At 63.1% G+C, this 230,686-nt stretch carries 207 protein-coding genes (1 of these 207 cut by a window edge); 90 read left to right on the top strand and 117 right to left on the bottom strand.

The genetic code is table 11. From position 1 onward, the window contains the following. Positions 1–821 carry the 3' portion of an alpha/beta fold hydrolase gene (locus E1N52_RS18050; RefSeq protein ID WP_246089114.1) on the top strand. The gene continues 184 nt to the left of window position 1, outside the view, so 821 of the gene's 1,005 nt are visible here — the last part of the coding sequence; its start codon lies beyond the left edge, outside the window; it ends in the stop codon at positions 819–821. A gap of 1 nt (position 822) precedes the next feature. On the opposite strand, the gene E1N52_RS18045 is transcribed toward E1N52_RS18050, so the two are convergent. After that, positions 823–2,067, bottom strand: coding sequence for an NAD(P)/FAD-dependent oxidoreductase (locus E1N52_RS18045; protein ID WP_133184114.1), 1,245 nt, complete (start codon positions 2,065–2,067; stop codon positions 823–825). Positions 2,068–2,098: 31 nt separating this feature from the next. Continuing rightward, positions 2,099–2,896 carry an ABC transporter substrate-binding protein gene (locus E1N52_RS18040; protein WP_133184113.1) on the bottom strand — a complete coding sequence of 266 codons (798 nt, stop codon included), beginning with the start codon at positions 2,894–2,896 and terminating at the stop codon, positions 2,099–2,101. A gap of 169 nt (positions 2,897–3,065) precedes the next feature. Here E1N52_RS18040 and E1N52_RS18035 point away from each other — a divergent pair, with 169 nt between their 5' ends. Beyond that, a complete protein-coding gene (locus E1N52_RS18035) occupies positions 3,066–4,034 on the top strand; it encodes an ornithine cyclodeaminase family protein (RefSeq protein WP_133184138.1) in 969 nt (322 codons plus the stop codon). Between the two features lie 104 nt (positions 4,035–4,138). Further along, on the top strand, positions 4,139–4,786 hold the full coding sequence (locus E1N52_RS18030; protein WP_246089113.1) for a helix-turn-helix transcriptional regulator: 648 nt from the start codon (positions 4,139–4,141) through the stop codon (positions 4,784–4,786). Between the two features lie 20 nt (positions 4,787–4,806). On the opposite strand, the gene E1N52_RS18025 is transcribed toward E1N52_RS18030, so the two are convergent. The 4 genes from E1N52_RS18025 to E1N52_RS18010 all read right to left on the bottom strand — a co-directional run bounded on the left by E1N52_RS18025 (position 4,807) and on the right by E1N52_RS18010 (position 10,270). After that, positions 4,807–6,615, bottom strand: a complete 1,809-nt coding sequence (locus tag E1N52_RS18025) for an SLC13 family permease (RefSeq protein ID WP_133184112.1) — start codon at positions 6,613–6,615, stop codon at positions 4,807–4,809. 60 nt (positions 6,616–6,675) lie between these two features. Then, a complete protein-coding gene (gene ggt / locus E1N52_RS18020; RefSeq protein WP_246089112.1) occupies positions 6,676–8,280 on the bottom strand; it encodes a gamma-glutamyltransferase in 1,605 nt (534 codons plus the stop codon). A gap of 126 nt (positions 8,281–8,406) precedes the next feature. Further along, entirely contained in the window at positions 8,407–8,625 is a 219-nt protein-coding gene (locus tag E1N52_RS18015; protein WP_133184110.1) for an EmrB/QacA subfamily drug resistance transporter, read from the bottom strand. A 10-nt stretch (positions 8,626–8,635) separates the two neighbouring features. After that, on the bottom strand, positions 8,636–10,270 hold the full coding sequence (locus E1N52_RS18010) for an L-lactate permease (RefSeq protein ID WP_133184109.1): 1,635 nt from the start codon (positions 10,268–10,270) through the stop codon (positions 8,636–8,638). Between the two features lie 477 nt (positions 10,271–10,747). Between E1N52_RS18010 and E1N52_RS18005 the strand changes: the two genes are divergently transcribed. From E1N52_RS18005 to E1N52_RS17990, 4 genes are all read left to right on the top strand, one after another. After that, on the top strand, positions 10,748–11,098 hold the full coding sequence (locus E1N52_RS18005) for a hypothetical protein (RefSeq protein WP_133184108.1): 351 nt from the start codon (positions 10,748–10,750) through the stop codon (positions 11,096–11,098). Between the two features lie 63 nt (positions 11,099–11,161). Continuing rightward, the gene (locus tag E1N52_RS18000; protein ID WP_133184107.1) at positions 11,162–11,365 is read left to right on the top strand and encodes a hypothetical protein; all 204 of its coding nucleotides are present in this window, start codon (positions 11,162–11,164) and stop codon (positions 11,363–11,365) included. Between the two features lie 427 nt (positions 11,366–11,792). Continuing rightward, entirely contained in the window at positions 11,793–12,008 is a 216-nt protein-coding gene (locus E1N52_RS17995) for a hypothetical protein (RefSeq protein ID WP_133184106.1), read from the top strand. Positions 12,009–12,109: 101 nt separating this feature from the next. Beyond that, the gene (locus tag E1N52_RS17990; RefSeq protein ID WP_133184105.1) at positions 12,110–13,210 is read left to right on the top strand and encodes a GGDEF domain-containing protein; all 1,101 of its coding nucleotides are present in this window, start codon (positions 12,110–12,112) and stop codon (positions 13,208–13,210) included. Positions 13,211–13,251: 41 nt separating this feature from the next. Here E1N52_RS17990 and E1N52_RS17985 read toward each other — a convergent pair whose 3' ends face one another. Further along, complete coding sequence (locus E1N52_RS17985) at positions 13,252–14,154, bottom strand: LysR family transcriptional regulator (RefSeq protein ID WP_133184104.1); 903 nt, start codon at positions 14,152–14,154, stop codon at positions 13,252–13,254. A gap of 223 nt (positions 14,155–14,377) precedes the next feature. On the opposite strand from E1N52_RS17985, the gene E1N52_RS17980 reads away from it, so the two are divergent. Then, a complete protein-coding gene (locus E1N52_RS17980; RefSeq protein ID WP_133184103.1) occupies positions 14,378–15,694 on the top strand; it encodes a serine hydroxymethyltransferase in 1,317 nt (438 codons plus the stop codon). Positions 15,695–15,837: 143 nt separating this feature from the next. Then, positions 15,838–16,983: a branched-chain amino acid ABC transporter substrate-binding protein gene (locus E1N52_RS17975; protein WP_133184102.1), complete on the top strand. Its 1,146-nt coding sequence runs from the start codon at positions 15,838–15,840 to the stop codon at positions 16,981–16,983. A 53-nt stretch (positions 16,984–17,036) separates the two neighbouring features. On the opposite strand, the gene E1N52_RS17970 is transcribed toward E1N52_RS17975, so the two are convergent. Beyond that, complete coding sequence (locus E1N52_RS17970) at positions 17,037–18,071, bottom strand: GlxA family transcriptional regulator (protein WP_133184101.1); 1,035 nt, start codon at positions 18,069–18,071, stop codon at positions 17,037–17,039. Between the two features lie 107 nt (positions 18,072–18,178). Here E1N52_RS17970 and E1N52_RS17965 point away from each other — a divergent pair, with 107 nt between their 5' ends. Next, positions 18,179–18,712: a tautomerase family protein gene (locus E1N52_RS17965; RefSeq protein ID WP_133184100.1), complete on the top strand. Its 534-nt coding sequence runs from the start codon at positions 18,179–18,181 to the stop codon at positions 18,710–18,712. Positions 18,713–18,786: 74 nt separating this feature from the next. Here E1N52_RS17965 and E1N52_RS17960 read toward each other — a convergent pair whose 3' ends face one another. Continuing rightward, complete coding sequence (locus E1N52_RS17960) at positions 18,787–19,110, bottom strand: DUF4148 domain-containing protein (protein ID WP_133184099.1); 324 nt, start codon at positions 19,108–19,110, stop codon at positions 18,787–18,789. Between the two features lie 481 nt (positions 19,111–19,591). On the opposite strand from E1N52_RS17960, the gene E1N52_RS17955 reads away from it, so the two are divergent. The 19 genes from E1N52_RS17955 to E1N52_RS17870 all read left to right on the top strand — a co-directional run bounded on the left by E1N52_RS17955 (position 19,592) and on the right by E1N52_RS17870 (position 38,145). Beyond that, complete coding sequence (locus E1N52_RS17955; RefSeq protein ID WP_133184098.1) at positions 19,592–20,068, top strand: MarR family winged helix-turn-helix transcriptional regulator; 477 nt, start codon at positions 19,592–19,594, stop codon at positions 20,066–20,068. Positions 20,069–20,118: 50 nt separating this feature from the next. After that, positions 20,119–21,111, top strand: coding sequence for a carbon-nitrogen hydrolase family protein (locus tag E1N52_RS17950; protein ID WP_205965625.1), 993 nt, complete (start codon positions 20,119–20,121; stop codon positions 21,109–21,111). An 81-nt stretch (positions 21,112–21,192) separates the two neighbouring features. Next, a complete protein-coding gene (locus E1N52_RS17945; RefSeq protein WP_133184097.1) occupies positions 21,193–22,128 on the top strand; it encodes an NmrA family NAD(P)-binding protein in 936 nt (311 codons plus the stop codon). A gap of 153 nt (positions 22,129–22,281) precedes the next feature. Next, positions 22,282–23,640, top strand: coding sequence for an epoxide hydrolase family protein (locus E1N52_RS17940; protein ID WP_133184096.1), 1,359 nt, complete (start codon positions 22,282–22,284; stop codon positions 23,638–23,640). Positions 23,641–23,710: 70 nt separating this feature from the next. Further along, positions 23,711–24,139: a hypothetical protein gene (locus E1N52_RS17935; RefSeq protein ID WP_133184095.1), complete on the top strand. Its 429-nt coding sequence runs from the start codon at positions 23,711–23,713 to the stop codon at positions 24,137–24,139. A 323-nt stretch (positions 24,140–24,462) separates the two neighbouring features. Then, positions 24,463–26,043: an isocitrate lyase gene (locus tag E1N52_RS17930; RefSeq protein WP_133184094.1), complete on the top strand. Its 1,581-nt coding sequence runs from the start codon at positions 24,463–24,465 to the stop codon at positions 26,041–26,043. Positions 26,044–26,258: 215 nt separating this feature from the next. Further along, positions 26,259–26,480: a hypervirulence associated TUDOR domain-containing protein gene (locus E1N52_RS17925; RefSeq protein ID WP_133184093.1), complete on the top strand. Its 222-nt coding sequence runs from the start codon at positions 26,259–26,261 to the stop codon at positions 26,478–26,480. Between the two features lie 274 nt (positions 26,481–26,754). Beyond that, positions 26,755–27,225 (top strand): hypothetical protein, encoded by a 471-nt coding sequence (locus tag E1N52_RS17920; RefSeq protein WP_133184092.1) that lies wholly within the window; start codon positions 26,755–26,757, stop codon positions 27,223–27,225. 252 nt (positions 27,226–27,477) lie between these two features. Next, complete coding sequence (locus tag E1N52_RS17915) at positions 27,478–27,987, top strand: MaoC family dehydratase (protein ID WP_133184091.1); 510 nt, start codon at positions 27,478–27,480, stop codon at positions 27,985–27,987. A 35-nt stretch (positions 27,988–28,022) separates the two neighbouring features. Then, positions 28,023–28,241: a hypothetical protein gene (locus E1N52_RS44100; RefSeq protein WP_165979407.1), complete on the top strand. Its 219-nt coding sequence runs from the start codon at positions 28,023–28,025 to the stop codon at positions 28,239–28,241. Beyond that, positions 28,231–29,628 carry an amidase gene (locus E1N52_RS17910; RefSeq protein ID WP_165979406.1) on the top strand — a complete coding sequence of 466 codons (1,398 nt, stop codon included), beginning with the start codon at positions 28,231–28,233 and terminating at the stop codon, positions 29,626–29,628. Before E1N52_RS44100 ends, E1N52_RS17910 begins: the two co-directional genes overlap by 11 nt. A 131-nt stretch (positions 29,629–29,759) precedes the next feature. Further along, positions 29,760–31,151, top strand: a complete 1,392-nt coding sequence (locus E1N52_RS17905; protein ID WP_133184089.1) for an MFS transporter — start codon at positions 29,760–29,762, stop codon at positions 31,149–31,151. A 51-nt stretch (positions 31,152–31,202) separates the two neighbouring features. Next, entirely contained in the window at positions 31,203–32,651 is a 1,449-nt protein-coding gene (locus tag E1N52_RS17900; RefSeq protein ID WP_133184088.1) for an MmgE/PrpD family protein, read from the top strand. 42 nt (positions 32,652–32,693) lie between these two features. Then, complete coding sequence (locus E1N52_RS17895; RefSeq protein WP_133184087.1) at positions 32,694–33,866, top strand: acyl-CoA dehydrogenase family protein; 1,173 nt, start codon at positions 32,694–32,696, stop codon at positions 33,864–33,866. Continuing rightward, positions 33,863–35,053, top strand: coding sequence for a CaiB/BaiF CoA transferase family protein (locus E1N52_RS17890; RefSeq protein ID WP_133184086.1), 1,191 nt, complete (start codon positions 33,863–33,865; stop codon positions 35,051–35,053). Before E1N52_RS17895 ends, E1N52_RS17890 begins: the two co-directional genes overlap by 4 nt. A gap of 38 nt (positions 35,054–35,091) precedes the next feature. Further along, entirely contained in the window at positions 35,092–35,835 is a 744-nt protein-coding gene (locus E1N52_RS17885; RefSeq protein WP_133184085.1) for a GntR family transcriptional regulator, read from the top strand. A 60-nt stretch (positions 35,836–35,895) separates the two neighbouring features. Further along, positions 35,896–36,705, top strand: coding sequence for an HpcH/HpaI aldolase/citrate lyase family protein (locus tag E1N52_RS17880; protein WP_133184084.1), 810 nt, complete (start codon positions 35,896–35,898; stop codon positions 36,703–36,705). Between the two features lie 67 nt (positions 36,706–36,772). Continuing rightward, on the top strand, positions 36,773–37,180 hold the full coding sequence (locus tag E1N52_RS17875; protein WP_110388093.1) for an OsmC family protein: 408 nt from the start codon (positions 36,773–36,775) through the stop codon (positions 37,178–37,180). 119 nt (positions 37,181–37,299) lie between these two features. Continuing rightward, the gene (locus E1N52_RS17870; protein ID WP_133184083.1) at positions 37,300–38,145 is read left to right on the top strand and encodes a GNAT family N-acetyltransferase; all 846 of its coding nucleotides are present in this window, start codon (positions 37,300–37,302) and stop codon (positions 38,143–38,145) included. A gap of 5 nt (positions 38,146–38,150) precedes the next feature. On the opposite strand, the gene E1N52_RS17865 is transcribed toward E1N52_RS17870, so the two are convergent. From E1N52_RS17865 to E1N52_RS17845, 5 genes are all read right to left on the bottom strand, one after another. After that, positions 38,151–39,284: a lipocalin-like domain-containing protein gene (locus tag E1N52_RS17865; RefSeq protein WP_133184082.1), complete on the bottom strand. Its 1,134-nt coding sequence runs from the start codon at positions 39,282–39,284 to the stop codon at positions 38,151–38,153. 4 nt (positions 39,285–39,288) lie between these two features. After that, a complete protein-coding gene (locus E1N52_RS17860; protein ID WP_246089110.1) occupies positions 39,289–41,847 on the bottom strand; it encodes an FtsX-like permease family protein in 2,559 nt (852 codons plus the stop codon). 69 nt (positions 41,848–41,916) lie between these two features. Further along, on the bottom strand, positions 41,917–42,606 hold the full coding sequence (locus E1N52_RS17855; protein WP_425468084.1) for an ABC transporter ATP-binding protein: 690 nt from the start codon (positions 42,604–42,606) through the stop codon (positions 41,917–41,919). Positions 42,607–42,628: 22 nt separating this feature from the next. Then, on the bottom strand, positions 42,629–43,102 hold the full coding sequence (locus E1N52_RS17850) for a ferritin-like domain-containing protein (protein ID WP_133184080.1): 474 nt from the start codon (positions 43,100–43,102) through the stop codon (positions 42,629–42,631). Between the two features lie 112 nt (positions 43,103–43,214). Next, a complete protein-coding gene (locus E1N52_RS17845) occupies positions 43,215–43,706 on the bottom strand; it encodes an SRPBCC family protein (protein WP_133184079.1) in 492 nt (163 codons plus the stop codon). 104 nt (positions 43,707–43,810) lie between these two features. Between E1N52_RS17845 and E1N52_RS17840 the strand changes: the two genes are divergently transcribed. From E1N52_RS17840 to E1N52_RS17820, 5 genes are all read left to right on the top strand, one after another. Beyond that, complete coding sequence (locus E1N52_RS17840) at positions 43,811–44,407, top strand: DUF1571 domain-containing protein (protein WP_133184078.1); 597 nt, start codon at positions 43,811–43,813, stop codon at positions 44,405–44,407. A gap of 298 nt (positions 44,408–44,705) precedes the next feature. Further along, on the top strand, positions 44,706–45,761 hold the full coding sequence (locus E1N52_RS17835; protein ID WP_246089109.1) for an O-fucosyltransferase family protein: 1,056 nt from the start codon (positions 44,706–44,708) through the stop codon (positions 45,759–45,761). Between the two features lie 53 nt (positions 45,762–45,814). Beyond that, positions 45,815–46,183 (top strand): DUF2784 domain-containing protein, encoded by a 369-nt coding sequence (locus E1N52_RS17830; RefSeq protein WP_133184077.1) that lies wholly within the window; start codon positions 45,815–45,817, stop codon positions 46,181–46,183. Between the two features lie 135 nt (positions 46,184–46,318). Continuing rightward, the gene (locus E1N52_RS17825) at positions 46,319–47,593 is read left to right on the top strand and encodes a DUF2252 family protein (protein ID WP_133184076.1); all 1,275 of its coding nucleotides are present in this window, start codon (positions 46,319–46,321) and stop codon (positions 47,591–47,593) included. A gap of 166 nt (positions 47,594–47,759) precedes the next feature. Further along, on the top strand, positions 47,760–48,998 hold the full coding sequence (locus tag E1N52_RS17820; RefSeq protein ID WP_133184075.1) for an FAD-dependent oxidoreductase: 1,239 nt from the start codon (positions 47,760–47,762) through the stop codon (positions 48,996–48,998). 48 nt (positions 48,999–49,046) lie between these two features. Here E1N52_RS17820 and E1N52_RS17815 read toward each other — a convergent pair whose 3' ends face one another. After that, positions 49,047–49,991 carry a LysR family transcriptional regulator gene (locus tag E1N52_RS17815; protein WP_133184074.1) on the bottom strand — a complete coding sequence of 315 codons (945 nt, stop codon included), beginning with the start codon at positions 49,989–49,991 and terminating at the stop codon, positions 49,047–49,049. A gap of 126 nt (positions 49,992–50,117) precedes the next feature. On the opposite strand from E1N52_RS17815, the gene E1N52_RS17810 reads away from it, so the two are divergent. Then, entirely contained in the window at positions 50,118–50,759 is a 642-nt protein-coding gene (locus E1N52_RS17810; RefSeq protein WP_133184073.1) for a glutathione S-transferase family protein, read from the top strand. A 34-nt stretch (positions 50,760–50,793) separates the two neighbouring features. Further along, a complete protein-coding gene (locus E1N52_RS17805; protein ID WP_133184072.1) occupies positions 50,794–52,833 on the top strand; it encodes a pyridoxamine 5'-phosphate oxidase family protein in 2,040 nt (679 codons plus the stop codon). 103 nt (positions 52,834–52,936) lie between these two features. On the opposite strand, the gene E1N52_RS17800 is transcribed toward E1N52_RS17805, so the two are convergent. After that, positions 52,937–53,521, bottom strand: coding sequence for a DUF308 domain-containing protein (locus E1N52_RS17800; protein ID WP_133184071.1), 585 nt, complete (start codon positions 53,519–53,521; stop codon positions 52,937–52,939). Between the two features lie 151 nt (positions 53,522–53,672). On the opposite strand from E1N52_RS17800, the gene E1N52_RS17795 reads away from it, so the two are divergent. Next, entirely contained in the window at positions 53,673–55,154 is a 1,482-nt protein-coding gene (locus E1N52_RS17795; RefSeq protein WP_133184070.1) for an HD domain-containing phosphohydrolase, read from the top strand. A 179-nt stretch (positions 55,155–55,333) separates the two neighbouring features. Here the strand turns inward: E1N52_RS17795 and E1N52_RS17790 are convergent, their stop codons facing one another. Both E1N52_RS17790 and E1N52_RS17785 read right to left on the bottom strand, forming a co-directional pair. Beyond that, positions 55,334–55,699, bottom strand: a complete 366-nt coding sequence (locus tag E1N52_RS17790; RefSeq protein ID WP_133184069.1) for a hypothetical protein — start codon at positions 55,697–55,699, stop codon at positions 55,334–55,336. A 26-nt stretch (positions 55,700–55,725) separates the two neighbouring features. After that, positions 55,726–56,172 carry a hypothetical protein gene (locus E1N52_RS17785; protein WP_133184068.1) on the bottom strand — a complete coding sequence of 149 codons (447 nt, stop codon included), beginning with the start codon at positions 56,170–56,172 and terminating at the stop codon, positions 55,726–55,728. A gap of 166 nt (positions 56,173–56,338) precedes the next feature. Here E1N52_RS17785 and E1N52_RS17780 point away from each other — a divergent pair, with 166 nt between their 5' ends. Then, the gene (locus E1N52_RS17780; protein WP_133184067.1) at positions 56,339–57,034 is read left to right on the top strand and encodes a response regulator; all 696 of its coding nucleotides are present in this window, start codon (positions 56,339–56,341) and stop codon (positions 57,032–57,034) included. Here E1N52_RS17780 and E1N52_RS17775 read toward each other — a convergent pair. Continuing rightward, positions 57,031–59,043: an ATP-binding response regulator gene (locus E1N52_RS17775; protein WP_133184066.1), complete on the bottom strand. Its 2,013-nt coding sequence runs from the start codon at positions 59,041–59,043 to the stop codon at positions 57,031–57,033. The two genes, E1N52_RS17780 and E1N52_RS17775, sit on opposite strands and share 4 nt — an antisense overlap. Before the next feature lie 577 nt (positions 59,044–59,620). Between E1N52_RS17775 and E1N52_RS17770 the strand changes: the two genes are divergently transcribed. From E1N52_RS17770 to E1N52_RS17755, 4 genes are all read left to right on the top strand, one after another. Next, positions 59,621–60,418, top strand: a complete 798-nt coding sequence (locus E1N52_RS17770) for an acetoacetate decarboxylase (protein ID WP_133184065.1) — start codon at positions 59,621–59,623, stop codon at positions 60,416–60,418. Between the two features lie 35 nt (positions 60,419–60,453). Next, positions 60,454–61,236, top strand: coding sequence for a 3-hydroxybutyrate dehydrogenase (locus E1N52_RS17765; protein ID WP_133184064.1), 783 nt, complete (start codon positions 60,454–60,456; stop codon positions 61,234–61,236). A gap of 26 nt (positions 61,237–61,262) precedes the next feature. Then, positions 61,263–62,525: a DUF3734 domain-containing protein gene (locus E1N52_RS17760; RefSeq protein ID WP_133184063.1), complete on the top strand. Its 1,263-nt coding sequence runs from the start codon at positions 61,263–61,265 to the stop codon at positions 62,523–62,525. 132 nt (positions 62,526–62,657) lie between these two features. Then, on the top strand, positions 62,658–63,035 hold the full coding sequence (locus E1N52_RS17755) for a hypothetical protein (protein WP_133184062.1): 378 nt from the start codon (positions 62,658–62,660) through the stop codon (positions 63,033–63,035). 41 nt (positions 63,036–63,076) lie between these two features. Here E1N52_RS17755 and E1N52_RS17750 read toward each other — a convergent pair whose 3' ends face one another. The 11 genes from E1N52_RS17750 to E1N52_RS17700 all read right to left on the bottom strand — a co-directional run bounded on the left by E1N52_RS17750 (position 63,077) and on the right by E1N52_RS17700 (position 81,300). Beyond that, positions 63,077–64,243 (bottom strand): alginate O-acetyltransferase AlgX-related protein, encoded by a 1,167-nt coding sequence (locus E1N52_RS17750; protein WP_133184061.1) that lies wholly within the window; start codon positions 64,241–64,243, stop codon positions 63,077–63,079. A gap of 4 nt (positions 64,244–64,247) precedes the next feature. Next, on the bottom strand, positions 64,248–65,657 hold the full coding sequence (locus E1N52_RS17745; RefSeq protein ID WP_133184060.1) for an MBOAT family O-acyltransferase: 1,410 nt from the start codon (positions 65,655–65,657) through the stop codon (positions 64,248–64,250). A 4-nt stretch (positions 65,658–65,661) separates the two neighbouring features. Continuing rightward, complete coding sequence (locus tag E1N52_RS17740) at positions 65,662–66,363, bottom strand: alginate O-acetyltransferase AlgF (protein ID WP_133184059.1); 702 nt, start codon at positions 66,361–66,363, stop codon at positions 65,662–65,664. A 37-nt stretch (positions 66,364–66,400) separates the two neighbouring features. Then, positions 66,401–67,051, bottom strand: coding sequence for an SGNH/GDSL hydrolase family protein (locus tag E1N52_RS17735; RefSeq protein WP_133184058.1), 651 nt, complete (start codon positions 67,049–67,051; stop codon positions 66,401–66,403). A gap of 44 nt (positions 67,052–67,095) precedes the next feature. Next, positions 67,096–71,091, bottom strand: coding sequence for a cellulose biosynthesis protein BcsC (locus tag E1N52_RS17730; RefSeq protein ID WP_133184057.1), 3,996 nt, complete (start codon positions 71,089–71,091; stop codon positions 67,096–67,098). 13 nt (positions 71,092–71,104) lie between these two features. Further along, positions 71,105–73,438, bottom strand: a complete 2,334-nt coding sequence (gene bcsB, locus E1N52_RS17725) for a cellulose biosynthesis cyclic di-GMP-binding regulatory protein BcsB (protein WP_133184056.1) — start codon at positions 73,436–73,438, stop codon at positions 71,105–71,107. A gap of 40 nt (positions 73,439–73,478) precedes the next feature. Beyond that, on the bottom strand, positions 73,479–75,845 hold the full coding sequence (gene bcsB / locus E1N52_RS17720) for a cellulose biosynthesis cyclic di-GMP-binding regulatory protein BcsB (RefSeq protein WP_165979405.1): 2,367 nt from the start codon (positions 75,843–75,845) through the stop codon (positions 73,479–73,481). Beyond that, on the bottom strand, positions 75,842–78,067 hold the full coding sequence (bcsA, locus tag E1N52_RS17715) for a UDP-forming cellulose synthase catalytic subunit (protein WP_133184054.1): 2,226 nt from the start codon (positions 78,065–78,067) through the stop codon (positions 75,842–75,844). Before bcsA ends, bcsB (E1N52_RS17720) begins: the two co-directional genes overlap by 4 nt. Before the next feature lie 17 nt (positions 78,068–78,084). Then, positions 78,085–78,546 carry a BcsR/BcsP family cellulose biosynthesis protein gene (gene bcsR / locus E1N52_RS17710; protein WP_133184053.1) on the bottom strand — a complete coding sequence of 154 codons (462 nt, stop codon included), beginning with the start codon at positions 78,544–78,546 and terminating at the stop codon, positions 78,085–78,087. 97 nt (positions 78,547–78,643) lie between these two features. After that, positions 78,644–79,063, bottom strand: a complete 420-nt coding sequence (gene bcsD / locus E1N52_RS17705; RefSeq protein ID WP_246089108.1) for a cellulose biosynthesis protein BcsD — start codon at positions 79,061–79,063, stop codon at positions 78,644–78,646. 620 nt (positions 79,064–79,683) lie between these two features. Then, positions 79,684–81,300 carry an MFS transporter gene (locus tag E1N52_RS17700; protein WP_133184051.1) on the bottom strand — a complete coding sequence of 539 codons (1,617 nt, stop codon included), beginning with the start codon at positions 81,298–81,300 and terminating at the stop codon, positions 79,684–79,686. Positions 81,301–81,562: 262 nt separating this feature from the next. On the opposite strand from E1N52_RS17700, the gene E1N52_RS17695 reads away from it, so the two are divergent. Beyond that, positions 81,563–83,575, top strand: a complete 2,013-nt coding sequence (locus E1N52_RS17695) for an esterase/lipase family protein (RefSeq protein ID WP_342777869.1) — start codon at positions 81,563–81,565, stop codon at positions 83,573–83,575. Positions 83,576–83,588: 13 nt separating this feature from the next. On the opposite strand, the gene E1N52_RS17690 is transcribed toward E1N52_RS17695, so the two are convergent. Next, positions 83,589–84,041, bottom strand: coding sequence for a monooxygenase family protein (locus E1N52_RS17690; protein ID WP_133184050.1), 453 nt, complete (start codon positions 84,039–84,041; stop codon positions 83,589–83,591). A 61-nt stretch (positions 84,042–84,102) separates the two neighbouring features. Here E1N52_RS17690 and E1N52_RS17685 point away from each other — a divergent pair, with 61 nt between their 5' ends. The 6 genes from E1N52_RS17685 to E1N52_RS17660 all read left to right on the top strand — a co-directional run bounded on the left by E1N52_RS17685 (position 84,103) and on the right by E1N52_RS17660 (position 90,015). Continuing rightward, positions 84,103–84,666 carry a TetR/AcrR family transcriptional regulator gene (locus E1N52_RS17685; protein ID WP_133184049.1) on the top strand — a complete coding sequence of 188 codons (564 nt, stop codon included), beginning with the start codon at positions 84,103–84,105 and terminating at the stop codon, positions 84,664–84,666. Between the two features lie 75 nt (positions 84,667–84,741). Beyond that, positions 84,742–85,860, top strand: a complete 1,119-nt coding sequence (locus tag E1N52_RS17680; RefSeq protein WP_133184048.1) for a patatin-like phospholipase family protein — start codon at positions 84,742–84,744, stop codon at positions 85,858–85,860. Between the two features lie 38 nt (positions 85,861–85,898). Beyond that, a complete protein-coding gene (locus tag E1N52_RS17675; RefSeq protein WP_133184047.1) occupies positions 85,899–86,669 on the top strand; it encodes a glutathione S-transferase family protein in 771 nt (256 codons plus the stop codon). 19 nt (positions 86,670–86,688) lie between these two features. Beyond that, on the top strand, positions 86,689–87,471 hold the full coding sequence (locus E1N52_RS17670) for a phosphoribosyltransferase (RefSeq protein WP_133184046.1): 783 nt from the start codon (positions 86,689–86,691) through the stop codon (positions 87,469–87,471). Positions 87,472–87,866: 395 nt separating this feature from the next. Then, complete coding sequence (locus tag E1N52_RS17665) at positions 87,867–89,099, top strand: patatin-like phospholipase family protein (RefSeq protein ID WP_165979403.1); 1,233 nt, start codon at positions 87,867–87,869, stop codon at positions 89,097–89,099. A gap of 61 nt (positions 89,100–89,160) precedes the next feature. After that, complete coding sequence (locus E1N52_RS17660) at positions 89,161–90,015, top strand: lipase family protein (protein WP_133184044.1); 855 nt, start codon at positions 89,161–89,163, stop codon at positions 90,013–90,015. A 42-nt stretch (positions 90,016–90,057) separates the two neighbouring features. Here the strand turns inward: E1N52_RS17660 and hydA are convergent, their stop codons facing one another. The 5 genes from hydA to E1N52_RS17635 all read right to left on the bottom strand — a co-directional run bounded on the left by hydA (position 90,058) and on the right by E1N52_RS17635 (position 97,245). After that, positions 90,058–91,515: a dihydropyrimidinase gene (gene hydA, locus E1N52_RS17655; protein ID WP_133184043.1), complete on the bottom strand. Its 1,458-nt coding sequence runs from the start codon at positions 91,513–91,515 to the stop codon at positions 90,058–90,060. Positions 91,516–91,559: 44 nt separating this feature from the next. Then, the gene (locus tag E1N52_RS17650) at positions 91,560–93,062 is read right to left on the bottom strand and encodes an NCS1 family nucleobase:cation symporter-1 (RefSeq protein ID WP_133184042.1); all 1,503 of its coding nucleotides are present in this window, start codon (positions 93,060–93,062) and stop codon (positions 91,560–91,562) included. A gap of 59 nt (positions 93,063–93,121) precedes the next feature. Then, positions 93,122–94,399, bottom strand: coding sequence for an NAD-dependent dihydropyrimidine dehydrogenase subunit PreA (gene preA, locus E1N52_RS17645; protein ID WP_133184041.1), 1,278 nt, complete (start codon positions 94,397–94,399; stop codon positions 93,122–93,124). A 62-nt stretch (positions 94,400–94,461) separates the two neighbouring features. Further along, positions 94,462–95,856 carry an NAD(P)-dependent oxidoreductase gene (locus E1N52_RS17640; protein WP_133184040.1) on the bottom strand — a complete coding sequence of 465 codons (1,395 nt, stop codon included), beginning with the start codon at positions 95,854–95,856 and terminating at the stop codon, positions 94,462–94,464. Between the two features lie 123 nt (positions 95,857–95,979). Next, positions 95,980–97,245 carry a Zn-dependent hydrolase gene (locus tag E1N52_RS17635; protein WP_133184039.1) on the bottom strand — a complete coding sequence of 422 codons (1,266 nt, stop codon included), beginning with the start codon at positions 97,243–97,245 and terminating at the stop codon, positions 95,980–95,982. Between the two features lie 346 nt (positions 97,246–97,591). Here E1N52_RS17635 and E1N52_RS17630 point away from each other — a divergent pair, with 346 nt between their 5' ends. After that, entirely contained in the window at positions 97,592–98,311 is a 720-nt protein-coding gene (locus E1N52_RS17630; RefSeq protein ID WP_133184135.1) for a TetR/AcrR family transcriptional regulator, read from the top strand. Positions 98,312–98,357: 46 nt separating this feature from the next. On the opposite strand, the gene E1N52_RS17625 is transcribed toward E1N52_RS17630, so the two are convergent. After that, complete coding sequence (locus E1N52_RS17625; RefSeq protein WP_246089107.1) at positions 98,358–99,134, bottom strand: AraC family transcriptional regulator; 777 nt, start codon at positions 99,132–99,134, stop codon at positions 98,358–98,360. 122 nt (positions 99,135–99,256) lie between these two features. Between E1N52_RS17625 and E1N52_RS17620 the strand changes: the two genes are divergently transcribed. The 8 genes from E1N52_RS17620 to E1N52_RS17585 all read left to right on the top strand — a co-directional run bounded on the left by E1N52_RS17620 (position 99,257) and on the right by E1N52_RS17585 (position 110,462). Continuing rightward, positions 99,257–100,216 (top strand): DMT family transporter, encoded by a 960-nt coding sequence (locus E1N52_RS17620; RefSeq protein WP_133184038.1) that lies wholly within the window; start codon positions 99,257–99,259, stop codon positions 100,214–100,216. A 212-nt stretch (positions 100,217–100,428) separates the two neighbouring features. Next, positions 100,429–100,917 (top strand): MaoC family dehydratase, encoded by a 489-nt coding sequence (locus tag E1N52_RS17615; RefSeq protein ID WP_133184037.1) that lies wholly within the window; start codon positions 100,429–100,431, stop codon positions 100,915–100,917. After that, on the top strand, positions 100,914–102,611 hold the full coding sequence (locus tag E1N52_RS17610; RefSeq protein WP_133184036.1) for a PHA/PHB synthase family protein: 1,698 nt from the start codon (positions 100,914–100,916) through the stop codon (positions 102,609–102,611). Before E1N52_RS17615 ends, E1N52_RS17610 begins: the two co-directional genes overlap by 4 nt. Positions 102,612–102,885: 274 nt before the next feature. Continuing rightward, entirely contained in the window at positions 102,886–104,802 is a 1,917-nt protein-coding gene (locus E1N52_RS17605; protein WP_133184035.1) for an SMP-30/gluconolactonase/LRE family protein, read from the top strand. A 96-nt stretch (positions 104,803–104,898) separates the two neighbouring features. Then, positions 104,899–105,540, top strand: coding sequence for a PadR family transcriptional regulator (locus tag E1N52_RS17600; protein WP_133184034.1), 642 nt, complete (start codon positions 104,899–104,901; stop codon positions 105,538–105,540). A gap of 2 nt (positions 105,541–105,542) precedes the next feature. Further along, the gene (locus tag E1N52_RS17595) at positions 105,543–106,910 is read left to right on the top strand and encodes an FAD-dependent oxidoreductase (protein WP_133184033.1); all 1,368 of its coding nucleotides are present in this window, start codon (positions 105,543–105,545) and stop codon (positions 106,908–106,910) included. 1,975 nt (positions 106,911–108,885) lie between these two features. Continuing rightward, positions 108,886–109,467, top strand: a complete 582-nt coding sequence (locus tag E1N52_RS17590) for a hemerythrin domain-containing protein (protein ID WP_133184032.1) — start codon at positions 108,886–108,888, stop codon at positions 109,465–109,467. A gap of 233 nt (positions 109,468–109,700) precedes the next feature. Then, complete coding sequence (locus E1N52_RS17585) at positions 109,701–110,462, top strand: YoaK family protein (RefSeq protein WP_133184031.1); 762 nt, start codon at positions 109,701–109,703, stop codon at positions 110,460–110,462. Positions 110,463–110,501: 39 nt separating this feature from the next. Here E1N52_RS17585 and E1N52_RS17580 read toward each other — a convergent pair whose 3' ends face one another. The 3 genes from E1N52_RS17580 to E1N52_RS17570 all read right to left on the bottom strand — a co-directional run bounded on the left by E1N52_RS17580 (position 110,502) and on the right by E1N52_RS17570 (position 111,920). Beyond that, a complete protein-coding gene (locus E1N52_RS17580; RefSeq protein ID WP_133184030.1) occupies positions 110,502–110,798 on the bottom strand; it encodes an H-NS histone family protein in 297 nt (98 codons plus the stop codon). Positions 110,799–110,916: 118 nt separating this feature from the next. Continuing rightward, a complete protein-coding gene (locus tag E1N52_RS17575; RefSeq protein ID WP_133184029.1) occupies positions 110,917–111,246 on the bottom strand; it encodes a hypothetical protein in 330 nt (109 codons plus the stop codon). An 83-nt stretch (positions 111,247–111,329) separates the two neighbouring features. Further along, the gene (locus E1N52_RS17570) at positions 111,330–111,920 is read right to left on the bottom strand and encodes a J domain-containing protein (protein ID WP_133184028.1); all 591 of its coding nucleotides are present in this window, start codon (positions 111,918–111,920) and stop codon (positions 111,330–111,332) included. A 196-nt stretch (positions 111,921–112,116) separates the two neighbouring features. On the opposite strand from E1N52_RS17570, the gene E1N52_RS44095 reads away from it, so the two are divergent. Continuing rightward, positions 112,117–112,284: a hypothetical protein gene (locus tag E1N52_RS44095; RefSeq protein ID WP_165979402.1), complete on the top strand. Its 168-nt coding sequence runs from the start codon at positions 112,117–112,119 to the stop codon at positions 112,282–112,284. A 58-nt stretch (positions 112,285–112,342) separates the two neighbouring features. Here the strand turns inward: E1N52_RS44095 and E1N52_RS17565 are convergent, their stop codons facing one another. The 5 genes from E1N52_RS17565 to E1N52_RS17545 form a co-directional block, all read right to left on the bottom strand. Beyond that, on the bottom strand, positions 112,343–112,540 hold the full coding sequence (locus E1N52_RS17565; RefSeq protein ID WP_028204658.1) for a hypothetical protein: 198 nt from the start codon (positions 112,538–112,540) through the stop codon (positions 112,343–112,345). Positions 112,541–112,621: 81 nt separating this feature from the next. After that, the gene (locus E1N52_RS17560; protein ID WP_133184027.1) at positions 112,622–112,915 is read right to left on the bottom strand and encodes a phasin family protein; all 294 of its coding nucleotides are present in this window, start codon (positions 112,913–112,915) and stop codon (positions 112,622–112,624) included. A gap of 422 nt (positions 112,916–113,337) precedes the next feature. Then, positions 113,338–113,622: a CppA family protein gene (locus E1N52_RS17555; protein ID WP_133184026.1), complete on the bottom strand. Its 285-nt coding sequence runs from the start codon at positions 113,620–113,622 to the stop codon at positions 113,338–113,340. A gap of 361 nt (positions 113,623–113,983) precedes the next feature. Next, on the bottom strand, positions 113,984–114,532 hold the full coding sequence (locus E1N52_RS17550) for a carboxymuconolactone decarboxylase family protein (protein ID WP_133184025.1): 549 nt from the start codon (positions 114,530–114,532) through the stop codon (positions 113,984–113,986). Positions 114,533–114,849: 317 nt separating this feature from the next. After that, positions 114,850–115,470 (bottom strand): NADPH-dependent F420 reductase, encoded by a 621-nt coding sequence (locus tag E1N52_RS17545; RefSeq protein ID WP_133184024.1) that lies wholly within the window; start codon positions 115,468–115,470, stop codon positions 114,850–114,852. Between the two features lie 160 nt (positions 115,471–115,630). On the opposite strand from E1N52_RS17545, the gene E1N52_RS17540 reads away from it, so the two are divergent. Both E1N52_RS17540 and E1N52_RS17535 read left to right on the top strand, forming a co-directional pair. Then, positions 115,631–116,083, top strand: coding sequence for a winged helix-turn-helix transcriptional regulator (locus tag E1N52_RS17540; protein WP_133184023.1), 453 nt, complete (start codon positions 115,631–115,633; stop codon positions 116,081–116,083). A 359-nt stretch (positions 116,084–116,442) separates the two neighbouring features. Continuing rightward, a complete protein-coding gene (locus E1N52_RS17535; protein ID WP_133184022.1) occupies positions 116,443–117,684 on the top strand; it encodes an FAD-dependent oxidoreductase in 1,242 nt (413 codons plus the stop codon). 169 nt (positions 117,685–117,853) lie between these two features. On the opposite strand, the gene E1N52_RS17530 is transcribed toward E1N52_RS17535, so the two are convergent. The 8 genes from E1N52_RS17530 to E1N52_RS17495 form a co-directional block, all read right to left on the bottom strand. Further along, the gene (locus tag E1N52_RS17530; protein ID WP_133184021.1) at positions 117,854–118,069 is read right to left on the bottom strand and encodes a hypothetical protein; all 216 of its coding nucleotides are present in this window, start codon (positions 118,067–118,069) and stop codon (positions 117,854–117,856) included. Positions 118,070–118,809: 740 nt separating this feature from the next. Then, positions 118,810–120,033: an MFS transporter gene (locus E1N52_RS17525; protein WP_133184020.1), complete on the bottom strand. Its 1,224-nt coding sequence runs from the start codon at positions 120,031–120,033 to the stop codon at positions 118,810–118,812. Positions 120,034–120,103: 70 nt separating this feature from the next. Beyond that, the gene (gene acdA / locus E1N52_RS17520; RefSeq protein ID WP_133184019.1) at positions 120,104–121,309 is read right to left on the bottom strand and encodes a 3-sulfinopropanoyl-CoA desulfinase; all 1,206 of its coding nucleotides are present in this window, start codon (positions 121,307–121,309) and stop codon (positions 120,104–120,106) included. An 8-nt stretch (positions 121,310–121,317) separates the two neighbouring features. Continuing rightward, positions 121,318–122,517 (bottom strand): CaiB/BaiF CoA transferase family protein, encoded by a 1,200-nt coding sequence (locus E1N52_RS17515; protein WP_133184018.1) that lies wholly within the window; start codon positions 122,515–122,517, stop codon positions 121,318–121,320. A gap of 27 nt (positions 122,518–122,544) precedes the next feature. Then, the gene (locus tag E1N52_RS17510; RefSeq protein ID WP_028367270.1) at positions 122,545–122,886 is read right to left on the bottom strand and encodes a carboxymuconolactone decarboxylase family protein; all 342 of its coding nucleotides are present in this window, start codon (positions 122,884–122,886) and stop codon (positions 122,545–122,547) included. Positions 122,887–123,053: 167 nt separating this feature from the next. After that, on the bottom strand, positions 123,054–124,280 hold the full coding sequence (locus E1N52_RS17505) for a MalY/PatB family protein (RefSeq protein WP_133184017.1): 1,227 nt from the start codon (positions 124,278–124,280) through the stop codon (positions 123,054–123,056). A gap of 51 nt (positions 124,281–124,331) precedes the next feature. Further along, positions 124,332–125,621, bottom strand: a complete 1,290-nt coding sequence (locus E1N52_RS17500) for an aromatic amino acid transport family protein (protein WP_246089106.1) — start codon at positions 125,619–125,621, stop codon at positions 124,332–124,334. A gap of 147 nt (positions 125,622–125,768) precedes the next feature. Then, a complete protein-coding gene (locus tag E1N52_RS17495) occupies positions 125,769–126,242 on the bottom strand; it encodes a PaaI family thioesterase (RefSeq protein WP_133184016.1) in 474 nt (157 codons plus the stop codon). 234 nt (positions 126,243–126,476) lie between these two features. Between E1N52_RS17495 and E1N52_RS17490 the strand changes: the two genes are divergently transcribed. From E1N52_RS17490 to E1N52_RS17480, 3 genes are all read left to right on the top strand, one after another. Then, positions 126,477–127,394: a LysR family transcriptional regulator gene (locus E1N52_RS17490; RefSeq protein ID WP_133184015.1), complete on the top strand. Its 918-nt coding sequence runs from the start codon at positions 126,477–126,479 to the stop codon at positions 127,392–127,394. 174 nt (positions 127,395–127,568) lie between these two features. Then, positions 127,569–128,147, top strand: coding sequence for a cysteine dioxygenase family protein (locus tag E1N52_RS17485; RefSeq protein ID WP_133184014.1), 579 nt, complete (start codon positions 127,569–127,571; stop codon positions 128,145–128,147). An 8-nt stretch (positions 128,148–128,155) separates the two neighbouring features. Then, positions 128,156–129,424, top strand: a complete 1,269-nt coding sequence (locus E1N52_RS17480) for an MFS transporter (protein ID WP_133184013.1) — start codon at positions 128,156–128,158, stop codon at positions 129,422–129,424. Here E1N52_RS17480 and E1N52_RS17475 read toward each other — a convergent pair. Next, a complete protein-coding gene (locus tag E1N52_RS17475; RefSeq protein WP_133184012.1) occupies positions 129,393–130,016 on the bottom strand; it encodes a TetR/AcrR family transcriptional regulator in 624 nt (207 codons plus the stop codon). The two genes, E1N52_RS17480 and E1N52_RS17475, sit on opposite strands and share 32 nt — an antisense overlap. Positions 130,017–130,134: 118 nt before the next feature. Between E1N52_RS17475 and E1N52_RS17470 the strand changes: the two genes are divergently transcribed. Then, positions 130,135–130,887 (top strand): SDR family oxidoreductase, encoded by a 753-nt coding sequence (locus E1N52_RS17470; protein WP_133184011.1) that lies wholly within the window; start codon positions 130,135–130,137, stop codon positions 130,885–130,887. A gap of 29 nt (positions 130,888–130,916) precedes the next feature. Here E1N52_RS17470 and E1N52_RS17465 read toward each other — a convergent pair whose 3' ends face one another. After that, a complete protein-coding gene (locus E1N52_RS17465; RefSeq protein ID WP_133184010.1) occupies positions 130,917–131,120 on the bottom strand; it encodes a hypothetical protein in 204 nt (67 codons plus the stop codon). Positions 131,121–131,279: 159 nt separating this feature from the next. Then, positions 131,280–131,657, bottom strand: a complete 378-nt coding sequence (locus E1N52_RS17460) for a BON domain-containing protein (protein WP_133184009.1) — start codon at positions 131,655–131,657, stop codon at positions 131,280–131,282. 199 nt (positions 131,658–131,856) lie between these two features. Between E1N52_RS17460 and E1N52_RS17455 the strand changes: the two genes are divergently transcribed. Continuing rightward, a complete protein-coding gene (locus tag E1N52_RS17455; RefSeq protein ID WP_133184008.1) occupies positions 131,857–132,372 on the top strand; it encodes an RrF2 family transcriptional regulator in 516 nt (171 codons plus the stop codon). A gap of 95 nt (positions 132,373–132,467) precedes the next feature. On the opposite strand, the gene E1N52_RS17450 is transcribed toward E1N52_RS17455, so the two are convergent. Together E1N52_RS17450 and E1N52_RS17445 are read right to left on the bottom strand one after the other, a co-directional pair. Next, a complete protein-coding gene (locus tag E1N52_RS17450) occupies positions 132,468–133,673 on the bottom strand; it encodes an NAD(P)/FAD-dependent oxidoreductase (RefSeq protein WP_133184007.1) in 1,206 nt (401 codons plus the stop codon). Positions 133,674–133,833: 160 nt separating this feature from the next. Continuing rightward, a complete protein-coding gene (locus E1N52_RS17445; RefSeq protein WP_133184006.1) occupies positions 133,834–134,961 on the bottom strand; it encodes an FAD-dependent oxidoreductase in 1,128 nt (375 codons plus the stop codon). 103 nt (positions 134,962–135,064) lie between these two features. On the opposite strand from E1N52_RS17445, the gene E1N52_RS17440 reads away from it, so the two are divergent. After that, positions 135,065–135,745, top strand: a complete 681-nt coding sequence (locus tag E1N52_RS17440) for a TetR/AcrR family transcriptional regulator (RefSeq protein WP_133184005.1) — start codon at positions 135,065–135,067, stop codon at positions 135,743–135,745. A gap of 3 nt (positions 135,746–135,748) precedes the next feature. On the opposite strand, the gene E1N52_RS17435 is transcribed toward E1N52_RS17440, so the two are convergent. Then, the gene (locus E1N52_RS17435) at positions 135,749–136,933 is read right to left on the bottom strand and encodes a TIGR03118 family protein (RefSeq protein ID WP_133184004.1); all 1,185 of its coding nucleotides are present in this window, start codon (positions 136,931–136,933) and stop codon (positions 135,749–135,751) included. Here E1N52_RS17435 and E1N52_RS44090 point away from each other — a divergent pair. Then, positions 136,932–137,090: a hypothetical protein gene (locus E1N52_RS44090; protein ID WP_165979401.1), complete on the top strand. Its 159-nt coding sequence runs from the start codon at positions 136,932–136,934 to the stop codon at positions 137,088–137,090. The two genes, E1N52_RS17435 and E1N52_RS44090, sit on opposite strands and share 2 nt — an antisense overlap. Here the strand turns inward: E1N52_RS44090 and E1N52_RS17430 are convergent. The 3 genes from E1N52_RS17430 to E1N52_RS17420 form a co-directional block, all read right to left on the bottom strand. Then, complete coding sequence (locus E1N52_RS17430) at positions 137,081–138,400, bottom strand: tetratricopeptide repeat protein (protein ID WP_133184003.1); 1,320 nt, start codon at positions 138,398–138,400, stop codon at positions 137,081–137,083. The two genes, E1N52_RS44090 and E1N52_RS17430, sit on opposite strands and share 10 nt — an antisense overlap. A 201-nt stretch (positions 138,401–138,601) precedes the next feature. Beyond that, a complete protein-coding gene (locus E1N52_RS17425) occupies positions 138,602–141,331 on the bottom strand; it encodes an MGH1-like glycoside hydrolase domain-containing protein (RefSeq protein ID WP_133184002.1) in 2,730 nt (909 codons plus the stop codon). A gap of 100 nt (positions 141,332–141,431) precedes the next feature. Further along, positions 141,432–143,393, bottom strand: coding sequence for an amylo-alpha-1,6-glucosidase (locus E1N52_RS17420; RefSeq protein WP_133184001.1), 1,962 nt, complete (start codon positions 143,391–143,393; stop codon positions 141,432–141,434). Between the two features lie 168 nt (positions 143,394–143,561). Between E1N52_RS17420 and E1N52_RS44085 the strand changes: the two genes are divergently transcribed. After that, the gene (locus E1N52_RS44085) at positions 143,562–143,714 is read left to right on the top strand and encodes a hypothetical protein (RefSeq protein ID WP_165979400.1); all 153 of its coding nucleotides are present in this window, start codon (positions 143,562–143,564) and stop codon (positions 143,712–143,714) included. Then, entirely contained in the window at positions 143,701–143,979 is a 279-nt protein-coding gene (locus E1N52_RS17415) for a tannase/feruloyl esterase family alpha/beta hydrolase (protein WP_165979399.1), read from the top strand. Before E1N52_RS44085 ends, E1N52_RS17415 begins: the two co-directional genes overlap by 14 nt. Here the strand turns inward: E1N52_RS17415 and E1N52_RS17410 are convergent. The 6 genes from E1N52_RS17410 to rbsK all read right to left on the bottom strand — a co-directional run bounded on the left by E1N52_RS17410 (position 143,943) and on the right by rbsK (position 150,063). Next, a complete protein-coding gene (locus E1N52_RS17410; protein WP_133183999.1) occupies positions 143,943–144,974 on the bottom strand; it encodes a substrate-binding domain-containing protein in 1,032 nt (343 codons plus the stop codon). The two genes, E1N52_RS17415 and E1N52_RS17410, sit on opposite strands and share 37 nt — an antisense overlap. Positions 144,975–145,172: 198 nt before the next feature. Beyond that, positions 145,173–146,138, bottom strand: coding sequence for a ribose ABC transporter substrate-binding protein RbsB (gene rbsB / locus E1N52_RS17405; protein WP_133183998.1), 966 nt, complete (start codon positions 146,136–146,138; stop codon positions 145,173–145,175). Positions 146,139–146,246: 108 nt separating this feature from the next. Beyond that, on the bottom strand, positions 146,247–147,206 hold the full coding sequence (locus tag E1N52_RS17400; RefSeq protein WP_133183997.1) for an ABC transporter permease: 960 nt from the start codon (positions 147,204–147,206) through the stop codon (positions 146,247–146,249). Between the two features lie 43 nt (positions 147,207–147,249). Next, entirely contained in the window at positions 147,250–148,746 is a 1,497-nt protein-coding gene (locus E1N52_RS17395; protein WP_342777866.1) for a sugar ABC transporter ATP-binding protein, read from the bottom strand. A 19-nt stretch (positions 148,747–148,765) separates the two neighbouring features. Continuing rightward, positions 148,766–149,164 (bottom strand): D-ribose pyranase, encoded by a 399-nt coding sequence (rbsD, locus tag E1N52_RS17390; protein WP_133183995.1) that lies wholly within the window; start codon positions 149,162–149,164, stop codon positions 148,766–148,768. Positions 149,165–149,172: 8 nt separating this feature from the next. Continuing rightward, positions 149,173–150,063, bottom strand: a complete 891-nt coding sequence (gene rbsK, locus E1N52_RS17385) for a ribokinase (protein WP_133183994.1) — start codon at positions 150,061–150,063, stop codon at positions 149,173–149,175. Positions 150,064–150,303: 240 nt separating this feature from the next. On the opposite strand from rbsK, the gene E1N52_RS17380 reads away from it, so the two are divergent. Further along, positions 150,304–151,224: a 3-hydroxyacyl-CoA dehydrogenase family protein gene (locus tag E1N52_RS17380; RefSeq protein ID WP_133183993.1), complete on the top strand. Its 921-nt coding sequence runs from the start codon at positions 150,304–150,306 to the stop codon at positions 151,222–151,224. Positions 151,225–151,242: 18 nt separating this feature from the next. Here the strand turns inward: E1N52_RS17380 and E1N52_RS17375 are convergent, their stop codons facing one another. After that, on the bottom strand, positions 151,243–152,700 hold the full coding sequence (locus tag E1N52_RS17375; RefSeq protein ID WP_133183992.1) for a sigma-54 interaction domain-containing protein: 1,458 nt from the start codon (positions 152,698–152,700) through the stop codon (positions 151,243–151,245). Between the two features lie 356 nt (positions 152,701–153,056). On the opposite strand from E1N52_RS17375, the gene E1N52_RS17370 reads away from it, so the two are divergent. Beyond that, a complete protein-coding gene (locus E1N52_RS17370; RefSeq protein WP_133183991.1) occupies positions 153,057–154,457 on the top strand; it encodes a GntP family permease in 1,401 nt (466 codons plus the stop codon). Between the two features lie 26 nt (positions 154,458–154,483). Then, entirely contained in the window at positions 154,484–155,275 is a 792-nt protein-coding gene (locus E1N52_RS17365; RefSeq protein WP_133183990.1) for a 3-hydroxybutyrate dehydrogenase, read from the top strand. Positions 155,276–155,308: 33 nt separating this feature from the next. Here E1N52_RS17365 and E1N52_RS17360 read toward each other — a convergent pair whose 3' ends face one another. The 6 genes from E1N52_RS17360 to E1N52_RS17335 form a co-directional block, all read right to left on the bottom strand. After that, complete coding sequence (locus E1N52_RS17360) at positions 155,309–156,088, bottom strand: hypothetical protein (RefSeq protein WP_133183989.1); 780 nt, start codon at positions 156,086–156,088, stop codon at positions 155,309–155,311. 187 nt (positions 156,089–156,275) lie between these two features. Next, the gene (locus E1N52_RS17355) at positions 156,276–159,236 is read right to left on the bottom strand and encodes a bifunctional diguanylate cyclase/phosphodiesterase (RefSeq protein WP_133183988.1); all 2,961 of its coding nucleotides are present in this window, start codon (positions 159,234–159,236) and stop codon (positions 156,276–156,278) included. After that, positions 159,233–160,585, bottom strand: a complete 1,353-nt coding sequence (locus E1N52_RS17350) for an ABC transporter substrate-binding protein (protein WP_133183987.1) — start codon at positions 160,583–160,585, stop codon at positions 159,233–159,235. The genes E1N52_RS17355 and E1N52_RS17350 overlap by 4 nt, the downstream gene beginning before the upstream one ends. A gap of 224 nt (positions 160,586–160,809) precedes the next feature. Next, positions 160,810–162,045: an MFS transporter gene (locus tag E1N52_RS17345; protein ID WP_133183986.1), complete on the bottom strand. Its 1,236-nt coding sequence runs from the start codon at positions 162,043–162,045 to the stop codon at positions 160,810–160,812. Positions 162,046–162,445: 400 nt separating this feature from the next. Continuing rightward, on the bottom strand, positions 162,446–163,558 hold the full coding sequence (locus E1N52_RS17340) for a porin (protein ID WP_133183985.1): 1,113 nt from the start codon (positions 163,556–163,558) through the stop codon (positions 162,446–162,448). 120 nt (positions 163,559–163,678) lie between these two features. Beyond that, a complete protein-coding gene (locus E1N52_RS17335) occupies positions 163,679–164,956 on the bottom strand; it encodes an MFS transporter (RefSeq protein WP_246089104.1) in 1,278 nt (425 codons plus the stop codon). Positions 164,957–165,241: 285 nt separating this feature from the next. On the opposite strand from E1N52_RS17335, the gene E1N52_RS17330 reads away from it, so the two are divergent. The 3 genes from E1N52_RS17330 (at position 165,242) to E1N52_RS17320 (ending at position 168,191) form a co-directional block, all read left to right on the top strand. Beyond that, positions 165,242–166,012: a GntR family transcriptional regulator gene (locus E1N52_RS17330; protein WP_069262188.1), complete on the top strand. Its 771-nt coding sequence runs from the start codon at positions 165,242–165,244 to the stop codon at positions 166,010–166,012. Positions 166,013–166,117: 105 nt separating this feature from the next. Next, positions 166,118–167,170 (top strand): aromatic ring-hydroxylating dioxygenase subunit alpha, encoded by a 1,053-nt coding sequence (locus E1N52_RS17325; RefSeq protein ID WP_133183984.1) that lies wholly within the window; start codon positions 166,118–166,120, stop codon positions 167,168–167,170. A 64-nt stretch (positions 167,171–167,234) separates the two neighbouring features. Then, positions 167,235–168,191: a PDR/VanB family oxidoreductase gene (locus E1N52_RS17320; protein WP_133183983.1), complete on the top strand. Its 957-nt coding sequence runs from the start codon at positions 167,235–167,237 to the stop codon at positions 168,189–168,191. A gap of 25 nt (positions 168,192–168,216) precedes the next feature. Here the strand turns inward: E1N52_RS17320 and mhpT are convergent, their stop codons facing one another. The 5 genes from mhpT to E1N52_RS17295 all read right to left on the bottom strand — a co-directional run bounded on the left by mhpT (position 168,217) and on the right by E1N52_RS17295 (position 175,638). After that, the gene (gene mhpT, locus E1N52_RS17315) at positions 168,217–169,446 is read right to left on the bottom strand and encodes a 3-(3-hydroxy-phenyl)propionate transporter MhpT (protein WP_133183982.1); all 1,230 of its coding nucleotides are present in this window, start codon (positions 169,444–169,446) and stop codon (positions 168,217–168,219) included. 87 nt (positions 169,447–169,533) lie between these two features. Further along, positions 169,534–171,321 carry an acyl-CoA dehydrogenase family protein gene (locus tag E1N52_RS17310; RefSeq protein WP_133183981.1) on the bottom strand — a complete coding sequence of 596 codons (1,788 nt, stop codon included), beginning with the start codon at positions 171,319–171,321 and terminating at the stop codon, positions 169,534–169,536. Between the two features lie 12 nt (positions 171,322–171,333). Then, positions 171,334–173,238 carry a feruloyl-CoA synthase gene (locus E1N52_RS17305; protein WP_205965624.1) on the bottom strand — a complete coding sequence of 635 codons (1,905 nt, stop codon included), beginning with the start codon at positions 173,236–173,238 and terminating at the stop codon, positions 171,334–171,336. Between the two features lie 85 nt (positions 173,239–173,323). Then, complete coding sequence (locus E1N52_RS17300; RefSeq protein WP_133183979.1) at positions 173,324–174,775, bottom strand: aldehyde dehydrogenase; 1,452 nt, start codon at positions 174,773–174,775, stop codon at positions 173,324–173,326. A 35-nt stretch (positions 174,776–174,810) separates the two neighbouring features. Further along, complete coding sequence (locus E1N52_RS17295) at positions 174,811–175,638, bottom strand: p-hydroxycinnamoyl CoA hydratase/lyase (protein ID WP_133183978.1); 828 nt, start codon at positions 175,636–175,638, stop codon at positions 174,811–174,813. A gap of 111 nt (positions 175,639–175,749) precedes the next feature. On the opposite strand from E1N52_RS17295, the gene E1N52_RS17290 reads away from it, so the two are divergent. Together E1N52_RS17290 and E1N52_RS17285 are read left to right on the top strand one after the other, a co-directional pair. Next, a complete protein-coding gene (locus E1N52_RS17290) occupies positions 175,750–176,247 on the top strand; it encodes a MarR family winged helix-turn-helix transcriptional regulator (RefSeq protein ID WP_133183977.1) in 498 nt (165 codons plus the stop codon). Positions 176,248–176,285: 38 nt separating this feature from the next. After that, positions 176,286–177,170, top strand: coding sequence for an amidohydrolase family protein (locus tag E1N52_RS17285; RefSeq protein ID WP_133183976.1), 885 nt, complete (start codon positions 176,286–176,288; stop codon positions 177,168–177,170). Positions 177,171–177,194: 24 nt separating this feature from the next. On the opposite strand, the gene E1N52_RS17280 is transcribed toward E1N52_RS17285, so the two are convergent. The 12 genes from E1N52_RS17280 to E1N52_RS17230 all read right to left on the bottom strand — a co-directional run bounded on the left by E1N52_RS17280 (position 177,195) and on the right by E1N52_RS17230 (position 188,865). Beyond that, positions 177,195–178,343: a GGDEF domain-containing protein gene (locus E1N52_RS17280; protein ID WP_133183975.1), complete on the bottom strand. Its 1,149-nt coding sequence runs from the start codon at positions 178,341–178,343 to the stop codon at positions 177,195–177,197. A gap of 211 nt (positions 178,344–178,554) precedes the next feature. Beyond that, complete coding sequence (locus E1N52_RS17275; RefSeq protein ID WP_133183974.1) at positions 178,555–178,893, bottom strand: type II toxin-antitoxin system RelE/ParE family toxin; 339 nt, start codon at positions 178,891–178,893, stop codon at positions 178,555–178,557. After that, positions 178,893–179,177, bottom strand: coding sequence for a type II toxin-antitoxin system Phd/YefM family antitoxin (locus E1N52_RS17270; RefSeq protein ID WP_133183973.1), 285 nt, complete (start codon positions 179,175–179,177; stop codon positions 178,893–178,895). Before E1N52_RS17270 ends, E1N52_RS17275 begins: the two co-directional genes overlap by 1 nt. An 82-nt stretch (positions 179,178–179,259) precedes the next feature. After that, the gene (locus E1N52_RS44080; RefSeq protein WP_165979398.1) at positions 179,260–179,403 is read right to left on the bottom strand and encodes a hypothetical protein; all 144 of its coding nucleotides are present in this window, start codon (positions 179,401–179,403) and stop codon (positions 179,260–179,262) included. Positions 179,404–179,560: 157 nt separating this feature from the next. Next, positions 179,561–180,187, bottom strand: a complete 627-nt coding sequence (locus tag E1N52_RS17265; RefSeq protein ID WP_133183972.1) for a hypothetical protein — start codon at positions 180,185–180,187, stop codon at positions 179,561–179,563. A 141-nt stretch (positions 180,188–180,328) separates the two neighbouring features. Next, positions 180,329–181,213: an SMP-30/gluconolactonase/LRE family protein gene (locus E1N52_RS17260; protein WP_133183971.1), complete on the bottom strand. Its 885-nt coding sequence runs from the start codon at positions 181,211–181,213 to the stop codon at positions 180,329–180,331. After that, positions 181,210–181,977: a D-xylose 1-dehydrogenase gene (gene xylB, locus E1N52_RS17255; RefSeq protein WP_133183970.1), complete on the bottom strand. Its 768-nt coding sequence runs from the start codon at positions 181,975–181,977 to the stop codon at positions 181,210–181,212. The genes E1N52_RS17260 and xylB overlap by 4 nt, the downstream gene beginning before the upstream one ends. Before the next feature lie 88 nt (positions 181,978–182,065). Then, positions 182,066–184,474, bottom strand: coding sequence for a glycoside hydrolase family 3 N-terminal domain-containing protein (locus E1N52_RS17250; RefSeq protein WP_133183969.1), 2,409 nt, complete (start codon positions 184,472–184,474; stop codon positions 182,066–182,068). Between the two features lie 107 nt (positions 184,475–184,581). After that, positions 184,582–185,712 carry an ABC transporter ATP-binding protein gene (locus E1N52_RS17245; protein ID WP_133183968.1) on the bottom strand — a complete coding sequence of 377 codons (1,131 nt, stop codon included), beginning with the start codon at positions 185,710–185,712 and terminating at the stop codon, positions 184,582–184,584. A gap of 45 nt (positions 185,713–185,757) precedes the next feature. Continuing rightward, entirely contained in the window at positions 185,758–186,588 is an 831-nt protein-coding gene (locus tag E1N52_RS17240) for a carbohydrate ABC transporter permease (protein WP_133183967.1), read from the bottom strand. Between the two features lie 3 nt (positions 186,589–186,591). Then, complete coding sequence (locus tag E1N52_RS17235; protein ID WP_246089103.1) at positions 186,592–187,509, bottom strand: carbohydrate ABC transporter permease; 918 nt, start codon at positions 187,507–187,509, stop codon at positions 186,592–186,594. A gap of 60 nt (positions 187,510–187,569) precedes the next feature. After that, a complete protein-coding gene (locus E1N52_RS17230; RefSeq protein WP_133183966.1) occupies positions 187,570–188,865 on the bottom strand; it encodes an extracellular solute-binding protein in 1,296 nt (431 codons plus the stop codon). 313 nt (positions 188,866–189,178) lie between these two features. On the opposite strand from E1N52_RS17230, the gene E1N52_RS17225 reads away from it, so the two are divergent. Next, positions 189,179–190,228, top strand: coding sequence for a LacI family DNA-binding transcriptional regulator (locus tag E1N52_RS17225; RefSeq protein WP_133183965.1), 1,050 nt, complete (start codon positions 189,179–189,181; stop codon positions 190,226–190,228). On the opposite strand, the gene E1N52_RS17220 is transcribed toward E1N52_RS17225, so the two are convergent. The 10 genes from E1N52_RS17220 to E1N52_RS17175 form a co-directional block, all read right to left on the bottom strand. Then, the gene (locus tag E1N52_RS17220; RefSeq protein WP_133183964.1) at positions 190,207–190,596 is read right to left on the bottom strand and encodes a type II toxin-antitoxin system VapC family toxin; all 390 of its coding nucleotides are present in this window, start codon (positions 190,594–190,596) and stop codon (positions 190,207–190,209) included. The two genes, E1N52_RS17225 and E1N52_RS17220, sit on opposite strands and share 22 nt — an antisense overlap. Then, a complete protein-coding gene (locus tag E1N52_RS17215; RefSeq protein ID WP_133183963.1) occupies positions 190,596–190,826 on the bottom strand; it encodes a type II toxin-antitoxin system Phd/YefM family antitoxin in 231 nt (76 codons plus the stop codon). Before E1N52_RS17215 ends, E1N52_RS17220 begins: the two co-directional genes overlap by 1 nt. 707 nt (positions 190,827–191,533) lie before the next feature. After that, positions 191,534–191,749, bottom strand: a complete 216-nt coding sequence (locus tag E1N52_RS17210) for a hypothetical protein (protein WP_133183962.1) — start codon at positions 191,747–191,749, stop codon at positions 191,534–191,536. Positions 191,750–191,778: 29 nt separating this feature from the next. Continuing rightward, a complete protein-coding gene (locus E1N52_RS17205) occupies positions 191,779–192,909 on the bottom strand; it encodes an ABC transporter ATP-binding protein (protein ID WP_133183961.1) in 1,131 nt (376 codons plus the stop codon). Positions 192,910–192,922: 13 nt separating this feature from the next. Next, positions 192,923–194,260, bottom strand: a complete 1,338-nt coding sequence (locus E1N52_RS17200; protein ID WP_133183960.1) for a GH1 family beta-glucosidase — start codon at positions 194,258–194,260, stop codon at positions 192,923–192,925. Positions 194,261–194,328: 68 nt separating this feature from the next. Beyond that, positions 194,329–195,159, bottom strand: a complete 831-nt coding sequence (locus tag E1N52_RS17195) for a carbohydrate ABC transporter permease (protein WP_133183959.1) — start codon at positions 195,157–195,159, stop codon at positions 194,329–194,331. After that, positions 195,156–196,181 (bottom strand): carbohydrate ABC transporter permease, encoded by a 1,026-nt coding sequence (locus tag E1N52_RS17190; protein ID WP_133183958.1) that lies wholly within the window; start codon positions 196,179–196,181, stop codon positions 195,156–195,158. Before E1N52_RS17190 ends, E1N52_RS17195 begins: the two co-directional genes overlap by 4 nt. A 106-nt stretch (positions 196,182–196,287) precedes the next feature. Further along, positions 196,288–197,535 carry an ABC transporter substrate-binding protein gene (locus E1N52_RS17185; RefSeq protein WP_133183957.1) on the bottom strand — a complete coding sequence of 416 codons (1,248 nt, stop codon included), beginning with the start codon at positions 197,533–197,535 and terminating at the stop codon, positions 196,288–196,290. A gap of 174 nt (positions 197,536–197,709) precedes the next feature. Further along, positions 197,710–198,801 carry a LacI family DNA-binding transcriptional regulator gene (locus E1N52_RS17180; protein WP_133183956.1) on the bottom strand — a complete coding sequence of 364 codons (1,092 nt, stop codon included), beginning with the start codon at positions 198,799–198,801 and terminating at the stop codon, positions 197,710–197,712. Positions 198,802–199,015: 214 nt separating this feature from the next. Continuing rightward, entirely contained in the window at positions 199,016–200,170 is a 1,155-nt protein-coding gene (locus tag E1N52_RS17175) for a porin (RefSeq protein ID WP_133183955.1), read from the bottom strand. Between the two features lie 811 nt (positions 200,171–200,981). Between E1N52_RS17175 and E1N52_RS17170 the strand changes: the two genes are divergently transcribed. Then, the gene (locus tag E1N52_RS17170; protein ID WP_246089102.1) at positions 200,982–201,323 is read left to right on the top strand and encodes a BON domain-containing protein; all 342 of its coding nucleotides are present in this window, start codon (positions 200,982–200,984) and stop codon (positions 201,321–201,323) included. Positions 201,324–201,400: 77 nt separating this feature from the next. Here E1N52_RS17170 and E1N52_RS17165 read toward each other — a convergent pair whose 3' ends face one another. From E1N52_RS17165 to E1N52_RS17145, 5 genes are all read right to left on the bottom strand, one after another. Next, complete coding sequence (locus tag E1N52_RS17165; RefSeq protein ID WP_133183954.1) at positions 201,401–202,675, bottom strand: ABC transporter permease; 1,275 nt, start codon at positions 202,673–202,675, stop codon at positions 201,401–201,403. A 24-nt stretch (positions 202,676–202,699) separates the two neighbouring features. Then, entirely contained in the window at positions 202,700–204,220 is a 1,521-nt protein-coding gene (locus tag E1N52_RS17160; protein WP_133183953.1) for a sugar ABC transporter ATP-binding protein, read from the bottom strand. Continuing rightward, the gene (locus E1N52_RS17155; protein WP_133183952.1) at positions 204,221–205,195 is read right to left on the bottom strand and encodes a substrate-binding domain-containing protein; all 975 of its coding nucleotides are present in this window, start codon (positions 205,193–205,195) and stop codon (positions 204,221–204,223) included. Positions 205,196–205,267: 72 nt separating this feature from the next. Further along, positions 205,268–206,335 carry a LacI family DNA-binding transcriptional regulator gene (locus E1N52_RS17150; protein ID WP_133183951.1) on the bottom strand — a complete coding sequence of 356 codons (1,068 nt, stop codon included), beginning with the start codon at positions 206,333–206,335 and terminating at the stop codon, positions 205,268–205,270. A 137-nt stretch (positions 206,336–206,472) separates the two neighbouring features. Then, a complete protein-coding gene (locus E1N52_RS17145; protein ID WP_133183950.1) occupies positions 206,473–206,706 on the bottom strand; it encodes a hypothetical protein in 234 nt (77 codons plus the stop codon). Positions 206,707–207,048: 342 nt separating this feature from the next. Between E1N52_RS17145 and E1N52_RS17140 the strand changes: the two genes are divergently transcribed. Further along, positions 207,049–207,522: a YMGG-like glycine zipper-containing protein gene (locus E1N52_RS17140; protein ID WP_133183949.1), complete on the top strand. Its 474-nt coding sequence runs from the start codon at positions 207,049–207,051 to the stop codon at positions 207,520–207,522. 109 nt (positions 207,523–207,631) lie between these two features. Here E1N52_RS17140 and E1N52_RS17135 read toward each other — a convergent pair whose 3' ends face one another. The 4 genes from E1N52_RS17135 to E1N52_RS17120 form a co-directional block, all read right to left on the bottom strand. Beyond that, positions 207,632–208,201 carry a hypothetical protein gene (locus E1N52_RS17135; protein WP_133183948.1) on the bottom strand — a complete coding sequence of 190 codons (570 nt, stop codon included), beginning with the start codon at positions 208,199–208,201 and terminating at the stop codon, positions 207,632–207,634. 204 nt (positions 208,202–208,405) lie between these two features. After that, positions 208,406–209,038 carry a hypothetical protein gene (locus E1N52_RS17130; protein WP_133183947.1) on the bottom strand — a complete coding sequence of 211 codons (633 nt, stop codon included), beginning with the start codon at positions 209,036–209,038 and terminating at the stop codon, positions 208,406–208,408. A 23-nt stretch (positions 209,039–209,061) separates the two neighbouring features. After that, complete coding sequence (locus tag E1N52_RS17125; RefSeq protein ID WP_205965630.1) at positions 209,062–209,421, bottom strand: 2-oxoglutarate dehydrogenase; 360 nt, start codon at positions 209,419–209,421, stop codon at positions 209,062–209,064. Positions 209,422–209,544: 123 nt separating this feature from the next. Continuing rightward, positions 209,545–211,368 (bottom strand): S10 family serine carboxypeptidase-like protein, encoded by a 1,824-nt coding sequence (locus tag E1N52_RS17120; protein WP_133183945.1) that lies wholly within the window; start codon positions 211,366–211,368, stop codon positions 209,545–209,547. A gap of 853 nt (positions 211,369–212,221) precedes the next feature. Between E1N52_RS17120 and E1N52_RS17115 the strand changes: the two genes are divergently transcribed. From E1N52_RS17115 to E1N52_RS17105, 3 genes are all read left to right on the top strand, one after another. Next, the gene (locus tag E1N52_RS17115; RefSeq protein ID WP_133183944.1) at positions 212,222–213,376 is read left to right on the top strand and encodes a zinc ribbon domain-containing protein; all 1,155 of its coding nucleotides are present in this window, start codon (positions 212,222–212,224) and stop codon (positions 213,374–213,376) included. Positions 213,377–213,437: 61 nt separating this feature from the next. Continuing rightward, on the top strand, positions 213,438–214,538 hold the full coding sequence (locus E1N52_RS17110; RefSeq protein ID WP_133183943.1) for a TAXI family TRAP transporter solute-binding subunit: 1,101 nt from the start codon (positions 213,438–213,440) through the stop codon (positions 214,536–214,538). Positions 214,539–214,772: 234 nt separating this feature from the next. After that, entirely contained in the window at positions 214,773–216,899 is a 2,127-nt protein-coding gene (locus tag E1N52_RS17105; protein WP_133183942.1) for a D-(-)-3-hydroxybutyrate oligomer hydrolase, read from the top strand. A gap of 30 nt (positions 216,900–216,929) precedes the next feature. Here the strand turns inward: E1N52_RS17105 and E1N52_RS17100 are convergent, their stop codons facing one another. Continuing rightward, a complete protein-coding gene (locus E1N52_RS17100; protein ID WP_133183941.1) occupies positions 216,930–217,808 on the bottom strand; it encodes a LysR family transcriptional regulator in 879 nt (292 codons plus the stop codon). Positions 217,809–217,967: 159 nt separating this feature from the next. On the opposite strand from E1N52_RS17100, the gene E1N52_RS17095 reads away from it, so the two are divergent. Then, entirely contained in the window at positions 217,968–219,443 is a 1,476-nt protein-coding gene (locus E1N52_RS17095) for an MFS transporter (RefSeq protein WP_133183940.1), read from the top strand. Between the two features lie 36 nt (positions 219,444–219,479). Here E1N52_RS17095 and E1N52_RS17090 read toward each other — a convergent pair whose 3' ends face one another. From E1N52_RS17090 to E1N52_RS17080, 3 genes are all read right to left on the bottom strand, one after another. Further along, entirely contained in the window at positions 219,480–221,696 is a 2,217-nt protein-coding gene (locus tag E1N52_RS17090; protein ID WP_246089101.1) for a TonB-dependent receptor, read from the bottom strand. 277 nt (positions 221,697–221,973) lie between these two features. Beyond that, positions 221,974–223,179: a porin gene (locus tag E1N52_RS17085; protein WP_133183938.1), complete on the bottom strand. Its 1,206-nt coding sequence runs from the start codon at positions 223,177–223,179 to the stop codon at positions 221,974–221,976. Between the two features lie 167 nt (positions 223,180–223,346). Then, positions 223,347–224,450: a M14 family metallopeptidase gene (locus E1N52_RS17080; protein WP_133183937.1), complete on the bottom strand. Its 1,104-nt coding sequence runs from the start codon at positions 224,448–224,450 to the stop codon at positions 223,347–223,349. A 123-nt stretch (positions 224,451–224,573) separates the two neighbouring features. On the opposite strand from E1N52_RS17080, the gene E1N52_RS17075 reads away from it, so the two are divergent. Beyond that, complete coding sequence (locus E1N52_RS17075) at positions 224,574–225,470, top strand: LysR family transcriptional regulator (RefSeq protein ID WP_133183936.1); 897 nt, start codon at positions 224,574–224,576, stop codon at positions 225,468–225,470. 42 nt (positions 225,471–225,512) lie between these two features. Here E1N52_RS17075 and E1N52_RS17070 read toward each other — a convergent pair whose 3' ends face one another. Beyond that, positions 225,513–225,734, bottom strand: a complete 222-nt coding sequence (locus tag E1N52_RS17070) for a hypothetical protein (protein ID WP_133183935.1) — start codon at positions 225,732–225,734, stop codon at positions 225,513–225,515. Between the two features lie 360 nt (positions 225,735–226,094). On the opposite strand from E1N52_RS17070, the gene E1N52_RS44075 reads away from it, so the two are divergent. Next, on the top strand, positions 226,095–226,259 hold the full coding sequence (locus E1N52_RS44075; RefSeq protein ID WP_165979397.1) for a hypothetical protein: 165 nt from the start codon (positions 226,095–226,097) through the stop codon (positions 226,257–226,259). On the opposite strand, the gene E1N52_RS17065 is transcribed toward E1N52_RS44075, so the two are convergent. Then, a complete protein-coding gene (locus tag E1N52_RS17065; RefSeq protein ID WP_133183934.1) occupies positions 226,245–227,516 on the bottom strand; it encodes an NRAMP family divalent metal transporter in 1,272 nt (423 codons plus the stop codon). The two genes, E1N52_RS44075 and E1N52_RS17065, sit on opposite strands and share 15 nt — an antisense overlap. 347 nt (positions 227,517–227,863) lie before the next feature. On the opposite strand from E1N52_RS17065, the gene E1N52_RS17055 reads away from it, so the two are divergent. The 3 genes from E1N52_RS17055 to E1N52_RS17045 form a co-directional block, all read left to right on the top strand. Then, complete coding sequence (locus tag E1N52_RS17055) at positions 227,864–229,762, top strand: potassium transporter Kup (protein ID WP_133183933.1); 1,899 nt, start codon at positions 227,864–227,866, stop codon at positions 229,760–229,762. Positions 229,763–229,800: 38 nt separating this feature from the next. Next, a complete protein-coding gene (locus tag E1N52_RS17050) occupies positions 229,801–230,358 on the top strand; it encodes a sugar O-acetyltransferase (RefSeq protein WP_133183932.1) in 558 nt (185 codons plus the stop codon). Positions 230,359–230,479: 121 nt separating this feature from the next. Beyond that, positions 230,480–230,686 (top strand): transposase (locus tag E1N52_RS17045; protein ID WP_484217452.1); only part of this gene is annotated, 207 nt, incomplete at its 3' end.

Raw genomic sequence — 230,686 nt, 5'->3', positions numbered from 1 at the left:
CCACGGTAGTTTTTGAATCTGGCCTGGATTTGAGCGGTGCTTTGAGCTGGTCAGCTGTTCAGCCTTCCGTAGCCGAGAAGACGCGCACGTGCTCTTATAGCCGCGCTGGGATTATGTGGAGTGAGCCAGGCAAAGGGGCTTTCGATGCAAGAACTGTCGCCGAAGATTTGCATCGCGCGTTGAGCACGGCCGGTGAGCATGGTCCGTTCGTGATCGTCGGACAGTCGTTGGGAGGCCCGTACATCATGGCCTACACAAAATTCTACGGCGCGGACATTGCAGGCCTGGTATTCGTCGACGCATCGCACCCGGATCAGGTTAAGGCACTTCAAACGGTTATGCCGCCATCGGACACGATGTTGGCCGAGCTCGCCGCATCGCTGGCGTGGAGCGGGCTCGTGCGCGCATTGGCGCCAGGTTTGGTCCAACAAGCGCCGAATCAAAGCCTCGAAGACGTTCAGGCCATCAGGGCGTACGCGCCCACTTCCCTTGCGCCCATGCTACGGGAGAACAATGCCTTGAATGAGACACTTGCTGAGGCCGGAACGTTTCGTCAACTCGGGCAACGCCCTCTCTATGTACTGACCGCGATGGCGCCGTTCTCACCGGCAGCGCTTCAATCGATGAAAATTACGAGCGCTCAGGGAGAGCAAGTGCGCATCATCTGGAAGCGGCTGCAGGACGATGAGGCCACGTGGTCGTCAAATAGCCGCCATGAGTATGTCGACTCGGACCACGACATTCAATTCGAGCGGCCGGACGTAGTCGTCAATGCCGTGAAGGCTGTCGTCGATTCCGTCCGTGCTGAAGGGCACGACTGACCTAGCTAAATCGCGCGGGCAAATACGGCGTGGGATCGATGAACGGCGTTTCACCGACGATTTGCTCGGCAACGAGGCGCGCCGTGACCGGCCCTAGCGTGAGCCCATGATGATTGTGACCGAACGCGAACCACAGCCCCGCATGGCGCGGCGCAGGCCCAAGTAGCGGGCGCATGTCGGGCGTACACGGGCGCAAGCCCATCCACGGTGTTTCGTCTAGCCGCGCGCCGAGGCCGAACACGGGACGCGCTTCGCGCTCGGCCGCGTCGAGCTGCGCGTAGTTGGGAGGCCGCTCGCGCGTGGCAAGCTCGACGCCAGTGGTGAGACGCAGGCCGCGACGCATCGGTGCGACGACGTAACCGCCTTCGATATCCACCACCGGACGCACGAGCGGCGCACGCGCCTCGCTCGCGTAGTGCATGTGATAGCCGCGCTTGACCATGAGCGGCACACGGTAGCCGAGCGGCTGCGTCACGAGATCCGACCAGGGGCCGAGCGCCACGACCGCAAGCTCGGCGCTCGCCGGTCCTTCCTCGGTCTGCACTCGCCAACCTTTGCCTTCGGGCATCAGCGTACGCGCATCGCCCCGTGCAAATGTACCGCCTTCACGCAGGAACAATTGCGCATAGCCCTTTGTCAGCGCGCCAGGATCCGCCACGCTTGCGGGATCGATCCAGTGAATCGCGCCCGCATAGCCCTCGTGGAGTGAGGGCTCCAGTGCGAGCAGGCCCGGTGCGTCGAACATCTGCACATGTAGGCCGTGTGCGTCGGCCACGCCCTGTGCCGTGCGCATTTCGCGTTCGAGGCCGGCGGCCGAGCGCCACGCTTCGAGCCAGCCGACGGGCCGCACGATTTCGCGCAAGCCGGCACGCTCGATCAGTGCGTCGTGCTCGGCCACGCTGCGCTCGATGAGCGGCAGCATGTCGTGCGCGGCGTGCGCGAGGCGCGCCGGCGACGACTCGCGCCAGAAGGACGCGAGCCAGCGTGCATAAGCGGGCAACGAGCGCACGTCGTAGCGCAGCACGGTCGAGTCGTTGCGCACGAGGCGCAGCAGCGTGCGCCAGTCGCGCGGAAAGCCATAAGGCACCACCGACGACGACTCGATCAACCCCGCATTGCCATGGCTCGTTTCCTCGCCGGGCCCGCGCCGGTCGACGAGCGTGACCTGCACGCCGCGCGCCTGCAGATGCAGCGCGACGCTCACGCCCACGATTCCCGCACCGAGAACGATCGCGCTCTTGCTCATGAATCGGCTCTGGATTCCAAAGTCATCAACATCACTTCGCGACGATATCGCGGCCGAAATACTTCATCGACAGCTTCGTGAGCGTACCGTCCTGGCGCAGCGAATCGATCGCGGCGACCACCTTCGCCTTGAGCGCCGCGTCGTCCTTGCGCATGCCGAAGCCCGTGCCTTCGCCGAGCGTGGCTGGGTCCTTGAGCGGCGCGCCCGCGAATTCGAAGCCCTTGCCCTGCGGTTTCGACAGGAAGCCGTCCGTGGCGGTCTGCACTTCCTGCACCGCGCCGTCCAGGCGCCCGGCTGCGAGGTCCGCGAAAATCTGGTCCTGGTTCTCGTAGGTGACGACGTTCACGCCCTGCGTGCCCCAATGCTTGCGCACATAGTCTTCCTGCGTCGAGCCTTGCAGCACGCCAACCGACTTGCCCTTCAGGCTCGCCGGCGTGGGCTGCAGGCCCGAGCCGCGCTTCGCGACCATCTGGATCGGCATCACGTAGATGGCGGGCGTGAAGGCGATCTGCTGACGCCGTTTGTCGGTGATGTTCATGGCCGAGTTGATGACGTCGAACTTGCGCGCCTCGAGCGCGGCGATCAGGCCGTCGAAGCTGTTCTCCACCCACACGCACTTCATCTGCAGTTTCTGGCACACCGCGTTGCCGATATCGATGTCGAAGCCTTGCAGATCACCCGAGGGCGTCTTGCTCTCGAACGGCGGATAGGACGCCTCCACGCCGAAGCGCAGCGTTTTCGGGTCTTGCGCGTGCGCCGCGCCCGCCGTCATACCCGCCAGGCACGCAAGGCTGGCCGCAGCCGCAAAGCGAATCATCTTCCTGTTCATCGTCGTCACCCAATTCGTAATAAGTGTCTGTTCACGTGTGTTGCGCTTTCGTGCGGCGCCCTTTCACGAGGGCCGCGGCCGCAGGAGGAATATAGACGAAAAATAAAAATAAAGTCTAGAATGGACAAAAATGTCTACACCGCGACTCCGGAGCCCCAACATGAACGAGATGTCCCAAGCCATCGCCGCGCCGCTCGTCGTCGACGCCGCCCAGGTGCGAGCCGCCCTGCCCAGCCTCGACGTGCGGGGCGAACTGGCCCGCCTGTTCGCCTCGCTCGGCCGCGGCGACGCCGTGCAGCCGCCGCAAACCCTCACGCTGTTCCCGAAGCAGGCAGGCGACTTCATCACCTATCTCGGCGTGTTGGCCGAAGCGGGCGTCTTCGGCGCGAAACTCTCGCCGTATATCGTCGGCGCCGAAGGCCAGCCGCCCATCATCACCGCGTGGACCGCGCTGATGTCGATGAAAACGGGTCAGCCGCTCATGTGGTGCGACTCGGCGCTGCTCACCACCGAGCGCACCGCGGGCACCACGGCGCTCGCCGTCGACCAGCTCGCGCCGCGCGAGGCGAAACGCCTGGCCGTGATCGGCTCGGGCGCGGTCGCGCTGGCGCATATTCGTCACGTTGCGCCGCTTCGCGCGTGGGAGAGCATTCGCGTGTTTTCGCCGAAGCTCGCGTGCGACGCACAGCGTCAGTCTGAACTGCGCGCCCTGGACGCACGGGCAAGCATGGCGCAGACGGCCGAAGCCTGCGTGCAAGACGCCGACGTGGTGATGCTGTGCACCTCGTCGGGCAAGCCCGTGCTCGCGCTGGACACGCTCACGAAACCCGCGCTCATCACTTCGATCAGCACGAACGTCGCAAACGCGCATGAAATCGATCCGGCCGCGCTGCCCTCGCTCGATGTGTACTGCGACTATCGCCACACCACGCCGCAAAGCGCAGGCGAAATGGTGCTGGCCGCGCGCGAGCACGGCTGGTCGCCGGATGCGATCGCGGGCGATCTCGCGGAACTCGCCAACGACGCGTGCCCGAGACCGGCTTACGCACGCCATGCATTCTTCCGCTCGATCGGACTTGGCCTCGAGGACATGGCCGTCGCGAACGCGCTGTATGCACATCTGCGAAGCGCACGTTGATGCCTGTTGATGCGCGGCATCGAGCGATCGCAGTATCATCGACATCCTTTGTGCCGCAACCCAGTCCCAGTCCGATGCCGAAACGAGAAAACGAGCCAATCCGCGTGAAAAAAACCGCCAGCCCGAAGACCGCGCGCGACCTGCTGCTCTCGCGCTATGCGCACGTGGCGGACAGCATCACCACGCTGTTCTTCCCGTTCGCGGAGGTCGTGATTCACGACCTCACGGACCAGACTGTGGCGTATCTCTCGAACAATCTCTCGAAGCGCGAGATCGGCGACGACTCCGCGCTCGAAGACGTCGAGGAAACCACGCGCAACAAGCTGCTCGGCCCCTACGAGAAGGTGAACTGGGACGGCCGGCGCATGCGTTGCGTGAGCACGGCGCTGTTCGACGATGAAGGGCACGCGGCGGGTGTGATGTGTATCAACTTCAACATCGCCGCGTTCGACGACATGCAGGCCACGCTCAACCTTTTCCTGCGGGGCGCAGGCGTGATCGCACAGCCCGAGGAACTCTTCAAGGACGACTGGCAGGAGCGCATCAACACCTTCCTGCACGGCTGGCTGCGCGAGAGGCAGATCGCGCTCAACTCGCTCACGCGCGAACACCGGCGCGAACTGGTCGAAGCGCTGTATGCCGAAGGCGCGTTCAAGGGCAAGAGTTCCGCCAATTACGTGGCGAAGGTCCTGGGGATGGGGCGCGCGACGGTCTACAAGCATCTGCGCGAAATGAAGGATGACGCCGAATAAGCGTGCGAGCGAATGCCTGACTAGAAGCGCCAGTACAACGGCGCAATGAACACGACCACCGCCATCGACCACAACACGATCAGCGCACCGATCTTCCAGTAGTCGCCGAACGCGTACGCACCCGGCCCGTACGTGACGATGTTCACCGGCGTGCTCATTGGCGTGAGGTGGGCTGCGCCGGCGCCCAGCGCGACCGCGATCAGGAACGGCGTCGCGGACACCCCGAGTTCCCGCGCTGTGGCAACCGCAATCGGCACGGTCACGAGCGCGGAAGAGTTGTTGGAGATGACCTGGGTCAGCACAGCCGCGACGACGAAAAGCCCTGCCATCACGGCACGCGGGCCGCCGGTGCCGACGATCTGGATCACGTAGTCGCCAAGCAGATATGCGAGCCCGGTCTTCGACATCGCAGTGGCGAGCGGGATCAGCGCGCCGACCAGCACGCAGGTGTTCCAGTCGATGGAATACAGCTGGCTCAGCTTGATCACGCGTGTCAGCACCATCGCCGTCACGCAGATCAGCGTGGCCACAGCAGCCGGTACGACATTGGTCGTAAGCAGTACGACCAGGACAGCGAGGATGATGAGCGCCTCGCGCGCGCCGCGGCTGAGCGCGACCGTCTGGCGCCGGACGGTTTGCGGCGCATCGACCATCAGGATCTGCGGGTCGGAGAAGTGCTTGTCCAGTGCCTCCCATGTGCCCCGGAACAGCAGATGGTCGCCGGCAAGCAGATTCGTGGACGGTCCAGGCACGTCTTCGCCACCCCGCTGGACGGCGAGAACGATCAGGTCTCCTTCGTGCGTCGCCATGCCCGGAAACACGCTTTGACCAATTAGCGCGGAGCGCTGCGGGATCACCACCTCGGCAAGGCCGGACGAGCGGTTGAACAACGCATTGGTCACCGCCTGCGATTCCGCGTACGGCTCGCGAATGGCGAGGTGCAGGTCGTTTGCCAGTCGTGCCACAACCTGCGCGTCGCCGCGCACCAGAAGGTGCTGCCCCTCCGCCGCTTCCTGCCCGCCCAGCTCCTCATCCTCCTTGCCCATGAGCGCGAGGACGCTGAGGCCCGGGTATTGCGTCAGATCGATGTCGGCCGTCGTCTTGCCGATGAACGGCGAGCCGGCGCGCACGCGCAGCCGGCACACGTCGTCGGCCATGCGGTACTGTTCGACGAGCGTGTGCGCATGCTGGCTGAAATCGGCAGGCAGCGATCCCGAACTGCGCTTGGGCAGCAAGAGCGGCCCGAGTACCAGAATGATGACGAGACTGCCCGCGAAAAGCGGTAGGCCCACGATCGACCATTCGAAGAAGCGGATCGGCACGCCACCTGCCGCATCGGCCGCGCTCGCGGCGATGACATTAACAGGACTGCCAAGTAGTGTCAGCTTGGCGCCGGTCAGGCACGCAATCGACACCGGCATCATCAGTTGGGAAGGCTCGAGCCGCGTGCGTACGCAGACGATGACCGCGATCGGCAACATCGCGACAACGGCGCCGTTCATGCCGATCAATGCCGTCGAGATCGCGGACAGGATCAGCAGCGAAGCGATGAGCCGCTTATGGCTCTGGCCGGCATGACGAATGAGCCATTGGCCCGCCCACGTACCCACGCCGGTCGTTTCGAGGCCGATCCCGACGCCCAGCAGCGCGGCGATGAAGACGATGAGCGGATCGCCGAATCCGCCCAACGCCTCGTGCATCGTCAGCACGCCCGTGAGGTACAGCGCGAGCAACGACATGACGGCGACGACCGCCGCGGGCAGCTTGTTCCAGATGAACAGCACCATCGTTACGGCAAGAATGAGCGAGGTAACGATCATCGGGTTCATGTGTTCGACCCTTCGTGCGAATCCACCAGTGCGCCAGTCCGCCGTCAGCCGCCGCAAACGCTAGTAGCCCAGCGCCGCGCCATCTCCGCGCGGATCGGCGCCGCCTTCATAAAAGCCCTGTTCGCGATCGACCCGGATCGCGTGCGCGTGTCCCATGTTGTCATTCCAGTGCGTGACCATCTGCACGGGCTGCCCCCGGCGCTTCAGTTCGCGCACGACCTCGTCGGAAATGCGCCCCTCGAGCGACATGTTGCGCGATTTGGTGCCCCAGGTACGGCCCATCAGCCAGCGCGGCGCTTCGATGGCCTGCTGTACGTCGTAGCCGAAGTCCACGATCCGCGTGACGAGCGCCGCCTGCGTCTGCGGCTGCCCTTCCCCGCCCATCGAGCCGAATGCGAGGCAAGGCTTGCCGTCGCGCGACATCAGCGCCGGGATCAACGTATGGAACGTTCGCTTGCCCGGCTGCAGGCTGTTCGGATGATGCTCGTTCAGCGAGAAAAAAGCGCCGCGATTCTGCATGATGATGCCGGTGTCGCCACCCACCACCGCGCTGCCGAAGTCGTGATAAATCGACTGGATCAGCGAGACGACCATCCCGTCCTTGTCCGAGGCGCAGAAGTAGCAGGTGTCGCCGTCCGGCGCGCGGCGCTCGTGCGGATGCTGATACGGAATGCCCGCGGGCACCGTTGCGATGTCGAGCGCACGCTCGGGGTCCAGCAGCTTGCGGCGGTCGTCGCAGTACGCCTTGGAGATAAGCTCGTCCACCGGTATCGCGACGAAATCCGGGTCGGTCAGCCACTCTTCGCGGTCGGCAAACGCAATCTTCACTGCTTCGGCGAGGTGGTGATAATAGTCCGCCGTACCGTCGCCCCACGCGGTGACGTCGTAGCCTTCGATCAGGTTCAGGATTTGCAGCGGCGTGAACCCTTGTGTATTCGGCGGCAGCTCATACACCGTATTGCCGCGGTACGTCGTGCTGATCGGCGTCACCCATTGCGCGTGGTACGCGGCGAAGTCGGCCGCCTCCAGCGGTGAGCCCGCCTGACCGATCGCGCCGCAAATCCGTGCGGCGAGATCCCCTTCGTAAAATCCCGCCCGCGCGCCGTGATCGGCGAGATGCTGGAGCGAGCGTGCGAGCGCGCCCTGCACGAGCCGTTCGCCGTCTGCCGGCACACGGCCCCCCGGCATGAAGATCGCCGCGGTTTCGGGATATTTCGTGAGGATCGGCACGTCCTGTACCGTCCAGTCCGCGAGCGAGCGGCTCACCGGCACGCCGTCCCGCGCGTAGCCGATCGCAGGCGCAAACAGTTCCGTCCACGACAACCGCCCGAAGCGCTCGTGGGCAAGACGCCAGCCGTCGATCGCGCCCGGCACGGTGAGCACGGCCTGCGGCCCGCGCGCCGCGATTTCGTCGGCGCCGGCGCTGCCTCGATAGCGGGCCAGTGTGGCTTGCTGCGCAGCGGGTCCGCTCGCATTGATGGCGTAGACCTGCTCGCTCTTGCCGTCGGCGATCAGCCAGAATCCGTCGCCGCCCAGTCCCGCCATGTGCGGGTAGGCGACGCACAGCACTGCATTTGCGGCAATCGCCGCATCGACTGCCGTGCCGCCGCGTTGAAGCATTTCGACACCGGCCTGGCTCGCAAGATAGTGAGGAGTCGACACCATCCCTTGCGGTGCACGTGTGGGTGGCCGACCGGTGCGAGGGCCGTTTGGATGACTCATGATGAATGCGCTCCCGTGATGTGAATCCGGCAAAGCGGCACGCTCCAACGCGCGAAATCGACGCGTCAATCAGGAGGCCCGATCGTCGAACTCGATGCCCGCGTCCCTGACCTTGTCTTTGGAGTGATCCATGAACCGCGTGATGATCGGCAGCGCGCCGCCGGCAATCACGCAGAGCAGGCCGAGGCTCAGCAGCAGCGTGTTACCGGTGGTCGCGCCCCTGCTGGTGAGCGGAAAGGCCAGGAACATCAGGATCAGCGCCACCGTTTCTGCAACGAGCTTGTCCATGCCGATGACCTCACGCGAGCATGACGAGAACAATCGTGCCTATCCCGGTGAGGATGGCCACGATGATCGTCCACGGGATGGCGAGTTTCATGACCGCGCCTTCCTGCCCCTTGATACCGGTGATGCTGGTGCCCAGCACGATATTCGCGGGGCCGATGGCATTCCCGTAGGCGCTGCCCGCCGCCTGCGCTGCCACGATCGCCTCCACGGGCAGCGAATGCAGTTGCGCCACGTCGCTCTGCAAGCCGCCGAACAGGACGTTCGATGCGGTGCTGCTCGACGTCATGAACGCGCCGAGCGCGCCGATCACACTGGCAATGCCCGCGTAGACGAGCGGGGGCGATGCGTCGGCAATTCCGTGTGCGAGCACCATGGTCTGTCCACTGTGATCGAGAACCCGGCTCGTCACGAGGAACGCGATGACCGGCAGCGACGCGGGCACGCCATCCACAATGAGCGAGCGCCCGAGATTCTCCTTGCCGTGACGCGACTGCCACGCCCCGTAGTAGCCATTCGCGCGATAGACAATCCACACGATGATGGCCGATATCAGCAGCATCGTTCCCGGATGGGTGAACGGTGCAAACGGCGCATAACGCGCGACCGCCGCATTCGTCACGCCGAACCCCGTGGTCACTTCGGGAAACGGCAGACCGATACGGAACTGCCGCAAGGCGTTATTCAGCGGATCGATCAGCAAAATACCCAGCGTGACGACCGTGAGCACGACATACGGCAGAAAGGCCATGCCGATGCTCATCACCGGCTCGCTCGCATCCGATGCGGTACGGACCGCCGTTTCGTCCATTGCGGGCCGCTCCGGCACATCGGCTTGCGGAACCGGCTCGCTGAAACGGCGCCAGCGAGAGAGCGGGTACAGCGCGATCAGCGCAATGGCCGCTGCGAGAAACGTGGAAAGTTCCGGACTCAGGAACGCAAATATCAGCTGGCCGAAGCCGAGTATGGTGCCAAGAATCAGGACGAGCGGCCATGCATGACGCACCGCGGCCCACCGTCCATACAGCCACACGATCAGCAGCCCGCCAAAGTATGTGGGAATGAGCAGGAGTAGCGAGGATTCGAACGCGGCCCGCGTCACGTCCTGCACATCCGCCACCTGCAACGTCGCCAGCCAGCCGACGCCAAGCGTGCCAAAGAACCGTGCCCACGCATGCGCAATGATTGAAATGGCGGCGGCATAAACCGGCCTGACGCCAATTGCGAGCAAAAGCGGTGCAACAACGGCAATCGGCGCGCCGAAGCCCGCGATGCCCTGAAGAAACGATGAAAATACCCAGCCGAGCCCGAGAATGACGAACAATTCATTCCGGCTAAAGCGGGAAATCCCGTGCCGGAGTGCATCGTATCCGCCAGCCTGCTTGGTGATCTGATAGAGCAGCAATGCAGGCCACATGACATACAGGATGAATATGGCGTCCCATACGCCCTTCGCGCTTGCGACAGTCAATGTCCCAAGCGGAGTGCGGAATGCGAAAAAGGCAATCAAACCCGCCACGAACATTGCACCCGGACCCGCCTCAGGCGCGCGCCAGCGAAGTGGCACGAGAAAGACAAGCAGCGCAACGATGGAAAGTGTTGCCAGAATCCAGTGAATCAGATCGACCGGAATTGATGTCTCAGCCATCTCCTTCCCTCATACCGACAACGTCTCCGCTTATGGTGGGAGATTCGGCTCGGAAATCGATTGACCTGATGATAGTCGCTTTTGTTTAAGCCGCAAGCTAAAAATCCGGTGACTTATTTCGTTGTGCAACATTTTTCCGATTTCAGTGGCTTATACTTTCTTTAAAAATTATTTTTGTTATTTAACGTCGTTCTCAATCGACTACTGAAATTCGGAGAAAAGCGAAAGACTTTCTCGTGAGCGGATCGCAGGTTTCCTCGTTGTTTCTGTCAACAACGATTGCGCCCGCAATGAAACATCGGCGTTTTCCGAACGCAGGACATCTCACACGTTGGGATGCCGTTCGCCGAAGCAAGCGCCGAAAAGGGGTTTTTCTTCGCTCCAGTGAAATAGCCCACACGCGCCGCTCCGAAAAGCACGCGTTTCGGACACGCCTATGTTGGGGACGGTTGGCTCGCCCCCGGCGTATGCTGACCCATGACGAGTTACGGCATTGAGCTCGCCGGTTCCAGGGATACGGCGGCGATGGATAGAATCAACGCGTTTAGAGGCAGTGACTATCTGCTGAGTCTCGCAGCCCTGCAAATGCAGGCGATCGATCTCTGGGCCGGCGAAAAGACACGCGTGCGGTCCGATCTGTCTAAATTCATCGACTTCGTCGAGGAGCGACTGCCTCAGGACGTATGCGTTCAAAGCGCCTGCAACATCGCCCGATCCCTCGTCGTGCTGGACCGGCCAATCTGCGCGCTTCTTCGCATCGAGTTGTTGCTTGCCCAGTTTGGGCACGTTCCTGATTCCCGGCTCACAACAGGCGTTTGCCAGCACTGACGCCGGAATGACCGTTTAGCCCACCGGCCACCGTGCTCGCCTTTCGCATGAGAGCCTGCGCTGATGCTCGACCTCGCGTCTGAGCAGGTCGCGGTGCAGTGTCATTGTCTGCATGATGTCGCGCATGACGAAAAGCAAATGCTCTCCTGTCATGTCGGTGGCGCCCTGATCCCGCTGACGCTGGACGCACACCGTCAGTGCCGCCAGCCTCGTTCGAGCTTCCGCGAGGTGAAGGTCTGCGGTGAGAAGCTCAAGCTCCTCGGCTGATGGGTCGTTCATGATGCCCCTCTCCGGACTCGCCGCAACCGGCCGCAACGGAAGGCAGGGCTGGCACCGCGACGAGCCCAGTATATGCCTCGCTCAAGTTTGCCGCTGACACCTGCAGGGCTACGCCTGCACCTGCCACAGCCGCGATGAAGATCGACGTTGTTGACGCGCAATCCGCGACTCAATGGCCTGATCGAGACGCGCGCACGGTTAAGGAATGCGCGGGAACGCAGGTCGAAATCTCCCCTGCACAAATGAAGGCGCCGGCGTAGTATGAAAACATCCGTCGACTGCGACCGATCCCGCCGCTCCTCCTGCTGCCACTTCTCAGGGATCGCGCCGCTCCCCTCCATCGCAGACCACGAATGCGGCCGTCCACAGTCGCGGGCGGCTTATGGACTCCGCACTGTGATTCAGGGAGAGAAATATGCGTTCAGTTCCAGACCGGTTTCGTATCGACCCAACGCCGCGCCGGGCGGACGGGGAATATATGGCGCATGCGCGCATCAGCACCAGCCATAGTGATGGGAGCGAGTGTGAAATCCACTCCAGCGGCGATCTCGCCGGATTCGACGCACGCGAGGATGCGATTGCCTATGCGGAGAACTGGGCGAGGCGATGGCTGGACGCCCGCTTCGGCTAGCCTACGCGCCAGCTATCGCGCGCCGCTGGAGATGGGGCCATGTCACGCTAAAGGAATTGCCAGCCATGTCGTTATACCGAGGCGTATCCAAATGTTCCTGAATGGTGGTGGTCGCTGGCATGCCGTACACGGGAAGAACCCAATTTCTCGAGAAACGACGCAGTTTTCGGGACGCCACAGAACTGCGTCTCTTCCTTGAAAATGCGGCGGAGAGCTCGCGCCATCTCGCTGTGGCGGTCCAGTTCTTCGGGCTCGTGTCGTGGCTCATGTCGCGAGCGTTCGCGAATCCCCATGCGCACTTCGATGTAGCAGGCACGCTCGTCGCCGTCACCGGCATCCTCCTCGCGATGGGTATGACGTACGCCTCACGAGGACTGCGGCTGGACGCACTGGGCCGCTTCGCATGCGCAGCATTCGTGGCGCTGGCGTTTCACTCCAATATGCCCGGCACCGGTAGTCCTGCGTTCTGGGTGCTTCCCATCGGCGTTGCGATCAACGTGGGCATGGCCCCCGTGTTTTCCGGGTATTTAAACTATCTCGCAAGCGCACTGACTGTCTGGCTGATCATCTCCCACGGCGAGGTGATGGCGCTGATGACTTCACCGGACCGCAACTGGATATTGCTGTTCGTGCTCGCCGCGCTTGCGCTCGGTCTCCTGCTCAATCTCCTTTTCACACAGGAACGGAAAAAGACGTTTCTGGTGCAGCGCGAACTGGCACGATTTGCATTCAGGGACGCACTCACCGGGATCGCGAATCGCCGAAGCTTCATGCTGGAAGTCAATGAATGCCAGGACCGCCGCTCCAGCGAGGAATTCTGGCTATTGCTCATCGATGTCGACGATTTCAAGCAGATCAATGACACCGCGGGGCACGACGTCGGCGACGAGGTCCTGGTCGCAGTGGCGCGAGCCATCGAAGAAAGCGCCAGCCCGCACATTTGCGGTCGCCTTGGCGGCGAAGAGTTCGGCGTGATCTTTTCGGGCAACCAGCAAAGTGCGGACGCCCTCGCACGTGAAATCTGCGGCGCCGTCGCGGTGGCGCAAATTTCCGGGCACAGGGTAACGGTCAGTATCGGGGTCTCGAGCATCTCGGAGTTAATCGGCGTGCCAGAGACGTTCCGGCTCGCTGACCGTGCGCTCTACGAAGCGAAGCGGCGAGGCAAAAACAGATCCGTCGTCGCCGAACTGGAGACGTGGTGACGCGCATCGCCTGACGTGCTTCGATGTCCACCACCGCGGACCTATCCAAGGAGATGGGCCGCAGTTCTGACCACCTCCTCGACGAAGACGTTGATCGCGGGGTGATGACGTTCTCCGCGCCGAAACGCCACGTAGATCTTCCGGCGCACCTCCGGTCTCAGCTTCACCCACGCGACGCCGGCAGGCGGGCGCACCAGCCGTAACCCCGGCACGATCGACACAGAGCACCCGGACGCCACCATTGCGCCAACCACTTCGAAGCCGCGGCATTTCGCGTTGATCCTCGGTTCGTACCCTGCGCGTCGACATAGATTGGCGATGAAGTCGCCAAACACGCTCGAGGTCGAATCGATTGCCCAGCTTTCATGCTTGAGTTCGGCCACGCTCAGCGAAGCCTTCCCGGCCAGAGGGTGAGTTGTCGCGAGCGCCACCGATAGCACGTCTTCGGCCAGCGGCACGACACCGACGCTTTCCTGTTTGTCTCCGACGACGAGCGACAGATCGTCGATCAACGCAATGTCCGCTCGCCAGGAGCGCAGCGCCGAGAGCCCGTCGACCGGCTCCATTTCTTCCAGGATGATATCGAGGCGAGGAAAGACTTGCCGCAATGACTTGACCGTGTCCGGCAGCACCGCGGACGCGACCGAGGGAAACGCGGCGACCCGCAATTCACCCGCGATTTCCCGGCGCAGCACGGCCAGTTCGGAGCGCGCTTCGTCGAGTACGACCATGACCCGCTCCGCGTAACCGACCAGCGTCTGCCCCGCGCCGGTGAGCCGGACACCGCGTCCGACGCGCTCCGTCAATTTGACGCCCGCCTCCTCTTCGAGCTGGGCAATCTGCTGCGATACGGCTGATGGCGTGAGGAACAGCGCCTCTGCGGCAGCCGCAATCGTGCCACGCCTCGACAGTTCCAGCAGCGCCCGCAGGCGACCCACTTCCATGGTGTTTACCCCCTGCCAGATAGCGGCGAATTCAACAGAATTTCTAATCTATTACACAAAAAACAATAAGTATACGTGTGTAAATTCACCGCCTACGATGGGTTCCATGGCTGCGGACGTCAGTACGGCCTGGAGCGACGGCGCACGTCCACGCGGGCGCCGATGCCGCTAGTACGGGTCAGCCGATCGCCATCCACACAGACCTATCGACAAGGAAGTCATCATGCTGGAAGCTCGCCCCTGGGTTCCGCGCGACCCGGAGAACTACATTCAATCGCTGGTCAAACGCTTTGCCTACCAGACTCCCGAGCAGAACGAGAGGGATCTGCTCGCATTCGTCGAAGAAAATCGTGTCATCCACGAGCGCGACTGTTTCAACCTGAATCCGGCCACGAACGCCATCAACCCCAAGGCGGAAGCGTTGCTGGCAGCAGGCGTCGGTTCGCGCCCGTCGCTGGGTTATCCCGGCGACAAGTACGAAATGGGCCTGGAAGGTGTCGAGAAAATCGAAGTGCTCGCCGCCGAACTCGTCGCGCAGGTATTTGGCGCGCGCTTTGCGGAGATTCGCGTTGCTTCCGGCGCGCTGGCGAATCTCTACACCTACGTTGCGGCGGCGAAACCGGGCGATACGGTATTCGTGCCGCCTGCGACGGTCGGCGGCCACTTCAGCCATCACGTCAACGGTGCCGCCGGAATGTACGGCGTCAAGCCACACCTGATGGCGTTCGATGCGAAACGCTACACGGTCGATCTGAATGCCCTGCGCGAAGACGCGCTGCGGATGCGGCCGAAGGTCATCACACTAGGCCAGAGCCTCAACCTGTTTCCGCATCCGGTTGAGGAGGTACGCGCGATTGCCGACGAAGTCGGCGCGGTGCTGCTCTACGATGCCGCACATCTGTGCGGTCTCGTCGCGGGCCGCGCGTGGCAGCAGCCGCTCACGCAGGGTGCCCATCTCATGACCATGAGCACGTACAAGAGCCTGGCGGGCGCGGCCGGCGGATTGATCGTGACCAACGACGCGGAGCTTGCCCGCAAGCTCGATGCCATCGCCTACCCCGGCCTGACGGCCAATTTCGACGCGGGCAAGTCGGCATCGATCGCCATGACCATGCTCGACTGGCAGGCGTTTGGCCGCCCTTACGCCGCCGAGATGGTGAGAGCTGCCAAAGCCCTCGCGACCGCGCTCATGGAAGAAGGTCTCCCCGTGTTTGCGCGTGACCGCGGCATGACCACGTCGCATCAGTTCGCGATCGAGGCGCATGAGTTCGGCGGCGGCCAGACGATGGCGAAGCTTCTCAGGCGCGCCAACATTCTCTCGTGCGGCATCGGCTTGCCGCTGCAAGAAATAGCCGGCGATGTCAACGGCCTGCGCATGGGCACGCCGGAACTCGTTCGCTGGGGCATGACCGCCAACGACATGCCACGGCTCGCCCGCTTCATTGCCGACGTTCTGCTGCGCCGCAAGCCCCCTGAAGAGGTGGCACCCGCCGTGAGTGAGTATCGCCGGCAGTTTTCTCAACTGCACTATCTGCGCTGAAGGGAAACCCGAGAACGCCAGGTTTTGCGGCGGAGATGCTGATCCGTCCGCAATCGGCCCAGGAATCCGGCTCACAAACATGATTCGGATACCGAAGTACAAGAAAGTTTCGAGACACTATCTGAAGGTTTGGAGGAACGACAATGAAACGCTTGAAATCTGTCATCGCAGTCGGCAGTGCCGTTGCGTCGCTCAGCGCGGGATTCGCCTATGCACAGGAGGTCACGGTCAAGCTTGGCTTCGCCGGCCCGTTGACTGGCGAGAATGCGAACCTTGGCAAGGACGTCGAACGTGGTGCGAAAATGGCAGTCGACGATCTGAACGCAAACCCTCCGGTGATCGCCGGCAAGAAAGTCAAGATCGAGCTGGATGTCGAGGATGACGCCGGCGATCCGCGTCAGGCGACGCAGGTCGCACAGCGTCTCGTCGATGCCGGCGTAAAGGGCGTGGTTGGCCACTTCAACTCCGGCGCGACGATTCCCGCATCGAAGATCTACTATGACGCGCACATCCCCGAGATCTCGCAGTCGTCGACCAATCCCCAATATACCCAGCAGGGTTTCGACACGGCGTTTCGCCTCGTCGCGAATGATGGCCAGTTGGGGTCCGTACTTGGCCGCTACGCGGTTCAGAAGTGGAACGCCAGGAGCGTTGCCGTGATCGACGACCGCACCGCGTACGGCGAAGGGATCGCCGAAGAGTTCGTCAAGTCGGCAACGGCGGCTGGCGCCAAGGTCGTTTCGCGCCAGTACACGAACGACAAGGCAACCGACTTTCACGGCATCCTGACGGAGGTAAAGGGAACGAATCCCGACGTCGTTTTCTACGGCGGCATGGACGCGCAAGGCGGCCCGATGATCAAGCAGATGCAGCAACTTGGCATGACCGCGAAATTCATGGGAGGCGACGGCATCTGTACCGGTGAACTGCCGAGTCTCGCAGGCACGTCACTGTCCGGCCGCCAGGTGATCTGCGCGGAAGCAGGCGGCATCACGCCGGAATACGTGGCCGGCATGGACAACTTCAAGAAGCGCTTCAAGGAAAAGTATGGACAGGACGTCGTGATCTACGCGCCCTACGCGTACGACGCCGTCATGATTCTGGTGGACGCGATGAAGCGGGCGGGTTCGTCCGATCCGGCGAAATATCTGGCGTATCTGAAGAAGACGGACTATAAGGGCGTGATTGGCGAGACGCGCTTCGATTCGAAAGGCGATCTGCAGAATGCAACGCTCACCCTCTACACGTTCAACGACGGAAAACGTGAAAGCCTCGGTGTGCAACACTGAGCCGCGACCGCATCGCAGCCCGGCGTGATGCGGCGCTTTCAGCGGGAGGGTCGCTACAGCAGCGACCGCTCCGCGATCCCGTCACGTTGGCTTTCCGGATGGGAAGCGATGCGCGAGAAACGCAACTGATACTCGCGCGGCGAGAGCCCCGTTTTGCGCTTGAACAGCACACGAAACGAACCTGGATCGGCGTAACCGACGCGGTCGCTGAGGGTTTCGAGCGCGATGGGCCGAGACTCCAGCAACTGTTTCGCCACTTCGATACGAAGATTCTGCAGATATTCGAGTGGCGCGAGGCCCGTGGCCTGCTTGAAGCGGCGGTTGAGCGTCCGTTCGCTCACGGCGAGCCACGTGGCAAGCTCGCTTAACCGGAATCCTTCGGCAATCGTCGCCTCCATGCGCTGCTGCGCCCGGGCGATGAGGGGATCGGTGTGTCCGTGCTCGTCGACGAGCGTTGCATAGGACGCCTGATCAATACGATTGACGTCGATGAGCAAGGATCTCGCCGTCATGGCGGCAAGCTTTTCGTCGGCGAGCGTTTCCACGAGCCGTATCGCGAGATTGAGATATGACGTGACCGCGCCGCTGGAAAGAATGCGGTCCTGCCCGGTCAGGACCTCGCGTGCCCGAAGCTCGACGGCAGGATAACGTCGCGCAAAATCGGCCGCCTTCGCCCAGTGCGTGGTGGCAACGCGCCCGTCCAGCAACCCCGCCTCGGCAAGCAGATAGTTGCCGGTGCAGTAGGCCGCCAGCACAGCACCTGCCTTGTGCTGGCAGCGCAGCGCCCTCGATATCTTATCGATCTGCTCGCGGTGGCCGATGAACTCGTCCATGTCGGAGAAAAACGGCGCCGTGAGCAGGATGGCGTCCGCGCCTTTGCGTCCGTCTATCTTGCCGTCCACCGCGATGTTCTGGCCCGACGCCGCCTTCACCGGCTGCCCGTCGAGGGATTCGACGCGCCACGCGAAACGCCGCGCATCGTGGCCCCGGCGTGCGCCCAGGTGATTGGCGGCATTGAAAACGTCGATGGGGCCGGCCACGCCGGAGGCCAGAATGCCGTCGTAAACCCAGATGCGGATCGTGATCATTTGGCGTGTCCGATATGCCTTCAATAATGGCGATCTTGCCACTTCCTCGCTAACCCGTAAAGCCGCATGATTGGCCCATCCCAACACCTGATTGAAGGAGTAGCGCCATGCCCATGATCGACGCATTATGGCCCGAAGATGCCCTGACACCCGAAGCGGAAGCCCGCCTCGTCAAGGAACTCACCAACATTCTGATCCACGCCGAAGGCTACGATCCCGGCAACCGCATTGCGCAGGGCGTGACGGTGCTCTATCTGCATCGGCCAGCCGCTGTCTACGTCGCCGGGGAACGTTCGACGCTGCCGCGCTACCGCATCGTTCCTTCGGCGCCTGAAGGTCAGTACACCGATGCTTCCCGCAAAGCGCTCGTCAAGTCGGTTACCGAGGCTGTCGCCCGCGCCGAGGGCCGGCCGTTCGAAGACGTGTCGCCGCGCGTGTGGGTTTTCCCGACGGAGATTCCGGACGGCACGTGGGGCAGCCGCGGCAGCATCTGGACGTTGCCCGACATTCACGCCCTCCTCGAAGGTGAGCCTGAGCGCGACGTGGGCGCGGCGCGTCTCGCGCGCGGACGCCGCGAAAAAGCGCGCACCACGCTCGCGGCGGCGCTCGATGCGGCATCCACGGGACACCCTGACGAGTAACGGCGAAAGGCTCTTCGCAAGCGAAGAGCCTTTCAAATGCGGCGGCCCGCAAGGCGGGCGCGCAACATACATCGTTAGTGTGCGTAGATCGGACCGAGGCCCGGAATGTCCTGCTGGGACGAAACCGTAGCCGCTCTGGCACCCGCCGCCGACGAGCCTTCCGCCACGCCGCCGAACCCCGAAGCCGGGACGCCATTCTGCGCGCTCACGCGTGCCTCGGCGGCCTGAATTTGCTGCGGATAGTTCGTATAGTCGGCAGTGGGGTTGTAGCCGGCCTTCTCCAGTTGAACGAGTTCCGCGCGAACCTGGGCACGCGTGAGCGGCTCGCTGGATTGCGCGAAGGAAACAACCGGAACGGCGACGATAGCGGCAACGACCAGCGACTTGATGAGTTTCATGGGATCACCTGCAAGCAAAGTATTGGGTCAGACCACGGTTGCGTGGCACGTGCATCCAGTCGCCTCGAAGTCTGCTTTGCGACACCGCCGACTGGCATGGACGTATTTGAAACCCTCAACGTATCTGGCTTGTTTGCGCGAACCCCGGCTTTTGCAATCCTCCTTGTCCGTTGGCGCGATGGATACACGACGATACAAAGTCCGCAAAAAAGCGGGCGCCATACAGCGCTGCGGCCAGAGCATCAGTGTCGGCCGCAAGCGTGCCAGTCGTAACCCGCGGAAATCAGCTGACGAATACCGAGTGCGCTTACATACGGTTGCGTGGCTCCCCGCATGGAATTTGTACCACTATGTATCTGGCCGCCACGTGGAAACACGCACATACACAAAGGCGGCCCGCGCGACACGTGCGAGATACATCAGCACGCTTCAATACGTCAACCGGGCAAAACGCCCCGCACGAACCCTGGAGTCGCGAAGCATGTCCTGCATCGAAACCGTTCCGCACAGCACTGAAGCATCGGGCAGCGTGAGCACGCAGATCGCGCGCCACTGCCTGCTGACGCGCACGCGACAGATCGCACGCGTGCTGACTGCCCTTTATGACGAGGCACTGCGCCCGCTCGGCGTCAGCTCCTCGCAGCTTTCGCTACTCGTGCTCGTCGCGGAGTACGGCCCGTTGAGCCGTGCCGCGCTCGGGCGCAAGAACCATCACGACCGCACGACGCTCACGCGTAACCTGCAGCCGCTCATCGCACATGGCTGGGTCGCCGATGGCCAGCCCGGCGGCGATGGCCGCAGCCGTGCTCTCTCGGTCACGCAAGCGGGCCGCGAGCTGCTTCAGGCCGCCGGGCCGGCGTGGTCCGCCGCGCAACAGCGCGCCGCCAGCGTGCTCGGCCTGGAGGGCGCGAGTGCGCTCATGAACATCGCGGCAGATTTGCCGTCAGCTAACGTCTGAATTTTTTTTCATCGTCAATGTTGCATATGCAACACCATCAGGAGCCTGTAATGAAAGTCGTCAAAGCCGCCGCCGTCCAGATCAGCCCCGTGCTCTACAGCCGCGAGGCAACAGTCGCCAAGGTCGTGCAGAAGATTCTCGAACTCGGCCGCAAAGGCGTGCAGTTCGCCACGTTCCCCGAGACCGTGGTGCCGTACTACCCGTACTTTTCCGCGGTGCAAACACCCATGCAGTTGCTCGCGGGCACCGAGCATTTGAGGCTGCTCGAACAGTCCGTGACGGTGCCCTCGCCCGCCACGGATGCGATCGGCGAAGCCGCACGGCAAGCGGGCATGGTTGTCTCGATCGGCGTGAACGAACGTGACGGCGGCACCATCTACAACACGCAACTGCTTTTCGACGCCGACGGCACGCTGATCCAGCGCCGCCGCAAGATCACGCCCACGCATTTCGAGCGCATGATCTGGGGCCAGGGTGACGGCTCGGGCCTGCGCGCCGTGGACAGCAAGGTGGGCCGCATTGGTCAGCTCGCCTGCTTCGAGCACAACAACCCGCTCGCGCGCTACGCGATGATCGCCGACGGCGAGCAGATTCATTCGGCCATGTATCCCGGCTCCGCCTTCGGCGAAGGCTTCGCGCAGCGCATGGAAATCAATATCCGCCAGCACGCACTGGAATCCGGCGCCTTCGTCGTGAACGCGACCGCGTGGCTCGACGCCGACCAGCAGGCGCAGATCATGAAGGACACGGGCTGCGCGATCGGGCCGATCTCGGGCGGCTGCTTCACGACGATCGTCGCGCCGGACGGCTTGCTGATCGGCGAGCCGCTGCGCGAGGGCGAAGGCGAAGTCATCGCCGACCTCGACTTCTCGCTGATCGACCGTCGCAAGATGCTGATGGACTCGGCAGGCCACTACAACCGGCCGGAACTGCTCAGCCTGCAGATCGACCGCACGCCGACCGCGAACGTTCATGAACGTGTGCAACACGCCGCTGCCGCGACCGGCAACGAAGGCGAGGAGCCACGCACGGTCGTTGCCTGAGCAGGCACTGCATCCGTTCCGGCTAATGCTCCCCTTAAATGTGTATATACACTGTTTAGTGTTACGAAACAGGTAAGCGAAATGACCACTCAAATTCAGCATGACCGTCCGATTCTCGTCACCGGTGCCGCAGGCGCAATCGGCGCCGTAGGACGCAGCATCACCGAAAACCTGCTTGCGAAGGGATATCGCGTGCGCGCGTTGGTGCGCCGCGAGGACGCACGCGCCGACGAACTGCGCCGTCTCGGCGCACAGGTCGTGCACGGCGACCTGACCGATCTCGATTCGATGCACCGCGCCATGGAAGGCGTCTCGCGCCTCTACTTCGGCATGTCCGTGTCGCCCGCTTACCTCGAAGCGACGATCAACACGGCGGCGGTTGCGCGCCATCACGGCGTCGAAGCGTTCGTGAACATGTCGCAGATGACCGTCTCGCAGATGAGCATCACCGAAACCACCGACAGCGCGCAGCAAAAGCAGCACTGGCTCGCCGAGCAGGCGCTCGCCTGGTCGGGCCTGCCCGTCGTCACCGTGCGGCCTACCGTGTTTCTGGAGAGCTTCTTCCTGCTTCTTGCCGCAGAGGGCGTGCGCAAGAACGACGAACTCGTACTGCCGCTCGGCAAGGGCCGGACCTCGCCGATCTCGTCGCTCGACGTGGCGCGTGCCGTCGCGGAGATCCTCGACAATCCGGCGCCGCATATCGGCCAGGTTTATCACCTCACGGGCCTCGAATCCCGCGATATGGAGCACTACGCGCGCCTCTTCTCCGAGGTACTGGGCCGCACGATTCGCTACCGCGACGTGCCTGTCGAGGCATGGGCTGCGAAGCTGGGCGAACTCGGGATATCCGCGCACGTCGTCAAGCATCTTGCGGTCATGGCCGAACTGCACGCGCAAGGCCGGTACGACCGCATGACCGACGACCTGCGCAGGCTCACGGGTCAGGCGCCGATCGGCATGCGCGAATTCGTGACGCGCCACGCTGAGGCATTTGCGAGCGGCGCGGCATCGGCCTGATGCGACGCATGTTTATGTGCCGGGACATCCGGCACGAATCCCGTTGGCGAGCGACGCGCAACTGCGGCGCACGCGCGCGCCAGCACGACTACGCTTGGTATTGCGAAGCATCCACGTGCGCTCTGCCTCCAAGACCAGAAAAACGGAGTACCTATGTCTGACGAACTTCTCATCCCGTCGCCGTCACGCCGCCGCTTCATGGGCGCCACCGCGGCGGCCGTGGCAGCAGCTTCGCTTAGCCAGCTGGCGTTCTCGCAAACCCTGCAGGGCATCACGGAAGTCAAATCCGCACCGAACGGCGACAAGACCGCGATTCGTCCGCTGCGCGTGCACGTGCCCGAAGCGCAGCTCGTCGATCTTCGTCGCCGCATCAAGGCCACGCGCTGGCCCGACAAGGAGACCGTGAACGACGAATCGCAAGGCGTGCCGCTCGCGATGATGCAGGAGGTCGCGCGCCACTGGTCGACCGATTACGACTGGCGCCGCTGCGAAGCGAAACTGAACTCGCTGCCGAACTTCGTAACCGAAATCGACGGACTCGACATCCACTTCATACATGTGCGCTCGAAACACGAGAACGCGATGCCGCTCATCGTGACGCACGGCTGGCCGGGCTCCGTCATCGAACAGTTCAAGATCATCGATCCGCTGACCAATCCCACGGCCTACGGCGCGAGCGCCTCAGACGCCTTTCACCTCGTGATTCCGTCGCTGCCGGGCTACGGCTTCTCGGCCAGGCCGACCGAGGTGGGCTGGGGTCCCGAGCGGACCGCGCGTGCGTGGGTCGTGCTGATGAAGCGGCTTGGCTACGAGAAGTTCGCCGCGCAAGGCGGGGACCTGGGCGGCATCGTCGCCAACGTGATGGCCAAGCAGGCGCCGCCGGAACTGCTCGGCATTCACGTGAATTTCCCGGCGACGATTCCGCCCGAAATCGTCAAGGCGCTGCAAGCCGGCTCGCCTCCGCCGGCCAATCTCAGCGACGACGAAAAGCACGCCTACGAGCAGCTCGCGAGCGCAGCCAAATTGCGGCGCGCCTACGCGATCGAACAGGCCACGCGTCCACAGACGCTCTATGGGCTCTCGGATTCGCCGATCGCGCTGGCGAGCTGGCTGCTCGATCACGGCGACGGCTATATCCAGCCGGCTGCGGCGCTCACCTCGGCCGTGTACGGACGCGACGTCAACGGCGAATCGTCGGGAGCGATGACGCGCGACGACGTGCTCGACGACATCACGCTCTACTGGCTGACGAACACGGGCATCTCAGCCGCGCGCTTCTACTGGGAGTCGCACTTCAACTTCCTGGCCGCCGCCGACGTATCGGTGCCCGCCGCAGTGAGTGTGTTCCCACGCGAGAACTATCAGGCGCCGCGCAGCTGGACCGAGCGCGCCTATCACGACCTCATCTATTACAACCGGCCCGACAAGGGCGGTCACTTCGCGGCGTGGGAACAGCCGCAACTGTTCGCGCAAGAGGTGCGAGCGGGTTTGCGACCGCTGCGCCAGCAATAACGCGCGAGCCGTCTGTGCTGCGCCGGGACGCGACTCCCGGCACCTCCCTGAAACCGAAGGAACCATCGACATGAAATTCAACGACACCGCGCCTGTGATGGCGCCCGAAAACGCGCCGCCGCTTTGGCTGGCAAGACTGGCAGAAAATGCAACGCTGGAGGCGACCGTACTGAAGCGACCGATAGAAGGCCGCGCAGACATCCTTTCCGTGATCAAGCACGCCGTTTCTCTCTATGAATTCCAGCATCACAGTTACAAGGGGAAAATCGGCGACAGCCTGTACCTGGAGTCCTACCGGTCGCAGATCCAGGGAGAGCCCATCGAGACCGTGGTCGTCGCGCACCTGAACCAAAACGGCGAAACCGATTCGGTCGTCATCAATCATCGGCCGCTCAAGGCAGCGCTGTTGTTTTCGACGCTGATGTGGGAGCGCGTAGACGAGCGATTCCGCGATCTCTATCTGAGTGGACCGGAAGCTGCTGCATTAAAGACGATGTAGCTCGCATCGGCGGCTAGGGGCGCCAGGCTCGAATTCGAGGCCTCGGCCCCCTGCCCCGGCAACCGAAAGCGCACTTCACATTGTGGAATCCATCTCAAATTCCCGGAGCCGCGCCATTCCGCTTTATGAAAACATGTTCTACAGCGCAAAAATTGTTGGCTATCTCATTGATAAATAACGGATAAATAAGTCATATGTCTTATATAAGACATTGCTGCGACGCATCAAGGAAACCCTACAATTGAGTCATGCAGTTCGCTTCGACGTACGCAGCGGCACGCTGAATCCTTTATCCAAATGCGCTTCGCTCTCAGGAGATAGACATGGCTCAGTACCAAGACGACATCAAGGCAGTGGCAGATTTGAAGGAGAAACAAGGCAGCGCCTGGAATGCCATCAACCCCGAATCCGCCGCACGCATGCGTGCCCAGAACAAGTTCAAGACGGGCCTGGACATCGCCAGATACACCGCGAAGATCATGCGCGCCGACATGGCTGCCTACGATGCCGACCCGGCCAGGTACACCCAGTCGCTGGGATGCTGGCACGGCTTCATCGGCCAGCAGAAGATGATCTCCATCAAGAAGCACTTCAACAGCACCGAGCGCCGCTACCTTTACCTGTCCGGCTGGATGGTCGCAGCGCTGCGCTCCGAGTTCGGCCCGCTGCCGGACCAGTCGATGCACGAGAAAACCTCCGTCAGCGCGCTGATCCGCGAGCTGTACACCTTCCTGCGCCAGGCCGACGCCCGCGAACTGGGCGGCCTGTTCCGCCAGCTGGATGCGGCTGAAGGCGCTGCCAAGGCCGCCATCCAGGAGAAGATCGACAACCACGTCACCCACGTCGTGCCGATCATCGCCGACATCGACGCAGGTTTCGGCAACGCGGAAGCCACCTACCTGCTGGCCAAGCAGTTCATCGAAGCGGGCGCATGCTGCATCCAGATCGAAAACCAGGTGTCCGACGAGAAGCAGTGCGGCCACCAGGACGGCAAGGTCACCGTGCCGCACGAGGACTTCCTGGCCAAGGTCCGCGCGATCCGCTACGCCTTCCTCGAACTGGGCGTGGACGACGGCATCATCGTGTGCCGCACCGACTCGCTGGGCGCCGGCCTGACCAAGCAGATCGCCGTGACCCACACGCCGGGCGACCTGGGCGACCAATACAACTCGTTCCTCGATTGCGACGAAATCTCGACCGACGCACTGGGCAATGGTGACGTCGTCATCAAGCGTGACGGCAAGCTGCTGCGTCCGAAGCGCCTGCCGAGCAACCTGTTCCAGTTCCGCGCCGGCACGGGCGAAGCACGCTGCGTCCTCGATTGCATTACCTCGCTGCAAAACGGCGCTGACCTGCTGTGGATCGAAACCGAAAAGCCGCATATCGCGCAGATCGCCGGCATGGTCAACGAGATTCGCAAGGTCATCCCGAACGCGAAGCTCGTGTATAACAACAGTCCGTCGTTCAACTGGACGCTGAACTTCCGCCAGCAGGCGTACGACGCGATGAAGGCCGCGGGCAAGGACGTGTCGGCATACGACCGCGCCCAGCTGATGAGCGTGGAATACGACGAGACCGAACTGGCGAAGGCCGCCGACGAAAAGATCCGCACCTTCCAGGCCGATGCGTCGCGCGAAGCCGGTATCTTCCATCACCTGATTACGCTGCCGACGTACCACACCGCAGCGCTGTCGACCGACAACCTCGCCAAGGAATACTTCGGTGACCAGGGCATGCTGGGTTATGTGGCTGGCGTGCAGCGCAAGGAGATCCGTCAAGGCATCGCCTGCGTCAAGCACCAGAACATGTCCGGCTCGGATATCGGCGACGACCACAAGGAGTATTTCAGCGGCGAAGCGGCGCTGAAAGCGGCGGGTAAGGACAACACGATGAATCAGTTCTGATATTCGTCAGCCCCACGTAAAACGCCAACCCATACGGGTTGGCGTTTTTTTTATCCGGCGAGCCTGTCACGATGCGCTGTGCTTTCACGATCTGAGAAGATAGTTCTCCTGCGCAATGTCCTCGAGCATCACTGGCCCCATACCACGGGAATGACCCGCCCTCAGGAACGAGGAATGCGGCGATAACGGGGATTCAACCACCGGAGCGCACAATCATGTCCCATCGACTCAAAACAGGCGATCGCGTCACGTGGAACACCCCGGAAGGCATGACGACAGGCACGGTCGTCCGCCGGATCATCAGGGATACGGAACTGGACGGTCACATTGTCGCCGCGTCGAAGGACGACCCGTATTACGAGGTCGAAAGCGAGCAGACCGGTCAACACGCGGTGCAACCCGCCGACGGACTGGAAAAGGTGGTGCACAAGCACTGACCTGCGTGGAACTACACGGTCGAATTCGTCGGCCGGCGCATCGACTTGTCGGCAACGGGTTCGGTTTGGCGTCGGCGGCAACAGCCCCGTGAGCCTGGCCTCTTAAAGGGACAGGCTCACGGATACAACTCGAAACGTTCTGTGCACGATGAGCCGGTAAACTTCTCGTGCGGGCACGGCGATCGCTTGCCGAAACGCACCGCTGATACCCTCATCACCCTTTCCCCGGCACGCGCCGTACGCCTCCGCCGGGGAACACGACCTGGAACGTATTGTGGACGACCGATTCGACCGGCGCGAACTGTTGCTGCACCTTGGTGATGTTCTCGAAGCGATGCGCAACGTCGGCGCGACTCAATCCTTTTCGCCCGTTGCGCACCTTGCGTCGCGCGAGCCTTCGTTGCAGGCGCTGCCCTTTCTTCAGCAGATGTCACCGAGCATTCGAGCGAGAGATTTTCTCGAACGGGCCGCAAGTGCCTATGCGAGCTGGCCAAAGGCGCTATTGGAGACCGAACTCGATCGCATTGGGCTTGCCGCGACAGTGCAGCGCGAGCTCTTCGCGGACGATCCGCAAGGCTGGGCATCTTATGCCGCCTACGTCAGGCAGAAGGTCAGCTGGTTTGGACTCGAGCTCGACAACACGACACTCGCCTCAACACGGTCGAACAAGCGTGACGACGAGAACGGCAGAACGTCATCTATGCCTGCGATGAAAACAGGCTGGCCATGGAACCCAATCGCCTGAGCTACGTGCCCGTCAATCGGCATCGGACGCCGAAGTGAGTTCAGGCCAGCGGCCAACCGCATCATCGCTTGCTCGCGAAATCGCACATGGGCTTCGCGGGTTGATTGAGCTGGCAAAGGTTCATCCACCCGCATAAACCCTGGATGAATTCCTTAATCCTGCGCCTTGACAGGCGTTTTTCTTCGCCGGATACTTTGTCCGTACAAAGTAACAATCACCGAACAAAGTCGATTGAAACCGGAGACGCAGGCAATGGACGTGAAACGAGAGCAGATTGGCGAAACGCGCCGTATCCGCGCCAGCTACGGGCGCTACCTGGAAGACTTCGAAATCGGGGACATTTACGAGCACCGGCCTGGGCGCACGATCACGGAGGCCGACAACATTCATTTTTCGCTCCTGACGATGAACTTTCATCCCATGCATTGCGACGCCGCTCATGCCGCAAAGAGCGAATTCGGCCAACTGCTCGTCAATAGCGGCCTGACCGTGGCCATCGTGCTCGGCATGACGGTCAACGACGTGAGCGGCAAGGCCATTGCGAATCTCGGCTGGAAAGAAATCAATCTCACGGCCCCCGTGTTCTGCGGCGACACGCTTTATGCGGAGTCCGAAGTACTCGAGAAGCGCGAGTCGCGTTCCCGTCCCACCCAGGGCATCGTCACTGTGCATACGCGTGCGTTCAACCAGAACGGCGTGCAGGTGATGGACTTCGTGCGCAGCGCACTGATTCCGAAGCGTGGGCACGGAGTCGGTGACTGAATTCACTGGGTAGCTGCGATCGCAGGGGAATTGGCATGTCCAATGAAAGTCTCACGCATTTCAACGCCGGCGCGCAAGCGTGGGCGGAGCACTTCGGTGCCGCGCCGCTCACCGTCGCCCACGCTGCTACGCTGGTGGAGGCGGCACACGCTACGGTGCAGGCGGTCGCCGACGCGGCGCAATCGCTCGACTGGATCGACGCCGACGCCTTCGCGCACGCGCTGCAACAGACGGAGCCCGGACATGCGCGCTGAGGTATTCCCGCTTCCGACGCAAACCTGCGAGCAGCGCACGGCGCACGCGCTGCGCGAAGCGGCGCAAGCGGGTGAGCGTGGCGGCTTTGTCCGGCTGCGCGAGGCGGCCGCATTGGAGCAAGCGCGCGCCGTCGACAGCCAACGCGAAGAAGGCCTGCAGGCAGGCCGGTTGAACGGCGCGCCGCTTGCGCATAAGGATATGTTCTTCCGGGCGGGAGAACTGAGCGAATGCGGCAGCCGCATCCTGGCGGGGCATCGTGCCTCGCATACCGCTATAGTGCTGCAGCGTCTGGACGCGGCAGGCGCAACCGACCTCGGCGCCCTGCATATGGCCGAGTTCGCAATGAGCCCCACCGGCTTCAACGCACACCTGGGCCACGGCCGCAACGCATGGTCCGAAGGGCATGTGAGCGGCGGTTCGTCCAGCGGCAGCGGCATAGCGGTGTCGCGCGGCCTCGTGGCGGGCGCGCTGGGCTCCGATACAGGCGGCTCGGTACGCATTCCGGCGGCAGTGAACGGCGTCACGGGCATCAAGCCCACTCAGCATGCGATTTCGATGCGAGGCGTAATGCCGCTTTCGCCGAGTCTGGACTGCGTTGGCGTCCTGGCGCGCACGGCGCAGGACGCTGCCTCCATGCTGCAAGCGATCTGGGATGCCGATTCGCTCGACCCGCATTGCCTTGCGACTGGAAAGCGCGAATTCGAAGGCGCGATCGAACGGCCACTGGCGCCCGACGACATCATCGCCGTCCCCGCATTCGGCGACGATGCTCCCGTTTCGGGAGAAGTGCGTGCGGCTGTCTCGCGCATGGCGGAAGCGTTTGCCTCGTGCGGCGCAACGATCCGCAAGGTCGACTTGCCGGACTTGCGCGAAACAGGGGCGCTAGCGACGCTGATGCTCGGCGCGGAGGCCACATCCATTCATGCCAAATGGCTGCGCGAGCGCCGCGGCGACTATGGCGAGCAGGTGTTGCGCCGCCTCGAACGCGGACTGCTGTATCCGGCCACGCGCTATGTCGACGCACTGCGCTTACGTGCGCCCCTTATGACGCAGTTCGTCGAGCGCTATCTCGGCGGTGCCCAGGCGTTGTTGTTGCCCGCCCTGCCCTACGCGGTGCCCACCATCGAAGAGACGCTCGAAGGTGACGCCAGTGAAATCGAGCGGCGCTTCGGCAATTTTTCATACTGGACGCGCGGCATCAACTATCTGGGCTTGCCCGGCATGAGCGTGCCTGCGGGCAAGAGTGAGAACGGGATGCCGGTTGGCGTGCAACTCATTGGGCGAGCGTGGAGCGAGGACGTGTTGCTGCGTCTCGCGCACCAGCTGCAGGGCAACACTGACTGGCATTTGCCTTCCATACTCTCGCATCGACCACGCGTGGCCTGAATCAGTCCCGCAAACCGGAAGTGAATTCGGTAGTGAAGAAACATACAGGATAACTAATCGTGTAGTGCCATTTGGCATCGCATCACGCCGGCCCAGACTGGCGGATGCCGCATCGTTCCGGAGACAATCGCATGAACGCTTCGTCCGTCAACGCTGGCGCCCGGCTAGACCGGCTGCCGCTCGCGCGCTTTCACTGGAGAATTCTCGGGCTGATCAGCGGCGGCGCCGTGCTCGACGCCTTTGACGTCTATCTTGCGGCGGGCGTGCTCGCCGCCATGGTGAAGTCGGGTTTCTCTACGCTCGCGACCAACGCCGCGTTCATTTCGGCGACATTCTTTGGCATGCTCATCGGTTCGGCGCTCGCCGGGTGGGTGGGCGACCGCTTCGGCCGCCGCGCATCGTATCAGATCAATCTGGCCGTATTCGGCGTTGCGTCGCTGTTCGCGTGCTTTGCCCCGAACATCGAAACGCTGATCGTGCTGCGCTTCCTGATGGGCCTCGGACTCGGCGCTGAACTCGTCGTTGCCGCGGGCACGCTGTGCGAATTCGTACCGCCAGCGTTTCGCGGCCGCTGGATATCCCTCATGGGCCTCGTGATCAACTCCGGCCTGCTGATCGCCACAAGCGTGGGCTATCTGGTGATTCCGCACCTCGGCTGGCGCTGGATGTTCGCTATCGCAGGCGCGGGTGCGCTCGTCATCTGGATCATGCGCAAACGCATGCCGGAGTCCCCGCGCTGGCTCGAATCGGTGGGACGCACGGCCGAAGCTGAGGCCACACTCGCTGAAATCGAGGCGCAAGTGGAACGCGAAACCGGCAAGCTACCACCCGTGCTGGGCACACAGCCCGTCACGCCGCGCCAGTTGCCGCTTTCGGTGCTGTTCTCGCGCCCGGTGATCGGCCGCACGCTGGTTGCGGCGCTGGTGTGCGTGGCGGTCAACGTTTCGGTGTATGGCTTCGTTGCGTGGTTGCCCACGTTTTTCGTCAAACAGGGCCTGACAGTCGTGCAATCGCTCGGCTTCGTCACGCTCATGGCGTTCGGCGCGCCGGGCGGTGCGTTGGTCGGCTATCTGCTCGGAGATCGCCTTGGCCGGCAACGCGGGCTGATCGTGTTCTCGCTCGCCACCATCGTTCTCGGCTTCATTTATCCGCAGATGCGTGATCCAGTTGCGATCTCGGTCACGGGCTTCGCGCTCGTCACGTCGATCTACACCTTCGTGACGCTGGGCCTCTACGGCTATATCCCCGAGTTGTTCCCAACGGCGTTCCGCCTGCGCGGCACGGGTTTCGCCGGCGTATGCGGCCGTGCCGCTTCGATGAGCACGCCCTACGCGGCAGTCGCGCTGTTCCAGAATTTCGGCGTCTCGGGCGTACTCGCCATGGTGATCGGCATCCTGAGTCTCCTGATCGTCGCACTGCTGGTGCTGCGTGTGGAGACCAGCGGCCAGTCGCTCGAAGATATCGGCACGGTGGTCGAAGAGGACGTCACGGGCATGGCCGCCGCGGCACATGCTGACCGCTGAACTCACCTAGCCGGCGGCGCGACCGCGGCCGGCGCAGACACAGGAGATGACATGAGCCCACAGCTTCTACGCGAAGACAATCAGAAAACGGACACAGTGGCGGGCGGTATTTCGGGCGAGCTTGCGAAGTTCGCGCTCGAGCTGAAGCTCGAGGCGGTGCCCAAAGCCGTGCGCGAGCGGGCCAAGCACTTGCTGCTCGACGCGATCGGTCTTGCGTATGCCGCGCACGCCACCGATTTCGCATGCGTAACGATGGACGGCCTCTCGGTGCTCGGCAAGGGTGACGCGACGGTAATCGGCCATGGCCGCGCCCTCACGGCGCGCGACGCAATGGTGATGAATGGCGTACTGGCGCACGGCCTCGATTTTGACGATACCCATTCGCGCGGGGTGATTCACGCCACAGCGAGCCTCCTGCCCTGCGTATTTGGCGTGACGGACGGACGGCCGCTCGACGGCGCGCAAACGCTCGCCGCCTATATTGCAGGTATGGAGGCCGCGACGCGCATCGGCTCTGTAGCGCAAAGCGGCTTCCATCAGGTCGGCTTTCATCCGACCGGCGTGGTCGGCATCTTCGGATGCGCGCTGGCGGCAGCGCGCTTGCTGGGTCTCACGCGCCAGCAGGCGCAGATGGCGCAAGGCATCGCGCTTTCCATGGCGAGCGGCAGCCTCGAGTTCCTGCAGGACGGCGCATGGACCAAGCGCATGCATCCGGGCTGGGCAGCGCAATCAGCCTTTACCGCGGCCGCGCTCGCGTCGCGCGGATATGTCGGCGCATCGGCGCCTTATGAAGGGCGCTTCGGCCTCTTTTCCAGCTATCTAGGCGAGCAGCGCGGCAACGCCGATCTGTCACTCGCGACCGCCGGGCTCGGCGAGAAATGGGAAATCGAGGAGGTCGCCATCAAGCCCGTTCCGGCGTGCCATTTCACGCACGCATTCGCCGACGCGGGTTCCGCGCTGCATCATGAATGGCAACGGCGCGGTTATCGGCTGACCGAACTGATCGACCGAATTGGACGCATTCGCGTGAAGGTGCCCGAAGGCGTCGTGAAGGTCGTATGCGAGCCGGTGGCGAACAAGCGCCGTCCGGCCAACGCGTACGACGCGCAATTCAGCGTGCCGTATGTCACGGCGAGCGCGCTGGTGAAGGGACGCTTCACGCTCGACGAACTGGAACCCTCGGCGCTGCGCGACGATGCGGTGCTGGCTCTCGCGGCCAAGGTCGAATACGAAATCGATCCCGACAGCACATTTCCGCGCCACTACACCGGTGAGGTATGCCTCGAGCTGACGAGCGGCGAAACGCTCTCGCACCGTGAGGCCGTTCATCGCGGCAGCGCCGACCGGCCGCTCAGCAACGAGGAAATCGTCGCGAAGTATCGTGCGAATGCGTGCCGCGCGCTACCGGGCGCTCGCGTGGAGAAGATCCGCGAGACCGTGCTCGCACTCGACACGCTGCCACCCGGCGCCTGGCACGCGGTGCTTGGCGAAGCGGTTTAAAACAGCGCAAAACCAGATCAATTCGTAGTTCGGAGAAGTGATATGTCTCAAGTGGAAGACAACGTGCTGGATCACGGTGAAGACGACACGCTGATCCTCGACATGCTGGACCGTTTCCTCAAGACCGAGGTGAAGCCCTATGTGCATGCGCTCGAAAAGGCCGACGAATATCCGGCCGAGATTGTCGAGCAAATGAAGGAAATGGGCTTGTTCGGCTGCCTGATCGATCCCGAGTACGGCGGCCTCGGTCTCTCTGCGCGAACCTATGCGCGCATCGTGGAGCGCATGTCGGCAGTGTGGATGTCGCTGAGCGGTATCGTCAATTCGCACCTGATCATGGCGATGACGGTGCAGCGCAACGGCACGCTAGAGCAAAAGGCGCACTTCCTGCCGCGTTTCGCCACGGGCGAGTTGCGCGGCGGCATTGGCCTCACCGAGCCCGATTGTGGTACCGACTTGCAGGCGATCCGCACGACCGCCAGGCTCGAAGGCGACCACTACGTGGTGAACGGCGCGAAGACGTGGATCACGAACAGCCTCTACGGCAATTGCCTCGTGCTGCTCGTGAAAACCGACCCGGCCGCGCAGCCCCGACACAAAGGCATGAGCCTGCTGATCGCCGAGAAAGGACCGGGCTTCGAAGTGAGCCGCAAGCTCGAAAAGCTCGGGTACAAGGGCATCGACACCTGTGAACTGAATTTCGACGGCTACCGCGTACCGGCCGATCGCCTGATCGGTGGCGCGCCAGGCCGCGGTCTCCAGCAAATACTTGGCGGGCTCGAACTGGGGCGCATCAACGTCGCCGCGCGCGGCCTTGGCATCGCGGTGGCCGCGCTCGATGCTTCTGTGGCGTACAGCCAGATGCGCAAGACGTTCGGCAAACCAATCTGCGAGCATCAGGCGATTCAACTGAAGCTCGGCGAAATGGCCACGCGTGTTCACGCGGCGCGCCTGCTCGTTGATGCGGCGGCGCAGGCCTACGATCGCGGCGAACGCTGCGACATGGAAGCCGGCATGGCGAAGTATTTCGCTACGGAAGCGGGCGTGGAGAACAGCACGGAGGCCATGCGCATACACGGCGCGTACGGCTATTCGAAGGAATTCGATATCGAGCGCCTGTATCGCGACGCGCCATTGCTCGTGATCGGAGAAGGTACGAACGAACTTCAGCGCATCATCATCGCCAAACAGCTGATCGAAAGGAGCCCGGTATGAGCCTGCCACTTTCTGGACTCCGCATCATTGCCGTCGAGCAGTACGGCGCGGGCCCGTTTGCCACCCAGCATCTCGCCGATCTCGGCGCGGACGTGATCAAGATCGAAAACGCGAAAGACGGCGGCGACGTCGGCCGTGCGGTTGGCCCGCACTATTTCGGCCCCGGCGACAGCCATTTTTATGAGGCGTTCAACCGCAACAAGCGCAGCATGGCGCTGGACCTCAAAAGCCGCGAGGGCAAGGAAGTATTGCTCAAGCTTGTAGAAAAGGCCGACGCCGTGTTCGACAATCTGCGCGGCGATCTGCCCGCCAGCCTCGGGCTCGATTACGCCGCCCTTTCGCGCGCCAATCCCGCCATCGTCTGCGCACATCTCTCCGCATATGGGCGCACCGGGTCGCGCAAGGCGTGGCCGGGCTATGACTATCTGATGCAGGCCGAAGCGGGTTACCTCTCGCTGACCGGCGAGCCCGACGGACCGCCCGCGCGTTTCGGCCTCTCGATCATCGACTTGATGACGGGCACCACAGCGGCGATGGCGCTGCTCGCGGGCATCGTGGAGGCGCGCCAGAGCGGGCGCGGCCGCGACGTGGACGTGAGCCTCTTTGACGTCGCACTGCACAACCTCGCCTATGTGGCGACCTGGTATCTCAACGGCGGCCATATGACGAAGCGCGAGCCGCGTTCGAGCCACCCGTCGCTCACACCCAGCGAGCTCTACCGCACGCGTGACGGCTGGATTTTCCTCATGTGCAACAAGGAGAAGTTCTGGGGCGTGCTCGCTAACGTGGTCGGCAAGCCAGAATGGATCGACGACCCGGAACTGTGCAACTACGCGGCGCGGTTGAAGCATCGCAACCGCGTGCGCCGCGAACTGGACGACGTGCTGATGAGCGCCGACACCTCGACGTGGATGGAGCGCTTCGCGGGCAAGGTGCCGGCCGCGCCCGTGTACGACGTGGCGCAGGCGCTCGAGAACCCGTTCGTGGCCGAGCAGGCGCGCGTGGTGGCATTCGAGCACCCTGAGCACGGGCCGATCAAGGGTGTGGCTTCGCCGGTGCGGATCGATGAGGACCTGCCCGCGCGCGCCGCGCCGCGCATGGGCGAGCACACCGATGAGGTGCTGCGCGAGGCCGGTTTCGAGGACGATACGATCGCTTGGCTACGCCGGCAAGCTGTGGTGCAATGACAGAATTGCTTTTGCCTCCGGCCCGGCCGGTTCACCGTATGACACCCTTGCTGAATCAGCAGCCGCGTTATCTGCAACTGGCGCAGACGCTCATCAACGAGATCCGCACCGGGCGCTACGCCGTGGGCGCGTTTTTGCCCACGGAATTCGACCTCTGCGAACAGTTCGGCGCGAGCCGGCACACCGTACGCGAAGCGGTGCGCCGACTCGTGCAGATGGGCCTCGTCGACCGGCAGCCGGGCGTCGGCACGCGCGTGCTCGCTCGCGAGGCAGTGAGCGGCTATCAGCAGGTCATGCGCCAACTGAACGACCTGCACCAGTACACGGCCGACACGGAATTGACGCTACTCCGTAGCGATCTCGTCGAGGTGGACGACGCGCTCGCAAAGGTGCTTCGCGCGAGTCACGGCGAAACCTGGCTGCATCTCGAAGGCGTGCGCAGGAGCGAAAACGAGACCGATCCGATCTGTGTAAGCGACATTTACATTCACCCGGCGTTTCGTGCGGTGGAAGTCGAGGGACATGCCCATACGCCGATCTACGCGCTGATCGAGCAGCAGTTTGGCGAGCAGATCGCGGCGGTACAGCAGGAAATCCGCGCGACGCTCGTCACAGCCGGTCAGGCGCGTCTGCTCAATACGCAGGCCCGCTCGCCAGCCCTATGGATTTGCCGGCGCTATCTGAACCGGCGCGAGGAGGTCGTGGAAGCGGCGATCAGCATCCACCCGTCCGAGCGCTTCAGTTATCTGGAAACATTTCAGCGCGACTGGCGCGCGACCTGAAGTCGCGTCCGTTGCGCGGACGATCTTCACGGACGACCGCGCCCGCGCAGAGGACACCCAATGAAAGCGGCAAGCAGTTATCTCTTCGTGCCCGGCGAGCGCGCCGAGCGATTCGACAAGGCGCTCGCGAGCGGCGCCGACCGCGTGATTCTCGATCTCGAAGACGCGGTGCTGCCCGAGGCGAAAGCGCTGGCACGAGACACACTGCATGACTGGCTCGAACGGCATGGCGTCGATGCTCGTGTGCTGGTGCGCGTGAACGGCGTGCAAACGCCCTGGCATGACGACGACCTGCGCCTTGCGGCGTTGCCGGGCGTGGCTGGCGTCATGTTGCCGAAGGCCGAACGCGCCAGCGACCTCGCCCACATTCGCGCTGCATTGCGCGAATCACAAGCGCTCTACGCGTTGATCGAAACGGTCGATGCCGTCGTGAGGCTGCGCGAGATCGCGGCGGTGGGCGGGCTCACGCGCCTCGCGTTCGGCTCATTCGACTTTTGCTCCGACGCCGGCATGGGCGACGACCGCTCGGCACTGGATCCAGTGCGCACGCAACTGGTGATCGAGTCTCGCCATGCGAGACTGCCCGCCCCGGTGGACGGTGTGACGCTCGACCTTGGCAACGAATCGGCACTCGAGGAAGACGTGCGCCACGCCCGAATGTTTGGCATGGGCGCAAAGCTCTGCATCCATCCACGCCAGGTGGACGCGGTCAACCGCGGTTTTTTGCCGACCGAATCCGACTGTGCGTGGGCACGCCGCGTGCTCGACGCCGTTGCGAAGAGCGGCGCGGGCGCGATCGCCGTAGACGGCAAGCTGGTCGATCGCCCTATAGTTGAGCGGGCAAAGGCGATCGTCGCGCAGTTCGACTGACTGTTCAGCCGCCCTCGTTCAACTGATCTCGCCCGCGAGATCGCACCACCACTCCAAGGAATTACCCATGCCGCTCGCTTCCGCTACCGCCCGCCTTGCCGCCGACGCGCCCAACTACGTCGTCGCCATCGAGGCTGGCCGCCACCCGCTGACCGGCGACGAAGGCCCGCATGAAGGCGGCCAGGATCGCGGCCCCGCGCCATTCGCGTTCGTGCTGTCCGGGCTTGCCGCTTGCACGGCCGCCACGCTGCGCATGTACATGCAGCGCAAGACCTGGCCAGCCGCCGAGATCGCCGTCGAGGTCAGCCTGCACGCGGATCATGACGGGACCCAGTACATCCGCCGCGGCGTTGCAGTCGACGGTCCGCTTGAAGAAGCGCAACGCGCGCGCCTGGCCGAAATCTGCGAAAAGACGCCAGTCACGCTCTTCATCAAGCGCGGCACGCGCATCGACACGACGTTGCGCATTGCATAAGGCAGGCATACCGGCACACGCAGTCTGTTTGCCATAACGGTGCCGGCATGCTTTACTGGTCTTTAGTCACGCCGGACATTACGCTGTGACCAAGCGATAGGACCCGCAGCCCCGATATCATGGATCAAACTGACGACTTCATCGTGCGCACCATGTCGGCCGACGAGGTGGCCATGTCGGTCGAATGGGCGGCTGCAGAGGGCTGGAACCCCGGGTGGCATGACCCGCGCTGCTTCAGGGAAGCGGACCCAAGCGGTTTCTTCGTCGGCATTTGGCGCGGCGAGCCGGTCGCATGCCTCTGCGCCGTCGCCTACGACGACAGCTTTGGCTTCATCGGTCTCTACATCGTGAAACCCGGATTTCGCGGCAAAGGCTTCGGCATACGAATCTGGCAACACGGCATGCGTTACCTGGGAGACCGGAACATTGGTCTCGACGGCGTCGTTGCCCAACAGGCGAACTATGGGAAGTCCGGATTCCGGCTCGCGTACCGCAACATCCGCTATCAGGGACGCGTGAGCGGCATCGGGTGCGCGTGTGTGGTGCCAGCCGCAGACGTGCCGTTCGAGCAGTTGCTCGCCTACGACCGCGCCTGTTTTCCCGCTGCCCGCGAGCGTTTCGTTTCCGCCTGGATCACACAGCCTGATGCCGTTGCGCTCGCAACCATCGACGCGGGCCGCGTCGCCGGCTATGGCGTCGTGCGACGCTGCGAGTCAGGCTGCAAGATCGGCCCGCTCTTCGCCGACGATGCGGACGTCGCCACGGGCCTCTTTCGCGCACTGGCGGCAAGCATGCCCGGCGAGGTGATCGTGCTCGACGTGCCGGAAACGAACCCTGCGGCCGTCGCGCTGGCAGAACGGCACGGTATGACGAGCGTCTTCGAAACCGCGCGGATGTACACGAAAAACGCGCCCTCGATTGCGCTCGATCGCGTGTTTGGTGTGACGTCGTTCGAGCTGGGTTGATACTCCTAAAGCTGGAGCCGCTGAACATAGCCTGTGAGTTCGAGATAGCCGCGTCCCAGCGGTTTTCCTGCAGGTTTCGCAGCGGTTTTTGCAGTATCCGTGCTCGCCGCGTCCGCCTGAAACGCCGTCACCGCCCCTTCCCAATACACCGCGCCGGTGCTCGCGCGGCTGTCGAACTCCTGATCGTCCATGAGCGGCACGAGCGTCAGATGCACGTCCTGCGCAACGACGCGCATCGCCACCGGATACTGTGCGCCGGTATGCGGCGAATGCCATCGGCGCAGCGGCGTGAAGCGAATACTATCGGGCGATAGCGTATGCGTGCTGCCATCGGCGGTGCGCAGCGTGCCGCCTGCCCAGAACTTGCGGCCTGCCTTGTCGCGAATCTGCAAGGCCATCAGCGCGCCGCCGTCATCGAAGTTGATGCCGATCCAGTCCCAGCCGACCGCTCCGTCGGCGAGCGGCGCCGACGACCATTCGTGATCGAGCCACGCCTGCCCTCGCACGTGCCCGGCATTGCCAGTCGAATGACCACCGCGCTCGAGCATGCCGTCGACTTGCAGCCACGGAACGCTGTAGTAGTAGCTCGCCTCATCCGGCAGCGGACCTTTGCGGCTGTATCCGCCCTGCCCGTTGACGAGCACCGGCTGCGTCGGCGTCAAAGTAAAGGCGAACGTGAAGTCGGGCGTAGCGACGTTCAGGCGGTAGCGGCCATCCGTATCGCGCTCGATCGACCAGTCGTCGATGTGGACTGCCGTGTCCGTCTCGCTCGCTTCCGCGAGACCAAAGCCGCGGCGCGCAATGCGCTGGTCGTGCTGCAGCTTGCCCGCGTGCGGATCGCTCAGCGCCACGTTGGCGAACAGCAATTGATTCGGCGCGAAGCGGCTCGGGTTCTCGTCGTCTAGCGCGGGGCGCGAGCGGAAGAATGTCGCTTCGAAGCCTAGCGATACGTTGTCATCCGTTTGCAGCCAGCCAGTCACGTACCACCATTCGGTGCGATAGCTCGAATGCGCGCCATAGTCGCGCGGGAACACGAGCGGCTGTCCGCTCGTCACCACCGGATAGTCCGGCATGCGCGCCCACGCAGCACTCCGCGACAACGCAGCTAGCGACAATAAGAGGAACGTGCGCCGTCTCATCGCGTCACCAATCGTCGCGCACGGCGCGCACCGCGTCGACCGACATCGCGGCGCGCGAACTCAGGAGTGCCGTGAGCGCAGCGGCCACGACGACCGCCGAAGCCAGCGCGGCCAGCAATCCCCATGGCATATGCACGCTCATCGTCCAATGAAACGACTGCGGGTTCACGACATGCACGAGCACCATCGCGAGACTCAAGCCCAGCGTCAAGCCGGCAAGCACGCCGAGCAGCGCAACGAGCGCGCCTTCCATCGCGAGCATGACCGCGATCTGGCGACGCGTGACGCCGATATGCCGCAGCATGCCGAACTCGCGCGTGCGGGCAAGCGCTTGCGACCCGAAGCTCGCGCCCACGCCGAACAGACCGATGATCACCGCCACCGCTTCCAGCAGATACGTCACGGCGAAGCTGCGGTCGAAGATCCGCAGGCTCGCCGCGCGGATCTCGCCTGGCTGCGCGAACTCGAGGTGCTGCCCACCGTGTACGCTCTCGCGCAAGCGTGCGATCGCCTGTGACGGCGCCACGCCCGGGTCGAGCCACAAGGCGGCATCGGTCACGCGCGTGTCGTGCGTGAGCCGGCGATAGTCGCTCGCGTCGATCACGATGGCCCCGAACTGGCGTGCATAGTCGCGCCAGATGCCGGCCACCGTGAACGGCAAGCGCTGGCCCGCCAGCGGCAGCGTGATGCGCTGGCCAGGGTGCATACCGTACAGATCGGCGGCCGCCTCGCTGATCCATACCGGCGGCGGCTCGCCCGCTTGCAGCGCGCGAGGCGCCGTCGTCAATGGCAAGCGCGCGGCCGGGTTACGCGCATCGATGGGCCGCGCGAGCAGGCTCACAGGCGGCAGGCGAGCGTCGAGCGAGATTTGCGTCGCGCGCAGAAATTCGGCGCGCGCGATGCCCGGTGTCGCTGCAATGACTGCCTGATCGCCTGGTGCCAGGAATGCGCTATCGCCGCCCGGCGAGGCGCGCAGATAGAGCGGCGCGGGCAGCAGCAACTGCAGCCAGTCGTCGACCGCCACGCGAAAGCTCGACACCATGATCGCCATGGCCGTCATCAGGCTGAAGCTCGTGACGATGCCCGCGAGGCCTATCGTCGCGCGGCCGGGGGCATTGGCGAGCTGCGCCAGCACGAGCTGCGGCAAGGCATGATTCGAGCGCGGCAGCACGGCGAACACGGCGCGTGCGAGCGCCGGCATCGCCAGCACGCCGCCCAGCAATAGCAGCGCGATGGCGAGATAGCCGAACACAGGCAAGCCGGCTACGGGCGGCAATAGCGTTGTGACGAGCCCGGCGGCGATCGCGAGCAGTGCCGCCGTGACCGTGCGCTTCGTACGCAGCCGGGCGGCCGGCGCTTCCTCATCGCCCGCCTTCAGCGCCCGCGCGGGTCGCGCCCTCGCTGCCTCGAGCGCCGGCGCGAGACTGCCGAGCACCGACGCGCCCATCCCCAGCGCAAAGAATATTGCCGCGGGCAGCGCATCGAAATGCACGCGCGGCTGAACCCCTTCAAAATAGCCGCCGCCCAGATCGCCGCCCGCATAACGGAGCACGGCGGCCGCGAGCGCGAAGCCGATGGCGAGACCCGCTGCCGCGCCGAGCGCGCCGAGAATGGCGCCCTCCGAAACGACGAGCCACAGCACGCCACGCCGCGTCACGCCGATCGCACGCAATAGCGCGAACTGGGCACGTCGGCGCAGCACGGCGAGGGCCTGCATCGTGAAGACGAGGAACGCCCCCGTGAACAGCGCAACGAGCGCGAGCACGTTGAGATTCGCGCGATACGCACGCGAGAGCGTCGAGGTGCGGTGTGCGTTGTCGCCCGGTGTGACGGCGGCGACACCCGCAGGCAAGAGCGGCGCGACCGAATGCGCGAACACGTCGGCATCGACGCCCGGCTTGAGCTTGATGTCGATGCGTTCAAGCGTGCCGAGCCGCTGCAGACGCCATTGCGCGGCGCCGATATCCATCACACCGACGCGCACCGCATCACCCGATGCGGGCAACACGCCGGCCACGCGTAGCGCGACCGAAGCGAGCCCGACCTGCACCGTGAGCGAATCGCCGGGCTTGAGCGCGAGCCAGCTCAACGCGGCCGGCGAGAGAAATACGGTGTCCGGGTCGAGCAGATCGAGCGTGGTGGCCTTCGCGCCATTCGTGCCTTTCGCGCGATCAGCCAGCTCCACGCGCCCGACGAGATTCGGCGTGACATATCCCGCGCGAAACACATCGACGCCGAGCAGTTTCAACGACTCGTCTCGTCCCGCCACGCGCGCATCGACCTCGACCACCGGGCTTGCCGCGGCGACCTCGGGCAAGCGGGCAATGCGTGGGTATAGCGCTTCATCGAAGCCCGCGCGCGGGCCGCGCAATTCGATGTCGGCGTTGCCCATCAGCGAGTTGACGGTCGCCGACAACTCGTTGAGCGCCGCGCGATTGATCAACTGCACGGCATAGCCCATCGCAACGCCCGCCGCGATCGCGAGAATGCCGATCAGCGTACGCAGCGGATGCGCGCGCATTTCACCGGCGATGAGCGCCGCACCGACGCCGCCAGCGGGCATACGATCGCCCAGGCAACGCGATGCGGCAGCGTCGCGCGATGCACCCACGGCGCCGAACCAGCGCATCGCCTACGAGCCGCCTACGCCGGGCGTATACGACTCGAGCCCGGCGGGCGTGAGCCGCAGCACGCGGTCGGCGGCAGCCGCCACGGCGGCCGAGTGCGTGGCGAGCAGGACGCCCGCGCCGTTCTTTTGCGCCAGTTCGCGCAGCAGCGCGAGGATGCGCATGGCCGTGTCGTGATCGAGATTGCCGGTGGGCTCGTCGGCCAGCACGAGACGCGGCTGATGCACGAGCGCACGCGCGATCGCCACCCGCTGCAACTCGCCGCCCGACAATTCGCGCGGCAGCGCGTGCTCGCGCCCGCTGAGCCCGACCGAGTGCAGCACGGACGACACGCGCACCGGCACGTCTTTCGCGCGCACGCCATTCAACAGCAGCGGCAGTGCGATGTTCTGCGCCGCCGAGAGGTTCGGCAGCACATGGAACGCCTGGAACACGAAGCCCATTTTCTGGCGGCGCTGCAGGGTGGCCGCGTCGTCGTCGAGCGTGCCGAGATCGTGTCCGTCGAAGACGATTTGCCCCGCATCCGGCCGGTCGAGACCTGCCGCGAGATTGAGCAGCGTCGATTTGCCGGCGCCCGATTCGCCCATGATTGCGACGCATTCGCCCGAGCGCAGTTCGAGATTCACGCCGCGCAGCACGTTGCGCGGCGTGGTGCCGTCGTAGTGCTTCGATACGTTGGCGAGCGTCAGCATCATGTTGAACCCAACGCAGCGCCTGTCAGGCGGGCCCCATGCCGTGCTGCAACGACGTCGCCGTGGAGCCTGGGCGGCGCAGCATCTTGTCGACCTCGCCGGCATGCAACTCCTCGACCTGGATCATCTGGCGCGCGTACTCTTCGAGCGCAACCGATCGGTCTGCCACGAGCGAAAGCAGCTCGCGGTAAAGACCGAGCGCGATCTGTTCGGCTTCGAGCGATTCGCGCAGGATGGCCCCGATATCGAAGGTGTGGGAATCGAGCAGCGGCCCGATTGCGAGCGACGGATACGCGCCGAGCGTCGTGATCCATTCGCCGGCCTGCTGCGCATGCAAGAGCGACTCGTCCGCCTGCTGCCGCAGCCACGAGACGATCGGGATGCGGCCGAAGCCAAACACCAGGAACGAATAGTGCGTGTACCGCACGACGCCCGCCAGCTCGGATTCGAGGATCTTGTTCAGCACTGCAACGACGGGTTCCTTCTCGATCTCAGTCATGTTGCCTCCCATGCAAGGCAAGTAAGCGGTAGGGACTGTTCATAACACCTCCGTCTCGCAGGAATCGCGCAGAAAGCGTGTGCAAGCGCACTGACGAATTCGATTGTTGCACTTATCGCGGTTCGCCGCTGTAATCGATAAAGCGCGCCTTGAGCAGACGCGCAAGCGCCAGGCCGCCTTCGCGCATGATCGAATCGTGATTCCAGCGGAATACCAGCCGCGCGAGGGGCGCGAACGCGAGCGCGCTCATCCACGCACTGGCCGTCCTGACGTGCCAATCGTAGCGCACCACCGTGCGGCTGCCGTCGGCTGCGAAATGCCAGCGCCCCACGCCCTCCAGCGCGCCGCTGGCTTCCCCCTCGAGGGCCACGAGCGGCGCGACGCGCGTCACTCGCACGTCGATGATCACGCGATAGGGCAGCACCCCTTTCCACGTGTAACGATGCACCGCGCCCAGCCCGTCGGTCTCTCCCGCCTGCAACTCGCGCACCGCCTCGACGTTCTTCCACCACCTCGGCCAGTTCATCGAATCGTGGATCGCGTCCCACACCGGCTGCACCGGCGCCTCGATGCACCACAAGGTGGTCAGACGGAACTCCGCCATCTCTCGCGTCCTCCTTGTCTGCGATCCGGCTAACTGTGCATTGCGTGGTGCGAAGCCGTGCTCCAAAATTACCCATTTTCCACGTTCGAGTATAGGAGGGGGCAATGACGCTCCCAGACCGGGACTTCGTGGCCGTCGCGCTGGCGCGCTTCGATGCGCTCGCAAACTATCAGGTCACGCTCAAATCGACGTCGACGGGAGCGGAAACGGTCGAGGTACGCTATGCCTACCGAAAGCCCGGCTTCGTCCGGATGGACTTCATCCGGCCGCATGGCGGTGCGACACTCACGTTCAATCCGGAATCCGGTAAGGTCAAGCTTTGGCCGTTCGGTATCGACACGTTTCCGAGACTCACGCTGAGCCCCGACAATCACATGATCCAGAGCCCGCAGGGGCATCGCGTCGACGAGTCCGATATCGGCGCACTGCTGGTCAATGTCCGTGAGCTTCAGGAGCATGGCGACACACAGGTCGTCGGCGCCGAGACCATTGGCACGCACCAGGCGGCGCATGTGATCGTGACGTGCCGGCCTGGCGAGTATGTGACCGGCGTGTTCCGCTATGAGTTATGGTTCGATTTGAGCCATGGGCTGCCGATCAAGGTCGTGAGCGAAGGCGAGTCAAATGAGCCGATCGAAACGGTGCTGATGGAGAACCTGCGCATCGACGTGCCGGATTCGCAGCTCCGGCCGTTTGCCTAGTCGCGCGAGCGATCACAGGCGTTGGGGATGTCACTTAATCCTCAGCTTAATCAATGCGTAAACATGGCATCCTAGAATGCCTCAACCGCTTAGGATGCCAAATAACCAGCCAACCCAAGCGCGTGACGATCAAGCTATCGTCGGAAAATAAACGTCTGATCCCCCAATCGTTGCTAACGCAGTCAAAGGCGAATCCATCGACGGAATCTACCGTGAGCGCCCCGCTCGCCTGAGCACAGGAAGCGGCGTCGCTCTGCTCGAAAGGTAATCCCCGCATCCTGGATCGAAGGGACATGGCATGTTCAAAAACATTATCGAGTTCGCAAGGCAAGTACGGCGCAGCGAAGACTTCAAGAACGCGCTCAATACGCCGGCTCGCCTTTCCCTGCACACGAAGCAGCGCTTCAACCACGGCTACTTCGCCATTGAGATTCGCGCAAGTTCGGGCTTCTTTTCCGTCATGCAGATCGTCTTGTGCATCCTCCTGCACTGCGACGAAAAGCGCTTGACGCCCGTCATTTCGGCGCGCGGCGGCAGTTACGGCGACGAAGAAGGCAAAATCGACTGGCTGGCCGAATGCTTTGAAAACCTCGCACCGTCGGCCGTGCCGGACGCCGTGAAGCCTGGTTTGCGAACGTCGCTCGTGCGCGATCTCGGCGATCTGGGCTTTCGCCGTTATGAAGCCGGCCTCGGTCTGGAACGGGCGAGCAAGATATTCCTCTCGAACTATCGGCCAACCGAATCGATCCGGAAGGAAGTCGAGCGCATCAGCGAGCGGCTCGATATCGGTCCTTCGACGCTGGGCGTCCATTTCCGCGGCACGGACAAAAAATTCGAGGCCCATACGATCGACTGGAGTGCGTTTTGCCGTATGGTCGAGAAGACACTTGCGGGCGATCACCGTCTCACGAACATCTTCGTCTCCAGCGACGAGCAGGCCTTCCTCGACTTCTTCCGGAAGTGGGGCTTCGCGGTGCCCGTCAACGTCGCGCCTGCCACGCTGCTCGCGAGCGGTGAGAAGCCCGTGCACTTCAGCGGCCATCCTGGGCTCGCAATTGGACGCGAAGCCCTGGTCACGAGCCTGTTACTCGCCAATTGCGGCGATTTGATCAAGACACCCTCCTATCTCTCGGCGTGGTCGAAGATCTTCAATCCGTCGCTGCGCGTACGGCTCGTCGTGCCTCCACGCGAAAACGCCTTCTGGTTTCCCGATAGCCAGATCTGGACCGAGCAGAACAAGCGCGACATCGACCTGATCATTCCTGAAATCGACAACGCGGCTTTCGATTCGCCGTTCACGGCAACCGGGACGACGCCAAACGCGGGAACCCTCCCCCGACCCTTCGATCTTTGAGGACGTAGAATCGAAGCCGGGAACGCAGCGCGAGGGCAACTGCAAGCGGCGTCATGAACTGGCTGGCCAATACCGTACTCGTGTTACATGCGCTGCTCGTACTCTTCATCGTCGGCGGATTGCTCGCGATCTGGGTGGGCGCATGGCTTGCGCACGATTGGGTGCGCAACCGCGTGTTCCGCCTCACGCATCTCGTTGCGATAGGCATCGTTGCGCTTCTTGCCGTCCTTGACATTCCGTGTCCGCTCACGGTGCTCGAAGACTGGCTACGTACCGGGCACGCAGGCCCGCAGGGTTTCATCCAGTACTGGGTCAGCGACTTGCTGTACTACGACTTGCCAGGCTGGGTGTTCGCGACGGCCTATGCAGGATTCCTGCTGGTCGTGGCAGTCACGTGGTTTCGTGTCCCGCCACGTTCGTGACGGCAATAACGCATCGATCTTTTGGCCCGTAACGACATCTGGCACGACGCTGGCGGCACACCACTTGCTCTCGCCCCTCGAACGCTGACATCGGCGTCGACGCAATTCACCGCATGCACAATGGGGGTGACGAACATGTCCAGCGAAAAGAAACGCGGCAATCTGCCGAAAGTGAAAAAGCCGAAAGCCTCGAAAGCCGCAGGGCCGTCAAAGGCGCTGCCCAAACCCCGCGAGCGAGCGGCCATCCTGACCGGGCAGCGCCGCCTCAAAATGGCGCGCTCGCCTCATGCCTACGTGCGCGGCAATACGGCCCGATTCTACGAATGGATCGTCGAGACGAACGGCGACTCGCTGCCGCGCGGCCCGGCGGTCTGGATCTGCGGCGATTGCCATACCGGCAATCTCGGTCCCGTCGCGAATCAGGAAGGCAAGGTCGAAGTCCATATCCGCGACCTTGATCAGACGGTGATCGGCAACCCCGCACACGACCTCATCCGCCTCGGCCTCTCGCTGGCGACCGCGGCACGCGGCTCCTCGCTTTCCGGCCTCACCATCGTGCACATGATGGAGGCGCTCGCAGCAGGCTACGAATCTGCGTTTGGGCCAAAGCGCGCGAAGGTCCAGATGTCCGCGCGCCCCGAGCCCGTGCATCTTGCGATGAAAACGGCCTTACGCCGCTCGTGGCAGCATCTGGCCGAGGAGCGCATTGAGGATCTCGAACCCACGATCCCGCTCGGCAAGCGTTTCTGGCCGCTCGCCCGCGCCGAGCGCAAGGCAATCGACACGCTCTTTCGCGACGAAGCCATAGCGAGTTTGCCCACGGGCCTGCGCGGCCGCAACGATGCGGGCAAGGTCGAGGTGATCGACGCGGCGTACTGGGTCAAGGGCTGTAGCTCGCTCGGCAGGCTACGTTACGCAGTCCTGCTCGATGTCGACGGCGGTGTGATCGACGGCGACGATCTGTGCCTCATGGACATCAAGGAGGGCGTGAAAGCCGCTGCGCCGCGTTACGAAGATGCATCGATGCCGCGCGACAACGCCGAGCGCGTGGTGGAAGGCGCGCGTCATCTCTCGCCCTTTCTCGGTGAGCGCATGCGGGCCTCCCGCCTGCTCGATCGCGCCGTGGTGATTCGCGAATTGCTGCCGCAGGATCTCAAGCTCGAAATCGATGAACTCGAAGAGAGCGAAGCGCGTAAGGTCGCGTTCTATCTTGCGGCGGTGGTAGGCAACGCGCACGCACGCCAGATGGACCCGCCGACACGGCGCAGCTGGCTCGCCGAACTCCGGCGCGCTCGCTCGAAAACGATCGATGCACCCCTGTGGCTCTGGACAAGCATCGTGCAACTGGCGAGCAGCCACGAAGCCGGCTATCTCGAACATTGCCGCCGCTATGCCACCGACGTGAATTGAAGCCTGCCGACGCTCGATCTCGTCATCCAGATACTTCGCACCCCGAACATCGAATCTTGCCTCCACGGTGTATGCGAGTCGCATAATGGCGCTATCTGCGCGCCTCGTGCGCCGTCAGTTTGCTGACGTTCGGGTTCGCGTTGCCGCCTGGCATGGAGGTTTTCAAATGAGACAGGGCAACTACGACATCGTGATCGCGGGCGGCGGTCTTGGCGGCGCAACGCTCGGCCGTGCACTGGCAGGCGCCGGAATGCGCACGCTCATTGTCGAACGCGAGACGGTCTTCAGAGACCGCGTGCGCGGCGAGGGCATGATGCCTTGGGGTGTCGTCGAAGCCCGCGCGCTTGGCATCGAGCGACTGCTCTGCGATGACGGCGCGCACGTGGTCCCGTTCTGGAAGCGGTACAGCGGACTGGTGCCAGCAGAATCCCGCAACCTCGCGGATACCACGCCCGGGCACACCCCGTGTCTGGACTTCTATCATCCGTCGATGCAGCGCACGCTGCTCGACGCGGCCGAGTCATCGGGGGCCATCGTGCTGCGCGGCGCCGAGGTCGTCCGCGTCGATCCGGGCGATTCACCAGGCAAGCAGCCGGTCGCCGAGATTCGCACGGATGGCGGCACACATCGGGTAAAAGCGCGACTCGTGGTGGGCGCCGACGGACGCAGGTCGACGGTGCGCAGAATAGCCGGCTTCACGCTCAACCAGGATCCCGGGCGGCTGGTCGTGGCGGGCGTGCTCTACGAGGGGCTCGACGCGCCGGAAGATTCGGTCCACCACTTCCAGTCCCCGGCGTTGGGACAGGCCGCATTGATTTTTCCGATCGGGCAGCAGCGGTTCAGGTCGTACTTCGTCTCATGGGTCGGGCAGCGCGCGCACCCTATCAGCGGTAGCCGGCATATCCGCGAGTTCCTCGACGCCTGCGTCGATACGGGCGTGCCGCGCGACTGGTTCGAACGCGCGAGTGTCGTTGGCCCGCTCGCGGCTTATCCCGGCGCGGACATCTGGGTCGAGCATCCCTGCAACGGCAGCATGGCGCTGATTGGAGACGCGGCGGCGGCCAGCGACCCGTCATGGGGATGCGGACTGTCGTTGACGCTGCGTGACGTCAGGGTGCTGCTCGACCGGCTGCTCGCGAACGATGACTGGGAAGCCGCCGCGCACGCGTACGCCTTCGAGCACGATCGGTATTACGGCGCCCTGCACCGCGTCCTCGACTGGCTCACCCAGCTGCTGTACGAACGCGGCGCGATCGCCGACAAGCGCCGCGCCCGCATCCTGCCGTGTTTCGCCATGGAGCCCGATCGCGCGCCCGATCTTCCGGGGCTCGGCCCGGAGACGCCATCGGACGAAGAGGCTCGGCGGCGGTTCTTCGTCGAGGATCGCTTTTTGCCGCACGGTTGATCGCGCGGCGCATGTTCAACGTCACGCACATTAGCGCGCCCGGCACGCCTACGCGGCACTCTTCGCGATCGTCGCCTTCAGTGCTTCGATGACGGCCCGCACCTTGCCCGACGGGTAGCTCGTCGGCGCAAACACGGCCTGCACGCTCAGAGGCACGCCTGACCATTCGGGCAGCAGCCGCACGAGCGCGCCCGACGCAAGATCGGCCCGGATCGAGAAATCGGTCAGCGCCGCAAAGCCGCCACCCGCGAGAACCGCCGCGCGCGCCGACGTCGCCGTGTTCACGCTCAGCGCATTCACGCAGCGCACGCGGCGCACGGCTTTGTCGTGGGTGATGCGGCCCGCCGCGAGCCGCCCGGCATCGCGCGTCAACTCGAGCGTCGACGGATGCCGCAGCACGGTCATCGCGATATGCGGCAAGGACGCCAATGCGTTCAGCGACTTCGGCATGCCATGCCGCGTAACGAACGCGGGGCTCGCGACCAGCCAGCGCACGTAGCTTCCGAGCTTCACCGTGCGGTAGTTCGAGTCCGGCAGATTGCCCAGCCGCACAGCCAGATCGATTCCCTCGCCGATCAGGTCGACATAGTGATCGGCGCAAACCAGTTCGATGTCGAGTTCCGGATAGACGTCACGCAGATCGACGAGGGCGGGCGCGACGATCTGCGCGCCGTAGTCGACAGGCGCGCTCACTCGCAGCGTGCCGCGAGGGGGCGCGGCTTCCTCCGACACGGCCGCCAGCGCCTCTTCCGTCATCTGCAGGATGCGGCAGCTGGCGTCGTAAAAAGCACGGCCCGCATCGGTCACGGATAGCTGCCGAGTGGTGCGCGTGATCAGGCTCGCGCCGATCTCGCGTTCGAGGCGCTGCATATGCGCACTGACCATCGTCTTGGCGATGCCGAGCCGCTCAGCCGCCGCCGTAAGCGATCCCGCGTCAACCACGGCAACGAACACCGCCAGCCGGTTCAGATTCACGTCGCGAACATCAGTCATCGGCGATTGTCCACTTTCGATAGAAAATGAATGCAAGCTTAGCAGTCTTCTCGCGCGCGCAGCCATTGCCTAATCTGAACACTCCCTGTCGCTTCATCCCGAAGCGCTTTCGTTGTGGAGAACAAGATGCCAATTGCCCGTCCCGCCACGCCGATTCGCCTGCATACGGCCCTGCTTTCCGGCCACGGACACCGCGTCCGGCTCTTCCTTTCGATGCTGGATCTGCCGTTCGAGATCGTGCCGGTGGATCTCGCCGCGAGCGAGCACCGCCAGCCCGAGTATTTGAAGCTGAACCCCTTCGGCCAGGTGCCGACGATCGTCGATGGCGACACGGTGTTGTTCGATTCGAATGCGATTCTCGTCTATCTGGCGAAGCGTTACGGCGACCCGTCGTGGCTGCCGGAAGATCCGCTTCGCGCGGCAGCCGTGCAACGCTGGTTATCACTCGCGGCCGGTCCCATCGCGTTCGGCCCGTGCGCCGCACGCCTCGTCCACGTATTCAAGCGCGATCTCGATCTGGCGCGTGCACAGGAAATCGCGAGGACGCTGCTGCCGCTGCTCGATGCCGAACTCGCGCACAAGCCGTTCGCCGCGGGCGATCACGTGACGATCGCCGATATCGCCGCGCATACCTACATCGCGCATGCACCTGAAGGCGGTGTCTCGCTGGAGCCGTATCCGCATCTGCGCGCATGGCTCGACCGCGTGGCCGCATTGCCGGGCTTCGTGCCGATGCCACCGACGAAAGCGGGCCTGCTTGCCGCCTGAACCCCTACTCGCACGCCGCCAACTCGAGGCCGTCATGACCGCTCTCCCCGACCTGAATCCGTACCGCGCCGCCGGGCCGTTTCACGACGGCGAGCGGGAGGCCCAATTGCGTGCGGGCGTAGCCGATGTCGCACTCGAAAACGGCTCGCGCGGCATCCGCGATTACATGCCGGACCAGCATCGCGCGTTCTTCGCGATGCTGCCGTTCATGGTGTTCGGCGGCGTCGATGCAAACGCTCAGCCGTGGGCGACGCTGCGCGCGAACACGGCAGGCTTCGTGTCGACGCCGGACAACCGCACGCTGCGTATCGACGGCGGCGCGCTGCCGGGCGATCCGCTCGAAGGAAGCTGGGTGCCGGGCGCGCGTATTGGCGGCCTCGGCATCCAGCCGCATACACGGCGGCGCAACCGCGTGAATGGCGTGATCGAAGCGGTCGACGGCGGCGTGGTGACGCTCGCAGTCAAGCAGAGCTTCGGCAACTGCGCGAAGTACATCAATGGACGCGAACCGGCTTTCGTCGGCAATGCGCCGGCACGCGCCACGGTCGAGCATGCGCAGGCACTCTCGGAAGAAGATCGCGCGCTGATCGCTCGCGCGGACGTATTCTTCATTGCCACCGCCAATCTCGATGATGCAGCGGGAGTGGCGGGCGGCGCCGACGTTTCGCATCGCGGCGGCATGCCCGGCTTCGTGCGGATCGACGACGCGCGCACGCTGACCACGCCCGACTTCAGCGGCAACAAGTTTTTCAACACGATCGGCAACCTGCTCCGTGAACCGCGCGCGGGGCTGCTGTTCGTCGACTTTGCGCGCGGCGATTTGCTGTATCTGGCGGTACGCGCCGAGGTGATCTGGGACGGCCCCGAAATCGCGCAATTCCCACTGGCACAGCGGCTGGTACGGTTTCATGTGGCAGAAGTTCGCCGCGTGCGAGAAGCATTGCCATTGCGATGGTCGGCGGTCGACTATGCGCCGCAGTTCGCGCAGGCATCGACGCGATCCTCACCGGCGGCTGCGCCGAAAAAGGCCGACACACGTTCGTGGCGCACGCTGCGCGTGTCTGAGGTGCGCGACGAATCCCCAACGATCCGCTCGTTCCATTTCGAACCGGTGAATAGCGAGCCACTCGCGCCGTTCGAAGCCGGGCAGTACCTTCCGCTGCGCATCGCCATGCCGGACACGGACATGCCGCACACGCGCACCTATACGCTCTCTGCGGCACACGATGCCGCGCGTCCGGCGCGCTACCGGATCAGCGTGAAGCGCGACGGCGCAGTGTCGCGCTGGCTGCACGAACACGCACGCATCGGCTCGCTGATCGACACGCTGGCGCCGCGCGGATCGTTCAAGCTCGATACACGCAGCCCGCGCGCGATCGTGCTGGCGGCGGCAGGCATTGGCATCACGCCGATGCTGGCAATGCTCGACGCGGCGCTCACGCTTGAACCGAAGCGCCGTATCCACGTGTTTCACGGTACGCGCGGTGAGCACGAAAGGCCGTTCGCAGCGGCGTTGCGGGAGATCGAACGCACGCATCCGAACGTGTCGGTGCATCTGTACGACAGCGCCGCGCAGCACGACTCGCTCGATGGCGAACGGCTCGCGGGCCGCGTGAACATCGATGCGTTGCGTCGCTTCCTGCCGTTCGACGACTACGACTTCTATCTGTGCGGCCCCGAAGCGTTCATGCGCGATCTGTACGACGGGCTGCGCGCGTTGAATATCGCGGACGAGCGGATCCGCTTCGAGGCGTTCGGGCCGTCGAGTCTCAAGCGCGCGTCCGATCGGGCTCCTGTTGCGAGCGAGGCAACGCAAGCCATCCCGGTGACATTTTCCCGCACCGGGAAAACGGTGCAGTGGGCGCCGCAGCAGGGCTCGCTGCTCGATACCGCCGAGCGATGCGGCACCGACGCGGTATCCAGCTGTCGCTCCGGCATGTGCGGCACCTGCGCCACGCGCGTGCTGGATGGCAGCGTGAAGTACGACGAACCGCCGGAATTCGACGTCGAGCCGGGGTACGCGCTGATCTGTGTAGGGCGTCCGGCGGCGGGCGGCGTGACGCTGGATCTCTAGCTGCCATGCTTGCTGCTGCACGTGCGTCCAGCGTCAGACAGGCGTGCTCAGATATCGTGCTCGCCGGCGATCACCAGCGTCGGCCGCCAATTGCGCTGACGCTTCAAGACGTTCTGGCCATCTTGCTGCGCAGTTGACCAGCCGAAAGCCACAAGGCAGAGACGAGAAAGTAGATAGCGCCGACCGCTGCATAGCCCGCCACTTTTTCGATCGCAGAGGCCATGGGTGCGCCGCCCTGCACGATGAAAAACACACCAGCCAATGCCGATTGACCACCGCTTAAAATCATCGCCCATTGCGCGCCGAAGCGCTTCCAGCGACGCACGGCCGTGCCAAGCTGAAGCAACCCGGCAAGGATGGCCCACACGCCGAACACGCCCAGCACCCCGTGCGCGCCCAGCTTCAACGCCACAATCACGCCGACAGTGGTCAGGACGCTGATGCCGACGTTGACGACTTGTGTACGGTTTTCAACCGCCCCGCCGCTGCGCGACATGTCGATGTAGTTCGCCAATGCATCCCATGCCGGATAGACGATAAGCAGTGCAGCGATACTGGCCGGCGAATGCCGTCCGAGCGAGAAAGCCAGTGCGACCCAGACAGCGGAAAACGCGGTCCGCACAAAGTAGTACTGCTTGAGCCAGTTTTCCTCGCTAGCGATAGCGATATCTGCGTGTCGATCAGCCATTGCAACTCCTGAACAGTTCGTGGCAACGATGCAAAGGATCGCACTCGCCGCGCTTCGGCGGCATCGGTCGAATGACCGACCCTCGCGGGGTCGAATCGCGTTGTGACGTATAGTGATCGAACGCTTGACGTGCGTTCTTCCTCAAATGCCGATGACCGACGACAAAGCTGACTTTTCGCCGCTGCGCGTGTTCGATGCCGTGAAAGCACTCGCCTTCATCGGCGATCTGAGCATGGGGCAACCCACCGACCATTCGCCGCGCACCGGATGGCTCGCGGCGCGCCTCGCGCAAGACGCCCGGCTCGACGCGTCGACGATCGATACCGTGCGGGAGGCGTCGCTGCTGCGCTGGTCGGGATGCACGGCAAACGCGGCAGGCTTCGCCGATGTTTTCGGCGACGATATCCAAAGCCGCGTCTCGATGCTTGACGGCCGCACAGATTGGGTCACGCCGCTTCAGTCGCTCGGCGGTGCCGCCGCGGTACTGACGCCGCTCGCGCAGACCCACTGCGAAGTGGCGGGCGAAGTGGCGCGCATGCTGGGCCTCCCCCTCGCGACCGAAACGACGTTGCGTCACATCTTCGAAATGTGGGACGGCAACGGCGTGCCCGCGCATCTTGCACGCGAGGCGGTGCCGATGCCGGTGTTCGTCGTCGCGCTTGCCGGCGATCTGGAGATTTTCAGTCGCACGTATGGCGTCGAACAGGCACTTGGTCTCATTGCCCAACGCGCCGACGTACGCTATCCACTGCGTCTCGTCGAGACAGTCATGCGCGGTGCGCCCCTTTGGCTCGCGGAACTGGAACACGCCTCACCCGCCGATCTCGACGCTGCGCTAACGACATCGCACATGCAGCAGACAACCTCGGCGGAGTTGATCGCCGACGTCATCGACCTCAAGCTGCCCTGGATGACCGGCTTCTCGCGCGCGGTCGCGGCGACGGCAGCCCAGTGTTGCGAACGTCTCACAACGGACAAGGCCGCGCACGAACGCGTCTATCGCGCGGGACTGATTCATGGCATTGGGCGCGCGGCGGTGCCCAACAGCATCTGGAATCTGAGCGCGCGTTTGCCCGAAAGCGCATGGGAGAAGGTGCGGCTCGTGCCTTACTGGACGTCGCGCGCAGGCAAGCAGGCCGGCGCGCTGCGTGATGCGGCCGAGCTTGCATCGTATGCGTACGAACGGCTGGACGGCTCGGGTTATTTTCGCGGGGCGCACGACCAGGCCATGACGCTGGAGGCGCGCGTGCTGGCTGCGTCGGTGGCGTGGGTCGCTTTGCGCTCGGCGCGTCCGTGGCGAGCCGCGCTCTGCGCCGACGCGGCCGCGCAACAGCTGCGCGACGAAGTCGCAAGCGGCCGGTTGAGCGGCGAAGCCGTCGATGCGCTGCTGGCCGAAGGTGCCGTCGCCGCCAGGCGGCCCATGAGCAGCGCGCCGCAACGCGCGCCGCTGACGCCGCGCGAAATCGACGTGCTGCGCGCAATCTCGCGCGGTGCGAGCAACAAGGAAGCCGCGCGCGAATTGGCACTGAGTCCGAGCACAGTGCGCACTCACGTCGAAAGCATGTTTCGCAAGCTCGAATGCTCCACGCGCGCGGCGGCGACGCTCAAGGCATCGGCAATGGGCTTGCTTTAGAGAGTGCTGGAAGAGAACGCCGCGCGTTGCTGTGTCCAGTGGCAGCAACGCGATGCGGCTAATGCAAGCTAATGGTTTTTTATCGCTGATTTATCTGGTGGTCTCTCGCGCTTATCTGGTGGTCTCTCACGCGCCCCGTACTTATCCAATATCGTTAATTCCCCCGATTCAGGCACGACTCAGTCAACTTCTTGTCCCCCGGATTTGGCCGCAAACCGATCCAGCAAGCACTGCAGCCGACGCTCCTGAATGTGCAGGATCCCCGGTGTGGAACGGAGTTCGAGCACGCGAGAGTGCCAATAACTCGCACCGAAAATCGCCATCGCTTTGTCCGCGCTAATCGCGCTTTCAAGGTGGGCAATTGCGGTGTCGAGAGTGTGGACAGTGTAGGGACTGTTGGGTCGCCGTTCTGTCTCTGTCTTTACCTGTATTGTTTTTTCGCGCCCTGCCCGCGTGCCCCCCGTCTGGCTATCACGTTCCTGCGCAAGCAAGGATTGCAGGCGCTGTTCATCGGCCGCGTCGTACCGGATGGAGTTGTCTTGCATCGCACAGTCTCCTCGTCGGCGATCGCTCACCAATTACCGTCGAGCGCGTTCCGGTGCTCGCTGATAATGGCCTTCGGGCCCGGATTTTCTTGATTAACAAGGGTCGCATCGGTACACACGGGGCGCGCCGCCGAGGCACCACGCCGATGGCGTGCAACCGACTCCAGCAGGTTCAACGTGATGCAAAAACTCCGGTCGATCTGCTCCGTCCAGCACTTCTGGTCGTAGGCGGTCAGCGCCTCCACGAAGACGTCGTAGATCTGGTCCGGGAATTTCACGCCGCTCGACTCGACGCGGACCATGAGCGCCCTTGCCCGAAGCAACTCCGCCAGGATCGTTGCGTCCGGCTGCGTCGCCGGTTCAGGCTCCGGCTTGCAAGGGCGCGCCCGTGTTTCGTCATCCGACGTGAAGCGGAAAATATTCAGCAGGCTTTTGAAGTCGGGATGCGGCGTATGCATGATGGTGTCCCTCATCGTCCGAACTGCAGCGACACCATCGTGCGCGTCCCGGGGTTCTGGCAAAACCGGCCATGCCGGGGGAAAAACGCCTCCAGAAGGCGGCCCCACAAGCGTCCCCCGCTTTGGGGGGATCGCAACCTGAAGGAATGCGGGTACAGTAGGCTCGACTAGAGAGGCCCAGATGGACAACCTGTATTTCCGCCACGTACTGCTCGTCGAAGACGAGGGCTTGACGCGTATCGCGATGAAGAGCCTGATCCTGACCTCGGAACCGACGCTCGACATCGACGAGGCCGGCTCGTACGACGCTGCTGTCGAACGGCTGCAGAACAAGGCTTACGACCTGGTCTTTCTCGACTACCAGATCGGTAACAATCACACCGGACTTGATTTGCTGCACTGGCTGCAGGAAAACGAGCGCGCTGCGCATGTGGTCATGCTGTCCGCGCAGGACGACCGCGAGACGGTGCTGGATTGCATCAAGAATGGCGCTGGCGGCTTCATCTCGAAGGCCAGCGAGGAAGGCGGTGCGGTATTCCGGGAAGCCCTGCAGACGATCCTGAATGGCCGGGTTTATCTGCCCAACAGCGTACTCGGCAAAGGCGGACATACCCCGCAGTCCCCCGGACCGAGCAAGGCCATTCCGATCGATTCACTGAACCTGCCGCCGCGCCTCGCGCAGACCCTGGGCTTTGTCCTGCAGGGCATGTCGAACAAGGCCATCGCGCGAAAGATGAATATCTCGGAGAACACCGCGAAGGAGTACATCAGCGATTTGCTGAGCCGCTTCAACGTCTCGCGGCGCACTTTCCTGATCGTCGAAATGGCGCGCCGCGGCATTGAGATTCCCACCGTCGCGCACGCCCCGGCGGCCTAAGCCGGCCGGGCCGCTGCCTCGGTCAATTCGAGCATGCGGGCAATCAGCAAGTCGGGGGCCAATGGCTTGCTGAGCACGCAGCGCTCCGGCAACACGCCCTGCGTGCTGGCCACGGCTTCGCCAGTCACCACGAGGCACGGCACGGGCCGCGCAAAGTGCTCGCCCAAAAGCCGGATGACGTCGTGCGCGGTCGAATTCTCCGGCAACCGGTAGTCGCTGATCACCAGGTCGGGCACGCGCTCGATCGTCTGCAACAGCTCGTCGAGTTCGGCTGCGGAGCGCACCGAATCGGACAGCACCCCCCATCGCGCAAACAAGGCCTCCATCGAGGCTCGCACGAGACTGTCGTCCTCGACCAGCAACACGTAAAGACCGCGCAGCGACGACGGTGACGGCGACGATGCCGCATCGGCGGGCGATATCGCCGCATCCTCATGCGCGAACGGGTCCGCCACCGGCATGCGCACCGAGAAACGCGACCCGTGACCCTCGATCGACTTGAGTTCGAGACGATGTCCCTCGAGCAGGGACACCACCGCATTCACGATCGACAAACCGAGCCCGAGCCCTTTCTCGCGGTCCCGCTCCGGGTTGCCGAGCTGGACGAACGGCTGGAAGATTGCGTCCCAATGCTCCGACGCGATGCCGATTCCGTTATCGAGCACGTCGAGACGCACATAATTAGGCATACGTACCAAACCCACGAGCACCGTGGCGCGGCCCGCTTTCGACGGATCCGAATATTTGATTCCGTTCGCAATGAGGTTGCTCAGCACACGGGGAATCCAGTCGGCGTCCGTGCGTACCCAGGCGGGTTTTTGCAGCGCCTTTGCATAGCGCAACACGACGCCGCGGCTCGCAGCGAACGACGCGAGTTGCTCGACCGTCTCCTCGGTCACGCGGCTCAGGTCGACGCTCGTATAGGTCGGGTTGACGTGTCCCGATTCGAGCTTCGACAGATCAAGCACCGCATTGAAAAGACGCGCCGTCAACACCGACGCCTTGCGCGCTTCGCCGATCAGCTTGGCCGATGCTTCGACGTCGCGCGCTTCCAGCGCTTCGTCTGCTGCCGCAAGAAAGAGGTTCAGCGCGTGCATGGGCTGGCGCAGGTCGTGCGCGGCTGCGGCCAGAAAGCGCGATTTCGCCCGGCTCGCCTGCTCAGCGGCTTCGCGCTGCTGCTCGCGCAGGGCAATCAGGGCTTCCGACTTGGTCTGCTGGTCGCGCCGTGCCCGCTCGAGGTCATGGTGCTTTTGCGCGAGTTCGGCGTTCGCGCTTTGCAGCGCATCGTTGCTATGGGCAAGCGCCTGGACAGCCACATACCGGTCGCGTACATGCCGCTCGGCATTCACGTTGACGCTATGCCCCAAAACCGCGACGTTCAATAGATAGAACATGCCCGCCGCGAAGTTGTCCGGCTCGACGGCCTGAGTGACCAGCTGCGCGATCACGATCACGGCGATCACGCACGCGGTAAGTATTAACGTCGCCTTGGCCCGCAGGCGCAGAAAGCCAAACAGATAAAAGAGAATTAAATAAAACCCAACAAAAAAATGAGTGAAATTGAATGGGCGCGGGGCAAGGACCGTTTGCATCAACAGGCAAAAGCACATGAACGCCAGGCCAGAGAGCAGGATCCAGTGTGCAACCGTGTCCCGATGAAACTCGAGCCTGAAGGCCAGCACGATGCCGACGGTGGCGCCAATCGCACCGGCACAACGGAACGCGAAGACCTCCGGAAAGTACGGCCGGAACACCGGGCTGGTCTGCGCAAGGCTGATTTCCCAAAAGCCGAAACACACCCAGATCAGGGTTCCGAGCACCAGCGCCGCACGGCGAAAGTCGGCAAACCGGCGCCCATAGTCCTCCGTAAATTCCCGCTCGACCTGCGGATCCTCGAACCGGGCGGGCCAGCAAAGCATATCGACCAGCCATGCGCGAACCGCGCTGGGCGCATGCGAGCGTTTGAGGAATGCCGATTCCGTCGCCGATTGAAACCTGAATATGCTCATCGCATCTCGCCGGTATGCTCGCTGGCTAGCGAAGCGGGAAGCACGTCTCGTGCTTAGGCCTGCCAATCCATTCTAGTCGGTCACAACCTGACGCGCCCGCTTCCCCGCAGGAAGCGAGGTTATATTACGCCAGTCAATCATAGAGATGTCATCTAACATGGTGATCCGCCCGCGACGATCCGGAAGCGCAGCGGTTTTTGCCGGGCAGCCTTAATATTTCGCATTCCTTTTCAATTACGACGAAGCCCGCCTATGCCATGCCGAGGCGTTCCTTCACTGTGCAAGGTGCCTGGCCTCCTCTCCCCGATCCACGCATTAATCTATTTCCTCTTTTGAGCAGTATTCATCATATGTTTCCAGCGCAACGAACGTAATGTCCTGATTCAGCGGCAGAAATTGACATGCGCAACGTCGAGCCAGCCATACGAAAATGACGTGGAGATGGTCATTAAACTTTCAATTTCCTTTTTATTTTACGAAACTGAAACGGTGTTTTATCTCCATAAATGCGATCGTGTCACGTTTTCCATCTAAGATCTGTCGCGACGTTTTCACGCAGCCTAGCCTGGAGAACAGTATGGATCTGGCAAGAATCCGCCGCGATGCATTCGCGATGCCCATGCACAACCCCGCGTATCCGCGGCCGCCGTTTCGCTTCGTCAATCGCGAATATTTCATCATCACGTACGAGACCGATCCCGATGCGCTGCGCGCCATCGTGCCGGAGCCGCTTAAGCCGGAAAACAATCTCGTTCATTACGAATTCATCCGCATGCCCGACTCGTCGGGATTCGGCGATTACACCGAAAGCGGACAGGTGATTTCCGTACGCGATCCGCAAGGGCGCCTCGCGAATTACACGCATTCGATGTACCTCGACGACGAAGGCCCGATTGCCGGCGGCCGTGAAATCTGGGGCTTCCCGAAGAAGCTCGCGCGCCCCGTGCTCGCAGTCGACGGCAACGACACGCTGCTCGGCACGCTCGATTACGGCACGCAACGCATCGCGACCGGCACGATGGGCTACAAGCATCACGTGCTCAACAGCGAAGACGAGCGCCGCAAGCTCGCCGACACGCCCAACTATCTTCTCAAGATCATTCCGCATGTGGACGGCACGGCGCGCATCTGCGAACTCGTGCGCTTCTATCTGCGCGACGTGACGGTGAAAGGGGCATGGAGCGGCCCGGCCGCGATCGAACTGCATCCGCACGCGCTCGCGCCCGTCGCCGATCTGCCGGTGCGCCGCGTGGTGGGTGCACGTCACGTCATTGCGGACCTCACGCTCGACATCGGCGAGGTCGCCTTCGACTATCTCGCCGCGACCTCGAACCAGGACGCCGCCCTGGGCGAACCCGAAGTCGAACTCGCTTAATCTGCATATCTATCGGTTTTTAGTAAGGAATACGTATGTCTTTGAAAGATAAAGTTGCAGTCATCACGGGCGCCGCAAGCGGCATTGGCGAACATTGCGCGCGCACGTTCGCGAGCCAGGGTGCGGCGGTCGTGATCGCCGACCTCAACCTCGCAAACGCCGGAAGGGTGGCGGACAGCATCGTGAGCGCGGGCGGCAAGGCGCTTGCCGTGGCGATGGATGTCACCAACGAGGAAGCCGTGAATGCAGGGATCGACGAAGCGGCACGCGTCTTCGGCGGCATCGACGTGCTCGTGTCGAACGCGGGCATCCAGATTATCAGCCCTGTGGACGAGTTCCCGTTTGCCGACTGGAAGAAGATGCTCGCAATCCATCTCGACGGCGCGTTTCTGACCACCAAGGCCGCGCTCAAGCACATGTACAACAGCGGCAAGGGCGGCTCGATCGTCTACATGGGTTCGGTGCACTCGCACGAGGCGTCGAAGCTCAAGGCGGCCTATGTCACGGCTAAGCACGGTTTGCTCGGCCTTGCCCGCGTCGTGGCAAAGGAAGGCGGTCCGCGCGGCGTTCGCGCCAACGTCGTGTGCCCCGGTTTCGTCCGTACGCCGCTCGTCGACAAGCAGATTCCCGAACAGGCCAGGGCGCTCGGCATTTCGGAAGCGGACGTCGTCAAGAACGTGATGCTCAAGGACACCGTGGACGGCGAATTCACCTCGCTCGACGACGTGGCCAACACGGTCGCATTCCTCGCGGGCTTCGAGTCGCAGGCGCTGACGGGCCAGTCGGTGCTCGTCACGCACGGCTGGTCGATGCACTAAGCAACCAACGAACAAAGGGAGAACGTATGCGCAGCAGCAATCTAACCGCCCGCACGGAGCGCAAGCCGTTTGAGCTGCCGCGCTACGACGAAATCGCCCTTGTTTTGCAGGGCGGCGGCGCGCTCGGGTCCTATCAGGCCGGCGTGTTCGAAGGGCTCGCGCAGGCTGGCGTCGAACCGCATCGCATTGCTGGCGTGTCGATTGGCGCGCTCAACACGGCGATTATTGCGGGCAACGAGCCGGCGCGGCGCGTCGAAGCGCTGCGTGGATTTTGGGAATCGATCTGCCATCCGCTCGACTGGTTCGGCAACCTCGGCGCGCTCGCCATGCCGATCTTCAGCCAGCAGGAATTTTCGCGCCGTTGGGCCAGCATGTGGGCAGCGGGTCGCGCGCTCACTGAAGGCCAGCCAGGCTTTTTCGCGCCGCGCCGCCCGCTGCCCGTCGCAGGCTGGCAAAAGGCAATGCCGGACGCGGTGAGCTACTACGACACGGCCGCACTGAAGTCCACGCTGCAACGTTTCGCGGATTTCGACCGCATCAACGATGGCCCAATCCGCGTTTCCGTGGGCGCCGTGAATGTACGCAGCGGCAATCTCGTCTATTTCGACAACGCGAAAATGCGGCTCGAACCCGAGCACTTCATGGCATCCGGCGCGCTGCCGCCGGGCTTTCCGGCTGTCGAGATCGACGGCGAGTATTACTGGGACGGCGGCCTCGTGTCGAACACGCCGCTCACGGAGGTGCTGCGTGAGGCGGACCACAAGGACACACTCGTATTCCAGGTCGATCTATGGAGCGCGAGCGGCAACGTACCCGCCGATTTTCTGGACGTGGCCGAACGAGCCAAAGACATTCAATATTCGAGCCGCACGCGCGCCATCACCAACATGCTTGCCGACCGGCAAAAGCACGCGCGCTTTATCAAGGAGCTCCTCGAGCATGTACCCGCCGAGGCGCGCCGCAGCGATCCCCTCTTCCAGCTCGCCGAGAAGGTGGCCGATGGTTCGTCGATCAACGTGGTCCATCTGATCTACAAGAACAAGCCTTATGAAGGGCATTACAAGGACTACGAATTTAGTGCCGACACCATGAAAGAGCACTGGTCGAGCGGCATCGAAGACATTCGCGCGTCGTTTGCGCAACCGGACTGGTTCGCGATACCGAGCCGCGAGCAAGGCTTCGTCACGCACGACATCCATCGGCGCGCCGGCGAAGTGCCCGAATCGGATCGCGCCGAACTGAGCGCCGGCGCCTCGGGACAGGTGGATCTGACTCGCAAGGTCGCGTAGGCACAGCGGTTGAGCAGCCCCGGCGTCGGCCCGCGCCTGCGGGTTTTCCATGACGCCGGGCCCGGCAACATTGCCAATGGATGACCGACGACGGACGTGCTAGGCTCCCTTCAAACAACTCGGGAGACTGCGATGCCGTTCATCTGCGAAAACGTTGAATGTCGTGCTGTGCTGGCTCGCGGGCAGGTGAGATCCAGTCAGGAGGACGCGGGTTGGTGCTTCTACTGCCCGGACTGCAATGCCCGAAACGAGTTGAAAGATGTTGGCATACCTGGCGGTCCTGCCCAGCTGGTTCAGCCAGATAGATCAGTGCCCCCGCACAAGATCGTTGCGACGGCTCGCCCCCTGGAGGACGGCAGGTATGCAGCGCAATTGCGCGTGCAAAGAGCGCTCGCGGTAAAAGGCACATATGCGGTCGAAGAGCGCTGGGAGCAGCTCGGCGTGTTCCTCAACGCGCAAGAGGCCGTTGCGCATGCGAATTCGTTCGCAGCCGACCTGCTGAAGGCCTGAGCGCCGGAGGTCCGCGGAATCGATTACCCGGACAGAAGGCCTCAACGCGAGGCCACCGTGCCAACTGGAGCGGAATTCGGCACGACAACGTCGTCTTCCGCTTCAAGAGGCGCCTGCAAATCCCGTTCGTCCAGTTCCCAGACAACCAGTTTGGGCGGCGTCTGGGCATACGCTGCGCTCGCGAAATAAGCACGCGCCGAACCGCCAAACTTGCCGCCTTCGCGCGCAAAATTCCCCACGCCCCGGCCTACTGCCAACGCCAGTTGAGGCACGAAATCGGACGTCGTCGAATATGAGGTGCCGATGACCGCGATAGTCGGCAGATCGGCATCGCCGAACAGATCGTCGGCCGACGCAGCCGCCTGGGCCACGTGAAGGTAAGCCCGGCCAGTTACGAACTCCGCTCTCGGCTGCCAGGACACCGGCAACGCATCGAGACCCGCGAGCCGCACGAGGTCGCCGGGACGCCGTGCAGCCGGCTTGTCGGCCACGCGATAGCCCGGCTGGCTCGACACGCCCGAACCCAGCGGCTCGTCCATCGCCCGAATGCGCTGCGCCACCACGCGCGCCGCAGCGCCTGCGCCGTCCTGGGTCCAATGCGTGTCGGTCCGGAAAAAAGAGTCGCCCGGCACGCCGCGCAGCGCCGGGCCCAGGTCCACCACCGGCACGCCAACGGTTGCGAGACGCGCGGTCCAGTCGCCCACACGCGCACTCAGCGACGCCGGCCGATACAGGCCGCACAGATGCTGCGGTTCGATGCGCGACTTGTCGGGCACCACGGCGACGAGCAACGCAATGCCGTGACGCGCCAGTTCGCGCTGCACGGCGGCGACTGTCGCGGCGCGCGCCGCCAGGTGGCGCTCGCCATCGGCATACACGTTCAGTTCGTCGCGCAGGAACAACCAGCCGGGACAGCCCTGCCGCACGCGCGGGCCGAGGTCGCCCAGCGCCAGCCAGCCCAGCGCGCGCTGCATGCGCGCTGCATCGGCGGCGATCGGCGTATCGGCCATGCGGCTGGCGAGTTCCTTCGACACCGTGCCGTCCAGCATGCCCGCACGCGTCACGGCTTGAGGCAACAGCGATGCCGTCGTCGAGGCGAACCGGATATTGAAGAACAGGCCCGCGAACAGGAAGCCCATGAGGATGACGGCAACGGCCTTGGCGGCGCGCGTAGCGGGTAATTGCGGTAGCGGCTTGGGATCTTCCATGGCGTCAGAACTGGAAGTAGAGGAAAGGCACCGCGCCGCGCGCGACGATCAACCCGAACGACAGCAGAAAGCCCGCGAGCGGCCACACGGCCTGCCACAACCGGCCCTGCGCCGTGTCCGCGAGGCGCTCCCAGCGCGATTGCCAGACCGGCAGCAGCACACAGACGATGCCCAGCGCGGCGGCCAGCACATGCACGGGCCGCAGCAGCACAAGCGTGGCGTCGCTGAAGCCGATTCCGTTCAAGCCGAACTGGCCACGGTACATCGCGAGCGCCGCATGAAAACCCACCGCGCGAAACAGCGTCCACGCGAGCATGACGAAAACGAGCGTCAGCACGTGCGACAACAAGAGCGGCACAGCGGGCATGCCGGCGCGACGCCAGAGGCGCGCCACCGTCAGCGCAACACCGTGAGCGATGCCCCACAGCAGGAAGTTCCAGCTATCGCCGCCGTGCCACAGGCCCGCGATGGCCATGGTCAGCAGCAGGTTCCGGACGGTCTGCCACTCGCCGTCGCGGTTGCCGCCCAATGGGATGTACAGGTAGTCGCGAATCCAGCTCGACAGCGACAGGTGCCAGCGACGCCAGAAGTCCTGAATGCTGCTGGCGAGATACGGATGGTTGAAGTTCTCGGGGAAACGAAAGCCCAGCATCTGCCCCAACCCGATGGCCATGGCGCTATAGCCAGCGAAATCGAAGAACAGCTGCAGCGTGTAGAAGCCGCAACCGAGCCATGCATCCGCGAGCGAGGGCGCATGCATGGCGAAGACCGCGTCGACGATGGGCGAAAGCGTGTCGGCCACCAGCACCTTCATGCTCATGCCCACCATGAGCCGCCGCGCGCCTGCTGCGAAAGCGTCCCAGTCGACCGTGCGCGACACCAGCTCGCGCTTGACCCACGCATAGCGAATGATCGGCCCGGCAATCAGGTGTACGAACATTCCCTGATAGGCCCCATAGCGGATCACGCTGCGGTCGGCAGGGACCGTGCCGCGCTGCACATCGATCAGGTACGAGATCGATTGCAACACGATGAAGGACAGTCCGATGGGCAACACCACGTGTTGCCAGGGAATCGGCCCTGCATGGCCTGCCGCCAGCACATTGTCGAGGCTATCGACCACGATGTTGGCGTACTTGTACCAGCACAGGATCGCGACATTCACGGCGATGAAGACCGCGAGCCATCCGCCGCGCGCACGCGGGCTCGGCGCCCTGTCGATGACCACACCGCCGAACCAGCCGCAGAACGTCAGCGCGATGAACAGCAGCAGAAAGACCGGGCTCCACCAGGCATAGAAGAACCAGCTGCAAAAGAGCAGCACGCCGTTGCGCCAGCGTGCGGGCGACATGACGTAGATCGCGAGGAAGGCCGGCAGAAACAGCGTCAGGAATTCGAGGGACGCGAAGACCATGTGATCAGCGGCTCACCGCGTCGTTCGCGAAGAAGATGCGCGACTGTGCACCGGCCGGCACGAGGAACACCGTATAACGCTGTCCCGCCACGAGCGCGCCCAGATTCAGCGGCTGGCCCACCGGCTGGCCGCCGCAGGCGAGCTGCACCGACAGCGCGACCGGATTGACCTGGCGGCGCTTGCTCTGCCCCGCCGCCACGCCGTCGAGCAGCACGATGTCGCGGCCCGGCACTTTCAGCGTGGGCGTCGCGCAGTGCGCATCGAGGTTGTAAAAGCCTACCGACGCTTTAAGCGCGTTGAAGTCATCCGGCTTTTCGCGGACCGTCACGACCTGCGAACGCGCGCCCTTCTGCGCCCCGTCGAGCGCGACGATGCTGACGAACTCGCCGGGCTTCACGGTCGCACTGACGTCCTGGTGTGCGCCGCCGGCCGTCAGCGTGCCGGCCACGGGCTTGCCCGCGGCGATCGGAAAGAAGTGGCTCGCCGGGTTCGCGGCATCGAGCGTCAGGCGCGCTTTCGAACCTGCCGAGGTCACGTCCACGGATTGCGATCCGCCATCGACGAAACGCACGAACGACGAATCCTCCGCGGGACCGCTCGGGTACAGCGGGATATCTGCGGCCATCGCCGGTTGAATGGCAAACGGCACGGACAGCGCAAGGCCGCGAAGCACGAAGCGCAACGGCTGGGAAAGGACGTTTTTCATTGTTTTTCTCAGACTCTCGATGTGACGAAGCGGCGCCTTACTTGTGCTGCACGACCGGCAGCTTGACCAGCGCCTTCATGATGTCGGCGCCCCAGTACTTGTAGCCGGTCGTCGTCAAATGCTGACCGTCGACCGTCGCCCATTCGCCCGGCTTCGAAAACGTGAGCGAGTCGATGTACTGGCACGGCGCGACGTTGGTGGCGAGGAACGACGAGAGCTGCTTCACGCGCGCGAAGCTCTTCTGGTACTTGCCGCCTTCAGAGCCCCACGCCGGCCCGACCCAGACGCACGCCGTCTTGCTGGCCGCCAGGTCTTGCGTGAGCGCCGTGACCTGCTGCCACACCCAGCTCTTGGGGAAATCGTCCTTGCCGTAACCGCCGATCGTGTCGCCTTCGACGATGATGACGAGGTTGGCCTTGTTCGCCGCAACGAGCTGATCGATCGGCTGCGTCTTAGCGTTGTGATCGACGACGAGCGGCGCCTTGCCGTTGCGCGAAGCGCCGCCGCAGGTGCCCGGCACCGACTTCACCCAATCGCCCGGCACACTGCCGCACACCCCGTAGGTGTGCACCTGCGCGCCGGCGGCGATAAGCTGGTCCTGCAACGTGTCGATGAGATAACCCGGCTCGCTCAGATGGCTGTCGCCAATCATGAGAATGCTGAGACCTGCAAGTACGGAAGCAAGCATGAACTTAAGACTCCTGAAAAACGGTCGATTTTCGATCGACCGGGCTACTGATCGTTGTAATGCGACTGGTAAGGCATGACCGGCATATCCAGCGACTTCGTCTGCGGCGCGAAGCTAAAGCGCAGATACAGCCCGGCAACCCACTGGCGGTAGCTGGACGAGTTGTTGGCGCCCACCGACGCGCCACCCGTGAGGTGATTGCTGAAGCGGTATTCGGCCGCGGCCAACAGGTTGTAGCCGATGCCGGTTTTCGACTGCGCGGGATGAACCGCGCCGTCGCTCAAGCCAAGCGACGAAGCTGCCGTGACGGCAACCGCCTGAAGCGTGCTGTCGGTCGGGAAGTACGGCCCGCCGTCCTCGTGGTAGTACTGCAGACCTGCCGCCCCCTGCAGCTTGTAGGTCCAGCGATCCGAGCGCTGCGCCCACGTGATGGGCACGGTGAACGCATAGAAGCGCTGCGGACTGAAATAGCCGCCGTTGCCGTAGGTGAAGTTGTTTTCGTCGTGGCGGTAGAACTCGCCGCTCAGATTCATGCCTATGGTCAGCATGTTGCTGGCGCTGCGCAGCAGGTACCAGTACGTGCCCGCGCCGACCTCGGCCCCCGCGTTGGACTGGACGCTATAGCCGTCCAGGTACTTCACGGAGCCGTAGCCGTAGAAGCCGAAGTCCTGATTGTCGAGGCCGATCGCGCCGTGCAGCCCCGTGGCGGTCACGCCGCCCCAGCGCAGGCCCGAGCGCGCGTCGGTCGAACCCGCGAACGACGTGATACTGTCGGTCACGGCCCGGCGCGACACGCCCGCGTTGAACCAGCCCCCCTTCGCACCGATGGCGCTCTTGAACGACACGCCACCGACGACATTGGTGTACTGGAAACCCAGTGGCGTCGTGCCGATGTCGAACGCCCACTTGCGCGTCTCGTAGCCCACGCCCAGACCGACGCCATGGGCGCTCTGCGCGCCGGGCGCAGCGACCGTGCCGTCTTTCTGCGCCTGCGCGGCGACCGGGCCGCCACCGAACTGGCTGCTGCTGTAGACATCGGTGCCGAGCGTGCCGCCCTCGAGTTCCACCGGCGTCACGCGCAGCGACAGCTTGCCGTTGCCGACCGGCAGCAAGGCTTCGAGCGGCTGCTCCACATTCGTCAATTGCGAGGTCCCGCCGGCGCTGTTGTTCGACGAGACGAACAGGCCGCCGCGAATTTCCGGCGAGCGCTCCGAGCGGATATCGTCGAGTTCGTTGCGCATGTCGTCGAGCGAGATGGCGCCCTCCTGAGGCGCGCTCGTGGCCGGCGCGTCCTGCGGCGCCTGCTCACCAATCGGCGTGCCGGCCACGGAAGGCAGCGCGGACACACGCGCCGCCTTCGACGTCTTTGCAGACGGTGCACCGGAAGCCGTTCCCGCGTCGTTCGCGAGCGTGCCATCGGTTGCGGTGCCCCCCGTACCCTGCGCGGCAAACGCAGTGGCAGCAGCCTGGCCCTTGTCGCGTGCCGCACGGCGGCGGCGATCGTCGTCGTGCACGAAGGGATTGCCCGCCACATGGACGCCCTGCGCCTGCACGCCGAGGCGCTTCTCCTTGGCCGCGATGGCCGTCAACAGCAGCGACTGCGCCTCGCGGGTCTTGCCCTGCATGGCGTAGATGCGCGCGGCGCCCGCCAGCACATCCGGATCGTTCGGCGCCTTCGCGATGGCCTGTTTCAAGGCAGCGTCCGCCACGCCGCCCTTGCCGGCCTGCACCGCCGTCATCGCCACGCCCAGTTCCAGACCAGGGTTGTCGGGGTCGTTCGCGAGCGCCTTCCGATACAGCGACAGCGCTTTGCCGTACTGGCCGTCGGCCGCATACATGCGCGCGAGCGCGGCGTTGGCCAGGCTGTCGTTGGGCCGCTTCGCGAGAACCGGCGCGAGCGTATCGTAGGCCTGCGCAAGATCGCCTTGCTGACGTTGCTGCTCGGCCAGACGCACGGCGTAGAGGTAATTCAGGTCGTCCAGTTGCCGGCGCTGGTCTGCGGTCAGCGTCTCGCCCTGCAACCCGCGGATCACCTCCTGGGCCTGAACGTTCTGGCCGGTCTTGAGCAGCAGGCCCGCGTAGGCCAGTTGCACATCGGGACCGCTGCCCTTCAGGCCATTCGGCATCAGTCCATGCATCAAGGCCATGGCGCGCGGCAGATTGCCCGCATCGACATAGGCCTGGGCGAGCGCGCTCACCCGCGCCGGGTCCTTGCCCGCCGACGCTTCGAGCCGCGCCAGCATATTGCGCGCGTCGTCCAGATTGCCGTCGCGCGCCAACTGCGAGGCTTGCGCCGCCACCGCCTGGAAATCGATCTGCTGCGCCGTCGCGACCATGTTCGGCGTTCGCGCGGCGGTGGGAATGCGCGCCATCGTGTCCTGCGCGCGCGTCCAGTCGCCCATCTGCATGGCCAAGAGCGCGCTCGCGTAGAGCGCGTCGGGATTGTCGGGGTTCGAGGCGAGCAGGCCATCGACGAGTTCCCTCGCCTCGTCGGCATGGCCCTGCCGCAGGTCGTAGCGCGCCAGTTCCAGACGGATCCACGGATTGTCTGGATCGCGGTGCTGCGCGTCTTCGAGGATACGGCGCGCGGTGTCGAGATCGCCGCGCTGCTCGGCGGCGTCGGCGCGGCCCGCGGCAACGGCGGCGCGCAAACGATCGAGGCCGCCGATGCCGGCCTGCTGCTCGGGCGACATGCCGTCGACCCACTTCTGGGCCTCGTCGGCGCGCCCCGTTGCGGCGAGGATATCGACGAGCCCGCTCACCGCCTCGCGGTTGTTCGGGTGCGCCGCCAGCACCTCACGGTAGACCTTTTCGGCGCGGGTCAGATCGCCCTGCGCCGCATACAGCCGGGCCGACGCATTGCGCCCGCCCGGCTCTGCCGGGTCCATGCGCAGCGCCTGATCGAGCTTGCTGCGTGCGGCGGCGTAGTCGCCCACGCTTTGCGCGCCTTCGGCCTGATTCACCAGCAACCAGTAGCGTGCCGAAGCGAGCGCCTTGTTCCAGTTGGCCCCGGCGCCAGGACGCGCGACGGCGCGCGCGAGCAGCGTCTGCGCCTGCGCCAGATCGCCCTGTTGCATGCGCACCAGACCCAGGCCGCCGAGCGCATCGGTGTCGTTGGGTTTGTCGCGCAGCACATCGGTGAAGGACTGTTCGGCGGTCGTGATGTCGCCCGCCTTGAACGCCGCGAAGCCGCGCGTGAGGCGCGGGTCCATGACGGGTGCGGCAGGGGCGCCTGCCGCGCGCGGTGACAGCATCTGATGGCGAATTTCATCGTCATCGGGATGCAGCTTCAGATAGTCCTCGAACCACGACTTGTTCTTCGGCGTGGGCGTGACCCAGGTCAGCACAGAGCGCCAGGCTTCCGTGGCCGCGCCGCCGATGTCCGGGCGCGCGGCCAGCTTTTCCAGCAACGCGACGCCTGCCGCACGATAGCGTTCGTCGCGCACCTGATGCTGGGCCAGCGCCAACTGGGTATACGGATCGGGCGTCTCGGCGTTCAGGCGCGTCAAGCCCTGAATGGCCGGATCCACGCCGCCGTCCGTATAGCCGAGGAAGGTGTAGTACTCGCGCGCCACATTGCCCTGCGGAGCCTTGCCGCCCAATGCCTTGTCGTATTGCGCGATCGCGGCCGCCAGCGCTTTCGGGTCGTTCTGGTTGACGGCGTCCTGCGCCATCTGGCGCGCCTTCGCGAACGTGGACTTGTTGGGTTCCACGGCAAGACGCAGGTCCTGTTCGAGCAGCGGCACGTAGCGGCTGTCGGGCGCCGCGGCGCGCAGCCTCGTCAGATAGTCGTTGGCGACCGCAAACTGCTTCTTGCCGACGGCGATCGACCCCATGCCATAGAGGCCTTCGGGCTGCTTCGGATCGGTCAGCAGCAGCTTCGACCAGGACTGCGCGGCCAGATCGGGCTTGTCATGCGCCTGCCAGTAGCGGCCCTGCTCGAGCAGCATTCTGGAACTGGCGTCCTGCGCCCACGCGGGGTGGCTGACCGAGGTGAGCAACAAACCCAGAACACAGGCCTGGCTGCGGCTGACTAACATGAAGGCTTCCTGATTATTGTTGTGCGTGCTGCTTTGCGCGCAGCCGTGCCTCGGCTTCGGCATCGCGTCGCGCCTGGCGGCGCCGCAACACCACGAATCCACCCGCCGCCAGCAGCATGAGCGCGACGACACCGAGCGCCTTCAGCAGCGAGGCCAGCGACACGCCGAACGAAGCCAGCCACCAGTCGAGGCCGCGCCACAGGCCCAGATGCCCGACGTAGTACGTGTGCTCGCCCACGAGCGCATCGACTTCGTTGCCGCGGATCGACACGAGGCTGCCCTGGATAGGCTGCTTGTCGTAGTTCGGCACGCCCAGCAGCGCCGCGACCGCATCCTTGAGACCATCGGGTTGATTGCTGACCAGCATGACCACGCTGCGGCCCTTTACCTTCGGCGATTCGAAACCCGCCAGCACGGCGCTCACGCCCGGCCCCGTCCAGGCGAGCGAGAGGCGCCCGGGAGCGGCGTCCAGACGCGGGTTGGCGTGGAACCACCCGCGCACGCGGCCCGGCAGATCCGAAAGCGAGAACTGCGCGCCGTGGTCGTACGCCGCAGGCATGTACTGCGCCCAGTCCTTGAGCCAGGCCTGATCGGCGCCCGACGCGATCACGAGCAGATCCTTCGCCGCAGGCATGGCGTCGATGCGCTGGCCACGCAGCACGGTGACACCGCGTGCCGGATAGCCGGTCGAGTCGCCCATGCGGCCCATCACGGCCAGATACGTGCTGTACTCCTGCGGCCCCGCATTGGCGCCGAGCACGACGTCCGTGTCGGACAAGTCGGCCATGCGCGTGAACGGGAAGCCCGCCTGGGCGAACGCGGCCAGGTTCGGCATCGCGATGTAGTGCGGGTACGTCGACAGATCGATCGTCGATTCGGGGTCGATCGCACCGCGCACGTTGTCGATGATGATGTCCCGGCACTCGCCCTGCTTGATGTAGTCGTACATGTAGCGGAACTGCAGCTGCGTGTTCGGCTGCAGGAGCGTTTCCAGCGGCACTTCCAGTTTCGCCTGACGCGGCAGGCTGCTGTCTGGCAGCACTTCCGCACGCAGCTTGTCGCCGCCTTCGAGGCGCTCGAGCGGCAGCAGCGGAATCGACTTCATGAACTGGTCGCTGACGCTGAACAGCAGCGACGAATTGACCATGTAAGGCTGCGGCGTGTAGCGGTAATGCAGGTCGATCGGCACGTTGGGCGCATGCCAGCCGAACAGGTCGGGCGGCACGCGCGTATTGATGCGGATGAGGTCCGGGCTGTAGCCCGACACGCTCAACTGCTTGGTGTCGATCAGTTCTCCGAACGACACGGGGCGATCGGTACGCAGCCAGCGCGGCGCGTCGTAGGGCTTGCGCGGCGCGAGATCGGCGAAATGCGTGATGAGCGCGCTCGAACCCGACAGCGTCTGGCTGCCCGTGACCAGCGCGTCGGCCGCCTGCTTGAGTTCCTTGCCGTCACGGCCCATGACGAGCAGCAGCTTGCCGTTGGGATCGTTCGGGTTGCTGACGATGGCGAGTGTCGGACCTTGCAGCGGCGCCCCCGCAAGCGCGGCCTGCTCCGTGCCTTCGACGATGACGACCGCGTTGCCTTGCGCGGGCACGGCGGAGAGCGACACCGGGAAGTCCGCGCCGCGGAAGCTTGCCAGCGCGCCGAACCACGACGACACGGCGCCTGCGGCCTCCAGTGCGGCTGTATCGGGATTGCCCGCGAACACGACCGGCAGGTTCAGCCGGCGGATGTCCTGGCCGTCGAAGAACGGCTTGGGCAGGCGCGCCAGATCGTTGGCCTGCGGCAGCGGCTGCGTGTCGATGCTCAGCGTGCTTTCGTTGCTGATGTTGGCCCACAGGCTCGAATGCAGCGGGTCCTCGCACTGCGTGGTGTAGTGGCCAATCAGTTGCAGACGCAACTTGCTGTTCGACGTGAACAGATACGCCGGCAGCGTGATCGTGCGCTGCAGGCTCGCGCCGGCCGTGTCCTTCGGCACCGCGATCGAGGCCGCCACCTGGTCGTTGACCAGCACGTTGATGTGGGAGAGATCGGGCAGCAGCGCCGGCGAATAGGCGTAGCGCAGATTCAGGCGCGCGCCGCTCACGACCTGATCGTCGCGCACGCCGACCGGCAGCGTATTGCTGCCGTCGACGCCGCGCAGATTGAGCGCGTATTGCGCACCCAGTTGCCGCAACGACCAGGTTACCGCCGAAGACGATGCCGCCGCCGCAGCAGCAGCGGGCTGCGCCTGCGCGTTGTTTGCGGCGTTGCCGCTTGCCGCGGCCTGGGCGTGCGCCGTCGAGACGAAGGCGCAGCCGAGCAGCAATGCCGGCAACGCCCGCAATACTGGCTGTACGGTCATGCAACGCGCGAGGCGTGCCCGGGAAATAGCAGGCCGTCTTTTAAACATGAGAACCTCGTCGTCCTTCTTCACGTTGCGATGTCTGGGGAATGTCCAGATTCAGGCGGCTCAGGGCGCGCCGATGCAGGAGTACGCCGCCGAGCAAGCCGATGAGCACGACGCTGACGAGCGTCGCCGCGAGCAGCAGCACGATGTGGCTCGCGAAGAACCACTCGATCGCGAGCCCAAGCGGCAAGGACCCGATGAAATAGCTCTGATCCTTGTTCAGCGTGGTGAGAATGCCGTCGTTCACGACCACGAGGCTGCCGCCGATCGTGTCGTCGACGCGGTAGTGGCGGGTCTGCAGTGCGTCCACGACGGCGCTGAGGCCGCCCGGCGTATTGCCCGATACGACCACCACGCTGCGGCCGTGCGCCAGCGGCGATTCGAGACCGGCCACCATGCCGTCGTGGTCGTCGCTGCGATAGAGCGCGGCGATGTCGGCTTCGCGCCTGGCTTGCGCCTGGCCGCCAGTCAGCTTGTCCCACCACCCGGCGAGCCAGTCGCCCGACGCCTGCGCCGGAGCGAAGTACCCACGCGGTAAATCGCTGCGCCACGCCTTGAGCAAGGGCTGGTTGTCGCCCGAAGCCAGCACGAGCAAGTCCTTTTTCCGCAGCGTTTCCACCTGGGCCGGATCGGCCACCGTCACGCCCAGCACCGGATAACCGGTGGCCTGGCCCATGCTGCCCATCAGCGTCAGATATGCTGAGTAGTCATCCGCGACCGGTTGCGTGGGCAGGATCACCGCGGTTTCCGAGAGATCGGCGAGGCGCGTGAACGGAAAGCCCGCGTTGGCGAACGCGCCCAGATCCGGCATGGCCGTGTAACGCGGCAAGTGCGAAATGTCGATCGTCGAAGTCGGATCGATGGCGCTCAGCAGCGGGCCACCAGGCACGTCCTGCCAGTGGTCCTTCGCCTTGACCGCCTCGTAGTGATAGTCGAATTGCAGCGTCGTCAACGGCGGCAGCAGATACGTCGGAATCCGGATCACGGCATGGCCGTCCGATGCGTCGCCCGGCAGCGGCAACGCCGCGATCGGCGTGTTGCCCGCCAGCACGTTCAGCGCCGAATGCGTCGACTCCGGGCGCGCCGTATAGCGATAACGCAGATTCAGCACCGCACCGCCGTTGTTGAATCCGAACAGGCCCGGCGGCAGGCGCAGGTCCACATCGATCGCGCCGGGCCGGAAACCCTGGAGCGTGAACCGGTCCGCCTGCAACAGTTCGCCCAGTTCCACCGGACGGTCACCCGGCAACCAGTTCGGCGCGTCAAAAGGCTTGCGCGGCGCGGCCGATACCGGACCGTCGATGCGGACCAGCGGGCCTGCAAGCGTCTTCGCACCCAGCACCAGTGCCGTTGCTGCCGTGCGTAGTTGCGGTTCGTCGCGGCCCGTGACCAGCAGCAACTTGCCGTTGGCGTCGTTGGGGTTCGGCACGATCGCCAGCGTCGGAGCGTCGACGGCGAGCGGAGCCAGGCCCAGGGTCGGCAACTCGTCGCGCAGCGCCAGCACGACGGCATGGCCATGTGCGGGCAACGTGCCGAGACTCGCGGCAAAGTGCGAGCCGCGATAGCCCGCCTGCGCGCCCAGCCACGAGGCCACGATGCCCGCGGATTCGAGGCGCCGCATACCCGGCACGCGCGGCAGGACGACGGGCAGGTTCACCCGGCGCACGTCGCGCGTGTCGACGAACGGCGCGGGCAGTTGCGACAGGTCGCTAGAGAGCGCCGCCGGGGCCACGGTCAGTTCGAGCGCGCTATTCGGGCCGGCTTTTAGCCACAGGTCGGGACTCAGCGGATCGTTGCCTTGATCGCTGGCTTTGCTATGGGCAATCAACTCGAGGTTGAGATGATTGAACTCGGCGAGCAGCGACACCGGCAAATCCACGCTCGCCTGCGTCGACGTGCGCGGCGCAGGTTCCGGCAACGCGATCGTCGCCCCTACCACGCTATTGAGCAGCACATTGAGGTGCGAGAGCGCGGGGAGCAAGGTGGGCGAATAGCGATAGTCGAGCATGAGCCGTGCGCTGACGACGCGCTCATCACGACGCAAACCGAAGTCCATACCGCCATAGGCGTCCTCGCCGAGCAACGTCAGCCCTTGCTCAGCGTGTTGCCGCAGTAGCGGGATGCGGTAGGTATAGGTCTCGCCAGAGTCGGTAGTGGTCTGCGGCTGCGCTGATGCGGGCGCTTCGGCCGTGACGACCTGCGACGCAAACGACGGCGCCGATGCGGCCGGCGCGCCGGGCGCACTCGCAGCCAGCGCAACGTTGGCGCCGATCGCAAGCACGGCGAGCACCGAACCCAGCCGCGGCGCCAACCGGCGCGTGCGCGTCAGGGCGCGCAAAGGCAACTGATTGACGGGTCTCACGATTGCTTCGATCCCAACTCGCTCGCCTGCGCCTCGGCCGAACGTGCGAGACGCTCGCGTGAGCCCATCAGCAGATGCCGGAACAACTCCTTCAGCCCGCGCACGCCGACACCGAGCACCTCGAACAGGCTACGCAACGGCCGGTCTCGACGATACCGGCCCCAGGAGGCAATCCAGCTGTCGGCGCGCGAGAACGTCACGCGCATCAGGTCGCGTTCCTGATCGATCGTCAGGGCCGGGAAACTCACGCCAACGGTGCGGCCGCGGCACACCTGGACTTCGGCGGGGAACTTGCCCTCGTAGTCGTCGCGGAACACCGAGACCATGACGCGCTCGCCACGCTGCGGCAGCGGCGCGCCCTCGGGCAGCACCAGTCCCAGACCGCCGTGCGAATAGTCGCTGGTCTGGCAGACGACGCGACACCCGTTGGCCAGACGGATGGCGGCCGGCAACTCGATCTGCACGCGCGGCGCGAGGCGCAGCTGCCTCGACTCGGACGCCACGCCTGCCGCCGCGCTCAGGTTCATGACGTTGTAGATCACCCAGACGAGGTTGAACAGGATACTCATCGCCTCGGGCCATCCGGGACTGCGGATCAGACCGACCACGCCCACTGCAAACCCGGCGAGGTTGATGATCAACAGGCCGATGTAGGGCCGCGCCATCGCCCAATCGAGGAACGACTGGCGGATCACCCCGCCCTTGGACGTCACGTTGAAGCCTCTAGTGCCCGGAAACAACACCGCCTGGAGCGAGGGCAGAATCACATACCACGCGAGCACCGTTTCGTAGACCTCGCTCCAGAACGAATGGCGGAAGCGGCCTTGAATGCGCGAAGCGCCGATGCTCGAAATCACGAGATGCGGCACGGCATAGGCGAGCACCATCAGCGCCGAGGCGTGAAAGACGTGCGCGCCGAAGAACAGATAGGCCATCGGCGTGATCAGGAACACGATGCGCGGCAAGCCGAAGAAGAAGTGCATCATCGCGCTGAGGTAGCACAGCCGTTGCGGCAGCGTCAGCCCCGAGATCAACAGCGGGTTGAACTGGCGGAAGATCTCCGCCATGCCGCGCGCCCAGCGAATACGCTGACCGATGTGGCGTCCCAGGCTTTCGGTAGCCAGACCCGCCGCCTGAGGAATGGCGAGATAGCCCGTGTTGTAGCCCTTCATGCTCATCTTGAGCGCGGTCAGCGCGTCTTCGGTGACGCTTTCGGTCGCCACGCCGCCCACCTCATTGAGCGCCGAGCGCCGCAATACCGCGCAGGAACCGCAGAAAAACGCGGCGTTCCAGAGATCGTTGCCGTTTTGCAGCACGCCATAGAACAGGTCGCCTTCGCTGGGCACCTTCCGGTAGGTTTCGAGGTTGCGCTCGAACGGATCGGGCGAATAGAACACGTGCGGCGTCTGCACCATGGCCATCTTCGGATCCTTGAGGAACCAGCCCATGCAGATCTGCAGAAACGAGCGCGTGGTCACGTGATCGCAGTCGAACACGGCGATGTACTCGCCGCTCGTCTTCGCCAGCGCCGCGTTGAGATTGCCCGCTTTGGCGTGCGTGTTGTCGGGCCGCGTCAGATAGTCCACGCCGGCCTGCTCGCAGAATGCCCGGAACTCGTCACGACGACCGTCGTCGAGCAGGTACACGCGCAACTTGTCGGCGGGCCAGTCGAGCAGCGTCGCCGCCAGCACCGACTGCCGCACCACTTCGAGCGGCTCGTTGTAGGTAGGGATGTAGACGTCCACCGTAGGCCAGGCCGACGTATCGGCCGGCAGCGGCGCAGGCCGGCGATGCAGTGGCCAGAGCGTCTGGAAGTAGCTGCACAACAGCATGAGCACCGCATAGCCTTCGGCCAGCAACAGCAGATAGCCGAAGGTCCGGTCGAGCGAGTTGGTGAAGGACAGGGTCTGCGTCACGCGCCAGTACAGGTAGCGCAACGACATGAACACCGACAGCGTCACCAGCGACACGGTGAGGACGCGGCCGCGAATGCGGCTCAGCGCGATCGCGACGCCCATGCACAGGATGGCGAACACCCACTGCTTCGACAAAGCCAGATGCACCGTCATGGCCGACGTGAACAACAGCACGGCCGCCAGCGTCACGAGCACGCGCAACCAGCGCGATGCGAGCAGCGACGCACCCGCTTGCAGCAGTTTGTCGTCCCAGTCACCGGCATCGTCACTTTGTCCCGCCCCGGCCGATTGTCGTTGCGGACGCATCGATTTCTGTTTGACGATCATGGCGCGCCACGCTGTGCAACATCGGCGCGAGGCGCATTGCGTTCCATGAGGCGCGCAAACACACTGCTCAGCGCTGCAGACTGCTGCACGGCGACGACAGGCTCGGGCGCGGGCTCGGGTTGAACGACGGGCGGTTCGGGTGCGGCCAGCTCAGCCGGGGGAGGTTCGGATGCGGCGGCAGGCGTGGCGCAAACCGCGTCGGGCGACGTGTCAGTCGTATCGGGCGTATCGCGCGTATCGGGTGCGTCGGTCGTAACGAGAGCATCGGCCGATTCAGTGGCGTCGCCATGCGCCAACGCCACTGGCGCGGGCGCAATAGGGTCCGGCTCCGCCGCGTTCAGCGTGGACCAGCGCCCACGCTGACCTTGCATCTGCTCCGCCCTCTCCACTTCGTGGTACTGCGATGGGCTTGCGTCCGCCACCTCGAAAAGATTCGCAATGTCCGATGCACTGCTCATGCCCCGACCCCGTAGTATTCGTTGTGCTGTCCATCAAAGCGCGTCTTGCGCGCAGCACGTTTTGTGTTTTTTTACTGACCTGCGGACCTGCTGACCTCTATTTACCGAACAGGAACACCATCGTTCCCGATGCATCCGCAGGACCTGCCGTGGTCATTCGCAACTGCGAATCGGCGCCCAGCTGATGCATCCACGCTTCATAAGCCCCTTCGAGGAACGCGCCGGCCCAGGCCACGTTCTCCGCGCCGAATACGGCCTTGAGCGGCGCGTTGTAATGCGTGAGCACCAGCCAGTCCTGAGCCTCACGTATCTCGACCTGGCCCCAGTCGAGTTCGCCCCACACCTGATTCATGGCCTCGCGCATCGCGTCCACGGTGCCCGCCTCTGCCAGCGCATATTGACGCGCGAATTGGCCGCCTGCGGCACGCATGAGCTGGGTCAAAAACCTGGGCGTCAGGTTCTGTGTCAACTCTTGCGTGAGGAACGACAGAAACGGACGCCATTGCGGTGCTGGCATGGAATTCATCACCTATTCATGCGCCCGGAAAGGAGACGCACAGGGTCAACAGAACTTGCAGAAGCGGCCATGATCACCATTCGAGCGGTGACCGGCGTTAAGCGCAGACGATCCTTGTGGGTGATTCAGGAAGAACGGCGGATCAACTGACGTGCGCGGCGGATTATACGTATTATTCTCGTCGCGTTTATTTTTTAATTTGTCTGCAGCACTCAATTTGTCACGTGTTCGCGACAAATTAAATGCGAAAACGTTTGCGCGCAAAAAGGGGCACGCAAATTTAACGCCGCATTACAGGACAACAGAAAAAGAAGCCGGGCTAGCCTCACGTCACTTCAACGCGCGGCACAGTTGGCGCGGGCGATTCCGTGCCCTTGCGATGACAATAATGCTGTAGCGAAGCGGTTCGTTTCGGGCTCCCCGAATACGAAACATGAATTCGGTCGTTTTCATTTTCTATTGTGAGCATCCAACCGGATGCGAACGCGCGGCCGAAAGAATAGCACCATCCAATGTACTGCTTAGCATTTTCGGCGAACGTGATTAAACCCACTGGATTCGCAAAATATTCCTTCTGAGTGTCATTTCCGCGAAATCGATCATGAGCAAACGTTTGCAGTTCATTTCCTGGGCTGTATGGCTGCCGCCGCGATAACTGCGCCGGCGAACGCGCACGCAGCAGACACGATGGCGACGGCGCGCAGCGCGTCGATCATGGCGTCCGCCTCCGCGCGTGCAACCCGTGTCCCGTGCGGCGTGCCGGCGCCGTCCGGTGCGCTTCCGCTTTGCTCATCCGGCTCCAGCAGTCGCCCCGTCTGGCGTGCGTCGACCGGCACGTGCAACGCATCGAGGCGCGCCGATAGCGCCGCCTGATGCGACCACACGAACACGATGCCGAGCACCGCAACCGCCAGCAGGCTCGCCACGCGCGCAACGGCGTTGTTGATGCCGGACGCGACGCCGGTGCGCTCGCTCGACACCGCGCCCATCACGGTCGTGGTGAGCGGCGCGACGGTGATCGTCATGCCGAGCCCGAGCACCGCGAGCGCGGGGAAGAATCCGGTCCAATAGCTGCCGCGCACGAACGGCAGAGCCAATAGCGTGAACCCGATACCGGCGACGCCCGGGCCAACGGTCAACAGCGCGCGTGAGCCAAAGCGGCTCGTCAGTCCACCGGTGAAGCGAGATAGCAAACCGATGATGACGGGCACCGGCAACAGCGCCGCGCCCGCTTCGGTCGCGGTGTAGCCATGCGCGCGGATCAGCGTGAACGGCAGGAAGAAGAATGCGCCGCCGAGCCCGAAGTAAAGCAGCAGCGTGACGAGGTTCGCGCCCGTGAAATCGCGTGAACGGAACAGATCGAGTGGCATCATGGGGTTGGCGCTGCGTGCCTCGATCATCACAAATGCGGCGAGCACGAGCACGCCGGCGCCGATTGCGCCCAGTACGAACGGATGCTGGAAGCCTCGCGCCGACGCCTGGGTCAGGCCGAAAGCAAGGCCGGCGAGTCCCCCTGCCGCGGCCAGCGCGCCGGGCCAGTCGAGCTTTCCGGGCGCATCGAGCCTGTGGCTGTTGGGCACCGATGAAACGGCGAGCGCGATCGTTATCGCGGCGAGCGGGACGTTCAGGAAAAAAATCGCGCGCCAGGAAAATGCATCGACGAGCCAGCCGCCCGCCACGGGCCCCACCGCGGACGTGATCGCGCCAACGCCCGCCCAGGTGCCGATCGCTCTTCCACGCGCTTCGCCGTCGAACACCGCGCCGATGATCGCGAGGCTGCTGGGTACGAGCAGCGCCGCGCCGATGCCTTGAACCGCGCGCGCGGCGATCAGCGTAGCCGCATTCGGCGCCAGGCCGCAAGCCGCCGACGCCAGCGTAAACAGCGCGATGCCCGCGATGAACACCGTGCGCCGGCCGAGCTTGTCCCCCATCGCCCCGCCGACCAGCACGAGCGAGCCGAGAAAAAGCAGATACGCGTTGACGACCCATTGCATCGCCGCGACGCTCGCACCGAGTTCGCTCTGAATGGACGGCAGTGCGACATTGACGACGGAGCCGTCGATGAACGCCATGCTCGAACCCAGGATCGTCGCAGCGAGCGCGAGGCGCTTGCGCCGGCACGGCCGGTCGACTGTGGTGGGCTGCGTGCGGATAACGAGCTCATCGCACGGACTCGCCTGCGCGGCGACGACATGCGCGCCCCTGCGCTCGCTTTCAATGAGATCCGGGTTGGCCAAGGTCGCTCCCGTGTGGATCGGTGGTGACTAGAGTCTGTTGATGCCAGGGGCGCCAGTCAACCCGGGAGAGCGCATATCCGCCGGCCACGGATCACCGTGCGGACGCAATCCGGATCAGGCTGGTATATATCGATCTGCCGGCCACAGCGCTGCGCCGTCCCCCATTTCGCCACACGCTTGTGCGCGCCCGCGCGAATGGCCTGGATCCTTCATGACGCGCCCTTACTCATCACGCATGTCGCGTTGCCCGCAGCTAGCCAGTGTGTTGGCCCTCCTCGTAGCCGCGCTGCTGTCCGGCTGCGCGATGGTGCGCGTGAACTCGCTCGGCCCGCAGCAGTACTTTGCCATGCGTCGCGGGGATATTCTCTCGACCGGCGAATTGAGCGCAGCGACACAAGCCACATTGCGGGTTGCCGCCCTGGACGCAAGTTCGTGCCGGAGTGCACAACAAGCGTGCATCGATACGATCGCAACCGTCGGCGGACTCAGTACCGCACAGCGCCTTGCCTGCCTCGCCGAGTTATCGCTCCAGATGGCGCTCGAGCAAACGCCGCGCGCCGGCACCCCCTGGACCGACGCGCAATTCGATTCGTGGCTCAAGACAGCGCGATACGCGTACGCGTTTCTGTTCCTCGGCCAGCGCACGGCTGGCGAACGGGCATTCGAGGACCGCCAGACGCAGGTTCGCGACTACTACAACTATGCGGTACAGGAGCTTGCCGGCGCGCTGTTTCTGCGCGGCACCGCAGAGACAAACACCGGTAATCGCGATCCGCAAAGGCAGTTCATAGCAGGCTGGACCATTCATATCGACCTGAGCGAGGTCCGGCTGCCCGAGGGCGTACGCGAACTCAGCGAAGTCATTCCCGCCTCGGGACTGTCGTTCGCGGGACTGCACAATACCTATCGCCGTGACGGCCTGGGTGCGGATCTGGTTGCGGTCACGCAGCCCGCCCAGCCCGACCCGGAGAGCACGACGACGAACAGCGCAGCGACAACGGCTGGAAACGATGCGAATGCAAACGCAGGCGCAAGCTTCTGGCTCGCGCCCGGCTCGCGCCCGTTCAATGAAATGCCTTCGCCGAACGTCACCGCACTGCTGCTGTTTGGCAACGGCACGCTCGAGCAACTGCTCGCTTCGCACGACGTGGTGTTCTCCGCCTACGATCCGTATCGGGTAGAGAGCGTAGAGATCAATGGCGAGACTGTGCCGCTCGCGGCCAACTTCAGTGCGGGCTACGGCATCTGGCTTGCCCGCTCCGGCTTTGCCAGGCAGTCCTTGCGTTCGCTGCTCGGCCGCACGAGAGGCATCGATCGTCCGCGCATTTACATGATGCAACCGTTCGATCCGGACCGGCGCATCGTTCTGATGCTGCACGGATTGGCCAGCAGTCCCGAGGCATGGGTCAACGTGGCGAACGATATTCAGGGTGACGAAATGCTTCGCCAGCATTTCCAGGTCTGGCAGGTCTACTATCCGACCAACGTGCCCATTCTCGTGAACCTCGCGAGGATAAGGCAGGCGGTGCAACTGACGCTCGCGCATTTCGATCCCGCAGGCGAGTTGCCGGCGTCGAACGGCATGGTGCTGATCGGGCACAGCATGGGCGGTGTGCTCGCGCGGTTGCTCGTCTCGTCCTCCGACGATGTTCTGTGGGTAACCGTCCAGAACAAGTACCTGCCCGAAGGGGTCGACATTGTGCGCGAGGATGAGCGGCTCAATCGTCTGCTGCGCTTTACGCCGATGCCGCAGGTCGAGCGCGCGATCTTCATCGCCACGCCGCACCGCGGCACGCCGTTCGCGAGCAATCGCCTGTCTCGCTGGGTTGCAAACCTGGTGCGCTTGCCGCTTGCGCTGCTGAAGGAATTCGACGAGATGCTGCAGAGCGCCACCAATGCGGATAGCAACCAGCGGGTGGGAAAGACCATCATGGTTCCCAACAGCATCGAGCAGTTGCGGGAGACCGATCCGATCATCCAGTCGATTTCACGACTGCCGATCAGCCCAACCGTGTGTTTTCACTCGATCATTGCGCGGCGCCGTGAGACGGGCCCGCTCGAAGATTCCGATGATGGGGTCGTCCCCTATCGCAGCGCGCACCTCGATGGCGCGCTCTCCGAAAAGGTGATCGTTTCGGGCCATAGCGTTCAGGAAACGCCTGAGGCGATTTTCGAAATCCGCCGCATTCTGCACGAGGATATCGAAGTGTTTGATAACCATGGCGCCCACGAAGGCGCTTGCGGTAGGCCAGAGGCGCTACATGAGACGCAGTGAATGACGCCTTGGTCTAGTCCGCCGCCATGCGCTTTCGCGCGCTCATAAAAGGTCCGGTCGGCTGGCGCGCCGGCGCGAAGCGATCGAAGCCCACGGGGGCGGGCATGTCGATATAAACCGCCTCCATTCCCTGCCGGCTATAGCTTTCATGCCAGAAGCCCGCGCCGCCGCTGTCGCGCAGAAACTCGCCCCACCAGCGCGAATGCGGCGCGCTGCGGGTAAAGGCTTCGAGGCTTTCGAGGTCGCGCCAATACTGGCGGATCCCCACATGGTTCAGGGCGAAAAGGAACTGCTCGCTGGAGAGCAATCCTTCAGGCGGGTTCAACTCGATTTGCCGCAGCCCTTTGCCGATCCCGAACAAGGTCGCGATCCCCCGCAGCCTTCGCACGCGAAAACCCAGGAGGATGACCACAAGATTCGGATAGGCGCTGAGATCGACGGACTTTCGGGTAACGGCGGCTTGCATGATGGCTCCCGGTTGTTTACGCTGTAAGCATAGTCCCGAATGATTACAGTGTAAACAACGAATGAGCGATTCGAATCTGTCCCTCCGCGACCGTCTGGTCGATTGCGCGCTGGCCTTGCTCGAACAGGGCGAAAGCGACGTCAGCCTGCGTGCGGTTGCGCGGGCCGCCGGCGTTTCGGCGATGGCGCCCTATCGCCATTTCGAGGACAAGGCGGCGCTGATGGGCGCCGTCGCGCTCAAGGGCTTTGCCATGCTGGAGGCAGGCGCCGCGCGCGCCAACGAGGCGGACGACACGCGCGAAGCGCTCGAAGCGCAGGGCGTGGCCTACGTTGGCTTCGCCCGCGCGCATCCTGCGCTGTTCCGGCTGATGTTCGCGGACGGGGCAGGACTCGCCTTGCCCCATGAGGATTGCCGGGGCGCTTATACGCTGATGGCACGCAACGTGGCGGAGCTGGCGCCGCATTGCGTCGAGGCGGGGGTGCTCGCCTGCTGGGGACTGGTTCACGGTCTGGCGACGCTGGCGCTCGATGGAAGAATTCCGGCCGATCCGGCCAGTGAGCGTGCGGCGATAGCGCTGATAACCTACGCGCTCAAGGCCGCGCCGCCCGCCCTCGCCGGTTCCTGAGGCGACATTCGCAGCACGCGCATTCCCTCTCGCGCGTACGATTGCCGGCAACGCGATGACGACGAGAGAGGAGCCATGGCGACAGAGGAATCCACGAGCGGCGTGCAGCAGTCCGGCCCCAAAGTCGCGCTTGCCCTGCAAGGCGGTGGCTCGCACGGCGCCTTCACGTGGGGCGTGCTCGATCGATTGCTGGAATCGACTTCGCAAGGCACGCCGTTCAGTGTCGAGGCGATCAGCGGCGCGAGCGCGGGCGGCATCAACGCGACGCTCTGCGCGGCGGGCCTGGCCAACGGCGGCGCAGCGAAAGCGCGTGAGATGCTGCGCACCTTCTGGGAAGCGGTATCGCGCGCCGGGGAGCAGGCCGGCAATCCGCTCTTCGGCTTTTCCGATCCAGGGCCTTTTGGCCGCTGGAATATCGACTGGAGTCCCGGCGCGATTTTCACGGAGATCGTGGGACTCGTGGCTTCGCCTTACAACAACCCCTTTTATCGCGATCCGCTCGGCCCGATAATCCGTTCCGCGCTTCCGGAGACCGATCTCTCTACGCTCAATGCGAAGAGCGGCGGCCCGCAGATTTTCATCGGCGCGACCAATGTGCGAACCAACGAACGCACCATCTTTACGCAGCCCGAAATTAGCGTCGATGTACTGCGCGCTTCAGCGTGCCTGCCAAGCGAATTCCGCACCGTGAACATCCACGGCGTGCCGTACTGGGATGGCGGCTATCTGGGCAATCCGCCTTTGGCGCCGTTGATCGCTCATGCCCAGGACCTGATCCTGATCCTCGTGAATCCGTTCGTGCGCCACGACATGCCGCCGAAAAATGCGCGCGGTATTCTGGACCGGCTCAACGAAATCGGTTTCAATGCTTCCGTCGTGCTGGAGGTCAACGCGATCGAAGCGGTCAACCGCGTGCTCGACTCGATTGGCGAGGAAGCCGCGAGCAAAAGCCGCTTCAAGACCGTCAGGTTTCACCTCATTCGCGACGACGACTTTCTCGCAAAATTCGGCTTCGTCTCCAAGAGCAGCACGTCCTGGTCATTGCTCAAAACGCTGTTCGACCGTGGACGCGAGGTGGCGGATGCCTGGATCAAGAATAACTACGCGAATCTCGGGCAGGCGTCATCGCTGAACGTCAAGGATGCGTTGCTCGATCCGACGCTCAAGCAAGGCAGCGGGACGCAAGCGCAGTAAAACATGTGGCGTGACGTTCACCTTGAGGGAGCAGGTCAGTGCCGTTCGAATATATCGACGTCGAAACAGCCGTCCAGCGCGATGGCTTGCGCATGGTCGTGGTTGGTGGAGTACCGAGTCCGTGGAGCGAAGCCGCCAAGGGCATCCTGCACATCAAGGGTATCGCGTGGGCTGCCGTGCGGCTCGCCTACGACAACGAGACACTGAAACAGTGGGCTGTGGAGTTGAGTGCGCCCGTCCTCATGGTCGGGCAGGAGCGACCGCGTCGCGGATGGGCGGATATTCTGCTGCTCGCCGAGCGGTTGGTGCCCACGCCTTCGTTGTTGCCGGAGGACCCCGCACAGCGCGCACTGGCTTTCGGCCTCGCGCATGAACTGTGCGGTGAGAGCGGTTTGGGGTGGTCGCGCCGTCTGCAACTGATTCATGCGGGTTTGCACAATAGCGGTGGCTTTCCCGAGCGGGTCGCGAAATATCTGGGCAAGAAATACGGACACAGCCCGGAGGCCGGTGCGGCTGCGGCCAAGCGTGCGACGGCGGTGCTGGGGATGCTGACTGCACGTTTAAAAGCGCAGCGCGAGGCAGGCTCTCCGTATTACATCGGCGATTCAGTGACCGTGGTCGATGTTTACAGTGCCAGTGTCCTCGCGCTCTTCCGCCCGCTGCCGCACGACGTGTGTCCGATGGACGCGGGCGTGAGGACCGCTTTCGAAACACGGGACCCGGAGACCGACGCGGCATTGGACCCCATCTTGCTCGAGCATCGCGATCTGATGTACGCGCGACATCTTGCATTGCCGCTATCGCTGTAGATGAACGGAGCAAAACCAGGTGAACACAGAATTTGCCAGACTTCCCGTCTACTTCTATGGCTACGACGACATAGAAACGTTTTGCCTGTCTAAACGAGAGCAACTGATTCAGGAAAACATAGGTTTGATACTCGGCATCTTGCGCGGAGGCGCCATACCGGCCCTGATGCTCTCACAGATGTTAGGCCTGCCCGTCGACTTCGTACACTACGATCGTCGGGAAGCCAAGGCTGAAATCAACAACAAGAAAGCGTTTGATCTTGTCGATGCCTGCGTCAAGGAAGGCAAGAGAATCTTGCTGGTGGACGATGTTGCTGGCGTTGGATATACGCTGGCCAACTGCTACGAGTATTTGCTTTCTTTTGTTAAAGACGAGTCTTTGATCAGGGTGCTGACGCTGGTTCACCATGTCGACAGTAGAACGGAGGCGGACCACTTCAAAGACTGTTCTTCAGTTCGCGCAGTATTGCCGTGGGAGCGGTATGTCACCAGCCGCCAGTGCCTCGATGATTTTGTGAAGGCGGAAGCGGCGCTGCTGGAAGATCAGCGTTATAAGAAGACGGTGGCCGTGGACGATTCTGCCTACCCATTGAACTTGAAGCATGAATGGAGGGTGGATTACCACGTGGAATTCAAGGGCGACCACCACTCACTGTTGGACACCATCAAAGCCGTCGGACCAGAGGAAATTTACTGCAACAACGACTCCCTGATAGGCCTCATTCTGAATGAATTTCCGTTTTCCATAATGTATAAAACAATTAACAATAAGCGATACAGAATAAGCGCGTTCGATCAATGACTGATTCGGCGCTCGCCCTCTTCAATCACCCAATTATGCGTAGCGGCACGTTGTAAGCAAACCGATGCTTGCACCGCTACGAACGATTGCGATCCTCTCCGATCAGTGCAAACGCTGAGGGCGCGGGAAGTGTGAGCTATCGAACATAAGCAAGTATGGCGTCAGCGCTAGCCTTTACTTCGCATTCCAAATGAAGGTCGCGCTGAGCCCTTTCCCCTTCCAGACCCCACTATAACGACGGCCTGCGCGGCAGCTCCGCGCATCCCAGCGCGCCCCTCAACTTGCACGCGACGGCATCACCGGGCCACCCAAGTGGCACGCCATCGATGCCACGCTCGCTTGACTGCTCGAGCAACGGCCCAAACGGCCACTCAACTCGTTCGACTGGAGGTCATATGCCGCGCTTTCGAATCCTTTCCCTGGACGGCGGAGGCACCTGGGCGTTGATCCAGGTCCGCGCATTGCAGGAAATCTACGGCCCCAATAAAACCGGGCACGAGGTACTTCACAATTTCGACCTGGTCGCCGCCAATTCCGGCGGATCGCTCGTGCTGGGGGGCTTGATTGAGAACCTCCCGCTATCCGAAATCTTGAATCTGTTTCTGGACGCTACGCGCCGAAGCAGCATCTTTGCGCCGCTTGGCGGCCTTGCCGGTATCGGCAACAAGCTGCTGGAGGACACGCTAGGGCTTGGGCCTAAGTACTCGGCCTCACGTAAATTCCTGGGCATACAGGCGACTTTGCCGAGATTCGGCGGCACGCGTCTCGACCAGTTGCCGAAGGAGATGGATGGGGGCGCCGGCCCGTGGCCGAGAATCCTGATTCCAGCCTTCGACTACGACCTGCGGCATTGCATGTTCTTTCGCTCCGACTTAGAGAGCCTGGCGAACAACACCATCCGCCCACAGGCGCCAACGGTGGCCGAAGCCATCCACGCCTCCACCAACGCGCCCATCGACTACTTCGACCAGCCGGCCATTTTCCCCACCAACGCGGGCTACGCGCCGCATCGCTTCTGGGATGGCGCCGTAGCGGGCTACAACAACCCTGTGCAGGCCGCAGTACTCGAGACGATAGCCAACCGGCAACCCTACGCGTGTGCGGACGGCCCAATCGCTGCCTTGAGCATTGGAACGGGCAATACCAGCCTGCCGCTAGTCGAACCCGGCCTGCCGGATACGACAGATGCGGAACTCGTACTCCATCAACAATCCACGGGCCTGCCAACCGATATCGGTACGATGGCCAAGAGCATCGTTTCCGATCCACCCGACGCCGCCACTTTCGCCGCCTACCTGACGCTCGGGGGCATAGGCTGCTGCAATCCGGATGAGCCGGCAAATGAGGGACCGCTAGTGCGCATGAATCCCATGATTCGGCCTTGCTACACAAACGGCAACTGGACACTGCCGGACGGCCTCGAATCGACGGAATTCGCGGCGCTCGTGAAACTGGACATGGACGCGACCCAGCAATCAGACGTCGACCTCATCACGAGATTCTGCGACCTCTGGATTCAAGGGCCGGTGCCTAACCAGGCAGTCCGGACGAATGAACTGTTCCAGACGCTGATTGGGCAGAACACGTTCGAGGCCGCAAAAGTCGCGTGGCTATCCATCAGTCAGTGACGCGTTGATATGTCGCCGAAATCCTCAAGCCCCTGGTTTCGCCGAGAAGACGGAGGTGCACATGTGCTCTATCCCTTACGACCCGTCACGCGACGCGCTCGACTTACCGGGACTCAGGCCGACGGTGTTCACTGCTGGTGGCATATACGACATTAACGGACTGTGTGCGGAGTTCGCGCGGCTTGCCTATATACGCTACGAGGATGGCGGCGCTGAACTCCAGCGGCTCGAACAAGCGCTCGCCCTCGTGGGTTTTGAAGGCGCGGCTCCCTTCAACAATGCCGACAACGACACGCATGGCTTCGGTGCCGTGAGGAAATCCGATGGGCTCGCCGTGCTTGCATTCCGTGGAACAGAACCGCAATCGCTTACCGATATTGCAATTGACCTCGAAGGCAGTTTGACAGACTGGACGGAAAGTGCCGGGCGAGTTCATGCCGGATTCGCGCGCGCCGCACGCAGCTTGAAAAAAGCGGTCGATAACTGGTTGCAAGCGACCGCGGCGACGCGAACCCAACTCATATTGACAGGCCATAGCCTCGGTGCGGCGATCGCGACGCTCTTTGCCAGCATATGCACACCAAACGCCCTCGTGACGATCGGTTCGCCACGCGTAGGCGACGCGACGTTTGTCGCCACGCTGGCCCATGTCGGCATCACGCGCTATGTCGACTGCTGCGATCTCGTCACCGATTTGCCACCACCGATTGGCGGATACGTTCACGCGGGAGACTCTAACTACATCACGCGCAAAGGCGCGTTGGTACCGGACGCCGACGACGCATTCGTGCAAGCGGACCGCGCCGCCGCACGCAGCGATTATCTGCTCACATACGCGTGGCGCATCGGTGACCTCATGGTGCGTGACCTCGCGGATCACGCACCAATCAACTACGTGAGGAGTCTCGTTCCGTGAAACGCCACGTCACCGTCAATCCAACTAACCGAGCCCTCTCGCCTAACTAGCCGCATCGCCCTCGCGATGCACGGGTTGCGTCTCCTTCAAGCTCTTCGCAAGGCGCGAAGCCTGCAGATAGCCAGGGTTCGCAGGCCGTTTCAGGTAACGCCCGGCACCGCGCCGCGCCCGCAGATCGCCGTTCGCCCACACGAGTTCGCCTTGCGAAATAGTATGTGTGGGCACGCCGCGCACCGTCATGCCTTCGAAGACGTTGAAGTCGACGTTCTGATGATGCGTCTTCACCGAGATCGTACGCGTGGCCTGCGGATCCCACACGACGAGGTCGGCGTCGGCACCGGCAGCCACCGTGCCCTTGCGCGGATACAGGTTGAAGATCTGCGCGGCATTGGTGGAAGTCACCCGCACGAACTCGTTCGGTGTGAGCCGGCCCGTGTTCACGCCCTGATCCCACAGCACCGCCATGCGGTCTTCCACGCCGCCACATCCGTTCGGAATCCTCGTGAAATCGTTGCGGCCCATTGCCTTTTGTGAAGCACAGAACACGCAGTGGTCGGTCGCCGTCGTGTGTAGCAGCCCGCCTTGCAGCCCGCGCCAGAGCGCGTCTCGATGCTCTTTCGTACGGAACGGCGGGCTCATGACATGGGCGGCGGCGCGCGTCCAGTCCGGGTCGCGATACACCGACTCGTCGATCACCAGATGCCCGGCGAGCACCTCGCCGAACACGCGCTGCCCTTCGCTGCGCGCGCGGGCGATGGCGTCGAGCGCGTCTTTCGCCGAGACATGCACGATGTACACCGGCACGCCCAGCACCTGCGCAATGCGAATTGCGCGGTTCGCCGCCTCGCCTTCGACTTCGGGCGGCCTTGAAAGCGGATGCGCCTCGGGCCCCGTGAAGCCGCGCGCAAGCAGCCGCCGTTGCAACTGGAACACGAGTTCGCCGTTTTCCGCATGCACGGTGGGCAGTGCGCCCAGTTCGAGCGAGCGCGCAAAGCTGTTCACGAGAATCTCGTCGTCGGCCATGATGGCGTTCTTGTACGCCATGAAGTGCTTGAAACTCGACACGCCGTGTTCGTTCACGAGCAGGCCCATGTCGCGATGCACGCTGTCGTCCCACCACGTCACGGCCACGTGGAAGCCATAGTCGGCCGCCGCTTTTTCGGCCCAGCCGCGCCACTCGCGAAACGCGTCCATGAGCGGCTGCTTCGGGTTCGGAATCACGAAATCGATGATCGACGTCGTGCCGCCCGCCAGGCCCGCCGCCGTGCCCGTGTAGAAGTCGTCACTCGCCGTCGTGCCCATGAACGGCAGTTCCATGTGTGTATGCGGATCGATGCCGCCCGGCATCACGTACTGGCCGCCCGCGTCGACCACGGTCGCGCCCGCAGGCGCGTCGAGGTTTTCGCCCACGGCCTGGATCACGCCGCTTTCGCAGAGCACGTCCGCACGCCAGCTCTTGTCCGCATTGACGACGGTGCCGCCTCGAATCAGGATCGCCATGATGCCAAGTCTCCTTCAGTTGAACGAATTCGCGCTGCCACAACTCACGCGCTTGCCACGCTCGGGCGCCGGCTCTTACCGAGCTTCATCATCAATCCGTAGACGATCGCCGCAATCGCGAGTCCCACGAACCACGCATAGGTGTAAATGCTCTTGAACGCGTCGGGCACGGAGGGAAACACATTCGGGAACGCGGTGTTGAGAAAGCCCGGCAGATTGGGCAGCACGCCCAGCACCAGCGCGATGACGGCCGCCGGGTTCCAGCCGTTCGAGTAGGCATATTCGCCGTTCTCCTCGAATAGCTGCGCCGTATCGAGGCGCGTGCCGCGAACGAGGAAGTAATCGACGATGAGAATGCCCGCCACGGGGCCGAGCAGCGCCGAATAGCCGACGAGCCAGGTGAAAATGTAGCCCTGCGTAGTGGCGAGAATCTTCCACGGCATCATCAGGATAGCGATACCCGCCGTGATGAGCCCACCTGCCTTGTACGAGATCGCTTTGGGCCAGAGGCTCGAAAAATCGTACGCCGGGCCAACCAGATTGGCGGCGAGATTGCAGCACATCGTGTCGAGCGTGAGGATGACGAGCGCGATGCCCACGCCCACGCCTTCCATGCGGCTCGTGAGATCGATAGGGTCCCAGATCGCCTTACCGTAGATCACCACCGTGGCCGAAGTCACGACGACCGAGACCACCGAAAGCAGTGCCATCGGAATTGGCAGGCCGATGGCCTGCCCCACGAATTGATCCTTTTGCGTTTTCGCGAAGCGCGTGAAGTCGGGAATGTTGAGCGCGAGCGTGGCCCAGAAGCCCACCATGGCCGTCAGGCTCGGCCAGAACGTCGCCCAGAAGAGCCCCGCTTTCTTGCCGCCCGCAGCAAACTGGGAAGGTTGCGAGAGCATCGAGCCCACGCCGCCTGCCTTCGAACAGGCCCACCACACGAGCACCACGCACATCACGACCTTGATGGGCGCGGACCAGCTTTCAAGCCAGCGAATCGAATCGGTTCCGTGAAGGATGAAGTAGAGCTGCAGCACCCAGAACACAAGGAAGCACGCACCCTGGCCGATCGAGATGCCGAGAAACGGCAGCGCGTCGCCCACCAGTGCGTTGTGCGTGAGGATATTGGCGAGCGTATAGATGGCGCTGCCGCCAAGCCACGACTGGATACCGTACCAGCCGCATGCCACGATGGCGCGCAGCATGGCTGGCAGCTTCGCCCCCTGCGTGCCGAACGAGGAGCGCACCAGCACTGCGTAGGGAATGCCGTATTTCGTGCCCGCGTGCCCGATCAGCAGCATCGGCACGAGCACGATGAGATTGCCGAGCAGCACCGTGAGGACGGACTGCCACGGCGACATGCCCTGCTCGGTGAGCCCGGCCGCGAGCATATACGAGGCGATGTTCATCACCATGCCCACCCAGAGCGCCGCGAAGTGATACCAGCGCCACGTGCGCTGCGCAGCGCCGGTTGGCGCGAGATCGTCGTTGTATAACTCGCTTTCGGCGCGGCGCGCGCTGGCATCGCCTGTCAATGGCTGACTCATAGTTGGAATTCTCCGTGACTTGTCGTTGGTCTAGTTCGGCTCAGTTCTGTTTCAATGCGTCAGGCGGCTTTCGGATCGGCCACGCGCGCCGGGTTGTTGGGATGCGTGGTCCAGTTCGCGTAGCGGGCCGAGTCGACGCGCTCCATCGTGATGCATTCGTCGACCGGGCAGACATGCATGCATAAATTGCACCCGACGCAGTTTGCGTCGACCACCTCGAAGTGACGCTTGCCGTCGCGCGTGGCGGTGATGGCCTGATGGGAGGTGTCCTCGCAGGCGATATGGCAGAGTCCGCACTGGATGCAGCGGTCCTGATCGATGCGCGCCTTGATGTCGTAGTTGAGGTTCAGGTACTGCCAGTCGGTGACGTTGGGCACGGCGCGGCCGCGAATGGCGTCGAGATTCGCGTAGCCCTTGTCGTCCATCCAGTTGGAGAGGCCGTCGATCATATCGCTGACGATTCGGAATCCGTAATGCATCGCGGCGGTGCAAACCTGCACGCTTCCCGCGCCCAGCACGATGAATTCGGCGGCGTCACGCCAGTCGGAAATACCGCCGATGCCGGAGATGGGCAAGCCGTGCGTTTGCGGGTCGCGCGCGATTTCCGCGACCATGTGCAGCGCAATGGGCTTCGCGGCGGGGCCGCAGTACCCGCCGTGCGTGCCTTTTCCATCCACGGTCGGCAGCGGCGCCATCACGTCGAGATCGACACCCACAATCGAGTTGATCGTATTGATGAGCGAGACGCCGTCCGCGCCGCCCTTCATCGCCGCGCGCGCGCCGTGGCGTATGTCGGTCACGTTGGGCGTGAGTTTCACGAGGCAAGGCAGGCGCGTGCCCTCCTTCACCCAGCGCGTGACCATTTCGATGTATTCGGGCACCTGCCCCACGGCCGCGCCCATGCCGCGCTCGCTCATGCCATGCGGGCAGCCGAAATTGAGCTCCACGGCATCGGCGCCGGTATCTTCCACCTGTGGCAGGATCCACTTCCAGTCTTGCTCGGTGCACGGCACCATCAGCGAGACGATGAGCGCCCGGTCTGGCCAGTCCCGCTTCACCTGCGCGATTTCCTTGAGGTTCACGTCGAGCGGCCGGTCGGTAATGAGTTCGATGTTGTTCAACCCTGCAATGCGCTGGCCGCGCCACATGGTGGCGCCATAGCGCGAGCTTACGTTCACCACGTGCGGGTCGAGCCCGAGTGTTTTCCAGACCACGCCGCCCCAGCCCGCTTCGAAGGCGCGGTTGACGTTGTAGGCTTTGTCGGTGGGTGGCGCGGAAGCGAGCCAGAACGGGTTTGGCGATTCAATGCCGGCAATCTTGCAACGCAGGTCGGCCATGATGCGACTCCTTCGTATTGTCTGGATTCGGTGTGTTGTTCGCCTGGATCAAGAAGCGCAGTTCAAGCCGCTCTGGCGGACTGGCTCGCGAGGTAGCGGTCGATCGCGCGTGCGGCGAGCTTGCCGTCCTGCACGGCCTGCACAGTGAGATCGGTTGCGCCATGGCCTGCGCAGTCGCCGCCCGCGAATACGCCTTCGACGGACGTCGCACCGTCCGCATCCACGGCAATGCGCGCACCACCCGCGGTAAGTTGCAGGGCGTCGAGGCCAACCAGGCCTTCAGGCAAGAGCTTTTGGCCAATGGCTTTCAAGACCATGTCGGCTTCCACGCGCACGATTTCGCCGGTGCCGCGCAACGCGCCGCCCGCATCGAGCGCGGTGCGCTCGAACTCCACGGTCTGTACGCAGGTGTCGCCGGTGATGCGCAGCGGCTTCACCCATTCGACCAGCACCACGCCCTGCGCGCGCGCGAATTCCTGTTCGGCCCAGGTGGCGCTCATCTGTGCCGCGCCGCGGCGATACGCAAGCGTCACCTGCTCCGCGCCCAGCTTGCGGCTTTGCACGGCGGCATCGATAGCCGTATTTCCGCCGCCGATCACCACCACTTTGCGGCCGACCGCCAGCGTGGACAGATCGTCGGCTTCGCGCAGGCGAGCGATAAAGTCCACAGCATCGCGCACGCCGTCGAGCGCTTCGCCTTCAACGGAAAGCGCTTGCGTGCCGCCGAGGCCGACGCCAATGAACACAGCGTCATAGGCGGCTCGCAGCTCCGTCAGCGTGACGTCACGGCCAAGCCGCTGGCCCTGGCGTATTTCGATCCCGCCGATGGAAAGCAGCCATTGCACTTCACGCTGCGCAAAATCGTCGACGACCTTGTACGCCGCGATGCCGTATTCGTTGAGCCCGCCTGGCTTCTCACCCGCGTCGAACACGCTCACGCGATGCCCGGCGAGCGCCAGCGTATGCGCGCAGGCGAGCCCCGCCGGCCCGGCCCCGACCACAGCCACGCGTCGTCCTGTCTCACTCGCGCGCTTGAAGAGCGCCGGTGCGCCGGCGGCTTCGCGCGCCATCTGGAAGTCGGTGGCATGGCGTTGCAGCGCGCCGATGCGAACTGATTCGCCATCCTGATGATTCCGGACGCACGCGCCTTCGCAGAGAATTTCGGTCGGGCACACGCGCGCGCACGTGCCGCCCAGTGGATTCGCGCTCAATATATCGCGCGCTGCGCCCTTGAGATTGCCGTTGCCGATCTTGCGGATAAAGCCCGGAATGTCGATGCCGGTCGGGCAAGCCGCGACGCATGGCGCGTCGTAACAATAGTGGCAGCGGTCTGCGGCAATGACGGCTGCGTTGAGGGACAGCGGCGGCGCGACGTCGGCAAAATTGCAGCCGAGTTGCTCGGCCGTGAGGCGACCAGGCGCGATGCCGTCGGCGGCATTCGAGTTGGGCTGGGACATCCGGATGCTCCTTGCGAGGCAAAACACGGGTCCGCCGGCTGTGCATGACATGCGCAGCCGGTACGTGGGGAAAGCGTGAAAGACAGCGCGGCTCTCAGGCCGCTTGCGTTGGCGTCAAAGGCGTCAGCCGGGTTCGCTCGCGCGTTCGAGCATGGCATGCAGCAGCACGTTCGCGCCCGCCTCGATCCATTCGATCGTCGCGTCCTCGACCTCGTTGTGACTGATCCCGTCGATGCACGGCACGAACACCATCGAAGTCGGCGCGACCGTCGCGAGATAGCACGCGTCGTGGCCCGCGCCCGAAACGATCTCGCGGTTCGAGTAGCCAAAGCGCTCTGCCGCCGCGCGCACGGAGTTCACGCAGGCCTTGTCGAACGGCACCGGTGCGTAATAGAAAATCTGCTCGAGCTGCGTTTCGAGTTTGCCTTGCTCTGCAATCCTTTCGATTCCTTCGCGCAACTCGGCGTCCATCTTCGCGAGCACGTCGTCCTGTGGATGGCGAAAATCGATGGTAAAAAACACGCGGCCCGGAATTACGTTGCGCGAATTCGGATGCACCTGCATCATGCCGACCGTCGCGCAGGCCAGCGGCGCGTGGCGCAGGCCAATTTCGTTGACGAGCTGCACGACACGCGAGGCGCCCAGCAGCGCGTCGCGGCGGCGCGGCATGGGGGTCGGGCCCGCGTGCGCTTCCTGCCCCGTGAGCACGACTTCGTACCAGCGCTGCCCCTGCGCGTCCGTCACGACGCCGATGGTCTTGTTTTCGGCTTCGAGTATCGGGCCCTGCTCGATATGCAGCTCGAACGCCGCGTGAATCTTGCGCCCGCCGCACGGCAGTTCACCCGCATAGCCGATGCGCTGCAACTCCTCGCCGATGGTCTTGCCATCGATATCCTTGCGGGAGAGCCCGTAGTCGAGCGTGAAGACGCCCGCAAACACGCCCGAGGCAACCATGGCCGGCGCGAAACGCGAGCCTTCCTCGTTGGTCCAGATCACGGTTTCGACGGGGCGCTCGGTTTGAATGCAGTGATCGTTCAACGAGCGGATCACCTCGAGGCCGCCCAGCACGCCATAGATGCCGTCGAAGCGCCCGCCCGTGGGCTGAGAGTCGGCGTGCGAACCGGTCATCACCGGCGGCAAGTCGTTGTTGCGCCCCGCGCGGCGCATGAACACGTTGCCCATTTGGTCGACGCTCACCGTGCAGCCGGCCTCTTTCGCCCATTGGACGATGAGATCGCGCCCTGTCTTGTCGAGGTCGGTGAGCGCGAGACGGCACACGCCGCCCTTGGGCGTGGCGCCGATTTTCGCCACCTCCATCAGGCTGTCCCACAAACGCTGGCCGTTCACGTGAATCGCGGTCGTCAGCGCGGCTTCGCTTACTGCGTTCATGCGTGTCCTCCTGTCCGTGTTCGTCAAACGTGCATTCTTGCTACCTTCTGGGGCGGGAAGAGCCATGGCGGTGCACGCTCGAATGGCGCTTCGCGACTCCCGAAACCTCGCCCCGCGAATCCTGTCCGATTGGACAGGTTGTAGACGATAAACTTCGCGAATTCAATGCGGTGTTACCAGCGAGAAGCGTGCCATCGATGCTGCAGTGCGCGAAAACACCCTTGCGCTCCGCGCGTTTTCCCCGAGGGCGGTGAATGCACGAGGCGCTTACATCGTGACTACAATGAAGCCGACATGGGCGCGGCAGCCGTGCGCCGCCTCTTCCCTTCTGAACGGACTGACCATCATGCGCGACGACGAACCCACCACGCGAGCCGCGACTCACGCGATGCGCGCCACGGCTCACGAACGGGATGCCGCTGACGCAACGCACAAGCCGCGCCGGCGCAAAGCCGCCATTCGCGAGTCGAATGAAGCGCATCTACTCGCCTGCGCGGAGGCCGTGTTCGCCGAGCGCGGCTTCGAAGGCGCAAGCACGGCGCTGATCGCGGAGCGCGCGGGCCTGCCGAAGGCCAATCTGCACTACTACTTCCCGACCAAGCTCGTGCTCTACTGGCGCGTGCTCGACGATCTGTTCGAGGAATGGAACGCGGCCGCCAACACATTCGATGCGAGCGACGATCCGGTCGAGGCCATTGGCGGCTACGTGCGTGCGAAGATGGAACTCTCGCGGCGCAGACCGCTCGGGTCGAAAGTGTGGGCGAACGAGATCATCAGCGGCGCGACGCATATGCAGGACATCCTGCTCAAGCGTGTGAAGCCGTGGATGGAAACGCGCGTGAAGCTGATCGATCGCTGGATTGCCGAAGGCTTGCTCGCACCCGTCGATCCGAAAGCGCTGCTTTTCATGATCTGGGCGACCACGCAGCACTATGCCGATTTCGAGGCGCAAATTCGCGCGCTCTCAGGCAAGCGCGCGCTTTCATCGGCGGGGTTCGAGGCGAGCACCGAGGAAGTGGTGCGGTTGATTTTGCGCGCGAGCGGCGCGCGCTCGCCTGGGCATTGAGCGAAGCGGCAACTCAGTCGCTCCGAGGAAATCCGCGGCCGCGAAATCAGCGGTAAAACTCCGAAGGCGCAACGCCGAAATGCCGCTTGAACATCGCGGCAAACGCGCTCTGGCTCGTGTAGCCGTGATCGAGCGCGACGGTCACGATCTTCTCGCCGCGCGCAAGACGTTCGAGCGCCAGAAAGAGCCGCGCATGACGACGCCAGCGCCCGAGCGTCATGCCCGTCTCGCGCTGGAACGCGCGGTGCAGCGTGCGCTCCGCCATGCCCAGCCTCTGCGCCCAATGCGCGACTTCGTGCGGCGCATCCGGCGCATCGATGATCGCGTCGCAGAGCTTGCGCAATCGCGTGTCGGCAGGCCAGGGCAAATACAGCGGCAGACGCGGTATGACCGCGAGTTCGGCGAGCAACAATCGCATGAGCAAATCGTGACGGCCGCCCGGCGCGTAGTCGAGCGGCACGTCCACCGCGCCGAGAATCAATTCGCGTAGCAACGGCGGCACCTCGACCACGCAACTGCCCTGCGGCAAATCCTTCGCGGCGCCGGGCTCGACGAACACGGTGCGCATGCGCACGTTGCCACTCATGCGGACCGTGTGCTCGAGTCCGGCATCGAGCCAGACCGCGCGCGTCGGCGGCACGACCCAGCGGCCCGCCTGCGCTTCGATCAGCATGACTCCCTCGACCGCATAGAGCAGCTGCGCACGCCGATGGCTGTGCGTGGCGATGAACGCGCCGTGCGGATAGTCGGCGGCGAGCGCCGCGACCGGCATGGGCGTGTCTTCGTAGGGAACGTGCACGTCCGGCGGCGGGAGGGCAGTCATCGATTTGGAGTTTGAGTGGCAGTTTTGCGACAGGTTCTGCCATTCTAGCGCGAGACAGACCCCACTCGGGGCAGGCAATCTCATCGCTCTTCCACTCACACGACTGTGTTCAGGAGGCACCGATGCCCGCTTCTTCCTCGCGCTCCGCGCTGTATTCACTCTTTCCTGTCGCGGCGATTGCGCTGTGGTCCGGCAACGTCATGGTGTCACGCCTCTCCGCGCACACCATCGACCCGTATGCCATCACCTTCTGGCGCCTCGTGCTGGCCGTCGCGCTGATGAGTCTCTTCGTGCCCGCGGGAGCGTGGCGCAACCGCGCGGCCATCATCCCGCAACTGCCGAAGCTCGCCTTCCTGGGCCTGCTCGCAATGGCGCTGTTTCAGTGCCTGTCTTACGAAGCCGCCAAAACAACGACCGCCACCAACATGGCGATCATGACCTCGCTCGTGCCGCTGCTCACCATGCTGCTCTCGGTCGCGCTGCTCGGCGAGACGCCGACGGCCGGCATGGCGAGTGGCGGCGTGCTGTCGTTCGCGGGACTCGTCTGGTTGATTACGGCCGGCCATCCGGCGGCGTTGCTCGCGGGCGGCGTGCATGCGGGCGATCTGCTGATGCTTGGCGCAAGCGCCGCCTACGCGCTTTATGGCGTGCTGCTCAGGCGCTGGCATGTCGGCCTGCCTTCGTGGCAATCGACATATTTCCAGGCGATTGCGGCGTTGCTCTTCATGCTCGTGCCGATGCTGCGCCTTCCGCTCGCTGAAGCGTTGCCCACACGCGCGAGCTTGCCGCTCATCGCCTACGCCGGATCGCTGGCTTCCGTCGTGCTCCCGTTCTTCTGGATGCAAGGGGTAAAGCATCTCGGTCCGAACCGCTGCAGCATGTACATGAACTTGCTGCCCGTGTTCACGGCTGCGCTCGCCGTCGGCGCGTTCGGCGAGCGGCTGTATCCGCATCACCTCGTGGGCGGCGGCGTGGCGCTCGCTGGCGTGCTGCTCGCGCAAACGTGGCGCGCCCCGCTTGCCTCCCTTCTTCCGTCCCATGCTGAACCCAACGCCGAAACAAACGATGGCGCGAAATATTAAAACCGTGGCGCCCAATCCAAAATGCGAGATCCGCGTTTGCCGTATCGTGCGAATTCAACCATGAACCCAGTACCGACGACACTTCGTGTGAAGAATCACGACATGATGGTCGGGCCGCGCCAGCATTCCCCGCCTCGCTTTGCGAGGTGATCGTCTTCCCGCACGGATCGACAAGACGGCTGAACGCGATCAGCATTTCCTTAGGATCACGTATGAACGACATTGCAGGATACGACTTCGAAGATCTGGCACCCGGGATGAGCGCGAGCTTCGCCAAGACCATTACCGACGCGGATATCGTGCTGTTTGCCGGGGCTTCGGGCGACAACAACGCTGTGCATATCGATGAAGAGTTTTCGCGCAAGACGCCCTTCAAGGGACGCATTGCGCACGGCATGCTCAGCGCGAGCATCATTTCCGCGGCAATCGCCGGCCGCTTGCCCGGACCCGGCACGATCTATCTCGGCCAGAACCTGCGCTTCAAGGCGCCGGTCAGGCCGGGCGATACGGTACAAGCCACGGTGACGGTGCGCGAACTCATTCCGGGCAAGCGCCGGGTCGTCCTGGACACCATCTGCACCGTGCAAGGCAAGGTTGTCATCGACGGCGACGCGCTCGTCATGCCCACCTCTCGCGCGGATCGCACTAGCGAAGCACCTGCCGCAGACGCATTGTCGAATACCGCAGTGGAACCGGCATGAGCAATCACTTCAATATGCCCGACGAGGTCGCGCACGGATTTTCCCGCTCGACGAAAGACTTCCTGAACGCATTGGTTGGCATCCCGGCGAGCGCAGCCGTCGCGCCGGCTGTACTGCATGAAGCAGGCACTCGCTACTGGGAGCAACAGTGGGCGCTGTGGGCGAACATGCTGAACCCGCAAGCGGCAGCCAGCCCGGCATGCCGCGACCAACGGTTCCGGGCGGACGAATGGACCAGCAACGCCTGGTACAACCTGCTCCGGCAGAGCTACATGGCCAACGCTGGCCTGCTCGAAGATATGGTCGGCGCGACAGGCTACGACGAACGCGAAAAGCACCGGCTGCGCTTTTTCATGCGCCAGCTCATCGACGCTGCGAGCCCCACCAACTACGCTGCGACCAATCCCGAAGCGATCCGGATGGCCATCGAGTCGAACGGCGAAAGCCTTCGCACGGGAATCACCAATCTGTTTGGAGACCTCGCACGCGGCACCATTACGATCACCGACGAATCCGCCTTCGAGGTGGGTCGCAACGTTGCGGCGTCCAAAGGCGCGGTGGTCTTCGAGAACGCCCTGTTTCAGCTGATCCAGTACGCACCGCTTGGCACCCACGTAGCAAAGCGTCCTTTGCTGATCGTGCCGCCCTGCATCAACAAGTTCTATATTCTCGACCTTCAGCCTGAAAACTCTTTTGTTCGCTTCGCCGTCGAGCAGGGACAAACGGTATTCATGGTGTCGTGGCGCAACCCCGATGCGGAAACCGCGCATACGACGTGGGACGACTATCTGCAAACGGGCGTGATGCAGGCCATCGATGTCGCGCTTGCGATCACCGGTACGGACAAGGTCAACACGGTAGGCTGGTGTGTGGGCGGAACGATCCTCTCTTCGGCGCTTGCGGTAATACGCGCGCGCGAAGAAGAAAAGGTTGCGAGCCTGACGCTTCTGACGACCATGCTCGACTTCACCGATCCGGGCGATCTCGGCGTGTTCATCGACGAGCAAACCGTATTGCAGCGTGAGCATTCGATAGGAAGCGGCGGCATCTATCCGGGGCGGGAACTCGGCTTCGTTTTCCAGATGTTGCGTTCCAACGATCTGATCTGGCCTTATGTGATCAACAACTATTTGAAGGGAAAGACCCCGGTCGCGTTCGACCTGCTCTACTGGAACGCCGACAGCACCAATCTGCCGGGCCCGATGTACACCTGGTACCTGCGCAATATGTACCTCGAAAACAACCTGCGCGTGCCCGGAAAGCTCACGATGTGCGGTGTTCCGGTCGACCTCGGCCGCATCGACATGCCTGCCTACGTGCTGGCGACCCAGGAGGATCACATCGTGCCGTGGAAATCGGCGTGGCGCACCACGCAACTTCTTGGCGGCGAGTCCCAGTTCGTGCTCGGGGCAAGCGGACACATCGCGGGCGTCATTAATCCTGCGACTAAGAACAAGCGGAGTTATTGGGTCAACGGCGGGATCGACGGCGAAGTGAACGGCAATCCTGCAAGTGACGCTGACGGATGGTTCGCGAATGCGCAGCAGACTTCGGGCAGCTGGTGGAATCACTGGATCGAGTGGCTGCACCCGCACGCGGGCGGTCGAGTCAAGGCGCGCACAAAACTCGGAAGCACGAAGTATCGGGCGATCGAGCCCGCGCCTGGGCGTTACGTCAAAGAGCGGGCGAGTTGAGCCTACGTGAACGAGCGCATCATCGCGTGTGCTACGTCGTCCGAATTACCTTCGGTTCACCCAACACACGCTGATGCGCACTGAATCATTCGCCACGCATCTTCTATCAAAACCCATGAACGGGTTGAAACGCTGAGCGCGATTTTCTGACTACACTCCAAATACACGCGCTCACCGAGCACGATCTCCCGATTGCGGCGTGGCTTCATTATCGGTCACTTTATGCGCCGCGATTCACGCCATCGCGGCGCGATGTCTATGGGAAGCCCAGCGTATGTTCAAGAATCGCATTCGCGCAGCATTGCTGGGGCTTTTCGTTGCAGCATTTGCGCCTGCCAGTCACGCGCAATACACGACCGACTGGCTCGCAAACACCTTCGGGACCCTCGCCAAACACGTCGGTAATGGCGCGCGCTCGATGTGGGTCGCTCCCGAGGGTGTCATCTATACGTCATCGCGCTGGGACGAAAACGCGGGCGGCGTAGCGCTCTATCAGAACGGCGCAACGCTAGGCACCATCGGCGCGCACGACGAGTTCCAGGGCAGTGCGATCACGGGCAACGCAACATCGATCTTCGTCGCCCTCGGTTATAGCCGGGCCTTCGGCAGCGGATCGGTGGGCCGCTACAACCGAAGCTCGAACACGCGCGACCTTCGCATTGCTGTCAGCACCTGGACCGGAATGCAGAACGCCGATGTGATCACCGGTCTCGCGACAGCGGGCACGCTGCTCTACGTCAGCGACTATTACGGCAATCGCGTACGGGTGTACACGACCGACGGCGTCTGGCAGCGCGACATCGGCGTCCAGTATCCCGCCGCACTCGCAGTGGACAGTGCAGGCAACGTCTGGGTCGCGCGCGAAAACGCAGGCGTAATCGCACAGTTCAGCCCGGCCGGCGCGCCGATGAACACGATCCAGATGACCGCGGGCGCCCGGCCCTCTGCACTCTATTTCGACGCTCCGACGAATCAGTTGCTGGTGGGCGATGAGGGGCAGGACATGAACATCAAGTGTTATGCCCTGACCGGTGTGCCGGCGCTGGTCGGTACGTTCGGCGTGCAGGGCGGCTATCTCGACACCACGACAGGTATCAAAGGACAGGTCGGCGACAAGCGCTTTACGCGCGTCGTCGGTATCGGCAAGGATGCAGCCGGCAATCTGTACGTGCTCAATAACGCATGGGGCGGCGACTGGGATTTCGGCCGCAACGGCAGCACCGATATTCATTCGTACAACTCAACGGGCACGCTGCAGTGGACTTTGCAGGCGCTCAATTTCGAGGCGATCGCGGCGCCCGACCCGGCAACGGATGGCGCGAACTTCTACAGCGGCAACAACATCTACACGGGTACAGCAGGCGGCACGTTCGTAGCAAACACGATCGATCCGTTCAGCTGGCCGGCTGACCCGCGCCTGAACATGAACGACTATCAGCGCGGCCAGCTTTTCGGGCAACTCGTGGTGGTGGGCGGCAACCGCATTCTCGTCGTCTCCGGTCAGAATCCCGACACGTTCAACTTCTTTCACTTCCAGCCGTCGAGCGGGTACATCGCCATTCCCGATGGCTCGATCCCGGGTAAGGCGTTCAATACGAATACGAAGGTGACGGGCGGCTTCGCGATCGACGGCAATGGCGACGTCTGGGCCGGCCTTGACCGGACCAACCAGATCTACCATTACCCGTTGACGGGCTTCGACGCGAACGGCAAGCCATCATGGGGCGCCGCCAGCACGATCCAGATCCCGCGAACCGTGCGCCCGCTCACGCGGATCATCTATCAGTCGGAGAGCGACACGATGATCCTCGCGCAAGGCGTTGCGGGGAGTTGGGACTGGACAGCTATGGACGGGCACATCGAGGTCTATCACGGCTGGAAAGCGGGCAACACGAGCGCGCCGAGCCCGGTGATCGATCTCACGAGCGCGAATCCGAAATCGATCGCGGCGGCGGGCCACTACCTGTTCGTGGGCTACGTGCATACGGTGCCGAATATCGACGTGTTCGACCTGAACACCGGCAGCCTCGTCACAACGTTGACGAACTCGAACCCGACGGCGATGGATGTCGGCAACGACGTGGATTCGATGTACGGCATTCGCGCGTACCTGCGCTCGACCGGCGAATACGTCGTCACGAAAGACAATTACAACGGATCGAGCGTCGTGGTTTATCACTGGCACCCGTAACGCCTGTTCTGGAACGCAATTAGCATGCTTCGCCGCCTCCTTGCGTTCCCGCACGTATAGTCATAATATAACTACACATAAAGCTACTAGCTCGCCATGCTCAGACATTCGCCGCTCGCCCTCGCCGTTCTCGCCATGCTGACCGAAGCGCCGATGCATCCCTACCGGATGCAGCAGCTCATCAAGGCGCGCGGCAAGGACGAAGTCGTCAACGTGCGGCAGCGCAACAGCCTCTATCAGACGATCGACCGGCTTTTGCGCGGCGACCTGATCGCCGTTCGGGAAACGGAGCGCGACGGCGCGTTTCCCGAACGCACGATCTACGAAATCACCGACGCTGGGCGCGACACCGCCCGCCTGTGGCTGCGCGAGCAGCTCGCCCAGCCCGCGCGCGAATTCCCGGCGTTTCCCGCGGCGCTCTCGTTGTTGCCCTTGCTCCCGCCCGACGACGCCCGCCGCCAGCTCGAAACGCGCGTGGCGTCCCTCACGCGCGAACTCGCCCGCATGGACGCCTTGTACGCGGGCGCCGAGGCGATGCAGGTGCCGCGCCTTTTCCTGCTCGAAGGCGAACTCATGCGAGCAACGCTCAAGACCGAACTCGACTGGGTCATGAGCGTCGTCGGCGACCTGAAAGACGGCAATCTCACGTGGAGCGAGCCTTGGCTGCGCGAACTCGCCGAGCGTTTCGCACCGCCGTCCGACGCGCCTGCAGCACGCGAATCATCGAAGGAGAAATAGTCATGTCGAAAGTCATCCCGCAAACTCCACTCTCGGTCATGATCATTGGCGCGGGAACCGGCGGCCTGTGTCTCGCGCACGCCCTGAATCGTGCCGGCATCGACGTTCAGGTGTACGAACGGGATCGCACGCGAGCCGATGGTCTGCAAGGTTATCGCGTCGGCATCGATCCACACGGCCTCGCCGCGCTGAAGGCCGCGCTGCCGCCAGACCTCTTCGCCACGTTCCTCGCCACCTGTGCGCGCACACCACGCTACTTCAACATGCTGACCGAGCGCATGTCGGAGCTGCTGTCGGTCGGGATCGGCGAAAGCGAAATCGATGGCGGGAAGTCCGTGAGCCGCATGACACTGCGCCAGGTCCTCCTTACAGGCCTCGAAGAGCGCGTGCATTTCGACAAGACCTTCGTCGAATACGAACAGCACGCCGATGGCCGCGTGACGGCGCGCTTTGCCGATGGCACGAGCGCGAACGCCGATGTGCTCGTCGGCGCGGACGGCGCGCGCTCGAAGGTCAGACGGCAATTGCTGCCGCATGCAAGGCTCGAAAATACCGGCATCGTGAGCATCGCGGCCAAAGTGCCGATGACCGAAGAAAGCCGCGCACTGCTGCCGCCCAAGGTACTCGACGGCATTTCGCTAATCTCGGCGCCGAAGGGCTACGGCGCAATCATCCACGTGATGGCATTCAACTGGGACGAGGCCGGCGCCAGGTCCGGCGTCGGCGGCAACGACGCCGCGTTGATCGAGCACTGGCCGGGCCTGCTCTACGACAACACGCGCGACTACCTGATGTGGGGCGTGTGGGGGGCGCGCCGCAACGTCCCCGCAGACCCGATGAAGCTCGAAGCGCCGGCCCGGCTCGCGCTCGCCATGCAGATGACCGACGGCTGGCATCCCAATCTGCGCGCGTTGATTCGCGCCTCGGATCTCTCGACAACATTCGCCCTTGACGTACGCACGTCGGTGCCCGTCGAGCCCTGGCCGGCCTCGAACGTTACCGTACTCGGCGACGCGATTCATCTCATGACGCCTGGCAGAGGCGTTGGCGCAAATACTGCGCTGCGCGATGCGCAACTGCTCGGCTCGCAACTCGTGCGAGTGGCCCGCGGCGAACTGGAACTCGTGGATGCGGTTGCCGGCTATGAAGCGCAGATGCGCCGCTATGGCTTTCACGCGGTGGCCGAATCGCGCAAACAGTTCGACGAGCGCGACGCAATTCATCGGCCAATTGTCGGGCGATTCGCGCTCGGTGCAATGCGTACAGCGATGCGCGTCGTCAACAACGTGCCACCACTTAAACGGCGCATGATCGATTCGGAAAACCGCTTTCGCGGCAGCGAAGAAGAAAACGCAGTTGCTTCGCATTAGAACACGCTGCCGGGCCTGACCCCGCACAAGCACACGCTGTAACGTGCAACACGAGCGCCATTCGCTAGCATTTCTTCGCCAACCCGTGCCATCGCAGCGGCAAGCCTCGACAATCTACATATAGGCTGCGTATTACCGGGTGTGTGAATCATACAGACATAACACTTTGCTTCGTAATGCGAATCAAATGACGGATGAATTGCCTTTCTAATCGCCGTATTCTGCATCGATACGTCATTGCGTGCCTCTAATAGCAGGCAGTCGCGATGAAGATAGTTCTTCTGAACAATACCTCGACACGCATCGGGGAGCGCGCCGAGGTACATCGATTGCGCGCCTGTAGACAACGCGTGGCGGCTTTGCGCGGGTAAGGCGTGTGTTTGAAGCGCCTTGCGCGAAATAGGGGGGAACGATGAACCGATCAACGAAGCAGACCGTAGTATGGGTGCTCGCTTTGGCCATGTCGGGCGCGGCTTATGGTGCGGCCGGCGGTAATGGCGGAGGAAACGGCGGCGGCAATGGTGGTGGCCATGGCTCTGGGTCTGGGTCGGGCTCTGGGTCTGGGTCGGGCTCTGGATCAAGTTCGGGCTCTGGATCAAGTTCGGGCTCTGGGTCCGGCGCAGGCTCTGGGTCAAGTTCAGGCTCTGGGTCAAGTTCAGGCTCTGGATCGGGCTCAGGCTCTGGGTCAAGTTCAGGCTCTGGGTCGGGCGCAGGTTCCGGGTCAAGTTCAGGCTCCGGGTCGGGCGCAGGCTCCGGGTCGAGTTCTGGATCGGGGTCGGGCGCAGGATCTGGGTCGAGCTCTGGCTCGGGTGCCGGCAGTGGCCACGGCTCTGGGTCAAGCTCAGGCTCAGGCTCTGGATCAAGCTCAGGCTCAGGTGCTGGATCAAGCTCAGGCTCAGGTGCTGGAAGCTCCGGTGCTGGAAGCTCCGGTGCGGGCAGTTCCGGCGCGGGCAGCTCCGGTGCGGGTAGCTCCGGCGCAGGCAGCTCCAGTGCAGGCAGTTCCGGCGCAGGCAGCTCTGGCGCAGGCAGCTCCGGCGCAGGCAGCTCTGGTGCAGGCAGCTCTGGCGCAGGCAGCTCTGGCGCAGGCAGCTCTGGCGCAGGCAGCTCTGGCGCAGGCAGTTCCGGTGCAGGCAGCTCCGGTGCAGGCAGCGCCGGAGGAAGTAGCGCCGGCGCAGGCGGTAATTCGAGTGCGGGTAGCTCCTCCTCAGGTAGCTCGAGTGCAGGCGGCCCCGGTGGACCAATGGGCCGCGGCGGCTCACCAGGCATGAGCGCAGCGACGGCCATGGTCGAAAGCGTGCCGCCTCCTCCACCGGCGCCGATCGTAAGCGCACCGGTTACAAACGCATATAGCCCACCGCCGCATGCGCCCTACTCGGATTATCGTCCGAATGCGTTGGTGATACCCACCCCGGCCACGACCGCCAATGCCCCGCCACCGAGTGTGACCACGCCGGTCCGTGGCACAGCCAGCGGGGCAGCCACCGCGCCGGTTGCAAACTACGCGCCGCCGGCCGCTGCGGCCCCGGCCCCTGTTGCAGTCGCGAGACCAGCTGCCGCGCCGACGGCAAACGACTACGGTCCGCCGGGCGTGGGCGGCACGGGCAGCGGCCCGGGTCCTGCGCGGGCTGCGAACAGCCATGGGCCGCAGGGCGCGGGCGGACCAACCAAAGCGGGTTTCGCCGTGGATACGGGCGGGTATGAGCCGCCAATTCTGACGCCGACGAGCACGCCATAAACGCATTCGTGCTCTCGCGCGACACATCGCTTCGGTATCGGCACGGCGACGCATCGCCGTGCCGAAATCTTGTGTAGCAACGCCGATGAGCGGCGAGCACGGCAAGCACGAATTGACCAAGATCAATGCATCTTGAAACGCCCGGCGCATAGTGAATCAGCCGCGGCTGACCACGCAGCGCCGTCCCTACTCTCTCCGCTCCCTTGCCCCAGGTCGGCCGCTCCTCTCACGGAGCCCGACATGGAACTCGCCGTCCGACGCAGTGCGATCCAGGTGATTTTGAGCGAGCATCACCGCCTGACGAGCATCGTCAGCGGCATGCTGCGTGTGGTCGATGACATGGCGTCCGGCCCCGGCCTGAGCAGCGCCATGCTGATGCGGGCGATGCTCTACTACATCAACGAATTCCCCGAGCAGGTTCATCATCCGAAAGAGGAGCAATACCTGTTCGCGCGGCTTCGAGCGCGCACTGGTGAATTCGGCGCCGTCACCTGGGAACTCGCGCGCCAGCACGAGGAAGGCAAACTGCGCGTTCAGGCGCTCGAACGTGCGCTCACACGGTATGAACTCGCTGGCACCGACATGCTGCCCGCATTGCGCGACAGCGTATATGGTTACGCCGACTTCTACGCGGGTCACCGGCACCTGGAAGAGTCCGTCATCCTGCCCGGCGCACAGCGGCATTTGACCGTATCGGACTGGATGGAAATCGATGAGGCGTTCGGCGCAAATCGTGATCCGTTCGAGAGTCTGGAGACCGAAGACAATCTCAACGATCTTTACAGATTGATCGTCCAGACGATGCCTGAAGCGCCAGCCTGACGACCATCCAGCGCTGCACATCTCGGATCGCCGCCTGTCCGGCGTCGATAACATTCGATCGAGGCCCGGATCTCACGCCACAAAGAGACGTGCAATCGACCTACACGAATTCACGACAACCTGGCGAGTCCTGCGGCAAACTACCGCACCCCCAACGGTACATGGCGTTGGGCCGTACGATCAGTCCGCGTCGTACACTGTGCGTTTCGACGCTCGTAGTCCGGAACGCCGTCGTGCCCATTCACTATCTGCGCAGCTTTACCTCAGTCGAACGCACCGAGCGGGCCAACCTGCGGCTCGGCCGCGCATTGGCCTGGGTCGCCGGTGCAATCAATGCCGGCGGGTTCCTCGCCGTTGGGCAATACACGTCGCATATGTCGGGCATCGTTTCGTCGCTTGCAGACAGCACCGCGCTTGGCGAAAGCGGCATCGCGTTATCCGCCATCAGTTCCATCCTTGCCTTTGCGAGCGGCGCCGCGACTTCCGCCATTCTGATCAACTGGGGACGCCGCCGTTGCGCGCGCAGCGTCTACGCGCTGCCACTCCTGCTCGAAGCCGCCCTGCTGCTTTGCTTCGCGGCGCTCGGCGCAAACCTCGGCATACATCGCGTTCTGTTCGTGCCATTAACGGTGGCCGTGCTCTGCTACGTCATGGGCGTGCAGAACGCCATGATCACGAAAATCTCGCGCGCCGAAATCCGCACAACACACGTGACCGGCATCGTGACAGATTTGGGAATCGAACTTGGGAAGGCGCTGTACTGGAATTGGGGTGTGCCGGCCTCGGCGTCGCATCACGTGGCGGCCGATATGCAGCGGATACGCGTACTCGGTTCACTGCTCGGAATGTTTTTGCTCGGCGGAACGCTGGGCGCAGTGGCTTTCCGGCATTTTGGATTTGCCGCGGGCGTGCCCTTGTCGATGCTGCTGGTGATTCTTGCAAGCGTCCCGGTCACGGACGATTTGCGCCGCCTGCCGCTGCGCGACCTTTTTTGAGGATTGCGCCGGTCACACGCCGTGACGATCCCAACCAATTTATTCGCTTATCAGAAACCGGTCGCGATTTTTCGCGTCCTTGATCCAGTTTGGCGCGCGTCCCCTGCCGGACCAGGTCGCGCCGCTTGCGGGATCGCGATATTTCGGTGGCGCCGCGCTATGCGAAAAGCCCGGCCTGCCCCGACGACTACCAAATATATCCTGCTGCGTGTACCCGAATTCGGCCACCTTTGCGCGGATATCGGCGAGAACCGTCTCGAACTCTTGCTGACGGGCGATGGCGGCCTGACTCTCGAGTTCCGCGAGTTGCGCCTTCAGTTCCTTGTACGTTGCCACGAATCGTCTCCTGCGCGTGGACACCATTCGCTAATCATAGTGGCTTTCGCACACGCCACCTTCCAACGTGACCGCACGACTTTTGCGGCAGCGAAAGCAGGCTCACGCAGCAGATCGTTCAGGCCGTGACGAAGACGATTGCCCCCGCATCGGCGACCTGGGCGAACAACCGTACGAAACGATAGCTTTGCGCCTGGATAGTCAGTTCGTTGAGCCCGGAGCGCGTGCCTTCCAGTATCGCCCGGGCCACCGGTTCCGGAATCGCCCCAAGGTGCGCCCAGTCCTCCGGCAGTAGCGCAGGATCGCCCAGATAGACCTCGCTTTTTCCGCCAGGCGTTCGAACGAGAATCAGGCTTCCTCCCTTATCGAGCGCAAGTTCCAGATACTCTGACAAGGTTGCCAGCGCCTCTGTGTCGACATCGCGGGCGGCGTGTGAGTTCGAAGTCATAGGGTAGCCACGCTGAGTAGTGTATCGATCACTATCGTACCCCTGCTCCTGCCCGTTCGGATCATTTTGGCATCGAGACGCGATCAGGGATGTAACCCGAACATACCGTGCCAGATCGCACTAAAGAGATTGGCGTGACGACGATCGTCGGACTTTTGCGACTCGTCGCCTGCGCCGTGCGACGAAGACGGCGGCACGGCCTCGTCCGGTTCCGCGGCATTGCGCGGCGTGACGTTGTCCGCCTGGCGCGACAGGTGCAGCGCGACAGCGCCGTCGGCAATGTGCCCGGCCAGTTGGGATTCGCAATCGCCGGCGAGCAGCACACCGAACACGACGTCGCGGTTGTAGCCTTGCTCTGCGAAGCGCATGGCGACGGACACATGCCGCGCATACGCCTCCTGCCGCGCCGCCTCCTGCTTACGCGCCGCTTCTTCCTCTTCGCGGGCGATACGCCCCATCTCCTTTGCATAGACCGCGTCGTAGACGCGGCGCTGCGCCGGATCGGAAAGAATCGCGTAAGCCTCCTTGATCTCCTGGAACTGCGCATGCGCAGCGGCTTCGCGTCCCATATTACGGTCGGGATGCGCTTTCATCGCGGCCCTGCGGTAGGCCCGCTTGATGTCTGTGTCGCTCGCGTCGTCGCTTACGCCCAGCAAGTCATACAACGTCGCCATGGCTCGCACAAATTGAAGTGGGATCCGGTCGATCGTAGCATGTCGTCCGCAGACGCACCGAGCGCGCGATGATGATCGCGAGGTGCCAACCGATCAATTATCCTAAGCAAACGGCATCGAATATCGAAGTCCGCCTGCGCAGCCGGCGCGCGGCACGTGGCTCTCAGCGTCGAACCCGCGTCCAGCGACACCAGTCATGGTGATCGAGATTGCGCAGCAAATCGGCCCTGCGCCGTTCGCGCCGGTAGTGAGCGGTGACACTAACTGCGGCTATTACGAGCACGATCGTGCCGGCAGCCATACCCAGCCAGGACTGGTCCACGTCAGCCTCCTCAGATCCATGCGGATCGCAACCCAATTGTGAGCAACGCACTCTGAATATAGCCGGTCCATGTGACAGACTATGCGGCCTTGACCGCGTATCAGCGCACGCGAGCGACCGCTCTCAGAAGCGCATCGCCTTGAGGCGTCACCCGGGGCGTTGGGAAGCCGGATTCGGGCGTATCGACGATAACGAGGTGGAGATCGCGAAGCGCGCCGAGTTCCTCCCGGTCTGGCTCGATCCGCCCTGGTGCGTTCTTGATCAGCATCAACGTGGCAAGTTCGTGGGGGCTCAACATGTTATTTCCCTCCCGCTTGATCCTGTTTGATCCCGCTTCTTCGCGATTGCGAGCGCACGCGCCACTCAACCACGATGCGTGCTACCGCAACTTCGCCGCAGTTTCCGACGCGATGTCCATGCATGCGCGTGTGTACCCGGCCGCCTGCGAAGCCACCCACGGCAACATTTCGACCTGGCTGCGGACAAATTGCTCCGGCGTCTGCGCGGACAATATGCTTTCGAAGTGCAGTTGCGACCCACCGAATATCGACCTGCAAGTCGCGAGATTCAAGCGCGCGAGTCCACAAAAACCATCGAATAGATGACCGGTCAACGTAGTGAATTTTGCGGCCCACGATTCGCGTTCCGCAGCTTCGGATTTTTGATTAGGCATACTAATTTACCCCCTCGTGCATTTCGTCAATCGTTATGTCCGGATCGACTGAGTTTGATGAATGGCTTCTCAACGCGAATGGCGTTGCCCATTCAGAAACGAATACCGGCGTCGATCTAGAGCCTTGATTCTAACTTTGTTAAATCCGCGCCATGAATGCTACTTGAATCAGGAGTTTCCCCAATTCATTGCGCAGTTGCGTTGACCCCGCAGTATGGCGGCGGCAAGCGTCGAACAGGCTTGCAACAAGTTGACTTGTCAGATTGGATCTCAGCCAGTCAGACAAGAAGAGACGAAACGCGAGTTTCGCACCGGCTGGTAACGCAAGACGTCAAACAAGGCACCGCTTGCGATGCGGATTCATCGCAAGCGGATTGTCAGCGCGGCGCTATTTTGCCCTCGAGCGAGGGTGAGTTGGCTAATCAATGCGCGCCGACTTTCACCGCGTTGCGTTGAGCAAGCAGCTCGCGTATGCGCGCCAGATGCAAATCGCCAACGGCCGTATGCACCGGCGCGGCCTTACGGGCACGACGCGCAGCAGGTGGCCACGCGCCGAGGTATCGGCATAGCGCGGAAACGAACGGCCGCTTCCCTCCGCCAGCAAGCCGCTGCGTCGCAGCAGCCACGCGATCCGCACCTACATTTGCGATCAGCCATTCAAACGCCTGACGGTCTTCGTCATTCACAATGCGAATTAGCGATTCCATGCGACGCTCCTACTGGACGTATACACATACTGTTAATTTATACAGTATTTTACGTCAGCGCAAGGCGAGTTTGGGCTTGCAGTGCTTCCTGGCAATTGGTACCCAAAAATGCGTCAGGCAAGCGCGCCGTTATCGTGGGGCGCAGGCCGGTCCGCATGTCCATGACGAAAACCCCAATCGATTGGTAAACCCGGAAAGCCTCACGTCATCTGCTGTAAGGAATGACGGGATCGAAATGGGGGAACGTTCGTTAGCCCCGGAACCAGAAAATCAAAAAAGCCCTTCCCCAGCGGGGAAAGGGCTTTAACCAGGCATTCTGTGGCGATTCGTTTGAATAGTTTTCGCGCCGCGCAAGCCCGCTTCAAGCGTTCCATGCGTAGGGCTGGAAGACCTCTTCAAGCGGTGACTGGGTGACGCTCGCGGTGTAGTTAGTCATCGTCGAGGCAGCGACCACGAGGACCACATCGAGCACCAGCGCCTGATCGAAACCCGCCTCGGTGAACGCGGCGATGTCGTGGTCGTCGATGCGGCCGCGCTTTTCAATCAGCGTGCGTGCCAGGCGCGACAGCGCTGCATGCTTGGGGTCCTTCGGGTAGCGGCGTTCGCGGATCGCCTGCACGTCGGATTCACTCAGGCCTTCCTTAATCCCGAGGTACGAGTGAAATGCGACCGGCCAGGCGGAGCTGTTCGTCACCGCATTCGTGAGCAGCAGCACCTGCATCTGCTCTTCGTTGAAGTTGCCGCCGTGTGCCTGATTGAACACGGCAACCAGGGCAGTGATAAGTCTCGACGAGCCCGCCATCTGGGCGGGCATGTTAGGCACCATGCCGAAGATTTCAGCCAGGCCTTTCAGCGCGGGCTTCGATTGTTCGGGCGCGGATTCGAGCGTATAAACGGGAAAGTTAGCCATGATATTTCCTTGAGGGTCGAAGGTATCGCTGAGAACGTTAAGGCGACACGCACAGACTAGTCAGGTGCGCGAGTCCCGCCAATTACATGGCAGGTAATAATCGAACCATCTTTTTTACGGGCCACGTCGAGCATTGCGATGTGCCGCGCTTCGGTCTCATCCGCGCGAGTGACTGTTGTAGCCAGGTAGCTGCCATCAAAGCGTCACTGGGTCGAGTGACGGTTGAGGCTCGGCTTCTGCCCGCGGTACCAGGCAGCAGTCGACAAATACATGACATTCACCGAGGTCAACGCAGACTGCGTCGTTGCCCCAATCGGTCAGTCAATCGTAGGCAAGACGAACCGTTCATTGAACGTAAGATTGACGCCCACGAGAGGTCCGCCGGTTTGCTGGAGCCTGCCGCCAACCGCGAGGGAGCCGAGATCGAGGCTGTAGAAACCGATCTCCTCGATCAGGTCGCTCACCAGCTTTTTAGCGTCCGCATCGTCCCCGGACACGAAGAACGCGGTCTTGCGCTTCGAGGGCGAAACGTCCGATATCCACGACATCGGAACAGTGTTGAACGCCTTGACGACCTTCGCTCCTGGCGCGAGATCGGCGACGATCTCGCTCGACGTGCGACCGGCAGTGTCGCCTAGCATCAAAGGCTGGACGCTGGCAACGCGGTTGGTCGTATCCACAAGGATCCGGCCCTTCCAGTTGCCGACTGAAAACAACGCTGCCTGCACGTTCCACCATTTGGTGGCAAGCACGACGAGGTCCTGCTCGGCAGCCTCCTGCGCCGTTCCGGCGGCGGCACCGAAACCCAATTCCGCCACAAGCCCGGCGAGCGACTCAGGCCCACGCGAGTTACTAAGTACAACCTGGTGACCAACCGATAGAGCGTGTTTGGAGATCGTCTGTGCGACAGGGCCAGCGCCGATAAAGCCAATTTTCATTTCGAGATTCCTTCCCGTCATGGGGTTGATTGTTCGTGGGGTGATGCCTCGATCCAACAACTGCGGTCAACCTGAAGTTCATGCTAGTCATGTTACTTGCAAAATACAAGCAATTAACGAAAATTCACTTGTAACTTGCAAGTGATGTTAAGATCCAGTCATGAAAACAACGTGCAAAGAAGACGTTCGGTCCCATTGCGCCGTGAACTACGGCGTGGAGATCTTCGGCGACAGGTGGTCTCTCCTGATCGTTCGCGACATCGTTTTCACCGGCAAGAAAACGTACGGCGAATTCCTGAAATCGGAAGAAGGAATCGCGACCAATGTCGTGGCTTCCCGCCTTGCCTTTCTTGAGGAGCAAGGAATTCTCGCGAGGGCGCCTAACCCCAACGATAGACGTAAGGATTTCTATACTCTGACCGAGAAGGGTCTGGATCTCATCCCCATCCTGCTCAACATCGTTCTTTGGAGCGCGAAGCACGATTCGAAGTCGTACATGCGGAGACACAAGGAGTTCGCTGCTCGATTGATTCGAAGCCCCTTGGAGGTGAGCGAAGAGATGAAGTCGTTGGTCCGCAAGGGCGGGGGTTTCTTTCCTGAGGGCGAGCAGTAAGAAAGGCAGTCCTTTACGCCATCAACGCGGCAAGAGAAATGATGGCGTTCGCTATGGCAGTCCCGCGTGCGACTTCACCGGGGGAAGCGAGTGCTGCTCGGCGGCTCGTCGGGTGCGAGTCGTCCAGTGGTTGCGGACCTGACGTCCCGTCCCCTGCGTTAGATAACCAGCGCCGCTTCGGTTTCGGGCCCTTCCGGTTCCGCCCACCACGAATGCTTTTCCGCCAGATTCCGCTCATCTGCGGCATGCCAGTCGCATAATCGGGTAATTCACGGCGAGCGCACGCCTTCCCGCGTGTGTCCTCTGCGTTGCGCTCCTGCCGCTCTTGCGCACGTGCGCGAAAAGCACGGAGGCCCGACATGACACAGGGCAGCTACGACATTGTGATTGCAGGCGGCGGCCTGGGAGGCGCCACACTGGGCCGTACGCTGGCTGGCGCCGGCGCACGGACGCTCATCGTGGAGCGCGAAACAACGTTCAGGGACCGGGTTCGTGGTGAGGGCATCTTTCCGTGGGGCGTGGTCGAAGCCCGTAGCCTTGGCGTTCTGCACCTGCTGCTCGACGACGGCGCGCACGTAGTGCCCTTCTGGAAGCGCTATCTGGGCCCGGGCGTAACCGATTGCCGGGACCTTCCCGCCACCACCCCCGCGCACACCGCGTGTCTGAACTTCTACCATCCGGCGATGCAGCGCACCCTGCTCGATGCTGCGCAAGCCTCAGGGGCCACGGTGTGGCGCGGCGCGGAGATCGTCGGCATTGATCCCGCGGACGAGGTGAGCCATACGTCGGTCGCCGAGATCCGCATGGATGGTGGCTATCATCGGGTAACGGCACGGCTCGTGGTGGGTGCGGACGGACGAAGGTCGACCGTGCGCAGGATGGCGGGCTTCACTGTGCAGCGGGATCCCGAACGGCTGATAGTGGCGGGTGCGCTGTATGAGGGGCTCGACGCACCGGAGGATGCCGTCCACCACTTCCCGTGCCCGGCGCTGGGCCAGACCTCCCTGATCTATCCTGTCGGGCGTCAGCGTTTCCGAACGTACTTCGTTTCCTGCGCCGGGCAACTCGCACACCCCGTTAGCGGAAGCGCGCACCTCGCCGAATTCCAGGCCGCGTGCGCGAACTCGGGCGTGCCGCACGAATGGTTCGATCACGCGCGCGCTGTCGGTCCTCTGGCGGCGTATCCGGGAGCGGATAGCTGGGTTGAGCATCCTTACGACCGCGGCGTGGTGCTGGTCGGCGATGCGGCCGCGGCAAGCGACCCTTCATGGGGTGCCGGGCTGTCCCTGACGCTGCGCGACGTGAGAGTGTTGCTCGACCGGTTGCTTGCAAACGAAGACTGGGACGCTGCGGCGCATGCGTATGCGTTTGAGCACGACCGGTATTACGGTGCCCTGCATCGCGTGCATGACTGGCTGGCCCAACTGCTCTACGAACGCGGGAAGTTTGCGGATGAGCGTCGCGCGCGGGTATTGCCGTGTTTTGCGATGGAGCCCGATCGCGTGCCAGACATACGCGGGCTGGGTCCGGAGGCGCCGTCGGACGAAGCGGCGCGCCGGAGGTTTTTCGTCGAGGACGGACTGCTGCCCCGGGATGCCTGAGCACTGCGCGTGAGGCATCACTTTTCTTCAGCCTGGCAACAGAATGTCTTCAGTTAGGATGACCAGGAAAATGACGGCCCGTGTCCGCCCGGCTGGCGAACATCGAAGACGGTGCGTGGGCTTTCGCGCACACCAGGCGCGCAAAGCCCATCGCATACGCTGGCGGAATTTAGTGGCCGCTATCTGGATTGCACTTCGACATATGACCGCACCTCGACCAGCCCGCGCTGGTCATACCGCTTGCACTGGTACCGCCGGAGACTCCGCCATACGAGTCGGAGTTGCTTGACTGGTTCTGCCCTGTGGCGTCCTGGGCCTGCGCGACGCCCGCGAACGAGAGCGCTCCGAGCAGCACAGCCGCACTCACGAAAAGCGCTGTTTTCATGGTTCCCTCCTTCTTGATTACGAAAGCAGTTCCCCGTGTACGCGACCGCTTTGACGTGGGCATGGCGAAGCGACCGGCATGCGAGGACGGTCGTTGCCGGTGATTCCACCCGCTGCCGGCGCCCGGCTGCGGAGACGTTATTCCTGGCGTTGTGCCGGGTGTCTGGAGAAGAGTGCTCGCGGCGAGTCCGCGAGTGGTGTTCGAGATGACAGGGGCACCTGAAGAACACCGGTGGGCGTGTAAGCCCGGTGCGCAAGAGGGAGCACACGCTTTAACGATAGGACGATTTCAGAAAAAAGATACCGTGTGTTTTTGGCTGGAATGCGCCAGGAGGCGCCCGTACTGCATACCTGGCACAACAGAATGATGACAAGACCTGGTTAGCGCGAATGCACCATTGTCGTGCGCGGCAGATCGTCAACGCGCGTCGTTCGCTCGGCGCGAGTGGCGTGTATTTCCGGGGCGCAGACAACGACGAAGGCAGCATCATGCCCCGGTAGCCGAAATCCGGAGAACTTGTGACCAACAGCCACATGCACGACCGGCCAAATCGCGCGGAAATGATGCGAAATCGTCAATGGGATACAGTGCCCCGGATAGCGGCGGAACGGTAGCGCTTCTTTGCCGGGGCACGCGGTCCGAAGAATATTGACTATCAAAGGGCATCGTAATAGCAAGCTAGATCGGCCTGCCGCACTATCGGCGACAAGCATGCAATCGCTGCCATCGCAAGGACGCGGCTACTGAGCAACTACGGAGCGTGAGCGATTCGAACCTTTGGCATTCTGCCGGCCGATTGTCCGAAGGGCCAGAGCCGCGATAGACGCCACGAATCCCCCAGCAGCAAGCGGCATATACGCCCATCCCCACTGATGAGTCCAATCAAGCGTTGCGCCGAAGGCCATTGGCGCCAACGCCCCCGCCCCGAATCCCAGAATCGACCGCACTCCCATCACACGCCCGAGGTAGCGAGGAGGCACTTCGTCAGTCATCGCAGCTGAAAGAACGCCGGAATCGGCGAGAATAAAGAAGCTACCGACCGCGGCCAGTGCAATCACCCAGCCGGGTCCCCAATGCCAAGACCAACCCATAAGCATGGAACAGATGGCTCCAGCTGCTCCAACGCAAATGAGCACGCGCGAACGTCCCCACCGATCGGACAGTGCACCGACGAGTCCGGAAGCTACCATTCCCGATAGATGCACCGTACATCCGACGATCAAGCTCGTGGTCATTGCTCCAAAACCGCACGGCTGAAGTACCGTCGCCAGGAGGGTTGGGGTCCAGGCCCAACTACCCAGTAGCTCCCAGCAATGAGCGACGTAACCGACAAGTAGACATATGGAGGCGGGGCCAAAAACGCTCTTCCATTGCATCGCTTCGGAAGGCGCTGCCGTTACACGCGCGTGTGGTCGATTCTCGACGCCGTCGAGACTGAGCTGGCCGAAGATCGCACCGACCACGGCGCCTGCCGCGCAAACGGCAAAACCCAACGTCGGGCCGTAAGACTTCGCAACCCACATGGAGAGCGACACCGAAAGCAGATATCCGAAAGAGCCGGCCGCCAGAATCTGTCCCATCGCACGACCCCTTGCAGCTGGAGCGCTCAGTTCTGCAGCCAGGAGTAGCGCCGGGCTATAGGCACCTCCCTGCGTCAGCCCCACAAACACGATCAGTATCAGCGCGCTGTGCGGCGACCTGGCGAAAATCGCGAATACTACCAGTGCACATGCACCCGCCCATGTGCAAATCAGATACATGCGCTTGGCCCCGAGGCTGTCGGATAGCCATGAGGTGACCAGGAGCGCAAGAGCGTTGGAGAGATTAAAGGCAGTCTGGATAGCACCCGCCGTGGTTGCATCCATGTGCCACACGGAGCGAAGTACTGGCAATGCGCCTACGAATGCCATCGTGCCCATGCATGTACCAGCACGACCTGCGCACAAAAGGAATTGACGATTCATCTGTGACTCGCCAGGGGGCGAGCCCCCGGACGTATAAAAACCATGCCGCGACCGCGAAAGCAGTATTGGCTCAGGCGGGCTTGTCCTCTGCCGCTCGCAGGTAGCCCTCACGTGTCTGTGGCAGCTTCATTCCGAGCAGTTTCGAAGCGACCTGCGTGCGCAGAATCTGCGCTGTGCCACCAGCGATGGTGAACATGCGGGCGTCACGGACATGCCGCTCCATCGGATTGTGTCGACCGTAGCCGGACGATCCGTAGAACTGCAGGGCGTCGTTGGTCACCTTGTTGGCCGCTTCGGCCGCAAAGATTTTCGCCCGCGCTGCCTTGTCGATGTCCGGAAAGTCCGTACCACTGGCAGCAGCGGAACGCAGGAGCAAACGAGCAGCCTCCAGTTGGGTCGACATGTCGGCCAACATCCACTGGAGTCCCTGAAATTCGGCGATGGGACGACCAAACTGATGCCGGGACTTGAGGTAGGCCATACCTTCTTCGAATGCGCCCTGCGCGATGCCCAGTGCAACCGTGCCCGCACCGACGCGCTGCGCGTTGTACGCCGTCATCAACGATGCAAATCCTCGTTTCAGGCCTCCCGGCGGAATCACCAGCATCGACTGATGAATCTTCAGGTCATGGAACTCAAGATGGGTCTCGGGGATACCGCGCACTCCCATGGCGTAAAGCCTCCGGCCCACCACGAGCTCTGCAGGTGCGTTGTCATCGCGCACGCAGATGAATGCGCCGATGCCTTGCTCCACACCGTCGTCGAACACCCGGGCGAATATCAGGTGCAGTTTTGAAACACCACCGCCGGTGATCCAGTACTTTTCTCCATTAAGGATGTAGTAATCCCCCTTCTTGTCAGCGCGCGTGGTCATCTCGCTCGCGGCGCTGCCTGCATTTGGCTCGGAGATGCAGATTGCCGGCTTGTCTCCCGCGAGAACGAGATCCGCCGCCACTTTCAGTTGTTCTTCGGTGCCGTATTTGGCGATGGCACCAATTGCACCCATATTGGCCTCTACCGTGATCCGCCCCATGGTGGCACACGCCTTGGCCATCTCTTCAATGACGATCACGGTATCGAGGTAAGAAAGACCACGCCCGCCGAGATTCTTTGGCAGTGTCATACCCATGAAACCAGCGTCGCGCAGCGCAGCAACGTTGCTCCAGGGATACTGTTCAGTGACGTCTGTGTCGGCAGCAGTGGGAGCAAATACAGATTGCGCGAGTTCCCGGGCTTGCGCTTGCAGAATCAGTTGATCAGGTGTCAGGTCGTACATGGTTTCTCCTATAGCTCATTCGTGTTTCCAAGCCAATCCATCAGTACTTCGGCAGCGTGCTCATTGAGTCGCGGAGGCGCTCGCCTGTAACTCGGTGGCGTTGCGGACATCTTCAGCGGATTTGCCAGAAGGCCAATCTCTCCGTCTGCCGCCCAATCGCACGGCATGCGCAGTTCGGCGCCACGGGCCTTGACATGTGGATCGGAAAACACGTCCTGCAGATTGTTCACGGGCCCGCACGGAACACCTGCTGCCTCGAGTTCCCGCAGCCATAGCTCGCGAGGCTGCCTCCTCAGCGCGTTATCGACGAGTTCGCAAAGAGCAGTTCGATGACGGATTCGCATCGGGTTGGTCGTGTAACGCTCGTCGGACGCAAGTTCATCCAACCCGGCCACCTCGCAGAACCGGCGGAATTGGGCGTCGTTGCCAACGGCAAGGATCATCGGCGCATCCGCCGTGGAGAACACCTGATACGGAACGATGTTCGGGTGGCCGTTGCCCAGGCGCGTCGGTAGCTTCCCGTCGGTCAGATAGTTCGTGCCGGCGTTGACGAGCCAGGATATCTGCGTATCGAGGAGGGAAATGTCGATGTGCTGCCCTTCTCCCGTTCGCTGGCGATGCTGCAGTGCCGCCAGAATTCCAACGGCGGCATACATGCCTGTCATGACATCAGCGATGCCCACCCCCACCTTCATCGGCTCACCTTCCGGCACGCCGGTCAGGCTCATGATGCCGCCCATACCCTGAATCAGAAAGTCGTAGCCGGGTCGGCTGGCATAAGGACCCGTGTGCCCGAACCCCGTGACCGAGCAATAGATCAGACGCGGATAGCGGTCTTTGATCTGCTCGTATGCCAGGCCGTACCTGGCAAGGCCACCGACCTTGTAGTTCTCCACCAGAACGTCGGCCTGCGCGATCAGCCGATATACAAGCGCCCGGCCAGCTTCAGAGGCGATGTCGATGGCAATCGACCGCTTGTTGCGATTGGCAGAGAGGTAGTAGGCGCTCTCGTCCGTATCCTCGCCCGACTTCCCGCGTACATACGGCGGTCCCCATTTGCGCGTATCGTCGCCTTCTTCAGGCTTTTCCACCTTGACGACATCTGCGCCAAGATCGCCAAGCAACTGGGCCGCACTCGGCCCAGCCAGAATACGCGAAAGATCGAGGACCTTGATGCCGGACAGTGCCATCATCGGCTCAGATTTCATGCGATATCACCGTCAGAACGTTCCATATCAGCTGCCAAACTGATCAAACGCTTCCAGCGCCCGTGCAGAATAGACAAAGGCGGCCCCGGCATTGAGTGCAATCGCGGTTCCGAGTGCCTCTGCAACTTCCTGTTTGGTTGCCCCTGCTTTCTGGGCAGCCGCGGCATGAGAAGCGAGGCACCCCTCGCATCGCGTGGTGACCGCCACAGCCAACGCGATCAGTTCGCGAGTCTTGAGATCAAGCGCCTTTCCTTCATTCAGCGACTCGTTCAAACCAAAGAACGCCTTGACGACCGGCGCGTTTGCCTTGGAGAGATTTGCACCGGCAGCACGTTGGTTCGAGAGAAGTTCAGCCCAATCGTTGATCATTTTCTACTCCTTTAAATACTACGTTTAGAAAAACTTACGAATAAAGACACTTGAAACTACTAAAAGCACACGACTAAAAAAGCATCTTGCAAACGCGCCGGATCCACGGCGAAGCCGGGGACAGCGCATAGGCAAAAACACATCCGCGAGGCACCTGACAACGGTCCTCAACGCCTTGCGAGCGCCCTGGAAATCCGCTCGATCGCCAGATCCACCGTCTGGCGTGGGCAGCCGAGATTGGCACGCATAAATCCGTGCCCTTCAACGCCGAATTTGGGACCTTTGTCCAGCCACACGCGCGCGTTGGCGAGCAAGAATTCGTCGAGTGCCTCAGGCGTCATGTCGAGCCCTCGGCAGTCAATCCAGGCCAGATAGAGCGAATCCATGTCGATCACCTTCAGGCCCGCGCCCAACGCGTTGATGCGCTCGGCAAAGTGCCGCTGGTTCCGGGCGACGTAAGCCACCAGTTCGTCCACCCAGTCGTCTCCATGCGTGAATGCGGCTTCCGTGGCGACCATGCCGAGCAGATTGATGCGGGCGTTGTGATTTCTCTCGATGGTCCGCATGACTTCGTCGCGCTTGACCTTATCGGCAATGAACATATTGCCGCACTGCAAACCGGCGAGATTGAATGTCTTGCTTGCAGACGTACATGTGATGCTGTTGTGAGCGAACCGACGGTCTAGCGAGGCAAAAGGTGTGTGCTTTCTCCCTTGAGCCAATACAAAGTCGCAATGAATTTCATCGGCTATCACCAGCACCCCGTGCTTCAGGCAGATCTCGCCCATGGTCCGTAGCTCCTCCTCGGTCCACACGTTGCCGGTCGGATTGTGCGGATTAGAGAGGACGAAGATCCTCGTGTTGTCGCGAATCGCCTCTTCGAACACCTGTGCGTCAAAGCGGTAGCGCTCACCGTCGAACCGCAGTGGCGCCATGGTCGGGTGGCGACCATTGACCATCACGTCATGGTGAAAGTGCACATAGACCGGCGGCTGGATGAGCACCGAGTCGCCTGGCTGTGAAAACGCCTGCAGAATGGTCTTGAGCGCGACAATCACGCTGGCCACCGGCACCACCCACTCTCGGGGCACATCCCAGCCGAAACGCCGCTGCTGCCACCCAGTCACAGCATTCAGATAATCCTTCGTTGGACCGGCGGCATAGCCGTAGACGCCATGCGCGACGGCATCGTGCAGTGCGTCGATCACGGCGGGCGGAGACCGGAAATCCATGTCCGCCACCCACATGGGTAACGGCCTGGCCAGTGCATTGACTGGGGTCGTGTCGTCCACCGGCCCTCCCCATTTCAAGGAATTGCTGCTGCTGCGGTCTACTACGGTATCGAAGTCAAATCGAGACCTACTGATCGTGATCACACCTGCATCTTGCGTCATCGTGTTCCACCCCTCTCATCATCCATTTCGCAAACAGTGCTCGCAGTCATATCAGTAGCCCATGGCTTTCAGCACTGGCGACAAACACAAAATGATGCCGAATACGAATACGCACCACACGCGTGGAGAGCGGTATTTCCTGAGTGCAGGTACCTTATACGCGAGCAAACAAGGAACGAAGAATGACGCGATACCATAAATCGGTGCCGCGAGTTGCTGCAGCAGGATGATGGAAAATCGCGTCTGTACCCATGCCCATAGGCCGATCACGATGAATGCGCAGATTCCGACAGATACCACACGAACATTGACACGCTCATGCGGAATGAAGCGTGTGACGAGATTCATCACCACCCCTTTGATCGCCTCTTCGAGTCCCAGATAGATGCCGAGAAAGGCCGTGACTATCGCGAAAATATCGAGGGCAGTAGACATATACAGCACGCCATTTCCGGGGATGACGCTGCCCGCCAGCGCCAGTGCCGAGATATTCTGCGCTTTGGCCGACAGAGCCTGGTCGTGCGAAAGTACAAAGGAAAATGAAGTAGCGAAGAACAGTATCGCGACTACGAGGATGACATACGCGACGCGATTGGCACGAAATGCACGATAAGTGGCAATCCTCGGGTCCTTCTCTACTTTGCGAAACGCGATGTTCATCGGGCTCAGGATCTGCACAAACATGATTGAAAACAAGGTAAACGGGGCTGTCAAAACGGTGTCGATCACGAACCGTTTGAGCGTTGGCAGCGAAGGCAGATTCATGGCGACATCCCAATGCGGGATCATCACTACCCCCAAAAGCACCACCACACAGAGCTTGAAGAGCACCAGCGGGCTGGACACCTTGATGATCAGCTTCTCCCCCTGTGCGGCGATGAGCACCAGAGCACAAAGTAGCGCCAGCGAAAAAAGCGGGCTGTCGGAGAGCAGTCCCCTCGTTATGCCGTAGGTCTGTAGATACTTGGCTGTGTCGAAGGTCACCGCCAGTGAATAGGCGAGCATTCCTTTTACCAGCATGAAGAAATACACCACAGCGAGGAAGATGCCCCAATTCTTCCCGAGATACTGCGTAATGATTCCGGCATAGTTCTCGCATTCGGAACTTTCGGATAGCGTCTGCAAGTACAGTTTTTGCATCATGTACATCGCTGGATACGCAACCATGACTGATGCAGCAAACACCCACACACCTGTGATGCCAACTTGCACCGGCAGAAAAACAATACCCGAACCAATCGCCATGCCAATGCATAGGATGACCCATCCCATGTCATATCGCGTGAACGGTACCCTGCCAAAAGTTTCAGCGGAAATTTCCAGCTCATTCAAAGTGTTCAAGCCTGTCTCCTTGTATGTGAACACCGTGGCGCGCGAACGCGACAAGGCGTTGGTACGTTTTATCGTTCTTGTTATGGCGAGGCTCAGCGCCTCAAATGCTGTGGTGATGCGCGTTGGCTTTGATGGGACCAGGGCAGTGAATCCCGGTCAACAGCACGTAGGGTCCTGCAGTCGAATCGCCAGCATCTCGCCGACAGCACAGGTCACCTCGCCCGCGCTCAAAGTCAGATCTATCCAGGCCTTTCGCCCCTCCAGTGAACGAAGGCGGCCTTTGATCACCAGTTCAACCCCGAGTGGAGTGGGCTGCCTGAAATCGACCTTGAGAGACGCCGTCACAAAACGAATTGGCTGCGAGCAGTCGCCCACATGCCGCTCGTCCTTCTGACCGGAGAACGCGGCTGCCGATGCCGCACCGTGGCAATCGAGAAGCGAAACGATCATCCCGCCATATACATGGTCGGGAACACCGCCGGTGTACCGACGGTCCGGTGTAAACCTGGCGACCGTTTCACCCCCGATGAGATAGCTCTTAAGGTGATGGCCGTGTGGATTGCCCGTACCGCAGCCGTAGCAGTGTGCAAACTCCGGGGGATAGGAATCTTGTATTGCGCGTGTAGACATCTGTTCGCCTCCATGTCGGATGAGATGCCTGCCGCCAGCAAGGAATTGCCCGTCTGGCGCCCAGTCCACCGTGCTTCATCACATGAACGAATCGTACGTTTCATGTTCTTCATGAACAATTGAAATCAGATTCAACTATGTGGAGGACTGGCCCCAAACGCCCGCAAGGACTTGCAGCGGTGCAAGGCTAAAAATAAGATTCATGGATCGACCACAAACTTGAGATCTGACTCAATGGCACGCCGAACAGGAACAACTTCACCGACGCTCCGGCAGCTCGAGCTTCTGCTGGCCCTCACCTCTTCTGACGGAATCGCGGGAGCTGGCGCGAAGCTGGGAATGTCGCCCTCCGCGACCAGTCACGCCTTGCGCGCCTTGGAGACCGCACTCGGAACGGAACTGGTCGACCGCAACGCATCGGGGATCGCCCTGACCTATACCGGCGAACACGTTCTCCCGCATGTTCGCGATGTCTTCGCGTCACTCCAGCTGGTCCAGGCAACCGCACTGGCCGGCGCGGAGCTAAAGACCGGGTTGTTACGCCTGGGCTCGTTCGGCGCGAGCGCCACGATAAGGGTTCTTCCGCCCCTCATAGAGCGGTTCAAGGCTCGCTATCCTGGCGTTGACGTTGTGGTGACTGAAAAGCCCGATGAACAAACGTCACGAGATTTGATCGAGCGCCGTCTGGAACTCGCTGCGGTCACGCTGCCGAAATCAGACTTCGATTCGCAAACTCTCGCCGTTGATGAGCTTGTCGCGGTTTTGCCGTCCGGCCACGCCCTGGCAAAACTGGAGACCGTTCCCCTTGGTGAGATGACAGTTGACCCTTTTATCCTTACACGCGCAGGGTCACAGGACCTGGTCACCAGATTGTTTTCCAGGAACGGATTACGACCGCGGGTGACCTACGAATTGCTGCAGCTGATGTCCATACTGGAATTGGTTGCCAGCGGAAAGGGCATCTCGGTCCTGGCGAAGCTGGCGCTGCCGGATCGGTATAACGGCACCGTCTTCCGCCCTCTCTCCCCTGGCACTTCACGACGCATCGGCCTGGTGTGCCTGAATGAAAACCGTCTTTCTCCCGTGGCTCGGGCGTTCTGGCAGGAAACTCGCCGGTACCAAGCCAGCCTGAAGGCCGCACCGCGCAAGTGACGCAGAGACATGCGTCAAGCAACGGCTGGCGCCGCTGATTGAAGTCAGATTCAATTGCTCGTGAAGAGTGATGAAGCAAAAATCCGGAGAGCCCCGACGCCTCCTTAAGTACCATCAAAGTTCAGAAGAAGGTCCGGGGGCAGTTGCGACAGATCTAACCACCGGAGACATTTCATGGAAGAGACGCCCGCTTGCTTTGACCGCTTCGTGCGAGACTTTACGCACCTCGTGGACGATTTTTCGGGCGATGAGACCCAGATCTTGCGGCAAGGCCGTGAACTCCTCGCGGATCTCGTCAGCCGGGATGACTGGCTTCCGGAACGGTACGCGCAACCACATCCTCAGTATTATCAACAGTACCTACTCCATGCCGATTCGGCAGACCGTTTCTCGGTTGTCAGTTTCGTATGGGGGCCGGGCCAGAAAACGCCGATTCACAACCACACGGTCTGGGCGCTGATCGGTATATTGAGGGGTGGAGAGCGGGCGGAGTCCTTCGAAGTCGGCTCGCCTGGCCTTCCCATGCGGTCGCTCGGAGACGAAGACCTTGGCCCAGGAACAGTCGAGAGCATTTCTCCGCGCACTGGCGACATACATCGGGTTTCCAACCTGTACGAGGATCGCGTCTCGATCAGTGTCCATGTGTACGGTGGCAACATCGGGAGGATCTCGCGTCACGTCTTCGAGCCGGCAACGAGCACGCCGAAGACGTTCATTTCCGGGTATTCCAACGAATCCGAGATTTCAGCGTAATCCATCCAATGTCAGAAGTTAATCTGGGCACCGTCGGCGACTGGCGCTCTTCGTCCAAATACGCGCACGCCAGGGGCAATGTCGCAAGGCTTACGATTGCCCAGGCGCTTGCCGGCGCGAATTCGACCGTCTTCTATGCAACCGGCGCTATCGTTGGCAACACGCTCGCGCCCAGTCACGCTTTGGCGACCCTGCCAATCTCGATATTTGTGGTGGGGATGGCGGCATCCTCGCTGCCGGCCGGGGCAGTTGCCCAACGCTGGGGGCGGCGTACTGCATTCATGGCGGGAACCGCATGCGGCGTGCTGGCCGGCCTGCTTGCGGCCTGGGCTGTGATGCTGGGCTCATTCTGGCTCTTTTGCGTCGCGACGTTTTTCGGCGGCGCTTACGCCGCTGTAGTGCTTTCTTTCCGCTTCGCAGCCGCGGATTGCGTCCCACTGGAGCGACGCCCCCGCGCGCTGTCGTTCGTCATGGCAGGCGGAGTTTTCGCTGGGGTAATCGGCCCACAGCTAGTCACGTGGACCATGAATCTGTGGTCGCCGTACACATTCGCGGCGACCTTTTTGGCGCAAGCAGCAGTGGGCGCCCTGGCCGCACTCGTCCTGCAAGGTGTTCGCCTCTCCAAGCCTACGGCGGCAGAGACTGCTGGAGGTCGCCCGATCGGCGTCATCGTCCGGCAGCCGCGATTTGTTACCGCCGTGATCTGTGCGGTTGTCTCGTACCTGCTGATGAATTTCCTCATGACGGCCGCCCCTTTGGCGATGCGGATGTGCGGACTGTCGCAGCGGTCGTCCAACCTCGGGATTCAATGGCACGTTATCGCGATGTACGCGCCCGGCTTTTTCACGGGCCGGCTGATTGCGCGTTTCGGCGCTCAACGGGTTGTTATGGCAGGTCTGGCATTTACGGCACTTTCGGCGGCCACCGGATTGCTGGGCGTCGATGTGGCGCACTTCTGGCTGACGCTCATCCTGCTCGGCATGGGCTGGAACTTCGGCTTTGTAGGGGCGTCAGCCCTCGTGCTCGAATGCCATCAGCCCGAGGAAAAGGCGCGTGTGCAGTCGCTCAATGACTTCATCGTGTTCGGGACGATGGCCTTCGGCTCCTTCCTGTCGGGCGACCTGCTGGCCACCTACGGATGGAACACGGTGCTCGGGCTGTCGCTAGTTCCACTAGCCCTTGCAGTTATCGCGCTGCTGGGCCAGGCGGTGGTAAGTAGGCGCGCGCCACGCTGGCAGAGCGCGATCAGCGCACCAAAGGGGGATGAGATCGGATAGAAGCACCGTAGCGCAATCCGTCAACAAACAAACTCACCAACCTCTTCGCATCAAGTGGGTCGGGACATTCGAGTGGGGCACAGAGTGCGCCCACTGCACACAGAAGCTCATCTGGCTTGACGCCGTCGCGAATTTCGCCTGCAGCTATCGCTGCATCGAGGAGACTCTGAACGACCGGACGGAGTCGTTGCAAAAAATACTGGGGCAAAGCCTTGAACGCGGGGTCGCCAGAATTGAGGGCGGCAGCGAGACCACGCCTCTTCGTCACGAACTCAACATAGCGGTCAACCCATTCCAGCAACGCCTCTCCGGCGCCAAGCGTGGCGGCAAGTTCAGCGCCGGCGTCCGCGCAGGCGTCCACCTCGCTGCACAACGCAGCCACCACAAGGTCGGAACGTTGCGGGAAGTGGCGATAGATCGTGCCGACGCCCACACCGGCCTTTTGCGCAATCTCGCGCACCGGAGCATCGATTCCCGAGGATTCGAAAACAGCCAGTGCTGTTCGCAGGAGCGTGTCTATGTTGCGCCGTGCGTCAGCGCGCACGGGGCGCGACGCAAGTTCGTTCGCGGACTTGTTCGTTTTGCTGCTCAATTCATTTTCCCCTTGCTAAACGGAACCTTGTTCCGTATAGTCAGTAACCGGAGCGACGTTCCGCTTGCATTCTACCGTAGGCGAATCGCTTTCACCCATCATTTTGAGCGGAGCAAACATGCAGAGCACACCCGTCGCACTCGTTAGTGGTGCGAACAAAGGCATTGGCCTTCAGATCGCCAAGGAACTGGCGGCGAAGGGTTTCAAGGTACTCGTCGGAGCCCGCAAGCTGGACCTCGGCGTGGCGGCAGCAAAAAGCATCGGCGGAGAGGTCCAGGCTATCCAGCTCGATGTGACGGATCGAACGTCGATTGCGGAAGCAGCCAGGCAGATCGAGGAGACTGTGGGACGTCTCGATGTGCTGGTCAACAACGCGGGGATCTCGCGTCCAATTCAGCCGGGGACGCCTATCGAAGAAATGAGGGACGGCGACAAGCTGAGCCGTGTATCAGTCGACGATATGACCACCGTGTTTGAGACAAACGTGTTTGGGGTTGTTGCCGTTACCCAGGCAATGTTGCCGCTGCTCCGGCAAGCACCTGCCGGACGCATCGTGAATATTTCGAGCGCAGGTGGCTCCCTTACGCTGAAGGACAATCCGTCGGAGTTCTCGCGACAGTATGTCGGCGCTTATCAAGCCTCGAAAGCGGCACTCAACGCCGTCACGCAAGCGTTCGCCATTGAACTGGAGGGCACGAACATCAAGGTCAACGCAGCCTGTCCAGGCTTCACTGCAACCGCTATGAGTAACTTTGCACAGGGCGCAGGATCGGTTGAGGATGCAGCGCGAGAACCCGTTCGCCTGGCTCTCCTTGATGCGAATGGACCGACAGGCACGTTCTCGAACTTTGATGGTCCTCTGCCTTGGTGACTTAGTCCGCAAAACGTCACTGGGATAAATCAGTCGTAGCGCTGCCGACGCCAGCCGGCGACATGCTGTACCTGTGGTTCACGCGCCTCATCGACGATGAGGCGCCCGAGAAAGCCATCGACTTCGTCACGCGCGCATCGAATACATTCCTTCGGGGCCGTGAGATTCCAGGCCGCGAGCGCCTCGCACATTGAAACCGGCCGCGCGCCGAGTTGGACGTCGCCCAGCGACATCGCATTTTCAAGTTTCGCGCGCTGAAGCACGCCAATAGCGTGCCCATATAGCCTCCCATACAATCAATCGCATGAGGCTCTTCACGAAAGTTTGTTAGCTAACGTACTCGTTTTGGAATGTGATTTTTGAGTACAAGTTACCAGGAAGCACGCGGAACGCTACTCGCTGGCCGCCGCATCCTCTTTCGCTTTCAATCGGTTCGTCACGGCCTTCACGCCCAGCACCGGCCTTGCCGCATTGGCCGCGCGCGCGACTTGCCAGGTCTCCGGTACCGTGCCCGAGAGCGTGACGACACCGTGGCTGACGCGAATGTGAATGTCCGAATCGTCGAGATCCGGAACGCGCCTGATGGCACGGCGAACGTCACGCACCACCGAGCTATCCGGCCGGCTTCCGGGTGTCGATGCCGATATTCGTTGCACGACCACACCGACCGGCTCGTTCACACCGGCTTGCGCGTTCGCATGGGCAGCGCAGCTTGCGATAGCCGCAAACACCATCGCGCCGATCGTTCCGTTCGCACCGTTTCTGTTCATGCTGCCTCCATCGGGCCGTGTCAACCGAGGAAAAGCGCCACTTGTACGCGTATGTTCGCACAGGAATTCGCGCGTCGCGCTCACGATGGCCGGGCGCTGCCACGCTGCCTGCCCGAGCGCACACGACGACGCAGCGGATGACTTCGGGGCCGCACTGCGCTACCCTAGCAACTCCGATACAAAAAGTCGTCGTATAACCATGTCACACATCAGCACGGGCGTCGAATACGGGCTGCATTGCCTGCTCTATCTTGCCGGCACGTCCGCCGGCGTGCGCGAGGCGAGCGTGCGCGACCTGGCGGAAATGCAGGGGGTGCCCGTCGACTACGCCGCCAAGCTCTTCACGCGTCTCGCCAAGGCCGGCATCGTCGAGTCGACCGAAGGCATACGCGGCGGCTTCAGGCTCGCGAAACCCGCGCGCAATATTTCGGTGCTGGATGTCGTCGACGCGATAGACGGCGAAAAAGCGCTCTTCGACTGTCGCGAAGTGCGCACGCAATGTGCCGTTTTCGACGATGAGCCGCCCGCATGGGCCACACGCGGCACCTGCTCGATTCATGCCGTGATGCAGGGCGCCGAGCGCGCCATGCGCGCCGAGCTCAAGCAACACTCGCTCGCCGATCTCGCTACTCGCGCGTATTCAAAGGCGCCTGCCAGCTATCACCATCATGTGGTGGACTGGTTCACGGAGCGCGCTGCCAATCGTCGTGGGTAACGACCATCGCTTTGCGGCCCCTTCTATCATGCGAAAAACGCGGAGCCTCCAACGAGGCTTCCGCGTGCAGTCTAAGCCGTCGTCGTCCTGAATGATCAGGCAACCACGATGCGAAGCGGATCAGCAGCGGCCAGCGCCTGCTCACGGTCCGCGCGAGGCGGGTAGATCCACTCGGAGTTGATCTGGTGCTTGAGCTTCTTCGCCTCGGCACCCTGCAACTTCACTTCGCGCTCCCAACCTTCCGTGTAAACCGCGCCCCACGGGCCCAGATCCAGACAGGTCACGTACTTCGGCTGGCTATACGGAATCGGCGCGAGGCCGAGTAGATCGGCAGCCACGTTGTGGCCCGCCGAGCGCCCCAGGTTCATCGCGTGCTGGCACGACATCATCGTGTGATTGCCTTCGTCGTCGGTGGCGGCGCGGGCGACGTCGCCCGTCGCGTAGACACCGGGCACGCCCTCCACCGCGAGATTGCGGTCGACGTGAAGGCGCCCGATGGCGTCGAGGCGCCCCGGAATCTGCGCGGTCAGCGTGCTCGCGCGCAGCCCGGCCGTCCAGATCACCGTGTTCGATTCGATACGCTGGCCGTCCGTCGTCGTGACGCCGCCGGCATCCACTGAAGCCACACCCGAGCCGAGCTTCCAGGTCACGCCGAGCGAACCCAGCGCCTCTTCGATAACGGGGCGCGGGCCCGCGCCCAGGTCGGGGCCGATTGCATCGTTACGCTCGACGATGATCACCTTCACGTTCGCTTGCTCGCCCAGCGCCGCGCGCAGACGTGCCGGCATTTCCGCAGCGGTCTCGATGCCGGTGAATCCGCCACCCGCCACCACCACGGTATTGCGCGCGGGCGAGTCCGGCTGGCTGGCCAAACCGCGGATGTGCGCTTCCAGTTCGACCGCTTCGTCGGTCTGGTCCACGCTGAAGGTGTGATCGGCCAGGCCCGGAATCGACGGGCGGAACAGCCGGCTGCCCGTGGCCAGCACGAGTCGGTCGTAGCCGAGCGTGGAGGACTGGCCATCCACGCTGATCAGATCCACTGCGCGACGCTCCGCGTGAATACGCTCGACCGTGCCCTGTATGAACTTGACGCCAGTCGCTTCGAAGATCTCCGTGAGCGGCGCGCGGAAGTTCGCGGGGCCCTCTTCGTACAGACGCGGACGGACATGCAGATGCGGGTCCGGTGCGACCAGCGTGATCTCCACGTCCGTGCGCCCCTGCTCATCGAGCAGCCGCGCCGCGCTCAGCGCGCTCCACATGCCGGCGAAGCCGGCCCCAATAACAAGAATACGCTTCGACATTTTTGCTTCTCCAATGCAGGGATACGTGAAATCGGTCGATCCGCGCCGCGCCTGCGCAACGCATAACTCGGATTCTATGAGTCGGAGTTTAATCACGCAAGCCCTCTTTTGGGACGCACTGTTGACGAATCAGGCAGCGAGGCCGCGCCGAGGGACGTAGCTAGGGTTGATGGATCGAGAAGAAATCGACGAGGCTTCGCGGCGCGTCGCCACCAAGACAAACATCGAGCACCTCTTTCGCCGCTGCCGCTTCGCGCGCGCTGCGATGGAAAAGTGCTGTCTCGTACGCGAGGAGCGCGGCCTCCATGTTGCCGGGATAGGCAGCGATAGCCTTCGCGAGTTCAGCGCCATCGAACATGGCCAGGTTCGCCCCTTCACCCGACGGGATCATCAGGTGCGCTGCATCGCCGAGCAATGTGACGCCAGGCGTGCGCGGCCATTTGTGCTCTACCGGTAGCGAATGAATTGGGCGCACCACTGGGGCCGTTTCTCCGTCGGTGATGAGCGCAGTCAGCTCCGGCGCCCAGCCATCGAACGCTTTCGCAACCGTGGCCAGCACTGCCGCCGGATCGGACTGGTCGATGCTGTCGATCCAGTCGCTCGACTGGTTCAGTTGCACATACGTGTGCAGCACGCCATCCGGTTCGCGATGCGCCGCAATGCCTTTTCCCGGCGCGAGCGCGAACATCGCGCCTTCGCCAACCGCTTGTGCGCTCGCCTTGTGACGCGTGTCGCAATCGAAGAGATACGTTTCGACGAATACCGTGCCGACATAGGCCGGTTTCGCGTCCGATAGCAGCGGACGAACTTTCGACCAGGCGCCGTCGGCGCCCACGAGAAGGTCGGTATTCACGGTGGAGCCGTCGGCAAACGTCACGACGTGCCGGCCGCCGCCGAGCGGCGACACCGCTACGGCTTTATGCCCCCATCGCACCGTGCCGGCGGGAAGCGAATCCAGCAGAATCCGCCGCAACTCGCCACGCGGGACTTCGGGCCGTCCGCCCGTTCCGTCGTCGCCTTGCTCGTAGAGGACCCGGCCATGCTGATCGAGGACCCGCGTCGCCTGACCGCCGGGATGGATGATCTCGAGGAACTGGTCGAAGAGTCCCGCTGCCTTGAGCGCGCGTTGTCCGTTGTTCTCGTGAATATCGAGCATGCCTCCCTGCGCTCGCGCATTCGCCGAGGCCTCCGCCTCGAAGATCGTCGAGTCAATGCCGTGAACGTGCAGAACCCGGGCGAGCATGAGCCCACCGAGTCCCGCACCGATGATTGCAATCGAATTCTTCATCCCGCTCCTTGCCGTTGGGCCTGCTGCAATTGAACGCAGGCGCTCTATGGAACGCCGTTCCATAGTAATATGGAACAATGTTCCATTGACGTCAAGAGGAAGCATGGTCAAGAAGGCGCGGGGCGTTCAACGGCGCGAGGACTCGCTCTCACGCGAGCGAATCATCGAGGCGTCGATCGAGCTTCTGGACAGCAGCGGCGAAAGCGGCCTGACGTTTCGTGCGCTGGCCGAACGGCTCGCCACCGGTCCCGGCGCGATTTACTGGCATGTCGAAAACAAGAGCGATTTGCTGAGCGCAGCCTGTGACGCCATCGTCGCCCGCACGATGGACACGCCTTTGCCCAGCGAGACGCCGCGCGAGGCGATTCGCACGCTCGCGCTGGGCATGTTCGACGCGATTGACGAGCATCCGTGGGTCGGCTCGGTGCTCGCGCGAGACCCGGGGCAATTGCCTATGGTTCGCATTCTTGAACGCATAGGCCAGCAGATTCGCGCGCTCGATGTGCCTGACGACGCGCAATGGGCAACGGTGTCCGCATTGCTGAGCTACATCCTGGGCGTGAGCGGCCAGAACGCGGCGAATGCGCAGATCGCTCGCGACCAGGACGCTGATCGAACCCACTTTCTGGACGAGGTGGCGTCGGTATGGTCGCAGCTCGATCCCGCGGATTATCCGTTCACGCGCAGCGTGGCCGCACAGCTGCGCGATCACGACGATCGCGTCGATTTTCTCGCTGGAATCGATCTCATCCTGCTTGGAATCGAATCGGCGCACGGCCGCTGAGCATTACATGCCCATGCCCGTCCCTGCTCCCGTGCTCGTGCCGGTACCCGTGCCCGTGGTCGTGCCGACGTTCGACGTCGCACTCAGATCGATTCTTCCATACACGCCATCGGCTTCGTTATTCGGCCCCGCCGCGAAAAACAGCGTATTCGAAGGCTGATTGCTGAGGTTGTTGCCGAACGCGATGCCCCACACGCCTGGCTCGACGAGCGCATTGCCGTTCGACCCGTTGAGTTGCCCCATCGACAGGCCGCTCGATGCATTGAATGCGTTGATCGCGCCATTACCGAAATTGCCGATCAGTATCGCGCCGCTCATCGAGCCGAAGTTCGCGGGCGCTTGCGCAATGCCCCATGGCGCGTCGAGCGCCCCTCCTGTCGCGAAGCGCTGCTTCAGGTTGCCGGCCGTGTCGTACACGTCCACCATGCCGAGCCCCGCGCCTGCGACGTCGTCGTGCCTTGCCGAGTCTTGCATCGCATACGTGACGAACAGATTCGAGCCGATCAACTGAATGCCGAACGGCGCGAAGCCGGCCGGCATCGCCGGGTCGGTGAATCCGCCGGGCATCGTGACCTTGTTGAATGAAGTATTGAAAACGTCGATCTTGTTGTTATGGAAGTCGGTCGCGTAGAGGAAGTTGGCGTTGTTCATCGTCGCCAGCGCGAGCCCCTTATATACAGCGCCGCCCGTGCCGTCGTCGTACATGACGAATGCGTTCGTCGGCCCGACCGCCGGCGCCCACGCGGTAATGGTGCCGCCCTCGCCCGCGAAGATAAATGCCGCGACGCCGGACTTGCCGTTTTCCGTGACGGTGAAGCTTTGTGTGCCGTTGAAGACGATGCCCGTGGGCGATGCCGAGCCGTTCTTGCCGCTGGGTATCGCGACGATCAGCGATTGCGGCACGCCGTTGCCGTCATAAAGTGTTGCGACGTTGGTGCCGTTGTCCGCCACCCAGGCAAAACCTTGCGGATTGAAGGCGACACCCCATGGGTTTTTCAGATTCCCGTCGATGTGCGCGGCCGCCACCGCACCATCGGAAACAAGAGCCGTCGCCGCAAACGACGACGTGACGGGCACGCTCGCACTGCTGGAACCCGGACTGGAACCGGAACTGCCGCCGCACGACACGAGCGTCGCGATGGCTGCACCACATGCTACGACGCCGAATACGGCGAGTAGAGACTTCATGACCGCACTCCTCGTTCAGTCCACGGGACTAACGGACAAAAAACGAGGAGGACGCGGCGTTTATTCCAGCGAAGAAAAAGGGCTTGCTTCGTCGGCTATCGTAATGACTGAATTAGATAGCGAAAAGTACACGACGGACAACGAGCGCTACGCGTGACTATGCGATGCCTGCAGACTTGCCGATACCGGCGGCAATCTGCGCGGCGTGCCAAGCAGAGCGAGTTGCTTCTCGTGCGGCGTCAGCGCGCCGCTGTCGCGTTTGTCCGCTTCTGCATATTTTTGCGCAGCACGAGAGAGATCGCCTTCGCCTTCCAGCGCCTGCCCCCATAGTTCATACGAGGGCGCGAGATCGGGACGAAGTTCCACCGCATGAACCAGCTTGACGATCGCCGCCTCGTATTGCCCGTTGTCGACGAGTGCTTCGCCCCAATCATGGAGGATGTTCACGTCATCGCCGTGCATTTCATCTGCGCGGTGGAACGCGCTGAGGGCTTCGCCATACCGGTGCGCGTGCAACAAGACGTCGCCGAGCAAGCGCTGGTTCTCCGCGGTGCTCCACTTCTCGTGAGCGCTGGCTCGAAGCTCCTTGATCGCAGCGTCGATTCTCTTTTCCTGCTCGAGCGCAATGCCGAGATTGGCACGCAAGACGGCGGAATGTGGATACAGCAACAGCGCGTCGCGCGACTGCTGTTCCGCCTCCTCGGAGCGGTTTTGCCGCAGCAGCAGCCAGCCTTTTCCAGCGAGCGCCCATTGGTGTTGTAGTGCGCCTGGCCGCCCGAGGACATCGTCATAGATGGCTTCGACCTCGCTGTAGTCGCATTCGTCCAGCGAACACCGAGTCTTTTGCACCGTTGTGAAGACATGGCTCGCAAGCGTATTCGGTTCGACGAGCCGCATGACCTTGGTCGCGATGTCCCGCATCGACTGATTGAAGTCATTGCCACTGAACGCAACGTCGTCGTGCATGGCGTTGAACGGGCCATTCTCGATCTGGATATGCGCGACATACGCATCCGCGCTGTCGTTCACATGCGTAATGCCGATATGGACGACCACGTCCTGCTTGTTCCGGAACAGCGTCGATTTCAGAAAACCGACAATCGAGGCGTACGACATGTCCTCGCCTGGCAGCTTGATATCCGGATTGTCGTTGTCGGCGAGCGAGGCATCGTGCGGGACCGCGTCGCTGTCGCTGCTGATCCCACGCATGGCAGCAAGAATTCGTTCTGCCAGGAATTCCGGGGTATAGCCGGTTTCGAGAAATGCCTTCGGCGCTTCCACCGGCGGAACCAGCACGTGTTGCGTCAGCGCGCCCGATATGACGAGCGAGCAAAACGGAACGGCCAGGATCAGGATGAACCAGGGGAGCACGAAAGGCCACAGCTCTCTCGGCAAGCGGACGATCAACCCGATCAGAAGCAGCACCTGCGGCAGGACACCGGGCCTGCGATCCGGAACGCTCGACATGTTGCACCTCGACTCGGCTGCAGTTGGTTGGGCCCAACTGTCGGTCGGCGTGAACGCATCGAGCGTGCCAGCAGGCTTAAACGCTCTTCTGCCGGGCGTTCTGGCTATGTTTGCGAATTTCGGGCGCGACGAGTGTTATCTCCTGACCAACTTCTACACACAGCGAGTGCCGGTTCGCAGCACACACTTGTGTACGCGCGCTCACTTCACCGCCTCCACGTCTTCGATCTCGCCCGCGACCGGCACGTTACCCGAGGGGCTCATCATGCGCGGTTGCAGCATCAGCGCGACGAGTCCTGTCCAGCCGGTCTGGTGCGATGCGCCGACGCCGCGCCCGTTGTCGCCGTGGAAGTACTCGTGAAACAGCACGAGATCGCGGCAGCGCGGATCGGCCTGCAGCAGCGGGTACGCGCCCATCACCGGGCGCTCGTTGTTGCGGTCGAGCAGAAAGAGCGTCGTGACGCGGCGCGCAAGCTCGTCGGCGATCTGGGCGAGCGAAAGTTTCTTGCCCGAGCCGGTCGGGTACTCGACGCGAAAATCGTCGCCATAGTAGCGGTGGAATTCGTACAGCGACTCGATCAGCAGATAGTTGACCGGCATCCACACCGGCCCGCGCCAGTTCGAATTGCCGCCGAATACGCGCGAGTCCGATTCGGCGGGCAGATACTTGACGCGGAAGTCGCAGCCGTTGTGCCGGTAAACGAAAGGCTCGTCGAGATGGGCGCGAGACAGCGCACGCACGCCATGGTCCGAGAGAAATTCGGCTTCGTCGAGCATACGCCGAAGCAGCGCCTTCATCCGGTGCCCGCGCAATAGCGAGAGCAGCAATGAATTGCCCTTGCCGGGTTCGTTCCAGCGCGATACGAGGCTGGCAAGGTCGGGCCGGTGCTGGAGGAAAAAGACGAGCCGCTCGCGCAGCCCGGGCAGGCCGCCGTGCACCCGCTCCTCCAGCACGCGCACCGCGAAGAAGGGAATCAGCCCGACGATCGAGCGCATGCGCAGCGGCACGCTGGTGCCGTCCGGCAGCCTGAGTTTGTCGTAGAAGAATTCGTCCACGCTGTCCCACAGGCCCGTCTCGCAGCCATCATCGCAACTCACCGCGCCCGCGATATACAGGAAGTGCTCGAAGAATTTCACGCCGATATCCACGAACACATGGTTCGCGAACGCGAGTTCGAGCGCGATGCGCATCAGGTCGAGCGCGTAAGCCGCCATCCACGCCGTGCCGTCCGCCTGGTCGAGGTGCCCGCCAGTCGGCAGCGGCGACGAACGGTCGAAGATGCCCACGTTATCGAGTCCCAGGAAGCCGCCCTGGAAAATGTTGTGGCCGTCCGCATCCTTGCGGTTCACCCACCACGAGAAATTCAGCAGCAGCTTGTGGAAGACAAGCTCGAGAAAATCCCGGTCCGCCTTGCCGGTGATCGCGCGATCGATCTCGTACACGCGCCATGCCGCCCACGCGTGCACGGGCGGATTCGCATCGCCGAATGCCCATTCGTAGGCAGGCAGCTGGCCGTTCGGGTGCTGATAGCGGTCCTTCACGAGCAGCAGCATCTGCTTCTTTGCAAACATCGGATCCACCAGCGCGAACGCGACTGCCTGAAACGCGAGGTCCCATGATGCGTACCACGGATACTCCCACTTGTCCGGCATCGAGAGGATGTCCGCGTTGCAAAGATGCCGCCAGTCCGCGTTGCGCCCGCGCTGGCGCGCGGCGGGCGGTGTCGGCTGTAGTGGGTCGCCTGTCATCCAGCGGTTCACGTCGTACTGGTAGTACTGCTTCGACCACAGCATGCCCGCCAGCGCCTGGCGCTGCACGAGCCGCGCGTCGGCACTTTCGATGTCGCGCTGCAGCGCGTCGTAGAACGCATCCGCCTCGGCAATGCGCTGCGCGAACAGGCTGTCGATGTCGAGCGCCACCTCCTCCTTCGGCGCGGACAGCGGACGCCAGCGGAACGTGACGACCGCGCGGCCGTGCGCCGCGATCTCGAGATGCACGCGCGCGGCCGCCTTCGTGCCCGCATCGCGCCGGATCGCGTCGTCGTTGCCATGGACGACATAGTCGTCGAAGCCGTCCTTGAATGGACCGGCGCCGTCCATGCCGAATAGGCGCTTCACGTTGGTCTCGTTCTCGCAAAACAGCCACTCGACGCGCTCGCCTCCTTGTGCGGAAGCCGTCACGACGAGCGGCTCATGCGTGCCGCAGTGCGCGACGACATGCTCGCCCTCGGCGGACGAGACGAGCGCGAGCGACGGCTTGCTGCCGGTGGGTTTCCACGACCACGTGTTGCGCGCCCAAAGCTGCGGCAACACGTCGATCGATGCGTGTTGCCCGGCGCGGTTCTCGACTGTCACGCGCATGACGATGTCTTCCGGCGTGTGCTTGGCATATTCGATCTGCACATCGAAATAATGCTGATCATCGAATGCGCCCGTGTCGAGGATTTCGTATTCGGGCAAGCAGGCGCCGCGCCGCGCGTTTTCGTCGATCAGGTCCTGGTAGGGAAATGCCGCTTGCGGGTACTTGTAGAGCATGCGCATATACGAATGCGTCGGCGTGCTGTCGAGGTAGAAGTACAGCTCCTTCACGTCCTCGCCGTGATTGCCTTCTTCATTCGTGAGGCCGAACAGACGCTCCTTCAAAATCGGGTCGAGACCGTTCCACAGCGCGAGCGAACAACACCAGTCGAGCCGCTCGTCCCCGAATCCGGCCAGGCCGTCTTCGCCCCAGCGATAGGCGCGCATGCGCGCGTGGTCGTGCGGGAAATAGTCCCACGCGGTGCCGTGCTCGCTGTAATCCTCGCGCACGGTACCCCACTGGCGCTCGCTGAGGTACGGTCCCCAGCGCTGCCAGCGAGCGTAATCGGCCGAATACAGGCGTTGACCTTCAACCGTGTGGATGAGGCCGGCGGCGCGCTGCAGCATGGGCATCTCCTTGAATTGGGGCCGCGAGGATGAGGCGTGGCGCGGCGAGTCTCCCATGCTAGCGCGGTTTGCCCGCCGGGCGCACGCGCCGCGCTACGGGTTCGGGCTAGCTGCCATCTCCGAGCCGTTTGAGAACGCGCAGCAACTCGCCGAGCGACCATGCCTGGAACGGCGCGCCGCCGGGCCAGTGCGGCGCATCGCCATCGGCGACCTCGGAAATGTGGTCGAGCCCGGCACGGTCGAGATGCGCGAGCAGCGGCGCGACGAACCGCTCGCGAGCGAGCGCGCGCTGCGCCGCACTATCGCCGTTCACACGCAGCCAGGCATCCACGAAGGCGCCGAGTAACCAGGGCCAGACGGTGCCCTGATGATAGGCGCCGTCGCGCTCCAGCACGCCGCCGCCGTACTGCCCGCGATACGCGGGGTCCGAGGGCGCGAGCGTGCGCAGCCCCATGGGCGTGAGCAGATCGGCTTCGACCTGCGCGACAAGCGCGCGCGCCGCATCGCCTTCGAGCAGCGCGAACGGCAATCCGCCTGCAGCGAAGATCTGATTCGGCCGAATCGAGCGATCGACCGTGCCGTCCACGTGATCGACGTCGACCACGTCGAATAGCACGCCCGTCGACGGATCGACAAAGCGCCCGGCAAACGAGGCGCTGGCGCGCGCTTCGAGCTCGCGCCAGCGCGTATCCCAAGCCGCGGCGATGCGCAGCGCGTTGATCCACAGCGCCTGAATTTCGACCGGCTTGCCGATGCGCGGCGTGACCACCCAGTTACCCGCCTTTGCATCCATCCAGGTGAGCTGCACGCCCGGCACGCCCGCTCGCAGCAGGCCATCGCGCGGGTCGGCTGCGATCCCGTAGCGCGTGCCGCGCGCATAGCCTTCGAGGATGGCGTCGACGGCGCCTTGCAGCGCGTGCCGCGCTTCGGGCGGCACGTTCGCAGCCGCGAAGTAGTCGTGCACCGCCACGACGAACCACAGCGATGCGTCGACGGAGTTGTATTCGGGCGCCCCGCCGGCATCGGGAAAGCGGTTCGGCAGCATGCCCTCTGAAACGGTCGCCGCCCATTCGAGCAGGATTGCGCCCGCCTCCTCGTAACGCTCGTTCGCGAGCAGCAGGCCACGCATGGCGATGAACGTGTCGCGGCCCCAGTCGGTGAACCACGGATAGCCCGCGACGATCGTGCGGCCGTCGCCGCGTGCAACGACATAGGCATTGGCCGAACGCTGCAGGCGCGAGCCGAGCGACGCCCGTCGCACTTCTTCGAAGCCGGCGAGCAGTTGCGCGCGGCTCGCCGCGCTTTCGTCGCCGTCGAGTGAGTTATCTCGTGCACCAGACGATGGTTGCGCTCGCAACAGTATCACCGCATCGCCTATGCGCAAATCGAACGTGAACACGCCTGGCGTCGCGAGGTCCTCGATGTAGTCGAGACCTCGCTCGCGTTCGCGCGGGTAGCAGAAGTTGCGGTACCAGTCCGGCGCATGCGTATAGCAGCCGTTCGAGCGCGCGACGATGGCGGGCAGATCGCCGTACGGTTGCCAGCGCACGTGCTCGCCGTCGATCTGGGCGTTGAAGTCGAACGCGGGGTTCTCGTGGTGCAGGCCGTGATAGTCGCGGCCCGAGATCAGCACGCGGACTTTCAGCACGGTACTGCCGGCGCCGGACGATGCTTCGAGCCGCCAGCGCAGCACGGTTTCGCGGCTCGCCTTCGCCACGAACGCTTCTGCTGTGAGCACGGCGCCGCCGTCCAGCCGGTAGCGCCACGTGGGCCACGGCGAGGTGTCGAAGCTTGCAATGCGCCCCGAGGTATCGGGATAGAGCAGATCAGGCGCGTAGCGCTGCATCGTCAGCGCGGTCTTGCGCTCGCCGTCCTCGAGCCAGGCTTCGATGCCGTTGACGAGCACCACGCGGTTCGTGGGCGGCTGCATAGCGGTGAGCAGCAGCGCGTGATAGCGGCGCGTACGCGCGGTGCCGACTGTGCCGGATGCAAATCCGCCAGCGCCGTCCGCTTCGAGCCATTCGTCGTCGAGGCGCTGCGCATCGATGGGGCTGTGAAGACGCGTCATCGGTTGTCCTACCCTCGTGGATCACCTGCGCAAAGATACTACCGTCGGCGTGCCGCAGCCAGAAAGTGAGTCGAAAGACGAACCGCCAACATCCGCCAGCACCGGGCAGCTACAGAGTACCGCGATGTTCGACGACAGATCGCCGATGAGTTCGTCCGCTACACGGTGATGGACAACCCGAACTTCGACTCGCTCACGTTCAATCCCGCGCTCGCAGGCCAATGGTCCGGGCGCATCAGCATGCTATCGGGGCTCGACGCGACCGACGCGGACCTTACACGCTTCATGCGGCGCGGTGGCGTCATTCGTGCGCTTCTATGAAATTCCGGGGCTGCAACACGCCGTCGGCACCGAGTTCAACGCGTCGTGGGATTCGCTCACGACACTGGAAAACTGGGTCGAGCACGGCACACCGCCGGTTCACCAGGTGGTCACCGACACCGCGGGCGTGCCGGGCCGCACGCGGCCGCTGTGCCAGTATCCGGCGTGGCCCAGCTATAACGGCGCGGGCGACGTGAACAGCGCGAAATCGCTTACGTGCGTGCAGGATTATCGGTGCTCGGGCCGCCCGCGCCGCTGCCGGTAATGGATCTGCGCGGGCACCTGAATGGACTCGGGTGCGCCCTCGCCTTCGAGCAGCGAAAACACGCAACGCAGGCTATGTTCCGCGAGTTGAGCGCTGTCCTGCACGATGGCGTCGATGCGAAGCGGCAGGCAGTCGAGCAGCTGATGATCGTCGAAGGTCATCACGCGGCCCGGCGCCTGGGCCAGCTGATGCGCTTCATTCACGAACTCCAGCAAGCCTTCGAGCAGCGTGATCGAACCGGCGAAAAGCGCCTCGGGATAGCGCCCGTGCGCTTCGAACCAGGCCTTCATCAGCGCATAGCCCGACTCTCGCTGGTAGTCGCGCTGAAACACCCAGTCGGCCTGCTCGGCAATGCCGTGCCGCTCGAGCGCGAGCCGATAGCCCGCAAGGCGGTCGCGGCTCGGTGAGAGTTCCGGCTGACCGCCGAAGAACACCACTTCCCGCGCGCCCTGTTCGATCGTCTCGCCCACCAGTGCAGCCACCGTTTCAGCGGCGTCGGTAATTACATAGGGAATCTCGCTCGTCGCCACGCGACGGTCGGCGAACACGATCGGCAGACGCTTGACCCACTTGTCGTAGCGCGGCGCTTCGGCGGTGCACGGCACGACCACCACGCCGTCCACCTGCTGCGCGACAAGACGCGCAAGGCCCTCGGTCTCGCGCACCGGATCTTCGTCGCTCGTCACGATCACGAGCTGATAACGATAGCGCTCGCGGCATTGCCATTCCATGGCCTGGGCGAGCGCGGCGTGCGCCGAGTTGGTCAGATCGGGAATCACGAGGCCGATCGTATTGCTGCGCCGCGAGCGCAGCGCGCGCGCCGATTGTGACGGCGTGAAATGATGGTCCCTCGCCACCTGCAGCACGCGCTCGACCGTCGCCGCCGAAATGCGGTAGCGCTCGGCATTGCCGTTGAGCACCATGCTGGCCGTGGTGCGCGAAACCTCCGCGAGGCGGGCAATGTCGTCGATAGTCAGACGCTCGAACTGGGACACGCGGTGTTCCTGCTGGGTGTGGGTTGGGGAGCGGGTGAACGCGGGAGCGAAGAGCCGGCGACGCGGCTGCGAGCAAGGGGCAAGCCCCAAAGCGAAGCGCCCCGTGTGGCACGGGGCGCGCAGTAGCCCTCAAGCGCGCGCGCACGCGAAGATCTTCGCGTTCGATGGTACTACGCTCGCGCGCGCCTGAAAACGTGCTTACTGCTTGTACAGGTTCAGCGGCACCGGGATGAACTTGTCGACCGGCTGACCGTCGACCACCTTCTTCGCGGCCTGCACGCCATACTGGCCGATCAGTTCGGGCTGCTGCTGCACGGTCGCGGCCATCTGGCCGGCCTTGACCGCGGCGATCGCGTCGTCGGTGGCGTCGAAGCCGACCACGGCCACGTTCTTCAGGCCCGCAGCCTGCAGCGCCTTCACTGCGCCCAGCGCCATTTCGTCGTTCTGCGCGAACACGCCCTGAATGTCCTTGTTGCTCTGGATGATGTTTTCCATCACCGAAAGGCCCTTGGCGCGATCGAAGTCGGCAGGCTGCTTCGTGACGATCTTCACGCCGCCCTTTGCTGCGATTTCATCGTCGAAACCGGCGCCGCGCTCGTTGGCCGCCGACGAACCCGGAATGCCTTGCAGCTCGACGATGTTGCCCTTGCCGCCCAGCTTGTCGGCGAGGAAATCGGCAGCCATCTTGCCGCCTGCCTTGTTGTCCGAAGCGATATGCGAGCTGACTTCCGCGCCGTTCACGCTACGGTCGAGCGAAATCACCTTGATGCCCTTGCTCGTCGCTTCCTTCACGACGTTGGCCACCGCCGAAGAATCAGTCGGGTTGATGAGGATGACGTTGACCTTCTTCTCGATCAGGTCTTCCACGCTCGCCTGCTGCTTCGCCGGATCGTTCTGCGCGTCGACGGTGATGAGCGTCACGCCGTCCTTTTTCGCTTCGTCTTCGGCGCCCTTCTTGAGCGAGACGAAGAACGGATTGTTGAGCGTCGAGATCGACAGGCCGACCGTGACCGCGCCGCCCGAAGCGGGCGCCGCCGCCGATGCGCCGGCATCGGCCGTGCTGCCCGGGCCTTCCTTCGAGCAGGCTGCGAGGCCCAGCACGAGCGAACCGGCGGCAAGCGCCGCAAAAAGCTTCGAGATCGACGGCGAATTGTGCTTATACATAGTCTTCCTCCTGGTTATATGTGGAGTGTGTGGAGCTTGAAAAAATCAGGATATCTATTGATATGAAACTGCCGTGCCACGCGAACGGAGCGTGGCACGGCCTGGGTATTACGACGACTTCTTGTTGCCGCGATCGATCAGCACGGCGAGCAGGATCACGATGCCCTTGATGACCTGCTGATAGAACGACGACACGTCGAGCAGGTTCAGGCCGTTGTTGAGCACGCCGATCAGGAGCGCGCCCACAAGCGTGCCGAAGATCCAGCCGCGGCCGCCCGTGAGGCTCGTGCCGCCCAGCACGACCGCCGCGATGGCGTCGAGCTCGTAGCCCGTGCCTGCGGTCGGCTGCGCGGAGTTCAGGCGCGAGGTCAGCACCACGCCCGCGAGCGCCGACATGACGCCCGCGATCGTGTACACCCACAGCTGGATGCGGTCGACCTTCACGCCGGAGAGCTTCGCCGACTCGGCATTGCCGCCCGTTGCATAGATATGGCGGCCGAACACCGTCTTGCGCAGCAGGACCCAGAACACGCCGAACATCACGAGCATCAGCACGACGGGAATCGGCACGAGGCGCGCGACATATCCGCCGCCCAGCAGCGAGAAGAAGTCGCTGTTGAAGCTGCTGATCGGGCTGCCGTTCGAGACGACGAGCGCGAGGCCGCGCAGCACCGTCATCGAACCGAGTGTGGCGATGAACGGCGCGACCTTGCCCTTGCTGATGACGAGACCGTTGGCGAAGCCCATCAAGCCGCCAGCCACGAGGCCCGCGAGCGTCGCGACGACGGCGGGCGTGCCCGCGCTCAGCAGCGTCGCGATGATCACCGAGGAAAGCGCGAGCACGGAGCCCGCCGAGAGATCGATGCCGCCGAGCAAAATCACGAGCGTCATGCCGAACGCGATCAGCGCGTTGATCGACGCCTGCCGCATGACGTTGAGCAGGTTGTCGAGCGTGAGGAAATCGCGGCTCACGATCGAGAGCGCCACGGAAATGATCAGCAGTGCTACGAAGGGTCCGAGCTTTTGCAGCGTCGCCCGGCTGCCGGGGGTGAGGGTCACTTGCGACATGTCATGTCTCGCTAGTTTTCAGTGATTGAGTAAGCGCCTTCGCTCAGGCCGCGACAGCTTGCGTGGCCGCCTGGCCGCCGGCTGCTGCCGTCATGATCAGTTCCTGGGTGGCCGTGGCCGCCTCGAAGATGCCGTTCTGGCGTCCCTGATGCATGACGAGAATGCGGTCGCTCATGGCCAGCACTTCGGGCAACTCGGACGACACCATCACGATGGCGACGCCCTGCTCCGCGAGCTGATTGATGATCGTGTAGATCTCGGCCTTTCCGCCGACGTCCACACCGCGCGTGGGCTCGTCGAGCAGCAGCACCTTCGGCGGCTGCGCCAGCCACTTCGCAAACACGACCTTCTGCTGATTGCCGCCCGAAAGCGCCTTGACGTCGAGTTCGGCGTCGCGCGTACGCACGCGCAACTGCTTGATGAGACCGTCGACGGCGCTGCGCTCCGCGCGCTCGTTGACGAAGCCGAGGGTGGCGTACTGGTCCAGATGCACGAGCGTCGCGTTTTCGCGCACGGACATGCCGAGCACGAGCCCCTGACGCTTGCGGTCTTCCGTGACGAAGCCAATGCCCGCCGCAATCGCGGCAGACGCGTCGCGCACGTCGAGCGGCTTGCCGTCGAGCGTGACCGTGCCCGCGGTCTTGCGGTTCGCGCCGAACAGCGTACGCAGGATCTCGCTGCGCCCCGCGCCCATGAGTCCGGCGATACCGAGCACCTCGCCCGCGCGCACGTCGAACGTAATGCCTTCGATATGGCCTTCATCCGCCAGACCGGCCACGCGCATGCGCACGTCGCCCGGCGCATGGCTGCGTTTCGGGAAACGCTCGCCGATCTCGCGGCCCACCATCAGGCGCACGATCTCATCAAAACCGGTGTCGCGAATCGCGCGTTCGCCGACGAAATGGCCGTCACGGAGCACGCTGATCTTGTCGCACACACGGAATATCTCTTCCATGCGGTGCGAAACGTAGACGATCGCCACGCCGCTCGCCTTGAGCGACTGCATGATCTCGAAGAGCGTTTCGATTTCGCGATTCGTGAGCGCGGCAGTCGGCTCGTCCATCACGAGGACTTGCGCGTTCAGCGACAGCGCCTTGGCGATTTCCACGAGTTGCTGCTGACCGATGGAAAGCAGCCCCGCTTCGGTCTGCGGATCGATACGCTGTGCGCCGACCTTGTCGAGCCACTTGCGCGCCTCTTTACGCATCGTCGCGACATCGACCATGCCGAAGCGGCTCGGCTCGCGGCCGAGGAACAGATTCTCCATCACCGTCAACTGCGGGATGAGGTTCAATTCCTGGTGAATGATGGCAATGCCAGCGCGTTCGGCCTCGACGGTGCTGCGGATCTGCAGCGCGCGCCCATCGACGAGGATCTCGCCTGCATCGGCTTGATACACGCCGCTCAGGATCTTCATAAGCGTCGATTTGCCTGCGCCGTTCTCGCCCATCAGCGCGTGGATCTCGCCCGCCTCAATGCGGAAATCGACGCCTTCGAGCACCCGAACCGGACCGAACGCCTTGCCGATCCCCTGCATCATCACTTGCATCCTGGACCTCTCAGAAGATCACGCCCGAATGCAGAATCACATTCGCATAGGGGCTGCATTCGCCGGTGCGGATCACCGCCTTCGCCTCGCGGCAGCGGCGCTTGAATTCTTCGTGCGGCACGTTTTCCACCGCGATGTCCGCGGCGGCCATCTCGCGGCTGCGCGCCACCACGGCCGCGTTGTGCGTCTGCGCCTCGCTCGCGAACACCGCGCGCTCGGCCTTGAAATCGGCGAGCACGCTATCGAGCACGGCGAAGAAGTCGGGCACGCCCACCGCGAGCGAAACGTCGATGCATTCCACACCGTCGGGAATGGGCAGGCCGCAGTCGGCGATCACGAGGCTGTCCGTGTGCCCCATGCGCGCGAGCACGCGTGCGATGTCGCGATTCAGATGTCCGTGTTTTTTCACTGCGAATCTCAGGCTTGCGTGTTCAGGAAGGCTTCGAGCTCGGCGAGCGTGGGCATGCCGCCCTGCGCGCCGGCGCGCGTCACCGAAAGCGCGCCCGCCGCGTTCGCGCGCCGCACGGCCTCGCCAATACCGAGATGCCAGAACGCCGCGAGCGCGCCGTTGAAGGTGTCGCCGGCGCCGGTCGTGTCGACGGCTTCGACGGTGAATCCCGGCTGATGCACGAGCGCGCCATCGGCGTCGGCGTAGTACGCGCCGTCTTTACCGTGGGTCATGGCGATGCGCACTGGCGAGCGCGCGATGACCTCGGCCCACGCGCCTTCCGGCGTTTGCAACGCGGTGGCGAGCTCATGCTCGTTGGGCGTCAGCAGCGTGGTCAGTTCGAGCAGCTCGCCGCTCAGTTCGACTGCGGGCGCGGGATTGAGAAAGAATGGCTTGCCGTGTTCGCGGACGCGCCGCGCGGCATGCAGCACCGTTGCATAGGGCACTTCGAGTTGTGCGAGCACGACGTCGGCTTGTGCGATCGCGGCGCTTGCACGGTCGATGTCCTCGGGCGAAAGTTCATGGTTCGCGCCAGGCACGACGATGATCGCGTTATCGCCGCCCGAGAGCGTGATCGACGCAATGCCGGTTGCCTCGCGGCCCGTGCTCACGTGGGCGATATCGACGCCTTCGCGCGCCAGCGTCGCTTTCATTTCGCCGCCGAACGCATCGGCGCCGACGCAGCCGATCATCGTCACCTCGGCGCCAAGGCGCGCCGCCGCGACCGCCTGGTTCGCGCCCTTGCCGCCCGGATGCGTCGAAAAATGCGTGCCGAACAGCGTTTCGCCGAGCCGGGGAAACGTGTCGGTCGTGACGACCATGTCCATGTTGATGCTGCCCACCACCACTACGCGCGCCATTGCACTCCCTTTCGACGGCTTGCCGCGCCTGCGGTTTTTAGCCGTGCTAAAACGTAATCAGCTTGGGAGCGCAGTTATACCAGAGTCCTCACGCAGGTGAAATAGACCCAGGGTTTAACCGGATACGCAGAATAATATGTCCCCGATTACTGCCGGCGAGCCGGACCGGGACGACGCCGCGCCATGCGAAGCGCTATGCTGTCGAACCCGATTGAGGAACAAGCAAGGAGATGACGAAGCATGAACAGAACGGTGACGGTGGCGGGCGTGATCGGCACGGGATTGATGGGCGTTGGCATCGCGACGCAATGTGCGCTGCACGGCCTGCGCACGATCGTCCATGACGTCGATCCCGCCCGGCTCAAGAGTGTGTCCGCAAAGGCCCAAGCCGTGCTCGACGAACTGATCGACGCAGGCCGTATCGACGCAGCGAGAAGCGCGGCCGCGCTTGCGCGCATCGAAACGAGCGCGACACTCGAAGCGATGGCGCAAGCCCAGTTCGTCTTCGAAGCCGTGCCTGAAGTGCTCGATCTCAAGCACCGGCTCTATGCGCAACTCGGCGCGGTGCTCGCCCCCGACGCGATTCTCGCGAGCAACACGAGCGGCTTCGAGCCGGATCTGCTGGCAGGGCCGTTGGCTTGGCCCGAGCGCTTCGTGATCGCGCATTTCTGGAATCCGCCGCACATGATCCCGCTCGTCGAAGTCGTGCCGGGGCGCGCCACCACGCCCGACGTCACCGCGCGAACCGAGACGCTCATGCGCGCGATCGGCATGGAGCCCGTGGTGCTCGCCAAGGCGATCCCCGGCTTCGTCGGCAACCGTCTGCAATTCGCGGTGCTGCGCGAGGCGCTCAATATCGTGCGTTCGGGCGCGGCGAGCCCCGAGGTGGTGGACCGCGTGATGAAGGCGTCGCTCGGCCGCCGGTGGGGCATCGTCGGTCCGTTCGAGAGCGCGGACATGGGCGGCCTCGACACCTTCGTCGACATCTCCTCGCATCTCATGCCCGAACTCGCGAAGGACGAAGACGTGATCGATTTGTTGCGCGCGCAAGTCGAAGCGGGCCGCGTGGGTGTGCGCAGCGGCGCGGGCTTCTACGACTGGGATGAAGCACATTTGGCACGCGTGAAGGCCGCGCGCAAAAAGCTCATCGCGGGCGGTTGATCGCCCGGACTCACCGCATCAAACGTCAATACCGAGGGCGACGATTCGGCGGTACAGCGTCGCGCGCGCCATGCCGATCTGTGCGGCGGCTTTCGTCACCTGGCCGCCCGCCGCGCGTAGCGCTTCGGTCAGGAAGCGGCGTTCGTAATCGCGCATCGCTTCGTCGTACTGCTGATACTGCTGCACGCCGGTGTCGTCCTGCGTATCGTGCTGAGCGCCCGGCTCTTCATCCCGGCGCTGCCCGCGCCCATCGCCAATGAAGCGCGCGAGCGAGCGCGCATCGATGCGCTCGCTGTCCGATAGCAGCACCGCGCGCTCCAGCGTATTGCGCAACTCGCGCACGTTGCCCGGCCAGCCATACGCACACAGCACCGCAAGCGCATCCTTGTCGAGTTCGAGATGCCCCGCGCCGCTCTCCACCGCGAGCTTGTCGAGAATCGAATACGCCATCGCCTCGATGTCCGCCAGGCGCTCGCGCAGCGGCGGCACGCGAATCATCAGCACGTTGAGGCGATAGTAGAGGTCCGCACGAAACCGGCCCTGCGCCACGAGCGCGGGCAGATCCGCCGACGTCGCAGCAATGATGCGCACATCGGTGCGCACGATGCGATTCGAGCCGAGCGGCTCGAACTCCTGCTCCTGCAAAACCCGCAGCAATTTACCCTGCAGCGCGAGCGGCATGTCGCCGATTTCGTCGAGAAAGAGCGTGCCGCCCTGGGCCAGCTCGAACTTGCCGATGCGCCCCTTGCGCTCCGCGCCGGTGTACGCGCCCGCCTCCGCGCCGAAGAACTCGAGTTCCAGCAACGTGTCGGGAATTGCCGCGACGTTCACCGTCACGAGCGGACTGTCCGCGCGTCCGGACGCGCCGTGTATGGCGTGCGCGAGCAGCTCCTTCCCCGTGCCTGTTTCGCCAAGCAGCAGCACCGGCGACGCGAGACGCGCGGCCCGGCGCGCCTGGCGCTTCACTTCGAGGCTTGCGGCGCTTGTGCCGATCAAGCTCGAAAAGCTGTACTTCGCGCGCCTCACCTGCGCGAGCGACTGGCGCGTGCTGATCAGTTCGGCTCGCAGCCGCGCGTACTGGCTGAAGAGCGGCGACAGTCCCTTGAGTTCGTTGAACAGCACGAAGCCGACCGCGCCGATCGTTTCGCCGTTGTCGTCCTTGATCGGCAAACGCGTGACGACGATCGGATCGCGATCGGTCTCGAGAATGTCGAGCAGGATGGGCTCGCCCCCCTTCACGACGTCGCGCATCATGCTGTTGGGAATGACGGCTTCGCAATCGAGACCGATCACGGCCGTGGGGTCGTCAAAGCCGAAGCGCGCCGCGTAGTGCTGGTTGATCCACACCACGCGCGCGTTGCGATCGACGATCACGGTGCCTTCGCTGAACTTGTCGAGCGATTGAAAGAGCGATTGCATCGCCAGCTTGCGCACGTGGTCGTAGTCGGCCAGCAGCGCGGTCGTTTCGATTTCCATTCGGTGCTTTTCTTCGGTTGCGGCCCTGACGCGGTCTGTCACGGCAGGCGGATTCTCATTTTCGGGACGCATTATCTCAGAAATGAGATTGCGCGACGTCCCTCGAAATTACCCGGCTTTGCGTGTGGACTTGCCAGCGGCGGCGCGCTTCTTCGTCAAAACCGTCTCAACTTTGAGACACGCTACCGCTGCAACCGTCCCGGCGCACGCCCGTGCGCCGCGCCCCCGATTTGCGCGCCGCCTCCCGCAAGGCTCCCAAGCCGCTGGCACACATCGTGCTCTATTGCGCGGTCGCGCCGGCTTCGGCACGCGCGAACAACAAACAGTCCTGCACGAATAAACCAACTGGAGACAAGATGTCCTTTGTGATTGTGATCGCCGCTTTGGCGTTCCTGATGTTTGTGGCCTACCGCGGCTACAGCGTCATTCTCTTCGCGCCCATCGCCGCACTGGGCGCCGTGCTGCTGATCGATCCCTCCGCCGTCGCCCCCGTGTTTTCCGGCATCTTCATGGAAAAGATGGTCGGCTTCGTCAAGCTCTACTTCCCCGTCTTCCTGCTCGGCGCCGTGTTCGGTAAGGTCATCGAACTATCCGGCTTCTCCGAGGCGATCGTGGCCGCCGCGATCCGCTACATTGGCCGCTCGCGCGCCAATGCCGTGATCGTCGCGGTGTGCGCGCTGCTCACGTATGGCGGCGTCTCGCTCTTCGTGGTTGTGTTCGCGGTGTATCCGTTCGCCGCCGAACTCTATCGCCAGAGCAACATTCCGAAGCGCCTCATGCCCGGCGCGATCGCGCTCGGCGCATTCACGTTCACGATGGATTCGCTGCCCGGTACGCCGCAAATCCAGAACATCATTCCCACCACGTTCTTCAAGACCACCGCATGGGCCGCACCCTGGCTCGGCGTGATCGGCTCGATCTTCATCATCGTGGTCGGTCTCACGTACCTCGAATGGCGCCGCCGCAGCGCCATGGCGAAGGGCGAAGGCTATGGCACGTCGCTCGTGAACGAACCGGAGCGCGTCGAGACCGGCAATCTGCCGCATCCGGCGCTGGCCATTGCGCCGCTCGTGCTCGTTGGCGTCGCCAACTTCCTGCTGACGAAGTGGATTCCGCAGTGGTACGGCGACAGCTTCACCGTCGCGCCCGACGTGCTGCCCGGCATGCATGCGCCCGTGACGGTGGCCGTGAAGAGCGTTGTGGCGATCTGGGCCGTGCAAGGCGCACTGCTGCTCGGCATTCTGCTCGTCATCGTCACGGCGTTCGGCCGCGTGAAGGAACGCTTCGCGACCGGCACGAAAACCGCAGTGAGCGGCGCGCTGCTCGCCACGCTCAATACGGCATCCGAGTACGGCTTCGGCGGCGTGATCTCGGCGCTGCCCGGCTTCCTCGTGGTCGGCAATGCGCTCAAGGCCATTCCGAATCCGCTCGTGAATGCGGCCGTTTCGGTTTCGGCGCTCGCGGGTATCACGGGTTCCGCGTCGGGCGGCATGAGCATTGCCCTCGCCGCCATGTCGGACACCTTCATCAAGACCGCGCAGGCCATGCACATTCCGATGGAAGTGCTGCACCGCGTGGTGGCGATGGCGAGCGGCGGCATGGATACGCTGCCGCACAACGGCGCGGTCATCACGCTGCTCGCGGTCACGGGCCTCACGCACCGGGAGTCGTATCGCGACATTTTCGCGGTAACGATCATCAAAACGCTCGCGGTCTTCTTCGTCATCGCCGTGTTCTACCTGACCGGCATCGTCTAACCCGCATTCGTACCAGGCCCTCACTCATGCATCTCCCCAACACGCTCTCTCTCGCCGGGAAAACCGCCGTCGTCACCGGTTCGACCAGCGGCATCGGTCTCGGCATTGCGACGGCGCTGGCTCGCGCAGGCGCCAATATCGTCCTGAACGGTTTCGGCGATCCGGCGGCCGCCCTCGCGCAAATCGAAGCGGCCGGCGTGCGCGTCGTGCATCACAACGCGGATATGAGCCGTCCTGCCGAGATCGAAGCCCTCGTGGCTTTCGCGGCAAGCACGTTCGGCAGCCTCGATATTCTCGTCAACAATGCCGGCATTCAGTACGTCGAAACGATCGAGAACTTCCCGGTGGAGCGCTGGGATCAGATCATCGCGATCAATCTGAGCGCGACGTTTCACGCCACGCGCGCGGCGCTTCCCATCATGCGCGCAGCGGGTTGGGGACGCGTGATCAATATCGCTTCGGTACACGGGCTCGTGGGCTCGGTCGGCAAGTCGGCCTATGTCGCGGCCAAGCATGGCGTGATCGGCCTCACCAAGGTCGCCGCACTGGAAACGGCGCGCAGCGGCGTGACCGTCAATGCGATCTGTCCGGGCTGGGTCCTCACGCCGCTCGTGCAGAAGCAGATCGACGATCTGGCCCACCGCGAGGCCATTTCCGTCGAAGACGCCACGCTGAAACTGCTCGGCGAAAAGCAACCGTCGGCAAGCTTTGCGACGGTCGAGCAAATCGGCGGCGTGGCGGCCTTCCTGTGCTCGGAGGCGGCAAACGAAATGCGCGGCGCCGAGCTCAAGGTGGATGGCGGCTGGCTCGCGCAGTAAAACGGCAGCGGCGCGCGAGCGACGTACAACGCGTCAATCGCGCGCCATGCGCCGCAGCTTCATGGCGTGCAGCCGTTGGCTGAGCCCTTTGAATACACTGTTTTCGTGCGGGTCGCCGAAGTGAAACAGCACCGTGCATCGAATGCTGGAAGGTGCGCAGGCCTGATTCGCATGCAGCGAGCGCAAGCCCCAAATGAAGTAAAGATTGCCCGGCTTTAACGTCACGACCTTCGCAGAAAGCCATTTCTGCACGCGCGGTGAGCGCCAGAACCTCACGAGCAGTTTTTCCACGATCGCCTTCTCGACGATATTGACGATCGCAAAGCGCCGCGCATTGCGTAGATTCGGAAACATCACGAGATGGCCTGCCAGTTCGCCCGGGTCATTGGGAATCAGAATCGGCAGCAGGATCGATATGGCGTACGAGTCGTAGTGGAAATTGTTCGAGTGACGGACGCCCTGTTTTCCCGAAAGCACGCGCATCACCGGATAAATCCGCTCGCTCGGCGGCAGCGTCCCCATCTTGCGCACATATAGCTCGCGCAACAACGCGTGCAGCGCCGAGTCTTCGAAAAGCTGGGCGAGACAGGTACCCGTTACCCATTGCGCCCCGCTAAAGCCAAAGTATCGGGCGCCTTGCTGCCCCACCAGTTCGGCTACCCCGCTACGCAGCTTCGTGAGAATGGCGGCTGGCACGATGTCATCGAGCACGCCCACTCCGTCGTCGTCCATCGACTGAGCGAGCGCCTGCGCACTCTGCACGTCTACCCGCACGAATTCATCTAGCGGCCGTTCATCGTCCAGCACGTTCATTGCGGTCCCTCGCGCAGCCCGATCGGCGAATCCGGACACACGGTCAATGCAGACCGTAGACTGAGGGAAAAAGCTTTCGTGTTCCGTACGTCTTCGTACAGATCGCCTGAACGTGTCGATTTATATGCTGGCTGGCTAATTCGGGTCGTTTCGCCGTGAGTTGAAACGATGCTGCCGCATCGATTCGTTAGCTATCGCTACGCTCCTGCTCGCCGGCCGCGTCTGCTGCGATCAATGGCCAAACCACCTGTTCGAACTGCTCGGGTTCGATCGGCCTCGAGTACAAAAAGCCCTGCGCGAAATCACAGCCCATCGACTTGAGAAAATCCCGTTGCTCGACGGTTTCCACGCCTTCGGCGATGACCTGGATTCCCAGCTTGTGCGCGAGCACCACCATCGCCTCGCATAGCACCTGATTGTTTTCGTCCACGCTGAGGTTCTGGACAAACGAACGATCGATTTTCAGGTAATCGATGTCGAAGCGTTTGAGATAGGCAAGCGAGGAATAGCCCGTGCCGAAGTCGTCGATGGAAATGCCAATGCCCGCGAGACGGAAATCCAGCAACCGCTCATCGATATTCGATTCGGCCTGCAGCAACAGCCCCTCGGTGATTTCCACCACCACGCTTTGCCCCGGCATGCCCTCGCTATCGAGATAGTCATGCCACCGCACGCCAACCGTGCTGTCCTGGCGCACCTGCACCGGCGACATGTTCACGCTGATCTGGAACGACGGATCGTATTGCTCGCGCCATAGCCGCGCTTGCTGTACGGCTTGCCTGAACACCCAGTCGCCGATAGGAATGATGAGTCCGGTATCTTCGGCCAGCGGAATGAATTCCAGCGGACTGATCATGCCGCGCTCGGGATGCAGCCAGCGTATCAGCGCTTCCGCCTTGCGGACCTGGCCCGTCGCCAGGTCGACGACCGGCTGATAAACGAGCCGCAACTGATTGCGAGGCAGCGCTGCACGCAGGTCACTGGTCAGGCGCAAGCGCGTTTCCGCTTCCAGCTGCATGTCGGGCGTGAAGTAACTGAAGCGATTGCGTCCGGCGTTCTTGGCCGCGTACATGGCCTGGTCGGCGTTCTTGAACAACGCGTCGAGTTCAAACGTGTCGTCGGGGAAAACGGTGACGCCGATGCTCGCCGAAATGTAGACTTCGTCCGCGCCGAGTTTGAACGGCTCAGTCAGTTTGCGATTGATGTTGCGCACGGTCTGCTCGACCGCTTCCATGTCTTCGAGATCGGGCAAGATCACCGTGAACTCGTCGCCGCCCAGCCGCGCGACGGTATCGAGATTGCGCACGCACGCGCTAATGCGGCGCCCAGCCTCGATCAATAGCACGTCGCCGCGGTCGTGCCCCAGCGAGTCGTTGACCTCCTTGAAACGATCGAGGTCGATCAACATCAGGGCCACGCGCCTTTCCGAACGGCTCGCGAGCGCTGCCTCCTCGGTGAGACGATCGTGGAACAACTGCCGGTTGGGAAGACCCGTCAGCGCATCGAAATTCGCCTGCTTCCAGATGGTGGCCTCGAACGCCATCCGGTCGGAGAGGTCGCGACCGACCGCCAGCACCGAAGTGACATGGCCGGAGCGATCGATCTCAGGCGTGATGCGAATGTGAGTGCATTGCTCCTGCCCATCCTTTCCCGCCCACCGCAGTTCAAACTGCGCGCTTTTTCCCGTCGCGATGACTTCGCCGATCTTCTTTTCGTAGACCAGCGCATTCGCTCCGCCGGGAAGCTCCGATGGCCGCTTGCCGAGGACGCTTGCGAGATCGCAGCCTGCCGACGTGCAAAAGGCCGGATTGGCGAAGGTGCGGCGCAGCTCACGGTCATATCGCGTGATCGTATCGGGCGAATTCTCGATCAGCGTGCGCGCCTCGCGTTCACGGGCGACGAGTTCCGCCGTCCGGTCGACGACAGTCTGTTCGAGCGACGCATTGATTTCGTTGATCTTGTGAATCTTCTGCCTGATCGCTGTGCGCATGCGCTCGAAACGCTGCGCCAGGCGCGCCAGTTCGTCCGGTCCGCCCACCGAGGCAGCCCCTTCCGTGCCTTCGTCTTCGACGGCGCCCGCATCCTCGCCGGTGTCATGCATGCGGCGCACCAGATCCTGGAGCGGCGCCGAAATGCTGTACGAAATAAAGTAGGCAAGGAAAATAGACAGCAAAAACCCGGAAATGCCGACCACCACGATCTGGTTGCGTACGGCCTGTGCCTCCGCAGTCAGATTCCGTTCGGCGATCGTGCTGACCACGAACCAGCTCGTACCGGGAATGCGCGCGTAGGCGGCAAGATAACGCCCGCCGTGTTTTGCCGCGAAATTGACGAAACGGCTCGACTCGCCCGAGATGCGGTGGCGGACGATATCCTCGATCAGGCCAGGCTCGGGCGTGCTGCCGGGGTTCGGCGACGACGCATTATTTGGCACTACGATGATTTTGTTGTCGCTTGCATCGAATACGTAAATCTCGGTTCCGCTGCCCGATGCGACGTCGTTGAAAATCGTCGAGAAGTATTCAGGGCGAACGACCAGCACCAGACTGCCGATCTTCGTGTTGTCGCTCTTGTTGTAGATGGCCCGCACCATCCCCAGGTTCTGCTGCCCGACGCCATCGTCGTAGCTGCCCCAGTAGGTGCGTTCATTTGACTCTTCCGCGATGCCGACGAGCGCCGTCACACCCGAAGTCAACTGCGCAAATGCCTGCGTATCCAGAATCCGGTCTTTCTGGTCGAGCAAATATTTCTGGTTGATAAAATCGACCGAACCATAATGCTCGAGCAGCAAACGCGTCATGTCCTCGCGCGCCTCGCTCTGCTCCCTGGCGCTCCCGCTCGCCGCTCTCGCCAGCGCGCCCTGGACCCGGTCCGAAAGTACGAGAAGATTGCTTTCCGTTTCGATCTGCTGCATGCGCAGCTCGACATTTCTCGAAACCTGCCTTACCACCTCTTTCGAAAATATCTCCGCGTTTTCCTTGATCGCCGCGACCGACTTCACATAGGAAATGCAGCCCGAAATGATAATGGGCAACAGGGCCAACAGAATGAAAGCGGCAATCAGTCGATAGCGAATCTCGACGCGCCGAAGCAAATCCTGGCAGAGGTAGTCGAAAGCGCGTCGCAGCAACGCGGAGATTGCATTCATTTGTAGTGCATCTTCGCTTCAGTCTTGACCGAGATGTCCAGGCGCTCCGCAGCCTGCCTGGGCGTTATTTTCCTGAGCAGCACATCCTGCATCAATTTGTGCACCAGCTCAATCGTGTTGGAAGGAAGCGACGAATAATAGGGACTTGCCGTGACCGGGTAACGGCTCACCGCGTTCGTGTAGTCGACGATCTCCACGTCGCTCACCACGGTTCCCATGCCTTGCTGAAACGGCGAAATGTTGTGGCGTTTCCTCTGAAGAATCGGGAATCCCTTGCCGGCGATGAATTCCAGGAAACGCATGGCCACGGCCTTGTTGGGTGTTTCGCAAACGGCAAAGCCCGTTTCGCTGCCGAGCACGGGCACGACACGTTCGCCGCGCGCATTCCATGGCGGCACGAACACGCCCACCGAGAAATCGTTTCCACGCAGCATGAGCCCGGCGGCCCAGCTGCCCTGGAACGCCATCGCGACCTTGCCCTCCTTGAAGAGGCGAATGCCCTCGTCATACCCGGTCGTCATGTACGACGGCTGCGCGTAGCCGCGCTCGGGTATCAACGCGATCTTGGAGAAGATATCGGCCACCTCCGGCGTATCGAGGTCCAGCGTGCCGTCCGCCATCTTCTCTTTCCAGTGAGGCTCGTGCGCGACCACATTGTTGGCGAAACCGGAGGCGAATGGCCCGTTGCCGAGCATGTTCGGAAAGCCGCCGCTCCACATCACCGGGATCATGCCCGCCTGCCTGAGCTTCGCGCATACCGCCAGAAATTCATCGAAATTCGTCGGCAGTGTGTCGATGCCGGCCTTGGCGAACATGGCGCGGTTGTAATAGATCATCGTCGTCGCCACGCCGCCCGAAATGCCAAAGCCCTTGCCGTCGCGACTGGTCCAGTCTGACTTGAGCGGATCCAGCATGTGCTTCCATGCGGCGGTCTGGCGGACATCGGCGAGCACGCCCTGATCGGCCAGCTCGGCGGCATAGGCGTTCGGATTGATGCTGACGAGGTCCGGCAGCGTTCCCGCCGCCACGCGCGGCTTGATGTTCCCCTCCACCGAGTTGCCGACCATGAACTGCACGTTCACGTGCACATCAGGATTGAGCTTGTCGAACTCGGCGGCGATCTGGAGCATCTCCTCTGGCCAGTCCGGCGCCCAGATCAGTGCGGTAATAGTGGTCCGCGCCGGCGCGGCCTTGCTGCTCTGGGCGCTATTGTGCTGATCGCAACCCAGGAGCAGCAGCACGCCGATCAGACCGGACAGCAGCCAGGCAAACTTGAATCCGTGCACGTAACGCTCGCTTTCAGTTCGGGAGTGGCAGACCCTGCGGAACGCAGGGGAACCACATTGCATATCGGCCGAAGCTGAGCGTCACTTGAGGGTGCATGCGCGTGAGCGTGGCATCCGATAATCGGCGAGCGTTTGTGGATGCACGCTCGTGCGCGTTCGCAAACGTTTGCACTGTTCGCTGCGCTAAACGTGGCGCAGCGCGCATCGAGGATCATTGCGCGTTTAGCGCATCAGGACGCGGCGAGTTCGATGGCTCGCCGCCTTCCGTCGCTTTCATTTCAATCGTTTCAATCGAGCGACGGGCTGCATTCGCATTCGAGCGCCGCGACCCGCGCCGGCCGCTCCATTGCAGCGAGCCGCTGCAGCGTCACCAGTCCGAATACGGCGAGCGCGCAACCGAGCACCAGATCGGCACGTATACCGGCACGGTCTACGATCGCGCCGCCCACCGACGAGCCAAGCGCAATCGCCACCTGGATCACGCTTACGAACATCGCCGAGCCCGCTTCGGCGAGATCGGCCGTACCGCGCTGAATCCACACGGAGAAGCACAGCGGAATCGCGCCGAACGCCACGCCCCACATCAGCATCGCCGCGATCTCGCCAATTCGCACGTGGTCGAGCAGAATCATCGCCGAGAGCGCGCACAACAGCAGCGCTGTCATCGTCGCCACGGCGGACTTCAGACGCGTGGCAACGACCGCTGAAGTCAGCGCGTTCGAGAAGAAGCCGATCACGCCGAATGCGAGCAGCAGCAGCGTGATCGCGCTCATCGAGAAGTCCTGCTGAAGCAGCGGCGCGATGAACGTATACGTCGAGAAATGCGCGCCGAACACGAGCGCCACCATCAGCATGCTCAGACGCACATCCGGGCGACGCAGCAGCGTCGCGAAATCGGCAAGACGCAATGCGGCAGCCGAAGGAAGCGTTGGCACCAGCAACGCCTGCGCAACGAGCGCGAGCGCGACGAGGCCGCCCGTCACGAAGAACGACATGCGCCACGACGCGAAACCCGCGATAAAGGTGCCGAGCGGCACGCCGATCACCGTTGCGAACGTTACGCCGGTCAGGATGATGGCCGTTGCGCGCGGAGCGTCGCTCGTATGCACGAGGCGGCCCGCCGCTGCGGTCGCGAGCGTCCAGAAGCCGCCGAGCGCCGCGCCGAGCATCGCGCGGCCAACCAGCATGAACGCGAAATTCGTCGCCAGCGCGGAGACGATATTCGACGCGAGCAGCATGGCCGTGAGCAGGAGAAATACCTGCCGCCGGTCCATGCGGCCGGCAAACATCATCAGGCCCGGGGCGAAGATCGCCGCCATGACGCCCGGCGTCGTCACCATGAGACCGGCAGTGCCTGGCGTCACGCCGAGGTCGCGGGCGATCTCGGTGAGCAAACCGACCGGCAAGAACTCGGACGTCACGAACGCAAATGCACTGATCGCCACGGCAAAGACTGACAGCCACTGGCGCAGTGTCGTCTCTTCGAGCGGCGCAGGCGCGAGATTGGGAGAACGGTCGTTCATGTTTCGATGACTGTTTTGTGTGTGGCGAATAATAAAAGCCATTGTTCGGCAATTTCGCACCAAAAAATGGGGAAAATCGCCGCTTAAATGGCCAATCGGGAATTACGTTTAAATTAACATCAAATAAAGAATCGCGTGCGGCCCTGCGATTAGCGGGGTCGACAAAAGGGTTATGAATGGAATGTGACGCGGCCTGCCGCGCGCGGGCCCGCGGGGCGGTGATTATGTCATTTCAGCGCCGGAAAAATAAACGATATTTTTCTGGGGACAAAATAGGCATCGAATAGATGCTTATGCTGGTCGCTGGCCAGGAGACTAAGGGCGCCGGGAAAGCGCCCCGTGAGGCATTGCCGGAAAACCGGTCCATCAAGTCAAGCGAGGCACTCGCAGGCGCCTCGGTTCAAAACCGCGTCTGCACGCCCACGCGGGCGATGAACTGATTAGGACCACTCGACGTACCGTCGGGGTCGAGCACGCCGCTGATCAGCGCCTGAGCCCCGGCGTTCGTGCGCTGATACACGGTCTCCGCATACACGACCGTCCGTTTGGACAGGAAGTGATCGACGATGGCCGTGATCTGGTGCGCGTGATTGTTGTCGAGATACGCATTGCCCTTCATGTACATGTAGTCGGCGGCAATCGCCCAGTCGGGCGCAAGCAGCCAGTTCGCGCCAGCCTCGGCCTGGGCAATGGCGCCGCCGTTGAACGTGTTGCGCACGGTCGTCACCAGCAGCGTCGCCATGACCTTGCCGAAGTCGTAGTGCGCACCCACGCCCCAGTTGCGAATGCCGACATCGGGTTCGCCGGTCTCGACATATTTGGCTTCCGTGTAGGCCGCCGCCATGCCGAACGCGCCGTTGGTGTAATTCGCGCCGGCGCTGACCGTGTTGCCGCGTCCAAATGCGCCCGGAATGCCGCCAAAGCCGTACAGGCCGCCGAAGCTGAATCCGCCGAACTTCGGCGATTGATACTTGACCGAGTTCTCGACCGTGGCGCCGGCCATGCGGTCCCAGTCGAATTGCTGCGCGAAGGGCGGGTTGCCCGGAATCGCGATCTTCGCGAACGGCCCCGCGCGGAAGTTGTAGAGGCCCCCTACTTCCATTGCCGCGTCGTCGTGACCGAAAAACAGTGAATCGGTCATGAAGTCATATTGATTGCCCATCGTCAGCCTGCCGTACTGGTCGCTGTCGAGGCCAACGTACGCATTGCGCCCGAAAATCCCTTGACCCGAGATGATCGAGCCGGTCCCCATCGAAAATTGATCGACGAGATCGAACACCGCGTGCAAGCCGCCGCCCAGATCTTCGCGGCCGCGGATACCGAGCAGGTTCGGCGTGAAAATGCCGTCGTCGAACTTCACCACCGAGTGGCCGCCCTGGTTGCTGACCCACGACACGCCCGCGTCCACCATGCCGTACAGCAACACGCTGTCACCCGCCGGGCCGCCTTCCGCATGTGCCTGGGCGCAAGCCATCACCGATACCGCCGTGCACCACAGTGCGAGGCTCTTCATTGACGTCTCCTTTACCTTGATCTCTTTGTTGGCATCCTTTTATTACGGATACCTTATTAATTGAAATAATCGTCGAACTTCGGGAAACGGTGACGGCGCCAGGGCGCCGTCACCGCAACATCAGTCGGATTGCAGTGCGACCGGAGCCGAACGGCGTGCCAGCGCGCGCGGAGCGGTTTCGATCAGGAACATCGAAACGAAAATGCCGCAAATGAGGCCGCCGAGCGCGAACTGCAGCGTGAACTGAATGCCGTCGTGCTGCGCGACATAACCGGCAATCGCCGGCGCAATGCCGCCGCCAAAAATCTCGCCGGCACCCGAAGTAATGCCGATGGCCGAGGCGACGAGACCCGCCGGCGCGGCTTCAGTCGCGATCGGCCCGGTGAGGACGCCCAGCATGCCAAGCGCGAAGAACGAAACGACGAACAGCACGGCAAACAGCATCCACGGGTTCGCGCCGATGCGGGCAAACACATAGAGCGAAATCGCCGCGCCCGCGAACGAGACGACCGAAGTCAGCCGCCGCCCCGCAAAGTCGGAAAGACTGGCAAGGCCGAACTCGCCGAGAAAGCCGCCGAAGCCGATAGCCGACACGACGAAGCCCATTTGCGGCGTGTCGAGGTGCAGGTAGTCCACGAGATAGTTGGGCACCATCGCGCCGATCACGAAGATGCCGGCCATCGCGCAAAGCGTGGCCAGCATGGCGAGCACGACGTTGCGGCTGCCGAAGAGCGCGCTCCAGCGCGGGCCGCCCGTTGCGTGCGAAACCGCCGCGTGCGCCGGCTTGATGTGCGGCGCGTCGCGCAACATCGTCGCGATCAGCACGGCCACGATGAGACCCGGCACGGCGGAAACCGCGAACACCCAGTGCCACGACGGCACGACGCGCAGCAACTGCGTCGCGATGATCGGAGCGAGACCGAGGCCCATCAGCGCGAACATGCTGAGTTGCAGCCCCTGGTTGCGTCCGCGGCGCGACGGATGCGAGGCCTCGCCCACTGAAGCCACGCTCGTCGGCGTGAATGCGCCCTCTGCGACCCCCATTAGCGCGCGAATGAGCAACAGGCTCGCGAAGCCGGTGGCGAATCCCGAGAAGCTCGAGAGCAGCGAGAACATCACCATCGCCGCGATCATGATCTTGCGCCGGCCGATGCGGTCGGACAGGCGGCCCATGAGGATCGAGAACACGCCCCACGCAATGCTGAGAATGCCGATCAACTGGCCGAGCTGCTGGTAGCTCAGGTTGAGGTCTTTCATCATGTGGGGAAAGAGCGGCGCGATCATCCAGCGATCGAGCCCGACCAGACCGAAGCCGATGGCGAGCAGGATCAGCGTCCTGCGTTCGTTTTTCAGATCGTGTGGTTCGTGCGGATGGTGTGATTGGGCATGCCTCGTCACGTTTGTCTCCTTGATTTTTCTCGCGTGTTCGTATTGCGAACTACGCTTCGTTTATCGAACTTCGAGCGAGATCGTAGGAAACCTCACCTAATGATGTCAATCAAAAAAGACCCTCGATGTACACAATTTCTCTTTACTTTCCGCTTACTTTTCCACGTTTACCCTGAATTTGGCGTACGTTGGATTGAATTTATCAAGTCGCTGTATACAATCTGTACACATCGCGGCACAGACTGCAGGCTGTCTCTGGCCGCACCCCATTCGCTTCTCACCACCTTCTTACGCATGAACGGCATCGACGACACCCCCGCCAGCACGCGCGCCGGCTCCGCCGCTTCGCAGACCGTCAAAGCCCAGCTCGGGCTGCGAGAACTGATACTCGGCGGCGAGCTCGCGCCCGGCGAGCGCATTTCCGAACTGGGCGTGGTCGAGCGCCTTGGCGTCTCGCGCACACCGGTGCGTGCGGCGCTCATGCGCCTGCAGGAGGAAGGGCTGCTCGAACCGATTCCGAGCGGCGGCTATGCCGTACGCTCGTTTTCGGAAAACGAGATACGCGACTCGATCGAATTGCGCGGCACGCTCGAAGGGCTGGCTGCGCGCCTTGCCGCCGAGCGCGGCATCACCCATTCGATGTTCCGCGACCTGCACGACTGTATCGACGAGATCGACGAACTGCTCGTGGGCGAGCTGAGCGAAGAAACCTTCTCCCGCTATGTCGAAGCGAATGGCCGCTTTCACCGGCTGCTGGCCGCGGCTTCCGATAGCGAAGTCGTGGCGCGGCAGATCGAGAAAGTCGCGACGTTGCCGTTTGCATCGGCCAGCGCGTTCGTCGTCGTGCAGTCGCTCGACCCGCGTGCGCGCGAAACGCTGATCGTCGCGCAAGCCCAGCATCGCGCCGTGCTCGAAGCGATCGAGAGCCGCGAAGGCGCGCGCGCCGAAGCGCTGATGCGCGAGCATTCGCATATCGCCCATCAAAACCTCAAGCGCGTGCTCGACAACCAGCGCGCCATGACGAGGCTGATTGGCGGCAACCTCATTCGCCGCAATCCGCGCTAGTGGCGCGCGGTATACAGGCTCGCTAAAAGGCTTGATTTGAACGGCGGCACGCGTGCCGTCCCTCACCCTGAACGAAGGCGCAACCAAACGCCCTGGAGGAGACATATGTTCCTGAAAAACGCATGGTATGTCGCGTGTACCCCCGATGAAATCGACGGCAAGCCGCTTGGGCGGCAAATCTGCGGCGAGCGCATGGTGTTCTGGCGCACGGCCGAAGGCGGCGTCGCCGCGCTCGAAGACTTCTGCCCGCATCGCGGCGCGCCGCTCTCGCTCGGCAGCGTGCGCGAGGGGCATCTGGTGTGCGGCTATCACGGCCTCACCGTAGGCGCCAGCGGCAAATGCGTGAGCATGCCGTGCCAGCGCGTGGGAGGCATTCCGTCCGTGCGCAACTATCCCGCGGTCGAGCGCTACGGCTTCATCTGGGTGTGGCCCGGCGATGCGGAGCAAGCCGACCCGGCGAAGATCCATCACCTCGAATGGGCCGACAATCCCGCGTGGGCGTATGGCGGCGGCCTGTATCACATCCAGTGCGACTATCGCCTGATGGTCGACAACCTCATGGACCTCACGCACGAGACCTACGTGCACGCCTCGAGCATCGGCCAGCCCGAGATCGAGGAAGCACCGCCCAAGACCACGGTCAACGGCGACGTGGTCACCACCAGCCGCTACATGCAGAACATCATGCCGCCGCCGTTCTGGGCCGCGGCGCTGCGCGGCAACGGCCTCGCCGATAACGTGCCCTGCGACCGCTGGCAGATCTGCCACTTCTCGCCGCCCAGCCACGTGATGATCGAAGTGGGCGTGGCGCACGCGGGCAAGGGCGGATATGACGCCGATGCGCGCGACAAGGCATCGAGCATCGTCGTCGACTTCATTACGCCGGAAACCGAAACGTCGATCTGGTACTTCTGGGGCATGGCGCGCAACTTCGCCGCGCACGATCACGCGCTCACCGAAACGATCCGCGCGGGCCAGGGCAAGATCTTCTCGGAAGATCTCGAGATGCTCGAATCGCAGCAGCGCAATCTGCTCACATGGCCCGAACGCCGCATTCTGAGCCTCAACATCGATGCAGGCGGCGTGCAGTCTCGCCGCGTGCTCGACCGGCTGATCGCCGCAGAACGCAACGCAACGGCCACCGCCGCGGCGGTCTGATTCGCCCGAAGCCACGGTCGCGCGGGTCCGCGCGGCCGCTCCCCTTCCCTTGCCCCAACGCATCATGAAAGTCACCCTTCTGCGCAAGATTCCCGTTGCCACCGACATCTGCGTGTTCGAACTGGCGAGCGCCGACGGCGCGCCGCTCCCCGCATTCGCAGCGGGCGCTCACATCGACGTCCATGTGGATGGATTCGTGCGCCAGTACTCGCTTTGCAACCGTCCCTCCGATCACGGCGCCTACCGCATCGGCGTGTTGCGCGACGCGGCATCGCGCGGCGGCTCCGTCGCGATGCACGCGCTCGATGCAGGCACGAGCCTGGAAATCAGCACCCCGAAAAATCATTTCCCGCTGGACGAGCAAGCCGCGCAAACCATCCTGCTCGCGGGCGGCATCGGCATCACGCCGCTCATCGCCATGGCCGAGCAGTTGCGCGAGGAAGGACGCCCGTTCGAACTGCACTACTGCACTCGCGACCCACAGCGCGCCGCCTTTCGCGAGCGTCTTGCCGAAGCGGGTTTTGCGGAACACACGCACTTCTATTTCGACAGCGAAGGCGCCGATGCACGCATCGACCTCGCGCGCGTACTTCGCGCTCCGCACGACGGTAAGCATGCCTACGTATGTGGCCCCGCGGGCTTCATCGACGCCGTGCTAGGAGCCGCAACCAGCGCGGGGTGGCCCGCGCAGAACGTGCACCGCGAGTACTTCGGCGCGGGCCAATCAGCCCCAAGCGCGAACGCCGACGCCAACGGCGCCTTCCAGGTCACGCTCGCGAGCTGCCAGCGCGTGATCGACATCCCGGCCGGCACGACCATCGTCGAAGCTTTACGCGCGGGCGGCGTCGAGGTGCCGGTCTCATGCGAACAAGGCGTATGCGGCACCTGCATCACGCGCGTGCTGTCCGGCGAGCCGGACCATCGCGATCTCTACCTGACCGACGAGGAGCGCGCCGCCAACGACCAACTGCTGCCGTGCTGCTCGCGCTCGCGCACGCCCATGCTCGTGCTAGACCTTTGATACGGCGCGGCGGCGCCGCTGCACATCAGGACTCGCGCGCTCGCCTCACCGCGAGCAGCGCGGAGAGCGCCGCCACCAGCGTGACCGGAACGCTCGCGCCTATCACCGTCGTGGCGCTCGCGCCGCCCGCCAGCAACTGGCCTGCCGCGAGCGGACCAACGATCGACCCTACGCGACCCACCGCCACCGCCGCGCCCACGCCGGTGCCGCGCATGACGGTGGCGTAGCTCGTCGCGGAAAGCGCATAGAGCATCGACTGCGCGCCCACCACGCCCATGCCCGCGAGCAGCACCGACACCGAGATCCAGAACAGGTTGCCCGCGCCCGCGAGCATGAACAACGAGATTGCGATGCCGGCATAGACAGCCGCGACGACACGCCCCGGCTTGACGCGGTCCATCAGCATGCCGATGCCGAGCACGCCGATCACGCTGCCCACGTTGAAGAAAATCTGCGTGACGCCGGCCTGGCTGCGCGAAAGGCCCCGGCTCACGATCAGCGAAGGCAGCCAGTTGAGCAGGAAGTACAGCACGATGAGCGTGCAGAAAAAGCTGATCCAGATCTGCGCCGTCACCGCGGCGCGGCCGTCGCCGAACAGCACGCGCCATGTGGGAGGCGGCCCGCCCTGCGTGGACTGTGCGCGGCTCGAGGCTGCCTCATAGGCTGCGGATTCGGGCAGGCAGGCGAGGATCAGCGGCGCGACCACGAGCGGTCCGACACCGCCCGCATAGAAGATATGCCGCCATTCGGCGTCGCCCGCACTGAGCACGCCGATCAGCGCCGCAAGCGCGCCGCCGAGCGGCATGCCGCAATACATGATGCTGACCGCCGTATTGCGCAGCCGCGGCGCCACGGCTTCGGCCGAGAGCGCGATCAGGTTCGGCATGGCGCCGCCAAGGCCGACGCCGGTCAGGACGCGCGCCACCAGCAGCGTGGCGAAGCTCCATACATGGGCGGTAAAGATCGAGAACACGCCAAATGCCACCATCGAGAGCAGCAGCACGCGCTTGCGTCCGATGCGGTCGGCGAGGCGTCCGCCGATCATCGCGCCGGGCAACAGACCGAGCATGCCCGCGCTGAACGCGAGCCCCATCTGGCTCACCGAAAGACCGAACTCGCGCGCCATGCGCGGCGCGGCCACGCCCGTCGACTGGAGATCGACGCCCTCCAGCACCGCCACGATCAGACACAAACCCAACACCCATGCGGTGCCCGCCGCCGTGCGCGCGCTCACCTGCGTAGTCGATGACGACACGTTGCCTCCTCGTTTTGTAATGGAATGTCGCGGCCTTTCACCGCGCCGTCACTAGTTAGTTAACCTAACCTACGTGCTAAAAAAATTTCAGGCATACGGCAGCGGAGTGCGGCAGCCCCCTTCGATGAGCCGCAGCCGGTGATGGAACGCCGCGAGCGGGTAAGCGAAGAAGTAGTGTGCCGTGACGCGCTTTTCCGCATAGAACGGATCGTCGGCAGGGGCATCCATCGCGATGCGCAGTGTGCGCGCCCAGGCGAACGCGAGCAGCAGCCAGCCGATGAGTGCGAGATAGTCGTCGGCCACGCGGTAGGGCAACTCGCGATCGTCCGCGCTGCCTTGCCCGATTTCGCCCGTGATGCGCTGCACGTCGGCAACGAGCGCGTCGAGCCGTGCGCCCGCGCCATGAAGTGCATGATCGTGGGAAGCGACACAGCGTGCGGCCTCCGCTGTGACATGCGCGAGCAACGCGCGCAACGCCTCGCCGCCATCGCCGAGCACCTTGCGGACAAGCAGATCGATCGCCTGGATTTCGTTCGTGCCTTCGTAAAGCATGGCGACGCGGCTGTCGCGCACCGTCTGCTCCACGCCGTATTCGTGGATATAGCCGTAGCCGCCGAACACCTGCAGCGCACTCGATGCCGCTGCGAAGCCATTGGCGGTGAAGAACGCCTTGGCGACAGGCGTGAGCAGCGAGGCGAGCTGCCCCGCCGCCTGGCGCTCATGCGCATCGGGATGGCGCGCGGCCACATCGAGCCAGTAACCGATCCAGTAGCCGATGGCCCGCTCGCCCTCCACCGTCGCGCGCAAATCGAGCAGGATGCGTCGCATGGCCGGGTGAAACGCGATCGGTACGGCCTGCGCCGGCTCGCCCTCGTAATGCGCAGGCGCACTCACGGCGCGCATTTGCACACGTTCGTGCGCGTAGGCGTGCGCACGCTGCCAGGCAAGCTGCGCGTGGCCCACACCCTGCATCGCCACCTGCAGGCGCGCAGCGTTCATCATGACGAACATCGAAGCGAGGCCGCGGTGCGGCTCGCCCACCAGCCATCCCAGCGCATGCTCGAAACGCATCGAGCACGTCGGGCTGGCCTTGAGGCCCATCTTCTTCTCGACGCCTTCGCAATGCACGCCATTGCGCACGCGCTCGCCGATCTCGCCGACAGTCCATTTCGGCACCACGAAGAGCGAGAGGCCCTTCGTGCCCGCCGGCGCATCGGGCAGACGCGCGAGCACGAGGTGCACGATGTTTTCGGTCAGATCGTGATCGCCGCCCGTGATGAAGATCTTGCTGCCGTCGATGCGCCAGGCGCCGTGCGCCGCGTCGGGCGTCGCTCGCGCGCGCAGCAGCGCGAGATCGCTGCCCGCCTGCGGCTCGGTCAGGCACATCGTGGCAAGCCACTCGCCGCTCGCGATCCTGGGCAGCCAGTCGCGCTTCAGTGCATCGGAGCCGTGCGCCATCAGACACGCCGTCGCGCCATGCGTGAGGCCGGGCGACATCAGCCATGCGTGGTTAGCCGCTGCTAGCATTTCCTGCAGCGCGACTTCGAGCAGTTGCGGCAAGCCCTGGCCCCCCGCGTCGGCATCGAGCGCGAGCGTCGGCCAGCCTGCCGCGACGAAATCCGCATACGCCTCGCAAAAACCCGCGGGCATCGAGACCTCGCCGCCTTCGAAGCGGCAGCCCTCGAGATCGCCCGCCGAGTTCAGCGGCGCAACACGTTCCATCACGAAACGTGCCGCTTCTTCGAGCACCTGCTGTGCCGTCGCGCTGTCGACGTCCTCCCATGCGGGAACACTGCGCCACCATGCGGGTGCTTCGATCCATTCGTCGATCACGAAACGCATGTCGCGCAGCGGAACCTGGTAGTCGAGACTCATCGTGACCGTTCCTCAAACGTGCTGCAGATGACGGGCGAAGATCACGCGCGTTTCCGTGCCCCGCGCGGCGTATAACGCATTCACGAGCGCCGCGCGCTGGCTCAGCACGACGCGCTGATTGATCGACCCTTTGTCCGTGATCTCGCCGAGATCGAGCGACGGCGGCGCGTCCATCACGTGCAGTCGAGTGACGAGGGTCGCGCTGCCCGTTGCCTCGCGGTTCAGCCGCTCCATCAGGTCAGCAAAGAAGTCGCGCACGGCGCTCGCGTCCAGCACGTCGCGCGCGGCCGCGCTCGCGTCGAGCCCCGCGAGCCGGCGGCACTCGTCGAGGCGTGGGAAGATCAGCACGCCGATGTCGTCGCGGTCCATACCCGCAATCACCGCGTCCTGCACGTACGGCGCGCCGCCCGAGACGATGCGCGCGCGCATCGGGCCCACGCTCACGAACGTGCCGGAACTGAGCTTGAAATCCTCGGCAATGCGTCCGTCGAACAGCAGACCCAGCTCGGGCCGCCCGGCATCGACGAAGCGCACGGCGTCGCCGGTGCGGTAGTAGCCCTCTTCGTCGAACACGTCGTGACGGTCCGCCTCGTTCGTGCGCCAGTAGCCGCCCATCACGTTCGGGCCGCGAAAGCGCGCTTCGAGTTTGCCGTCCACGGGCACGAGTCGGGTCTCGCAGCCCGGCGCAGGCAGGCCGATATAGCCCGCGCCCATCACCGGGCCGGTCGTGAAGAGGCACGACGGCGCGGTCTCCGTCATGCCAAGGCCCGCCATGATGCGGATGCGCTCCCCGCAATGGGCCTGCGTCACGCGTTCGAGCCGGTCCCACGCCGCTTGCGAGAGCCCCGCGCCCGCGAAGAAATACATCTTCACGCGCGAGAAAAACGTCTCGCGCAGCTGCGCGTCGGTTTCGAGCGCGGCAGTCAGTTCTTCCCAACCCTTCGGGACGTTGAAGTAGAGCGTGGGGGCGATTTCGCGCAGATTGCGCAGCGTCTCTTCGAAGCGGCCGGCCACGGGTTTGCCGTCATCGATATAGAGCGTGCCGCCGTTGTAGAGCGCGATACCCACGTTGTGGCTGCCGCCGAAGGTGTGATTCCACGGCAGCCAGTCCACCAGTACCGGCGGCTCGATGCCGAACTGCGGGAAAGTCTGCAGCAGCATCTGCTGATTGCTGCACAGCATGCGATGCGTGGTAGGCACGGCCTTCGGCAGGCGCGTCGATCCGGAAGTGAAGAGAAACTTCGCGATCGTGTCGCCGCTCACGCGCGCCTGCGCGTCTTCGATGCTGCCCGCCCGCGTCTCGAGCAACGCCGAAAACGGCGTCTCGCGGCGCGCGCCGCCAGCCGGCGTCACGACCACGCGCTCGATATCGGCGGGCACAGCGGCGTCGAGCGCCGCGGCAAAAGCGGGGCCGTCTGCCGCGAATACGAGGCCGGGATTGAGCAGGCCCAGCGTGTGCCGCAGCTTGTTGTAATCGCTCGATACGAGCGAATACGCGGGAGAAATGGGTGCATAGGGCACGCCGGCCCATAGCGCGCCGAACGCCATCTGCAGATGTTCGAGATCGTTGCCCGAAAGCAGCGCGACGGGGCGCTCGGCCGACAAGCCGCGTTCGATCAAGGCCTGCCCGATCGCACGGGCGCGTTCGAGCATCTGCGCGTAGCTGATGCCCTGCCATTGCCCGTCGGCGCCACGGCGCGCCACGAGCCAGCGGTCTGGATGTGCGTGCGCGCCGCTCACGAGCCGGTCGGTCACGCGCTCGGGGAAGTCGTCGAGCGCCTCGGTCGAGCGCAAATACCAGCAGTCGCCGCGCCGTTCGATCTGCGGCGCGGCCGAGCCGATCGCGACGGCGCGATAACCGGCGAAGTCCGGTTGCACGACGGCGCGAGCATGCGTTTGGGTCGGCTCCGAATCCAAAGCCTGTCTCCTTTGCTTGACCGGTGCCGGACTGCGCGGTGCATCGGCGCAGACGGCCCGGTGGTTCATGTCGTGATGCGCGCGTTCAGATCGGGTAGTGGCGCGGGCCCGTCTGCACGGTGATCCAGCGCAGGTCCGTGAATTCGGCGATCGAAGCCTTGCTGCCGAAGCGGCCATAGCCGCTCGCCTTCACGCCGCCGAACGGCATTTGCGCTTCGTCGTGCACCGTCGGCCCGTTGATATGGCAGATACCGGATTCGATGCGCTTCGCCACGTTCATCGCCCGCGCGATATCGCGGCTGAACACCGCCGCCGAAAGGCCGTACTCGCTGTCGTTGGCAACCTTCACTGCTTCTTCATCGCCGTCCACACGCTGCACCGTTACCACGGGGCCGAACGATTCGTCGGCGTAGAGCTTCATCTCGCGCGTGACGTTTTCGACGATCACGGGCTGCATGACCGCGCCGTTCACTTCGCAGCCCAGCGGCAGCTTCGCGCCCTTCTCGCGCGCGTCTTCCACGAGCGCGCGTATGCGCCGCGCCGATGCTTCGCTTTCCAGAGTACCCAGTACCGAGCCCGGCTGTGTGGGGTCGCCGGCCTTTAGCGTGCGAGCCTTCGCGACGAGCTTGTCGACGAACGCATCGGCAATCTTGTGGTCGACGATCACGCGCTCGGTCGACATGCAGATCTGCCCTTGATTGAAGAACGCGCCGAATGCAATGCCTTCCACTGCCGCGTCGAGATCGGCATCGTCGAGCACGAGCACCGGTGCCTTGCCGCCCAGTTCGAGCAGTGCAGGCTTTAGATGCCGCGCAGAAAGTTCCGCGACGACGCGGCCCACGCGCGTCGAGCCCGTGAAGTTCACGCGCTTCACGGCAGGGTTGGCGATCAGGCGCTCGACAATGGCGGGCGCATCTTCCGGCGCATGCGTGAGCACGTTGACGACGCCCTCGCCGAGCCCCGCCTCGTTGAGCACTTCGCCGATCAGCGCATGCACGCCGGGACACCCTTCGGATGCCTTCAATACCACTGTATTGCCGCACGCGAGCGGCATGGCGAGCGCACGCGTGGCAAGAATCACCGGTGCGTTCCAGGGCGCCATGCCGAGCACGACGCCGCACGGCTGACGCACCGCCATCGCGAGGCTGCCGGGCACGTCGGATGGGATCACCGAGCCGTCGATCTGCGTGGTCATGGCGGCCGCTTCGCGCAGCATGTTCGCGGCGAGCATCACATTGAAGCCGTACCAGTTCGCCATTGCGCCCGTTTCCGCCGCGCCGATGGCGATGAAGTCCGCAGTGCGCGCATCCATGCGGTCGGCGGCGGCCAGCAGGCGCTTGCGGCGCTCCGTGGGCGTGAGCGCGGCCCACGCCGGGAAGGCGTGCGCGGCGGCGGCAACGGCCGCGTCCGCATCTTCCGGCGTGGCGGCTGCCGCGCGCGTGGCCACCGCGCGCGTGGCCGGATTGATGCGCTCGAAGGTCTTGCCGTTCGACGCAGCGCGCTTCTCGCCGCCGATCAGAAGCCGGGTTTCATGCATGTCGTTGTCTCCTCTGTCTGGTGCGACGCTATCGATTAGCGCTTGTATGCCTGCAGGCCCGGCTTGATGCTCTTGTCGTCGAGGAACTGCTTGAGGCCCTGCTCGCGGCCGCCTTCCTTGTCGCGATGGTTGGCCTGGTCGAGCTTCGCGTAGAGATAGTCCTCGTTCTGCTCCCACGTCAGTTCGCGCGAACGCTTGAAGCCATGCTTCGCGTTGCGCAGCACGACCGGGTTCTTGTCGAGCAGTTTCGCGGCGAGCGCGATCACTTCCTCGCGCAACTGCGCGAGCGGCACGCTCTTGTTGACGAGGCCCATTTTCGCGGCCTGCTGGCCCGTGAACGTATCGCCCGTCATGATGTAGTAAAGCGCCTCGCGGTGGCCCACCGTATCTGCCATTGCCTTGCTCACGAGATTGCCCGGCGGAATGCCCCAGTTGATTTCCGAAAGACCGAACGTGGCTTCGTCCGCGGCAATCGCGAGGTCGCACGCCACGAGCGGCGAGAAGCCGCCGCCGAAACACCAGCCGTTCACCATCGCGATGGTCGGCTTCGAATACATGCGTAGCAGTTGCCATTGCCAGCGGCTCGCGTCGCGGCGAATGCGCTCCTGCAGCACGTCGGGGCCCGCATCGACTTCGCGGAAGTATTCCTTCAAGTCCATGCCAGCCGTCCACGCCGAGCCTTCGCCGGTCAGCACGAGCACTTGCGCCTCGGCGTCGAGCTCGAGCGTTTCGAGCACGTCGATCATCTCCTTGTTGAGCGTCGGGCTCATGGCGTTGCGCTTGTCGGGCCGGTTGAACGTCACCCAGCCGATGCCGCCCTCGACTGCAACCTTGACCGTTTTCCAGCGACCTTCGTAACTCATTCTCTCTCTCCGTAGACACTGCCGCACTCGCGGCTTGAAATCAATTTACTATCAGGCTACCTGATATGTAAAGTAGAATATGATCTCGTCGGTACAAACCCGTAAAACGCGATGACCCAGAAAACCTCCCCCACTGCGCCGCGCGCCCGAATCGCGCAGCCAGCCGCCGAGGGCAGCCCGCACGCCGTGCCGCCCATGCGCCTGAGCTACCTGATCGGCCAACTCGACCGCGTCGTGTCCCGCCGCCTGACCGAAGCGCTCGCGCGTCACGGGCTCACGCTACCGCAATACACCGCGCTTTCCGTGCTGCGCGCGCGCGGCCGCTCGTCGAATGCGCAACTCGCCGAGCGCTCGTTCATCACGCCGCAGGCCGCCAACGAAGTCGTGAAGACGATGGAGGCGAACGGCTGGGTCATGCGTGAAGCCGACCCCATGAACCGCCGCGTAGTGCTGCTTTCGCTCACCGAAGCCGGCAACGCGCTGCTGGGCGAATGCGACGCCGCCGCCGATCACGTGGAAGGCGCGATGCTCGACGATATGGACACCGAAACAGCGGAAAAACTCCACGCGCTGCTGCATGCCTGCGTGCGCAATCTGCGCGCTTCGTAAGCGCTCGCGCAGCGAGTGACAATAAGGAGGAGACACCCTTGAACATCGACCAGCTCGTTGCGATCGACACGCACGTCCACGCCGAAGTGTCGTGCTGCCAGCCGCCCGACCTCTTCGCGAAGGAGTTCGACGAGGCCGCCGACAAGTATTTCGGCACCGTGCTCAAGCAAGGCCGCCGCCCGACGATTCCGGAAACGATCGAGCACTACCGCGAGCGCAACATCGGCTTCGTGATGTTCACGGTGGATTGCGAGGCGAATATCGGGCGGCGCCGCATCGACAACGAAGAGATCGCCGACTTCGCGCAGCAAAACGCCGACATCATGATCGCGTTCGCCAGCATCGACCCGCACAAGGGCAAGTTCGGCGCGCGGGAGGCGCGGCGGCTGATCGAGGACCACGGCGTGCGCGGCTTCAAGTTTCACCCCACCATGCAGGGCTTTTTCGCCAACGACCGGCTGGCTTACCCGCTATACGAAGTGATTGCCGAATATGGCCTGCCCGCGGTCTTCCACAGCGGCCACTCGGGGATGGGTTCGGGCATGCGCGGCGGCGGCGGGTTGCGACTGAAGTATTCGGAGCCGATCTATCTCGACGATGTGGCCGCCGATTTCCCCGACATGAAGATCGTGATCGCGCATCCGTCCTGGCCATGGCAGGAGCAGGCGCTTTCCATCGCGCTACACAAGCCCAACGTGTATATCGACCTGTCGGGCTGGTCGCCGAAATACTTCTCGCCGGAACTGGTGAAATACGCGAATACGCTGTTGCGCGAGCGCGTGCTGTTCGCTTCCGACTTTCCCTTGATCCGTCCGGATCGCTGGCTCGCGGATTTCGATACCCTCGACATCAAGCCGGAAGTGCGCCCGTTGATCCTCAAGGAGAATGCGGTACGGCTGCTGGATCTCGGCGCGAAACCCTGAAGAAAGCGACGCGCCCGGCGAGGCTCACGCGGGTCGCTCGACCGCCGCAGCAGGTTCGCCCGGCGCCTTCTCGCGCTTGACGGCGTACATCGCAAGATCGGCACGGCGCAAGACCTGATCGACGTCCTGGTCGTCCGCCGCGACCGTTGTGAAGCCCACGCTCGCCCCAACGTTCACCAGCAGTCCCGGCGCAAGCTCGAACGGCCGCTCGATCGCTTCGGTCACGAGGCTGGCCCAATCGTGCGGCGCCCGGTCCACATGAGGATCGACGATGACGAATTCGTCGCCGCCCATGCGGGCCACCCATGCGCCCGCGCTGGCGAGCATGCGCAGACGGCTCGCGACCTGCACGAGCAGCATGTCGCCGGCCTTGTGGCCATGCGCGTCGTTCACGAGCTTGAAGTCGTCGAGATCGACGAAGAACACCGTCATGCCCGCCTTGATGGGCGAGGCGCTCGCGGGTCCGGCCGCGCTAAACAGGCCATCGCGGTTCAGGAGTCCCGTGAGGGCGTCATGGCGTGCGCGATGGCTGTTTTCCCGTTCGGCCTTCATCGTCGAGATGAGCATGGCGTTCAGGTGGCGCGCGGCGGCGCTCATCGCGAACAGATAGAAGGGAATTTGCAGCAGCGTGAGCAGGAGAACTGGCTCGCCGCCCAGCAGCGCACCAATGCAGCATGGGCCGAGCGACAGGCAGATCATGACCGCCACCAGTCGCGGCGCCGCGAAATTGCGGAAGCAGATCCCGCCCACCATGGCGGCGGCGGAAAGAAAGGCGAGCGTAGCGGATACCCAGTCCCGGCTCATGGCGCTGACGAGCGCGCCATAGCCGACCGTCGCGCCCCACAACGGCGCGAGGAGAATATAAACGTCGGTGGGCGTGCTCTTGCCTTCCCTTGCGCGGCGGCGCGACAGGGTGAGCGTGGCGAGGCGCACCGCGCAGACGAGGATTTCGGCGATGAGCCAGAACTTGAACGGCAGCGTGCCGTGCCGGCGCGCGAGCACCCACGCCACGGCCACGGTATTCGATACGCCGCCAAAGAAGATCGGCAACGTCCCGAACAAGGTGCCGACAAGGGCGACGCGGATTTCGTGCGGCGTGTCCTGACCGGGTTCGGTCAACCAACGGGCCAGCTTGCCGCGCGGCAAAGAGTAGATTTCGTTGCGGGAGCTCACATGCATCACCGTCGGTCGTACCGCGCGCCAGACGGTTTCGCGTCTCGCGCTCTGTCAAGTCCGGGTCGTGCGGCCATGCGAATGCAACGGACGCCGCCGCCCTGCTGCGATAACGGCAAGCTGAAAGGAAAACTTTAGGAATGCAGGTGGAAAGTCGTTGGTTGAGCTAGCAACTAATTGGATGGAGGTATTGGTATGCGCCTGATGCGATTTACATTAAGCGGAGCACGATTCTCTGGAGAAGCGCTTGCAGGTCGCGTCGCGTGTCGATCACGAGGTGAATAAAAACGGTGTCGTCGCGGACCTGATAGATGATCCGGTTCTTGCCCGAAAGTATCTGTCGAAAAGTGTCGTCGACAAAGCCTTCGAGTTCGGCAGGCAAATGGCCGCTTTCCGGGAACTGGCGGATCTGCGCAATGGCGTCCTGGAGTTGAGCCGACGTCTGACGCCAAGTCTCCCATCCGAATGCGCGGACGATGTAGCTTCGCAGCTCATCGATACCGATCCGCGCGGTCGGCAGGACCCGGTACTTCAGCAGCGGGGCCTGCATTAGCGAAGCTTTTCCTGGCGGTCGAGCTCGTTGAGTTCTGCAAAGAACTCGTCGCCATCCAGATGGTCCGCACGCTCGATCTGTTTTTGGCCGATGGCCAGGATCTTCAGCAATGCGAGCGTTTGTTGAGTCGATTCATAGGTTCGCACGTCCTGAACAACGAGCTTCGCTTCGCCGTTCTGCGTGATGATGAGCGGCTCCCCTGAATCGGTCAGATCCTTGACGATTTGCGCGGCTTCACTCTTGAGATAGCTGATTGGCTTCACGTGATCGGCGAGATGCATGAGGTGCTCCCGTAGCAAGTCAAACAGGACCAAATATAGACTATTATCGGTCCGATTGCACGCATCACCTTTTAGGGCCGGGTTAGACCGTTCGCAACTCCGCGCCATCCAGGACATAACGCGCAAACAGAAAGTCCCGAATACCGGTGACCGCATCGCCTGCAAAATCGAGCGCCACGAAATAGGCCGGCCCGCCAGCAGGATCGTGGCGGTCGAACACCACCATGACGGGCCGCCCATCCACGCATGCCGCTTCGAAGCGCCACTGCTGCGCGAGCGCGTAACGGTGCAGGTACTCATCGGTCCGCTCAAAAAATTCTTCGAGCCGGGGAACGATCGATACCGAAAACGCGCGCGAAAGCGCGCCTCCCGCAGCGTAGCCGCTAACGGGCGACGATGATCGTCATCTCGGATTCGTACTTGATCCGCACGTGGCTATGGTGCTTCAGGGACTGCATCACTTCGATCAGATCCGGGCGGCTGACCCGAATGGAGCGGGCCGTGCCGGACTTGTCTACGACGGTCAGGAGGTTGAGCTTGCGGTCGACGCCGGTGACTTGCGCCACGCCGCTAAAGACCCGGAGCACCTGGAAGTTTTCCTGGTCGGCGCCGGAGGAATGCTGGGTCACCTTCGCCGTGTGGGTCAGGCGCGTGACCGCTGCACCCTCGGCAGGCGCCAATCCGGTGACGTGTGGCTCCATATAGTGGGTTGTAAGCTTGTCGCCAACCCTGACGACTTTGAGCACGTCGCGATGATCTTTCGCACTGAAGCTCAGGTCGTCGTGACCCGGCACGGTCACGACGATGAGCGCATTCTTCTGATCGATCAAACTGATGGTGCCGCTTTCCGTGTCGACGGAGGCCCCGGCTGGCACGGCTTCCGAGGCGGCGGAGGCTTCCGTGTCGGCCGCGCGGCACATGGGCGCCGAGGCGGCAAAGAAGCCGCAAGCCGCGACTGAGAGCGCAAGGCAGCGCGCGAACGCAATGCGCGTATTCGATCGATAGAGCATGGTAGTCCCCCTGGAACGATCAGGTGCCACGCTTGTTGCGCCGGTCAGGGACCATGGCGTGTGCTCTCGGAGCCTAACACTGCAGGACGCCCCGGCCATCGGACTTTGGTCCTATAGGGTCGAGGCTGGGGTCGAGGCTCCCTACCGTGCGAAGGCCGCCGCGCAGCTTCCCGGCGCCTGTCCCGGCACCGGCGAGCGGAACGTGAACAAGCCGCCCGCCAGCGGCTGCTTCTCGCGCTCCGCTGCCGTGAGCCCCTTCCACGCGGTGGAAACGTACACGGTCTGCAGATCGTCCCCGCCGAACGCGAGCTTCGTGATGTTCGCGCACGGAAACGCAATCTGGCCGGCCAGTTCACCCTCGGGCGAATAGCGGTCGATGCGCCAGCCGCCGAAAAGCGCGACCCACACGTAGCCCTCGGCGTCCACCGCCATGCCGTCCGGGTGCCCGTCGCCAGCAATGGCAGTGAAGACGCGCTTGCCCGACAGCGTGCCGTCCATGGCAACATCGAACGCATACACGACGCGACGCATCGTGTCGTTGTGATAGAGCGTGCGGCCGTCCGGACTCATGGCCGGGCCGTTGGTGATCACGTAGCCGCTGTCCTGTGCGCTCACCACCGCGCCTGCATCCACGCGATACAGCGTGCCGCTCGGCGCTTCCTCGGCATCGTCCATCGAGCCGAACCACAGGCGTCCGTGCGCATCGGCGAAACCGTCGTTGAGGCGATTGCCGGGCAAATGCGGCTCGACATCCACGACCTTGTCGAATTCCCCGCTCACGGCATCGAAACGATAGAGGCCGTCAGGCAGGCCGCACACGAACACCCGATCCCCCAGCGGCGCGATAAAGCCGACCTGGTCGGGCGCGTACCACGTCGTGCGCTCCCCGGTCGCGACCTCGAACCGATGAATCCGGCGGCCCTTGATATCGACGAAATAGACCGCGTTTTCCGCGGCCTGCCACAACGGCCCTTCGGCAAGCTCCGCGCCGATCGGCCAGACGCACACGGGATGCGGCATCGTCATTCTCCGTACCATCCCGCGTCGACGAAGTAATCGCGCCCTGAGCAGCGCGAGGCGTCGTCGGATGCGAGGAACAAGGCCATGCGGGCGACATGCTCGGGCTCGATGCGCAGTTGCAGACACTGACCCGCGACGACCTTCGCCTCGCTCTCCGGCGTTTGCCACAGATTCATCTGCCGCGGCGTTTTCACGGCGCCCGGGATGATGCAGTTCACGCGAATGCCCGCGCCGCCCAGATCGCGCGCAAGACCGCGCGTCAGACCTTCGATGCCGGCCTTCGCGGTCAGGTAGATCGGCAGGTTCGGCAACGCGACGTGCCACGACACCGAACCGAAGTTCAGGATCACGCCGCGCCCCGCTTGCCGCATGCCCCGCGCGGCGGCCTGCGCGCAGAAGAACTGATGGCGCAGGTTCACGGCGATACGCCCGTCCCAATAGCTCGCGGTCAGCTCGCCGATATCATGGCGGTCGTCGTTGCCCGCGTTGTTCACGAGCACGTCGATCGGGCCCGCGGCATCGACGATCGACGCGAACACGCTTTCGATCGCGTCCACGCTGCACAGGTCGCAGCGCTTGAACAGCGGCGGATGCTTCGCATCACGAAGCTTTTCCTGAAGAGCGAGCGAATCGTCTTCGGCCACGTCGAGGAAGAACACGCGCGCGCCCTGCTGCGCGAATGCTTCCACGACCGCGGCCCCAATCCCGCTGCCGCCGCCGGTGATAACGACGGTTTTGTCCGCCAGGCTCGGATAGATTGCGTACGACATCAGATATTCCAGTGTTGACTTGTCAGAACCCAAACAGGGCGGCGAGCCGCAGATGGCTCCCCGCCCTGACCTGCCGCTTCCCTTTCGCTTACGATACGACCTCGACGGCGCTCAGCATGCGCCAGTCGCGCGGGAGCGTGCGCGTTGCATTACCCACCACCGTGACCGTGCCGCTCAGATGGATATCGCGGCTCGAACTGCCCACCATCAAATCGAACTTGCCCGGCTCGACGATGCGCTCGCCGCGCGCGTCGGTGAAATTGAACATATCGACCGGCAGCTTCACGTTCACGCGAGTCCGCGTGCCTGCGGCGAGCGGCACACGCGCAAACGCCTTGAGTTCGCGAACGGGCCGCGCCGCAGACGCGTGCTGATCGCGCACGTAAATCTGCACGATCTCCGTGCCGTCGCGCGAGCCGATGTTCTCGACCGTGAAGTTCAGTTCGACCGTGCCGTCTTCGAGCGGGACTTCGCGTTGCGCCAGCTCGAGATCGCCGTAACGGAACTGGGTGTAGCTGAGGCCGGAACCAAACGGATAGCGGCTGCCGAAGTGGTAGGCGATCGGCGTGCCCGCGCTCTTGAGGCGATGGTTGTAGACATACGGCACGGCCCCTGCGCTCTTCGGCACGGAGAGAGGCAGGCGGCCGCTGAAATTGGCGCGGCCCACCAGCAGATCGGCAAGCGCCTCGGCGCCGCGCTCGCCCGGCGCAAACGCCATGATCTGTGCAGCAACGCGATCCTCGAGGCCACCCAGATTGTACGGACGGCCGCCCGTCATCACGACGACCGTCGGCGTGCCGGTCTCGACCACGGCCTTGAGCAACTGCAGTTGGACGCCCGGGAGTTCCAGGCTGTCCGTATCGGAGCCTTCGCCCACCGTGCCGGACTGGAACAAGCCCGCCAGATCGCCGACGAAAACGACGGCCACAGCCGCTTTGCGCGCGGCTTCGACAGCGGCGGGAATCGCTTCGGTATCCTTGCTGATCAGTTCGTCGCGGTTAGCGGCGGCGCTCAGGTCGAGCGACACGTCGCCCGGGAAAACCGGCGCACCCGCACGGCGGGTCTTGATGATGTCGCAACCCTTGGCATGCAGCACGCGCGACTCGCCCAGCAGCGCGCGCAGTGCGCCCAGCGGCGTGGCGATCGACGCGACAGACTGCTCGCCCGAGTTGATGAGGTGCACCGGAAAGCTGTAGCCGGCGAGCAGCGCGAGCGGGTCGTCGGCGGTCGGGCCGATCACCGCAATTTTTTCCGCGCCATTGGCGTTCAACGGCAGCATGCCGCCTTCATTGCGCAGCAGCACCGCCGATTCGAGCGCGACCTGATACGCCGTGTCGGCCGCCGCCGTGCCCTTCACGTCCACGCGCTCGGGGTCCACATACGGATTCTCGAACAGGCCAAGGCGGAACTTCGTGCTCAACACGCGCGACACCGCGGTGTCGATCGTCGCTTCGGTGATCTCGCCGCGATCGAGTGCTTCTTTCAGATGGACCGCGCACTCGTGACCCGGCAACTCGACGTCGAGTCCCGAATTGAACGCGAGCGCCGCCGCCGACGCGCTGTCGTGCGCCACGGCGTGATGGCTGTAGAGCAGGTCGACGGCGGCATAGTCCGCAACGACGAGCCCCTCGAAACCCCACTTTTCGCGCAGCGTATCGTGCAGCAGCGTGCGGTCCGCATGGCAGGGCACGCCGTCGATATCGTGGTACGCCGGCATGATCGAGCCCGCGTGCGCGAGCTTGACCGCCATTTCGAACGGCAGCAGAAACACGTCGTTCAACTCGCGCGGCCCGACATGCACGGGCGCATGATTGCGGGCGCCTTCGCTCGCCGAGTGGCCGACGAAGTGCTTGAGCGTGGCGAGCACGTCGCGGCGCTCGCCTTGCAGACCGTTCACGTAGTGGCACGCGAGCACGCCCACCAGGTACGGATCTTCGCCAAGCGTTTCCTCGGTGCGGCCCCAGCGCGGATCGCGCGACACGTCGAGCACGGGAGCGAGGCCCTGGTGGCAGCCGATCGAGCGCGCCTGCTCGCCGATGATGCGCCCCACTTCGCCCACGAGGTTCGGGTTCCACGTCGCCGCGTAGTTCAGCGGCGAGGGAAACAGCGTGGCGTCCTTGATCATCAGGCCCACGAGGCATTCCTCGTGCGACATGACGGGAATGCCCAGGCGCGTGTCTTCGACCATCTTGCGCTGCAGTTCGTTGAGCGCGCGCACGCCCTCTTTGGGATCGACCGTGTGCGTGCCGAGCGGACGTGTGATCTGCCCAAGACCGTGTTCCAGAATCTGGTCCACCGTGAGGCTGTTGGCGCTTTGCGCGAAATCGATGCTGCGCGCCTTGTGCTCGCCGTCGGCCGAGAGCACGAGCCACGCGGCGTGAAGCTGGGCGATTTTTTCGTCGAGCGTCATGCGCGCGAGCAGGTCGGCCACGCGCTGCGCGGTCGGTGCGTCGGCGCGGCGATAAAGCGGAACCTCAGTGGCGTGTTCAAGCGACATTGCTTCACTCCGTGGTATTTCACGAGACGGCTTCTGTTATCGCCGTCTGCTTAGTTGTGCTTTTGAAATTGGCGTTGCGCGTGTGCGCGGCGAAAGCCGCGCTCAGCTCAGATGAGACGTCGCAGCGCCATATCGTGATCGTCGAACACGTGGCAAGCCTCGGGCGGCAGCGCAAGATTGACCGTTTCATCGTGCTTCAACGCGCTGTCGCCGGGCACCTTTGCGATCAATGTCACCGCGCCCGGCCCCGTCTGCGCAGCATGGATATAGCTGTGCTCACCCATGTGCTCCACGAGCTTCACGCGGCTCGCCAGCGTCTGTTCATTGCGCGCATCGGACGCCACACGCAGATGCTCCGGACGCACACCGAGCGTCACTTTCATGCCGGCGCGCGCACGCGAGCCGTCCACGCGAGCGCGCACGCGCTCGCCGCTTTGCAGGTCGATGTCCACGCCGCCATCGTCGCCGCCCGCCACCGTACCCGCGAAGAAGTTCATCTTCGGCGAGCCGATGAAGCCCGCGACGAACCGGCTCTTCGGATGGTGATACAGATCGAGCGGCGCCCCCACCTGCGCGACGCTGCCATGCCGCTCCATGTGATCACCCGCTTGCAGGAGCACGATGCGATCGGCCAGTGCCATCGCTTCGACCTGATCGTGCGTCACATACACGGCGCTCGCCTCGCTGAATTCGCGATGCAGACGCGCGATTTCGGTACGCGTCTGCACGCGCAATGCCGCATCGAGATTCGACAGCGGCTCGTCGAACAGGAACACGCCCGGCTCGCGCACGATCGCGCGTCCGATCGCCACGCGCTGGCGCTGGCCGCCGGAAAGCGCTGCGGGGCGGCGTTCGAGATAGGTATCGAGTTGCAGTGCGGCAGCGGCGCTGCGCACCTTCTTGTCGATGACGGCCTTGTCGATTTTTGCCTGACGCAGACCGAATGCCATGTTCTCGTACACGCTCATATGCGGATAGAGCGCGTAATTCTGGAACACCATCGCGACCTTGCGCTTCGCGGGCTCGACCTCGTTCATCCGTTCACCGTCGATGCGCAGTTCGCCATCGGTGATCGATTCGAGTCCGGCGATCATGCGCAGCAGCGTGGACTTGCCGCAGCCCGAGGGGCCGAGGAACACGCAGAATTCGTTCTTGCCGACTTCGAGGTTGGCGTCGCGGATCACCGCGTTGCCGCTCGCGTAGGCCTTCTGTACGTTGTTGAGGGAAATGCTTGCCATATCGTTTTATGCGAAGTTCGGTTAGCGGTGCGAATCAGACCTGGATCAGCCCTTGAGCGAGCCGGCCATCATCCCCTTGATCACGCGCTCCTGACCGAACGCGTAGGCGACGATCAGCGGCAACGACGTGAGCACGAGAACAGACAGCATCGAAGGTATGTTCGACGCGTATTGCCCCATGAAGTCCCAGATCGCGAGCGGCAGCGTACGGTGCTCGGACGTCGACGTGAGCATGTACGCGAAGATGAACTCGTTCCACAGACCAATGCCGTTGAAGATCGCCACCGTGGCGAGCCCCGGTCCCGAAAGCGGGAAGAAAATACGCCAGAAAATACGGAATGGGCTGCAGCCGTCGAGCTGCGCGGCTTCTTCGAGTTCGCGCGGAATCTGCCGCATGAACTCGGTCAGGATGAAGATCGACACCGGCAGGCTGAGCGCCACATAGGGGCCGAGCAGCGCGAACTGCGTATCGTAGAGACCGAGGTTGCGCGTGAGCAGATAGATCGGCACCAGCGTCGCGTGCAGCGGCACGATCATGCCTGCCACCACGAGACCGAAGAGCAGCTTGTTCAGCCTGAAGCGCATGCGCGCGAACACATAGGCCGCCATCGCGCTGATGACGACGATCAGCGCGACCGACACGCCGACCGTGAACAGGCTGTTACGGAAATACGTGAAGAACGGGCCCTTCAGCACGGCCGCGTAATTGCCCCAGTAAAGGTGGCTCGGCGGCGCCCACACAGAAGTCGAGAACGTCTCTTCCTGGCTCTTGAAGCTCGACACGACCATGAAGATGAACGGGACCGTCGTGACTGCCAGCCAGATCAGCGCGAGGATCGGAATCGTTACGCGGGGGAAACGGAATTTCTTGATCATGGTTCAGACCTCGGTTGCATAGCGGCGCGTGAAGTACATCGACACCGCCGCCACCGCGATGACGATCAGGAACATCGCCGAGCCGATGGTGCTGCCGTAGCCGAGCTGGAACGAACTGAACACCGTGCGATACATGTAGGTGGCCATCACCTCGGACGAGCCCTCGGGGCCGCCGCCGGTCATGACGAAGACGAGATCGAAGTAGCGCAGCGAGCCGAGCACGGAAAGGATCACGGCCGTGCGCACCGTGCCCTGCAGGTGCGGCAGCTTGATGCGCCAGAAGATGGTCCACTCGGAAGCGCCGTCGAGCAGCGCCGCCTCGTTGACCTCGGCCGGCATCGATGAAAGGCCGGCGAGGAACAGAATCATGTAGAAAGGCGCGTTCTGCCAGATGATCACGGCGATGGTCGCGCCCAGCGAGAAGTGCGGGTCGCCCAGCCAGTCCTTCGCGAGGCCATCTAGCCCGAATGCCTGTAGCGCGACGTTCACGGGTCCGAAATTCGGATCGTAGATCTGCTTGAACAGCACGCCGATCGCCACGCTCGACATGAGCAGCGGCAGAAAATAGAGAACCTTGAGCACGCGCGAGCCTCGGCCGGCCTTTTCCAGCAGCACGGCGAGCGCAAGCGCGACAGGAAGCTGAATGACGATCGAGGCGAGTGCGAGAATCACATTGTTCTTGAGCGATTGCCAGAACACGGTGTCATGGGCGAGCCGCGCCCAGTTCGCGAGCCCCGTATAGCGGGCCGTATTGCCGAGACCATTCCAGTCGAGCAGCGACAGCCGCAAGCTGGAAACGAGCGGATAAAGCAGGAACACGGCCAGCAGCAGCAGCGCCGGCGCGAGAAACACGACCGTGACGAGCGTTTGCGAGGAGAGCTTCAGCCGGCGTTCGGGTGTAGCGGAAAGTGCAATATTCACGAGCTTGTCTGCCGGTTGACGCCTTGCGGCGCCAACCGGACTTTTCCTGAGTGCTGGAGATCAACCGCCCTTCTTCGAAGCGGCTTCCATTTGCTGCGCGGCCGCCTCAGGCGTCACCGACAGACCGAACAGTGCCTGCGTCGTGTCCTTGTGCAGTTCGCCCAACGCCGGCGGCAGGGCCTGGTCGTACCAGAGCTGCACGCTCGGCGCCGCCGCAAGCAGTTGCTGCAGACGCTGCGTGAACGGATCGTCGATCTTGACGTTGTTGACCGGCGGGAGCTTGTGGTCCTCCGACGCGCGTGCCTGCATCGCCTGGTCGTCGGTCAGCGCCTGGATCAGCTTGAATGCGGCGTCCGGCGTCTTGCACTCGGTCGAGATGCTCAGGAAGCCATCGCCCACCGTGCCGATCAGGTCGCGCGGATCGCCCTTGCCGCCCGGCACGCTCGGGAACGGGAAGAAGTCGAGATCCTTCGAGAACGTCGGATTTTCATTCGCGATCGTCGAAGCTTCCCAGGCGCCCATCAGCTCCATCGCGGCCTTGCCCGTATACAGCAGACGGCGCGACGCGCCCGAGTCATAGTCGAGACCGTTGATGCCCGGCGCGAACGCGCCAGCCTTCACGAGTTCCTGAATGCGCTTGCCGGCTTCGACGAACGCCGGATCTTCGAAGCCCTTGCCCTTGCCTGCGATCGCGTCGCTCACCACTTGCGGACCACCGATACGGTCGACGAGGTACATGTAGTACATCGAGCCCGTCCACTTGTTCTTGTTCGCAAGCGAGAACGCTGCCACGTTGTGCTGCTTCAGCACATCGACGACGTGCATCAGCTCATCCCACGTCTTGGGCGGCGTGATGCCGTACTTCTTGAACACTTCCTTGTTGTAGAAGATCACGGCGGCCGCTGCGTTTTCGGCAGCCACGCCGTAGGTCTTGCCGCCGAACGTCGTAACGTTCCACGACGACTGCATGAAGCGGCTGCGATACGCCGGGTCCTTGTTCAGGTACGGCGTGAGGTCGACGATCTGACCGGATTTCACATACTCCTGCAGGCCGCCGCCGCCCCAGTTCTCGAACACGCACGGCGGCTGGTTCGCTCCGAAAGCCACCTTCAGCTTCGTCTTGTAGGCCTCGTTCAGGACGTGCGAATTCTCGACCTTGTAGCCCGGGTCCGCCTTTTCGAAGCGATCCGAAGCGTCGCGAATGATCTTGCTCGACGATGCATTGGTCTGCTGATCCCATACCGTGATCGTTTTGGCTTCCGCCGCAACGGCGTTCGAAACGACTGCAGACAGTGAAAACAACAGTGCCGTGGCGCCGACAATCGCGCGCGCCTTGGAGAAACCTGGGTACGCCATGTTTGTGTCCCCTCTTATGGAATTTTGAGAGCTACCTGAGTTATCTGCGGGATTAACGTTAGCCTTAACGTTAATGAATGTTAAGCCTGGACATGAATGACTGCTATGCGGGATTTTCCTGGTGAGCTCCCGCCGGAGCTTGTGCCCGGCGCAAGGTTGGTGCACTCGGGAACGTTTGAATTAACGCGCATCTGATAGAATAGCCAGCACATAAACGGTATCGCTAACGTGACGAGTGGTCCAACCCGCGGAGTAACCGGCGAGTCACGAGCGAGTCTTCGCAGACATGACCTCTCGCAAGCCCACACCACGCATGGCAAGGCAAACTCCCACGCTTGAGCACGTCGCCAAGCTTGCCGGGGTGTCGCAGATGACCGCGTCGCGCGCGCTCAACGGACGCCCAGGCGTGTCGCGCGAAACGCGCGACGAAGTGCTGAGAATCGCTTCGGACATCGGCTATGTCGTGAACCGCACCGCCCAGAAACTTTCGGGCGGGCGCAACGGCATCATCGGCATCATCACGCCCACGCTCGACACGCAGTTCTCGAGCGAACTGGTGCTCGGCGCGGGCCGCGCGGCACGCGGCGCGGGCATGGAAATGCTCGTGTACACCGTGTTCGACGAAGACCGTCATGCGCATCACGACCTGCTCGGGTTGATCCAACAGTTTTCCGACGGCATTCTCGCCATCCTGCCGCGCGAATCGCTCTGCCTCGAAGCCCTCGCCACGGCCAAAGTGCCGGTGGTGGTGGTCGATCAGCGCGGCACGCTCACGGGCTTTCCTTCCGTATCGGTCGACAATTACGGCGGCGCCTGTCTCGCGGTCGAGCATCTCGCGGAACTCGGCCACAAGCGCATTGCGTTTCTCGCCGGCGACGAAACCATCGAAGGCGTACGCGACCGTCAGCGCGGCTATCGCGACACGCTCGCCAAGCTCGGCCTGCCGCGCGAAGACACGCTGGTCGCCGCCGGCGATCTCTCGCAAATGATGGCGTTCGACGTCACGTTCGACCTGCTCAACCTCGCCGATCCGCCCACCGCGATCTTCACGGCCAACGACCAGAGCGCGTTCGGCGTGATCGCCGCCGTCAGGGAAGCGGGCCTGCGAGTGCCCGACGACATTTCCGTGATCGGGTTCGACGACATTCCCATGTCCGAGCAGTTTCATCCCGCCCTCACTACAATTCGCCAGCCGTTCCAGCAAATGGCGCGCTCGGCGGTCAATACGCTGCTCGCGCAGATCGCCGGCATCGACGCCGCCTCGCAGCGCATCACGCTGCCTGCCGAGCTGGTGGTGCGCGACTCGACCGGGCCGGTCAAGACGCGGCACCGCCGCTCGCGTCACCAGATCGTTTCGACGTAAGTCGAAGCACGCACCTTCGCATCGGAGGTCACCAACGCGCCGCCGTGCGTACGGGCGGTCGCGACGATCAGCCTCTGATGCGAGGTGAGCGCGGGCGGCAGCGTCGCCGCCCGGAACGCAATTTCGGAATCCACCGGAATCAGGCGCACGCCATCCAGCTTCAGAAACGTCGAGAGCCAGCTACGGGCGTCCATCGAGAGGCCGAGGCTGCCCGCTTTCACGAACTCCGCGATTTCGAGCGCGCTGATTGCCGAAATGAGGATCTCGCCGCCATCGAGTTCACGGTCGATCGCATCGTGCGCAGCCTGACTCAGTGCTTTCTGCTTGCCGAGCCAACACACGAGCGCAAGCGTGTCGAGCGTGATCATTACTCTTCCTGCTCGGCGGGGACCGGTGCAAGCGCGTGCTTGAGATTGAAATGCGTGATCGATGCGCGCAGCAGCTCGAGCGGATTCTCGGTCTTGCTGCGATACGGCCGGATTTCAATGGTGGGCTGCCCTCGGTCCGTCACGATGACGGTTTCGCCCAGCGTTTCGACCTGGCGGAACAGCTCGCAGGCCCGGGACTTGAAAATGGCTTTGGATACTCGCTTTTCCATGACGCTCTCCACCCATCAAAATTCTATCGGATTTTTATTGCATTGAGTCGTTGCGCACGCAACCAAATACCTGCGCATCGCGCCCCAATGGCTCTTTATCGGCGTTGCCCAACGGTCTGCTACCTGAATGACGCCCCCCCTCGGCGCCGGTGTATTCCGCACGAACGAACTGCGGGTTTTTACCGGTAACATCTTTCGCCCGAAAATGCCCAGGCGGCCCTTGCGCTTTCATATAATCGATCTGTCTGGTGAATACGCGTCAGGCAGCCCGAGTTGTGATCGAGCGACCCGCGCGGCACGACAACAGGGTTTGTTGCTTGCCGGCGGATATGCGCGAGTAGCGGTGTACGCTTCGCTTGCCGATACGGACGCTGCCGCAGGAAAGCGGAGCGTTGGGGGAGATGATTGCCCTTGCTGCAGACCGTCGATTAAGCAGAAACATAATAACGTTACCCTTAACGTTAATTCATGTTAAATGCCCCGTTCGGGCGCCGCCATGCGTGGTTTACCTGGGCTTGGCGGAATGTCGCAGAGTCCTCGCAAACCCTGCCGGAGCCCGGCCCAGCAAGGAAAACGCTCCTATCTGGTGCATAACAGGGTACTGCAAGAAAGTACCGTTTCGGCTAACGTTAAATGCGCGGTAAGAAAAGTCGTAACGCCCATTCGCGACAGTCGTAATCATCCCTGCCCCCACATCACCACGTTCGCTAGTCCGGATCATCCGGGGGCAACGGCTTCGACGAAGGCTCCGCGTCGAAATGGACGATGAACGCATGCAGCGGCGCCCGCCGTTTCTCCTGGCGGTTGCGTTGCGGCTCGTGTTCCCTGTCGGTCACGTCGCGCGTTTGCGCTGACGCCGCGGCCTGCCCGCTCGGCGCATTTGCAGCGGACGCGAAATCGTCCTTCGACCCTTTGTTCGCCATGGCACTCTTCCCCTACCCAAACCGGCATGTCAAACGACGGCTTGAACGTTCTCTCCCACCTGTGGACGCTCGAACGCCACCGCGTCGCCCTTCGCATCGAACAGCGTGACCGCGGACGAGACCACCTTGATGCCCACGCGCGCACCCGGCTCGTATTGCGCGTCCTTCTTGTCGAGCTTGAGCGCGATGGCGTGCGCCATGCCGTCGAGGCGCGCGTGCAGGATCGACACGTCGCCCAGATGTTCGACCAGTTCCACGCGAGCGGCGATGCCTTCGTCTGCGAAGCCGATGCTCAGGTGTTCGGCACGCACGCCCAAGGTCAATTCGCCATTGAGTGCGCGATCAGGACGGCCCGACAACGCGATACGGTGGCTCGCCCCCGCAAGCGCGAGGACGGTTTGCACACCGTTTTGCGAGACGACCGTGGCGGCGAGCATGTTCATTTGCGGCGAACCGATAAACCCGCCGACAAAGCGATTCGCGGGCCGGTCGTACAGATCGAGCGGCGCGCCCGTCTGCTCGATGTTCCCCTTGTTGAACACCACGATCTGCTCGCCGAGCGTCATCGCCTCGACCTGATCGTGCGTGACGTAAATCATCGTGGTGCCGAGTTCGCGGTGCAGCTTCGCGAGTTCGATACGCATCTGCACGCGCAGCGCCGCATCGAGATTCGACAGCGGCTCGTCGAACAGAAACACGCGCGGCTTGCGCACGATCGCGCGGCCAATCGCGACGCGCTGCCGCTGGCCACCCGAGAGGGCCTTGGGCTTGCGCTCGAGCAGGTGCGTGATCTGCAGGATTTCGGCGGCGCGGCCTACGACCTCGCGCACTTCGCGCTTCGATTTTCCCGAGAGCTTCAGCGAAAAGCCCATGTTCTCCGCAACCGTCATATGCGGGTACAGCGCGTAGCTCTGGAACACCATCGACACGCCGCGATCCACCGGCTGCAGATCGTTCACGCGTATGCCGTCGATCAGAATGTCGCCGCCGCTCACTTCCTCGAGCCCGGCGATCATGCGCAGCATGGTCGACTTCCCGCAACCCGACGGCCCGACGAATACCGTGAACTGTCCGTCGGGAATATGAAGATCGATGCCCTGAATGATCTGCGGACCTTCGCCATACGTCTTCACGACGTTGCGCAATACGAGTTCGCCCATTGTCACGTCCTCCTTAGTACTCTTGATCGGCGGCGGCATGTTCCGCGATGACTTCGCCATACCAGTGCGCGCTGTCCTTCAGCGTCCGCTTCTGGGTCTCGTAGTCGACGTACACCATGCCGAAGCGCTTGTCGTAACCGGACGCCCATTCGAAGTTGTCCAGCATGCTCCATGCGAAGTAGCCAGCCACGTCCACGCCCTGTTGCGCAGCATCGGCCAGTGCGGCCAGGTGCAGATCGAGGAAGCGGATGCGGTCGGTATCCTGCACGCGGCCGTTTTCGAGCACGTCTTTCGACGCGCAGCCGTTTTCGGTGATGAAGATCGGCGGCAGCTTGTACTCGGCATTGAGCTTCGTGAGCAGCTCGGTCAGGCCTTCCGGATAGACTTCCCAGTCCATGTCCGTGAAACCGTGCACGCCCGGCGGACGCTTGTTGCCCGAGGCACTCGCGAAGATACGCGTGTAGTAGTTGATCCCGAGGAAGTCGAGCGGCGTGCCGATGATCCCGAAGTCACCTTCGCGAATCACCTCTTGCGGGCCGTTCGGGCCGTACCATTGCAGCGCTTCGGCCGGATACTCGCCCTTGAAGATCGGGTCCATGTACCAGCGCACGAACTTCGCGTATTCGAGCGATGCGGCGGCGAGATCTTCGGGCGCGTCGGTCGCACCGTGCGCCGGCGACTGGTTGAGTACGATGCCAAGCGGTGCCTTCACGCCATCGGCGCGCATGGCCTGAACGGCCAGGCCGTGCGAAAGCAGCAGATGATGCGCCACATGCGCCGCTTTCTTCAGGTCGGCGTTGCCCGGCGCGAAGTAGCCCGTCGCGTTGCCGAGCCATGCGGTACACCATGGCTCGTTGTGCGTGGCGATAGAAGCCACGCGGTCGCCCAGCACGCTGCCGATCTTGCGCGCGTAATCGGCAAAACGATAAGCCGTGTCGCGGCTTTCCCAGCCGTTTTGCTCCGTCTGCAATGCTTGCGGCAGGTCCCAGTGATACAGCGTCGCGAACGGCTGGATGCCGCGCTCGAGCAAGCCGTCAACCAGACGCTCGTAGAACGCGAGGCCCTTTTCGTTGTACGCGCCACGACCATCCGGCTGCACGCGCGGCCATGCAATCGAAAAGCGATAGGCGTTGACGCCCATTTGCGCCATCAGATCGAGATCTTCTTCGAGGCGATGGTAGTGATCGCAGGCCACGTCGCCGCTTTCGCCTTTTACGACCTTGCCGGGCACGCGGCAAAACGTGTCCCAGATCGACTCGCCACGGCCGTCCTCATTGGCTGCACCTTCGATCTGATACGAGCTGGTGGCTACGCCCCAGACGAAGTCTTCCTTGAATCGAAACGTCGACATAACGATAGGTATCCTGATTAGTCGTGTCCACTCTTGCACGAGCGGGTATGAAATGAACGAAGGGAAACTCAGGCCTTGACTGCGCCGGTCGTCAGACCGTCGATCAAGCGCCGCGAAGTGAAAGCGAACAGCACCAGCAACGGCACCACCGCGACCGCAGAGCCTGCCATCACCGCGCCCCAATCCGAATTGGTCGGGCTTTGCAGAATGCGCAGCGCGAGGGGCAGCGTGTACATCGAAGGCGAACGCAACACCACGAGCGCCGAGAGAAAGTTGTTCCACGCCTGAATGAAGCTGATGAGCCCGAGCGTGCCCAGTGCCGGCCCGAGCAGCGGCAGCACGATGCTCCAGTAGATGCGGAACTCGCCGCAGCCGTCGATGCGAGCCGCCTCGATCAGGTCGGACGGAATGGCCGAAGAGATGTACTGGCGCATGAGGAACACGCCGAGCGCGGCTGCCGCGCCGGGCACATACAGCGCGCGCGGCTGATTGATCCAGCCGAGCAGGTTCATCGTCATGAAGGTCGGAATCATGCTGAGGAACGGCGGCACGAGCATGGCCGTGAGCGCAACGGCAAAGAGCGTCTTCTTGAAGCGGAACTCATACATCGCAAAGGCGTAGCCGGCCATCGAGGTGACGAGCAGCGTCAGCACGGTCTGGATCGTGGCCGTGTAGAAACTCCAGCCCAGATTGCGCCAGAACGGAATGTGACGCATGAGCGACGCCATGTTGTCGAGAAACGCGTTGCCGAACCACAGCGGCGGCGGCATCGAGAAAATCTCCGAACTCGTGTGCGTAGCAAAGACGAACATGAACCAGAACGGCGAGAACATCAGCACCGCGCCCGCCAGCACGACGGCGTAACCCGTATAACGCGCCTTGTTTTTCGACAGTTTCATCGCTGTGCCTCTTCTTTCATGCCGCTGCGGTGGAAAATGCGCGTGTTGAGCCACATCAGCGCGGAAATCGTGATAAAGAGCAGCCACGCAATCGAACTGGCCGTGCCGAAGTCTCCGTCGTGGAATGCTGTGCGATACATGTAGACCGCCGTCGTCAGGCCGGACTGGCTCGTGCCCATGCCTTCGTTCGGGAGCAGGATGAACGGCTCTTCGAACAGTTGCAGCCCGCCGATGATCGAAAGTGTGACCGCGAAGAAGATCATCGGCTTGAGAAGCGGAATCGTGATGCGCGTGAACTGTTGCCAGCCATTGGCGCCGTCGATGCGCGCCGCTTCGTAAATGTCCTTCGGAATGGTTTGCAGCGCGGACAGATAAAGCACCGTATTCCAGCCCACGTAGCGCCAGAAGACGACGACGGAAACCGCCGGTTTCACATTCGCCGGGTTATACAGCCACTCGATCGGTTTCGAAGGCACGATCCAGTGCAGCCCCGGAATCTTGCCGATCTCGGCAATGGCGAGGTTGATCATGCCGAAGTCGGTCGAATACAGCGACGAGAAGATCAGCGCAATCGCCACGCTCGACGTGATGAAGGGCAGAAAGTACAGCCCGACCACGAAATTGCGCCAGCGGCGAAACGCGGTTTGCAGAAAGAACGCCAGCGGCAGCGCAATGAGGTGCTGCGGCACGCCGGACATGACCGCCATCGAAGCCGTGTTGTAGAGCGATTTCCAGTACCACGGGTCAGTCAGCGTGAATGTGAAGTTCGACAGGCCCACCCACTTCATGCTCGCCAGCCCCGCTGTCGCGTCCCAGCTCTGGAACGAGAGATACAGCGAAAACAGCAGCGGAAAGGCCAGGAACACGGCGAACAGCAGGAAAAACGGCGCGAGGAACAGGTATGGCGCGATCTTGACCGGATTGAGCCGCGGTTTTCCACGAGCGTGGGCGAGCGGCGCGAGCGTATCGCGCGCGAGCCCTTCCCGGGAGACCTGTTCAGTTGTGGGCAGAGGAGAGTTCATCAATGGTTCCGTCCATTCGGGCGTGGCCGGCCGGGGTGACCGGCCACGCTGTTGCAGCGGGCTTCAAAGCGCGGCGATGGGTGCCGCGCCGTTTCATCAGAACCGCTTAACGGCGGATACGATGCGTGATTTCAGCCTGTGCTTCCTGCAGCGCCTGGTTGATGTCCTCGTTGCTGTCGACCACCTTGTCGAGCGCCGAGTGGACCGCCTCTTCGGCAACCTGGTCATACTTGCTGCGCTGGATCGCCGGAATGTGCGCTGCCGCATCGCGCCAGATCAGGCGAGCCTTCTCGTTGCCGAGGAACGCCACGGGCTGCGCAAAGAAGTCGTCGTGCTGCGCGGAAAGCAGCGCCGGGAAGGCGTCGATCGAGCGGAACGATGCGAGCTGCTCGTCCGGACGCGTCGTCAGGAACTTGATGAATTCCCATGAGAGCTGCTTTTGCGTGGCCTTCACCGGAATCGACCAGAAGGTGCCGCCGAACGATGCATAAGCGCCATCGGGCAGATTCGTTGCGCGCCACAGGCCCTTCGTATCCGGTGCGATCCATGACGAGAGGTGGCCGCCGAGCCATGCGCCCATCATTTGCGTGGCGACCGTGCCGCGCTTGAAGCTTTCGGCCCATTCGTTCGACCACGGCGTGATCTTCGCGTCGAGACCGAGATCGCGCGCCTTCTTCGCCAGCTCGAATGCCTTCACGAAGCGCGGCGACGTCACGACCGGATTGCCGGCCTTGTCGAAGTACACGCCGTCGCCTTCCTTCAGGTCAGCGCGAATATAGATGTCTTCGATATCGCGCGACGACGCCATCAGGTACGCGCCCGTCGCCTTCTTGATCTTCTGCCCGGCCGCCAGATACGACTCCCACGACTTGGTCAGGTCGGCTTCGGTCACGCCAGCCTTGTCGAGAATGTCCTTGCGGTAGAACAGCGTGCCCGGACCGATATCGCCCGGCATGCCGACAATCTGGCCGTCCTGCGTCGTAGCCTGTGCGAATGTGTAGTTGATGAACTGGCTCTTGTACTGACCGGCGTTATAGGGCGGCTTCGCCAGGTTCTCGAGACCGCCGCCCGCTGCAAAGCGACCAATGAAGCCGACTTCGACCGCCATCACGTCGGGCAGGTCCGAGCTCGTTGCGAGCGCGGTGGTCATGGCGTTGTGGTGATCGGCGATCGCGAGCGACGAGACCTTGATGTCGACGTCCGGATGCAGCTTCTTCCACGCGGGAATCGCGTCCTTGATTTCCTGGTCGAGCTTCGGAAACACCGCGACAGTCAGCGTGGTGTTGGCATGTGCAGCCACGGTAGCCAGGCTGAGCAAGACTGCTGCGGCAGTGCCTGAAAAACGGAATTTCATTACATGTCTCCTGATGAAACGTTTGTGAGTGACGTTCAATTGCTCCCCTGCTGCTACGAACTACTTCCCCTGTTGTATTGATGTGCAGTGCTTGACGCCCTGCTTGCCGCGCTCCGCTGTTTGAAAGCGCTTTCACAGCAAAACTAAAAAAACGATCCGATCTGGACGCGGACCTTAAGCAACAGTGCTCCCCGGGCTCAACGACGGCCCGATTCGACGCGTCGTTTCGCGCGTCACCAGCGTGAGCGGAATGGGGCTCAGCGCGATGGGCTGCTTGCGGATCATCTGCACGATGCCTTGCGCGGCGAGACGGCCGATTTCATAGGTCGGCTGGCGTACCGTCGTCAGAGGCGGCGTCATGTACGAAGAAGTCGGCAGATCGTCGAAGCCGACCAGCGACACATCCTCGGGCACGCGCACGCCGCGGCGGAACATGGCAAGACGCGCGCCGTAGGCGGTCTGGTCGTTCGCGCAGAACACCGCGCTCAACGACGGCCGGCGCACCAGCAGCCGCTCCATGGCCGCGAGCCCGCCGGTTTCGAGGTAATCGCCCTGCTCGACCAGATCGGCGTCGAAGCCTATCCCCGCTTCTTCCAATGCGATGCGGTAGCCGTCGAGACGCTCGATCGCGTCTTCGTGACTGCTCGGGCCGGCAATGAAGGCGATCTCTCGATGACCCTGCTCGATCAGATGGCGGGTCGCGTCGCGTGCGCCCTGCAGGTTATCGATCGGCAGGCCCGCCAGCGCCGTGCCGTTTTGCACCGAGCGCCCCAGCACGAGCATGGGCGCGTAGCGCGAATATTCGGTGAGCGTCGGTTCGTCGAGTTGCGCATGCAACAGAATGATGCCGTCCACGCGGCGCGCGATGAATTCTTCGAGGCGCGCCTTTTCGTCGACGACATTCCAGCGGCTGCTCACGAAAATCGGCGTGAACCCGGGTTCGGAAAGTGCCTCTTCGATACCGCGCAGCCACTCGGCGTAAAACGGACTCGACACGGCCTGCGTCAGAACGCCGATGGTTTCGGTCCGGCCGCTCGCAAGACTGCGCGCAAGCACGTTTGGGCGATAGTTGAACCGTGCGATCGCCTCTTCCACCGCGCGCTGCTTCTCGGGCAGAACACGCGCGGTGCCGTTCAGGATGCGCGACACCGTGCTCGGAGACACGCCGGCTGCGCGCGCGATTTCTTCCAGCGTCACGTTGGGACCCGGAGTGGGTCCGCTCTGGACATTGGGCGCGCCGGGTGCTTCGTTGGTGCCATCGGTCATGAGTTCCGCCTGAACGTTTCCATGAAAGCGCTTTCAAACAATGAAAAAAGCGATTTCAGATATGAATTCGATGTGACTAATAAACAGAAACCGTGGAAAAAGCAGCCGGTGCGACCAGGGTGGAGGAGAGATCGCACCGGCCTCTCTATATGAGAGAATTAAGCAGTACCTAACACAAAGAGATCACAACAACTACGGGTAAAGCGAAGTCAAATCAGAACATGTGCATGATGCCCGCGAACACACCGGTCTGGCTGTGGCCGTAGTTCGGGTTGTCGTTCGACGACGTGCCCGTCGCCGCGTCGAAGTTGTTGTTGCCGTACGAGCCGTTGCCGAGGTTGATGTTCGACGTCGAGCTGTTGTGCACGTAGCCCGCTTCCGCGTACAGGAACGTGCGCTTCGACAGGTTGTACGTCGTGCCGAGCGTGAACAGCGTGGCATTGCCGTTGCCGTTGTTCGCGTTCGCATGGAACACAGCAGCCGTGATCGCCGAAGCGTCGTTCACCTGCCAGCCGGCGCCGATCCACTCGTGGTCCACCGTCGTCGGTGCGCGCACGCCAGCCGGCTGCGACGCGTCGGTCACGCCCACGCTTGCGTTGGTGGCGCTCGGTGCGCTCAAGTGCTGGTAGCCAGCGTAAATCTTCACCGGACCGATCACGTACGTACCGCCAGCGAGAATCGAGCGCGAAGCCGAATACACGTTGTTGAACGAACCGTCTGCACCGCGGACTTCGTCATAGATCACACGGAAATCGCCGCTACCCCACGTGTAGATACCTTCAATCGCGTTCGTGCGGCCCTGGCCCGTCGGCACGCCTTGTGCGTTGACCGGCGCCGAGTTCCAGCTCGTGTTGTTGGTCAGCGAATACTGGCCCTTGAACACGAGACCGCCGAACAGCGTGGGCGAATCATATTCGGCTCCGTTGCTCGTGCTCGCCCAGTTACGGCCGCGCACCAGCGTCGAGATCGCGTAACGCTGCATCAGCTGCGGGTCCGCGCCCCAGCTGTCCTGCGAGAGTTCGCCGGCGCCGAGGTTACCCATCTTGAACAGACCGAAGCGGTCGTTGCTGAAGCCCACCGTGGCGTGGCGACCGAACAGGTTGCCCGCCGAGGCGCCCGTCATCGTATTGAGCTGGCCTTCCAACTGGAACACCGCCTTCGTGCCGCCGCCGAGATCTTCCGAACCCAGCAAGCCGAACCAGGAGCAACCCCAGTCGCCGCTCTGTGCCGAGAACTTGTTACCGCCCGGCAGGCCGGTTTCGTACTGCACGCCGTTGTCGATACGGCCATACAGGGTGACGCTGCTCTGCGCGTGCGCCATCGTCGTCGCAGCTGCCATCACCGACAATGCAATAAGCTTCTTTTTCATTAGATATCCTATATATATTCTCGCGTCTCCAAACCGCGCAGGTCGCGTGCGCTCTACACGTTCCCTACCAGGCTGCCTCACTGAAATGCTCCAAATCACATTTCGAGGCGATTATAGGGACGCCCCCGCCCCGTGTATCGAACCGGCGGGCTAGGGAAAACTCTGTTACCGATAACAGTTGCGCGCCGCGCGGCCCAGGAGTAGGCCCCTGCTTTGTGACCATCCCGTTATGGTCACAAAGCTCGCAACTCCGTTTGCGGTCGTATGGGAAAATATGCTCGGCGAGGGAAGTGTTCCGAACACCCGTGCTACTTCGGCCAAATTGCGCTTGACAGCGCTTTCAAACGCGACGCTTCGATGTTGTGAAGTTGCAACGACAACACGAAAACTTTTGGCCGTTGTGTCTGCAGCGTTACAGCTCCGCTGATAGCGCTGTCAAAAGCAGGCCTCCGCAATAGCGACTATGATCAAGGTATACCCTGCCGGGCAACGAGTTGAGATTCGCCGTTAAGCGCACTCAGCGCGGGACTTTGATTCAATCCCGCGGGCTTTTCGGCTTCAAACGATCGCGCCACGCAATACGCCGCGCCTCGACTCCCGCTGTTCCCCGCCACGTCGCGCGCGCGACGTCCCGTCCGAACGCAATGCACCAGCACGCACCAGCGCAACTTCGCCGGGCGACGGTACCGCCGTTCCATGCCCGGCCGGCAAAACCCTCGACGCGCCATTGCGGTGACCACTACACCGCGCACCGCGCGGGCGGGTTTGCCCTCTGACTTCCGCGGCCCTGCTTCGAAGAGGACCGGAAGACTTGCTGCCGGATGTGACCGGCACTTTTGCCACACTGCAAGGAGGTATCGTGAAAGCCATCATCACTTCCACGCTCGCGTTGCTGATTTCCAGCGCCATGGTGCCGGCCGTTCAGGCTCAAACCGACTCGGGCGCAAACAACCCGCAACTCGCGCACAACGTCCGGGTCGCTTTCGCGCGCAATGGCGTCAACACTTCTCACATATTTGTCTTTGCTCGAGGAGGCACCGTCACGCTGCTCGGGTGGGTAGACGCGCACGAACAGGTCGCGCTGGCCGAGCGCAGCGCGGCTTCCGTCGAGGGCGTGCAATCGGTGGACAGTTGGCTTGCGCGTGGCCGCTGAAATATGCGAGCTTGCATGAAACGGCGCGCGTACGAAGTTTTCTTCGTACGCGCGCCGTACGCTATTCGTTTTCTTGTTCATTGATCGCGCTGCGCAATCATATGTTTGATCCGTTTGATCCAGCCGCCGCGCCCATAGTCGGTCTGCTGCAGAAACACGGCAATCACGATGATCAGGCCTTTAAGGACTAACTGGGTATTGCTGTCGATATCGTTGAGCAACAGAATGTTGCCGAGAAAGCCGAATATGAGCACGCCCGCCACCGTGCCCGAGATACGACCAACGCCGCCGGAAAGGCTCGTGCCGCCAATCACCACGGCGGCGATCGCATCGAGTTCCCAGCCGGTCCCGGCATCGGCCTTCCCCTGGCGGTACTGTGCTGCATAGAGCACCCCAACCAGCGCCGAGAGCAGGCCGGAAATGGCGTACGCCATCATCTTGTAGCGGTTGACGTCGAGTCCTGAAACCACGGCGCATTTCTCGTTGCCGCCTATCGCGTACAGATATTTGCCGAACACCGTGCGATTCATCACAAAGCTGAAGACCAGCGCAATCACGAGAAAGAAAAGCGCGGGAACGGGAATCAGATTGAACAGCAGCGCTCTCAGATTCTCGATTTCGGCGGTCGCGTTCGTCCCGCTGTAAATCGAATAGACGGCGGTGTCCTGCCCGGCAATCAACCGCGCGGCGCCGAGCACGCCAACCATTGCTGCGAGCGTGACGATGAACGGCTGCATGCGCCCACGCGTGATGATCCAGCCGTTGATGCTGCCCACCGTGAAGCCCGCGAGCGGCACGATCCAGAGCACGCCGGCGAGCGGCATGCGGTGCGCCGCGTGCAATGCGATATAGAGGCACGCCAGCGCCGCGCACAGCAGCGCAACGCCGCCGCGCACCGCGCGTGCGGCGCCCGTGTGCGCGCCATGCGAATGTTGCGGCCTGCGCCATGCACCCAGCACGATGAATACGATCGAGAACACGGCAATCGCATTGAGCACGAGCGAGGCGTAAGTCGCCCGGTTCCATCCTTCTGTCGTCAGCAGCATGGCCGTCAGCACGCTGCCCAGCCCCATGATCGCCCCGACGGAAAGATCGATGCCCGCAGTGATGATCACGAGCGTCATGCCGATCGACATCACGCCGACGTTGGCGACCTCGCGAAACACATCGGAGATATTGGCACTGGAAAGAAAGATGTTGCTGCCGTCAGTCGAGTGAGGTGAGGTGAACGCACCCACCACGAGCAGCAGGATCAGCCCCAGGTAGTACTTCAGGTGCGTCATGAGCGTGCTGATTTGACGCCTGCGCGTTGGCGCATCCGGCTCGGCGACATGGTCCTGCACATGCAGCATGGTCAGCCTCCAGTCAGGGTCGATTCAAGGCGAAGCGAGATTGATCAGCAGGTCGCCGGAAAAATCGCTGCGCGGCACGATCTGTTTGGCACGCCCTTCGCACAGCACGAGAATGCGGTCGCACAGCAAGGTCAATTCGTCGATCTCCGAGCTGGCGATCAGCACTGTCACGCCCGAGCGCGCCGCGTCGAGTATCTGGCGGTAAATCTCCGCTTTGGCAGCGACGTCGACGCCGCGCGTCGGTTCGTCGAGCAGCAGGATGCGCGGCTTCGTCATCAGCCATTTGCCGATAATGAGCTTTTGCTGATTCCCGCCCGACAAGCTATTGGCGCTTTGCGCGACGCTGCGATGCTTGACCCGCGAGGCGCGCGCCTGTTCGGCGGCCCAGCCGCACAGCCTGCGCCGCCGGTAGAACGGAAAGCCAGGCACGCGCGGCAACGACGGCAGGACGAAATTCGCTTCAAGCGACTGGTCGAGTACGAGACCATCCTTCTTACGGTCTTCGGTCACGAACGCAAGACCCGATTCCGCTGCTTCATTTGGAGACCTGAATGACCGATGCCGCCCGGCGATGGCAATGACGCCCTCCTGCCGGTAGGCCGAGATCCCGTAGATGGCCTCGAGCACTTCGGTCTTTCCCGCGCCGAGCAGGCCCGAGAGGCCGAACACTTCCCCCGCGCGCACCGAGAACGACACATCGCGCACCATCGCGCGCGACGGTCCCCACAGCGAAAGATCGCGCACCTCCACACTCGTGCTGCGAGCACGCGGCGCCTCATCCGCGCCGCGCTCGGGCGGCGCGAAGTCCTTGCCGATCATCATCGAGACGAGCGCCGTCGAGGACTCCACCTGCGCGACCGGCAGCGTCGAGATGCGCCGGCCGTCGCGCAGCACGGTCACGCGGTCGGCCACGGCGAAGACTTCGCCCAGCCGGTGGCTGATCAGCACGATGCCCATGCCGCGTTCGCGCAGTTGCCGCGTGAGCGTGAGGAGCGCGTGGGTCTCCGCGTCGGAGAGCGCCGAAGTGGGCTCGTCCATGATCAACACCCGTGCTTCGGCCACCAGCGATTTGGCGATTTCCACCAGTTGCTTTTCGCCCACCCGCAGCGCGCCGACCAGCGCGTCGGGACTCGCGCGAAAGCCCAATTGGCCAAGTACGTTGCGCGCAGCCGTGCGCATGGCGCGCCGGTCGGGAAAGCCCCAGCGTGTGCGCGGTTCCTTGCCGAGGAATATGTTGTCGACTGCGGAGAGCGTATCGACGAGGTTCAGTTCCTGATGGATGACCGCGATCCCTGCATCGATCGCGTCGTTGACGCTAGCGAGACGCGTGGGCACGCCCCGCACGCGTATCGTGCCGCTGTCCGGCGTATACAGGCCGCCCAGCATCTTCATGAGGCTCGATTTGCCCGCGCCGTTCTCGCCGACGAGCGCATGCACCTCTCCCGCCACGACATCGAAGTCGACGCTCGATAACACGGCGCTGCCGTTGAACGATATCGACAGGCCGGCCGCCTCGATGAGCGGCACGGTGGCAGTGGCATTCATTCAGGAGTGGCTAGCAATATACGCCTTGGCGTTGTCCGCAAAAATGCCCTGGGTCGGCAGCGTGACCTTCTTCGGGATCTTTTCGCCGTGGAGCAGCTTGAGCGCCTGGCGTATGCCTTCGGCGCCAGGCGTGGGGTACATGAACGTGCCGGCAAGGAGGCCTTGCGAGACCCACGTCGCCCCCTCCTGCGGCAACCCGTCGATGCCCACGAACTTGATGCTCTTGTCGCGCCCCGCGTCCTTGGCCGCGAGATAGGCGCCGTAGGCCATGGGATCATTGTGGCCGTAGACCACATCGATTTTCGGATTCACGCGCAACACCGTCTTCATATACTCGTACGCCTTGTCTTGCTTCCAGTCGCAATCCACGCGTTCGCCCACGAGCTTGATGCCAGACTCCTTGCCGATCACGCTCGCCGCGCCGTCGTGGCGGTCGTGAGCCGGTTGCGCGCCGAAGCCGCCCCATACCTCGACGAGATTGCCCTGCGCGTGACCCGGTCCGCCCATCAGCTTGACGATGAATGTTCCGGCTTCGCGGCCGATCTGCACGTTGTCGCCGCCGATGAACTGCGTATACGATTCGCCATTCACCTCGCGGTCGAGCACGAACACGGGAATGCCCGCCTTATAGGCCTTTTCCACCACGCCTGTCAGCCCCGCCGACTCCTTGGGCGAAATGAAGATCGCATCCATTTTCTGGGCAATGAAATTCTCCATGTCGGCGTTCTGCTTGTCGGTGCGGTCGCCGGCGTCGGCAATGATCAGATCGACCTCGGGATGCTTCGCGGCCTCGGCTTTCATGTCCTTGTTGAACTGCACGCGCCAGGGCTCGACCGTCGTCACTTGCGAGAAGCCGAAGCGATATTTCTTCTGCTGCCCGAACGCGGGCGCGCTGAGCGTCCCGAGAAGACCCGCTGCACCGGCAAGCGGCACGGCGACCAGACCCGCAATCAGAATGCGTCGTTGACTGTCCATTGCCCTGTCTCCTTTGTTGTCTGAACCGGGCGGCGCGTGCGGCCAGCCTCGGGTACTGCGAAAAATAAAACGTTATAGCGGCGGCGCAGCGGATGCGCGCGCCGTCTCGCCCCATTCGTCATACCGCACCGGGCCCGTGCTGTCGCGCACACGCAGGTCGGCACGCATGCGCAAGTGCACGATCTCGGAGGTCTCGCCCAGCAACTGCTTGTGGAGGAGATGCCAGATGCCGCGGGCAATCGCCTCGGCAGGCTGACGAATGGAACTGATGCCGGGACGCAGCACCGACATCCACGGCGCTTCGTCGAAGGAAAGCAGCGAGATGTCGTCGGGCAGTTGCAGGCCCGCGTCGCGGATCGCCCGCAGCGCGCCAAGCGTCGCGACGTTCGCGCCCGTGAAGAGCGCCGTGGGGCGCTCACGCGCGGCTAGCACGCCGAGTGTCGTCGCGTGGCTTTCGGTATCGCTCATGCCGCACACCACGACGTTGGCGTACTGCGCGAGTCCGGCGCGCTCCATCGCGTCCTGATAGCCCTGGGCCCGCTCGCGGCTGTTCACGAGGTCGAGCGCATTGACGATGAACGTGATGCGGCGGTGACCGAGCGCGATGAGATGCGCGGTGCCGTCCATCGCCGCACGATGACTGTCGGTCGTGACCGTGTTGGCGGGAAAACTGTTGTCCACGCGATCGGCCATCACGAGCGGCACGTCGCATTCGCGCAGTTCGCTGATCGCGTGCTCGTAACCGTGGCAGGGAATGATGATCATGCCCGCGACCTGGCGGGAGAGGACGAAGCGGATGCGTTCCGCTTCGCGTTCCGGGTCCTCCTGGGCGTGCGCGAGGATGAGCCGGTAACCGGATTCGAGTGCGTGGTCTTCGAGCGCGCAGACCAGTTCGATGAAGAACGAATTGGTCAGGTCGGGGACGACAAAACCAATCGACGTGGAGCGGCAACTACGCAATTCGGCGGCCAGACTATTGCGCCGGTAGCCGAGCTTGCGGGCCGCCTCCCAGACCTGCCGCTGCCGCGCTTCGCTCACGTTCGCAGCGCCCGCGAGCACCTTCGACGCCGTGCCCAGCGAGACCCCCGCCGCGTTCGCGACGTCCTTGAGCGTACTGGCACTCTTCTTGCGGTCGTCCATGCTGGTCTGTCCGCCTGAGGTTATGCGCCTGGTGTTATCGGTCCGTTATCCGTCGGAACTGAAACGTTTCATAGAGTAGGAAATGGATATTCAGGGTTCAAGGGAGGGTTTTTCCGGGGCACCAGCGAGAGGGAGGACTAGCGGTAATTCACGAAGTTGATGATGTCGTTCAAAAACCAGGGAAGTATCAGCTGGGTGTCGGGATCGCTCACGCCCACCGTGAGCCGCGGTGGCTTCGAAGCAGGTGCGCCCGGGTTCGCACCATAGGGCGAATGCAACATGTAGCTGTTGGTGTCGGCAGCGGGCGGCGACGACGAAGCACAACCGGCAACGAGGAACGCGAGGAACGCTGCGCAGCACAAGCGCTTCATGATAGGCAATCTCCAGCCACGTGATCTTGAGAATCTCAAGCGTACCATTGGCCCCGCCGCTGCCGTGCAGAGCTGTGCACGCACCTTGCTTGCCTGGTAGTTGATCAATAGCCGAATTGAGTTGAGTGGGAATCAGAATATCTGCCGCATGCCGTCTCCCTGCTTTATGCAAAAGCCAATCAATCAAATGCGGCTGCGACCAGTAAACTTCGGCTTCGTTTTCACCTCCGTTGACACGTATCAACGGGAACAACGCGCTTCTTGACGCATCCACCTACGCTATCGAACGATCGCAAGATATTCTCTGCCGGCTTATCCACGCCACTATGAGAAGCGCTTTCCATGAAAATCAATCGCATCGCTTTTATTCCCGCCGCAATGCTGATCGTAGGCACGGCACTTCCGGCTCTTGCGCAGCAAATCGTCGTGTACCCCTCGAAAGGCCAGAGCGCCCAGCAGCAAAGTTCCGATGAAGGTGCTTGCTATGCGTGGGCAAAAGAGAAAACGGGCATTGACCCGGCGGTAGTTGCCAACGCTGCGCCGCAAGCTCAAGCGCCGAATGGTCAACGCGTGAGGGGCGCCGCCGGAGGCGCGGCCATTGGCGCCGCCGCTGGCGCGATCGGGGGCGACGCGGGTCACGGCGCGGCGATCGGCGCCGTGGCCGGCACGGTTGCCGGCGGCGTGGCGCACCGGCACCAGCAGCGTGCCGCAGCGGCGCAGAACGCACAGATGGAATCGGCGCAACAACAAGCGCTCGCCAGCTATCGGCAGGCCTGGGATGCTTGCATGCAGGGCCGCGGCTACTCGCTGCGCTAAGCGCCTAAGATATCGAAGAGAAACGCAGTAAAGAATCGCGAAGATGGAAGGACCACGTCGCACGAAACGACTACGTGCAACGCGGCCCTTCCGAAAGCAAGAGGCGCGCTTAGCGGAAGCCGTAAATCAGAACCTTCTTGCCCTCGAATTGTTCCTGCACACCTTGATCGCAATTCGGCGGGCACGTCGTGCCGTCGGCGGTGGGCCCGGACGACGGCGAATAGGCTCTGTAGACGACGGATTCGATGAGCGTGCCATCGTCGGAGACCACGATTTGCAGGTCGGTCTCGACACCGGCCGCCACCGGCCCGCCGCTGCCATAGACCAGTTTCATGATTCCCGTGCAATCGGAGTTCACGGTGTAGGTGCCGCTTTGATACGGATTGAAGGCAGTCTGCCCGCCTTTGGGAAAGCCATTGATCATTCCGAAGTCGGTACGCGTAAATTTACCCGAGCCGTCGAACGTCACGATGGCGACGTCATCGAGTGTCAACGGTGAGGCAAACGGGTGCAGCTTGTTGTTGCTATCCAGCAGGCCGAGAATTTCGCCGTGTCCATGAAATCCGTAAGCTCCCCTTAACGTTTGGTTCGAACAAAGGCCGCCGGCCTGCGCGGCGCTACTGAGCGAGAAAAGTGCAAAGGCTGTTGCCGACAAAATTCTTGAATACTTGATCTTCATGGTCATCTCCTTGTCACCGTATCAGGCGCCTGGCTTCACAACGCGCAGCGGGCCAAAGCAGTCGTCCGCGGAGGCGCCGGCATCTGCCGGTCAGCGCTCCGCTTCCTAAGCCTATGGAACCGCGCACGCTCGCGCCTCCATCGTTTGATGGAGAGAGTGAGCCGGTGGGAGATTGAGTGTGAAACGAATACGATGAGAGCGGCGCTACGGCTTCACATCGTAATGCACCAGTTCGATTGCGTTCGTCGCGGGCGCGCCCCTTCCGGCCAGACGGCCCTGGAACTCTTCACGCACCACGCGCTTGACGCTCGGGGCATACCAGAGCGTCTCCTCCATCGGGCCGCCGCCCGGGCCATACTGCGGCTGCCAGACACCGCTCATCGTGATCTTGATCGCGGAGAAAGCGCCCGCCTTCGTCTTGACCGTCTCGACGCCATCCACTTCACATTGGGCTCGGCGCTGTACCCTCATGCCTGAAGGAGCGGTGGCCATGCAGTCCGCCTCATAGCGCTCGCCGGCTCGCAGCGGAAAATGCAGCGCGATCCCGCAGGAACGCGCGTCGGCGCCATTGGGAATCACATTGGCTTCGGAGGTGAGTTCCAGATGCCCGCCGCCGGGGCCGATCAGAAGCGATGCGCTGCCATCGGCGTGGACGGACGTCACGGTTTGCGTGAAGGTTCGTCCCTTACCGGACAACGGGTCGGACCGCTCGAAGGTCCAGTTGTCCCCCACCCTGTAGTGCGGCGCATCCTGAGGCAGCACGATGGATACGGCGTCGAGCGCGAAACTGGCCGGGGCGCCAGGCCCCGCCGCCAGCACGCCCACGACGCCGATCACTGCAGCGCGACAGACTAGCGGCCTCATTGGCCCTGTTTCTGCAGATATTGCCGCACGTCGCTCATCGACACCCTCCCTGTATGCGCCGTGTCGATCTGATCGAAATGCTGCGAGATATACCCCAGCCCGCTGCTTTGCGCCTGAGCTTTCGTGATCGAAGCGCCGTTGCTCAATGCGGTATTCGCGCCGAGGCGCGCCTCCACCCGCTGTTGCGCCTGTTGCTGTAGCTGCGTACCGGTGGAAGGTGTGAGCGGTGCTGGCCGGTTAGACGGGAAAAATGGCCCATCCACACCGTGGCCGCCCTTCGGAAGTTGAACGGGCGCCACCGCTTGCGTTGCTGCCTCGGCAATGCCTGTTGTGACCACAGCAACCGCGCCAAGCATGAACGGCGCAATGCACCACAGCTTTTTCAATGTAGACATGATCGCTCGCCTTCAATGAGTGAGGAGCGGGCCCCGATCGGCTATCGATGATCGACGCTCGACGCAAGGCCCCGGCCTGTGACGTTATTGGCCCGCTGCAGCGACTGCCGTGGAAATCGGCGTACCCGCGGGACTCTCGTCGGGCCACGGCTGCGGAAGCGTCCAGAGCGAAAGCGCCAATGGTATGGGTTGACCACCATAGTAGCTCACAAGATCAGCCTTCATCTTCGGGCGCGCCACGTCGTCCAGATAGATCATGTGTCCACCCTGGAAGAAGTTGACCTGCAGGTTCGGGCTCAAACCGGCCACCGTTTGCAGACGCGCAAGCTGCTTCTCCGTATTGAAGAACGGCGTCGCAAGATCGTGATAGCCGTTCTCTGCAAGCACCTTCAGCTGCGGATTGAGCTGGATCGCGCCGAGCAGGTCAGGCAGCGTATCGGGCAATGGCTGGCCATCATGCGAGAAGTCCCAGACCCCGATGATATTGTCGTTCAAAGGCATGTACGTCGCATTCGGCGCCGTGTAGCCGAGATAGTCCGGCAATTGCGTGGCGAGTGCTGTCGTGAACGGCTGCGAGATGAGGATGTCCGATGGGTCGCCGTCGGTCTGCAACCGCGGATCCGAATTCGGCAACGAGACTCGCCCGTCGTACCGACCGATAGTCGTGCCCGGGATCAGTTCGTTACTGAACGGATTCACGTTGAAGTAGCCATTGAGCGCCTGCAGTGTGAGGCTCGAAGGCCAGCGCCACGAGTCCAGCGTTTTCTCGGGCGGAAACACCGGCTTGCCGAGCGCGTCGGGAATGCCGAGTTGACTCAACACCCACGATTGCGCGTATTTGCGGAAATGCTGGTACTGGCCCGTTGCGAAGATTTCCGACTGCAGCGCAAAGAGGCCTTGATCGATCAAGGGCGGCGAAACCAGATTGAAGTACGCGGCCACCTCGGCGTAGCCTGGGTAATAACCTGCGAGCGTATCGGTATCGAGCACAAGACCCGCCGTCGAATCCGTGATGGCCGTCGCCTCGATCGCATCGGCAAAGTAGTTCAGGATGGACGACTGAAGCACGATGCCGGTCAATTGCACACCCGCCGCTTCGAGCGCCAGCGCAAGCATGTCGGTGCGCGGCGTGCCATACGATTCGCCGTAGAGATAGATCGGCGAACTGCTGCGGTTATTCACGGCCAGATAGCGCTTGATGAAATCGCGCATCACGTCCACGTCCGGATCGCAGCCCCAGAACTTCTGGTTCGTGTTCGGCAGAATGGCCTCCGAAAGCCCCGTGCCCGGCGGGTCGATGAACACCATGTCCGTCGTATCGATCAGGCTCTCTGCGTTGTTGACGAGCGGAAAGTTTGGCCAGTTCGTGAGCAGCGGATCGGGAGTGGCGACACGCGTTGGCGCAAACGAGCCGAGACGCAGCCAGATCGACGAAGAACCCGGGCCGCCGTTATAGATAAACGTCACGGGCCGCGGCGAACCGTTCGTGCTCGGCGCGGTATAGGCGACATACGACATTGTCGCCTCCGGATTGCCGCTCGCGTCCGAAGCCGTCAAATGGCCGGTTGTCGTCGTGTAGTTGATCGTCGTCTTGCCCGAGGTCCACTGGTAATGCATGATCGCGGCCTTTTCGGCGACCTGCGACGCGGCAAGGCCATCGGTAGCGTTCGGCGAGTAGGCGATCGGGTCGGTATAAGGCTGGTTGGCGTTTGGCGAATTTGAATTTTGCGCGGCGGCTTTCGCGCTTGCCGATACCTGGTTCATCGCGCTCGCGGCAGACGAGGTCGGGCTGCCATCGCCACCGCCGCAACCCGCCAGCATCAGCACGCCAATGGCGATTGCGGCGGCGTGGCACAGCTGGCTCCGACTGCGGCTGAAGCCCACACTGGGTTTACTGTCCGGATGCATTGTTATACCCCTTCGAATGATGACGTCACACTACGCGGGGGCCGCGTTTGCCGGTAAAAACACCTCGAAAAAGGCGTCGAAATTCAAACGCAATTACCAGCACACAGCGGCTGACATTTAACTTTCCATTCCTGACAAAGTCGATTCAATTTAAGCAATATCTATTTACTATGGATGCCTAAATAATCCATAGAGCATCGGGCGAAATCATTGAGTTTCGCCGACGGGATTACACGGGAAATATTTGGTAATGAAAGATGGCAGAGGAAAAATAGGAGGCGTCGCAGTACTTTGTCAAGGCCTAGTTTCTGAACCTATGCGCGCTGATTCGTTGCGTGTGCAGCAATCGAGTCGGGCGCGAAACGGCAGCGTGCATGCGGGTCGGCGATGCGGGATCTCGTTGCAACGCGACCGTGAGCGACTGGTGGAATGAATGCTCGACAATGCCCCACGGTTGGCTGAAAAATTGCAATCCGTTGCACTCCGTGGCTTGCGTGCGCCGGCCGACGCATCCAATTGGGGCCATACTTCTCGCTCGGTGCGGGACCGTGAAGCAGCCCATCCGGTTATTTAGCTACTCTTATAAATAAAAGGCATTCATCGCCCGCACGGTAAAAAATTCCGCAACGCTATCCTTACCAGAACTCAGTCATCAAGCATATGTGTGCTGGGCAACAGCGGAGATTGACGCGCTGTGCGAAATCAACCATATTTTCTCCAGACGGCTGCGCTCGGTCGGGCCCCGTCGCTTTCCTGCGCATGCAGATCGTGAGTTCCGCGACGCCTTGCCGATCGCTTCAACGACGATTCTGAGCATGCCGAAATGGCATCGCCATAACGGTGGGACGAGATCATGTCCGCTCAGATTGGTCGCGACCAGAATTTCCCCGCAGTGTGCAAGCATTGCGGCGGACTGCTGTACGAAAACTTCGAATTCTGCCCTTACTGCGGCACGGATCTTCCACTCGACAGGGTTTCGCTCGGCACCCATCCGAAGGCCACGTTGACACCGCTCGGCGCCACGGCCGCGGCGCCCCCCGCGCCCGCAGCCGCGAAGCTCGCGCAGGCGGCCGTACCCGCATCCGACGGGCCATCGCTCGACACCGGCTACCCGCAGGCCGCGCAGCACGCCTTGGCGCTTCCACACGGGTTGCGGTTTTCGCAGATGGGGCAATGGATCTTTCCCAGGGGCCTGTTCGTGATCGCTTGCCTTTTTGCGTTCGCGTACGGCACATACCTGCTGCTCGGTACGAACCGCCAGCGGGAGGGCACAGCCAGCGAAGAGACCCTGCACTCTTCGGGCGGTTCGGTTTCGACCAATGCGTCTGCGCAAGAGACCGACGAGACGCCCCCTGCTGCCGGTGGGCAGACCCACACAGCGCCGCAATCGCCCCCGCCGAACGCGCACCCCGCGCCACAATTCGCGGACGCGGCCGAGGGTCTGCGAGTCGCCCGTACCAGCCTTGCGGAAAACAACCTGTTCGACGCAAAGGCCGCGGCCAATGCCGTGCTCGCGCGCGACGCGGACAACGAGGAGGCACTCGCGATACAAAACGATATCGCGGCGCGCGAACAACGGCGCGATAGCGCGTTGCAAAACGCGGACCGCTGTGTCGCGCAGCGTGCCTGGGCCTGCGTGCAGCAACAGGCTTCGGAAGCGCTTGCGATCGATTCGAGCAGTCAAACCGCGCAATCGTTGATGGAGCGCGCCATCGTATCGACGGCCTGGAAGCCGCTCAGCCCACCCAATGGCGCCCCGCAAGTGAACACGGCAGCGGCATTGCCGCGCGGCGCGAACACCGTCCGGCTGCCGTCGTCGCAGGATTGGAACACTAGCGCATCGCCGCCCCCACTGCCCGGCACGATGAACGCGGCGAATGCGACGACCGCGGCGAACGTCGCGACGGCCGCCAGTCCCGCGGGCGGCGACAACAGCGCCGACGCAAAGGAGCGCGCGATCGTGCAGAACGGCTGGAAGCACACCGCGCCACCAGGCGCCGCGCATTGAACAGGATGCCAAAACATATCGAAGTCTGCCGTACAACATACACCGGGGCAGGAGAGAGACCATGCTGAAAGCGATACTCGCGGGACTGGCGGTGCTGATCACTCAGCTTTTCTCTACGGCCGCGCTCGCCGCCGCAGCAGACGCGAACTACAAGATCGTAACCGGCCCGGAGCGCGGCACGTACATCCAGATCGGCCAGGATCTGGCGAAATGGGTCGCGCAGCCGGCCGGCATCGACCTGGAAGTGATCCCATCGAAAGGCTCGGCGGAAAACGTGCAGCGCATGCGTTTCGAGCCCGGCGTGAAGCTCGCGCTCGTGCAGTCCGACGTCTATCAGGCCTACGTCGACATGGCCAATTCCGGCAACGAAGAGGCCGGCACGCTGATACGGCCGCTGCGGCTCATCATGCCGCTCTATGACGAAGAGATTTACTTCGTCGTGCGTAACGACTCGCCGATGAAGACGATCAACGAGATCAAGGACAAGGTGATCAGCGTCGGCCTGATCGGCAGCGGCACGGCACAGTCGGCAACGACGCTGTATCGGCTCATGTTCGGCCAGCCGATTCCCGAGCAGAACGCGCAACACCTGAGCAACGAAGACGCGCTGGCCGCGCTCATCGTCAAGAAGATCGACGTGGCGATCATCGTCGCCGGGCAACCCGCCAAGCTCTTCACCGACATGAATCCCGAGCTACTGCAGCAGATCCGTTTCCTGCGCGTCGATGCGAACGCGCCAGAAACGGCGCGCGCGAAGCAAACCTACTACCCCGCGACGATCCACGTGTCGAGCTACCCGAACTGGCTCAAGGAAGACGTGCCGACGTGGACGGTCAAGGCCTTTCTCGTCACCTATGACTACAACCTGCGCGATACGGTCGGCAACCTGAAGCGCTTTGCCGATTCGCTCTGCGCGAACTTCGACAACCTGCAGGAGCACGGCCATCCGAAGTGGAAGCAGGTGAAGCTCGATCTACCGGGCCTCGGCAAAGGCTGGCAATACTATCCGCCCGTTGAGCGACGCCTGAAGGCGTGTTTCGCGCATCGCGCCGCGATGCAGGCCGCCACGGGTTCGACCGCAGCGCAAGGTGCTCCCGCCGCACAAAAAGTCGACGGCCGGCCATGCTCGGATCAGGAGCGCCTGCTCCTGCTCTGCAAATAATCCCGCAGCGAATCCGCCAGCCGTACGCGCTCCCCATCGCGCGTGAACAGCAAGCAAGTGGACCCTTCCAACGCCAGCAAGGCGTGGAAGGCGATCCCCTTGTGCCCGCATGCAATCTCTCCTGGTATCTGCTTTCAGGATGTCCTAATGTCCATGGGTGCCGCGATGCCGGCACGTCGAAACGGTCTTCCCGATGCAGTGCGTCCTACCCTAACAACAAACAAGGAAACACCCATGAGAGATACCCCGTTCGCAATCCGGCGTAAAGCGGCGCGCCTCAGCGCCGCAATCGCCATAGCAGGCGCGGCGCTCGTGCCCGGCGCACACGCCACCGAAAACAACGGCAATCACGCAGCACCCAACAGACTGCCGCCGTTCGTGGTGGCGAGCAGTCTGCAAACCACCACTTACGACGGCGTCAGCGACGATCTGCTGACCGCCGGGCTCGGCAAAACCGGGCTTGCCGGAGCGCAGCCGACCATCGCGAACCCCGCGGCCCCGACGGCAGCGGAACTGCGCCGGCTCGCGATCTGGTCGAACTATCGCGCGCTCGTCGATATCAGCGCGAACGGCGGTTATGGCCGCTTCTGGGGGCCCAACGTCGATGTCTACGGCAACGACACCCTGGGTGAAGGCAAAATTGCCGGCACCGAATATCTCGCGTTTGCCGACGACGGCAGCGGCCGCCAGAACGTCAGCCTGCTCGTGCAGGTGCCGACCAGCTTCGATCCGGCGAACCCGTGCATCGTGACCGCCACGTCGTCGGGCTCGCGCGGCGTGTACGGCGCGATCTCGGCGGCCGGCGAGTGGGGACTCAAGCGCGGCTGCGCGGTCGCCTACACCGACAAGGGCTCGGGCAACGGCGCAGAAGAATTGATGAGCGGCCTCGTGACGTTGATCGATGGCGTCACGGCCAACGCTGCAACGGCGGGACGCACGAGCATTTTCACCGCGAACGTGCCAGCGGGCGCGCTCGCCGCCTACAACCAGAAGTTTCCGAACCGCTATGCGTTCAAGCACGCGCATTCGCAGTTGAACCCCGAAGCGGACTGGGGCAAGGACACACTCGAGGCGATCCAGTTCGCGTACTGGGTGCTCAACCAGCAGTTCGGGCCGCGCGTCGACGCATCGAATCACGGCATGCGCTACGCGCCCGGCGACATCACGACGATCGCGGCTTCCGTGAGCAACGGTGGCGGCGCGTCGCTCGCCGCTGCCGAAGAAGACACGGGCAAGTGGATCACGGCGGTCGTGGTGGGCGAACCGCAGATCAACGTGCGCATGCCCGGTGATGCGCAAGTCAAGGAAGGCGGTCAGCGCATTGCCGCAGCCGGCAAACCGCTGGCCGACTACATGACGCTTGCGAACCTGCTGCAGCCCTGCGCCGCGCTCGCGGACGCCGCCGCCGGCGCGCCCTATCTCACGGCGCTGCCCGTTGCGACCACGACCGCGATTCGCCAGGCACGCTGCACATCGCTTGCGGCGGCAGGGTACATCCGCGGTAGCGACACGCAGGCGCAGGCAAACGACGCGCTCGCACGCCTGCATGAGGCCGGCTATGAAGCGGACTCCGATCTGCTACACGCGCCGATGTGGGATTCGCAGGCCGTGCCGGCTGTTGCCGTGACCTACGCGGATGCGTACACGAGGTCGAGCGTGCTCGACAACCTGTGCGGATTCAGCTTTGGTACGACGAACGCTTCGACGGGCGCCGCGGGCGTTGCGCCCTCCATCTCGCCCATGTTGACCATCTTTGGCGTAGGCAACGGCGTGCCGCCGACCAATGGCGTCAATCTCGTCTACAACGTCACGCCGCCAGGCGGCGCCGACCATCGGCTCGCCACGCCCGACGCCAGCTTCGCGGGCGCGGCATGTCTGCGCGCGTTGTGGACGAAGGGCGATCCGCGCATGCGCCAGAGCGTCCAGGCGATCAGCGTGAATGCGAACCTGCACGGCAAGCCCGCGATCATCGTGCAAGGCCGCAGCGACGCGCTCGTGCCGATCAATCATGCTTCGCGCGCGTATCTCGCGGCGAACAGCGAACGGGAAGGTTCGCGCAGTCGCTTGTCGCTGTACGAGGTGATGAACGGGCAGCACTTCGATGCGTTCCTCGCCGTGCCGGGTTTCGATACGCACTTCGTGCCGGTTCACTACTACAACATCGCAGCGCTCAATCTGATGTGGAATCACCTGAAGAATGGCACGCCGCTGCCGCCTTCCCAGGTCATCCGCACGATCCCGCGCGGCGGCAGCCCGGGCGCCGCGCCGCCGCTGGGTCTCGCGAACCTGCCGGCCATCGTGGAGAATCCGGGCAGCAATGCGATTCGCGCGAACGACGGCGTCGTGAACGTGCCGCATTGAGGCACGAAGCACGCTGGCGCGGCACCCGCATCACACCAGCAGTTGCCGCGCCAGCACTTCCCTCGCTTGTGTCACGGTGTCCCCTTCGCCGGGATGCGGCGGCATGAGCGAGAACACGGCGTCCGGCAACGTCGGCAACCGGTGCTTCGGGCCGAGCCGCACGAGGCCCTCGCCGATTGCCGATGCGCACAGGCAGCCCACGCCCAGGCCGGCTGCGAGCATCGACTGCAGCCCGGCCACGCCCGACGCGCTGTGAACGAGCACGTACGGGATGTCGTTTTCTTCGAGCGAGCGCACCGCGACCTGGTGCATCATGCAGTCACCCGGCAGCAGGACGAGCGGCAACGCTTGCGGCAACTGCTCGGCGAGCGTCGGCGACGCGACCCAGTAGAGCGGTTCGCGCAGCAACTCCCAGCGCGCGTCCGCGTCGGTGGCGGCGGGCCGGAACGGGCCGCTCGACAGATGCATGACCACGCCGAGATCGATCTGCCGCTTCGCATATGCGACCTCGATATCGGCGCTCTTCATCGCGCTCACGTGCAAGCTCAGCTGCGGATAGCAGTCGCGCAGCCGTACGAGCAACCCGGCCACCTCGTTGGTGCGGAAGTATTCGGTGATCGCGACGCGCAGCTCTCCCTTGATCGCCTGACCGCGCACCTCGTCGAAGGCGGCTTCGTTGAGCGCCACGAGACGCCGCGCATGTTCGAGCAGGCGCGTGCCCGCGGGCGTGAGTTCCACGCCGCGTTTGCTGCGCAGAAAGAGCGGAACACCCGCGCGCGCTTCGAGCTTGCGCACCTGCTCGCTGATCGTGGATTGCGAAAGGTGCAGCAACGGCGCCGCCGCCGAAAGGCTGCCCACGTTCGCCACAGCCGCGAACGTCTTCAACTGGTCGAATTCGAAGCCGCGCATGACATCCCACATCCATCGAGTAACTCGATGAATAGTACCATCAATTCCCGCTTTTCCGTCTGATCGAGGTTGATCACAATGTCGGCTAGACGCTCACGCTGCGCGCCTGCTGGATAGCGCAGCCTGACGAAATCCGGCCCTTTATCGCTGAGCACACTCATGTCTGATAACACGTACGCCGCCTGCGCCGTGGCGCCTCGCGCCGCCGTCGCCGCTGATACCAGCCACGGCCATCACGGCTGGGCGCTGGTCGTTTTGCTGGTGGGCGCGATTCTGCCGCCGCTCGACTACTTCATCGTGAACCTCGCGCTGCCCGCCATCCGCGATGGACTCGGCGCGAACGCATCCGAACTCCAGCTGGTCGTCTCGGCCTACGCGTGCGCGAATGCCGTCATGCTGATCACCGGCGGGCGCCTCGGCGACCTGTACGGCCGCAAGCGCATCTTCATGGTCGGCATGGCGGGCTTCGTCGTCGCCTCCACGTTCTGCGGCCTCGCCACGAGCGGCACGGCGCTCGTCGCCGGGCGCATCCTGCAAGGCCTGTTCGCCGCGACCCTTGCGCCGCAGGTGCTCGCCACGATTCGCAGCGTATTCACGCCGCACGAGCAGGTGCGCGTGATGGGGCTTTATGCATTCGTTTTCGGCGTGGCCGCCGTGATTGGCCAGCTTGGCGGCGGCGCGCTCATCAGCCTGCACCCGTTCGGTCTGGGCTGGCGCGCGATCTTTCTCGTCAACCTGCCTATCGGCGTGTTCGCGCTCATCGGCAGCTGGCGCTTCATCCCGGAAAGCCGGCCGCCGCGCGGCAAGCGCATCGACGTGCCGGGCACCCTGCTGCTTTCGCTGTTTCTGCTGATGCTCGTTTATCCGCTCACGCGCGGACGCGAGTCGGGCTGGCCGTGGTGGATGCTCGCCTGCCTCGCCGGCTCGCTGCCCATGCTGGGTTTGCTGCTGCGCGTGGAGTGGCGCAGCCTCGTCAACGGCAAGGATCCCCTGCTCGACGTGCGGCTCTTCCGCAATCCGGTCATCGCGCTCGGTCTCGTGCTGGCATTCCTCTTCTATACGATGAGCGCGTTCTTCCTGACCTACGGCATTTATCTTCAAGGCGGCCTGCACTGGACGCCGCTCGCTTCGGGACTCGCGATCCTGCCGTTCGGCATCGGCTTTCTTTCCAGCCCGCTGCTGATGCCGCGCCTCGTGCACCGGGTTGGCGGCTATCGCGTGTTGACGCTGGGCTTCGTGATGCTCGCGGGCGGGCTTGCGATTGCCGCTGCGCTCGCGGGTGTGGCACAGCCCGGCGCCGGCTTCTATCTCGGACTCGCGGCGATCGGCATCGGGCAGGGGCTCGTTTTGCCCTCCGTCGTGCGCATCGTGCTGGCCGAAGTGGAGCCCGAGCGCGCAGGCATCGCCTCGGGCATGGTCACGGCAACGCTGCAGATCGGCGCCGCCGTCGGCGCGGCCACGCTAGGCGGTCTGTTCTTCTCGACGCTCGGCGCCGCGCCCGGCGTCATCGACTACGCACATGCGTTCAGGACGACGATGTTCGCACTCGTCGCGATCCTGCTGCCTTGCGCGCTGCTCTCCACCGCGCTGGGACCGCTGCATCGGCGCACGCATGCGAACGGTCCCAGCATCTAACGGAATACGCGGTGATCTGCTACGGACTCCTCCCTATCAGAAGTCGACTTGCGCGGAGAGCAGTACGGTGCGCGGCGCGGAGGTCGTGAGGTAGGTGCCCTGCTGGATCCAGTAGCGGCTGCCGAACAGGTTCTCTACGTTCGCGCGGAACACCACGCTCTTCTGGGCGATCCGCGTGCTGTACCGAGCGCCAATGTCGTAGCGTGTCCACGACGGCAAGCGCAACGTATTGGCGGCGTCGTAATACTGCGCACCCGTGTGGATGACGCGGGCGTTCACGCTCAGGCCCTGCACCCACGGCAAGTCGTAGTCCGCGCCTAGATTGAACGCGAAGTTCGGCACGCCTACCGGCTCGTTGCCGTCGGTCGCGCCGCCAGCCGTATTGCGCAGCTTCGCGTCGTAGAACGTTGCGCTCGCCATCAAACGCAGGTGGCGAAACGCCTCGCCATAAGCGGCGAGTTCGAGACCGCGCACGCGCGTCGTGCCGTCGTAGCCATAGACGTTCGTCACCGGATTCGTCACGCCATTGGGCTGCGAAAGCTGGAACACCGACACCGTGGTCATTACGCGGCCCCAGTCGGCTTTCACGCCCGCCTCGTACTGATTCGACTTGTAGGGTGCGAAGGCCTGGCCCGCGTTCGCGGTGCCAACCGGCGCGGTGCTGCCGTTCGTGAGCCCCGACGTGAAGTTGCCGTAGACGGAAATGTTGGACCACGGCTTGAAGACGATGCCCGCGAGCGGCGTGATCGCCTGCTTCACATACGAATCCGTGCGATCGCCCGTCGTAGGGTCGTAGTCGTCCACGCCGATGACCTGACGCCGGAAGCCGCCCGTGAGCAGCAGACGGTCGTTCCAGAACGACATCGTGTCGATCAGCTGCTGGCTGTCGAGGCGCGTGTGGTTCGAGCGCTGGGCGTCGCCGCGCGGCGTCGTCATGGCAGGCAGAGGCGTGGGGTTGTAGAGATTCGAGGCGACGGACGAATCCGAGAGCGCGTAGAAATAGCCCTGCTCCTCGTTCAGTGACGTCGCGCCCGCAACCAGTGTGTGCTTCACGCCGAACGTGTCGAAGTGGAGTCGCACACCGGCGTCGACGGTGCGCGTGCGGTTGTACGCGTCGTAGTAGCCGTTCATCACGTTGAAGTCCCCCGCGGCGGTCATGCCGCTCGCCCACGGGAAATTCTGCTGCGACGTGCCGTAGTGTTCGCCCGCCGCGCCATACACGGTGAGGTACCGGTTGACGTCGTACTCGAGCCGCGTGGTGACCGCCGAATCGCGCAGCCTCAGCTTCGAACCGGGATAGAAGTTGGTCCAGGACGACGGGGCCGCCGGCACCGCCGTGGCCGTGCCGAGGCCGATTTGCGGGCGGAATTCGTCGGTATTCTCGGAGATGTTGTACGCGTCGAGCGACCAGCGCAGCTTCTCGCCGCGGTAGTCGAGCGCGACGGCCCCATTGCCCTGGCTCTGGTTGCCGTGCGCGATGCCCGTCTGCCCGTCCTTGTACTGGCCGTTCACGCGGATACCCCACTGGCCGTCGCTGCCGAAGCGGCGGCCCACATCGGCCTGCACGCCGAACTGCCCCCTCGACTGGTACAGCGCCGTGAGGCGCGTGAGCGGATCGTCGTCGGCGCGTTTGGTGACGATATTGATCGCGCCGCCAATGCTCCCCGAAGGCCCCATGCCGTACATGAGCGAGCCCGGGCCCTGGAGCACTTCGACACGCTCCATGAGGTTGACCGGCATGCGGCTCGCCGAGACCATGCCGTAGAGCCCGTTGAGCGCCACGTCGGTCGCCTGGACGTCGAAGCCGCGAATCTGGAACACGTCGCCGAAGCCGCCGCTGCTCTGCTCGGCGCGCACGGAGGCGTTGTTCACGACGACGTCGGCAAGCGTGCGCGCTTGCGTGTCCTGCATCATCTGCTCGGTGTAGTTCGTGGTGCTGAACGGCTGATCCATCACGTTTGCCGTACCGAGCACGCCGATGCCGCCGCCCCGCGCCACCTGACCGCCCGCGTAGGCAGCCGGCAGCTCGCCGGGCATGGCGGTGGCCTTGACGGACACCGCAGGCAGAACGCCGGCTTGCTCCTGGGCGTCCGTCTTTGTAACGGCGGGCGGGCTGGCGTCGGCTGCTGTGGCCGGCGCGCCGCTCTGGTCAGCCGCCGCACTCTGTGCGCACGCAATCGATGGCGCGATGGCCGTGGCCATCAAGCCCATCAGCAGTCGTTCGACCGTCCAGGATACGGCGGTGCGCCGCATTTGCCTTGGTGTGTTTTCCCGTTCAAGCATATGGCTGTCGTTGTTGTTCGAAGAGGTGGTGCGCCTGCGGCATCATTGAATGATTTTGAGACGCATTCTCAATTGTAATGTAAATTCTTGCTTAAACAACAGGGGAACGGCGGTTTTTCTTGGGGGGAAGTTGCGTGGACAACGGCTCGCTGAATCGCGTGCCGCTTTCAAAACCTCGGGGCCAAAAGCATCGAGGCCGCTTCCTATGGGAAGCGGCCTCGATGTCGATTGTCGGGCGTCGCCCGGATCAAAAGGTCGTGCGAATGCCGAGGTTGGCGCCGACCGTCGTGCCCGGCGGCAGACCGAGACCCTCGGCAGCCAACCCGAGACCTTGCAGTCCCCCCACCCCACTGCCGCCGCTCTCGACGGAAAGACCCGAACCCAGACACACACCGTTGTGCGCGCACGTGTTGTTGACGAGGCCGACCTGCGCATACAGCGAGGTGCGCTTCGAGAGGAAGAATTGAGAGCCGATCGCACCCATCACCGAGTGCCCCCCGGAGTTCACGCGATCCTGCTGGTAGTACACGCCGGCATTCACATCGAGGTACGGCAGCGGAAAATAATCGAAGCCACCGCTATAGACGTTCACACTGGTATTGGTCGAATACATCAGTGCCGGGTTCACCGAGACCGGCACGCTGTTCGCCCTGAAGTTGGCGAACGCTGCCTTGGCAATCAGCCCTCCGAATTTGTAGCTCATCCCCGCGGTATAAGCGCGGACGTTGATCGGATAGAGTTCGCCGACGCTCGCGAGTGCACTATCGGCTGCGTTGTTGGCGCTGATGTATGCCGCCGCGGCGAGGAACGTGCCGTTGGTGTACCTCGCGCTGACCGACCACGCGCGGCCGGTCTGGAACGAACCCGCCACACCGCCCAGTGCGAACAGGCCCGCCGCCTGGAACCCGCCTATGTCCGGTGACGTATAAGACACCGCATTGGGCATGAAGACCGAGGCGATCAGGCTGTTTTCGCTGACCGGAGTGAGAATGCTGCCGAATTCGCCGGCACCGCGCGGATCGAGTGCGTAAATGATGTTGAAGAACGGCGAGATCTGCAGGCCTGCCATGACCTTGCCAAAGTCGCCCGACAAACCGACCTCGGCAATACGGTTGAATAGCCCGTTATTGCCGCCCGGATTATCGAATCCGCCGTTGGCCAGATTGATACCGCTTTCGAGCTTGAATTCCGCCTTGACGCCGCCGCCCAGATCTTCCTTGCCCGTCAAACCCCACAGCGAAGGCGAGTAGCCCGCGTTGGTAAGCTGGAAAACGTGGCCAGTCCCCGTGCTGCCATTGAATTCCGGAGTCGAATGACTCAGATACATCACTCCAACATCGGCGATACCGTACAGCGTCACGCTCCCGTCCGCATACGCCGCGCTTGCCGCACAGAGCGCCGCTGCGGCCACACCTGCCTTGAGCGGCCATTTCCATTGCTTCACCATCTTCATGAGTCTCCTGCCTTTAGATATGGTCTTTGAAGTCGTTATGCGCCGTCTCGCCGATGACGATTTCGAATCTATAAATTCGGATTCCGAAATATATTTCGTTCGATCTTCGATGGAGCCTGGCGTTTTATGTCCCCGCTACGCTTTCTGAATGAAACCTGGCGTCGCTTCTAAGCGGTTACGTCCGAATCACTTTCGGACAGTCCAGCGACAGCCTGCCAGGCCACGACACGCATCTGCCCGAGAACCAGCCCCTTCCATTCGTCGTTGTCGCAGTAGAACGCGTCTTTCAGGTTTTGCCGGATCTGTGCAGCGGCGGCGGCCCCGGTTTCCGGGTGACGGTGGAGCCAGTGATCGGCGCGCAGCGCCTGCAACACGTGCAAGGGTTCGTAAGTGCCGAATTCGAGGCCTAGCGTCGTCTTTTCGACGCCTGGGAACTCGTCGTACGAGAGCGTGATGATCGGGCCTTGCACGTCGGCCGAAATCGAACCCGGTTCATGGATCGGCTTCACGTCGTTGCCCCACCAGCGCCGTGCTCTCTGCAGTTCGGAGCGATCCGTGCTCATGAAGATCTTTTCACCGTGACCATACGGGCCCAGTCCTGTATGAAGATCGATCCACGCAAACCGGCGATAGCCGCCAACGTGCGCGCGCAAAATCGAGTGAACGGCCTGTGTGCTCCAACTGGTTTTCGCCCCGCCGTAGAACATTCCGTCCGGCACGGCGTACTGGCCCTTCGACACCGTATTGCGCAGCGCCTCTTCTCCATGCGTCTGAATGTAAGCCCCGAGAGCGGCCTGGTTGGCCGCGTCGGGCGGCCAGGATGCCGGCAGCAGCAACGGATCGAGTTCTCCGTACCCGGGATTCGAATCGGCCAGCGTCGAATAGTCCGCGCTATTGCGATTCAGATCGACGTTGTCTTCGTTCACCCGGCGCAGATGCGCGAATCCGTACGGGTTTACGCCGTGAATCATCAACAGCGCGACGCCGCGCCGTTTCGCCTCGGCAAGGAAGGCCGCATCGTCGAGCAACCCGACCTGACAACCCGATCCACAGAATCCCTCGACCCCATGCGTGCCCGACGTGACGATGAGCAGCGAACGAGCGCCCTCAGGTGCGTGGATCGCGAGATCGATCGACAGGCTCCCGCCATCGGGACCGAGCGCCGTGGGATGCACGATCTGCTTCAGTTCGAACCCGCCAGCGCGAGCCGCCTCCGTGAACCTCTCACGCGCCTGCGCATAGGAAGCGGAGAAATATTTTTTTATTACCATGCGGTGACCCCGATGAGATGCACGCGAGCCGTGCGTTCGGTCACAATGATCATGACTAACGCACCGGCGCACAAGGCAATAAAAAAACGGCCTTGATAACGCTTTTTTATCTCCTGGAGCAGAATGAAACTTCGTCAATTGCGGGTATTCCTGAGTGTCGCCGAGCAGGGCAGCCTGCATGGCGCCGCGCGCGCGTTGCGTTTGACGCAACCCGCCGTCACGGTCACGATCCGCGAGCTGGAAAGGACGTTAGGCGTGCCGCTCGTCGTGCGTTCGGTCAACGGCGTGGTGCTCACCGAATATGGCGTCGTGTTTCAGCGCCGCGCACGCATGCTGGTCAACGACGTGCGGCACATTCATGAAGAACTGTCGACCATGCTCAATGGCGCAGGCGGTGAGGTCGCCGTGTCCGTCTCGTCGGCCGTTGCCTGTGCCTTGCTGCCTCAGGCGTTTGGGCAGTTTCGTGCGCAGAATCCCGATACATCGGTGACCGTTCGCGAATTGGCGCTACCTGCCGCACTCCACGCGCTGCGTGACGGAGACACCGATTTCGCGGTCATCACGGCGGTGGCGGACACACAATGGCCCGATTTCGTCGAGTGCCGAAAAATCATGTCGATGCCGCTACTGGTCGTGGCGCGCCAGGGCCATCCGCTCGCGCAGGCACGCTCGATGTCGATGCTGCATACCGCGGAATGGCTCGTGCCTTGCGAGCCCGGCGACCAGATCGACAAGGGGTTTAGCGCCTACTTCCACTCGCTGGGTCTGTCCGCACCCAGCAGGATCATGCGCTGCCAGGCATTGGCGCCGTCTGTCGCGTTGATCGCGAAGACCGATGTGATTTGCGTGGCCACGTTGCCGACGTTCGAGCTCGAGATGAAGCGTCGCAGGATCCGTGAGCTGAAGATCAGCGAGTCATTTCCCGACATGGACGTCTACGTCGTGCAAAGGCGCGAGCGCCCGCTTACCTCGGCGGCCTCGCGCTTTCTCGCCTGCATCGAAGAAGCGGCGATGCAGTGAAATGCGTTCGCTTATATTGGATGCCTAACTATATTTTCCGCATCACAGCGCCTCTTCACCCACGGGAGGAAACACGTTCCAGTAACCGTCGTCGTGCTGAAAGAAGAACAGCGCGTGTAATCCCGTTGTCTGACGCGTTTCCACGCACACATAACGCGCTCTGCCCGAGGGGGTATGGCCAAACGCGGTGACATGCACTGGCGTGGTGGGTGCGAGCCATTTTTCGACCTGATAACGCAGCGACTGCGCCTTCGTGCTTCTCATCGGGTCCTCCCAGAGATCGGTTAGTTTTGCAGCCTTTTCGCACGCAACCGCGAAAACACCCTGCGCAAACCGGACGCTCTTGATGCAAGGCGCAATTCTTACCGCGTCGCATCAAGTGTCTGAGAAAGCACTTTAACTATAGCCAGAAAAGCCTTTCGCAACATCGATTTCAGCAAGATAGCAACAAATCAGCAGAAACCGGTAAACGCAGATCCGGCAGACTCCGGCGATGTTGGCTGATGCGCCGCACCAGGAGGTGAAATGAATCGAAACATAGGGATGTGCGGTCACGCGCGGTCTGGGCGTATCCTGATTCCATGGCAGTGGGCAACCGGAATCTTTTGACTGGCGATTGAAACGATGAGAAACGTGTACGTTGCGATTTACATCTTGTTGTTGATAGCCGTTATCGTCGGCGTGGATGTGATTTTCCTGAAAAATCTGTTCTGGCTACGGCTGGCCGTGAACATCGGCATCGTTGTCGTGTTTGCCGCCGTCTACTACGCGTTATTAAAGAATCTGTAAGCCAGGGATCGCGGGTAAAGGACGCAAACCCTGCACCGCGCCCCACGCACCCCCGGCACACACGACCGCACCCATGAAAACCACGAGCCACAAATAAAGTCCGCGAGGCCGATACCGTTGTGGCAGCGCGGTGACGCTAAGCGCGACGAGCAACCCCAACACGAGCGGCAGCATCAACGTGTTGACCACTTGCGCCGCGACGTTCAAGGACACGAGGTCGGGTGCGAGCCAGACAGCCCAGGCACTGCCTGCAACCGCCAGCACATACGCGCCATAGAACCAGGGCGCCTGCCCGGGACGGACCTCGAGCGAAGCGCGGTATCCAAACACATCCCCGAGTCCCCACGCCAGTGCGAGCGAACTCACGATGGCGGCCACCAGCGCCGCACCGAGCACGCCCGCGCCAAATAGCAGGCGGCCCGCAAACGGGCCCGTTACGGCGACGAGCGCATTGCTGATTTCGCCGATGCTATCGAGGGAGCGCGGCTCGCCATGCGACGACAGCGTTGCTGCCGCAGCGACGAGCACCGCTGCCGTCAGCAATTGCGTGAGGACTGCGCCGACCGCCGTCTCGACTCTGGCCGACGTGAAGTCTTTCGCAGTGAGGCTGTCCGCAACCGCTGCCTGCTGATAGAACACCATCCACGGATTGAACGTCGCGCCAATGAGCGCCGCCGCCAGATAGCCCGCTTCACGGCCGCCCCCCAGGTGAGTCATCTGCGGGACCATGACCTGGAGTTTGTGGCGCGCACTCCACGCGACGGCGAAGAACGTCAGGTCGAATGCACCGATGGCAATGGCGATCCGGTCTACGCGCTTGTGCGAGCCCGTGAGCACGATGCCTGTCAACAGGATGACGGCGAGCGGCAGCGTGACGGCACGCGATACGCCATACATTTCCCCTACGCCGGCAACGCCAGTGAACTCCGTCACGAGCGACCCGAGCACGGCCACGACCAGTCCGGCCGCGGCGAGCGCCGCCCAAACCGGTCCGAAGCGCGAGCGGATGAGTTCGCCATAACCGCGCCCGGTGAATATGCCGAGGCGCACGGTCAGTTCCTGAATCATGTAGAGCAGCGGGACGAGCGCAAGCAGCACGGGCAACAGCCGCAGCCCCGTTTGCGCGCCAGCCTGCGCGGCCGTCACGACGTTTCCGGCGTCGCAGTCGGCCAGCATCACGAGCAGCCCTGGGCCCCACAGGGCGAGCCGGCGCAGTGCTCGCGTTACGGTTTGCTTGAGCGTCGAGAGACGGGTCATGCGTTCTGAAAGGATGCGCCTGTAGTATCTGTCGCGCGATTGTAACGTGCAGGTCGGGACGCGCTCTCCCTGCGCGCATCGACCACACTTGGGGGATACGACATGACGATGACCTGGCTCCTTCTGGGATGCGGCTTTGGTGGGGGCCTTCTGATTGCAATCTGGGGCATAGGGAGTCTCAGGCAACCGGACGCTCGAGACAATCGGGCGGACGTTGCAGACGAGGCGCCTGCCTCCCGATCGCAGTCTTCATAAGTCCGCGTTACCCCCATCAGTCGCGAGACCAGGCCTGACGTTTGTGCTCCGCAGCCCGTCCCGAGGGACGTTGATTTTCATTTTCCTTACCTATGGCCTCTATATCCGCGCGTTCACCCAGTCAAACTACAGACGTCCCCCCCGCCCTGATTCTGGGCGCCATAGGCGTGGTTTTCGGCGACATCGGAACCAGCCCCCTCTACACACTGCGCGAATGCCTGAAAGCCGCAGGCGGAATTAGCCAGACCAACGTATACGGGATCGTTTCGCTGATCCTCTGGTCGATCATCGTCGTCGTGACACTCAAGTACGTGAGCTTCGTCATGCGTGCGGACAATGACGGCGAAGGTGGCATCCTGGCGCTCACGGCGCTGGCGGCTCGCGTGGCGCCCGTGCGTCTGCGCACCGTGCTTCTCACGCTCGGCGTGTTCGGCGCCGCGATGTTTTACGGCGACTCGATGATCACGCCAGCGATCTCGGTCATTTCGGCCGTGGAAGGCGTCGAACTCGTGAATCCTCATCTGGCCACGTGGGTCGTGCCTATCGCACTCGTTATCCTGACCGGCCTGTTCAAGCTTCAAAAACACGGCACGGCCACGGTCGGAAAAGTCTTCGGGCCGGTCATGATCGTCTGGTTCCTGACGCTCGCGGTACTCGGCGTTGCTCATATCGCAAGCAACCCCGGCATATTGCGCGGCGCATTGCCGTCTTACGCCTTGAGCTTCGTGGCGCACGCACCCGGCACGGCATTCGTCGTCCTCGGCTCCGTCTTCCTTGCGTTGACGGGCGGCGAAGCACTCTATGCGGACATGGGACACTTCGGCAAGACGCCGATCCGGCTCGCGTGGCTGCTGCTCGTGCTGCCGAGCCTCATTCTCAACTACTTTGGCCAGGCCGCGCTCGTGCTGTCGAAGCCTTCGGCGCTCACGCAGCCATTCTTCTCCCAGGCGCCCGATTGGGCACTGCTCCCGTTGGTGCTCCTCGCAACGGCGGCGACGATCATCGCTTCGCAGGCCGTCATTTCCGGCGCATTTTCGATGACGAAGCAGGCTGTCCAGCTCGGGTTGCTGCCCCGCATCCCCGTCGTCCACACTTCGACACATGAAGTCGGTCAGGTCTACGTGCCGTTCATCAACATCTCGCTCTATGCGGCGGTCGTATTCCTCGTCGTGTTCTTCCGGTCTTCCGATAACCTCGCGGCCGCCTACGGCATTGCGGTCGCTTCGACGATGCTGCTCACGACGCTGCTCATGTACTTCATCACCCACTGCCTGTGGAACTGGAAACCGGTCGCGACGCTGGCGGTGATCGGGCCGCTCGCCGTCGTGGATGCGATATTCGTCGCGAGCAATGCGGGCAAGGTCCTCGATGGCGGATGGTTCCCGCTGCTGGCAGGCGGCGTGCTGTTCACGATCATGACGACATGGCATCGCGGGCGGGAAATGGTCGTCGAGCGCGTGAAAAGCGACAACCTGCCGCTTCCGGCATTCATTCACTCCTTGTGCGATGGATCGCACCCGCCTCCGCGCGTGGGCGGAACGGCTGTGTTTCCGGGCGGCGTGCCCGGCATGACGCCGAGCGCGTTCATGCATAATCTCAAGCATAACGGCGTGATGCACGAGACCAATATCTTCCTGGCCGGCACGACCGAGAACGTTCCGCACGTACCCGAACACGAGAAGGTCTCGGTTAGCGATCTTGGGCATGGATGCTACGCGGTCGCGGCGAGCCATGGCTTCATGGAAATGCCCAACGTGCCGGCACTGCTTCTGCTCGTGCAGAAACAGATACCGACCTGGCAGTACGAGCCCGCGGCGACGTCGTTCTTCCTCGCCCGCGACACGATCCTTGCAACGGCGCAAAGCAAAGGCATGTCGTTGTGGCGCGAGAAGCTGTTCGCGTTCATGGCGCGCAACGCGGCGCAGGCGGCCGAGTACTACAGCCTGCCCGCCAACCGGGTTGTCGAGATGGGTGGCCAGATCAACATCTAAGGCACACGATCCGGCGTATCACTGGAGAAAAACAACGCATGGCGAATGACGACCGCACTACGATGATCCCCAGACGAACGCCGGAATCCGCGGCCATGACGGCCAACCTCAAACGCGCGATGGCCATCACCGCCTCGATGAACCGCTTGACCTTCAACGACGCCGATGAGGTCCGGGCCTTGTTCAGCGAACTCATCGGCAAGAAGGTCGACGACAGCTTTCTATTGATCCCGCCGTTCTACACGACGGGTGGAGTCGAGATCCGCGTCGGTCGCAATGTCTTCGTCAACCAGAATTGCACGTTCTATGACCTGGGCGGCCTCGACATTGCCGACGACGTGATGATCGGCCCGAACGTGAGCCTCATCACGTCCGGTCATCCCATCGAACCTTCCCGTCGGCGCGACGGGGTCGTCGCCAAGCCCATTGTGATCGAGAGGAACGTCTGGATCGCCGCCGGCGCGACCATCATCGGCGGCGTGACCGTCGGCGAGAACTCGGTGGTGGCGGCAGGATCGGTGGTCACCAAAGACGTTCCCCCGAATACGCTTGTCGGCGGCAATCCGGCACGCGTCATTCGTTCGATTGCGGAATAACGTACTGCCCCCTCAGTTTGAAAATCCGCTCTAGCAGGCCGCTGAAATACCGCTTAAACACGTCATCGCGCAGAGCTCGTGAGGCGTTGATAGATGGACCACTACTTGTCCCCTGGAGATCATGCGCGGCGCCGACACATTCACCGAGAGTCTGTTTTCCATGCGCAAGCTGGACGACTTCGTCCCCAAGTCGCATCCGTTGCGTTCGATCCGCGTGATGGCGAATGAAGCGCTGGCGAAGATGGATCGACAGTTCGCCCAGATGTACGAAGCGGACATAAAGGGCGGGCGGCCGAGCATCGCGCCAGAGAAGTTGCTGCGAGCCATG

This window comes from Paraburkholderia guartelaensis (genome assembly GCF_004353905.1).
Classification (GTDB): domain Bacteria; phylum Pseudomonadota; class Gammaproteobacteria; order Burkholderiales; family Burkholderiaceae; genus Paraburkholderia; species Paraburkholderia guartelaensis.
The sequence above is the reverse complement of the archived record's forward strand: the minus strand, read 5'-3'. Positions and strand labels throughout refer to the sequence as shown.

Bases quoted from the DNA above. Each gene is read 5' to 3' on its own strand.
- E1N52_RS17330 (WP_069262188.1), top strand. From the start codon at position 165,242: ATGAACGGCATCGACGACACCCCCGCCAGCACGCGCGCCGGCTCCGCC.
- E1N52_RS17300 (WP_133183979.1), bottom strand. From the start codon at position 174,775: ATGCATGAAACCCGGCTTCTGATCGGCGGCGAGAAGCGCGCTGCGTCG.
- E1N52_RS17160 (WP_133183953.1), bottom strand. From the start codon at position 204,220: ATGAATGCCACTGCCACCGTGCCGCTCATCGAGGCGGCCGGCCTGTCG.
- E1N52_RS17565 (WP_028204658.1), bottom strand. From the start codon at position 112,540: ATGTTGAGCCCCCACGAACTTGCCACGTTGATGCTGATCAAGAACGCA.
- E1N52_RS17545 (WP_133184024.1), bottom strand. From the start codon at position 115,470: ATGAAAATTGGCTTTATCGGCGCTGGCCCTGTCGCACAGACGATCTCC.
- E1N52_RS17610 (WP_133184036.1), top strand. From the start codon at position 100,914: ATGAGCAATCACTTCAATATGCCCGACGAGGTCGCGCACGGATTTTCC.
- E1N52_RS17550 (WP_133184025.1), bottom strand. From the start codon at position 114,532: ATGGCTAACTTTCCCGTTTATACGCTCGAATCCGCGCCCGAACAATCG.
- E1N52_RS17840 (WP_133184078.1), top strand. From the start codon at position 43,811: ATGACGCTCCCAGACCGGGACTTCGTGGCCGTCGCGCTGGCGCGCTTC.
- E1N52_RS17240 (WP_133183967.1), bottom strand. From the start codon at position 186,588: ATGATCAAGAAATTCCGTTTCCCCCGCGTAACGATTCCGATCCTCGCG.
- E1N52_RS17100 (WP_133183941.1), bottom strand. From the start codon at position 217,808: ATGCGCGGCTTCGAATTCGACCAGTTGAAGACGTTCGCGGCTGTGGCG.
- E1N52_RS17815 (WP_133184074.1), bottom strand. From the start codon at position 49,991: ATGACTGATGTTCGCGACGTGAATCTGAACCGGCTGGCGGTGTTCGTT.
- E1N52_RS17730 (WP_133184057.1), bottom strand. From the start codon at position 71,091: ATGTTAGTCAGCCGCAGCCAGGCCTGTGTTCTGGGTTTGTTGCTCACC.
- E1N52_RS17355 (WP_133183988.1), bottom strand. From the start codon at position 159,236: ATGAATGCAATCTCCGCGTTGCTGCGACGCGCTTTCGACTACCTCTGC.
- E1N52_RS17890 (WP_133184086.1), top strand. From the start codon at position 33,863: ATGAGCCTGCCACTTTCTGGACTCCGCATCATTGCCGTCGAGCAGTAC.
- E1N52_RS17450 (WP_133184007.1), bottom strand. From the start codon at position 133,673: ATGTCGAAGCGTATTCTTGTTATTGGGGCCGGCTTCGCCGGCATGTGG.
- E1N52_RS17350 (WP_133183987.1), bottom strand. From the start codon at position 160,585: ATGCAATGTGGTTCCCCTGCGTTCCGCAGGGTCTGCCACTCCCGAACT.
- E1N52_RS17275 (WP_133183974.1), bottom strand. From the start codon at position 178,893: ATGCAGGCCCCGCTGCTGAAGTACCGGGTCCTGCCGACCGCGCGGATC.
- preA (WP_133184041.1), bottom strand. From the start codon at position 94,399: ATGGCCGACCTGCGTTGCAAGATTGCCGGCATTGAATCGCCAAACCCG.
- E1N52_RS17070 (WP_133183935.1), bottom strand. From the start codon at position 225,734: ATGAGAAGCACGAAGGCGCAGTCGCTGCGTTATCAGGTCGAAAAATGG.
- E1N52_RS17220 (WP_133183964.1), bottom strand. From the start codon at position 190,596: ATGATCACGCTCGACACGCTTGCGCTCGTGTGTTGGCTCGGCAAGCAG.
- E1N52_RS17340 (WP_133183985.1), bottom strand. From the start codon at position 163,558: ATGAAGAGCCTCGCACTGTGGTGCACGGCGGTATCGGTGATGGCTTGC.
- E1N52_RS17540 (WP_133184023.1), top strand. From the start codon at position 115,631: ATGAAAACAACGTGCAAAGAAGACGTTCGGTCCCATTGCGCCGTGAAC.
- E1N52_RS17885 (WP_133184085.1), top strand. From the start codon at position 35,092: ATGACACCCTTGCTGAATCAGCAGCCGCGTTATCTGCAACTGGCGCAG.
- E1N52_RS17085 (WP_133183938.1), bottom strand. From the start codon at position 223,179: ATGAAGATGGTGAAGCAATGGAAATGGCCGCTCAAGGCAGGTGTGGCC.
- bcsD (WP_246089108.1), bottom strand. From the start codon at position 79,063: ATGCCAGCACCGCAATGGCGTCCGTTTCTGTCGTTCCTCACGCAAGAG.
- E1N52_RS44090 (WP_165979401.1), top strand. From the start codon at position 136,932: ATGACCGCACTCCTCGTTCAGTCCACGGGACTAACGGACAAAAAACGA.
- E1N52_RS17945 (WP_133184097.1), top strand. From the start codon at position 21,193: ATGACCACTCAAATTCAGCATGACCGTCCGATTCTCGTCACCGGTGCC.
- E1N52_RS18000 (WP_133184107.1), top strand. From the start codon at position 11,162: ATGCTCGACCTCGCGTCTGAGCAGGTCGCGGTGCAGTGTCATTGTCTG.
- E1N52_RS17575 (WP_133184029.1), bottom strand. From the start codon at position 111,246: ATGACTTCGAACTCACACGCCGCCCGCGATGTCGACACAGAGGCGCTG.
- E1N52_RS17345 (WP_133183986.1), bottom strand. From the start codon at position 162,045: ATGAACGACCGTTCTCCCAATCTCGCGCCTGCGCCGCTCGAAGAGACG.
- E1N52_RS17105 (WP_133183942.1), top strand. From the start codon at position 214,773: ATGAGAGATACCCCGTTCGCAATCCGGCGTAAAGCGGCGCGCCTCAGC.
- E1N52_RS17530 (WP_133184021.1), bottom strand. From the start codon at position 118,069: ATGAAAACAGCGCTTTTCGTGAGTGCGGCTGTGCTGCTCGGAGCGCTC.
- E1N52_RS17205 (WP_133183961.1), bottom strand. From the start codon at position 192,909: ATGGGCGAACTCGTATTGCGCAACGTCGTGAAGACGTATGGCGAAGGT.
- E1N52_RS17630 (WP_133184135.1), top strand. From the start codon at position 97,592: ATGCGCGACGACGAACCCACCACGCGAGCCGCGACTCACGCGATGCGC.
- bcsA (WP_133184054.1), bottom strand. From the start codon at position 78,067: ATGCGTCCGCAACGACAATCGGCCGGGGCGGGACAAAGTGACGATGCC.
- E1N52_RS17210 (WP_133183962.1), bottom strand. From the start codon at position 191,749: ATGGCGAACAAAGGGTCGAAGGACGATTTCGCGTCCGCTGCAAATGCG.
- E1N52_RS44080 (WP_165979398.1), bottom strand. From the start codon at position 179,403: ATGGTGGTGTTCGACCGCCACGATCCTGCTGGCGGGCCGGCCTATTTC.
- E1N52_RS17115 (WP_133183944.1), top strand. From the start codon at position 212,222: ATGTCCGCTCAGATTGGTCGCGACCAGAATTTCCCCGCAGTGTGCAAG.
- E1N52_RS17455 (WP_133184008.1), top strand. From the start codon at position 131,857: ATGTCACACATCAGCACGGGCGTCGAATACGGGCTGCATTGCCTGCTC.
- E1N52_RS17080 (WP_133183937.1), bottom strand. From the start codon at position 224,450: ATGGTAATAAAAAAATATTTCTCCGCTTCCTATGCGCAGGCGCGTGAG.
- E1N52_RS17510 (WP_028367270.1), bottom strand. From the start codon at position 122,886: ATGATCAACGATTGGGCTGAACTTCTCTCGAACCAACGTGCTGCCGGT.
- E1N52_RS17855 (WP_425468084.1), bottom strand. From the start codon at position 42,606: ATGATGCTGACGCTCGCCAACGTATCGAAGCACTACGACGGCACCACG.
- E1N52_RS17620 (WP_133184038.1), top strand. From the start codon at position 99,257: ATGCCCGCTTCTTCCTCGCGCTCCGCGCTGTATTCACTCTTTCCTGTC.
- E1N52_RS17185 (WP_133183957.1), bottom strand. From the start codon at position 197,535: ATGAAATTCCGTTTTTCAGGCACTGCCGCAGCAGTCTTGCTCAGCCTG.
- E1N52_RS17740 (WP_133184059.1), bottom strand. From the start codon at position 66,363: ATGAAAAACGTCCTTTCCCAGCCGTTGCGCTTCGTGCTTCGCGGCCTT.
- E1N52_RS17295 (WP_133183978.1), bottom strand. From the start codon at position 175,638: ATGAGTTACGAAGGTCGCTGGAAAACGGTCAAGGTTGCAGTCGAGGGC.
- E1N52_RS17690 (WP_133184050.1), bottom strand. From the start codon at position 84,041: ATGCAAGCCGCCGTTACCCGAAAGTCCGTCGATCTCAGCGCCTATCCG.
- E1N52_RS17955 (WP_133184098.1), top strand. From the start codon at position 19,592: ATGTCCTGCATCGAAACCGTTCCGCACAGCACTGAAGCATCGGGCAGC.
- E1N52_RS17775 (WP_133184066.1), bottom strand. From the start codon at position 59,043: ATGAGCATATTCAGGTTTCAATCGGCGACGGAATCGGCATTCCTCAAA.
- E1N52_RS17165 (WP_133183954.1), bottom strand. From the start codon at position 202,675: ATGCTGCATGTGCAGGACCATGTCGCCGAGCCGGATGCGCCAACGCGC.
- E1N52_RS17370 (WP_133183991.1), top strand. From the start codon at position 153,057: ATGTCCTTTGTGATTGTGATCGCCGCTTTGGCGTTCCTGATGTTTGTG.
- E1N52_RS17770 (WP_133184065.1), top strand. From the start codon at position 59,621: ATGGATCTGGCAAGAATCCGCCGCGATGCATTCGCGATGCCCATGCAC.
- E1N52_RS44095 (WP_165979402.1), top strand. From the start codon at position 112,117: ATGGTGATCGAGATTGCGCAGCAAATCGGCCCTGCGCCGTTCGCGCCG.
- E1N52_RS17590 (WP_133184032.1), top strand. From the start codon at position 108,886: ATGGAACTCGCCGTCCGACGCAGTGCGATCCAGGTGATTTTGAGCGAG.
- E1N52_RS17745 (WP_133184060.1), bottom strand. From the start codon at position 65,657: ATGGTCTTCGCGTCCCTCGAATTCCTGACGCTGTTTCTGCCGGCCTTC.
- bcsR (WP_133184053.1), bottom strand. From the start codon at position 78,546: ATGAGCAGTGCATCGGACATTGCGAATCTTTTCGAGGTGGCGGACGCA.
- E1N52_RS17800 (WP_133184071.1), bottom strand. From the start codon at position 53,521: ATGGCTGATCGACACGCAGATATCGCTATCGCTAGCGAGGAAAACTGG.
- E1N52_RS17980 (WP_133184103.1), top strand. From the start codon at position 14,378: ATGCTGGAAGCTCGCCCCTGGGTTCCGCGCGACCCGGAGAACTACATT.
- E1N52_RS17440 (WP_133184005.1), top strand. From the start codon at position 135,065: ATGGTCAAGAAGGCGCGGGGCGTTCAACGGCGCGAGGACTCGCTCTCA.
- E1N52_RS17925 (WP_133184093.1), top strand. From the start codon at position 26,259: ATGTCCCATCGACTCAAAACAGGCGATCGCGTCACGTGGAACACCCCG.
- E1N52_RS18035 (WP_133184138.1), top strand. From the start codon at position 3,066: ATGTCCCAAGCCATCGCCGCGCCGCTCGTCGTCGACGCCGCCCAGGTG.
- E1N52_RS17320 (WP_133183983.1), top strand. From the start codon at position 167,235: ATGAAAGTCACCCTTCTGCGCAAGATTCCCGTTGCCACCGACATCTGC.
- E1N52_RS44075 (WP_165979397.1), top strand. From the start codon at position 226,095: ATGAGAAACGTGTACGTTGCGATTTACATCTTGTTGTTGATAGCCGTT.
- E1N52_RS17445 (WP_133184006.1), bottom strand. From the start codon at position 134,961: ATGAAGAATTCGATTGCAATCATCGGTGCGGGACTCGGTGGGCTCATG.
- rbsK (WP_133183994.1), bottom strand. From the start codon at position 150,063: ATGGCGCGCGTAGTGGTGGTGGGCAGCATCAACATGGACATGGTCGTC.
- E1N52_RS17135 (WP_133183948.1), bottom strand. From the start codon at position 208,201: ATGAAGATCAAGTATTCAAGAATTTTGTCGGCAACAGCCTTTGCACTT.
- E1N52_RS17435 (WP_133184004.1), bottom strand. From the start codon at position 136,933: ATGAAGTCTCTACTCGCCGTATTCGGCGTCGTAGCATGTGGTGCAGCC.
- E1N52_RS17995 (WP_133184106.1), top strand. From the start codon at position 11,793: ATGCGTTCAGTTCCAGACCGGTTTCGTATCGACCCAACGCCGCGCCGG.
- E1N52_RS17175 (WP_133183955.1), bottom strand. From the start codon at position 200,170: ATGAAAAAGAAGCTTATTGCATTGTCGGTGATGGCAGCTGCGACGACG.
- E1N52_RS17835 (WP_246089109.1), top strand. From the start codon at position 44,706: ATGTTCAAAAACATTATCGAGTTCGCAAGGCAAGTACGGCGCAGCGAA.
- E1N52_RS44100 (WP_165979407.1), top strand. From the start codon at position 28,023: ATGTCCAATGAAAGTCTCACGCATTTCAACGCCGGCGCGCAAGCGTGG.
- E1N52_RS17600 (WP_133184034.1), top strand. From the start codon at position 104,899: ATGCTCAGACATTCGCCGCTCGCCCTCGCCGTTCTCGCCATGCTGACC.
- E1N52_RS17225 (WP_133183965.1), top strand. From the start codon at position 189,179: ATGGCAAGGCAAACTCCCACGCTTGAGCACGTCGCCAAGCTTGCCGGG.
- hydA (WP_133184043.1), bottom strand. From the start codon at position 91,515: ATGGCGATCCTGATTCGAGGCGGCACCGTCGTCAATGCGGACAAGAGC.
- xylB (WP_133183970.1), bottom strand. From the start codon at position 181,977: ATGTCGTACGCAATCTATCCGAGCCTGGCGGACAAAACCGTCGTTATC.
- E1N52_RS17870 (WP_133184083.1), top strand. From the start codon at position 37,300: ATGGATCAAACTGACGACTTCATCGTGCGCACCATGTCGGCCGACGAG.
- E1N52_RS17155 (WP_133183952.1), bottom strand. From the start codon at position 205,195: ATGGACAGTCAACGACGCATTCTGATTGCGGGTCTGGTCGCCGTGCCG.
- E1N52_RS17650 (WP_133184042.1), bottom strand. From the start codon at position 93,062: ATGAGTCAGCCATTGACAGGCGATGCCAGCGCGCGCCGCGCCGAAAGC.
- E1N52_RS17125 (WP_205965630.1), bottom strand. From the start codon at position 209,421: ATGCTTGGCGCGGTTGCTGTGGTCACAACAGGCATTGCCGAGGCAGCA.
- E1N52_RS18025 (WP_133184112.1), bottom strand. From the start codon at position 6,615: ATGAACCCGATGATCGTTACCTCGCTCATTCTTGCCGTAACGATGGTG.
- E1N52_RS17820 (WP_133184075.1), top strand. From the start codon at position 47,760: ATGAGACAGGGCAACTACGACATCGTGATCGCGGGCGGCGGTCTTGGC.
- E1N52_RS17120 (WP_133183945.1), bottom strand. From the start codon at position 211,368: ATGCATCCGGACAGTAAACCCAGTGTGGGCTTCAGCCGCAGTCGGAGC.
- E1N52_RS17325 (WP_133183984.1), top strand. From the start codon at position 166,118: ATGTTCCTGAAAAACGCATGGTATGTCGCGTGTACCCCCGATGAAATC.
- E1N52_RS17950 (WP_205965625.1), top strand. From the start codon at position 20,119: ATGAAAGTCGTCAAAGCCGCCGCCGTCCAGATCAGCCCCGTGCTCTAC.
- E1N52_RS17200 (WP_133183960.1), bottom strand. From the start codon at position 194,260: ATGTCGACGTTTCGATTCAAGGAAGACTTCGTCTGGGGCGTAGCCACC.
- E1N52_RS17635 (WP_133184039.1), bottom strand. From the start codon at position 97,245: ATGAACGCAGTAAGCGAAGCCGCGCTGACGACCGCGATTCACGTGAAC.
- E1N52_RS17055 (WP_133183933.1), top strand. From the start codon at position 227,864: ATGGCCTCTATATCCGCGCGTTCACCCAGTCAAACTACAGACGTCCCC.
- E1N52_RS17425 (WP_133184002.1), bottom strand. From the start codon at position 141,331: ATGCCCATGCTGCAGCGCGCCGCCGGCCTCATCCACACGGTTGAAGGT.
- E1N52_RS17245 (WP_133183968.1), bottom strand. From the start codon at position 185,712: ATGGCAAGCATTTCCCTCAACAACGTACAGAAGGCCTACGCGAGCGGC.
- E1N52_RS17735 (WP_133184058.1), bottom strand. From the start codon at position 67,051: ATGCTTGCTTCCGTACTTGCAGGTCTCAGCATTCTCATGATTGGCGAC.
- E1N52_RS17965 (WP_133184100.1), top strand. From the start codon at position 18,179: ATGCCCATGATCGACGCATTATGGCCCGAAGATGCCCTGACACCCGAA.
- E1N52_RS17895 (WP_133184087.1), top strand. From the start codon at position 32,694: ATGTCTCAAGTGGAAGACAACGTGCTGGATCACGGTGAAGACGACACG.
- E1N52_RS17190 (WP_133183958.1), bottom strand. From the start codon at position 196,181: ATGAACTCTCCTCTGCCCACAACTGAACAGGTCTCCCGGGAAGGGCTC.
- E1N52_RS17525 (WP_133184020.1), bottom strand. From the start codon at position 120,033: ATGAATCGTCAATTCCTTTTGTGCGCAGGTCGTGCTGGTACATGCATG.
- E1N52_RS17065 (WP_133183934.1), bottom strand. From the start codon at position 227,516: ATGACCCGTCTCTCGACGCTCAAGCAAACCGTAACGCGAGCACTGCGC.
- E1N52_RS17495 (WP_133184016.1), bottom strand. From the start codon at position 126,242: ATGTCTACACGCGCAATACAAGATTCCTATCCCCCGGAGTTTGCACAC.
- E1N52_RS17845 (WP_133184079.1), bottom strand. From the start codon at position 43,706: ATGGCGGAGTTCCGTCTGACCACCTTGTGGTGCATCGAGGCGCCGGTG.
- E1N52_RS17485 (WP_133184014.1), top strand. From the start codon at position 127,569: ATGGAAGAGACGCCCGCTTGCTTTGACCGCTTCGTGCGAGACTTTACG.
- E1N52_RS17560 (WP_133184027.1), bottom strand. From the start codon at position 112,915: ATGCCTAATCAAAAATCCGAAGCTGCGGAACGCGAATCGTGGGCCGCA.
- E1N52_RS17230 (WP_133183966.1), bottom strand. From the start codon at position 188,865: ATGGCGTACCCAGGTTTCTCCAAGGCGCGCGCGATTGTCGGCGCCACG.
- rbsB (WP_133183998.1), bottom strand. From the start codon at position 146,138: ATGTATAAGCACAATTCGCCGTCGATCTCGAAGCTTTTTGCGGCGCTT.
- E1N52_RS17050 (WP_133183932.1), top strand. From the start codon at position 229,801: ATGGCGAATGACGACCGCACTACGATGATCCCCAGACGAACGCCGGAA.
- E1N52_RS17905 (WP_133184089.1), top strand. From the start codon at position 29,760: ATGAACGCTTCGTCCGTCAACGCTGGCGCCCGGCTAGACCGGCTGCCG.
- E1N52_RS17975 (WP_133184102.1), top strand. From the start codon at position 15,838: ATGAAACGCTTGAAATCTGTCATCGCAGTCGGCAGTGCCGTTGCGTCG.
- E1N52_RS17930 (WP_133184094.1), top strand. From the start codon at position 24,463: ATGGCTCAGTACCAAGACGACATCAAGGCAGTGGCAGATTTGAAGGAG.
- ggt (WP_246089112.1), bottom strand. From the start codon at position 8,280: ATGGTGTCGACTCCTCACTATCTTGCGAGCCAGGCCGGTGTCGAAATG.
- E1N52_RS17310 (WP_133183981.1), bottom strand. From the start codon at position 171,321: ATGAGTCTCGACTACCAGGTTCCGCTGCGCGACATGCGTTTCGTGATC.
- E1N52_RS17140 (WP_133183949.1), top strand. From the start codon at position 207,049: ATGAAAATCAATCGCATCGCTTTTATTCCCGCCGCAATGCTGATCGTA.
- acdA (WP_133184019.1), bottom strand. From the start codon at position 121,309: ATGTACGACCTGACACCTGATCAACTGATTCTGCAAGCGCAAGCCCGG.
- E1N52_RS17145 (WP_133183950.1), bottom strand. From the start codon at position 206,706: ATGAAGCGCTTGTGCTGCGCAGCGTTCCTCGCGTTCCTCGTTGCCGGT.
- E1N52_RS17505 (WP_133184017.1), bottom strand. From the start codon at position 124,280: ATGACGCAAGATGCAGGTGTGATCACGATCAGTAGGTCTCGATTTGAC.
- E1N52_RS17880 (WP_133184084.1), top strand. From the start codon at position 35,896: ATGAAAGCGGCAAGCAGTTATCTCTTCGTGCCCGGCGAGCGCGCCGAG.
- E1N52_RS18010 (WP_133184109.1), bottom strand. From the start codon at position 10,270: ATGGCTGAGACATCAATTCCGGTCGATCTGATTCACTGGATTCTGGCA.
- E1N52_RS17850 (WP_133184080.1), bottom strand. From the start codon at position 43,102: ATGACTGAGATCGAGAAGGAACCCGTCGTTGCAGTGCTGAACAAGATC.
- E1N52_RS17535 (WP_133184022.1), top strand. From the start codon at position 116,443: ATGACACAGGGCAGCTACGACATTGTGATTGCAGGCGGCGGCCTGGGA.
- E1N52_RS17375 (WP_133183992.1), bottom strand. From the start codon at position 152,700: ATGGAAATCGAAACGACCGCGCTGCTGGCCGACTACGACCACGTGCGC.
- E1N52_RS17365 (WP_133183990.1), top strand. From the start codon at position 154,484: ATGCATCTCCCCAACACGCTCTCTCTCGCCGGGAAAACCGCCGTCGTC.
- E1N52_RS17765 (WP_133184064.1), top strand. From the start codon at position 60,454: ATGTCTTTGAAAGATAAAGTTGCAGTCATCACGGGCGCCGCAAGCGGC.
- E1N52_RS17615 (WP_133184037.1), top strand. From the start codon at position 100,429: ATGAACGACATTGCAGGATACGACTTCGAAGATCTGGCACCCGGGATG.
- E1N52_RS17910 (WP_165979406.1), top strand. From the start codon at position 28,231: ATGCGCGCTGAGGTATTCCCGCTTCCGACGCAAACCTGCGAGCAGCGC.
- E1N52_RS17150 (WP_133183951.1), bottom strand. From the start codon at position 206,335: ATGGACGACCGCAAGAAGAGTGCCAGTACGCTCAAGGACGTCGCGAAC.
- E1N52_RS17075 (WP_133183936.1), top strand. From the start codon at position 224,574: ATGAAACTTCGTCAATTGCGGGTATTCCTGAGTGTCGCCGAGCAGGGC.
- E1N52_RS18045 (WP_133184114.1), bottom strand. From the start codon at position 2,067: ATGAGCAAGAGCGCGATCGTTCTCGGTGCGGGAATCGTGGGCGTGAGC.
- E1N52_RS17825 (WP_133184076.1), top strand. From the start codon at position 46,319: ATGTCCAGCGAAAAGAAACGCGGCAATCTGCCGAAAGTGAAAAAGCCG.
- E1N52_RS17750 (WP_133184061.1), bottom strand. From the start codon at position 64,243: ATGGAAGATCCCAAGCCGCTACCGCAATTACCCGCTACGCGCGCCGCC.
- E1N52_RS17270 (WP_133183973.1), bottom strand. From the start codon at position 179,177: ATGCATCTCGCCGATCACGTGAAGCCAATCAGCTATCTCAAGAGTGAA.
- E1N52_RS17935 (WP_133184095.1), top strand. From the start codon at position 23,711: ATGAAATTCAACGACACCGCGCCTGTGATGGCGCCCGAAAACGCGCCG.
- E1N52_RS17215 (WP_133183963.1), bottom strand. From the start codon at position 190,826: ATGGAAAAGCGAGTATCCAAAGCCATTTTCAAGTCCCGGGCCTGCGAG.
- E1N52_RS17990 (WP_133184105.1), top strand. From the start codon at position 12,110: ATGGTGGTGGTCGCTGGCATGCCGTACACGGGAAGAACCCAATTTCTC.
- E1N52_RS17685 (WP_133184049.1), top strand. From the start codon at position 84,103: ATGAGCGATTCGAATCTGTCCCTCCGCGACCGTCTGGTCGATTGCGCG.
- E1N52_RS17490 (WP_133184015.1), top strand. From the start codon at position 126,477: ATGGCACGCCGAACAGGAACAACTTCACCGACGCTCCGGCAGCTCGAG.
- E1N52_RS17860 (WP_246089110.1), bottom strand. From the start codon at position 41,847: ATGCCCGCTGGCGGCGTCGGTGCGGCGCTCATCGCCGGTGAAATGCGC.
- E1N52_RS18005 (WP_133184108.1), top strand. From the start codon at position 10,748: ATGACGAGTTACGGCATTGAGCTCGCCGGTTCCAGGGATACGGCGGCG.
- E1N52_RS17460 (WP_133184009.1), bottom strand. From the start codon at position 131,657: ATGAACAGAAACGGTGCGAACGGAACGATCGGCGCGATGGTGTTTGCG.
- E1N52_RS17290 (WP_133183977.1), top strand. From the start codon at position 175,750: ATGACCCAGAAAACCTCCCCCACTGCGCCGCGCGCCCGAATCGCGCAG.
- E1N52_RS17480 (WP_133184013.1), top strand. From the start codon at position 128,156: ATGTCAGAAGTTAATCTGGGCACCGTCGGCGACTGGCGCTCTTCGTCC.
- E1N52_RS17665 (WP_165979403.1), top strand. From the start codon at position 87,867: ATGCCGCGCTTTCGAATCCTTTCCCTGGACGGCGGAGGCACCTGGGCG.
- E1N52_RS17985 (WP_133184104.1), bottom strand. From the start codon at position 14,154: ATGGAAGTGGGTCGCCTGCGGGCGCTGCTGGAACTGTCGAGGCGTGGC.
- E1N52_RS17380 (WP_133183993.1), top strand. From the start codon at position 150,304: ATGAACAGAACGGTGACGGTGGCGGGCGTGATCGGCACGGGATTGATG.
- E1N52_RS17760 (WP_133184063.1), top strand. From the start codon at position 61,263: ATGCGCAGCAGCAATCTAACCGCCCGCACGGAGCGCAAGCCGTTTGAG.
- E1N52_RS17680 (WP_133184048.1), top strand. From the start codon at position 84,742: ATGGCGACAGAGGAATCCACGAGCGGCGTGCAGCAGTCCGGCCCCAAA.
- E1N52_RS17790 (WP_133184069.1), bottom strand. From the start codon at position 55,699: ATGCAAGACAACTCCATCCGGTACGACGCGGCCGATGAACAGCGCCTG.
- E1N52_RS17595 (WP_133184033.1), top strand. From the start codon at position 105,543: ATGTCGAAAGTCATCCCGCAAACTCCACTCTCGGTCATGATCATTGGC.
- E1N52_RS17605 (WP_133184035.1), top strand. From the start codon at position 102,886: ATGTTCAAGAATCGCATTCGCGCAGCATTGCTGGGGCTTTTCGTTGCA.
- E1N52_RS17090 (WP_246089101.1), bottom strand. From the start codon at position 221,696: ATGCGGCGCACCGCCGTATCCTGGACGGTCGAACGACTGCTGATGGGC.
- E1N52_RS17960 (WP_133184099.1), bottom strand. From the start codon at position 19,110: ATGAAACTCATCAAGTCGCTGGTCGTTGCCGCTATCGTCGCCGTTCCG.
- E1N52_RS17640 (WP_133184040.1), bottom strand. From the start codon at position 95,856: ATGTCCCAGCCCAACTCGAATGCCGCCGACGGCATCGCGCCTGGTCGC.
- E1N52_RS17515 (WP_133184018.1), bottom strand. From the start codon at position 122,517: ATGAAATCTGAGCCGATGATGGCACTGTCCGGCATCAAGGTCCTCGAT.
- E1N52_RS17755 (WP_133184062.1), top strand. From the start codon at position 62,658: ATGCCGTTCATCTGCGAAAACGTTGAATGTCGTGCTGTGCTGGCTCGC.
- E1N52_RS17875 (WP_110388093.1), top strand. From the start codon at position 36,773: ATGCCGCTCGCTTCCGCTACCGCCCGCCTTGCCGCCGACGCGCCCAAC.
- E1N52_RS17785 (WP_133184068.1), bottom strand. From the start codon at position 56,172: ATGAGGGACACCATCATGCATACGCCGCATCCCGACTTCAAAAGCCTG.
- E1N52_RS17940 (WP_133184096.1), top strand. From the start codon at position 22,282: ATGTCTGACGAACTTCTCATCCCGTCGCCGTCACGCCGCCGCTTCATG.
- E1N52_RS17625 (WP_246089107.1), bottom strand. From the start codon at position 99,134: ATGACTGCCCTCCCGCCGCCGGACGTGCACGTTCCCTACGAAGACACG.
- E1N52_RS17830 (WP_133184077.1), top strand. From the start codon at position 45,815: ATGAACTGGCTGGCCAATACCGTACTCGTGTTACATGCGCTGCTCGTA.
- E1N52_RS17970 (WP_133184101.1), bottom strand. From the start codon at position 18,071: ATGATCACGATCCGCATCTGGGTTTACGACGGCATTCTGGCCTCCGGC.
- E1N52_RS17400 (WP_133183997.1), bottom strand. From the start codon at position 147,206: ATGTCGCAAGTGACCCTCACCCCCGGCAGCCGGGCGACGCTGCAAAAG.
- E1N52_RS17555 (WP_133184026.1), bottom strand. From the start codon at position 113,622: ATGGAATCGCTAATTCGCATTGTGAATGACGAAGACCGTCAGGCGTTT.
- E1N52_RS17420 (WP_133184001.1), bottom strand. From the start codon at position 143,393: ATGACGCGTCTTCACAGCCCCATCGATGCGCAGCGCCTCGACGACGAA.
- E1N52_RS17810 (WP_133184073.1), top strand. From the start codon at position 50,118: ATGCCAATTGCCCGTCCCGCCACGCCGATTCGCCTGCATACGGCCCTG.
- E1N52_RS18015 (WP_133184110.1), bottom strand. From the start codon at position 8,625: ATGGACAAGCTCGTTGCAGAAACGGTGGCGCTGATCCTGATGTTCCTG.
- E1N52_RS17865 (WP_133184082.1), bottom strand. From the start codon at position 39,284: ATGAGACGGCGCACGTTCCTCTTATTGTCGCTAGCTGCGTTGTCGCGG.
- E1N52_RS17570 (WP_133184028.1), bottom strand. From the start codon at position 111,920: ATGGCGACGTTGTATGACTTGCTGGGCGTAAGCGACGACGCGAGCGAC.
- E1N52_RS18040 (WP_133184113.1), bottom strand. From the start codon at position 2,896: ATGAACAGGAAGATGATTCGCTTTGCGGCTGCGGCCAGCCTTGCGTGC.
- E1N52_RS17470 (WP_133184011.1), top strand. From the start codon at position 130,135: ATGCAGAGCACACCCGTCGCACTCGTTAGTGGTGCGAACAAAGGCATT.
- E1N52_RS17250 (WP_133183969.1), bottom strand. From the start codon at position 184,474: ATGTCGCTTGAACACGCCACTGAGGTTCCGCTTTATCGCCGCGCCGAC.
- E1N52_RS17180 (WP_133183956.1), bottom strand. From the start codon at position 198,801: ATGACCGATGGCACCAACGAAGCACCCGGCGCGCCCAATGTCCAGAGC.
- E1N52_RS17110 (WP_133183943.1), top strand. From the start codon at position 213,438: ATGCTGAAAGCGATACTCGCGGGACTGGCGGTGCTGATCACTCAGCTT.
- E1N52_RS17780 (WP_133184067.1), top strand. From the start codon at position 56,339: ATGGACAACCTGTATTTCCGCCACGTACTGCTCGTCGAAGACGAGGGC.
- E1N52_RS17795 (WP_133184070.1), top strand. From the start codon at position 53,673: ATGACCGACGACAAAGCTGACTTTTCGCCGCTGCGCGTGTTCGATGCC.
- E1N52_RS17095 (WP_133183940.1), top strand. From the start codon at position 217,968: ATGTCTGATAACACGTACGCCGCCTGCGCCGTGGCGCCTCGCGCCGCC.
- E1N52_RS17260 (WP_133183971.1), bottom strand. From the start codon at position 181,213: ATGACGATGCCGCATCCCGTGTGCGTCTGGCCGATCGGCGCGGAGCTT.
- E1N52_RS17265 (WP_133183972.1), bottom strand. From the start codon at position 180,187: ATGCTCTATCGATCGAATACGCGCATTGCGTTCGCGCGCTGCCTTGCG.
- E1N52_RS44085 (WP_165979400.1), top strand. From the start codon at position 143,562: ATGGACAACCCGAACTTCGACTCGCTCACGTTCAATCCCGCGCTCGCA.
- E1N52_RS17900 (WP_133184088.1), top strand. From the start codon at position 31,203: ATGAGCCCACAGCTTCTACGCGAAGACAATCAGAAAACGGACACAGTG.
- E1N52_RS17465 (WP_133184010.1), bottom strand. From the start codon at position 131,120: ATGTCGCTGGGCGACGTCCAACTCGGCGCGCGGCCGGTTTCAATGTGC.
- E1N52_RS17195 (WP_133183959.1), bottom strand. From the start codon at position 195,159: ATGAAACTGTCGAAAAACAAGGCGCGTTATACGGGTTACGCCGTCGTG.
- E1N52_RS17660 (WP_133184044.1), top strand. From the start codon at position 89,161: ATGTGCTCTATCCCTTACGACCCGTCACGCGACGCGCTCGACTTACCG.
- E1N52_RS17915 (WP_133184091.1), top strand. From the start codon at position 27,478: ATGGACGTGAAACGAGAGCAGATTGGCGAAACGCGCCGTATCCGCGCC.
- E1N52_RS17805 (WP_133184072.1), top strand. From the start codon at position 50,794: ATGACCGCTCTCCCCGACCTGAATCCGTACCGCGCCGCCGGGCCGTTT.
- E1N52_RS17430 (WP_133184003.1), bottom strand. From the start codon at position 138,400: ATGTCGAGCGTTCCGGATCGCAGGCCCGGTGTCCTGCCGCAGGTGCTG.
- bcsB (WP_133184056.1), bottom strand. From the start codon at position 73,438: ATGACCGTACAGCCAGTATTGCGGGCGTTGCCGGCATTGCTGCTCGGC.
- E1N52_RS17360 (WP_133183989.1), bottom strand. From the start codon at position 156,088: ATGAACGTGCTGGACGATGAACGGCCGCTAGATGAATTCGTGCGGGTA.
- E1N52_RS17395 (WP_342777866.1), bottom strand. From the start codon at position 148,746: ATGATGCAGGGGATCGGCAAGGCGTTCGGTCCGGTTCGGGTGCTCGAA.